Origin of the sequence: Bradyrhizobium lablabi, from assembly GCF_018129385.1 — a bacterium.
GTDB classification, from domain to species: Bacteria; Pseudomonadota; Alphaproteobacteria; order Rhizobiales; family Xanthobacteraceae; genus Bradyrhizobium; species Bradyrhizobium lablabi_C.
On record NZ_JAFCLN010000006.1, the window covers coordinates 56,347 to 279,795 of the forward strand.

A 223,449-nucleotide genomic window follows, 5' to 3' on the forward strand; every position below is an offset into this window, starting at 1 on the left:
ACAGCGGCACGTCGATGGCGACCTTCACGGTCACGCGCACCGGCGGCACCGGGGCATTCTCCGTCAGCTACGCGACCGCCAACGGCAGCGCTATCGCGGGCGCCGATTATTCCGCCGATACCGGCACCCTCAACTTCGCCGCCGGCGTCAACAGCCAGACGATCTCCATACCGGTCTTCGGGGACGTCGCCGTCGAAAATAACGAAACCTTCGTCGTCAACCTGTCGAACGCCACCAATGGCGCAACGATCGCCGACGGCCAGGGCATCGGCACGATTTTCACCGACGATGCAATATCGGTGGCCGGATCGGTTTCGATCAATGACGTAATGATCACCGAAGGCAACAGCGGCACGTCGATGGCGACCTTCACGGTTACACGCACCGGCGGCACCGGGGCGTTCGCCGTCAGCTACGCGACCGCCAACGGCACTGCCATCGCAGGCGGCGATTACGCCGCCGATGCCGGCACCCTCAGCTTCGCTGCCGGCGTCAACAGCCGGACGGTCTCCATACCGATCTTCGGGGATCTCGGCGTCGAAGCCAATGAAACCTTCTTCGTCAATCTGTCGGGCGCCACCAATGGCGCGACGATCACCGACGGTCAGGGTGCGGGCACCATTGCCAACGACGATGGATCAGTGTCGGGGGACGATTATGCCGACAGCCTCTCCGACGCCACAGCACCGATCGGCCAGCTCAGCATCGGCGGCGGCGTCACAGGCAACCTCGAGGCGTTGGGCGATCGTGACTGGTTCCGCGTTACACTGGCAGCCGGCACTTCATATACGTTCGACCTGCAAGGCGCTAACTCGCACTCGGGGACGTTGGATGATCCACTCTTGAGGCTCTATGACAGCTCCGGCAACCAGGTCAATTCCGACGACGATTCCGGTACCGGATACAACCCGCACCTGGTTGTTACCCCCACTGTTGCCGGCGTGTACTACATTGCCGCCGGTGCCTATAACGACGGTTCCGCGGGTACGTATCGCTTGTCGATGGCGACCGGTGCCAATCAGCCCACGCCGAACGATTTCGACGGCGACGGCAGATCGGACATTCTGTGGCGCAATGATGCTGGCGCCATCCAGACCTGGAATATGGACGGCGGGACGATGGCGTCTGCCGATTCATTCGGCACGGTGCCGTCGGCTTGGCAAGTCTACAGCACCGACGATTTCAGCGGCGACGGCATGTCGGACATGCTCTGGCGCAATGAAGCCAACGGCACCCTCCAGGTCTGGGACATCGATGACGACGGCCTGCTCGCCACGCACGCGCTCGGCATAATCCCGGCCAACTGGCATATCATCGGCACCGGCGACTTTAACGGCGATCATTACGCCGACATCCTCTGGCGTAACGATGCCGGCGTGGTGCAGCTCTGGAATCTCAACAACAGCACCCTGGCCAGCGTCTCGAATCTGGGCGTCATTCCCAACAATTGGCAGGTCGCCGCTACCGAAGATTTCAATGCCGACGGCAAGACAGACATCCTGTGGCGAAACTCGGCCGGTGCGGTCCAGACCTGGGACATGAACGGCGGCACCGTGCAAGCGGTCCACAATCTCGGAGTGGTGCCCAGCAACTGGCAAGTCGTCGGCGCCGGCGATTTCAATGGCGACCACTACGCGGACATCCTCTGGCAGAACGATGCGGGCGTGGTCCAGCTCTGGGACCTCAACAACAGCAACCTGCTCGCCAGCAAGAATGTTGGGCTGCTGCCGAGCAGCTGGCATATCGAAGCGACCGGCGACTACAGCGGCGATCATATGACCGACATCCTGCTGCGCAACAACGCCGGCGTTACCGCGATATGGCAGATGAACGACAACAACATCAGCAGCAGCGATAGCCTGGGGCAAATTCCCAATAGCTGGCACATTATCGCCTGATCGATGATGCGCGTGCGGGATCTCCTCTCGCGCACCGCGCAAAAGAAAAGCCCGGCCTGACGCCGGGCTTTTACAAGGCTTGTCCTGAGCGGGCCGCTACTCGAGGCATTACGCCTGCGGCTGCGGCTCCAGACCGGGGTCCGGATCGGGCCGCGGGCGCGGCTTGCCGGCGGGCGGCACGGCCGAGGTGCGCGGGCCGGTCGGCTCCAGCACCGATTCGCGGTTCGGCTTCTTGCCGTTGATGACGTCGGTGATCTCCTCGCCGGTCAGCGTCTCGTATTCGAGCAGCGCCTGCGCCAGAGTCTCGAAGTCCTTTTTCTTCTCGGTCAGGATACGCCGCGCGGTCTCGTAGCCCTCCTCGACCAGACGACGAACTTCGGCGTCGATCTTCTGCGCGGTGGCCTCCGAGATGTTCTGCTGGCGGCCCATCGACATGCCCAGGAACACTTCTTCCTGATTGTCGCCATAAGCCACCGTGCCGAGTTCGTCGGAATAGCCGAGCTGCGTCACCATGGCCTTCGCCATCTTGGTGGCCTGCTGGATGTCGCTTGATGCACCGGACGTGATGTTGTCCTTGCCGAAGGTGAGCTCCTCCGCGACGCGTCCGCCCATGGCGACCGCGAGCTGCGAGGTGAACTCCTTGTACTTCATCGAGTAGCGGTCGCCTTCGGGCAGGAATTTCACCATGCCCATGGCGCGGCCGCGCGGGATGATGGTGGCCTTGTGCACGGGAATGCCCGCGGGCACGTTGAGGCCGACGATGGCGTGACCGGCCTCGTGATAGGCGGTCAGCATCTTCTCTTCCTCGCTCATGACCAGCGACTTGCGCTCGGCGCCCATCATGACCTTGTCCTTGGCCTCTTCGAACTCGGACTGGGTCACCATGCGCTTGTTGCGGCGGGCAGCGGTGAGCGCGGCCTCGTTGACGAGGTTCATCAGGTCAGCACCCGAGAAGCCGGGAGTACCGCGGGCGATGATCTTCAGGTTGACGTCGGGCGCCAGCGGCACCTTGCGGACGTGAACCTTCAAAATCTGTTCGCGGCCGCCGACGTCCGGATTCGGCACCACCACCTGGCGGTCGAAACGGCCGGGGCGCAGCAACGCCGGATCCAGCACGTCGGGCCGGTTGGTGGCGGCGATCAGGATGATGCCTTCATTGGCTTCAAAGCCGTCCATCTCGACCAGCAACTGGTTGAGCGTCTGCTCGCGCTCGTCATTGCCGCCGCCCAGACCGGCGCCGCGATGACGGCCGACCGCGTCGATTTCGTCGATGAAGATGATGCACGGCGCGTTCTTCTTGGCCTGCTCGAACATGTCGCGCACGCGGCTTGCGCCGACGCCGACGAACATTTCGACGAAGTCAGAACCGGAAATGGTGAAGAACGGCACGTTGGCTTCGCCCGCAACCGCGCGCGCGATCAGCGTCTTGCCGGTGCCGGGAGGGCCGACCAGCAGCACGCCGCGCGGAATGCGTCCGCCAAGGCGCTGGAATTTGCCGGGGTCGCGCAGGAACTCGACGATCTCCTGCAGATCCTGCTTGGCCTCGTCGACGCCCGCGACGTCCTCGAACGTCACGCGGCCATGCGCCTCGGTCAGCATTTTTGCACGCGACTTGCCAAAGCCCATGGCCTTGCCGGCGCCGCCCTGCATCTGGCGCGACAAAAAGATCCACACGCCGATCAAAGCGATGAACGGCAACCAGGAGACGAGCAGCGACACGAACCACGGCACGTTGTCGCCGGGCGGCTTCGCGGTGATCTGCACCTTGCCGTCATACAGACGCTTGACCAGCGTCGGGTCGTTCGGCGCATAGGTCTGGAAGCTCGAGCCATTGGTGAAGGTGCCGTGAATCTCAGGTCCCTGGATCACGACATCGCGCACCTTGCCCTGGTCGACCTCGCTCAAAAGCTGCGAGAACGAGATGTCCTGCGAAGACGCGCGCTGGCCCGGGTTCTGGAACAGCGTGAACAGCGCCAACAGCAACAGGACAATGATGACCCAGAGGGCGAAATTCCGCAGATTGGCGTTCATTGAGCTTCCTTCGTGGTCGCGCGGATCGCGGCCTTATTCCTTGGCAGTAAACCCCGGTAGCCACGAGGGATTCCCCGGACGACTGCATACAATCTAGGTGGCGCCCTCCTTGATGCCAAGGGAACCACACAGGACTATTTAGCGCATCTTAGCGCGATTCCCGCGTAAATAATGGCGCCAGGGCCGCAGTTTTCCGGGGTGGTTAAGCCGTTCGGCGCAATATCGCGACAATATCCCGGCCCACATTCACGATTCAACCCTTGTTCAACCCTTTGTTTCAACCCTTGCGCCCGCGACGCGGCGGCGCGGCCTCGATGCGGATCCGGCCTTTCGCGAGATGGATGACGGCGCCCGCAAGCGTCTGCTTCAGACGCGGCTGGCGTTCCACCGCGGCCCGGTCAAGCGCCGCCAGCAACGTCTCGACCTTGCCAAGCTCAGCCGGCCCCTCATGCCCGCGTTTGTCGATCGCGCGCCGCAGGAGGCGGACGCGGACTTCTTCAGGCAGCGCAGCGAAGGCCAGCGCGTCGAAGCCATCGCCGGCATTGCCCTTGAGCGCGAGGTAGCGCTCGGCGCCATCGGCCAGCACTTCCACCGCGTCATTGGCGCGGGCCAGCCGCGCGGCGAGCCGCGCCAGGCTTTTGGCGTCGCCCCCCTCGGCGGCCAGCGCCGGCATCAGTTCGCGCAGCCGCGGCCGCGTGAAGTTCGTGTCGCGGTTGGTCGGATCGTCGGCGAAGGCGATCTTTGCCTTCGCAAGCGTTGCGATCAGTTGCGCCTTCGAGATGTCCAGCAGCGGCCGCGCCAACAGCACGCCGTCGCGTTCGCTCTCGCGCGCCATGGCAGAGAGGCCGGCAATGCCGCTGCCGCGCAGCATCCGCATCAACAATGTTTCGGCCTGATCGTCGCGCGTATGAGCGGTGACGATGTGGCTGGCGCCACATTGGCGCGCGGCCTGCGCCAGCAGGCGGTAGCGCGCCTCGCGCGCGGCAGCCGGGATGCCGGCCTTGGGCTTGGCGCCGCGCCAGCGCAGCGTGCGATGCTCGATCGCGAGCGACTGCGCAAGGCGCTTGACGTCGCGGGCTTCGCGCGCCGCCTCGCCGCGCAGGCCGTGATCGACGGTGACCGCGATCAGGCGCGGTCCCTGCTTGAGGCCGCGGCGCCAGCGCACGGCCAGCCACATCAGCGCGATGGAATCCGGACCGCCGGAGACCGCGAGCACCAGCGCGGGCGCCGCCTTCCAGCCGGCGAACAGGCTTTTCGCGTGCTGGGCCGAGATCGCGGAATGGTCGTCGTCAGCCATCTTGTCGCCGGCAATATCGAGGCCCCTTCTTTCGACCTCACGCCCGCTGATCTAGCACTTAACCCGCTTCTGCTCACGGTCCACCGCGGCTTTGACGCCGGCCGAGGCGCGCGGATATTTGCGCGTGACTTCGCCAAGTGCGGCGCAGGCGGCTTCCTTTTCCTTCAGCGCGGCGAGCGACTGGCCGAGCCGCAACAGCGCGTCCGGCGCCTTGCCGGACTTGTCGTATTTGGTCGTGACGCCGAGGAAGGCTTCCGCCGCATCGCGGTATTGTTGGCGCTGGAAATAGCTTTCGCCAAGCCAGTATTGCGAATCCGCCAGCAGCGGATCGCTCGGGTATTTCTGCGCAAAGTTGCGCATGGTCTGTTCGGCGAGCGCGTAGTCCTTGCGCTGCATGTAGCCGATGCCGAGGTCGAATTCGTCCTTGGGCGTGGCCGACGGCGGCAGCGTGGTCAGTGCGGCGCTCTGGCCGGGAACAGGACCGGCGGCGCGCGGTTGCGGCGGCGGTCCCGCCGGGCTGGTGCGGGCGAGATCGAGCGGTTCCCCTGCCCCGCGTCCGCCGGGCGCGCCGACCACCGGCTCGGGCGAGACCGGCATCTGCCCGCCGCCGAGTGCGCGCGGTGCGCCGGGCGCGTTGGGATTTTGGTTGGGATCGAAGGCATCGCCGCGGCGGCGGTTACCGACCGGCGCCGCCGGATCCTGGACGATCGGCGCGGGCGAAGCGATCTGCGGTTCATAGCCGCCCTGCCGCTGCGGGTAGGTCTGCTGCTGCGGATAGCCCTGCTGCGGATAACCCGCCTGCGCCGGCGGCTGCTGATATCCGCCCTGCTGGTAACCGGGTTGCTGCTGGTAACCCGACTGAGGCTGCGGATAGGCCGGGGGCGCGGCGGCAACATTCGGCTGGGCGACGGACGCCGGTGCGCCGGCAGGCGGCACGCTGCCGCCGAGCTGGCGCAGACGTTCCTCGAGCTGCCGGTTGCGGTATTGCAGCTCCTCGTTCTGGCCGGTGAGCTGGCGGAGCTGGTTCTCCAGCCGCTGGATCCGCAATTCGAGGTCCGGATCGTCGGACTGCGCGAAGGCGGAGGGAGCAACGGCGAGCGCCGCAGCGAACGCCACGGCGCGGGTAATCATATGAAATCTGGATGACATTTTGGCCTGACGACGATCATCTGACATCGAAAGCGGAAATCACAGGACGCATGGACTACGCCGGAATTGTGACTGAACAAACATTCACGTAGAGCGCCTCAAAAGGCAAAACCGGCGCCCCGAGGGGCGCCGGCGATGAAATCGGCTCTGGCTTTCGCACCAGCTTTACGAACTGGCGTTCAGCACGGTAACGGCGCGGCGGTTCTGCGACCAGCAGGAGATGTCGTTACAGACCGCAACCGGACGCTCCTTGCCGTAGGAGATGGTGCGCATGCGGCTAGGATCGATACCGCGGGAGGCCAGGAAGGAGCGGACCGACTGGGCGCGGCGGGCGCCGAGCGCGATGTTGTATTCGCGTGTGCCGCGCTCATCGGCATGGCCTTCGATGGTGAAAGCGTAACGATTATACTGTTGTAGCCACTGCGCCTGCCGTTCCAGCGTGGCGATCGCCTGCGGGGTCAGATCGGTCTGGTCGCTTTCGAAGAACACGCGGTCGCCGACATTGACCACGAAGTCCTGCTGGCTGCCGGGGGTGGCGGCGTTCGCCATCGCATCGGTTGCAGCGTTCTTGTTGGCGCAGGCGCCCATCGCCAGCGCCACCGCCAGCACCGCGGCCAGCTTCAATCCCTGGAGGATACGCATCTGATGTTTCATTCCGGGAGCCTCCACGCTCACGTTCGTCATACTGTCATCGGTCTACAGGGGGTTGGTTAAGCGAACGTTCCGTCAACCTTGATGGGGTGTTTCCAAACCCCGTCAAATGCCGGCAAATCCCCAAAAGCGGCCGGGACAGTTAATGATTTGTAAATGTGGCGCGACGGTGAAGGCAAGGGTTCCCAAGGGGTTGGAGCACAAGTTTCAGCCGAGGCGTGCCCGATCGGCCATACCCAGTCCAGCCGCCGCCCGGCCGTCATACCCGCGAAAGCGGGTATCCAGTACGCCGCGGCCTCTCGGTTCAATCATTTAATGTCTCTGGAATACTGGATCCCCGCCTTCCGCCTTCGCTCTGCGAGCTACGGCGGACAAGTCGCGGGGATGACGACTGAATGTGTGTTCGCGTTCTCACGACGCGATTTGCGCCCGAGCTTTTCAAAATTCATCGCGCCTCTAAGGGTAGAGGGCGCAGGGAATGCCGGGTGCGCGCTGCACCCGAGGTCTCGTGTGCGCTGCTTGCGCATTAAAAAACTGCACACGAGCATACAGGTGAGCGGAGAACACTCCGACATCCCCTGCGCAATGGCTTTACGGCTTATATCGCGCTCTCCCTGGTGAGCGGGCTTGTTGTCACCATCGCCTCGCGGAAATTCCGCAAGGCTTAGCGCCAGCGTCGCGGCGCCAGGACCACACGACTTCGCCGTACGCCCTTGTTCAGTCGTCTGCTGAACAAGCGCGTCCATCGCATCCCATCCCAACGTTTGGTGGCGACGGCCAACGCCCCTCCTCGGGGATGAGGTGGCGCTGTTATAATTCTGATTTGCCGAAATTGACAAGCGGAATATTTTTGATTTCAGGGCTTGACATGACTTCCGAAAATCAGAATTTGATTTGCCCGTCCGGGCCGAATTGGCCACTGACGATTACGTCGGCCGAGGCTTTTGGCGGAATTTTGCCGCACACGATGACGACGGCCTTGATCCAAAGCAGGACATGCCGAAGCGGGCCTTGCATGGACGCCAGCCGATCAAAACTTCGGGCTATTTACCCTTGGTATCGACCTTTGCTTTTTCGTCCTCGTTCATTTTCTTCACGACGGGATCGCGACCAGCTTCGCCGGTGGTCTGGGTCGTGGTGGCCGGCGGGCTTGCGTTCGGCAAGGAAGATTGCCCGGGAGGCGTGGTCGCAGGCCGCGTTGCCGTCGCGCCCGGCGGCGACTGCGTTTGAGCGGTCGCCGCCTGCGTATTCAATAGAAGCACGCTCGACAGCAGCATCTGCGCGAGCGAAGTTGCGTTAGGCTTCATCGATCCGACTCCTCATCAGATCGAAGAAAACGGACCGCACGGTCCAACGTTCCTCACGCCTCCAATTGCTTGCCGATCGGCAGTGTGCGGATGCGCTTGCCGGTCGCGGCGAAGATCGCGTTGATCAGCGCCGGTGCAAAGGGCGGCACGCCGGGCTCGCCAACGCCGCTTGGCGGCGTATCGGGAGCCGGAGGCACGATGTAGACGTTGGTCACGGCAGGCGACTCGTCGATCCGGATCACCGGGAAGTCGTCATAATTGCCCTGCTGCACCTTGCCGTCCTTGAAGGTAATCTCGCCATGTTTGACGAGGCTCATACCCATGATCGCGGCGCCCTCGATCTGCGACTGGATCCGCTCCGGATTGACGTAGGTTCCGCAATCGATGGCGGTATCGACCCGCGGCACGGTGAGCTTCCCCTTGTCGTCGACCGCCACCTCGACGATCGTCGCGATATAGCTGACGAAGCTGCGATGCGCGGCAATGCCGAGCCCGTGTCCCTTTGGAACGGAGCGCCCCCAGCCGCCCTTGTCTGCGACCAGTTCGACGACCTTGCGCAGACGGGCCGTATCGATCGGATAGCTTTCATAGGGCTCGCCGTAGTTCCAGAGGTCCTTCACGGAATCCAGTTTGAGAATCCGCGGAGAGCCGATCAATTCGAGCAACATGTCCTTTTGATCGCGCTTGGTGGCATGGGCTATTTCAGCGGCCATCGACTGTACCGCGAAGGCGCGCGGAATGTTCGATACGGCGCGGAACCAGCCGATACGGGTATGCGCGGCCGCCTCCGGATTCTCGCATTGCACATTGGCGATCTCGAAGGGCATGTCGACCAGTCCCATGCCGAGTTCGAACGGCGCCTGATGCTTTGCACCGGCGGCAAACGTGGAGGCGATGCTCGGTGCGACGCTGCGATGCCGCCATGCCGTCACCTTGCCGCTCTTGTCGAGACCGGCCTCGATGCGTTCCACCGAGACGGTGTGCAGGAAGCCGTTGCGAACGTCGTCTTCCCGCGTCCATTGCACCTTGACGGGCGCGCCGAGTTCCTTTGAAAGCAAGGCCGCCTCGATGGCGTAATCGCATTTCGATTTGCGCCCAAAGCCGCCGCCGAGCAGGGTGACATTGACGGTGACATTCTCCTGGGGAATGCCGAGCGTCTTGGCGACGTCCTCGCGCGTTCCGCCGGCGCTTTGCACCGGCGCCCAGATCTCCGCCTTGTCGCCCTTGACATCGGCGACCGCGACCGGCGGCTCCATGGCAACATGGGCGAGATGCGGCAGATAGTACTCACCTACGATCACCCTGTCGGCGCCTTTCAGGGCGGCTTCCACGTCCCCCTCCTTGCGTACGACTAGGCCGGGTTTCCGCGCCGCTTCCTCAAGCTCGGCGCGGTAGGCGGCCGACTCGTATTTGCCGTTGGGGCCGTCGTCCCAGACGATCGTCAGGGCGTCGCGGCCCTTGATCGCAGCGCCGGTGTTGCGCGCGATCACCGCGACGCCCCCGAGCGGCTGGAATTTTGAAGGCCACGGCCAGCCTTTGACTTCCATCACTTTCTCGACGCCGGAGACCTTCATCGCCGCCGCCCCGTCGAACGAAGCGACCTTGCCGCCAGTTACCGGCGGCCGGGCGATGACGGCGTATTTCATCCCGGGCAGGCGGACGTCGGCGCCGTACCGCGCGGTTCCCACCGTGATATCGCGGAGGTCGACCATGCTGATCTGGCCCTTGCCCAGATAGCGGAAGTCCTTGGGGTCCTTCAGCCTGAGCCCTTCGACACTTGGCACCGACTCTTTGGCGGCGTCGGCCGCCAGATCGCCGAAGCCGATGCGGCGTCCGCTGGCACTGTGGACGACCTCGTGATTGACCGCTTTCACTTCGGTGGCCGGAACGCCCCAGCGTTTCGCCGCCGCACCTTCGAGCATGGTCCGCGCCGAAGCGCCGATCTGGCGCATCGGCATCAGGTAGTGCCGGGTGCTGCGCGATCCGTCGGTATCCTGGTTGCCGAATTTGGCTTCGTCTCCGTGGGCCTGCTGGACCTTTACGCGGGACCAATCGGCTTCCATTTCTTCGGCAACGATCATCGGCAGGCTGGTGCGGACGCCCGTTCCCATTTCGGCGCGGTGCGCGACGATGGTGACGATGCCGTCAGGGGCGATCGCAACGAACACGCGGGGATCCACGACGGTGCCGTGCGGCATCTTGTCCGCGCCGGTCTTGTAAGCGGCAAGGGCGGGCCGTGACATCACCGGTGCGGCCAGCACGAACCCGCCGGCCAGCCCGAGACCTTTCAGGATGCTGCGGCGTGAAACGTTGTCGACCTTGACGTAACGCTCAAAGCCGCGAAGCGTTTTGGGATTGGTTATGATGTTCATGATCAGACCCCCGTCGATGCGAGGTGAACCGCGTTTTCGATGCGCTGATAGCAACCGCAGCGGCAGATATTGCCCGCCATCGCCTCGCGTATCTGATCGTGCGTGGGCTTTGGATTTTCGATCAGCAGCGCGGCGGCCTGCATGATCTGGCCAACCTGGCAATAGCCGCATTGCGGGACATTCAGTTGACGCCAGGCCTTCTGAACGGCGTGATCTCCGGTCGGGTGAAGGCCTTCGATTGTCGTGACCTGCCGGCCGACCACGTCGGAGACCGAAGTGATGCAGGCGCGGACGGCCTGTTTGTCGACGATGACGGTGCATGCGCCGCACAAGGCCTGGCCACAGCCATATTTGGTGCCTGTCAGGCCGGCCTCGTCGCGGAGAAACCAGAGCAGCGAAAGATCAGGGTCGCCGTCCCAGTTCCGTTCCTGACCATTGATCTGCAATTTGATCATGACGCGCCTCCCTCCTGGCGTTTGTTAATGCAACGAAACCGGCTTCCTTGAGTGATCCCAAGGAAGGCCTGACCCTCGACGACAAAAAGAGAGCTGTTTGAACGTGGCCGTTGCGAACTCGCCCTCCCCCTTTTCTTCAAGGGCCGGGCTACAGAGCGTACAACAAAGCAGCGTGAACAGAATTCACGATGCCTTGTTTTCCCGTTTCAGGAACTGGATGGCCGGGTGTACAGATCAGCCCCGTCCGATCGATTTGTCGCGGCTGCCTGCCGCACCTCTCCCTATTTGACCAATGCGCAGCCGCCGTCGGCCATCGGCCGGAATGCCTGATCGGCCGGGATGGTGGAGATCAGCTTGTAATAATCGTACGGATATTTCGACTCGTCCGGCTTCTTCACCTCGAACAGATACATCGGGTGAACGACGCGTCCATCCTGGCGGATCGCAACGTCGCCGAACAGCTTGTCCTTGCCTTTGAACTTCTTCATCTGCGGCACGACGTTCTTTGCGTCGTCGCTGCCTGTGGCCGCAACCGCGTTGAGATAAGCGAGCGTGGAAGCATAGACGCCGGCCTGGTTGGCGCTCGGCATCTTGCCGTTCATTCCAGGACGCGCGGCAAAGCGCTTTGCGAAGGCGCGGGTGTCGTCGTCCATGTCCCAATAAAAGGACTCGAGGATTTGCAGGCCCTGCGCGACCTTCAATCCCATCCCATGCACGTCGTTGACGAACAGCAGAAACGCCACCATGGTCTGGCCGCCCTGCTGGATGCCGAATTCGGCCGCCTGTTTCACGGCGTTGATGGTGTCGCCGCCGGCATTGGCAAGGCCGATCACCTTGGCCTTCGAGTTCTGCGCCTGTAGCAGGAAGGACGCGAAATCGGACGTGCCGAGCGGGTGCTTGCTGGAGCCGAGAACCTTGCCGCCGTGCTTCTCGATGTAATTGGTGGCTTCCGCCTCGATGCCCTGCCCGAGCGCATAGTTGACCGTGATGAAATACCAGTCCTTCCCGCCGCGCGCCATCATTGCGGACGCGGTGGTGTTGCCGGTGGCCCAGGCATCGTTGACCCATTGAATGGTGTTGGGCGAACAGGCCTTGCCGGTGAGATCGGAGCTGGCGGTCGATGACGCCAGGAACGTCATCTTGCTGTCGCGCACCAGCGAATTGATGGTGAGGCCGACCGCCGAGTTCGGCACGTCGACGATGGCATCGACGCCGTCGACGTCGAGCCATTTGCGCGCGATGGCCGAGCCGACATCGGCCTTGTTCTGGTGGTCGGCATAGACGATCTCGACCTTGATGTTCTTGGCCCCGCCGTTGAAATCCTCGGCCGCCATACGCGCGGCTTCGACCGAGCCCATGCCGTTGGTGTCCTGGAAAATGCCGGAGATGTCGTTGAGCACGCCGACGCGCACCACGTCGCCGGAGATTTCCGCATGTGCTGTGCCGGCCGCGCAGGCAAGTCCAAGCGCGGGCGTAGATTCCGGATTTCTTCATGGGTCCCTCCCCTAAAATGATTATACTTGAAGTCTGCGGCGCGTCGGCGGCCGGATCAGGCCGGCCTGATCGTGACGGGCAGGCTTTCAAGCCCGCGCAGCGTGTTGTTGTAGCGGCGCTGCACCTCGCCGGTGATCTCGATCGAAGCGACCTTGCGCGCCAGTGCCGCCATCATCACCTCTCCTTCGAGGCGGGCGACGAGCTGGCCGACGCACATGTGGATGCCGGAGCCATAGCCGACATGGCCCGAGGTGCGCCGCGTGATGTCGTAGCTGTCGGGGTTCTCCCAACGGCGCGGATCGCGGTTGGCGGCGCCGAGGAACATCAGCACCTTCTCGCCCTCGCCGACAGCATGGCCGCCGATCTCGACCTCGCGCGTGGTGGTGCGGAAGAAGGTCTGCACCGGGCTTTCAAAGCGGACGGCTTCCTCGAACGCGTTGCGCGCCAGCGAGGGATCGGCACGCAGCTTTGCGAGCTGATCGGGAAAGCGCGCCAGGCTGTAGACGGCGGCGCCGATGCCGTTCACCGTGGTGTCTATACCGGCGGAGAGCAACGAGCGCACCAGCAGCGGCGCCTCGTCGTGCGTGATGGCGCCGGCGTCCGCCTGCGCATGGACGCAGGCGCCGAGGCCGCCGGGTGCGAGGTTCTCGCGCTGGCATTGCGCGGCGACATAGGCCTGATGTGGCGCTGAGCGCTCGATCGCCTCCTTGCGCAGCTCGTTCGGCGGCCCGAAGGCGTTGAACACGAGGCTGGCGTAAGGCAGCAGGTTCTCGCGTCCCTCCTGCTTCAGGCCCAGCGCATCGGGAAACACCGAGAGCGGATAGGCCTCGGCCAGATCGGGGATGGCATCAAAACTGCCGCGTGCCAGCAGCTCGTCGACCTTGGCTTCGGCCAGCGCCGTGAAATGAGCGCGCAGCGGACGCATCGCGCTGGCCGACAGCACCTGGTTCAGCACCGCGCGGGTGCGCGTATGGGCCGGCGGGTCGGCTTCCAGAATGATGCTCGGCGGACGCCACGGCTTCTCTTTGGCGAAATCACTGAGGCCCACGCCGCGGCTCGAGCAGAACGTCTCGGGATCGTTGAGCACGGCGTGCACTTGCTCGTAGCGCGCCACGCCATAGACGCCCCATTTGTCGAGATAAACGAGCGGGCCGGCTTCGCGCAGCTTCGCGTGGGTCGGGAAGGGATCGGCGAAAAATTCGATCGAGAAGGGATCGAAGTCGAGATGGGGGATCGACCCGCCGGGGCTGCCAGTGGATGCAGCGGAGCTGGATGCCATCATGCTGTCCTCCTGAATTTTGCGCTTGTGAAGCCTCGCCCCGGGCCTTTATTGGTGGATGTGTTTCCGCACCTTTCACCGCGAACCGACAGATGGCCCCAGGCACGCAAGCGACCAAGCCGCGCAACGCGCAGGAAAGTCCGACGCTCGATCTCGATCGCTACGTTCCGGCGTTCATCACCTTCATCGCGAACAAGCTGTCGAACAGCGCGACCATCCGCTATCAGAACGAGTTTGGCGTCAACGTCACCGAGTGGCGGATCATGGCGCTGCTCGCGATCGAGCCCAACATCGCGGCTTCCCGCATCTGCCAGGTGATCGGGTTCAACAAGGGCCCGGTCAGCCGCACGCTCGCCGAGATGGAGAAGCGCGGCCTTGTCGCGATCAGGACCGACGCCGACGATGCGCGCACCCACTCCATATCGCTGACGGCAAAGGGCCGCGCCACCCACGATCGGGTGATCCTGGTCGCGCTCGACCGGGAGCGCCGGCTGCTGTCGTGCCTGTCCAAAAGTGAGCACGAAGTATTGATCGATCTGTTGCGCCGCCTGCACAACAATCTCGGTGCCGTCACCGGCAACGGATCGTAAGGCAGCGGATCGTAAGGCGCGCGGGCCGCGGCCCGCTGCCGGCGGCGCATGTAGCGTCCGCTCGTCAGACATGCGTCGGCATGCGCCGGGCGCGCTCGCACCAAACATCGCTCCTCCCCGAAGCACGGCGGTGGATTCACCGCCGTTCCGTTGTTTCGGGAAGCCTCTCACAAATTAGTTGCCTAAGCAACATATTTTGGAACCGCCGGTTCCGAGCTATTTCGGCGCTTCCAGCAATCGGAACTTGCCGCCCTCGACCTTGATGAGGAATGTGGAACGCTCGTCATATCCGTTGTGGTCGGTCGGGCTCATGGTCGACAGACCGTTGTTCAGATGGACGTCCTTGCCGCGCTCGATTTCGTCGCGAAGCGCAATGCGGAATTCCGGCGTGCCGGGCTTTGCCGCCTTCAGCGCGTTCGGCGCCGCCTTCTTCAGAAGAGCGACTGCGTCCCACAGATGCGCGGCGAAGATGTTTGGCTTGCTGCCGTTGACCTTTTCGTAGGAGGAGACGAATTCCTCGCGCACCCGCCGGAACGGATTGTCGGACGGAAGGTCCTCGGCAATCGTAAAGGCTTCGCCTGTGAACACGGCGCCTTCGACCTTGGCCCCGCCGAGCTTGATGAATTCTTCCGAGGCGATGCCGTGGGTCTGGAAGATTTTCCCCGTGTATCCGCGGTCGCGCAGCGCTTCCTGCGGCAACACCGCGGGCGTGCCGGCGGAGGCGATGAACACCGCATCCGGATTGGTCGCCAGCACCTTGAGGGCCTGGCCGGTCACGCTGGTGTCGGCGCGTGCGTAAACTTCATGGGTGGTGACGGTCAGGCCCAGAGTCGGCGCAAGCCGCGCGACTTCCTTGTAGTAGCCTTCGCCATAGCCGTCCGACACGCCGACATAGCCGAGGGTCTTCACGCCAGATTTCGCAATATGCTTGAGGATCGCGCCCGCCATCAGATCGTCATTGGGGACCACCTTGAATGCCCATTTGCGCCGGTCATCCATCGGCTGCACGATCGCGGTGGCCGCCGCCAGCGAAATGAGCGGCGTTTTCGATTCCATGGCAACGTCGAGCATCGGCATGGTCACCGGCGTCAGCGACGATCCGATCAGGATGTCGACGCCATCCTGGATGACGAGGCGCCGGGCGTTCTGGACGCCCTTGGTGGTATCGGACTCGTCATCAAGAGAGATGTAGACGATCTTCTCGCCGCCGATTTCCTTCGGCAGGGCGGCAATCGTCCGCAGTTGCGGCTGGCCGAGCGCGGAGCCCGGTCCGGAGCCTGATACGACGATCCCGACCTTGATGTCGGCATTCGCAGCCGAAGCCAGCAGCAGCGTGCCAGCGATGATCGAGAGCCCGGCAGCAACCAGCTTCATATATCTCCTCCTACGAGATTCTTCTTTATTGGCGGCCGGAGAATTGGCGGTCCGCCTGCGTGTCCATTATCGATGCCGCCTTGCGCGGCGTCTGTCCCCCTAATTAGGGACAGCCGGCCAGCTAGGATGAGGATCGGACCGCCTTCACGTCACTCGTTGCGGCTTTCACCGTCCGCTTCCGCCCGAGGCCGCGGATGAAGGTGAAGAAGGCCGGCGTGAAGATGAGGCCGAAGCAGGTCACGCCCAGCATTCCGAACAGCACGGCGGTCCCCAGCGATTGCCGCATTTCGGCGCCGGCGCCGGTTGCAACCGCAAGCGGGGCGACGCCCAGGATGAAGGCCAGCGACGTCATCAGGATCGGGCGCAACCGCGTGCGCGCGGCGTGCACGGCAGCTTCGGCAAGGCTGGCGCCCTCCTCTTCCCTCTGGCGCGCGAACTCGACGATCAGGATCGCGTTCTTGGCGGCCAGGCCAACGAGAACGACGAAGCCGATCTGCGCCAGGATGTCGATCGGCATGCCGCGCGCGAGCAGCCCCGTCACGGAGGCAAGCAGGCACATCGGCACGATCATCACGATGGCCAGCGGCAGCGTCCAGCTTTCGTATTGCGCGACCAGCACGAGGAAGACAAAGAGCGCCGCGGCTCCGAACACCAGAAGCGTCGGCGTGCCGCGCTGCTGCTGCTGAAAGGCCAGATCGGTCCACTCGAAGGCAATGCCCTTCGGCAGCACCTCGTGTGCGAGCTCCTCCATGCGATGTAGGGCCGTGCCGGTAGCGACGCCGGGCGCCGCAACCCCTTGCAGCTCGGCCGCGGGAAAAAGATTGTAGCGCGGCACGCGATAGGGAATCGTCTTGCTCTTGAGCTGCGCCACCGTCCCGATCGGCACCATTTCGCCTGCCAGGTTGCGGGCCTTGAGGCGGGAGATGTCCTGCGCGGTGCGCCTGTAGCCGCCATCGGCCTGCACCCTCACCTGGTAGGCGCGGCCGAGATAGTTGAAGTCGTTCACATACTGCCCGCCGAGATAGACCTGGAGCGTGGCGAAGACGTCGGTCGGCGTCAGTCCCACCTTCTCGGCCTTCAACCGGTCGATATCCGCATAGACCGACGGCGAGCCCGCATTGAACAGCGTGAACACGCCGGCAAAGGCCGGATCCTTGTTGGCCGCGGCGACAAGCTCGTTTGCGGCCTTGACCAGTGCATTGGAGCCGACCCCGGCCCGGTCTTCCAGCATCATCTTGAAGCCGCCCGCGCTGCCGAGGCCCTGCACCGGCGGCGGCGGGACCGTCAGCACATAGGCGTCCTTGATGGCCGAGAGGCGGCCGCGCAAATCCGCCAGCACCGTGTTCGCGGTGACGCCCGCCTCGTCATGGTTGTAGAGCGACGGCAGTCCCGAAAAAATCGTTGCCGCGTTCGATGCCACCGTGGAGGTCATTGCATCGAGGCCGGCAAAGGGCGCGACGTGCTCGACGCCCCTCGTTCCCAGGATGATATCGGTGCTGCGCCGGACGATGTTTTCGGTCCGATCCAGTGCCGCGCCGGGCGGCAGTTGAATGACGTTGATCAGGTAGCCCTGATCCTGTTCGGGAATGAAGCCGATCGGCGTCTTGTAGAACTCGAACCCGGCAACGGCGATCAGCCCGACATAGACCACCAGCATGATGGTGCCGGCGCGCACGAGCCGCCGCGTCAGGGTGCCATAGCCGAAGGAGAGCCACTCAAAGCCGCGATTGAAGCGGTCGAATATGCCGTACAGCAGGCGCCGCAAGCGGCCGGCATGCGCCGCGTCATACGCGGAATGCGGCTTGAACAGCACGGCGCAGAGTGCCGGGCTGAGCGTCAGCGAAACGAAGCACGAGATGACGGTGGAAGCGGCGATCGTCACCGCAAACTGGCGGAAGAACAGTCCGGAAATGCCTGAGATGAACGCCGACGGCACGAACACAGCGCAAAGCGTCAGCGCGATCGCGATCAACGCGCCGCCGACCTCGTCCATCGTCCGGTGGGCCGCCTCCACGGGCGACATGCCCTGGTGCATGTTGCGCTCGACGTTCTCGACCACGACGATCGCGTCGTCGACCACGATGCCGACGGCCAGCACAAGGCCGAACAGCGACAGGTTGTTGAGCGATATGCCTGCCGCCGCCAGGATCGTGAAGGTCCCGATCAGCGAGACCGGGATCGCGATGACCGGAATGATCGACGCCCGCCAGTTCTGAAGGAACAGGAACACGACGCCGACCACCAGCAGGATGGCCACGAAGATGGTGACGATGACTTCCTTGATGGACTTCGAGATGAATACGGTCGGGTCATAGATGACGGTCGAGCTGACGCCGGGCGGAAAGTCCTTTTTGAGCTCGTTCAGCGACCCCAGCACCTCCTGGTCGACGGCGAGTGAGTTGGCGCCGGGCTCGGCATAGATCAGCAGTACCGTCGCATTGCTGCGGTCCTTGTAGGCGGTGCTGCCGTAGTCGGCGGCGCCGACCTCGACCCGGCCGATGTCGCGGATTCGAGTCACATGTCCGTTGTTATCGGATTTGACGATGATGTCGGCAAACTGCTCGGGCGTGGCAAGGCGCCCGAGCGCTTCGATGTTGATCTGATAGGCTTCGCGGCTCGGGATCGGCGGCTGGTTCAGAATGCCGGCCGACACCTGAAGGTTCTGCGCGCGCAACGCCGCGAGCACGTCGCCGGCGCTGAGATCGTAGGCGGCGGCCTTGTCCGGGTCGAGCCAGATGCGCATCGCATATTCACGGCCGCCCTGGAATGTCACGTCGCCGACGCCGGGCAGGCGGGCCAGCACGTCCTTGATGTGAAGCGTCGCGTAGTTCGAGAGATAAAGCGTGTCGCGCGACTTGTCCGGCGAGTAAAGGTGAATGGCGAGCAGGATGCTCGGGATCGACTTGCGGACCTGCACGCCGAGACGCTGTACGTCGTCGGGCAGGCGCGACAGCGCATCCTGCACCCGGTTTTGCGTCAGCATCTGCGCGACGTTGAGATCGGTGCCGATCCGGAACGTCACCGTGATCGTAAGATTGCCGTCGCCCGTCGACTGGCTGTTCATGTACAGCATGTTTTCGACGCCGTTGATCTGCTGCTCGAGCGGCGTTGCGACCGTACGGGCGACGGTGTCGGCGGATGCGCCGGGATAGGACGCAGTGACCTGCACGGTCGGCGGGACGATTTCCGGGTACTGGGCCACGGGCAGGATCACGAATGCGCCGAGGCCGAAGGCCATTATCGCGATGCTGAGCACGGTCGCGAAGCGAGGACGATCGATGAAGAAGTGAGCCAGACGCATGTCGTTGCCCCCCGCTAACCGGCGCCTGCGGCCGCAGCGTAGCGGATGGAGCCGTTCTGGGGCGCGACCTTCGTGCCGGGCACCGCATGCGGAATGCCCTCGATGATCACCCGGTCGGTCGGCGCAAGCCCGGACCGGATCACGCGCAGCCCGCCCTGGAGATCGCCGACCTCGACCGGCTTGGGCACCACCGTGTTGTCGGGCCCGACGCTCATGACGACGTGCTGCGCCTGGTCGGGAAGCACGGCCTCGTCCGGCACCAGCAGGGCTTGCACCGGCGCTCCCGCGAGCAGCCGCACGCGGGCAAACTCACCCGGCGTCAGAAGGTTATCATGATTGGTAACGGTGGCGCGGGCGTGGATGGTGCCGCTCGAACGGTTGAGCGCATTGTCGACGAAATCGAGCGTGCCGCGCCGGACAAAGCTTGTCTCGTCGCTGAGCGCGATTTCCACCTTGTCCGGGGCGCCGCCCTTTGTGCGCGCCCGATCCCGGGAATAGACCAGAAAGTCGGACTCGCTCATGTCGAAATCCAGCCAGATCGGATCGAGCGAGACCATGGTGGCGAGCAGGGTCGTCGGCGAAGTCCCGGCGCGGCTGCCGGCGATCAGATTGCCGGCCGAGACCAGATGCGTGCCAATGCGCCCGGTGAACGGCGCGACGATCCGGCAATGCTCGAGATCGAACTCGGCGTCGCGGATCTGCGCCTTCGCATCGTCCACGGAGGCCAGCGCGCTGCGCTGATCCGCCGTGCGCTGGTCCACATTCTCTATCGTTCCGAACGCCTTCGCCGCCAGCACCTGGGCACGATGGAGTTCCGCCGCGGCGAGCGCAACGCGCGCCTGTGCCGTCTCGAGCGCAGCGTTGGCCTGCGCCAGCCTGATCTCGAACGGCCGCGGATCGATGGTGAACAGCAGATCGCCCTTTTTGACGATATCCCCGTCCTTGAAATAGACGCCCGTCAGCGTACCGCCGACCTGTGCGCGAAGCTCGACCCGCTCGATCGCGGAAAACTGGCCGAGGAAACCCAACCGCGAATTGACCGTCCGCGCCAGCGGCGTGCTCACCACGACTTGTGCAGGCGGCGGTGCGGCAGGCGCGGGTGCCGTTGCATGGCTCGAATAGACGAACCTTGCCGCGACCGTAGCAATGGCCAGCGTCGCAATCGTGCCCGCCAACAATGTACGTTTCCTGAGGTGTTTGCGTGTCATCATCGCTTCCCCCGCAGACTGCTCTTCGATGTCGCTCACGCGAACTCCTCGTTTTCTGCCAACTGGTGCGGCCTCAGGTCGTGTCTTTGCCTCCGATTTTCAACAACACATTCTGGTGAAGGCCTGGAACGCGCGCCGACGGACGGACGCGCGCCGCGTCTCGCGCAAGCGGGCACGAGGCGTTCGTAGTCCGACGACATCAGTGGCGACGAGATAATGAAGTCGGCGGAAGCGCGATTGCATGCGACCGGCACGTTCCAGACCACGACGATGCGGAGCAGCGCTTTCACATCGGCATCGTGCGGATGTGATCGCAGAGGATCCGAAAAGAAGATCACGAAATTGATCTCGCCTTCCGTGATTCGTGATCCAATCTGCTGGTCGCCTCCCAGAGGACCGCTCTCCAGCAACGTCACCTTCAGCCCGAGCCGGCTCTGGAGAAGCCTGCCTGTCGTTCTCGTGGAATAGAGCGAATGCCCGGCCAGCAATTTGGAATTGGACCGCGCCCACTCGACAAGCTCTTCCTTCTTGTTGTCGTGGGCGACCAGGGCAATGCTCTTCCTGCTCGCCATCGCAATGGTCTTTTGCATCATTTTTCTCCGGTCAAACATTCGGCAATCCGCGCCAGGCCACAAACGTTTCAGCGCTCCACATCTCTCCGATCGCCGGTCACGACAATCGCGAGCCGAATCGATGGAGGATGGAATCGACATCTCCCGCCGGCTTGCCCAACACGAGCAATATCCCTCCAGGACGGACGCAATCTGAGAGCCGCAGGAAGGTGACGCGTTTGACCTGACGCAAAAGCGGCAACCGAACAACGGCGGCATCGAATCGCCCATGGGGGACGAAGGCGGTGGGATCGGCGGTGACAAACCGCGTCCAGTAACAACAGCCGGCTAGTGTTGCGCGCCTTTCGGCTGCGTCGACGGCTTCCGCCGATCGGTCGACACCGACAACCAGGCCGCAATACCCGGTCAGCCTGGCGATCAGGAGAGACGCCTCGCCCGTTCCGCACTGGAGATCGAGCACCCGCATGCTGCGTTTGATGCCGGACCGCCTGAGGGCGTCTTCGGTAAGGTCCGGCACAGAGACGATCCGAAGTCCCGGAGGGCTCGCTTCATCTCCGGAATCACCCGGTTCGGAGAGAGAAGCATCCGATGTTGTTACGTGCCTACTGAGCTTTTTTGCGCGTTCACGCATTGGTTGATCACCCAAACTGAAAGACCTGCAACGCAAGGCATCGCCGATTGCCTGGGTGAAGATTAAAGATCGGCAAGGAAATGGATTGGAGAAATCGGACAGGACTTTCGCTTCAGCGCGTCGAGCACACGACTGTTACTGCGATCACGCGAAAACGAGCGATTGTCGTGCGTTCAGGAAATTCGCAACTCGCCAACGATATAGAAAGGGCAGCGCCCGGCGTCGTGCCGACGGCAGCCTTCATGGGAGTTCGAATAGTTCGACGATCACGTTGTCGGGTCTTCACGAGGCAAGCGTCATCGACCTCGCACACTCACGGTCACAGCTATGGGAGCGCACCCTTGACGGCCGCGGATCGAAGCCCACGTCGAAACGCCAACGGCGCCAGACGATAGCCGGGCTACGGCTGGATCGTCTGCTATCGGCATTGCAAACAGGACGGACAAACAGGACGGACAAGATGTCACTGCTGATCTCGGCTGGAGAGAACGGAAGCGCCGCCGCCATTCGTCTGTGCCGGCCGGTCAACATCTGTCAGGACTTTCCGATGCTCACCGGCTTCGTTGAGGAGATCCTGGATTGGGATGTCCCCGATGCGGATATGGCCCGATCGCTTGCGATCAAGGTGCTGCCCAGCACGACACCTTGCCTGATCGTTCAGTACCGGGAATCCATGCGCTCGTCGCGCAGATACCTCGACACGAACCTTCAGCACAGGCGATACCACAGCATCGTAACAAGGCTCGATACCGGCGTTGCCACGATACGCCCTCCCGGTCCGCTCGGCGCAATTATCGTGCGGTTCAAGCCGGAAGCCAGCGCACGCTTCTTCGCCGAGCCGTTGCGATATTTTTCAGATACCAAAGTCGACCTCGGCGATGTTTTCGACGGTCACGAAGTCGGACTTCTTGAAGAGACCGTCGCGGAGGCGCCGACCAGCTCCGCGCGAGTGGCGGCAGTGGCACAGTTCTTGTGCGCCCAGATGTGTGAGTGCGAAGCCGATCCCATGATTTACCGCGCCGCAGCCTGTTTGCGGAACAACCCTTCGATACGCGTTCACCGGCTTGCCGCGGACCTGGACGTGAGCGAGCGGCATCTGTTGCGCAGGTTTCGCGGCGCGTTTGGGGTAACGCCGAAGCAATTCGCGCGCTGTGTGAGAATCGAAAAGGTGCTGGTCGAGCGGGCGCAGGGAGCGGCCTGGGCCGATATTGCCTACAGGTGCGGCTTTTCCGATCAGGCCCACATGATAAATGATTTCAACACCGTCGTCGGATTTCCGCCCGAACGCGCGCTGCTGCCGCCATCGGTGGAACAAGGCTTGACGGCAGGCGGACCCGGCGGCGTTCCGATCGCCCGCGAATATTTCTACTGGTGAGGCGACGAGCTGCCGTTCCTCCTTCGATCGTGAGCCGATAGCCCGATTGGCGCACCGTTGTCGTCGGCGGAACTGCGCGTTTTGCAAAAAAACAGCAGGATGGTGCAAGCCCGAACGGTGACGTTGAGGGTACTTCGACCCTGAAGGCTGCGAAGAAATTCGCACGCCCGTGTAACGAAGTCATCCCGAGTAACGAATAAGCGGATGGAATCCATCCGGACTCCATATACGCCAGATCAGCAACACACTCGTGAGGACCGCATGGGACTTTCCTGGCAACAAGGTCCGCTCTCGACCGCAGCATTCGGCCGGTTCCTCGTGCCCCAACCGCTCCCCGAGAGACTGTTGTATGTCGAGCGGTTGCGCCGGCGCATGCGTGTGCGCTTCGGCGGAAGGTGGATCGCCGACAGCGAGCAGGCTCTGCTGCTGTTCGAGCCGGGCCGCTATCCAGTCGCCTATTTTCCGGAGGCCGACGTTTCTCCTGACGTCCTGGAACGGATCGAGCAAACGACCCAACATCCCGATCTCGGGCTCACGTCCTGGTACAGCGTCCGGGCGGACGCGCAGCACATTGCGCCGCGGGGCGCATGGCAGCATACGGACCTGCCCGCTTATGCGGGCGAACTGCGGGCACGCGTCGCGTTCGCCTGGCGAGCCATGGATGCCTTCTACGAAGAGGATGAACGAATCCTCGGCCACGCCGCCGACCCCTACCACCGCATCGACATTCGCCGGACCTCCCGCAACCTCGTGGTCCAGTATCAGAAGCGGATCATCGCCGACACGAAGCGCCCCCTGGTGCTCTACGAGTCCGGCTTTGCGCCGCGCTGGTACGTTCCACGCGGCGACATCGACGAGTCGGCCCTCACACCGGTAAAGCTTCAGACGTTCTGCCCCTACAAGGGACTTTGCAGCTACTACTCGATCGATGACGCGCGTCAGGCGGCCTGGTTTTATCCCGACGCCTATCCCGAGGTCCGCGGCATCTCCAACCTGGTGTCGTTCGAACCGGATATCGTCTCGGTATTTCTCGACGGCGCGCAGCTTCGCCTTGAGCCGGGCCAGACGGTGGTGCCGCACGGCCCCGATCGCAATCTCGACGTCGCCGAGATCGCCCACGAGCAAGCCGCCGCCGGCGGGCCAGCGGCGGCTGCCGGCTAGCGGGACTTGCGCCCATCACATTACTGTGGAGCGGATATGGCTCGACTACTCTCGGTGAACGTCGGACTTCCGCGCGATGTCGAGTGGAAGGGCCGCATTGTACACACCGGGATCTGGAAAAATCCCGTTGCTGGCCGTTGCCGGGCCGGCCGGTTGAATCTGGAGGGCGACGGTCAGGGCGATCTGGCCGGCCACGGGGGTGAGCAGCGCGCGGTCTTTGTCTACCAGATCGAGTCGTATCGCTACTGGCAGCAGCAGCTCAAGCGAACCGGCTTGGTCCACGGACAATTCGGCGAAAATTTCACAATCGAAGGATTGCCTGACGATGCCGTCTGCATCGGCGACCGTTTTCAGATCGGCAGCGCCCTGTTCGAGGTCTCTGCGCCTCGCGTCACCTGCTATCGCGTCGGCATTCGGATGAACGAGCCGCGCATGCCGGCATTGCTGACATCCAGCGGACGTCCGGGATTTTACTTCCGGGTGCTCCGGGAGGGCGAGGTCGGCGCCGGCGACGACATCGTGAAGGTGGGCGAGGCGGGCGAGCGGATGACCGTCGCGGAGATCAACGCCCTGCTCTATTCGCCCGATCATGCGCGCGATCGATTGCAGCGGGCCTTGCGGATCGAGGCGCTGTCGCCCGGATGGCGGGCGTCGTTCGAGGCGATATTGCAGGGCCCGGCGACCGCGGGGACCGGCAACGCCGGCCTCTCGCCGGCGGCAGCAGCGCATCCGGCGGCGCCGGGATTTCAGCCGCTCACGGTGGCGGCGATCGATCAGGAGTCCGCGGACGTCCTTTCGATATCGATGCGGCATCCCGACAACCAGCCGCTACTGCCTGCCCTGCCGGGTCAGTACGTCGTGTTGCGCCTTGCGACCGGCAGCGGTCATCCGCTCTATCGCAGCTACTCGCTCTCCGGTCCCGCTTCGACGGAACGCTATCGGATCAGCGTGAAGATCGAACCGAATGGAGCGGCTGGCAACTGGCTGAAGGAGCATGTCCGGGTCGGAGATGCTCTCGACGTCAGCTCGCCGCGAGGAAGTTTTGTCCTGCAATCCGGACACCGCCCCGTGGTGTTGCTCAGCGCCGGCATCGGAGCGACGCCTGTGCTGGCCATGCTGTACGCGCTGGCGGCGGGCCGCTCGCCACAGCAGGTCCTATGGCTGCACGCGGCGCGCGACCGGCAGCATCATCCGTTTTCCACCGAAGTCCGCCGCCTGATGTCCGCACTTGCTCACAGCCGCAGCTACGTTTGCTACAGCAGGCCGGGACCGCACGACAAAATGGGCGACGATTTCGACGCCAGCGGTCACCTGTCGCGGTCGGTGCTCGACCAGATCGGAATCCCCCGAGAAGCGGACATCTATCTCTGCGGTCCCTCCCCCTTCATGGCAGAGATGAAAGAAACGCTTGCGGCCATCGGCGTGGCACCAGCGCAAATCCATGCTGAGATCTTCAACGGCAGCGAACCGCTCACCCCCGGCGTTGTCGGCGCAGCGACACGCGCTCCACATCTGCCGGAGGACGATGCGAAGACCGGTCCGCTGGTATCGTTCGCCCGAAGCGGCATCGCCGTGCACTGGAAGGCGTCGGCCTACCAAAGCATTCTGGAGCTGGCGGAGGCATGCGACGTGCCGGTGCGCTGGTCGTGCCGGACCGGTGTTTGTCACAACTGCGAAAGCGGCCTGGTGTCGGGCGCGGTCGCCTATGAACCGCAGCCCCTCGACAAACCCGCGGACGGCAACCTTCTCGTCTGCTGCTCACAACCGGTTGGCGACGTCGTCATCGATCTATGAACGTGAGGCGAGACACGATGAACACGACAGGTGCGACAGCCGCCAAATTCTCGGTCGAGGTGGTCACGGTGCCGGTGAGCGACGTCGAGCGGGCGCTGCGGTTCTATGTCGACCGTGCCGGCTTTACCCTCGACGTCGACTATGCGCCGAACGATGCGTTTCGCGTCGTGCAGCTTACCCCGCCGGGCTCCGGTTGCTCGATACAGATCGGGCGCGGACTGACGGACGCGCCCGCGGGATCGCTTCGCAACATCTATCTCGTCGTCAGCAACCTCGCGGACGCGCGGCGGCGCCTGCTCGGGCGCGGGGTCGAGGTCAGCGAGATCAGGCACAAGATACCCATTGAGGCCTGGGACGGAGGTTTCGCAGCGGGGCTTGATCCCGCACGCCGGGACTATGCCAGCTTCGCCGATTTCTCCGACCCGGACGGCAACACCTGGGTGCTTCAGGAACGCGGTTACCGCGGCAGCTAGTTCTGTCCTCATCGAGCTGCTTCGCCCGACGATGCGATGTCAGCGGAGGTGCTCGGCATTCGTAATTTTACCAGAGACCGCGGCAGGGAGGCGAGGAACAACACCACACAGACGCACAGCAGGACGATATCCTTGAACAGAAACTCGCCGGTCAGGTTCCATGCGATTGGGTCCGCCGAAAGACTCCACGTGACGACACCCGGCGTTGTGAAGAAGAACGACCACGTGATCGCAAAGGTGATCACGCCCATCAGCGAACCGACGGCCGACAGAAGCGGGCTGAAAGCACCCGCCGCAAGCAGAGCCGCAATGACAAACTCGGTAACACCGAGGAAATACGCTTCTCCCCTCAGCCCGAACAGCGACAACCACGAAATAAACGGACTGTTGCTGATGAAGGGGGCGATGCCCTGCGCAGAGTGCAACGTGAATTTCTGTATGCCGAACGACACGAAGATGACGACCATGACCCAGCGAAGGATCGCCAGCAGGCGATAGGAGCCGCCGCCGCTTTCGGCGACGTTGAAAGATGCCTTCATCATGCCGTCATTTCCTTCCCTTGCCGATTTTCGGCTGGCGCAGCGCTCCATCTGGAAGCTTTACGCGCGAGAAGGGCGGCCGTGTTACGTGGCCATCGAGTTTTGCCGTCTCACAATGATGTGCGTATGCGGCAAACATGTTTGACCGAACGGTGAAGCGAAACAAACGGTCGGTAATGTTGCGGGACTAGTCCTTGCAACCACCGGCGGCCGTTAAGCTAACTCGTCAACGTTACCGCGCGACCTGTCCTTGTCGAGCGTTTGCACGAGCGGTCGATCTTTGATTACATCGTTGCGTCCGTTTATTTCGTTTATAGTTCAGGGGATTTTTCGTGAGTGAAGCAATCAAGGTCATTGCCGGCCACTACGTTCGACTGAAAGACCGGGCCGCGCTGGAGAGCATGCGCGAACACCGGAACAGGCTTCTGCAAAACTATCGCATCCACGCCGCTCAGGGCTTCAGGGTAGAGACCCTGGAAAAGTCGTTGCAAAGCGACGTCGATGCGCTGGACGAGGCCTTGTCTCGCCTTTCGACGTGATGTGAAGGAGTGCCGAGGGGACATTCTCTGTGGCGGCTTCAGCAGAGTCACCGGAGTTGCCTCGTCGGGACGCAGCGCTTAAGCACCAGCCGTGGCTCCTCCTCAGCGCGACGCGGCTATTTCTTCACGTCACCTCTTTTCGGTGCCCCCTTCGACATGTCTTTCCTGGACATGTCCTGCTTGCTGTCGCGGGTGTTCACGCCGGTAGTGTCCATCGCTCCGCTTTCCCGGGCGCCCTTTGTCACTTCGGGATGATCCATTCCGGTCTGCGGCGCGGGGCCGGTATTGTCGGCGAAGGCGGGGCCGCACATGAGAATGACCGCGGCGGCTGCGATAAGCTGCTTCATGACGCTTGCCTATTCCGCCGTCCGTTTGTCGACGACATTCGGCCGGCGGGGCTGGTCCGACCTGATTTCATCAGGATGGGACGGCGTCACGCGCGCGCCGGCTTCTTCGGCCGCGGCGCTGGTTTCGGGCGACGGGGCTTGCGGAAAGTGCGACAGGCGCGGGTTTTCGATCTCGATCATGAACAGGCCCGCGACCGAGATCGCGGCGATTACCAGCATGATCAAGGCGACGTCGAATTTCGGACGATAGTGATCAAATCTGCTCATGATGAAAAAACGGCAATGCCCGCCGCTTTGTTCCGCACCGTTGGTATTAGAAGTGGGGCCGCCGGCCCACTTAATATGCCCGGCGGCCCCTGCGCCGGCCACTTCCAATTGCCCCTGCACAAATAGAGCGATGACCGGCACATCTGGAAGTCATGCCTGTTCCGGCGCGCGGCTGCGCCCGGCCCCGCGCCGGGAGGGCGCGAGGCCATGCAGTCAGCGCCGTCAACGCCGGTGTCAGTCGCGCTCGTGGATGATGACCTTGTCGCGGGGCTCGCGGCGTTCCTTGCGGATCACCGTGGTTTCGTTACGCGGCTCGCGTTCCTTGATCACGGTGGTGCGCCGCTCGGTGCGGGGGCTTTGGCCGACCGTCACGCCGGCGCCCACGGGGCCGACGCCCACACCGACGCGGGTATCTTGCGCGCTTGCAACGTTCGCCGCCAGCGAAAGGCCGGCCGCAACAAAAATCAGTGCCGTCTTCATCATGTTTCATTCCTCATTGGCTGCCCGCGCAGGATCAATCATGGACAACGGTTCAGGTTCCGCCTTTGGCGGCGAAGCTGCCCGCATGAGGAATGGCTGATGGGCGCATGCGCCGGGAACAGCCAAGATAATGTCAGCGCACCCGCACCGCGCAAAAGTCTCAGAAGTACGTCACGAGCACGGCGGTGCCCAGCACGAGCAGAATGCTGATCGCGATGATGAAGAGGAAAAATCTTCCCAAGACCATACCCCCAAGACACGCCTCCGGCCGTCATCCGATCACACGGTAAATCGTGGTGACGGGAAGCTGCGGCAATGCAGAATGCGATCACCATGCAGACAAGGACTTCGTCGCGGTCGAACTCCGGCATGCCGCGCCAACGGTTGCCGTCAACGGTTCGTTCCGTCCCTCTGCTCGGCGAGGCCCCTCAAGGAACTTGTTCAGGCAGGAACCAGCGCATCCAAGCGGACTTGAATCGATGGGCCAGCCCCCCACCAAAAACACTGGCCCAGCACGGTTCCGCCTCAAGCCCCCAACCCCCAAGGGTGGGACCGTGCTCCCAAGGACAGGGAAATGCAGAAGCCGAAAGAAATGGATGTGATACGCCGCGCCTACGAGCTTTGGCAGCAAGCGGGCGAACCGGGCGGCAGAGACGAGGAGTTCTATCTCGCCGCCAAGGCGGAACTCCAGGAACGCCTCAACGGCGGCAATGCATCCGCAGACGCGGAGAGCGGACCCGCGCAGGCGAAGTGACGAGGCGGCCTATCGGCCGCCCTTTGGGGGGAGGCAGCGCTGCCTTACCGGTAGTGGCGGTGGTGCCGGGAATGCTTGCGATAGATCCGCGGGCCCATCTGTGCGTAGCTGCCGTACGTGCCCCAGCCCCGGCGGGCCTGGTAATCACCGGTATAGGGACTGTTCGGACCGAGGTTCTGGCAATTGGCGTCGGGATAGAACTGGGCGCACCAGCCGGGATTGCTGACCACGGGCTGGGCGGCGGCGGGCGTGGCCATGGCTGCGATCGCCAGCGATGCCGCGCCGATCAAGGCAGATTTCATGATGGTCTCCTGTTCGATGGCCAATGACAATTCAGGGCTACCGACAACCGTTCCTGCCTTGAAAATGGAGACTGCGTGAACAGGAACGCTGGCGCGGGCGGCGGCAAAGCGCCCGGCGGCGGCGCGTTCGCGATCCGCGCGCACGCGCAAACGCCGCGCGGCGTAGCGCTCGGCAGCTTAGGAACCATCGCGGCGCCAGCGGCGTAGAATCCCGCTCCCGGCTCGAAGCCCCCCAAAACCGCAACCGGGAGTACAACCTCCAAGGTTGGCGGCCTCGGCGCGCCCCCTATCCCGTGCCGGGGCCGTTTGGCGTCATCAGCGGTCCACGACCTCCGGCCTCGAGGAACAGCCCCAACTGCGAGGCGTTAGTCGGGATGCGCGCGAGGGAAAAGCAATTGCCGTGGCTGCTGATCGCCCTGCTGGCGGCCATGGTGTTCTGCAAGTTCTATCCCGCCGGCGCGATATGGGAGAGCGACATGGAAGTCGTCTATTTCATCGGAGCGTTCATTCTGCTCGCGGCGCTGATCTATGGCACGCTGCAATATCACTACCGCAACAGGGCCGCGACCCGGGCTGGAGAGGAAGTTACGCGCGAGCGCTATCGCCGCAACGAGAGCTGATCGTTCGCGCCTCGAAAGAATTCCGACTACGCCGCCATCTTCCGGCATGATTCCGCGCAGGCCTCGCATGCGGCGACGCATTCATCCATTCCGCCGATCCTCCGGCAGTCCCTGGCGCATTCCGCACAGATCTCCGCACATTCGGCGCAGATGTGCTTGTGATGCGGCGAGTTGATCAGCATGAAATGCGCCGACGTCCGGCAGATTTCCGCACACGCCATCATCAGGCGAAAGTGGGCGGGCTCGGTATGCTTTCCGCCCGTCTCAAGGCAGTGGTTCATCGCGGTGGCGAGGCATGTCTTGTAGCAGCCAAGACAGGTCTCGATGCAGCGGGTCATTGCTTCGTTCATCGCGGGCCCTCGTTCGAAATCGATCCCGATTGCAACCTTTTTGCGGGATGACGAGTTCCAGTCACGGCCTGCGCTCAAGCGCGGCACGAAGCCAGATCCGGAGCACGACATGGCGAAGAAAGCGAAGAAGCGGAAGTACTCGAAAGGCGCCGCCAAGAAGGTCAAGCGCGCAATGAAGAAGCGCAAGGCCGGCACGCTTCGCAGCGGCCGCTCGGGCAAGAAGGTGAAGAGCCGCAAGCAGGCGATCGCCATCGGCCTCTCCGAAGCGCGCAAGAAGGGCGCGAAGGTGCCGAAGAAAAAGAAGAGGAAGTCCTAACTCGCAGGTTGCGGAGCCTCTCCGGCCGGACAGGCCACCATCCACTCGTCAAGTCCGTCGTCGGTGTCCTCGAGAACGAGGCGCCGGCGGAAGGTCGTCTGCCGCGTCCGCGGCTCGGCGCGATGCCGCAGGTTTCGCCGGGTCGTCATGGCCGTTGTTCCTTTTTCAGCCCGCCCGCCGATACCAACAAAACGAGTTCGGGGGCGGACCGTTCCAGCACGGATGCCGCAGCACCGGCAATGGAACCGTCGTTGTGGCCTCCGGTTGATTTTCATCATCAACGGAAGGAGACGAGCAGCCATGGCGGCGCCTGATATTCGCAAGGGGATGCCGCCGGTAAAGCTGTCGCGCGAGGAATTCGAAAAGCGCTACCGCAGCCGTTACATCGATCCGGTTTTCCGGCCGCTGCAACGCGAACTCGACGCGATCGTCGCGGCGGCATGGGATGCCTACAGCCATTCGCGCAAGGCACCGATCACGCGCAAGGCCGGACCCGGCTTCGCCGATCCCGATTACGAGATCGCGATCGATTGGCTGGCGGCGCGCGAGGCGATCCTCGAGGCGCAGCGCCGGCATGATGACGGGAGCGCGGCGCGAATCCTCGTCATCAACGGCTCGGCGCGCAGCGAGCACACCTGTCCCGGCGAGATGTCGAAGAGCTGGCGGCTGGTCAAGATTGCCGAAGAGGTGCTGCTGGAAACGGGATTTGCGGTCGACCTGCTCGACCTGTCGCGAATGGCCTCCGAATTCGGCAAGCAAATCCATCCCTGCAAATCCTGCGTCTCGACCGCGGAGCCGCTCTGCCACTGGCCGTGCAGTTGCTATCCGAACTATTCGCTCGGCCAGACCGACGACTGGATGAACGAGATCTATCCGCTGTGGGTCGCCGCGCACGGGGTCCTGATCGTGACGCCGGTGAACTGGTATCACGCCCCGACACCGCTGAAGGCCATGATGGACCGCCTGGTGTGCGCCGACGGCGGCAATCCCGATCCGACCTCGACCCATGGCAAGAAGGCGGCGGAGGCCAAGGCGCTGGAATTGAAGGGCTGGCCCTACCCGCGCCATCTGGCCGGACGCCTGTTCGGGATTGTCGTCCATGGCGACAGTGTCGGCGCGGAGACGCTGCGGCGCTCGATTTCGGACTGGCTGACCGACATGCATCTGATTTCCGCCGGCGGGCTCGCGGAGACCGACGGCTATATCGGCTATATGGAGCCCTACGCCACCTCGCATCAGGCGCTGGATGAGGATCAGGCTATCCAGGAGGAGGTGCGCAACGCCGCCCGCGCGCTGGGCAATGCGATCAAGCTACAGCGCGCCGGCCGCTTGCAAGAACCGTCACACGGCTTGACCGAGCCGCAGCCGAAATAAAAGAAGGCCCCGATCGAATCGGGGCCCTCGCTATCGCGACCTAGATCGCGACGCCGTAATAGTCGTTTACCGCGCGAGCCTGCGCCGGGTCGTTCCAGTTCCAGGCATTGTCGTTGCCGTATTTCGGCGCGCCCTTGAGCTGGCTTTCCGTGACGCCGGTGCGATAGCCGCCGACGCGCGTGTCGTACTTCAGCGATTGCCAGGGCAGCGGGTAATGGTCGTCGCCAATGCCGAGAAAGCCGCCGAAGCTCAACACCGCATACGACACCCTGCCCGACACCTTGTCGATCATGACGCGCTCGATCGATCCTATCTTCTGATCGTCCGCGCCATACACGGCGGTGCCTTCCACCTTGTCGCTGCCGATCAGCGTGCCCGTTTCCCTCGCTTCCGTAACCATGGTCGTCCTCCTCTGTTGAATGCGAGCAACAGGCCAAAGGCGAAATCGTTCCTGTGATGGCGGCCCGCTTCGACGCGCGCTGTTGCAATTGCAGGAACCCTTGCCGCGCACCGCCATTGAAGTCTTCGAAACCGTCGGGAGCATTCGCCATGAACATCCATTATCCCAAGCCGCCCTATCCCAGTCCGAAGCAACCGATGCCCGGCACGACCGGCAAGATGGACCCGCGTCCGGACCACGGCGAAAACAGCTACAAGGGGTCGGGCAAGCTGAAGGGCATGAGGGCGATCATCACGGGCGGCGACAGCGGCATCGGCCGCGCGGTGGCGATCGCCTATGCACGCGAAGGCGCCGATGTCGCGATCGCGTATCTCAACGAGCACGACGATGCCCACGAGGTGAAGACGCTGATCGAGAAGGAAGGACGCAAGGCACTGCTGGTGGCCGGCGATGTGCAGGATCCTGCGCATTGCCGCGGCATCGTCCAGCGCGCGGTGGAGACGCTCGGCGGCGTCGACATCCTCGTCAACAACGCCGCGCACCAGGCGAGCTTCAAGGACATCGCCGATATCAGCGACGAGGAATGGCAGCTCACCTTCGCGGTCAACATCCACGCGATGTTCTATCTCGCCAAGGCGGCGATCCCGCACATGAAGCCGGGCAGTGCCATCATCAACACGGCATCGATCAACTCGGACCAGCCGAACCCGACCCTGCTCGCCTATGCCACCACCAAGGGCGCGATCCAGAATTTCAGCAACGGGTTGGCGCAGCTACTGGCGGAAAAGGGCATCCGCGTGAACGCGGTGGCACCGGGGCCGGTGTGGACGCCGTTGATCCCCTCGACCTTGCCGGAAGATTCCGTGAAGAATTTCGGCAAGCAGGTGCCGATGAAGCGGGCCGCCCAGCCGGCGGAGCTGGCAACGGCCTATGTCATGCTGGCCGATCCGCTGTCGAGCTACACCTCCGGCACCACGGTCGCGGTCACCGGCGGCAAGCCGTTCATGTGAGGCGGGCCATCAAAACAAAAAAGGCCGCTGACGATTGCCAGCGGCCTTCCCGGGTGATGCGAAATGGTTGCGAGATGAAATGCCCCTGCCCCGGTCCGACCCTTCTAGAGCGGGAGGGACAACGTTGTGGAGTCTAAAATTCCATTCCGGGCGACGGAACAATCATGACGTTGCAGCCGCGCCACAGCGCGGCGGCGGTGATTTTTGCTACCTTTGCGGCCCGGCAAGATTCACTTCGCGCTCAGCGCGAAAGACATTGCCGTGCAGATTCGCGATCCACTGGCGGCCGCTGGACGTCACATTGAGATAGCCGATCGCAAGCTGGATCTGCGGCGCGACGTTGGTCCAGTAGAATTGCGGAAACTTGTAGACGATATCGGCCGGCGTCCGGTAGCCGAGCGTCTTGTTCAATCCGATCTCCTCGAATTCGTGGAACAGGGCGTTGGACTTTCTCATGTAGTTGGGATCGCCAAGCTGGCCGATCAGATCGGCGGCGCGCAGCAGCAGGCCCTCCTCCTCATTGAGATCGTCGGGATCGTTGCCCGGCGCCGTGGCGTAGGGAAAGCGGGTGTATTCGATCGCCCGCGCAATGCGCTGCGCATCGACTTCCTCGACGGCGTCGAAGCGCTCGATCACGAACAGCTTCGAGCGGTCGACATGATAGGGCGCAAGCGCGGCATCGGAAGAGCCGACCGGCAATTCGATCTTGCGGCCGCTGACGTCGGCAACATAGGCGCCGTCTCCGTCGCCCTGGACCACGCCGCGGACATAGCCGATGTCGTGCGCGAGGCAGGCGAGGATGAAGTTGGCGTAATCCTTCTCCGTCGTCGTACGCTGCAACGTGCGCCCCATCAGGATGTCATGCCCGACCAGGGTCACCAGCATCGAATGCTCGATGTTGTGATAGAGCGCATCGCTGTTGCCGATGCATTCCAGCGTCAGCCGCGCGGCGAAGGGCAGAAGCTCGGTCAAGGGCGTGCGCGTCGCGCCAAACCTGCCCTTGGTCTCCTCCGCCAGGAACGATCCCAGCGCGCGCGCTGTCAATTCGGGAATGGTGAGCATCAGAGCCTCCGCTCGGGTCGTCCGCCTGACCCCAGTCTCGCAGGTTTTGCACCCGCGGTCGTCGGCGATGTTGTCGCTGGTTGTAACAAAGGCGCAAAAAGCGACGGCCCGGCGCAGTGACCGATCGGCGCGACCGGCGTTGGCAGGTGGTGGGCGGGCGCGGCGGCCTCGCCGAAGTCCCGGCCAGCCATGCGATTTAGCTGGAAGCTTTCAATCGCTCAGGATTGTTGCGGGACGATCGAGGCGTTGTCGTGCGGGCGAAGCACGATACTGGCCGACGGGCGCCGGTCGCCGTCATGGGCGAACAGCATGCGGCGCTCGAAGGCGGTCGACCGCATCATCGGATAGCGCTCGAATACCTTTTCCTTCAGCGCCGGGAAATCCGCCGCCATCAGCCCGACCGGCTTGAGCAGCCCCGGCAGCATGCGCGGCGCGGCGATGGTCTCGTGCAGGAACACGCGGCGATAGAACGCCTGGTGCTCGGCGCGCACGATCGCAAGCCCGAGGTCGGCGTTGAAATATTCGCAGGCCATGTAGGCCAGGCGCAGCGTCAGATAGGGCAGCTCCGGAAAGCGCCTCGCCTTGTCCGGGTCGGCCACGAAGCGCGAGGGATCGATGATGACCTCGCCGCGATCGAGCCTGGGGTGAAGCAGTTCGCCGAAGATCTCGGTGGAGCAGGATTGCCGCCAGACCGAGTTGAGCACGGAGATACGAACCGAGCTGTACAGCTCGCCGTGAAAATAGACGCCGAACGTCCACGAGTTCGGCAGGCCGTCATATTGGTCGGTGTTGCGCTGGGCCGGGGATTCGAGGATCGCGCCTTCCCGCAGGTAGGCCCGGTAGCGGAGTCTGAAGATTTCCTCCTGCTCCTCGGCCGTCTCGGCCAGGCGGTAGTCGACTTGTCCCAGCAGGTCCGAGCCCCGTCCAAACGCGGCGGACGGCAGGTGGACGGGGGAACGCATGCACTACTCCTGAACTACAAACAACTTCTGCGAGCGATCCAATTGTTAACAGCTCTTTAACGAAATGGCAAAGAGATCACGACGTTAACCTTAAGCCAACCGCTCCGTAGAAACCCGGATAGCTCGGTGCCGGGATGGACAAGCCGGATTCCGATCCGGCGGACCTCAGGCGATCGACCGCGAGGACACCACGTGCAGCGTGTCTTCCGGCACCCGGCGGCCGTGGGAGGCATTGAGGAGCTGGCGCATCCGCACCGCCGGGACCGGGCGGCTGAACAGGTAGCCCTGCGCCTCGGTGACGGTGCCGTCGGCACTGATCAGCTCGAGTTGCTCGTTGGTCTCGATCCCCTCGACCGCAACGGTCATGCCGAGGTCGGCCGACAGCCGCGCCACGCCGCGCAGCAGCGTCAGCGGCCGGTCGGTGTCGATGCCTTCGAGGAAGGAGCGGTCGATCTTCACCTTCTGTAGCGGGAAGTTATGCAGATAGGAGAGGCTCGAATAGCCGGTGCCGAAATCGTCCAGCGAGATGCGCACCCCCAGCGCGTGCAGTTGCGACAGCACGTCGTGGGTGAGCTGGGTGTTGCGCAAGAGCGAGGATTCGGTGATCTCGATTTCCAGCCGCTCGGCCGGCAGGCCCGAGACTTCGAGCGCGTAGCGAACTTCGCCCAGCACGTCGCGCTGGTGGAACTGCTGTGGCGAGAAATTCACCGCGACGCTGACGGCTTCCGGCCACTTCATGCATTCCATGCACGCCTTGCGCAGGATCCAGCGGCCGAGATCGACGATCAGGCCCATGTCCTCGGCGACCGGAATGATGTCGATCGGCGAGACCGTGCCGCGCGCCGGATGATTCCAGCGCAGCAGCGCCTCGCAGGTGGCGATCTTGCCGGACTTGAGATTGACCAGCGGCTGGTAGAACAACTCGAATTCCTCGTTGGCCAGCGCCTTGCGCAGATCGAGCTCGAGGATGCGGCGCGCCTCGACGGTCTGGGCCATCTCGTCGCGGAAGAAGCAGTAGGTGCCGCGGCCGTCGGCCTTGGCGCGGTACAGCGCCATGTCGGCGTTCTTGAGCAGCGTGTCGGCCGAAACCCCGCGCGCGGTCATGGCAATGCCGACGCTGGCGCCGATCTCCACCAGGTGATTGTCGATCTTGTAGCGCTCGCTGAGACGGTCCACGATGCGGCGGGCAAGCCCGGCGGCATCCTCGGCCGAATGGATGTTCTGCTGAAACACCACGAATTCGTCGCCACCGAAGCGGGCGACGAAATCCTCCGGCCGCAGCATTTCGCGCAGGCGGTCGGCGACCGCGCACAGCAACTGGTCGCCGCAGGGATGACCCAGCGTGTCATTGACCTGCTTGAACTGGTCGAGGTCGACGAACAACAGCGCCGACAACTGATCGGCGCCCTGCTGGGCGGCGAGCAGGCGGCCGATCTCGTCGCGGAAATTGAGCCGGTTCGGGAGCGCGGTGAGCTCGTCGTAGCGCGCCAGATGGCTGATGCGCGCTTCCGCAATGCGCCGCTCGGTGATGTCTTCCAGCAGCACGACGGCGCCGCCGCCGGCCATCGGCTGGAACGTCCAGGCCAGCGAACGGTCGCGCGACGGATCCGGATCCGTGGTGATCATGTCGCGCGTCTGGGTATTCTGGATTTCCGCCAGGATCATCTTGCCGCTGGCCGCGGAGATCGTCCCGGCGAGCACGCAGGCCTCGATGATGTCGGTAGCGCTGGCGCCGCGCTGGATGAAATCGTCGGGCAGCAGCATCATCTCGCTGAAGCGGTGGTTCATCACGGCCAGCCGGCCGTCGTCGCGGAACATGCAGAGCCCGTGCGGCATGTTGTTGAGCGCGGTGTCGAACTGGCCGGCCAGCGCGGCCTCGCGGAAGCTCGACGTCAGCGCGCGCACGAAAATGGCGTGCACAGAGAGGTTGATGCCCTTCAGGCTGAGGAAGAACAGGCCGAGCAGCGCGGCGAGGCCGTAATAGTAGACACCGCCGTGCATCACCAGCGCCAGCGACATCGGCCCGCACGCCAGCAGGATGTGGTTCTGGATGATCTTCGGATGGCCGTAATTGCGGGCCGCGCCGCCGCCGGTATAGCCGACGGTCACCGCAACGCAGAGCATGTGCGCGATCGGGTCGTTGCTGCCGAGGATGGTGATGAAGCACCAGGCGCCGAGAGAGGCGGCATAGGCCAGTGCCCAGAAGGCATAACGCGGCTCCAGCGCCTTGGCCTGGTCATAGGTCAGCACCGACGTGCGCCGCTCGTATTTGCGCATCTGGAACGCGCGAACCGTTCCGATGCCGACGATCAGGAACGCAATCGGCCACAGCAATTCATTGCCGGTCTTGAGGGCGGTCATGACCGCGGCGATGGCGGCGCAGACACCGCCAAGGAACATCGGCCAGAAGTTCTGGCACATGGAATCGATGAGCGCCGCGTAAAGTATCGGCTCGAGCTCTTCGCGACTACCGCGGCTCTTTTGATCGACCAACTGCATCGGGGCGCACGAACGTCCTTCCTGGGTCCGTACTTCTACCTCTGCGAGATGAAGTCTTTCTGAGCGAACATCGTTAGCAGGACGTTGCTTTTGAAAAATCACGCACGAAATTTGCTCGAAGATTCAGCAAGCTAGGCAAAGCTTGCCGGGCGCTTCTCATCGCGTGCGCGGCGCAGACGCAGGGGTGGCGCGGCGAGATCCGTCAGCGCGCTCCCGTGCCGGCGTTGCGTGGGGCCAAAAGCACCACGGGCGGCTCGCTCGCGAGGACCGATCTGGCCCCGGCCGGCAGCTTGCCAATCCGTTCAATCACCCCAAATCTTAACCACCCGTAAAGATTTGTCCTTAACCCCGGGTTAACGCGTATAGGTAGAAACGCCGTTTGGCTGTATCCTGCGCCAAAAGTGCGGTTGTCGGAGTATCTTGTAATGACCGAAGCGGTCGTGGCTCGCTCAGCGAAGCTCGGCGATTCCTGTGTGCGGGAAATCCCGCGCCTTCTCACCAAGGATGAAATTCGCGATCTTTCGAAGATCGACAGCGTGAAATTCACGGCGGCTGCGCTGCTGGAATTCAGCCTGATCGCCGCGGCCGTGTGGATCAGCGAGACCTGGTTCAATCCGGTCACCTACGTGCTCGCCGTCATCGTCATCGGTTCGCGCATCAACGGGCTTGGCGGGCTGATGCACGACGCCGCGCATTACCGCGGCTATGCCAACCGCGCGCTCAACGATTTTGTCGGCGAACTGCTGGCGCTGCCGACTTCGAGCTCGATGGCGGGCTATCGCAACACCCATTTCGCCCATCATCGCGAGCTGAACAGCGAGAACGATCCGGACTGGCAGCGCAATGTCGGGCTGGCGGAATTCGAATTCCCGGCGCCGCCGCGCAAGGTGCTGATGTACATCACGCAGTACCTGACCGGCCTGAAGACCGGCACTGCGGTGTTCGGATTCCACAAGAACAAGGAAACCCGCGACATCCCGGCGGCGGTGGCCCGCGCGCGGCTGTTCTTCTTTGTGGCTCTGCTGTTCGCCTCGATCATGCTGGGCTTCTGGAAGATCCTGCTGCTCTACTGGATCGTCCCGCTGCTGACCGTGTTCCTCGCCATCCGCTATATTCGCAACGTCGCCGAGCATTATGCGGTCGAGCACGAGAATGTGCTCAACGAAAGCCGCACCGTGCTCGCCCCGCTCTGGGAGCGCTGGCTGATCGCGCCGTGGGGTTTGAACTACCACCTCGAGCATCACCTGTTCCCCAGCGTGCCCTGCTTCCGGCTCGGGGAATTGCACCGGCTGCTGATGACGCGCGAGCCCTATCCGCAGATTGCGCACATCACCCGCGGCTATTTCAGCGGGCTGCTGCGCGACTGCGCGAACGAGCCGCGCAGTGGCGAGATTGGCGCTCCGCAGGCGGCCGCCTAGGCGTGTGCTGATAAATCCCGGATGGTGCCCGCGGACGGCTGTCGGCTTTACCCCCGGATGCAGACGACTGTCGGAGGGGTCGGCGATCCGCCTTGGGCCGGAAGCGGACATCTCGGCCTGAACCTGCCGTACGTCGAAAAGCAAGCTTCTCCGCCCCTCCCCCTCGGCATATGGCAGGCTGCCCACCGATCTGGTAGAAAACGATGACTTGCGCGGGATGGCGGGAGCTTAGCCGATGGCTGACAATGTATTGCCGGTCGAGCGCAACATCATCACAATCCTTGCAGTCGACATGGTCGGCTCGACCCGCCACATTGCCGGGTGCGATCCAGAGGATGCCCAGTCCTTTCTCGACCTGTGGTACGAGCATATCCGCATAGCGGTCGAACGCGCCGGCGGGCTGATCGTTCACTACGCCGGCGATGGCGGCATTGCGATGTTCGGCTGGCCGAGCTCGTTCGAGGACCATGCCGAGCGCGCCTGCCGGGCAGCCTGGGACATCACGCAGACGACCGGAGCAATCGGGCCGCAGGGTGGTGATGTGTGCTTCCGCGTCGGCGTTCATAGCGGGCTCGTCGGACTGCGTCAGGCCCACCTCCAGGGACGGTTTCGCTTCGACATCGCCGGCTCCACCGTGCACATCGCTGCCAAGCTGCAACAGAAGGCGAATCCCGGCGAAGCCGTCGTGAGTGCCGACGTCGTGAAGCTCTGTAGGTCCTCGCGACCGGTCGTGGCGGATTGCGATTCCTTGATCTCATCCGATGGCATCAGCGTGCCGGCCTTCATCCTGAACGAACGACCGAAAGACGCTGTCGACAACGATATTGCGCGCCGGTATCGACAACCGATCGTCAACCGAAGCGATGAACTTGCGGTCATTCGCGAGAATTTGCCGCGTCCCGGTGGTCCCAGCAGATCGATCGGTCTTGTCGGCGAGCCGGGGATCGGAAAGAGCCGCCTTGCTGCCGCCGCCGTCACCGACGCGATCGCGCTCGATACAAAGGTATTGGTGTTTCAGGGCGATGCGCAGAAGCGCACCACACCGTTCGCCGCCGTGCGCGCGCTGGTCGACGATCTTCTCGGTCAGAACGTCGCCGCATCGAGCGATCGCCTCCGGCTCGTTCTCGGCGGCCGCGGCCTCAATGAGGAAGACGTGCTCATTCTGGAGTCGCTGTTCTTTGCCCCTGGGCCGCGCGGAACAAGCCAGCCGCGCAATCGGACGGAAACCGAGATTGCACGGGCGCTGGTGAATGCCTGCCTCGCACTGGCGCCCTCAACCCGCCCGACCTTGCTACTGATCGAAGATCTTCAGCTGATCGACTCGGAGAGCCGACTGTTCCTGCAACTGCTCGCGCGCGCCCCCAAACCTGAACAGCCGATCTGTCTGCTGCTGACCGGGCGGCCCGAAGCGATCAACGAGGCGCGCGAAACGGCCGATACGCTGATCGTTCTGGAGCCTCTGACGCGGTCTCACATGGAGCACCTTGGCCGGCAGCTTTGGTCCGGCGGCGCGCCGCCGGCGGCTGTGCTCGCACATGCCATCGACCGCGCCGAGGGCGTGCCCTTCCTGCTGGAGGAATTCCTGCGTTCGATGGAAACATCAGAGACGGCGGCCGGGCAAAACCTTCCGCAAAGCGTGGAGTCGGTAATCCATGCGCGGCTACAGCGGTTGTCGCCAGGCGCCAAGACTCTGGCGCAGGCGCTCAGCCTGCTGGGTGAAAGCGTTGAGGTCGATCTTGCACGGGCCGTCCTCGATGCGGATCTGCCGATGCTGCTCAACGACCTGGCCGAGCTCGAGCGCTACGCGTTCGTTCACCCGCTGGCCGGCAACTCGACGTCGTTCCGCCATCAGATCATTGCGGTTGCCTGCTCCGACACGCTGACCCGCGAGCGGCGCCAGAAGCTGCATCGCGCGGCCATCCGGGAAATCATCTTGCGGCATCCGAATCTCAGCGGGCGATATCAACAGCTGGCGTTTCATGCCGTCGGCGCCGGCGAGGATCCGATCGCGCTGGATTACCTCTGGAAGGCTGCCTTGGAAGCATTTCGTGGGTCGGCCGCGGTATCGCTCAATCTCATTTTCGATCAGGCGCTTCAGGTCATGTCGCGCATGGGTGAGGCAGCGGAAAAAAAGTACGTCGATTTCGTTTTGATGGCGTTTGCCCCGATGCTGCAACTTGGCGAATTCAGGAAGATGAATGAGCATCTGCCGCGAACGATGGACTTGGCGCGTCGTCACGGGCTCCCGCATCAGGTTTGCAGCCTGCACTCCCAACTCGGAATGATCTGCTGGTTCGAGGGCCGCTACGAAGAAGGGCTTCGGCTGACCCGCGAGGGACTCCAAATGGCGAAGGCGCTCAAATCGCCGGGCCTGATTTTCGCCAATCAATTCATGATGGCCAATGCGCTGCACGGCATGGGTCAAATCAAACAAGCCATCGAGGCGCTAAAGGAGTTGGATGCGTTCCTCACCGGAGACCTTGAAAACGCAAGACTCGGTTCAGTGGCCCTTCCCAAATCGCTGGTGCCCGCCTTCATGAGCTGGTTCATGAACGCAACTGGCGAGTATGCCGAAGCACTCGATCACGCCTCGCGTGCTCTCGAAATAGCCGTCCGTGCTCAGGATCCCTATTCGGAGGTACTGGCTCGCAATACGATGGGCCGAAACCTGCTGTTGTTGCGCCGTAACTCCGAGGCTGTGCAATGCTTTGCCATTGCGCGTGAGCTGAGCGATCGCAATGGCTACGATGCGATCAAGGCGAATCTGACCGGCGCGGCGGCCGCGGCCCTTGCTCGCACTGGCGAAGCGCGGGCGGCGGTGCGGCTGGTCGAACAGTGTCTGCACGACGGATTTCATCGCCGAACCGGCCAGATGGAGGTTGGCTGGCTCTACGCCGGCTACGCCGAGGCGCTGGTCCGATGTGGCGAGCACGAACGTGCCGTTGAGGCGCTAGAGCGCGCGCTGGAAATCGCGCACGGCCTGAAGAATCCCTGGCTGCTGGCCGATTGCCTCGGCCTGAGCGCGCATCTGCTGACCGAGATCGAGCCCGGCCATCCCCGCATCGCCGCCGATCTGGCCGAGCAACGTGAGACCTGCCAGCGCTTTGGCGTCGCCGTCTGGACGATGGATCCGGCGCAGCCTACTGCTTTGGCGCAACATGCGTGAAGCGGGCCGGAAGTCCGACTGCGACACCGACCAGCTTGACCGGCTCACCGGCAGCGCCCGCTATCCTGCGCAGACCCTTCAGCCGCCCCGCACTGAGCATGCATTCCCGCAGCACGGCCATTGACACGCGGTCGCGGCCCCAGCACTCGCGCTCGGATCCGCTCTCGTTGAAGAGCAGGTAATCCTTGATTTTGCGATTAGCCGGATCGAATGAAATCAGGTGCGGCTTTGGAAAGACCCGCCCATCCAGATTGGCCGCTACGATCAGCGCTCCCACCCAGTCGCCCTGCTGGATGGTCGTGTCCCCTGGCAGCGGGGTGGTTCGCTCGCAATGGCGCATCCGGACGGCGAGATTGGGGTTGAGCCGTTCGGCCTCGTAGATCAGCCGCGCTACGCCGTCACCGCCAGGAAGTACCTTGAGCAGGGAAGCCAGATCGATGCGGAGTTTGAACAGGGTGCCCATCACGGAAGCGAAGGTAAGCGGGATGGCGGCCAGACTGGTCCCGGCAATCTCGAGCAGAACGACGGAGACGTCCTTGTAATAGGCAGCCGACGCATCAGCTCCAAACGAACTGTAGAACCTGACGATATCGGCATCCTTTTCGATCTTGATGAACGCTTCAAGCAGTGTCTTTGGCTTGCCGACCGGGCCGGCGAGCCGCCGCAACGCCAGCAGTCCGTCGATGTGATTCAGCATCTCGGTAGCGGCCTGGCGCGTCACTACATGCAGCGGCGCCTGCGACTGGATATTGCCGACGAGGTCGGCAAGGACGAGCGTCGACCAGACCTGCATGGTGGCAAAACCCTGATCGTCCGGCCGCTCGCCCACCAGGGACGCCAGCCAGTCCGGCGGCAACTCACCGACATGCTGACGCGCGAACGGCAGCGATGCGGCAAGCTCGGTCAACCAGCGTGGCCCCGGCGTTCCATAGAGCTCGCAAAGCAAGGCATAGGTCGCCCGCGAGGCGAGATCGTGCACGAGATCTATACGCCGCGCCTGGGCGGTTCGCCGGATCGCCATGTCGAGCGCCTTGCACACGATGTTGCTCAGGACATCCTCGAGCTTCTGCCCGTCCTGCTCGTAACCCCGATAGAGCGCTAGCCAGGCTGCGTTGAGGATCGACTTGAGGCGATCCCGCGTTGGTCCGGTATCGACCGCGACCAGCATATCCTGTCCACGGGTGATCAAGCGTGCCGTATCGCGATACTGCTTGACGGAAAAGGCGAGCCGCCCCTCCTTGTCATCGTTCTTCAGAACTGCGGTGACATGCGCGTGCTGGCCGACAAAGCTGATGTGTTGTTGGCTGCCGTCAAGCGATGGCGGCAGCGGCACGCGGACCACGGCGGCGGTCGAGGCGGCGAGTATCTGTGCGCTATAGCGCTGTAGCCGGTCCCGATCGAACAGCACCGACGTCAAAGCATCGGCCATGGTAAAGCCGCCAAAGGGAATTTCTTCTCGCTCCGGCTCGAAACGCTTCCCTTCCGAGATCAGCCTGATCGCCCCAATGCCTGGCGCGAAGAAGTAGTCGCCACCGCGCGTAATGACGAAACGCGGCATACGGGTGATCGGGGCGATCGCATTGGCTTCGAGGAAGCTGTCGCCAATGGTCCCGTCATGGGCGCCTGTCAGTGGGCAGCGCCCGAGTCCCGCCTGCCCAAGAAACTCGCCGCGGTTGATCCAATCCGCCTGGATTACCTCGAACTGGAGGTCGATACGCGAGTTCGCCGCAATGAAGAGCAATCCGCGTTTTTCATTGTCGACGGTTCCCTCTTGCAGAAGCGGGCCGCCATAGCTGATCCCCCGGCGCAGGATCCGGTGTCTTCGAACGTCATCGCGGCCGCCAATATCGCGCGGATTGGCACGGCGAATATGCGCCTGTAGCGGACATTTCGCGCCGCGCGGATCGTCCGCGGCATAGCGAAAATCGTTCAGGCTTGCTTCCAGATGTCCTGCGCGCGGGAGTTCTGGCGACAGAACGAGCGGAGTGCCGTCCTGCCAGCGTCCAACCATTTGCGCAGCGAGCGCATCCTGGCCCTCGCGATCGGGCCGATGATGCTGTAGGAAGGCCCGAAAGCCGGCGACGTCCTGCTCCAGCTTGCGAAAAACCAGAAACGTTGAACCCACGGTGAGTTTGCGGCTGATCGGCGCGCGCTGCTCCTCGTTATCCTCATCCAGCAGGCTGAGGAAAATTTCGCCCGGCGCGATCGGCGTCCAGGTGCCGTTGCGGCTCGCCGTTCCGCCACCCGGCGCGGTATCGCCAAGGCCAAGATCGATAAAGGGTTGGCTCAAGCCGTCGCGAAAACCGAAGTGCTCGACCCGCTCGTCGGTGTCGACCATCTGACCGTGGTCGTTCACATGATATGGATCCTGACCGAGCTCAATATGAAGTATTTCGAGGCCGAGTGCGCGAAATATCAGCCGCAGCCAGAACCGGAGCAGGTCGCCGCGGTTGTCGACCGGATTGTTGAACGCCGCAACGTCCGAGCGCAGCGCCTTCCAGAACGATTCCTCGCGCGGAAGTTTGTCCGTGGCTGCGAAGCCGCCCGTGAAGTAACCGTGAATGCTCGGCAGTCCCAACTCGCCTTCCCAGTTTTCGGGGGCGCTTGGGCCGGTGTCGTGAAGTCGCTGGGCACGCGCAGCCATACCCTGCTTGAATGGATCGGGAAAGGACGCCAGCGTGACCTTGTCAAGCTTCAGCGCCTCGAGTCCCGAATAGGCGAACGCGATATTGATCGGCGTCGTATCGGCGGGAATGTCGGCGTCGGCATTCACATTGCACTCGGCTTCACCACGGATGACTCCCGCCTTCACCTGATTGCTCTGATTGGACATCGCCAGCGCGCATTGCCGCAACAATTCGTACAGGGCGACGATCGCCAGGGACGAACCGCCTTCGGACAGCCTGCCCAGGCCCTGACCCATCTCCTTGAGAAGCTCGGCGTAATTCTTGGGATCGCCGTAGAACTCCAGCCATCGCGAAAGCGGCTGCAAGTTCAGTCGCTGGTCCGCGTGAAGGTTGCGGACCCACGTGCTCAGATTGCCCAGATCGATTTTCAGGGGTTCCGCAGCGGTCGCCGCCAAAGCACCTTTCGACCCGCTTGACGCCGCGATCCATCTGGTCAGGTTACCCAGCAGTGCGTTCTTGTCGGCCGATGCCAGGACCTTGAGCCAGTCGAGGAAGGCTTGAGCCGGATCGTCAGGCGACCGCGGCGAAGCATCCCCCGGCGGGATATCGGCAAGACGTTGATCGACGACACCCGCATTCGCAAACGAGGGCTGGGCGAAATCCAGCCAGAGGTCCCGTTCATTCCTCTTCTTGTCGTCGTCGTTGTCGGATGTCGTCCTGGCCGCTGCCTCGATGCGTCTTATCGTTGCGTCGAACTCGGCTTGCGGAAGGATGCGGAAGAAAAAGAACAGCGACCAGTTGCGGGTCTTCGTCACTTTCTCGTTGTCGACTTCAAATTCAAACTTGGAGGCTCGCAACAAGTTGGCCTGTATGTCATACGCCTCCAAGGAGGCTGGGCCGGCTTTGCTGACTTCAGTCATCTGTCCCGCCTTTATTTGCTGGTCTTGAAAACGCCTCCCGCCGTCGGGAAGTCACTGGCGCGCTGCTGGTTTTCGCGCAGAAATTCGTCAAATAATTCGTCGATCGAGCCAACGCGCTGCCCCGGCGCCGGCCGCACCCGCGTCACGAACGCGTCGAAGCGTCGCTTGAAATCTTCAAGCTGCTTGATGCGGACCACCGAAAGATTGGAATATGGCGCGTAAAACAAGTTCGTATTGATTTGATATCTTCGAACCCACAGCCAGAAGCGCTCGAAATTGACCGACGTGGGATAGCCTTCGCAATTCTCGAACACACGGTCGAAGTCGCTGCCGATAAACTTTGCAATCTCTCGCATATAGACCTTCAGATCGCCGTCGAATTCGACGAGCGTGAGCAGAAAAGTGCGCAAGTCGCCCTGCGGCATCGTGCGCGTCTCGGCCGCGTAGTCGTCGATCGGCCTGGGCACACGACCGCCGCCCAATGTCTTCGGCAGGTCGGGATCGCTCTCGTACTCGACCTCCGAAAGACGGGAATGGAGCAGATATTGCTCAGGCCGGATCAGGATCAGGCGCCCGAAATGTATCGCCGGTATCCTGCTAAGTTCGGTCGGCAGTCCACGCCGGTGCCGGTCGGCAAGATTGTCGATTACCGCGACCAAACGCTCTTCATAGGTGCGCCGCTCCGTTGGCACGGTGCCCTTCTTGACGGGCGCGAGAACCGCGATCTCGGTGATCCCCCCGACTGTCTTGGACATTGCCCAGTTCAGTTGCTTGCGCAACGCCCCGGAAACGGCGGCCGCCTGCGGTGCTCGGCTATCCATTCTGCCCTCGACGCTGTTGATCGATGCTATGGCCTATCCAGAGTGGCACTGAATCGAAAACGGCGCCAGCGTCACTTCGCGAAGCACGATTTGAATGCCGCCGGATCGAAAACAGAAGGCGGCCATATTGGAAACTACTCGAATGTTGAGGACTGAAGTCAACCTGAAGTTATTGTAACTGATAGTATTTTCTCAAAAACCGACATCGGCCGCGCCTCGTTATTTCCGCTTTGAGCCGTGAGTGGACTTAAGCCGGTATTTGCACGAGCGAGTGCAAAGCTCGCACCGCTTCCTCCCGGCGCTCTACCGGCACAAACAGACTGACCGAATGGGGCGACAGAACGTAGTTGTCAGCGGCAATCCCGTGCTGGCCGAGAACCTGCAACGCCCTAAACGGCAAGTCGGACGAAGCGCCGCCGAAACAGGTCAGGCTTACCGAGCTCGATGCTTCACGCTGCCGGCGCAATTCCTTGGCCCCTTCCAGCGCGCGCAACAGCGCATCGAGCCACTCCCCGTCGCACGTCAGGACCATGCTGGTCGTCCCGGCGGTGAAATGTGACGCCAGCAGTTGCGGCCATGACAGGCTGTGCCGTTGCAAAAGTTGGGCGAACTTTTCAAAACCTTGATTTAGATCAACGGAATCGATCTCCACGTGCTCGATGCGCGCGATCGAATTGACAGCCAGAACCTTCCCGCTTTCCATGCCCGCGACCTCCTTCGTCACCCGCGTGCTGTGCTCGCCTCCGCCCCACTGCTTCAGGACCAGCGGCACATTTTGATTTTGCGCCAGCTCTACGCTGCGAAAGTGCAGGACCTTCGCGCCCCAGAAACACATCTCGGACAGCGCCGCGAAATCGACCTGGCGGAGGGATCTTGCATCGCGCACGATGCGCGGATCCGCCGAGCAGATACCGTCAACCTCCTTGATGATCTCGCAGCGTTCGGCCTTCAGGGCCGCAGCCATCGCCACCGCCGTGGTATCGCTGCCACCGCGGCCAAGCGTGGTGATTTCCTTTGTGGTGGGATTGACGCCCTGGAATCCCGCCAGCACCACAACGCGCCCGCGATCGAGTTCCTCGCGGACGCGAACAGGCCGCACATCCGCAATGCGTGCGGCGGAATGGGAGGCGTCGGTCATCACGCCGGCCTGGCTGCCGGTGAAGCTGATGGCGGGCACACCGAGATCGGCCAGCGCCATGCTCATCAGGGACATGCTGATGCGCTCGCCGGTCGTGAGCAGCATGTCGAGCTCGCGGCGATTGGGACGGGGGCTGACTTGATACGCCATCTCGATCAACTGGTCGGTAGTCTTGCCCATGGCGGAGACGACCACCACGACGCGCTGGCCTTGGCCATGCAGATCGGCAAGCTTCCCGGCAACCGAGCGGACCTTCGCCGGTGTTTCCAGGCAGGCGCCGCCATATTTCTGCACGATGATGGGGTCGTTGCGCATCTCTGCCTCAGTGCAAAGCTCCGCTCGTCTCGCATATCGCGCCGATGCCAGCCACCCAGGTGTCGACGACTTCGAAGTTTGCGTTGAAGGCGACGAGGTCGGCGCGATAGCCGGGCGCGATCCGGCCAAGCTCGGAATCAAGGCCGAGAAAGGCTGCCGGAGTCCGCGAGGCCATCATGAGCGCATCGGCGAGCGGGACCTCGAGAAGGGCGGTCGCGTTGCGCACGGCCTCGATCATGGTGAGGTGAGCCCCCGCGAGCGTGCCGTCGGGACCGGTCAGACGGTTTTCATGCAAGGTGATTTGTCTGCCCTGCAACGTGAATTTCGTTTCATTGGTCCCCACCAGGGGCATGGCGTCGGTGACCAGCATCAACCGGTCGCGGCCCTTGCAGCGCAGCGCGATCCGCAAACTGGCCGGATCGACATGGATGCCGTCGCAGATGATGCCGGCAAACAGCCTGTTGTCGTCAAGCGCGGCCCCCACCAGCCCCGGCTCGCGCGCGCTGAGCTGCGACATGGCATTGAACAGATGGGTCACGCCGGAGACGCCGCGATCGGCGGCCTGCGCGGTCTCGGCCGATGTGGCCTCGCTATGACCGGCGGAGAGGTGCAGTCCGGCGCCGATCAACTCGTCGATCATGGCGACGGGCACGCATTCCGGCGCCAGGGTAACCAGCGAGCGGCCGCACCGGCCAAAGCTCTTGATGGCGGAAAGATCGCGGCCATTGGGCACGCGTATTTCGGACTCGGGGTGAATGCCCTTGCGCGACCGGTTCAGCGCCGGCCCTTCGAGATGAAAACCGAGCACGCCGGGAATTCCTGGGGATGCCCGGGCGACGTTGGCCAATTGCTCGATAATTTCGGTCCGGTCCGTGATCAGCGTCGGCAGGCAGCCCGTGGTGCCGGTGCGCCGGTGCGCCTCGACAATGCGCCGCACGCCGGCCTCCGTCGGCTGGTCGTTGAGAAGAACGCCGCCTCCTCCGTTCACCTGAACGTCGATAAATCCCGGGGCAAGGATCACATCGGCAGGAAGCTGAACAGTCGCGCCGGCTGCCGGCTCACCGAAGCTGACGCTCTCGATCCGGCCTTGCGAAATCCTGATCGCGCCGGGACCGCGCATGTCACTGCCATCGAAGATGCGCTGCGCCGCAATCGTCAGTGAAATGGAATGGCCCATCAGCGTTCATCCGGCCGCTGCGTCACGAACTGTTGAGACTGGTGTCGTAGATTGGACCATATGTATTCAAGGTGGCGCTGAAAGGACCCGGAAAGCAACCCTCGCGTTAACATCCGATGGGAACAAAAGGTACCACGTATCTCGGCATTGACGGCGGCGGAACCCGCTGCCGCGCCCGTATTGAGGACGAGGGTGGCCGGCTGCTCGGCGAAGCAAGCTCGGGACCCGCGACGACGCGGATTGGCATCGAGAAGGCATGGCGGTCCATCACGGAGGCGACCGAGGCGGCCGCCGCCCAGGCCGGCCTGACGCGTAACGATTTTGCGCGGATGCACGCCGCCATTGGCCTGGCCGGCCTCGGCCGCCGCGGCGCGGAGGCCGCGCTCAACCAGCTCGCGCATCCCTTTGCTTCCATCGTCTTCATCAGCGACGGCATGGCGGCGTGTCTCGGCGCTCACAGCGGCGCTGACGGCGCCATCGTCGTGGCCGGCACGGGTTCGGTCGGGGTCGGCCTGATCGGCGGCCGCGAAATCCGCATCGCCGGCTACGGCTTCCCGGTCTCCGATGAAGGCAGCGGCGCCGATATCGGCCTACAGGTCGTGCGGCTCGCGCTGCGCGCCGCGGACCGGCGCTCTGAGCTCACGCCTTTACTTTCGGAGGTGCTGGGCGCATTCGACACGGATCCTTATCAGGCGGTCGCCTGGTCCGAGGAAGCCAGGGCCACCGACTACGCCGCCTTCGCGCCGATCGTGTTGCGACACGCCAATCTCGGCGATCCCGTCGGGCGCCGCATCGTCGAGCGCGCGGCCGACGCGATCGGCGATTTGCTCGATCTGTTCCTGGCGCGAGGCATTGACCGCCTCTCGCTGGTGGGGGGCCTTTCGGAAGCCATCACGCCCTGGCTGACGCCGGACCTGCGGAATCGCCTGAAGCGTCCGGACGCCGATGCAGCGGCCGGTGCATTGCTGGTGGCCCGAGGACGGCTCACCCTGCCCACAAAGGACATCAACCATGAACAGGCTGCGAAATTCCGCGTTTAGAGAGGCCTGGATTAAGGGAGCCTGGACCAGCTACATGGCCACCGAAGAAGTCGACCCGCGCTTTGCCGATCTCGACGCATGGCAGCTTTCTTCCGCGATGGAAGCCATGTGGGAAGGCCAGCTTGCGGCCATTGCGGCGATCGGCCACGCGCTACCGGCGATCACGGCGGCAACCGAAGCCGCCAGGAGCGCGCTCGGCGATCACGGCCGCATTGTCTATGTCGGCGCAGGCACCTCGGGCCGCGTGGCAGTCCAGGACGGCGCCGAGCTTTCGCCGACCTTTGCATGGCCCAACGCGCGGGTCTGCTTCATCGTCGCCGGCGGCGAGACGGCGTTCGTCACCAGCATCGAGGGCGCAGAAGACGATGTCGACGATGCCGTAAAGCAGGTCAAAGCCGCACGGCTGACGCCGCACGACGTGGTGATCGCCGTTTCCGCCAGCGGCACGACGCCGTTTACGGTGGCGGCGCTACAGGAAGCCGGCTCGTCCGGTGCGGTGACGATCGGTGTCGCCAACAATCCCGGCACCGCGCTGCTGGAAGCGGCAAAATTTCCAATACTGGTCGAGACCGGGCGCGAGCTGATCGCGGGCTCGACGCGAATGAAAGCAGGCACGGCGCAGAAGGTCGTGCTCAATCTGATCTCCTCCGGCATCATGCTGCGGCTCGGCCGCGTCTTCCGCGGCATGATGGTGAACATGCAGCCGACCAACGCCAAGCTGAAGCGGCGGGCGGAGGCGATGGTCGCGCAGATCGCCCATTGCGATGCGGCGCAGGCAGCGCACGCGCTCGAGCAAGCGGAGGGCGAGATCAAGACCGCCGTTCTTCTGGCGTTGGGTGCAGAGAAGACCGAAGCAGAAACCATCCTGAAGCAATGCGGTGGCAACCTTCGGCGCGTCCTTGCCGAGCTCGCCAAGGAGAGGCCTGCCAAGACTCTTGCCAACAAGACCGCCGGGCCGCGTAAGCAGGGCGGAGCGGTTGAGCCGTGACGATATCCGCGATGGCGAACGAAATCGGGGAAAGCGCCGATGTCGCCGCCGGAATCGTTCGCAGCCGCGACGCGACGCGCGACATCGCGCAACGGCTCGGGATCGGCTCCGCGCCGCTGTGCGTGGTGTGCGGCCGCGGCAGCTCGGGACACGCCGGCATTCTCCTCCGATATTTGGTCGAGACGCGGCTTCGCCTTCCGGTCTCGGCCAGCGCTCCCTCCGTCATCACGGCGTTTCGCACACCATTGAAGCTGCGCGATGCGTTGTTCATCGTGACCTCGCAATCCGGACGCAGCCCGGATCTCGTGGAGGCAACGAAGTCTGCGCGCGCGGCGGGCGCTCGCACCGTCGCCATCGTCAACGCAATCCCCTCGCCGGTGGCAGAAGCGGCGGAGTTTGTCATTCCCATCGGAGCCGGGCATGAGCACTCCGTTGCGGCGACCAAGACCGTGATCGGCTCGATGGCCGCGGGCGCGGCGCTCGTTGCGGAGCTTGCCGATGACGGCGCGCTCAGGGGCGCCCTCGACAGGCTGCCCGAGCGCCTCACCCACGCGCTGGCGCTCGACTGGTCCCGCATTGCCGATGATCTCGCAAGCGCATCGGCGGTGTTTGTGGCGGGGCGGGGCCTTGCGTTGGGCTCTGTGCGGGAGATCGCGCTAAAACTTTCCGAAATCCTGCGCCTTCCTTCGATCGGTGTTTCCGCCGCCGAGCTACAGCATGGCCCGCGTGCCGCGTTATCGTCGCGCACGCCCGTCATCATGATGCGACTGATGGATGAGACGGCCGCCACGGTGGATGCGCTGGCAAAGGAATTGCGTGCGCAAAACATCGCGCTGCATCTCGCCGGCGGTCCGCTCGGCTCGTTGCCGTGGCTTACCGAGGACGATCCCCTGACCGACGCGATCACCATGCTTGTCCCAGCCTACCGGATGATCGAGCAGGCCGCGCGCGCCTGCGGATTCGACCCGGATCGCCCGCCTCGTCTCAGCAAGATCACGGAGACCTTCTGACAAACGGACGCCAACGCAGGGCGTGACCTCGTCTCCGTCATGGCCGGCTTGTCCCGGGCATGATGAGTCCGGTTGGGAAAGACCGGTCGGTTGGCCGTTAGTTTCTACGACAGCAGCGGCGACCACGCCGGATCGGAGGCGAAGCCGGGCGTCGGCACGCGCTGCTCGTTGCGGCCGGAAATATCGACCGTATAGAGCGACGGCCCGCCGGCGCCGCCGGGTTCGCGGAAGAACATCACGACGCGGCCGTTCGGCGCGAAGGTCGGCCCCTCATTGTGATAGCCCGAGGTAAGGATGCGCTCGCCCGAGCCGTCGGTCTTCATGATGCCGATGGCGAACTGCCCGCCACCCTGCTTGGTGAAGGCGATGTAGTCGCCGCGCGGCGACCATACCGGCGTGGAGTAGCTGCCCTCGCCGAAGGAGATGCGCTGCGCCTGACCGCCGCCGGCCGGCATCACATAGATCTGCGGCTTGCCGCCGCGGTCGGATTCGAAGCACAACCGCGTGCCGTCGGGCGCATAGCAGGGCGAGGTGTCGATGGCCGGCGTGTCGGTCAAACGCGTCGTGGTCTTGGAGCGCAGGTCCATCACGAACAGATTGGAATTGCCGCCCTGTTGCAGGCTCATGATCACGCGCTGGCCGTCCGGCGAGAAGCGCGGCGCAAACGACATGCCCGGGAAATTGCCGACGATCTCGCGCTGGCCCGTCTCGATGTTGAAGAGATAGACGCGCGGGTCGCCCTGGCCGAATTCCATATAGGTGATTTCCTGGCTCGACGGCGAGAAGCGTGGCGTCAGCACCAGATCAGAACCTCGCGTGAGGTAGCGGACATTGGCGCCGTCCTGGTCCATGATCGCCAGCCGCTTGACGCGGCGCTCCTTGGCGCCGGTCTCGTCGACGAACACCACACGGCTGTCGAAATAGCCCTTTTCGCCGGTCAGGCGCTCGTAGATCTGGTCGGAGATGATGTGGGCGATGCGGCGCCAGGATTCCGGCGAGGTGTAATATTGCTGGCCGGTGAGCTGCTGGGCGGTGTTGACGTCCCACAGGCGGAATTCCGCCTTCAGGCGCCCATCGGGCTGCCGGGTCATGCGGCCATTCACCAGCGCCTGGGCGTTGATGGTCTTCCAGTTCTGGAAGTTCGGCGCCTGTTCGATGTTGATGTTGCGATCGATAAAGGCGGCCGGATCGATCGGCGCGAACAGCCCGCTGCGCTTGAGGTTGTTGGTGATGACCTGCGCCACGCCGACGCCGACTTCGCCGTCAGCCGGCGTGCCCGGCGCAAAATTCGGGATCGCGATCGGCAGCGGCGCGAAATCGCCCTCGGGAATGACGACGCGCTTCTGGGCGAAGGCATCGCGCACGGGCGTGCCGGCGAGCGCGCCGAGCGCGGCCATTCCGGAAATCACTTGCCGGCGGTTCAGGCGAAACGGCATTTCACGCAATCCATCTTTGTAGGTCATGGCAACAGGGCTGATGATAAGGCGTTTTCACAACGCTGTGTGTTACGGCTTCTTCATCCGGGCGAAAGTGACTAACACCGGGCTCACATCTTTCGTTCGGTGAACACCGGCGCAAAATATTTCCATTCCTCGAAATAGGCCGCCGGCAGGTTATACGGCTGGCATTCGATGATCGCGCGCAGTGCGCTCTCCTGGTAGACGCGCAAGTAAGGCGTCGCCGCCGTTCCCTCGGGCACCGGCATGCCTTCCAGCGTGCCGTCGCGCTTCAGGCGGATCGAGAATACCGCTTCCGACTTCTGCGCCTCGATGCCGCCATAGGGCTTCTTCCAGCAGCGCTCGACCTGACGCTGGAACATCGAGCCCCACGTCGCAGAATTGTCGGCCGCCGTGCCCTTGGCGAGGCCAAGCGAGGCATTCGAGTTCAGCGTCTGCCCGGTGACCGACTGGCGCGACGGATCGCGCTTGTCGAGCAGCTCGGCGATCTTCGACTGATCGAAGTGGCGCTCCTTGATCTTGGGCGGCTCCGTCGGCTTGGCGGCGGCCTGCTGTTGCGGCTTCGGCTCCGGCTTTTTCTTCTCTTCCTTCTTGAGGGCTTCGGCGATCGGGTCGACCTTCGGCGGCTCCGGCTTCTTCTCGGTCTGCTTGGGCTCTTCCTTCGGCTTCTGCTCGGTGACCGGCTTTGGCGGATCGGGCTTCTTCTCGACCGGCTTTTCCTCGACCTTCGGCTGCGGCGGCGGAGCGGTGTCGGTGACGACCGGCGGCTTCTTGTCTTCGATCTTGCCGACGGTGTCGTCGACCGGCTTTGCTTCGGCGACCTTTTCGACCAGCGGCTTTGGGTTTTCCTTCTTGCCGGTCTTGATGCCGGCGGTGACCTTGGCGAGCTGGTCGGCGGAGATGATGTCGACGGGGAGCGACTCCTGCGGCATCGTCTCGAAGGCCTTGGTCGAAAACGACACGAGGCCCCACCCGATCACGAGGACGTGCAGGGTTATCGAGGCAACAAGCGTCTTGTCGACCTTCACCTTCACGCTGTCAGGACCCCTGCTCCACCTCGGTGACCAGCGCCAGGCGCTTGAACCCCGCGCCCGACAACTGCCCCATCACCCTGGCTACCGTTCCGTAGTCGGCCTTCTTGTCCGCCCGCATATATATACGCTCTTCCATCCCCCCGCGGGCATCCGTAATCGCCTTTAATTTGGGGACGAGCTCGTTCATCGCGACTTCGGTGTCGTTGATGAAGATCTTGCCCCTGATGTCGACCGAGAGCTGAAGCGGCGTCTTGTCCTGCTCCAGGCTCTTGGCCTGGGTCTGCGGCAGGTCGAGCGGCACGCCGACGGTGAGCAGCGGCGCCGACACCATGAAGATGATCAACAGCACCAGCATCACGTCCACCATGGGGGTGACGTTGATCTCGGCCATCACGGGCTTGCGCCGGCTGCGTCGTCCGCCGCCGCCGGACGAGCCTGCCATGTTCATACCCATCGGTCGCTCACCTGCGCCTGTGCCATTCCTTTACCGCTCACGCGCGTTCATCTATCTGGCGCGAGAGGATTGCCGAAAACTCGTCCGCGAACCCCTCCAGTCGCTGGGCCTGGCGGTTCACCTCGGAAATGAACTTATTATAGAAGATTGTCGCCGGAATTGCGGCGATCAGGCCTATTGCGGTGGCGAACAGGGCCTCCGCGATGCCCGGGGCGACCACCGCCAGCGAGGTGTTTTTGGAGGCGGCGATCGACTGGAAGCTCGACATGATGCCCCAGACGGTGCCGAACAGGCCGACGAACGGTCCGGCCGACCCGACGGTGGCGAGCACCAGAAGCCGCCGCTCCAGTCGCTCGACCTCGCGGGCAATGGAAACGTTCATGACCTTTTCGATCCGCATCTGGAGACCGGCAAAGGAGCGCGACTGGCTTTCGAACGAACGCTTCCACTCACGCATGGCGGCGACGAAGCAGGCCGCCATCGACTGCGTCGGCTTGGCGGACAGCGCGCGATAGAGCTCCTCGATCGACTGTCCCGACCAGAAGGCCTGCTCAAAGCGGTCCATCGCGCGTTTGGTGCGCGAATACAGGAAAATCTTGTCGATCGCGATCGCCCAGACCCAGACCGAGCAGGCCAAAAGCCCGAGCATGACGGCTTTCACGACCCAATGGGCCTGCAGGAATAACGCGATCAGCGAGACGTCGCTCGATGCGAGCGGCAAGGCCGATTGTGCCACGTCACCGGGATTCATCAGCGGTATCCTCTCAACGCTCTACCTGTTTGAGCATGATCTCCTTCGGAAAACCGGTACCCGCTTTTCCGGATCATGCTCTGCCCCAAGTCCTTCGGAGCAAAAACGGTTGCCGGCTCAATGGCTACGCGCCGGGCATGACAATGCGCTACCGGCGCGAAAAGCTGCTTTTCTGTTGTAGGGGGGCCCGTCCAAAGCCGGGCCCTGCTTCCCCTGCCAACATGTCAAAACGAGGGCTTTTCGCGCGACCTTACGCCCCCAACCAGACGCTAAACAGGGTTAATGCGAGGTTACCAAAGGGGAATTTTGATCCGGGAAATGATGGCGGAACCGTAGCTTGGCCCCCGCGATCAGGCCGGAACGGCCGCTTCCGGGCAATTGGTTAGCCGGGCCGGCACGCCGACCGCCGTGCATCCGGCCGGCACATCGCCGGTGACCACGGCGTCCGCGCCGATCTTGGCGTAATCGCCGATATGGATGTCCCCGAGGATGGTTGCGCCACCGCTGAGCAGGACGCCGCGGCCGATTTTTGGGGCGCGGTCCGGGTCGGCCTGCTCTCGCCCGATGGTGACGTTCTGGAGGATCGTCACGTCATCGCCGATCGAGACGAACGCGCCCACGATGATGCCGGTGGCATGGTCCAGATAGACCGACGTGCCGATCGACGCAGACGGATGAATGCTGACCTGGAGTTGCTCGGAGGATGCGCTCTGCATGAGCAGCGCGAGATCGGTGCGATCGCGCAGCCACAGCCAGTTGGCAACGCGCCATGCTTCAAGCGCGACAAAGCCCTTGTAGTTCAGCAGCGGCGGCAGCAGCGCTTTCATGGCCGGATCATGCAAGACAATGCTCTGCAAATCGCGGCTGGCAGCCTCGACCAGATCCGGCGAAGCCCTAAAGGCCTCGTTGGCAATGCGCGTCAACCGCGTCCGATCCGCATCGACCGTCCCGAGCCGCTGGCCGATCTGGAAGGCGATTGCCGCGCCGAGATCGGCATGATCGAGAATTGAACGCGTCAACGTGGCGGCGAATACGCGATCGCGCGCCGCGACGGCTTCGGCCTCTTGCCGGACCGCACGCCAAACGCTCTCGACGGATGCAATTTCGTCTGCGGCCATGGACCTGACGCCTTTCGCGAAAGCCCATGAAATATAGCGGAGCCAGACGCCGGCGCCAGTTCAATCGGCTGCAAAAACAAACCGCCCGTCTGCTCTCGCAAACGGGCGGTCATGTCGCCATCAGGCTTTATGGGGGCACATCGCCTGAGGGTGAACTCTCGATGTGGCTTCGGCTAAACGATCAGTTCTGCGGCGGCTGGTCGTTCGGCGGCGTCGGGCGGCTCTTGTGCTGCGCCATGAACTGGTCGAACTCTTCCTTGTCCTTGGCGTGGCGCAGGCGGGCCAGGAAATCCTTGAATTCCTGCTGCTCCTCCTCGAGCCGGCGCAGCGTTTCGGCGCGGTACTCGTCGAAGGCGCGGTTGCCGCTCGACGGCGGGCCAAAACCCCAACCGCCGCGCTCCATGCGGCCCCTCATGCGGTCCATCTTGTACTGCATCCGCTCCATCTTGCTCGCCCAGCGATCGCGATCGTGGTGGCTCCAGCAACCCATTTTTCTGCTCCCGAGTGTGAAAAAGAGAAGGGCAAGTCCGATCGGCCACCAGATGATGAAGCCGAGGATCGTCACGGCGATCCAGCCCGGATGCCATGGCGTATCGAGCATGCGTGGGCGGTAGTACTCTTCCCCTTGGGGGGTCGGGCCGCGCCAGCGATTAACGTCAGCGGTGTAGGCCATATCCCTTCTCCATCACGGCATCACGCCGTTGTGAATGTAAATAACATTTACATAGATAGCCGATCCCTCCGGATTGTCAAGCGGGCCTTCAGGGGCGTCCGCGAGATTATTTTTGGAATCTTATTTCGCGCGGCCCGAAGGACCCGCGGGCGGCACCGGCGGCGGCTCTACAGGCTTCGCGCTTGCCTGCTCATTCGAGGGCCTGCGGTCCGTCGGAAAGCCGAGGCCGCGCAGATAAATCAGCACTTCGGCTTCGAGCAGATCTTCCGGCGACATCGGCAGCTTGCGGCGCGCCGCATCGCCGCGACCGAACAGCGAAGCAACGCCATGCGACATCGACCAGATGTGCAGCGCCATCATCATGGCCGGCGGCCGCGGCACGCCCGGCGGCGCCAGCGCCGCGAGCCGCTCGGCGGCGGCGCGGATGATCGCAAAGGCGCGCTCGCTTGCCGCCTGCAATGTCGGATTGGCATCGACGGGAAGGCCGGATTCGAACATCGCCGAGTAGAATGCGGGCTCCTCGCGCGCGAATTTCAAATAGGCTTTTCCCACGCGTTCGAACGCGGTGACGGTGTCGGGACGGCCATCGTCCCAGGCTTGCGTGAGCTGCGATTCAAACTGCTCGAAACCGCGCTGGGCGATGCTCGACAACAATTCGTCGCGGTCGCGGAAATGGCGATAGGGAGCCGCCGGGCTGACGCCGGCCATGCGTGCGGCGTCGGCGAAGGTGAACCCGGCCGCGCCCTTCTGCGCGATCAGGTCGAGCGCCGCCTGGAGCAGCGCTTCCTTCAGATTGCCGTGATGATAGCCGCGCTCGCCGCGGCGCTGATCCTTGCGCCAGCTCATGTGAAAGGCTTTTACATGAGCCGGGTTAAAAGGTCACTAGGAGGTTCGAACCCTTGCTATGCGGGAACGTAGGTCAGCCTGATCACGCTTTCGCCGATGCGATCGCTGGCCACGAGGCGGAGCGGAGGCCGTGGACCGGCGAAGAACGGCTTGCCGCCGCCCAGCACGACGGGATGGAGGTAGAGCCGATACTCATCGATGAGACCAAGGTCGGTCAGGTTCTGCGCCAACTCCGGTCCTGCGACTTCGATCTCCCCATCGCGTTCAGCCTTCAACGCGCGGATCGCCGCAGCGACGTCATCCCGGACAAGGGTGGCATTCGGGCCGACCGTTTCCAGCGAGCGGGACACGACCCATTTCCGCTGGCCGCGCCACGCTTGGGCATAATCGCGCTCGGCCACATCCCATTCGGGACGGTCCTCGTCCCAATAGCGCATCACCTCATACATGCGGCGGCCGTACACGCTGCCGGCCCCGCGCCGCACCTCCTCGATGAAATGACGAAACAGCACCGGATCGGGGGCGAACGCCGGGTGGTCGTGGTCGACATAGCCGTCGAGCGACTGGTTCAGCGCAAAGACGAGTTTCGCCATGCTCACGCACCGGGAATCGGCAGGATCGGCATGATCTCCACCCGCTCACCGGGAAAAATCGTGAAATGCGGGTGGTTTTCGAACATCTTTGCGGCGGCCTCGTGCGAGGCGGCACGGACCACCGTGAAGGCGCCGAGTTCGTTGCTGATGTCGGCGATGCCGCCGGCGTCAACCCGCTTGGTCTTGCCTAACGGGCCGCCGACCTCGAGGATCGCGCCCTGGTGCTTTTGCACCCACGCGCCCCACGCCGCGATGCCCTGTTGCTCCCGGGCGCGCCGCTCGGCGTCCGACAGCGCATTCCAGGCCACGGCTTGCGCGCTGGTCTTGCCGCCGAGAAAGACCGCGAGGAAGGTGTTGCTGCTCATCGGTTTCTCCATCCGCCCGGTAAATCTTCAAAACCAGCCGCGGCCTTTTGCACCTCTTCCGGAAAGTCACTCATCTCCTGCACCTGCCGGACCTCGATGATCTCGTTCGCGCTGGCCGGGCACTTTTTCGCCCAGGCGATCGCCTCCTCGCGCGAGGCCACCTCGATCATCCAGTAGCCGCCGAGCACTTCCTTGGACTCGGTGAAGGGGCCGTCGGTGACGACAGGCTCGCCTGACGCGAACGAGACGCGTGCGCCCATCGAGGGCGGATGCAGGCCGTCGAGCGTGATCAGGATGCCGGCGTCCTTCAGCGCCTCGTTGTATTTCATCATCGCGGCGACGCGCTCGGGATCGAGCTGGACGTTTGGGGGCGCCATCTCGTAGCCGAGCGGGATCATCAGCATCATGAATCGCATGGTAATTGGTCCTCGCTGTTTCGTTCGTTACCACCGTCATTCCGGGGCGAGCGAAGCGAGAGCTATGATGCGCAATTGCGCATCTGAGAATCCATACTCACGATGGTGGTTATGGATTCGGGGCCCTTCGCCGCATCCCGGAATGACGAGGAGAGAGTGTCATTTCGCGCCGGCCCTGGCGCGCAGGCGTTCTTCCTGCTCGCGCAGCTCGGGGGTGAGCGCCTCGCCAAAATCCTCGGCGGACGCGACCTGGCGGATCTCGATCTCGGCGCCGCCGTCGAACGGCGCGCGCTTCATCCAGTCGATCGCTTCATCGAGCGATTTGGCCTTGATCAGCCAGAAGCCGGAGACGAGGTCGCGGGTCAAATCGAACGGGCCGTGGCTGACCGAGGGCGGCTTGCCGTCATACTTCACGCGCGCGCCCCTCACAGACGGCAACAGACCCTCGCCAGCCTCGATCATGCCGGCATTGACCAGTTCCTCGTTGAACTTTCCCATCGCGGCCAGCATTTCCGTGCTCGGCATGACGCCGGCTTCCGAATCCTTGTTGGCCTTCACAATCACCATGAATCGCATCGTCACGCTCCGTTGGGGTCTGTCCGGGCCGGCCATGGCCGGCGCTCGATAACAAGACGAACCGGATTTTGCGGCCCCGACATGGCCCTGAAAATTATTTTGCGGGTAATTGCGACATCGTTCCCTTGGGCGGAGCGCCGGATCAGCCTTGCTGCCTGACGAACGCGCCGTTCGCATAGGTCGCGCCGAAATAGACGTCGATGCTTCGGACTTTGTCGCCTGCGAACACGAAGAATTCGGTGTTGCGAAAACTCTTGCCGTCCTTTGCGGTACACCGGTAGGTGACGAACGCCTCGTCACCCTGAACAAAAATCCGTTCCAGTTCGTGCCGCTCGATCCAGTCGGCGACGCGCCAGCAGCGTTCGAAATAGGTCGCCCTGTCGATGCGGTCGTCATAGGGGCTGGTGAAGCGGAAATCATCCGCAAAGGCATCCTCGACGCGCCTGCGGTCGTTCGCGAGGTAGGCGGCAAAGATGCCGCGGATGACGTGCGCCCTGTTTGCGGCCATCACGCATCCTCCTTCGGGAACATCGCAAAATACGGCTCCGCTTCCTTCAGCACGCGCGCGAAGGAGGGCCGCGCCTTCAGCCGCGCGAGATAGGCGGCAACATTCTTGCGCTCGCCGAACGGCTCCAACTGGCCGGCGTAGAACAACGTCGGAGCGGCCGCGCAATCGGCAAGGCCGAAGCTTTCGCCCATCGCCCAAGCGCCCCCGGCGAGCTGCTGCTCGAGAATGTCATACGACTTTTGGATCTGCGCCCTCGCCTGCTCGACGCCGTGCGGATCCCTGGAACCCTTGGGGCGCAGCCGGTCGCCGACGATTTTCTGCATTTGCAGGTGGATGTAGAGGTCGAGGAAACGGTCGCGCAGGCGCGTCTGTAATGCGGCTTCCGGCTCGGCCGGAATGAACCTGATACGGCCGGGATAATGACGGTCGAGATATTCGATGATGACGCTGGATTCCGGAACGACCGCCTGACGCGCGGTATCCTCCAGCACCGGGAACCGGCCGATCGGCGAGAGTCTCAGCAGCGCCTCGCGCTCGACGGGGTTGCCGAGGTCGACCATGTTGGCCGTGAAGGGCGTATCGTTCTCATACAGCGCGATCAGCGTCTTCCAGCAGAACGACGACAGCGGATGGAAATGCAGCGTAAGTGACATGAATACTCCCGGAGATTTTGCAGCCTTGCCAACAAGACGAATAACGGAGACGCGCGCCGACACGTTGAGACGGGAGTTATTTCGCGGCCGGCTCATAGCGCAGGATCACGACACCGGTCGACAGCGGCCGGCTGTCGATCAGCTTGAGCTTGACGCGCTCGCCCTGTTTGAACAGCGGCGAGCCGCCGCCGAGCAGGATCGGGTTCAGGGCGATACGGAATTCGTCGATCAGCCCATGCGGGATCAGGCTTTTTGAAAGATCGGCGCTGCCGAGCAAAAGGATGTCCCTGGCACTCTCGCGCTTGATGCGCGCGACCGTGCCGGGGACATCGGTGTCGAACATCTGCGTGTTGTTCCAGGCGGAAGTCTTGAGCGTGCGCGAGAACACGTATTTCGGCAGAGCGTTCATGAAATCGGCGACCTTACCCTTCGCGTTCGGCCAGTGGCTCGCCATCAGCTCATAGGTGATGCGTCCGAACATCAGCCCGCCGGCAGCCTTGCACTGCTCGATCCCGAGTTTTTCCAGTTCCTCGCCCCAGACATCCGCATGCCAGGAAATGTCGCGGTTCGGCCCTTCGACGAAGCCGTCCAGCGTCATCAGGTTCCACATGATCAGCCTGGCCATCGCATACCTCCCTTAACCGATTGCATTTTGCAACTGGTTGCAGAATGGCAAAACCGGTGCAATATTGCAAGCGGTTTGTTCGAGGGCTGCGCGATGGGCGACGACATGCGTTCCGGCTGCCCGATCAACCTCTCGCTGGAGGTGGTCGGCGACCGCTGGAGCCTGCTGGTGATCCGCGACATGATGTTCGGCAACCGCCGGCATTTTCGCGAGTTGCTGACGAAATCCGAGGAAGGCATCTCGTCCAACATCCTCGCCGACCGGCTCAAGACGCTGCTCGCGCAGGGCATCATCACCCGCGAGGACGATCCCGCCCACAAGCAGAAGGGAATCTACTCGCTCACCGAACAGGGCATCGAGCTGTTGCCGATCCTCGCGCAGATGGCGGCGTGGGGTTACAAATACCTGCCGGTCAGCGAGGAGCTCGGCATCCGCGCCCGGCTGTTAAGCGAGGGCGGCCCAAAAATGTGGGCCGAGTTCATGGACGAGTTGCGCGAGACCCATCTCGGCGTGAAGCGGCGCAAGAAAACCGGACCAAGCGTCGGCGAGCGGCTGCAAGCTGCATATGAGAAGGTGGTGGCGAAGAAGAGATAGCGGCGGAAACCGTCACGTCATCCATCGCCGCACTTCCCCCGCCCCTTCCACCGTCTGCTCGAATATCGACGACGCCAGCACGGCATGGATGTGCAGCGTCGTGGTGCCGGAGTTGCGAAAGCCGTGACGGCGTCCAGCCGGCACGATCAGCGACTGACCGGCCGCGACGGTTTCGCGCTCCTGGTCCAGCCACATCTCGGCCTCGCCTTCGCGCACGGTGAGCACTTCCTCCACGGGATGCGAATGGGTCGGCGCGCCGTGGCCGGGCGCGACCCACTGCTCGAAGATGCAGAGTTGCGTCGCGCCGTTGAGGCGGGAAACCACCATGCGGGTTTCGACGCCGGGACGCCAGGATTCCACGGCGGTATTTCGGGGTTCGATGATCTGCATGGAATTCATCCTTCTCCCTGCGTGCGCCAATCGTTAAGGAAGCAGACCTCTGGCGTTCCCGCCAGAGGATACCCGCAAGCATCTTGACAGCAGAGAGCATCATGCCCCCTTCCCCACAGAAAGTCGCATTGGTCACCGGCGCCGCCCGCGGCATCGGGCTTGCGACCGCAAAACGCTTTCTCGCCGAGGGCTGGCGCGTGGCGCTGCTCGATATCGAAGGCGATTTGCTGCAAGGCGCGGTGGCGGGCCTCGCCGATCCCGACAGGACGCTGGCGCTGCATTGCGACGTGTCCGATGCCGCCGGCGTGGCGGCTGCCATCGATTCGACAGGCAAGCGGTTTGGCCGGCTCGATGCGCTGGTCAACAATGCGGGCGTGGCCGTGTTCGCGTCCGTGCTCGATACATCTGACGAGGACTGGAGCCGCATCATGGCGGTCAACCTGACGGGGCCATTCCTGTGCACCAAGGCCGCTGCGCCCTTGATGCGCGAGCATGGCGGCGGCGCCATCGTCAACATCACGTCGATCTCGGCGGTGCGCGCCTCCACGCTGCGCTCGGCCTACGGCACGAGCAAGGCGGGGCTGGCGCATCTGACAAAACAGCTCGCGGTGGAGCTGGCCTCGCTCGGCATCCGCGTCAATGCGGTGGCGCCCGGGCCGGTCGAGACCGCGATGGCAAAGGCAGTGCATACACCGGAAATCCGCGCCGACTATCACGACGCCATTCCGCTCAACCGTTATGGCCTTGAAGAGGAACTGGCGGAAGCGATCTTCTTTCTGTGCAGTGAGCGCGCCAGCTACATTACCGGGCAAATCCTCGCGGTCGACGGCGGCTTCGATGCCGCGGGCATCGGCTTGCCGACGCTGCGCGGGCAGCGGCGTAACGGCTGACTCGCCCCGCTCCCTCGCCGCGCAGCGGGACTGAGGCAAGAAGGGCGGCAGCGGCGCAACTGCGGGATTTTTTTCTGTTTGCCGGCGGTGTCTTTCGCTGTTGCAGCGTGCTTTTCGCCATATAAAGCCTTAGGTTGTATCGGCGCGGCGGTAGTCCGCCGCCCTGCATTCGCCTAGAACTACCAGGGAGTATCACGTCATGTCGGGATTACTCGTCAATCTGATCATCCAGATCGTCAGCGGCGCCATCGGCGGCAACATTGCCGGAAAGGCGTCGAATAACATCGACCTCGGCGCGCTCACCAACACCATCGTTGGGGCGATCGGCGGCGGTGCCGGCGGGCAGATTCTCGGCATGCTGATTCCGCTGCTGGCGAACAGCGATGCCGCGCCCGACATCGGCAGCATCGTCGGACAGGTTGCCGGTGGCGGCGTGGCGGGTGCTGTTCTCACCGCCATCGTCGGCGCCATCAAGAACAAGGCGGCTTGACGGGCGTGCGAGCCCTTTGACCGGCACGGATGCGCGCGCCGCGCCTCCGCGGGGATGGAAGGCTAGCGCTGGTTGACCGCGACCACGCGCCAGCCGTTCTCGAGCCGGTCGATGCGCGTCAGCGACAGCGGATCGATCACGAAGCGCAGCGCGCTGTCGGGCGCAAGGTCAAGCGCGATCGCGAGCGCGGCACGGACGGTGCCGGAATGCACGACAAGGATGACATCGCCCGCCGGCAGCGCCGCGAGCCCCGTCTGCGCGCGAACGATCTGGTCGAAAAAACTTTCGCCGCCGGGCGGCCGGTTGCTTGCCGGCGATTTCCAGAACCGGCGATAGGTTTCTCCAAGCTCGGCGACGAGATCGTCGTGCCGCCGGCCGGTCCATGAGCCAAAATCCTGCTCGCGAAAAGCGGCGTCCTCCACGGCATCGAGCCGCAACTGCTGCGCGGTCTCGCGGGTGCGGCGCGCCGGACTGCAAACCGCAAAGGCATTAGTCGGCAGCTTTGCCTTCAGCGCGGCAAAGGCGGCGACGTCGCCAAGATCGGCCGGCGCATCGGGCGCATGGATGACGCCGCGCGGCCCATCGACCGGCGCGTGGCGAATCAGCCAAAGATTCGTTTCGCCGCTCATGAAAGCCTTGCCGCGAGCAGCAGCAGGATCGCGGTTTCCGCGACCTGCTCGGCGCCACCGAGCACGTCGCCGGTCTGGCCGCCGATCTGGCGTTTGGCGAGCCACGCCATGGCAAGCGCGCTCGCACCCGCCACGAGTGCGGACCAGAACGCGTTGGCCCAGGACAATGCGAACAGCGCGACGACCAGTGCAATGAGAAGGGCCGTCAACGCGACGCCCGCGTCGGGCTGGCCGGCGTTGCGGGCGAGGCCGTCGGTTCGCGCATAGGGCAGATTGACCGACATCAGCGGCAATATCCCGCGCCCCAGCGCGTGCGCGGCGATCAGCGCGTAGACAACATGGCCGTCAGGAATTGCCGCCAGCGCGGAAAGCTTTGCTGCAAAACTCACCAGGAGAAGCAGCGCACCATACGTGCCGAGCCGGCTGTCGCGCATGATCTCCAGCTTCGCCGCCTTGTCGCGCCCGCCGCCAAAGCCGTCGGCGACGTCGGCAAGACCGTCCTCGTGCAGCGCGCCGGTCAGGATCGCGCCGGCGCCGAGCGCCAGCGCGGCCGCGGCAAGATCAGGCAGGCCAAGCCATCGCAGGATCAGGCACGTAAGGCCGACAACAGCGCCGATCAGCGCGCCAACGACCGGAAACATGCGGTGCGCGCGCACGAAATTTCCGGGCATCGCACCGTCCGGATGCGGCATCGGCAGGCGGGTGAGAAACGCCACCGCTGTTTTGAAGTCGTCGAGCCATTGCTGCACGGTGGCCGCCTTCCACGAATCGTTCTAGCTTGCGCGCCCCGCTCGAAACTCCAACCAGGCGTCGTTCCGGGGCGCGCAAAGCGCGAGCCCGGAATCCATAACCACTGAGTATGGATTGCGGACTTGTACTTTTGCGCATCCCGGAATGACGCCTGGCGATGCAAGGGAATCGCATGCAGTTCGCCAGTCTAGACGACATCCACGCATTTTGTCGCGACTTGCCCGAGGGCGATGCGCATGCAGCCGATTCGGCGGCGCGGCGGCAGCAGGGCTTGACAAAGCCGCCGGGCAGCCTCGGCCGCCTGGAAGATCTCGCGGTGTGGCTGGCGCGCTGGCAGGGGCGCGAGCTGCCGCGGCTCGAGCACGTGACCATCGCCGTGTTCGCCGGCAATCACGGCGTTGCCGCCCGCGGCGTCTCGGCCTATCCGGCCGAGGTCACCGTGCAGATGGTGCAGAACTTTGCCGGCGGCGGCGCGGCGATCAACCAGATCGCGCGTGTGGCCGGCGCGGAGCTGAAGGTGATGCCGATCGAGCTCGACCGGCCGACGCGCGATTTTACGACGGCCGCCGCGATGGACGACGATGAATTCCTGCGCGCGGTCGACCTCGGTTATCGGAACGTGCCCGAACATTGCGACCTGCTCGCCGTCGGGGAAATGGGCATTGCAAACACGACCGCTGCCGCGGCGCTGTGCGCCGCTCTGCTCAACGGCGGCGCGGCGCGCTGGGCCGGCCGCGGAACCGGCGTCGATGACGACGGGCTTTTGCGCAAGCGCGCCGCGATCGAGGCCGCGCTGGAGTTTCACCGTGGCCTCACCGATCCCTTGAAGATGGCGGCCAGCTTAGGCGGGCGCGAACTCGCGGCCATTGCCGGTGCCGTGCTGGCGGCACGGCGCCGCAAAATTCCGGTGCTGCTCGATGGATTTGTCGCGACGGCCGCCATCCTGCCGCTCGCGCGCATCAATTCAAAAATTCTCGATCATTGCCGCGCCGGGCATGTTTCGGCCGAAGCCGGTCATCGTGCGCTGTTGGGGGAACTTCGGCTCGATACGCTGCTCGATCTCGGCATGCGGCTGGGCGAGGCCTCTGGCGCCGGCGTTGCCATCCTGGTGCTGCGCGCGGCGCTCGCCTGTCACAACGGGATGGCCACCTTTGCACAAGCCGGCGTTTCCGGCCGCGACGGCTAAAACCTTGCTGGGCGCCACGCTTGAGTCTTTTTTTCGAGCATGATCCTTTTTGCGAAAACCGGTTTCCACTTTTCGGGATCATGCTCTAGGTCATGCGGTCTGGTGGTGCGATGACAGCGATGACACGGATCAAGGCGGCTCTTGCCACTCTCGCGCTCTGCGCGGCGATTGCGCCGGCGCGGGCGGATGTGCGCATCCTGGCGAGCCCGGGCGGGGAGGTCGGCCCATTCCTCGAACTGTTCGAGCGCGTGCGCGAATCCGGCGAACGCGTGGTGATCGACGGCCCGTGCCTGTCGGCCTGCACGCTGGTGTTGAGCACCGTGCCAAGCAATCGCATCTGCGTCACGCGCCGCGCGGTACTCGGCTTCCACGCCGCGCGCTCGATCGACCGCCGCGGACGCATCTATGCCGAGCCGGAAGCTTCGCAGGCGGTGCTGGAAGCCTATCCCGCTCCGGTACGAAGCTGGATCAGCCGCCGCGGCGGGCTGACGTCGCGGCTGCTGCTGTTGCGCGGCCGCGAGCTTGCGGCGATCTATCCGCGATGCAGGTGAGCACAGGATTGTAGGGTGGGTTAGCGCAGCGTAACCCACCATCTTGCTCTCGGCGCCACGCGGTAGGTTACGCTTCGCTAACCCACCCTACGCATCATTCTGATCACATCTCTTGCGGGCAGTTCACCATCCAGGGGATGCCGAACTGGTCGATACACATGCCAAAGCCCTTTGAGAAAAACGTCTTGCCGAACGGCATGGTCACGGTGCCGCCTTCGGCCAGCGCCTTGAACCGCTTCTCGGCATCCGTGGGGTCCTCGACCTGTAGCGAGACCGAAATGCCCTGCGGCTTCTGATAATGGCCGGGCGGCGCGTCGGCGGCCATCAAGACTTCACCGTCGATGGTGATCTGCGCGTGCATCAGCTTGTTCTTGTAGTCGGGCGGGGTTTGCATTTCCGGCGGGCCGTCTCCCCAGGGGTACTTGCCCTCGATCTTGGCGCCGAGCACCTTCTCATAATACTTCAGTGCCGCCTCGCAATTGCCGTTGAAGGAAAGATAGGGATTGAGCTGCATCGTTTTGCTCCTTGGTTGGTAACTTCCGCGTCCCCCGGCTGTCGTCCCGGCGAACGCCGGGACCCATAACCAGAGGGCCTAATTTTTGCGAAGCCGTCGACTACCATTTTCAAACAACTTCCGCCGCGGCGGATGGATCCCGACGTTCGCCGGGACGACAGCCGGCAGGTACGGGGACATCAGGCCTCACTTCTCCGTGAGTGTTTTCAGACTTGCGAGGCCGGTTTCAAAGTCCTTGCCGATCATCTTGTCGAAGTTCATGAACACCTGCATGACCTTCGACATGAAGGGTGCAGGCCCGCGCATCAGCCAGTGGACATTCGTGCTACTTCCCTGCGGCAGCATTGTGAATTCGGCGGTGTTGTGCGCCTCGAACGGCGTGAAGAAATCGAGCTTGATGACGAGCTTTGACGGCGCGTTCGCTTCCAGGATCTCCATGCGGCCCGACCCGACGTTCTTGTTGCCTTGCCAGGCGTAGACCGCGCCCTTGCCGCGCTCGGCGCCGCCAAAGGTACGCTTGAGCGCGGGGTCGCGGTGTTCCCACGGCGACCAGTGCGTCCACTGATGGAAATCCGAGAGCACCGCAAAGATCTTTTCCGCCGGCGCGTTGATGGTGGCGCTGCGCTCGATGCGAAACGTATCGGGTTTGGTCGCGGCGAGGATCAGGATGACGGCAATCGCGACCGCCAGCACGATGGCGATGATGATAATGACTTCAAACATGGCAGGCTCCGTATCATCGATGTGGGAACATTGAACGGAATTTCCGGCAAGTCAGCGGCGGAACGGCAACAGCGAACGCAAGTCTCTGTCGCGCAGCCACAGGCCGCCCCACACCATCAGGCCGAGATAGAGGCCGAACAGCGTATGGGTGAACAGCGGACTGCCGATCCGCACATGCGAGGCCATCGCACCGCCAAGGTAGCCGGTCAGCAAAATTGCTCCGAGGATCGAGGTCGGCGGCAGCGCATAGAGCGCGGTGCAGACGATGGTGACGATGCCGAGGCTGCGCGCCAGGCTTTCGCTTCCGCCATAGCCCATCTTGTCCATCGTTTCCGTGACAATGGGCCATGGCACCAGCTTGATGGCGCCGTCGAACAGCAGGAAGACGATGACCAGGGTGCTCAGCACGCGGCCGGTCCAGCGCGCGGGTTTTGAGATGTCGGCGGTCTGGCTGGCCGCGGCGGTGGTGATGATCGTCATGGTCGGCTCCGTCAGGGGATTGGTTGATCTCAACCACATGACGAACGGAGATGGCGGGATGCGACAGATCGGGTGAAATTTATTTGGTTTCGTCATGGCCGGGCTTGTCCCGGCCATGACGACGGCAACAGTTTGGTCTATTTCGCCGCCTTGGCCGCTGTTGGCTTGCTGTCGCGTATCAGCCGGTCCAGATGCATGCGAATGTGCGCGGCTTCCGCCGAGGTGTTGGCGAGCGCGATCGCGCGGTCGAAGGCGATGCGGGCTTCGTCGTTGCGTTCGAGCTGCATCAGCAGCGCGCCGCGCACGCCGAAATAATGAAAATAGTTCGACAGGCGCGCGGCCAGCGGCTCGATCATGTCGAGCGCCGCCTGCGGGCCGCGCACTTTTGACACCGCGACCGCGCGGTTGAGCGTGACCACCGGCGAGGGCTGCATCACTTCGAGCGCGCCATAGAGCAGGTCGATCTGGGTCCAGTCGGTCTCCTCCGGCTTTTCAGCGCGCGCATGCAATGCCGATATCGCGGCCTGCACCTGATAGGGCCCGCTGCGGCGATGACGCATTGCCTTGTCGATCAGCGCCAGCCCTTCGTTGATCATCGGCTTGTTCCACAACGAGCGGTCCTGGTCGTCGAGCAGGATCACCGCGCCGTTCTCGTCAAACCGCGCCGCCGTGCGAGCATGCTGTAGCAACAGCAGCGCCGTCAGCCCCATGATCTCGGGCTCGCTCTGGAACAGCCGCAGCAATAGCCGCGCGAGGCGAATGGCCTCCTCGCACAGGGGCGAGCGGATTTCCGCGGTGTCGCCGCTGGCGGAATAGCCTTCGTTGAAGATCAGGTAGATCATCGCCGCGACCGCGGCGAGCCGCTCGGAGCGCTCGACCGCGCCCGGCGTTTCGAACGGCACCCTGGCTTCGGCGACGCGTGCTTTCGCGCGCGTAATGCGCTGCTCCATCGCGGCTTCGCTGACCAGGAAGGCACGCGCGATCTGTTTGACGGAGAGGCCGGAGACGATGCGCAGCGCGAGCGCGATCTGCTGCGTTGCGGGCAAATCCGGATGACAGCAGATGAACAGCAGCCGCAGGATGTCGTCGCGGTAGTGCGAGCCGTCCAGCCGCTCGGCGATCGCATCCTCGGCATCGCCGAGATCTGAGATCGCCTGCTCTTCCGGCAGCGCCTCCTGCTTGCGGTTGCGCCGGACCTCGTCGATCGCGACGTTGCGGCCGACCATGATCAGCCATGCGGCGGGATCGCGCGGCGGGCCGTTGGCCGGCCAGGTCTTCAGCGCGCGCAGGCAGGCGTTTTGATAGGCTTCCTCGGCGGTATCGAGATTGCGGAAATAGCGCAGCAGCGCACCGACCGCCTGGGGGCGCGCCGAGGTCAGCGCAGTGTCGATCCAGGCGGTATCGGTCATGCCGGCACACTCCCGGGCACGAAGGTGCCGACGGGGCGGATCTCATAGGCGCCGCCGGGATTGGCCCTGCCGAGATCGCGCGCGACTTCGAGCGCTTCATCGAGGTTCTTGCAATCGACGAGATAGAAGCCGAGCAGTTGTTCCTTGGTCTCCGCGAACGGACCATCCAGCACCAGCGGCGGATCGTCCTTGCGCAGCGTGGTGGCCGCGGTGGTCGGCAGCAGCCGCGCGACCGGGCCGAGCCGGCCCTGCTTGCGCAGATTGTCCTGAACGACGGCGAGCTTTTTCATGACGGCGGCGTCCTGCTCCTTGGTCCAGGAGCCGACGGCGTCTTCGTCGTTATAGCAAAGGATGGCGTACAGCATGCGGCAGGTAACTCCTCGTCTTGAAGACGGGGGAATATGCCTGCTGCCGACAGCGAAGCGGAAGAAATTTTCGGGGAAATTTCTTCCGCTTCAGCAGGGAACTTCAGCGAGACGCGATCGGCTTACCAGTACACGCCATACTTGGCGGCGATGCGGCGGGCCTTCTGTTCGTCGCTCTCGCGACGGACCTTCTTCACCGGCTTTGACGGCTTCGCTTCGGTGGTCTTGGTCTTGGTGTCGGCTGCGGGTTCGGTCGTGGTCGTCGTGGTGGCAGCCGGAGCTTCCGCCGGGGCGGGAGCCTGCGCCTGAACCGGGGCGGCCGTCTCGGCCGGCGGGGCGGCCGCCTGGGCGAGCTGCATCGACACCTGGGTGATCGGCTTGGCCGGTTCGGTCATGGCGACGCCAGCCAGGCTAAGGCTGCGGGTCTCGCCGGCCTGAGCGGCAGCGCCGGTCGCCAGCAGGAGGGCGGAAATCAGGATCAATTTGCGCATGTGAAGTCTCCCTTGTTTGATGAGGGGAGACTACGCGAGCGGCTTTTTCTGTTATGTGACTGACGTCACGCAAGCTTGGGGTTTACGAAAATGACAAAAGGCGCGCTCGCCATCCTCGTCCATGGCGGGACCGAAAACTGGTCGCCACAGCGCTGGAAAGGCCGGTTTGACGACGTCTGCCGCGACCGGCGCGTGATCCTGCTGCCGGATGCATCGTTCGACCCGGCCGAGGTGCATTTTGCCGCAGTGTGGAAGCCAAAGCCGGGGGAACTGGCGTCGTTTCCGAACCTGCGCGTGATTTTCAATCTCGGCGCCGGCGTCGACGCGCTGATGGCGGACAAATCGCTGCCCGACGTGCCGCTGGTGCGGGTGGCGGTCGCCGACCTGACCGAGCGGATGACGGAATATGTCGTGCTGCACGTGCTGATGCATCACCGCCAGGAATTGTACTTGCGCGACAGCCAGCGCGAGAAACGCTGGCAACCAAAATTCCAGTGGGCGGCCAATGCCGTCACGGTCGGCATCATGGGGCTGGGCACGCTGGGCGCGCATTCGGCCGACGTGCTGCGCCGCATCGGCTTTCGCGTCACGGGCTGGAGCAGCAGCCCGAAGCAGATCGAGGGCGTCGAATGCTTTCACGGCGCGGCGCAGCTTGATGCGTTCTTGCAGCGAACCGATATCCTGGTGTGCCTGCTGCCGCTCACGGCAGAGACACGGCACATCCTCAATCACGATGTGTTTGCCAAATTGAATCGAACGAGCCCGCTGGGCGCGCCGGTGCTGATCAATGCCGGCCGCGGCGGATTGCAGAACGAGGCCGATATCTTGCGCTGCCTCGACGACGGCACGCTGGGAGCCGCCTCGCTCGATGTCTATGAGACCGAGCCCTTGCCGGCGGACAGCCCGTTCTGGAGCCATCCGAAGGTCGTGCTGACACCGCATAATGCGGCGGATACCGATCCGGATGAGATATCAAAATATGTGGCGCGGCAGATCGAGCGGTTCGAAGCGGGCGGCGCGCTGGAGAATGTGGTGGACCGCAAGCGGGGGTATTGAGTCGCAGGGTGGGTAGAGCCAACGGGTCGCGCGAATGCGCGCCCAATGACAGGCTCCGCGAAACCCACCGCCCCTCACATGATGGGTTTCGCTTCGCTCTACCCATCCTACGCAGGACTTACGGAGCCACCGTCAATACCTGCGGCCACCCATGAACTGCGGTGTTTGGCCGGGCAGCAAGGGCGATCGGATGTCGCTGTCGACGCGGCCTGCCCCGGACATGTCGGTATAGCCGACACCGAGCGACAGGCTGAGATTGGACGTCGGCCGGAATTCGATGCCGGTGTTGACGTTGTAGCCGGGCACGGTGCCCGAGGTATTTTCGAAGGCCGCAAAGGGACTGCTGGGTCCCGGGCCGACGTCGAACTTCATCGTGTTGAGACCGCCATAGATCGACAGCGGCGCGTTCTTGAAGTCATAGCCGAACTTCATGCCTTCGTAGGAGAGCGAGCCGAGACCGTTGAAGGCCGCGGCGCGGTTGAGGCCGTACATGCCAAGGCCCATGTCGCTGCGCCCGCCGCCAATAAAGAAGCCGTTCGGAAATTTGTACTTGGCGATGCCGTTGGAATTTTCATCGGAACTCAGCGTGCCGCCGAAACCGATCGACCAGCTCTCCATCCAGTAAGGCACAGCGGTAGCCTGGGCGTGGGCGATTCTCGCGCCCGAACCGAGCGCCGCCAGGACGAAAGCGAGAGTTAGACTGCGTCGAACGATGGTCATCTGCATTACCGCCAAGTGCCGCAAATATACGCACCGGACCTCCGGAAGGCCAGCGCGACCATCGGCACGTTCCTTGACCCGATTTCGCCGCAATTACTTCTTCGGCCCGCACATCATATCGAGCGCGCTGGCGACGATGGCGTCGAGCTCGGCGCGCGAGACCTGCACGCGGGCGCGGACTGCGATGGTGTGCAGCGTGGCCGAGGCGAGCAGCGCCAGCGTTTGCGGATTGGCCGAAGCGGCAAGTTCGCCGCGCTCCTGGCCGCGCTTGAAGATGCGCGCGAAGAAGCGGTCGGTCTCCACCAGCCCCGTCGACGCCATTTCGCGAATGGCTGGATCGAACACGGCTTCGGAAGCGGCCGTCATCACGGTGAAACAGCCGCGCGGGCCGTCCTTGCCCGACAGGTACATGTCGAGTGCGATCGCATAGATCTTCTCCAGCATTTCGCGCAGCGGCAGGTCGGCGGCGAAGGCTTCGCCCATCCGCTGCCGCGCTCGATTGCGGTAGCTCTCGTAGCTCTTGATGTAGAGCTCGCGCTTGTCGCCGAACGCGCCGTAAAGGCTCGGCCGGTTCATGCCGGTCGCGGCGGAGAGATCGTCGAGCGAGGTCGCGGCAAAGCCCTCTTTCCAGAACACGTCGAGCGCGCGCGCCAGCGCCACCTCGGGCTCATAGGCGCGCGGGCGGCCGCGGCGCTTTGGCTCAGCGATGGCGGCAGATGGCGGCATCTGCTTCGGCCGGGAGCGGCCCGTGGGCGGATTTCTTTTTTGTACCATTTCGCAAAATAATCCTTGACGCCCGCATAATTATGCGGAACGGTACATAAATCAAGCGCGCTTGCTAGACCCTCAGGAAACCGAAATTACCCAAGGAGATTCTCATGGACCTCTATTTCTCGCCGCTTGCCTGCTCGATGGCAACCCGGATCGCGCTGTATGAAGCAGGCGGCCAGGCTAATTTCATCGAGGTCGATCCGAAGACCAAGAAGGTCCTGAAGGACGATTCCGATTTCCTTGCCGTCAATCCGCTGGGATACGTTCCCGTGATCCGCACCGACGACGGCGTGGTGCTGACCGAGAACGCCGCAATCCTGCAACATGTCGCCGACAAGCTTGCCGACTCCGGCATCGGCGCCAGGGCCGGCATCGAGCGCAGCAAGCTGCAACAGTGGCTGTGCTTCATCGGCACCGAACTGCACAAGAGCCTGTTCACCCCTCTGCTCGGCAAGACCGTGCCGGCGGAGGTGAAGGCCTATACGCTGGAAAAATACCTGTCGCGGCTCGAATACCTCGACCAATATCTCGCGGGCCGCGAATTCCTGCTCGAGCATTTCAGCGTGGCGGACGCGTATCTGACCACCGTGCTGAACTGGAGCGTCGCCACGCCGATGATCGATTCTTCGAAGTACCCTGCGGTGAAGGCGTACTTGGAGCGGATGAAGAAGCGGCCGAGCGTGGCCAAGGCACTCGCCGAGGAGTTCGCGCTGTATCAGGCCGAAGTCGCGCGCCACAAGGCGGCGGCGTAACACACTGTCGTCCCGGACAAGCGATCAACGCGAGCGCGATCCGGGACCCATACGCCGCGGCCGATGTTGTTGGAACGCGCTGGAGCCACAGTCTTCGCAAAACTTCGCCCTGTGGGTATGGGTCCCGGCGTTCGCCGGGACGACATCATTTCTGGAGCGCCCGCTTCTCCGACATTACTTCCTGTTCTCCTCGCAGAACTTCAGCGCCGCCATCGCCTCGGCGGCGCGCGGCATCTCGAATTCGATGCTCTCGTCCTCATCGTCATCGAAGTCGATATGCAGCCGTTTCGCCTTGGTCAGCTTGTCGAGCAGCGACTGATCGAACTCGAATATGCCGCGCACGGTGTTCTTGTCCATCACCTCCCATTTGGAGGTCTTCAAGATGTCTGACTTGTCGGTGGAGAATTCGGCCTCGAGGATCTCGCCGGTCTTCTCCCACTCCCATCCGTCGTAAACCACCACGACAACGATTCTGTCGGTGGAATAAGTCAGCACCATCCCATACTGATGGTTATCGTCTTCCTTGTCCTTGTAGCCGCGGCTCGCGTTGCAATGGGTATCCTTCTCCCGCTTTTCGACCGTCCAGTCCCCGACCATGGTCTGCGCCCGGGCCGGCACTGCCAGCAATCCGGCGAACAATGCGGCAAGCAAAAGTATCCTGTTCATATGCGCCCCTTCGAAAGCATTCGCGGCAATGCATTCATCTTGGGCGCCGCCTTGCGCGTTGGCAAACAAAAAAGCCGCCGGTGGTTACCGGCGATTCTCAACGCGCGCACGATTTACGCGAGGTCGGCTTTCAGCAGAAGCCTTAACGCTTTCGGGATCGGCTGCGCTTTGCCCTCGCAAATGAAGGCGACCCGCACTTCCGCTTTCACCAGCACGTCATCGCCGCGCCGCACTTCCTGTGCCAGCGTGATCGAAGCGCCCTTCACCACGATCGGCCAGGTCACGATGTCGAGCACGTCGTCCATCCGCGCCGGGCGCAAATAGTCGATCTGCATCGAGCGCACCACGAAGGCGAAGCCCGGCGTTTCGGCCTGCGCCTGCTCGAACAGCGCATGCTGCTCGGCGCCCATCAGGCGCAGATGATTGGTGCGCCCGCGCTCCATGAAGCGGAGATAGTTGGCGTGGTAAACGATGCCGGAAAAATCCGTGTCCTCGTAGTAGACGCGGACCTGCATGTGATGGCGGCCGTCGCGGATCTCGCCGTCGAGCTGAGACAGATTCAAATTCAATTGGCAGGCCCTCGATCGCCCCGAAGGCAATCGTTTTGCGCAAAATCGACGGGCTGCGCAAGCTTGGCCGCCGCGTTACGCGACCGCAGGAGCCCCACCGCCCAGCGTCACCAGCACGATTTCCGGGGGCACGCCGATGCGGAACGGCATGATGCTGCAGCCGAGGCCGCCGGAAACGACGAGGTCGCAATTCTTGCGGATGTGGCCATAGGCCAGTTCCTGCCCCGAAGGCGAGATCGGCGACCAGCCGGCGAGGCGCACCTGTCCGCCATGGGTATGCCCGGACAATTGCAACGCAACGCGCGAGGGCACGCGCCTGACGATGTCCGGTTCATGCGCCATCAGGATGACCGGAGCATCGTCCTTGATCTTTGCCAGCGTCGCGCCGAGATCGTCGACGCCCATCCGGCGCCCGGGCCGAAAGCGGCGCATCGGCATGTAAGCGAGTTGATCGCCGAGGCCGGCGAGCCAGAAAGGGCGGCCGTCCTTGCTCAGCAGCTTCGCATCGTTTTCGTAGACCGGAATGCCGGCGCTCTCCAGCGCGCGGCCCGCGACGGGCAGCCCGTGCCCTGCCCGCTGCACGTCCTTGTCTTCCCACCAATCGTGATTGCCGAGCACCGCGTGCACGCCGAGCGGCGCCTTCAATCCGCCAAGCACAGGCGCCCATTCGCCCGCCGGAATGAAGCGCGTCACCTTGCGGTGCCCCGCGACATAGTCACCAAGCAGGACGACGAGATCCGGCTTGAGCGCATTGGTGCGATCGACGATGCGCTCGATGCGCTCTACCGACATCCAGGGATCGCAGGCATGCAGGTCGGCAATCGCCGCGATCTTCAGCCTGAAGCCGGCCGGCCATTGCGGCGGCGAGATATTGTAGCGCGTGACGCGAAGCCGCAGCAGCGGCTCGCCAAAGCCATAGGCCGTGCTTGAGATGCCGAGCGCGCCGAGCCCGACTGTACCTTTAAGAAAATGACGTCTGGTAATCATTGCCGTTAACCGTGATGCAGCCTCATTCTGGCCGGGCATTGCAGCCGAATTCGGGTGCGTTTGTGCAGTTTGTCAGCAGGTGCCCTACCATCAATCACCACCTGTTGTCGCCGACCAGGGCATCGAGCCGCGCCTTCAGTTCCTCGCCGGCGCGAAAATACCAGACCCCGCCAAGCAGGTCGCGGAAGCGCTTGTCGCCAGCGGCTTCGCGCTCGATCCGGTCAATGGTTTCCATGCTGATGACGTCTTCGAGCGGGCCGGCGGCCAGCAGCGACAGCAGCACCGGATTGGATTCGATCTTCAGGATCTCGACGATCAGGTCGATGGCCTTGTCCGGATTCTCCTCGCGCAGATCGCGCTCGTAGTCCATCATCGTGAAAAAATTGTCGTCGCGGTCGCGATCGGATTTCGAATATTGCTCGACCCAGGTACGCGCCAGCTCCGGCACGGACATGATCTCGCATTCGAGCGGATGGATCGGCGTCTTGCGCGCAACATTGTCGGCCTCCCAGCCTTCGGCGTCCGAAATCCGCGCGATCCGCCGCGTGAACGGCTCTTCGGGGCCGAAATTTACGCCACCAAGCAGCCAGCGCAGTTTTGCATTTTCCTTTGCCTCGCGCTCGATTCGATCCATCACCGCATCGCCGTTCGCGTAGATCAGCGACAGCATGAACTTGTCGTTGAGCTGCATCACCGTGAGCTTGTCGGATTCGGTACGCAGCACTTCGAGCGCGAGATCGAGCGCTCTGTCGGGCGCATCATGCGGCAGGCGATCGAAATACATCTTTGCCGACCATGCGCCGCCGGTTTGATCGCGCCGGCTGATACATTGCAACACACTCCAGATCGAGGCGAGTTCGCCGATCTGCATGGCATTGAGGAACGCTTCGGTCTCCTCCGTCGTCGCGAGCTCGGGAGCGGCCGCAATAACCGCCAGCGCCTGCGCATCTTTCATCGAACCCATCGGCAACTCCACGGCAGCAGCGCCGGCGACCGAGCCGGCATCTCCGCATTAGTGCAGGCTTGTGGGAAACGGGTTCGAAGCTGTCAGTCGTCGTCGCCGTTGCCGAACAACCCGAATTGCGCCGGATCGCGTGAGGGCTCGGCGATGCCGAGATGGCGGAAGGCGTGCGAGGTGAGCAGGCGTCCGCGCGGGGTGCGCTGTAGATAGCCGCACTGGATCAGATAGGGCTCGATGATGTCCTCGATCGCATCGCGCGGCTCGGACAGCGCCGCCGCCATGGTCTCGACACCAACGGGACCGCCGCCGTAATTCATCGCGATGGTCGTGAGGTAGCGGCGGTCCATCGCGTCGAGGCCTGCGCTATCCACTTCCAGCGCGCTCAGCGCCTTGTCGGCGATCTTGCGGTCGACCGAATCAGCATTTTCGGCGGAGGCGAAATCGCGCACGCGGCGCAGCAGGCGGCCGGCGATGCGCGGCGTGCCGCGGGCGCGCCGCGCGATCTCGTTGGCACCGTCGTCCGTCATGCCGATCTTGAGCACGCGGGCGCCGCGGGTGACGATCTTTTCCAGCTCTTCTTCGGTGTAGAAATTCAGCCGCACCGGAATGCCAAAGCGGTCGCGCAGCGGATTGGTCAGCAGCCCCGCGCGCGTCGTGGCGCCGACAAGGGTGAATTTTGCCAGCTCGATTTTCACCGAGCGCGCCGCCGGACCTTCGCCGATGATGAGGTCGAGCTGAAAATCCTCCATCGCGGGATAGAGCACCTCTTCTACCGCGGGGCTGAGGCGATGGATTTCGTCGATGAACAGCACGTCGCGCTCTTCGAGATTGGTGAGCAGCGCGGCGAGATCGCCGGCCTTTGCGATCACCGGACCCGAGGTGGCGCGAAATCCGACGCCGAGCTCGCGCGCCACGATCTGGGCCAGCGTGGTCTTGCCAAGGCCCGGCGGGCCGACGAAGAGCACATGATCCAGCGCCTCGTTGCGCTTGCGCGCAGCCTCGATGAAGATCGAGAGATTGGCGCGCGCCTGCGCCTGGCCGACGAACTCGGACAATAGTTGCGGGCGCAGCGCCGTGTCGCCGACATCGTCGCTGCGGCGCTCGGGCGAGACGAAGCGGGAGGGAGTGGTCATGCGGCCTTAGGTATCCTCTTCGCCGGCTTCTTAGGCCTTGTTCGGAAGCAATGGCCGGAAAAACGACCGTTCGTAGCGGGTGAAGCAGCGCGTCTGCTTTGCGAAGTCTATCGCCTTCTGAACATCCGGATCGTTTTCCGCATCCTTGCGGTACTGTTCGTAGGCCGCCAGGCTCGGAAAGCTGAACATCGCCAGCGCGACGTCACTATCGCCTTCGGATGGCAGAAAATAGCCGTGATGGATGCCGCCGAACCGCGGCACCAGGTCAAGCCACATGGCGCCGTAAGCCTCGAACTCGGCGACCTTGCCCAGAGGGACCTCATAACGCAAATAGCAGGTAATCATTTCGCCAACTCCTTCAGCCCGAGCCGGATGAGCTGCGCGGTCTCCGCCTTTTCACCCGCGCTGCGCGAAGCCGCGGCGATCGCAGCGGCCGCCTGCGGCTGGCCGTAACCGAGATTGACCAGTGCGGAGATCGCATCCGCCACCGGGCGCGGGGCGCGCTGATCGTCGATCGCGCCGGCCAGATGCACGACGGCCGGATCGACATTGGCGAAGGCGGGCGCCTTGTCCTTCAATTCGGTGACGATGCGTTCGGCCACTTTCGGCCCGACGCCCGGCGTGCGGGACACCGCGGCCTTGTCGCGCAGCGCAATGGCGTTGGCAAGTTCGGCCGGCGGCAAGGTGCCGAGCACCGCGAGCGCGACCTTTGCGCCGACGCCCTGCACGGTCTGGAGCAGGCGAAACCATTCGCGCTCATGATCGGTGCGGAAGCCGAACAGCTTTATCTGGTCCTCGCGCACATAGGTCTCGATCGAGAGCACCGCGGCTTCGCCGGGCGACGGCAGCGCCTGGAGCGTGCGCGAGGAGCAGTGCACCTGATAGCCGACGCCGCCGACGTCGAGGATGACAAAATCCTCGCCGTAGGAATCGATGAGGCCCTTGAGTTTGCCGATCATGCGCCCGCCATCCTCAGCCGCAGTTCGGCGCTGACGCGGTGATGCGCGTGCGTAATGGCAATCGCCAACGCGTCCGCAGCGTCGGGCGATTTCGGCTCGGCCTTGGGCAGAAGTATCTTCAGCATCACCGCGATCTGGTTCTTGTCGGCATGTCCCGCGCCGACCACGGTTTTCTTGACCTGATTGGGCGCGTATTCGGCCACCGAAATACCGAACATCGCGGGCGCCAGCATGGCAACGCCGCGCGCCTGGCCCAGCTTGAGCGTGGCGACGCCGTCCTTGTTGACAAAGGTCTGCTCGACCGCGGCTTCCGCCGGCTTGTAGCTGCCGAGCACGGCGGCGAGCCCCTCATGGATCGCGAGCAGCCGTTCCGCCAGCGAAAGGTCGCCCGGCGGCTCGACCGAGCCGCAGCCGACGAAAATCAGCCGGTTGCCCTCGCTCTCGATGACGCCCCAGCCGGTGCGGCGCAGGCCCGGGTCGATGCCGAGGATACGGACGGGGTGGCGAATCGGTGGCGGCGTCATGGCATTTTATACCCATGCAGAAGTCTCAAGCCTAGCTGCGTGTTGCCATATTCGCGGCGGGAGCCTGTACAAGCGGCGTCGGCGCTGCCCCTATCGAGCAACCTTCGTGTTCGTCATTCATCAATGCGACGTCCTGTTCATCAATGCGACGCGCCGTTTATCCATGCCGTGTGCATTGCCGATTTTTCACGTTTGTCTGAAAACGCCCTTAGGAACGGAAGCCGCCCGTACCGGTTAGCTGCCGAACCGAGGCCGAGACCGGCTTTTCGAAAGCCGGCAATCGCCCAAAGTCAGAACCGTCTGGAGGCAACGCTCTCTTAGGCATTGATCAACAAGGGAGCATGGCATGCACCGGAATAGCAACGGCGGTTCTGCAAAGACGCAGACTTCGCGTCATCCAGTAATCCTTCGGACTTCCTCGCTCGTGGTAGGCGGCGTTCTGGCGATCCTGCTGGTAACGTCCGTCGCTCCGCCGATCATCGCCGATCAATCGGACCGGGCCGTGGTCAATGCGCCCCTCACCTTGCTGACGGCGCCGATCGAAGGCCAGATCGAGTCGGTATCCAAGAACGTCAGCAATACTGCGGAATCGGGTGATTCACTGGCGCGCATATCGAACGTCCGGGTCGACCGGGGGACGCTGATTTCGCTGGAAGAGAAGGCCGCCGATGCCCGCGCAAAACTGGAAGCGACCCGGCAAAAAAAGGAATCGGATCGCACCTATGTGAAGATGCTTGATGCGGAAATCAACGATCAATCCGAACAACTGCGCGCCCAGTTTCAGTCGCAGATTGCGGGACTGCGCGCGAAGATCGCGGAGACGAATTCGCTGAGCGGCGCGCAGAAGGCGTTGGTCGATCGTCAATCCGAGATGGTGGCCCGCAACGCGGCAAGCATGGACATGCTCAGGCCGACGAAAGAGAATTATTCCGCGGCGCTCCATAAAGCCGATGCAGCAAGAGCCGGCCTCGATCAGAAGGTTGCCCAGCTCGATGCCCTGGAAAAAGGCATCTATGCCGGAGACGACCTCGTCGCGATCGGAATCCTCGCTCAAAAACGCCGCGACATCTCCCTCGATGCGACGCGCATGGAGATCGAGGAAAAGGAGCTCTCCGCCATCCTCCAGGACAAGCAGGCCCTCGCAGCCCAGGAGCGTCAACGACTGGCAATTCTGACGGAAGCCGACGTGCAGGTCACCAACCGAGGCAAGATCCTGACCGTCGGGGCCACGCCGGGCCGGCACGTCAATGCCGGCGATACCCTGGCCTCGCTGGTCGATTGTGAAAAGCGATTCGTCGTGGCGATCTTTTCCTACCGTCAGGCCCAGAGCATGAAGCCCGGCACGCGCGTCCGCGTAGAGGGCGCGGCATTCGGGTCCGGCATCGTCACCGCCATATTGCCGAAGACATCCGACAAGGTCGACGAACGTTTTGCCGTGCCATTCCCGCAGACCGAACGGCGCGAACTCTACGCGATCATCGCCCCCGAAAATTCCGGCAGTGGCGGTCAAGACGCCGAGCCGGCGGCTGATGAAGGGTCGAGGCCCTGCACCATCGGTCAATGGGTGACGGTGACAAAGGACAATGCAATGGTACCCTCGACATCCGTGATGTGGCGGCATCTCGAGACACTGGTCAGCTCGTGGAGCGCAGACGAGAGCCCCGCGCAACCCAATGACAACAGAGAAGCGACACGGGAAACGGGAATCGCTGCGCTCACTGCCGCCTTCCGCTCGGCCGCGGCCGCGCGTCAGCCGTCGATGCCGTAAGCGATGTTTGCTCCCGGGAGCTACCATGTCGCGGCAAAGCCATTCGCCGCCATCGCGATCTGGCTGGCAATGACCATTGCCGCCACGGGCGCGAGCGGCGACCCGAAATCCGCTGCCGGGCGTGACTGCGCCGCGCTGGCGAACGCGGTCACCTCGCAGGCAGCTGGCAGCAGCGCGGTGTTCGTGCGCAGCTATGAGCCGGGCGAAGGCGAAAGCAGCCTGCCGGCGGGACTGGCAACTTCCGCATTCGTCTACGACAACGCGCTGGCGGCCATCGCGCTTGTGGCCTGTGGCGATGTGAGCCGGGCCGTCCTGATCGGCAATGCCTTGAGCCGCGCGGTTCGCAGCGATCGCACCTTTGCGGACGGCCGCGTGCGCAATGCCTATCGCGCCGGACCGGTGGGCGAAGCCGGGCCTTTGCTGCCGGGCTGGTGGGACAACCGGCAAAAAATCTGGGCTGAAGATGCCGCCCAGGACGGCAGTTCGACCGGCAATGCCGGCTGGGTGATTCTGGCGTTGCTGACCCTGCATCAAGCCACCGGCGAGGCTGCCTTCATGGCGGATGCCGATCGGCTGATGAATTGGGTAACAGCCAATGTCTCCACCGGGTCCGGTTTCCGCGGCGGCTTCCACGGCTACGACAGCCAGTCCGTGCCGCTCACCTGGATATCGACCGAGCATAACGCCGACATTCACGCGGCCGCGGCCTGGCTGTACCGCCTGACGGGCAAAGCCGGCCACGCAGAAGCCGCATCGCAGGCGCGCCGTTTCCTCGATCGGGCATTTGCCGGCGATCATTTCCTGCTCGGCACGAAGCCCGACGGCAGCCTCGCCGATCCCAAAATGCTCGCGCTCGACGTGCAGCTCTGGCCATGGATGGCCATCCCGGATGCGCCGGCGAAATGGCGATCGGCCCTGGATTTCGCCGCACGCCATCTGGCCGCAGGCGACGGCTTCGACTTCAACGGCGACCGCGACGGCATGTGGGTTGAAGGCACTGCGCAAGCTGCGCTGGCCTACCGGATCGCGGGAAATCCGCAGAGAAGCGAGCAACTGCTCACGATGCTTGAAGCCGACCGCACGCCGTCGGGCTTGCTCAATGCGACCCGAACGGCGCGGATTTCGACGGGTCTGTCAATCGACCCGACCAAACCGGTGGCGGACCTCTTTTACTTCAAGCGCCCCCATCTGGGAGCGACCGCATGGGCCGCGCTGGCCGCCACCGCGTGGAATCCGTTTACCGGCAGAAAGGTGGAATGATGTTCGAAACCGCCGCAGACATCTCGTCCATTCTGTCGATCGATATCGGTCTGCTGATCGGATTGCTCGTGCTGGCGCGGCTGCTCGATCCGGCTCGAAGCCGCGACCGGATGCTGTTCGGAATAACTGCGGCAATGCTGCTGGTAATCTACGCCTTGTGGCGCTGGCATGACACGCTGCCCGCGTCCGCATCCTCGGTGGAGGGTTCGTGGCAATATCTGTTCTTTGCGTTCGAGGCGCTGGCGATCGCCTACACGCTGACGTCGATTGTCATCCTTTTCCGCAGCACCGATCGGTCGAGGCAGGCCGACGTCGCGCAGTATCAAATGGAGCAAGCCGGCCAATTTCCCGCCGTCGATATCTTCATTTGCACCTATGACGAACCGCTCGAGGTGCTGGAAAGATCGATCCTGACGGCGCTGGCGCTGGATTACCCCAACGCTACGGTCTGGGTTCTCGACGATACGAGGCGGACATGGCTGCGCGACTATTGCGCCGAGACGGGCGCGCGTTACGTCACGCGTTCCGACAACGAGAAGGCCAAGGCCGGAAACCTCAACAACGCATTGCGGGTCACCGCTGCGCAGACCAACTCTCCTGTCATCCTGGTGCTGGACGCTGATTTCGCCGTGCATCCAGATTTCCTGCGACGGACGGTCGGATTGCTGCTTTCGAAGCCGCAGGTTGGCGTGGTCCAGACTCCGCAATTCTACTGCAATCCCGATCCGATTCAGCACAACCTGCTGGCCGCGCAGAGCTGGGTGGACGATCAGCGGTTCTTCTTCGATGTATTTCAGCCCGCTAAGGATGGCTGGGGATGCGCGTTCTGCGTCGGCACCTCGTTCGTCGTCCGCCGCGACCTGTTGACCGAGCTCGGCGGATTTCCGGATCAGGCGATCTCGGAAGACATCAATCTGACCTATGCGCTGCTGGCGAAAGGCTTTGAGACCTGGTGGCTGAACGAGAGACTAAGCACCGGATTGTCCGCCGAGGGCATACCCGAATACATCACGCAACGAAGCCGCTGGTGCCTCGGAACGATCCAGGTCGCCCTGCTTCGCGATGGTCCACTGCTTGGATCCGGATTTTCGCTGATTCAGCGATGGCAATATCTGCACGGCATTATGAACTGGCTGTGCAAGCCGTATCTGGTCCTGCTGCTGGTGGCGCCTTCGATCTACTGGTTTGCCGGCATTCCAGCATTCGAGGCGGATTACCTCTCATTCCTGCGATACGGGCTGCCGGCGCTGCTCGGCCAGATGATCTACATGGCCTGGGTTTCGCGATCGCGGACGCTGCCGCTATTCATGGAAGCAACCCACGCGATTTCCGCCTTTGCGGTGACCGCCACGCTGGTAAGCGCCGCCGTAAAGCCGTTCGGCAGGCCGTTCAAGATCACCAACAAAGGCGGCGACCGCTCGGAGCCGACGACCCACTGGAAATTCGCGGCGCTGTTCGGGCTCATCTCGCTGAGCTCCGCCGCGAGCATCGTGTGGGCATTTGTTTCCCCCTACGCGGCGAGCGAAATCTCCCCGCTCGATTTTTTCAACCTGCTGTGGGCCGGCGTCGCGATGCTGATCGCATTCATCGCGTTCCTGGTCTGCTTCGAGCTGGGGCGCGGCGAGATGCTATTCGACGTCAACGAAGCGGTTCACCTTGCATCGGGCAGCGAAATCATTCGCGGACGTCTGACGGTGCTGTCGACATCGAGCGCCCGCATGTTTTGTGAAGGAAGGTCTGCGCAGCTGATGACCGGGTTTGCGCGGCTTCACCTCGACTTACTGGGCTGGATCGATGCAGAGATTGCAGACCGCAACGATACTTTCATCGGATTGCGGCTTCGGCCGACTGCTGCGCAAGGCAAGACGCTCGCAACCTGGCTGTTCGGCTTGCTGGATGAGAACGTTGCCAGTACGGCGAGTATGACCGGGACGCTCGCCGGAACGATCCGGAAGGGCTGGCGGGGCGGATAGGCGCCCCGTCCGGGATACGAGAGCTACCCGCCCATCTTCGCGACCAACGCGTCGGACACCTCGAAATTGGCGTAGACGTTCTGCACGTCGTCGTGCTCGTTGAGCAGGTCCATCAGCTTGAGCAGCTTTTCGCCGGTCTCGTCGTCGACCGCGACGGTGTTTTGCGGCTTCCAGGTCAGCGCGGCCTTGCGGGCTTCGCCGAACTTTGCCTCCAGCGCTTTTGCCACCTCGCGAAAGGTCTCCTGCGAGGCGTAGACCTCGTGGCCCGCTTCGCTGGAGACCACGTCATCGGCGCCGGCCTCGATGGCGGCGTCGAGCATCGCATCGTCGGAGGCGACGCTATGGTCGTACTCGATGATGCCGGTGCGGTCGAACATGAAGGCGACCGAGCCGGTTTCGCCGAGATTGCCGCCCGATTTGGTGAAGAAGGAGCGGATGTCGGAGGCGGCACGGTTGCGGTTGTCGGTCAGCGCCTCGACGATGACGGCGACGCCGCCGGGGCCGTAGCCCTCGTAGCGGATCTCGTCATAGTTCTCGCCCTCGTTGCCCGCCGCCTTCTTGACCGCGCGCTCGATATTGTCCTTCGGCATGTTCTCCTGGCGCGCCGCGACGATGGCCGCGCGCAGGCGGGGGTTCATGGCCGGGTCCGGCGTTCCCAGCTTGGCGGCCACGGTAATTTCCCGCGCCAGCTTGCCGAAAAGCTTCGACTTCTGAGCGTCCTGGCGCCCCTTGCGGTGCATGATGTTCTTGAATTGGGAATGGCCGGCCATGCGGGGTCTCTTCGGAAATCGTCCGGGAAATGAGGGTGGAAGCGCGGCTTATAGGCCGCCAAACGGGCAAAATCAAAGACTTGGGGGCTTTTTTGGACCCGCGGCTGGGCCTGCGGCAATGCGTCTGCCGGAATATCAGGCACTTGTTAACCATGACTTAGTGCCCGGATGAGATGATCCCGCGCGGATTTCAACCAGCAAGAGATGGTCATGGCATTCGGCTTGTTTCGAAAGCGTCAGCCGGAACCGCCGGCGCCTGCCGCCGCGAAAGCCCCCTCCCCGGCGGCTGCGGCCAATATGCCGGCCGTGCCGGAGAGCGATTCGGCCAGGGAAATCCTCGATCTTCTGGACCTCGAGCTCGGCGCCATGATCCGCCAGCTCGAGAAGGCGGCCAATTCGGTCGCCGGCGGTGCGGAAGCCACCGCGGCGACGCTGGCCACCATCCGCCAGCGCACCGATGCGCTGACCGGCCGCACCAGCGCGGCGCAATCGACCGCCACCATCTTCTCGCAGGCCGCCGACAAGTTCACCCATTCGGCCGACGGCATCGGCACGCAGGTGCGCAATGCCGGCAAGCTCGCCGACCAGGCCAGCGCGGCGGCGCGCGAGGCCAGCGCCAATGTCGATCGTCTGCGAGAATCTTCCGCTGCGATCGGCAACGTCGTCAATCTGATCGCGCAGATCGCGCGCCAGACCACGCTGCTGGCGCTCAATTCCACCATCGAGGCAGCGCGCGCGGGCGAAGCCGGGCGCGGCTTTGCAGTGGTCGCGACCGAAGTGAAGGCGCTGGCGGTCCAGACCCAGCAGGCGACCGAAGAGATTTCCAAGAAGATCGAGGCACTACAGCGCGATGCCGCGGGTTCGGTCGATGCCGTCCATCGCATCTCGCAGGCGATCGAGGCGATCCGGCCGGTGTTCGAAAACGTCAACGGTGCGGTCAACGAGCAGAACCAGACCACCGGCGAGATGAGCCAGAACGTCGCTTCCACCTCCAGCTTCATCTCTTCGGTCGGCGACAGCGCCGCCGAAATCGATTCCGCCACCAAGGAGGCCGAGACCCACGGCGAGACCGTTGCGAAGGCCGGCAAGTCGGTGACGATGTTTGCGCAAAAGCTGAAATCGCGCTGCGCCGTGCTGCTGCGGCAAGGCGAAGGCGCTGCGCGGCGGAAGGCCGAGCCGCTGCCGTGCAGCCTCAACATCGAAATCCAGACGCCACGTGGTGCGGTCACGGCGCCGGTCTATGAAATCTCGATGGAAGGCATCTTGATCAGCGGACCGGACTCCGAACGGCTACAGTCGCGCGAAAGCCTTGCTGCGACGCTACAGGACGTCGGGCCGTGCCGGATCCGCATCGGCGAGCGGTCGAAGGCCGGCACGCGCGCGCAGTTCGAGCGGCCGGATGCGGCCCTGATCGACAGGCTCGAAGACAAATTGTGGGCGATCCAGGACGAGAACACCGAATTCGTCGCCCGCGCCCTGGAAGCCGGCGCTGCGCTGACAAAGATTTTTGAGAACGGCATCGCCAGCGGCGCGATCTCGATGGACGACATGTTCGACGAAAACTATGTCGAGATCGCAGGCACCAATCCGGTGCAGCATCGCACAAAGATCCTCGATTGGGCGGACCGCGCGCTGCCGCCCTTCCAGGAAGCCTTCCTTGCCAGGGATCAGCGGATGGCGTTCGCCGCCATGATCGACCGCAACGGCTATCTGCCCGTGCACAACAAGATTTACTCGCATCCGCAGCGGCCGGGCGACGTCGCCTTCAACACCGCCAACAGCCGCAACCGCCGCATCTTCAACGACCCCGCGGGCCTTGCCGCCGGGCGCAACCAGCGCGCCTATCTGGTGCAGACCTATGCCCGCGACATGGGCAACGGGAAATTGATCATGATGCGCGAGATCGACGTGCCAGTGCGCGTGCGCGGCCGGCACTGGGGCGGTTTTCGCACGGCCTACAAGCTGTAGACGCGACGCCCCGTCGCAACCGCTTACCGGCTGATCGATTCTTGTTCACATCCCCGTCATTGAGCGCGCCTATCTGCACGCAAAATGACAATCATCATCTCAAGTCGCCGAAAAGCTGCGCAAATTTTTTACGAAATCGCACGGCAAATCAGCTCTGCGAAAAAAGTCGTATGCCTCCGCTCGCGCGGCCAAGCTATATGATGCTGCCGCAACGCGATAAGGGGGATTTTGTGATGGCAACGACGCTCACGATCAACGGCGAAGCCAAATCATTCGATGCACCTGCGGATATGCCCCTGCTCTGGGTGCTGCGCGACGTCCTCGGCATGACCGGCACGAAATTCGGCTGCGGCATCGCGCAATGCGGCGCCTGCACCGTGCATATCGACGGCCAGCCGGTGCGCTCCTGCGTGCTGCCGGTGGGGTCGCTGTCCGGCCGCAGCGTCACGACCATCGAAGGCATCGGTGCGACGCCGGCCGGTGCGAAGGTGCAAAAGGCCTGGCTCGATCTCGAAGTAATCCAGTGCGGCTATTGCCAGTCCGGCCAGGTCATGTCGGCGGCGGCGCTGCTGGCAGCGACTCCCAATCCAGACGACTCCGACATCGACGCCGCGATGTCCGGCAATATCTGCCGCTGCGGTACTTACGTGCGCATCCGCGCCGCCATCAAGCAGGCGGCATCCGGCCGTCAATCGTAGGGAGCGCGCGCCATGACCATCGACATCTCACGCCGCGCCGTTCTCACCGGCGGCCTCGCCACCGGTTTCCTGCTCGCCTTTCACATGCCCTTGCGCGCAGGCAACGAGCCGGTGCAGCCGCCCGACGTCACCGAAGGAAAATTCGCGCCCAATGCCTTCATTCGCATCGATCCGGCCGGCAACACCATACTGATCATGCCGCAGGTCGAGATGGGCCAGGGCATCTACACCTCGATTGCGATGATTTTGGCCGAAGAGTTGGATGCCGATTTCTCGCGCGTGTCCTTGCTGGCAGCGCCCGCCAACGAGAAACTGTACGCCAATCCGGACTTCGGCGTTCAGGCAACCGGTGGCTCCACATCGGTCCGGGCGTTCTGGAAGCCGCTGCGCACCGCCGGCGCCAGCGCGCGCGCCATGCTGGTGCAGGCTGCCGCCGAGCAATGGCAGGTCGAACCGGCGAGTTGCACGGCGTCGAATGGCGAGGTCATGCATCAGGGCAGCGGACGCAAGCTTTCCTATGGCGCTCTGGCGCTCGCCGCGAGCAGCCAGACGCCGCCGAAGGATGTCGCGGTGAAAGATCCGAAGGATTTCGTGCTGATCGGAAAGTCGCTGAAGCGGCTGGACACACCGGAGAAGGTCAACGGCAAGGCCGTGTACGGCATCGACGCGATGCTTCCCGGCATGAAATTCGCCACGCTGGCGCAGTGTCCCGTGTTCGGCGGCAAGGTCGGCAGGGTCGACGACAGCGCAGCGAAGAAAATCCCGGGCGTGCGGCAGATCGTCGTGCTCGACGACACGGTCGCCGTCGTCGGCGATCACATGTGGGCGGCGAAAAAGGGCCTCGAAGCACTCAAGATTGATTGGAACGAGGGACCCAACGCAAAAATCGGCTCGGCGGAAATCTGGGCCGACCTGCGCGCGGCGATCGAAAAAGACGGCGTGGTGGCGAAATCGGAAGGCGATATCGCCAAGGGCCTCGCCACCGGCGACAAATTCGAGGCGTCATTCGAACTGCCGTTCCTCGCGCATGCGACGATGGAGCCGCTCAGCGCCACCGTGCACGTCAAGCCGGATTCCTGCGAAATCTGGACCGGCACGCAGATCATGGCGCGGGTGCAGTCGGAAGCGGCAAAGGCGGCCGGGCTCCCGGTCGAGAAAGTGGTCGTCAACAATCACCTGCTCGGCGGCGGTTTTGGCCGCAAGCTCGAGCCCGACATGGTGGTCGCGGCCGTTCGCATCGCCAAGCAGGTCGACGGGCCGGTCAAGGTGGTGTGGACCCGCGAAGAGGACATCCAGCACGACATTTACCGCCCGGTCTATCGCGATACGATTGCCGCCAGCTTGTCCGGCGGCAAGGTGGTGGGCTGGAAATACAAGATCGCGGGGGCCGCCATCCTCGCGCGCTGGCTGCCGCCGGCCTTCCAGAAGGGAATCGACATCGATGCCGTCGACAGCGCCGTCGACGCACCCTACGACATCCCGAATTTCCACGTCGAGTATGTGCGTGCCGAACCGCCGGCAGTGCCGACCGGGTTCTGGCGCGGGGTCGGCCCCAACAACAACGTGTTTGCCACCGAATGCTTCATGGATGAACTGGCGCGCAAGGCGGGCAAGGACCCGGTTGAATTCCGCCGCTCGATGCTCGCCACCAAGCCGCGCTTCCTGTCGGTGCTCAATCTCGCCGCGGAGAAGGCCAATTGGGGCCAGAAGCTGCCGCCGCGCGTCGGGCAGGGCGTGTGTTTGCAGCCGTCTTTCGCAAGCTGCATCGCCACCGTGGTGGAAGCGGAAGTCGATGAGCACGGCGAGATCAAATTGCGCCGCGCGGTCTCGGTGGTCGACACCGGCATCGCGGTCAACCCCGATACCATCATGGCACAGATCGAGGGTGGGCTGATCTTCGGCTTCACGGCTGCGCTCTATGGCGAGATTACCATCGACAAGGGGCGAGTCCGGCAATCCAACTTCAACGACTACCGGATGCTGCGTATCGATCAGGCACCGAAGATCGAGGTGCATGTGGTGAAAAGCGGTGAAGCACCCGGCGGCATCGGCGAAGCCGGCGTGACGGCGTCGGCACCGGCGCTGCGCAACGCAATCTATTCCGCAACCGGCGTGGCGTTGCGGCGGCTGCCGATTGACCGTTCCCTGCTGGCGGTTGGGAGGAAGGCATGAGGATGCTGCGCATTCTCGCCGGTCTTGCCGTGATCGCGCTGATCGCGGCAGGCATTGCCGTGTGGATCATCCGCGGCCCCGGCCCGCTCGCCTTTGCCGGCGGGCCGATGGTCGCGCTCGCGGACTTTCGCGGCGCCAATCCGACCGGCGTGCCGGCATCGCTGGCGAAGGCCAGCGCGGTCGAGCGCGGCGAGTATCTGGCGGCGGCAGCGGACTGCATGGTCTGCCACACCAAGCCGGGCGAGAAGGAATATGCCGGCGGGCTCGGTTTCAAGCTGCCGTTCGGCACGCTCTATTCCACCAACATCACGCCCGACAAGGAAACTGGCATCGGCAATTACAGCGACCAGGACTTTCTCAACGCCGTGCAGCACGGCAGGCGGCGTGACGGCGCCATGCTGTATCCGGCGATGCCGTACACCTCCTACACTTACCTGACCGATGAAGACACGCTCGCCATCAAGGCCTATCTGTTCAGCCTGCCGCCGGTGCGTGCGTCGGCACCGGAAAACACGCTTGGCTTCCCGTTCAACCAGCGCTGGGCGATGTGGTTCTGGTCCACGGTGTTCAGCCCGAACACGCGCTACATGCCGGACACCTCGAAGAGTCCGGAATGGAATCGCGGCGCCTATCTGGTGGAAGCGCTGGCGCATTGCGGCGAGTGCCACACGCCACGCAACATCGCCTTTGCGCTCGACAACCGCAAGAAATTCGCCGGCGCCATCACGGCCGGCTGGCGCGCCTTCAACATCAGCTCGGACAAGGCCACCGGCCTCGGCGGCTGGAGCGATGATGATTTGATCTCCTATCTCTCGATCGGCCACGCCAAGGATCGCGGCACCGCCTCCGGGCCGATGGGCGAAGCGGTCGACCACAGCCTGAGCAAGCTGGCGCCTGAGGACATCAAGGCGATTGTCGTATTCCTGCGCAGCGTGCCTGCGGTTGCCTCGCCGGACCTTCCGGCAACGACGGCACCTGCCGCGCCGGCTTCGCACCGGGAGGGCCCGACCGCAGACGCGCGCGGCAAGATCGTGTTCCAGCAGGCCTGCGTGAGCTGCCATGGCTGGAGCGGCGCGAGCCTTGTCTCATCGATGGCGACGCTGACCGGCTCCTGGGCCGTCAACGATCCCGGCGCGACCAACGTGGCGCAGATCGTGATCTCGGGCACCAAGCGGCACGTGCCGGAGGACGCATTGTCGATGCCGGCGTTCGGCGCCTCCTACAGCGATGAGGAGATCGCGGCGGTGGCCAATTACGTCACCGCCCGGTTCGGCAGCAAGGGATCGAAGCTGACGGCCCGGGATATCGCCGAGTTGCGCAAGCAGACCGCGCAATAGCGTCGCGGCCGCCAACGCTGTCATACGACTGACATACGCTTTTGGAAATACGAAGGCCCCTTGGCGAAACGCGGGCCGGAGTATTTCCATGAGCGAGAAACCAGTTGGCGGCAACGGAAAGATGCTGCACGAGCGCGTCCATGCTGAGATGCTGGACAGCTTTGACGAGGAGATGGAGCTCGAGATCGACGACGATCGCCTCGACGCGCTGACCAACGAGTTTGCGGGGCTGGCGCCGCAGGAGACCGTGGACCGGCGCACCTATTTCAAGGAGCTGTTCCGCCTACAGGGCGAGCTGGTAAAACTACAGACCTGGGTGCAGCACCAGAAGCTGAAAGTCGTGGTGATCTTCGAGGGCCGCGACTCCGCCGGCAAGGGCGGCGTCATCAAGCGTATCACGCAGCGGCTCAATCCGCGCGTCTGCCGGGTCGCGGCGCTGCCGGCGCCCAATGAGCGCGAACGCACCCAGTGGTACTTTCAGCGCTACGTTTCTCACCTGCCGGCCGGCGGCGAGATCGTGCTGTTCGACCGCAGTTGGTACAACCGCGCCGGCGTCGAGCGCGTGATGGGCTTTTGCACCGACGCCGACGTCGAGGAATTTTTTCGCTCGGTGCCGGAATTCGAGCGCATGCTGGTGCGCTCCGGCATCATCCTGATCAAATACTGGTTCTCGATCACCGACGAGGAGCAGCATTTGCGCTTCACCATGCGGATCCACGACCCGCTCAAGCAGTGGAAGCTCTCCCCGATGGACGTCGAGGCGCGCAGCCGCTGGGAGCAGTACACCAAGGCCAAGGAAGCGATGCTGGAGCGTACCAGCATTCCGGAGGCACCGTGGCACGTGGTGCAGGCCGTCGACAAGAAGAAGGCGCGGCTGAACTGCATCTCGCATTTGCTGGAGCAGATCCCGTATCAGGACGTCCCATACCAGCCGGTGACCCTGCCGGCGCGCGTGCGCAATCCCGACTATCTGCGCGGTCCGGTCCCGCCGGAAATGTACGTGCCGGAGAGGTATTGAGGGGTGCACGGGGTCGCGGGACACAAAATCGCGAAAACAACCCCATGGACAGTAGGAAGCGGCCGTCTCAAAGGATGAGGCGGCCGACCTCGAAGGCGCGCTAACGCAAGTCAGCCGGCAGTTCGAAGCCCGTATATTCGCGCTGAAGCAGCGCCTTCAGCGCAGGCGTGTCGGGCTTTGCGCCCGGCTCCGGCATTGCATCGCGGTCAGACTTGATGAAATCAGGCGGCGTGCCCGGCAGCTTGTAGAGATTGAAGCCGGTGCGGCGCACGGCGAAGTCGGCTTGCAGGTACCCGTCGGACATCATCAGGCCTGCGGGCGCGAGATAAAAGCCGTCCTCGCGATGGGGACCGAGGATCGAAAACGTCTTCGATCCCTTGCCCACGTCGCTGCGCTGGCTGCTCAACCGCACCAGTTCGGTTTCCTTGCCGTCGACGGTGACGTAGACGCGGCGGAGCGGCAGCTCGGCTGCGTCCTGCGTCACCACGCTGACCAGCACCACCACGTGCTTGGCGAGCGCGCGATATTCATCCGGCGAGGAGGCCCAGCAGAAATCGATCGACGATCCCCGCGCGGCGCCCTTCGGCGCTGCTTTCGCGGTGTTGATCGCGGATTTCTCCAGCCGCCCGGTCATGTCGGCATAAGAGACCGCACCCTGCGACACCGGACGTTGTGTAAGGGTCTGCGCGTCCGCCACCTGCGACAGCAGCAGCGCGAGCAGGCAAATCAGCCATCTCTGCATCGCACTTCCTGATAAGGTTTCAGCTCCAGAAGTCCGGCACCGCCGGCGCCAGCCGGCCGCCCCGGCGCACCGGCGCGACTTTTGTCGCAAGGCCGGTGGCATCGTCGGTCTCGACCGCCACACCGCTGAGTGTCGCCTCCCCGGTGGCCGGTTCGAACCGTGCCGAGGGAATGCCGGTCGTGAAGCGGTGCAGCGGCTCGTCCTTCAGCATGCCGATGATCGAATCATAGTCGCCGGTCATGCCGGCATCGCTCATATAGGCGGTGCCGCCTGTCAGGATCTGGTGATCCGCCGTCGGCACATGCGTATGCGTGCCGACCACCAGGCTGGCGCGGCCGTCGCAGAAGAAGCCCATGCCCTGCTTCTCGCTGGTCGCCTCGCCGTGGAAATCCACCACGATGGCGTCAGCCGCCTCGCGCAACGGACAGGCTTCCAGCTCGCGATTGACCGCATGAAAGGGATCGTTGAGCGGCTCCATGAACACGCGGCCCATCGCATTGATCACGAGCGCGCGCTTGCCGTTCTTGGTGTCGATCAGCGCGGCGCCGCGGCCCGGCGTGTGGCGCGGAAAATTCAGCGGGCGGATCAGCCGCGGCGCGCGGTCGATGAAGACCAGCGCCTCCTTCTGATTCCAGGCGTGGTTGCCGAGCGTGATGGCGTCCGCGCCCGCGTCGAGAAATTCCTGGTAGATCGCCTCGGTGATGCCAAAGCCGCCGGCCGAATTCTCGCCATTGACGATGACGAGATCGAGCGACCAGTCCCTGACCATGCCGGGAAGATAGTCGTTGATGGCGGTGCGGCCGGTCTTTCCGACGACGTCACCGATGAAGAGGATACGCAAGCCTATTTGCTCCGGAAGTCGAACGTCTCCTTATCGGTTAGCACATAATCCAGTGCCACGTCGTGCGACAAGGCCGGAACAGCCTCGATTTCCTGCACCGCAAAAGCAACGCCGATGCCGGTGACCGCCTTCGATTTACGCAAATGTGCAAACGTATAGTCGTAATGGCCCGCGCCATAGCCGATGCGGTGGCCGAGGCGGTCGAAGGCCGCGAGCGGCACCAGCATGATGTCGGGGATGAGCTCGGCGGCGGCAGGCGACGGCTCGGGGATGCCGAGCGGCCCGAGCATCAGCCGGTCGCTCGGCGACCACGCCCGGAACGTCAGCGACTTGCCGCGCGCGTTGACGACAGGCAAGGCCAGCCGCGCGCCCAGCGCCGCAAGCTTTTGCATCAGCGGCGCCGGATCGATCTCGTTGCGGATCGGCGAGTAGCCGGAGATGACCATGCCGCTGATGATGTCGATGGGAAAGTCGCGCCTGGCGAGCGCCTGCGCGGATTTGGTGCGCTGCTTGTCACTCAGCGCTTCGCGCTTGGCGAGCGCTTTTGCACGCAGCTCGGCTTTCGTCGCAGTCGGAGCAAGCTCGGACATGGCTGTCTTGTTCTCCCGTCATCACCCGCGAAAGCGGGTGATCCAGTATTCCAGAGAACGCGTGATAGAATCGCGAAGCCGCGGCGTACTGGATCCTCCGCTTTCGCGGAGGATGACGTCCGTACGGGCGGCGCCTTGACGACGCAAAGCAACTTAGAAGAATTCAAGTGCGAAGCCGCAGAGGCCGTTGAAGCGCTCGATCCCGGAGTTCCCTACGAAAGTAGGTGGGCACCATATGTCCGAGCCCACGGGCCCGGCCAGGGACAGTTCCCTAAAGGATCGATAAGGCCCCGGGGATATATGGCTCCTGACGCGCAACGCAGCTTCGCGGGGGTAATGTAGCGACGATGGACGAGAATCGCCAGCGGTAAGCCTGCCGCGGTCGGACCGACGCACATCTCTTCACCTTCCCCTGGAGGGTGAAAAAATCACCCGATCGCGACGCCGCCGCCGATGGTGCGGTTGAGGACTTGCGCGGTCTTTTCGATGCGCTCGGCGGCAGCGTTGAGCGCATTGGTGACAGCGACCTGCGTCACCCTGGCGCGATCGGCGACCGCCACACGTTGCTGCCGCTGCGAATCCAGTTCTTCTTCCAGGACGCGGATGCGCGCGGTCGCATCCAGCAAGTCGTCGCATACGGTAAGGGCCGCCATCACCGTCAACCTTGCATCGCCGATTTCGCCGAATTTTCCGCGCAGCTCGGTGACGCGCGATTCGAGGCTTTCGGCGAGCTTGAGCAGCCGCACCTCCTGCCCGTCCTCGCAGGCCATCCGGTATTGCCGGCCGTTGATGCTCACGTTGATGTGGTTCATGTGCCCTCTCCGGCCTCGAGCACCGAACGGATGGTGCCGATCGCGGCATCGAGCCGTTCTGCGATCTCGCGATTGGTGCGCTCGAGCTTGCGCGTCTTCACCAGCGAGCCGTCGAGCTCGTCCGCAAGCCGCGAGCGATCGGCGCCGAGCGCCTGGATTCGGCTCGCCAGTTCGTTCTCGTCGCGATCGGCATCGCGCCGCCGCTCCACCGCGCTCTCCAGCGACTCAAGCGCCGCCATCAGCCGTCGCGTCGCGATCTCGAGATCGACGCTGGACGTCTCGATGGCACCGGAACCGTTGGCGGGACGGTCGTTCATGTCGGAGTACGCACACTTTCGTGGGCTTGCCGCACAGCAAAAGACTCAAGGGGGCAAGCGTTTAGACGGAGAAGCTTACGTGCCCCGCAGCGCTCGCGCAACGTTGCTTGCGAGCTATGCACTGTTAAGCAACCTTCCCGTCCACAGCGCGTTGCATTGCCTCGATCTTGCCTTGGACTCAGGGAACCTAGGTGCTATCCAGCCCCGGCTTCCTGTTGCTCTCCGGCCATCAACCGCGACATGCGCGACAATTGCTGGCCGCTTCCAAGCATCTCATTTCAGGCGGATATTCATCATGACGCAGGTCGATCATAACCGTATGGCCAACGCGATCCGTGGCCTTGCCATGGACGCTGTCGAGAAGGCCAAATCGGGCCATCCCGGCCTGCCGATGGGAGCCGCCGATGTGGCCACCGTCCTATTCACGCAGTTCCTGAAATACGACGCTGCCGACCCGAAATGGCCGGACCGTGACCGCTTTGTGTTGTCGGCCGGACACGGCTCGATGCTGCTCTATGCGCTGCTGTATCTCACCGGCAACAAGGACATGACGCTCGACGATATCAGGAATTTCCGCCAGCTCGGCTCCAAGACGCCGGGCCATCCGGAAAATTTCCACACCAAGGGCATCGAGACCACAACCGGCCCGCTCGGCCAGGGCATTTCCACCGCGGTCGGCATGGCGCTGGCGGAAAAGATGCTCGCCGCGGAGTTCGGCAAGAAGATCGTCGGCCATCACACCTACGTGCTCGCCTCCGACGGCGATCTGATGGAAGGCATCTCCCAGGAAGCCATCGCCATGGCCGGGCATTGGAAGCTCAACAAGCTGATCGTGCTGTATGACGACAACGGCATCTCGATCGACGGGCCGCTCTCGCTTGCCGATTCGGTCGACCAGGTGAAGCGCTTCAAATCCGCCGGCTGGGCGGCCGAGCTGATCGACGGCCAGGACCCCAAGGCGATCGCGGCTGCGATCGCGCGCGCGCAGAAATCCAGCAAGCCGTCGATGATCGCCTGCAAGACCACCATCGGCTATGGCGCGCCGAACAAGGCCGGCACCGCAAAGGCCCATGGCGAAGCGCTCGGCGCGGATGAGCTGAAAGCCGCCAAGGAAAAACTCGGCATTTCCCAGGAAGCGTTCTCGGTGCCTGACGATGTGCTGAAGGCCTGGCGCGCGGCCGGCAGCCGCGGCGCCGCGGAAAAGGCGGAATGGGAAGCGCGCTTCGCTGAACTCGGCCCGCGCAAGCGCGCCGAATTCGAACGCCGCCTGCGGCATGAGCGGCCGGCCGCGCTGGCAAAGGAATTGCGCGCGCACAAGAAGGCGCTGCTCGAGAAGCCGATGATTGCGGCAACGCGCAAATCATCGGAAGCGGCGATCGAAGCCATTGCCGCCGCGATGCCGATGGAATTCGTCGCCGGCTCGGCCGACCTTACCGGCTCCAACAACAACAAGGCGAAGTCTGCTACCTCCTTCGGGGCCAAGACGCCAAAGGGCCGCTTCATCCATTACGGCATCCGCGAGCATGGCATGGCCGCGGCGATGAACGGCATCTTTCTGCACGGCGGCTTTGCGCCGAACGGCGCGACCTTCCTGGTGTTCACCGACTATGCCCGCGGCGCGATGCGACTCTCGGCGCTGATGGGCACCGGCGTCGTTTATGTCATGACCCATGACTCGATCGGGCTCGGCGAGGACGGCCCGACCCATCAGCCGGTCGAGCATCTCTCGGCTTTGCGCGCGATGCCCAACATGCGCGTGTTCCGGCCCTGCGATGCCATCGAGGTCGCCGAATGCTGGGAGCTGGCGCTCAACCGCGTCGACGGCCCGACCGTGCTGGCGCTGACCCGCCAAAACCTGCCGCAGCTCCGCACCACAGCCCCTGCCGACAACCCCTGTGCGCAGGGCGCCTATGAACTGGTGGCGGCCCAGGGCGAGGCAAAAGTCTCGCTGTTCGCCTCGGGCTCCGAGGTCGAGATTGCGGTGGCGGCCCAGAAGCAGTTGGCCGAGCGCGGCATCCCGTCGCGGGTGGTTTCTGTCCCCTCGCTGGAATTGCTGGTCGACCAGCCGTCCGATCGCAAGAGGGCCATCATCGGTAACGCCCCGGTGAAGATCGCGATCGAGGCGGCGGTACGCTGGGGTTGGGACGCCGTGATCGGCCAAGAAGGCGATTTCATAGGCATGCACGGATTTGGCGCCAGTGGCCCGGCCAAGGACCTTTTCAAGCACTTCGGAATTACTGCTGAGGCCGCCGTTAACGCTGCCCTGAAGCGCTTGGGTTGAGGGGCTGTTCCGGTTGAGCTTCCCGGCAAAAAGGACTACCTAAACCCGCATATAGACCGCTCTCGCCCGGCCGAACCGGGCGATCCGCCGAAAAAGCCGCCGTGGACGCCCGTCCGCGGGGCTGGCACCAGCTATTAGAGGAGAGACCAGCATGGCAGTCCGCGTCGCGATCAACGGGTTTGGCCGCATCGGCCGCAATGTGTTGCGTGCCATCGCCGAGTCCGGCCGCAAGGACATCGAGGTGGTCGGCATCAACGATCTCGGTCCCGTCGAAACCAACGCCCACCTGCTCCGCTACGACTCCGTGCATGGCCGTTTCCCCGGCACCGTCACCGTCGAGGGCGACTCGATCAGCCTCGGCAACGGCAAGATCAAGGTTTCCGCCGAGCGCGATCCCTCGAAGCTTCCGTGGAAGGCCCTCGGCGTCGACATCGCGCTGGAATGCACCGGCATCTTCACCGCCAAGGACAAGGCCTCCGCTCACCTCACCGCCGGCGCCAAGCGCGTGCTGGTGTCCGCTCCCGCCGATAACGCCGATGCGACCATCGTGTTCGGCGTCAACCACGACACCCTGACCAAGGATCATCTGGTCGTTTCCAACGGCTCCTGCACCACCAACTGCCTCGCACCGGTTGCCAAGATCCTGAACGACACCGTCGGCATCGAAACCGGCTTCATGACCACGATCCACGCCTATACCGGCGACCAGCCGACGCTCGACACGCTGCACAAGGATCTCTATCGCGGCCGCGCGGCAGCGATGTCGATGATCCCGACCTCGACGGGTGCTGCGAAGGCCATCGGCCTCGTGCTTCCGGAATTGAAGGGCAAGCTCGATGGCGTCGCGATCCGCGTGCCGACCCCGAACGTCTCGGTAGTGGATCTGAAAATCGTCGCCAAGCGCGCCACCGACGCCAAGGAAATCAACGCCGCGATGAAGCGCGCCAGCGAGCAGCAGCTCAAGGGCATCCTGGGCTACACCACCGCGCCGAACGTCTCGATCGACTTCAATCACGATCCGCACTCGTCCACCTTCCACGAGGACCAGACCAAGGTGCTGAACGGCAACCTCGTGCGCGTGATGTCCTGGTACGACAACGAATGGGGCTTTTCTAACCGCATGGCCGACACCGCCGTCGCGATGGGCAAGCTGCTCTGAGTTTCACGGCTTCATGGTTCGAGACGCGCGCGAAGAGCGCGCTCCTCACCATGAGGGAGACCTCATCCTGAGGAGCCGCGCCTAGCGCGGCGTCTCGAAGGATGGCCGCACGGGACATCCCATGACAAAAACCTTCCGCACCCTCGATGACGTCGACGTGAAGGGCAAGCGCGTGCTGCTGCGCGTCGACCTCAACGTGCCCATGGAAAACGGCCGCGTCACCGACGCCACACGCCTGGAGCGTGTCGCGCCGACGATCACGGAAATCGCCGGCAAGGGCGGCAAGGTCATCCTGCTCGCACATTTCGGCCGGCCCAAGGGGCGCGATCCCAAGGAGTCGCTGAAGCCGGTGGCGGAAGCACTCGCGAAAGTGATCAAGAAGCCGGTCGCGTTCGCAGAGGATTGCGTCGGCGAGCCGGCTGCAAAGGCGATCGCCGCGATGAAGGATGGCGACATCCTTTGCCTGGAAAACACCCGCTTCCACAAGGAGGAAGAGAAGAACGATCCGGCCTTCGTCGCCGAGTTGGCAAAGCTTGGCGACATCTGGGTCAACGACGCGTTCTCGGCCGCGCACCGCGCGCACGCCTCCACCGAAGGCCTCGGCCACAAGCTGCCGGCCTATGCCGGACGCACCATGCAGGCCGAACTCGATGCGCTCGGCAAAGCGCTTGAAGCGCCGACCAAACCCGTGATCGCGATTATCGGCGGCGCAAAGGTTTCCACCAAGATCGACTTGCTCGAAAACCTCGTGACGAAGGTCGACGCGCTGGTGATCGGCGGCGGCATGGCCAACACGTTCCTGCATGCGCAGGGCGTGGCCGTTGGAAAATCGCTGTGCGAAAAGGATCTCGCGCCGACCGCGCTGCGCATCGTCGAGAAAGCGACCGCTTCCAATTGCGCGATCATCCTCCCCGTCGATGCCGTCGTGGCCTATCACTTCGCGGCCAACGCGCCTTCGCACGCCTATGGCCTGGACGCGATCCCGGCCGACGGGATGATCCTCGACGTCGGCCCGCAATCGACCGCGCGCATCCATGCCGCGATCGACGACGCCGCCACGCTGGTGTGGAACGGCCCGCTCGGGGCCTTCGAGATGGCGCCGTTCGACCGTGGCACGGTGGTCGCTGCCCGGCATGCCGCCGAGCGGACCCAGGCCAAAAAGCTGATCTCGGTCGCTGGCGGCGGCGACACCGTCGCGGCGCTCAATCAGGCCGGCGTCGGCGGCGACTTTTCCTATGTTTCGACCGCGGGTGGTGCGTTTCTTGAATGGATGGAAGGGAAACCATTGCCGGGCGTCGAAGTTCTCAAAGTTCGCTAATCAAGCCCATGGCGCGCGAAAGCGCTGGAAATACAGGGAGAATCTGAATGGCCCGCATTACGTTGCGTCAATTGCTCGATCACGCGGCGGAACATGAATATGGCGTGCCGGCCTTCAACATCAACAATATGGAGCAGGCGCTGGCCATTATGGATGCAGCGTCCAGCGTCGACGCGCCCGTCATCATCCAGGCCTCGCGCGGCGCGCGCTCCTATGCCAACGACATCATGCTCAAGCACATGATGGACGCGGTGACCGAAATCCATCCGCAGATCCCGGTCTGCGTGCATCTCGATCACGGCAACGGTCCCGACACCTGCATGACCGCGATCCAGGCCGGCTTCACCTCGGTCATGATGGACGGCTCGCTGAAGGCCGACGGCAAGACCCCGGCGGACTGGGACTACAATGTCGGCGTCACCAAAACGGTGACCAGCATGGCCCATCTCGGCGGCATCTCGGTGGAGGGCGAACTCGGCGTGCTCGGCTCGCTCGAGACCGGCATGGGCGACAAGGAAGACGGCCACGGCGCGGAAGGCAAGCTGTCGCACGACCAGCTCCTCACCAATCCGGATGAAGCCGTCAAATTCGTCAAGGAAACGCGCGTCGACGCGCTGGCGATCGCGATGGGCACCTCGCACGGCGCCTACAAGTTCACCCGCAAGCCGGATGGCGACATCCTCGCGATGAATGTGATCGAGGAGATCCACCGCAAGCTGCCGAACACGCACCTCGTGATGCACGGCTCGTCCTCGGTGCCGCAGGACCTTCAGGAGATCATCAACGCCAATGGCGGCAAGATGAAGCCGACCTGGGGCGTGCCGGTGTCCGAAATCCAGCGCGGCATCAAGCACGGCGTGCGCAAGATCAACATCGACACCGACAACCGGATGGCGATGACCGGCCAGATCCGAAAGGTGCTGAAGGACCACCCGGAAGAATTCGATCCGCGCAAATACCTCAAGCCCGCGATGGAGGCGATGACCAGGCTGTGCAAGCAGCGGCTGGAGGAGTTCAATACTGCCGGCCAGGCCAGCAAGATCAGGAAGGTGCTGACCACGGCCGAAATGGCCAAGCGGTATGCGAAGGGTGAACTCGATCCCAAGGTGGCGTGATAGGTTCCTTCTCTCTCCCCGCCCCTTCGCAGGGCGGGGGTATCGCATATGGGCAAGGGCTTGATGAGGCGGTTTCCTTGTGGCCATCCTTCGAGACGCCCGCCTTTGGCGGGCTCCTCAGGATGAGGTCCTGTTTCGCGGTGAAATCCTAGACCCTCATGGTGAGGAGCGCCGCTTGCGGCGCGTCTCGAACCATGAAGGCCGGGCTCGTTCACACGCTCAAATCGGTCATATACGATAGCCCGCCGCAAGCGGGGCGGTTAGGCGAAAGCCCAACCTTTCCCCCTGCGACCAACGTAAATCTCCCCATCTGCCCGAGAACCGTCTATTTTCAGCGGTCAAAGCACCTTGCCGGGAGAACCATCCAATGAACCTTCACGATCTCAACAAAATCGCCAACGCCATGGTCACGCCGGGCAAGGGCATCCTTGCCGCGGATGAATCGTCTGGCACCATCAAGAAGCGCTTTGACGCCATCAAGGTCGAGTCCACCGAGGACAACCGCCGCGACTACCGCGAAATGCTGTTCCGCTCGACCGAGGCGATGAGCAAATACGTCTCGGGCGTCATCCTCTATGACGAGACCATCTGGCAGAACGCCAAGGACGGCACGCCGCTGGTCAAGCTGATCGAGCAGGCCGGCGCCATTCCCGGCATCAAGGTCGACGAGGGCACGCAGGCGCTGCCGCAATGCCCGGGCGAGCTGGTGACGGTCGGCCTCGACAAGCTCGCCGAGCGGCTGAAAAAATATTACGAGCGCGGGGCGCGCTTTGCCAAATGGCGCGCGGTGATCGATATCGGCGCGGGTATTCCCACCATGACGGCGATCAGCGTGAACGCGCATGCGCTGGCGCGCTATGCCGCTTTGTGCCAGGCCGCGCAGATCGTGCCGATCGTCGAGCCGGAAGTGCTGATGGACGGCGATCACGACATCGACCGCTGCTATGACGTGACCCAGCGCGTGCTCAACAAGACGTTTCAGGAACTGCGCGTGCAGCGCGTCGAGCTGGAAGGGATGGTGCTGAAGCCGAACATGGCGGTCTCCGGCAAGAAGTGCGCGAAGCAGGCGTCCGTCGATGAAGTCGCGGAAAAGACCGTGCGGATGCTGAAGGCGTGTGTGCCGGCCGCAGTGCCCGGCATCGCCTTCCTTTCCGGCGGGCAGAGCGATGAAGAGGCGACCGCGCATCTCGACGCCATGAACAAGATCGGCGGCCTGCCCTGGAAGCTGACCTTCTCCTACGGCCGCGCGCTACAGGCGGCGCCGCAGAAGGCGTGGTCCGGCAAGGCCGAGAACGTTGCCGCCGGACAGCGCGCCTTCACCCATCGCGCGCGCATGAATGCGCTGGCGAGCAAGGGCGAATGGGAAGGCGGCCTGGAAAAGAAGGTCGCCTAGACTTGGCCGCCAAACCCGTTCCGCCGCACCCGGCGCCGCGCCTTTATCTCGCGACGCCTGAGGTGGACGATCCATCGCAGCTTGCAGAGAGCCTTCCCGGCTTGCTTGCGGCTGCCGATGTGGCGGCGGTGCTGGTGCGGCTGAAACCCACCGACCAGCGCACCATGATTACGCGCATCAAGGCACTCGCGCCGCCGGTGCAGGATGCCGGTGCCGCCCTGCTGATCGATGGCCATGTCGAACTGGTCGCGCGCGGCGGCGCCGATGGCGCGCATCTTTCCGGGATCGCGGCGCTGGAAGAGGCCCTGCCCTCGCTCAAGCCCGACCGCATTGCCGGCGTCGGCGGGCTTACGACGCGGCATGATTCGATGGCCGCGGGCGAAAAGGGCGCGGACTACGTGCTGTTCGGCGAGCCGGATGCGCAAGGCGAGCGGCCGTCCACCGAGGCGATCGCCGAGCGGCTGCAATGGTGGGACGAATTGTTCGAGCCGCCCTGTGTCGGCTTTGCCGGCTCGCTCGATGAAGCGGCTGAATTCGCCGCGGCAGGCGCGGATTTCGTGCTGGTCGGCGATTTCATCTGGGCCGATCCGCGCGGCGCGAAGGCGGCGTTGATCGAGGCCGATCAGGCGATCAAGCAGGCGCACCAGGCGGCATTCGGAAAAGCGCGGGCCGGATGAGACTTCTGCGGCCGATATCGATTCTTGCAGCGAGCCTGATGCTCGCATCCGGCGCATTGGCGCAGATGTCGCTGACGCCGCCCGCGGCGGAGAGCAAGCCTGCGGCGAAAAAGGAAGCGCCCAAGGAAAACCTGAAGGAAAGCGCGAAGGAGAACGCGAAGGAAAAGGCGAAGCCGCCCGTTGCAGCCAAAAAGCCTGCTGCGCCGCCGACGCCAAAACCGGAGGCAACCCCCGCCCCATCGGCGACCACCATTCCTGCGCCGCCCCCGGACGATCCCAATGTCGACCTCGTTTATGGCGCCTATCAGCGCGGGCATTACAAGACCGCGTTCGATCTTGCGATAGCGCGCGCGCAGACCAATGGCGATCCGAAGGCGATGACGATGCTGGGCGAACTCTACGCCAATGCGATGGGCGTCAAGCGCGACTACGCCAAGGCCGCCGAATGGTACAAGCGCGCGGCCGATGGCGGTGACCGCGAAGCGATGTTCGCGCTCGCCATGATGCGCCTTGCCGGCCGCGGCGGCGCGGTCAACCGCGAGGAGGCGGTGAAGCTGCTGGCTTCGTCCGCAAAACTCGGCAATCCCAAGGCCGCCTATAATCTCGCGCTGCTCTATCTCGACGGCCAGACGCTGCCGCAGGACGTGCGCCGCTCGGCCGAGTTGTTGCGCGTCGCCGCCGACGCCGGCAATCCCGAGGCGCAGTACGCGCTGGCGACCTTCTACAAGGAAGGCACCGGCGTTCCCAAGGACATCGACAAGGCGGTGCGGCTGCTGCAGGCGGCGTCCCTTGCCGGCAATGTCGATGCCGAGGTCGAATACGCCATTGCCCTCTTCAACGGGTCAGGCACGCCGCAGAACCAGCCCGCCGCGGTGGCGCTGCTGCGCAAGGCGGCGAAACAGAACAGCCCGATCGCGCAGAACCGGCTGGCGCGCGTGCTAGCGAGCGGCCAGGGCGCGCCGATCGACAAGGTCGAAGCCCTGAAATGGCACAGCATCGCCAAGACCGCCGGCAAAGGCGATCCGGAGCTGGACGACATACTGGCCGATATCAAGCCCGAGGATCGCGCCAAGGCCGAGGAAGAGGCGCGCAAATGGCTGGGTGTCAAATGATCCGCCTTGACGGCGGCACCTCATCAGGGCACCCAGTCCCGAACCGATAGCGGCGCCCGCCCGTTTCCCCATACATCGAATGTAGCCCGATGCTCTATTCAGCCCTCATCAACGTCATGGTCAAGGCCGCGCGCCGCGCCGGCCGCAGCCTCAAGCGCGATCTCGGCGAGATCGAGCATCTGCAGGTGTCGCTGAAGGGCCCGGCGAATTTCGTCTCGCTCGCCGACAAGCGCGCCGAGGAGATGCTCTACACGGACCTTGCGAAAGCGCGGCCGGGCTACGGGTTCCTCGGCGAGGAAGGCGGCACCCGCGAGGGTGCCGACAAGACCCACACCTGGATCGTCGATCCGCTCGACGGCACCACCAACTTTTTGCACGGCATCCCGCAATTCGCGATCTCGATCGGCCTGGCGCGCGAGGGCACGGTCATCGCGGGCGTGATCTACAACCCGGCGAATGACGAGCTCTACATCGCCGAGCGCGGCAAGGGCGCGTTCCTCAACGACCAGCGGCTGCGCGTCGCCGGCCGCCGCAAGCTGAACGAATGCGTGATTGCCTGCGGCCTGCCGCATATCGGCCGCGGCGACCATGAGCAGTCGCGCCGCGAAATGGCGGAGCTCCAGAACAGGGTGGCGGGCCTGCGCCGCTTCGGCGCCGCCTCGCTCGACATGGCCTTCGTCGCCGCCGGCCGGCTCGACGGTTACTGGGAACGCAATTTGCAGCCCTGGGACATCGCGGCCGGCCAGATCATGGTACGCGAGGCCGGCGGCACCATCTCCGGCATGCTGGGCAATGACGATGCGCTGGCCACCGGCCATGTCATCTGCGGCAACGAGTTCGTGCACGGCGAACTGGTGAAGATATTGAAGCCGCTGTAGCCGCATCGCATGCGCGAGGCCGTGTTTATCAGCGCCGAGAAAGAGTCTCGGAGCTTGCCAGTGGCACTAGCGCCTCGGCAGCAGTGTTCTAGATGATCGCTACTCCGCCGGCCGCTGCGCCGGCGCATGTGCCACGTGCGCGGCCTTGGCCTTCTCTTCCGCTTTCTCGCGGTCGCCGCCGAGCGTACGCTGCACGCTGACGAAGAACACCGGCACCATCAGGAGCGCGAGGATCACCACCGCGATCATGCCGCCCATCACGCTGGTGCCGAGCGCCTGCTGGCTGGCGCCGCCGGCGCCGGTGGCGATCACCATCGGAAGCACGCCGCAGACAAAGGCGAGGCCCGTCATCAGGATGGGGCGGAAGCGCAAGGAACAGGCCTCCACCGTCGCCTCGATCAGCGACTTTCCTTCGGCCCGCAGATCCTTGGCGAATTCGATGATCAGGATGGCGTCCTTGGCGGCCAGCCCGATGATGGTGATGAGACCGACGGTGAAATAGACGTCGTTGGGCAGGCCGCGCATGGTCGCGGCGATCACCGCGCCGGTGATGCCGAGCGGCACCGTCAAGAGCACCGCGAGCGGAATGGTCCAGCTTTCATAGAGCGCGGCGAGCAGCAGGAACACCACCAGCGCCGACAGCGCGAGCAGGAACGGCGCCTGCGAGCCCGAGAGCTTTTCCTGCAGCGATTGCCCGGTCCATTCATAGCCGAAGCCGCGCGGCAGCCGGCCGGCAAGCTTCTCCATCTCGTTGATGGCATCGCCCGACGTGTAGCCCGGCCTCGCCTCGCCGCTGATGCGCACGGCGGGGTAGTAGTTGAAGCCCGCGATCTGCGTCGGCCCCTTCTGCCATTCGACGGTGGCAAAGGAAGATAGCGGCACGAGCTGGCCTTTGCTGTTCTTCACATTGTAATTCAGAATGTCTTCCGCATTCATGCGGCTGGCGCGGTCGGCCTGCACCACCACGCGCTGCATGCGGCCGCGGTTCGGAAAATCGTTGATGTAGTTCGAGCCGAGATTGGTCGAGATGGTCTGGTTGATGTCCTCGAACGTCACGCCGAACGCGCCGGCCTTTTCGCGGTCGATCATCAGGTTGACCTGCGGCGCCTGCGGCAGGCCTTCGACATAGACCTTTTGCAACACGGGGCTGGCATTGGCTGCCGCAATCAACTGGTCGGCGGCGGCAACGAGCTGCGGATAACCCTTCTGGCCGCGGTCCTGCAGGCGGAACGAGAAGCCGGAGGAGTTGCCGAGATTGTCGATCGGCGGCGGCTGCAGCGCGGTGATCCTGGCGTCACGGATGCTCGAGAGGTCGCGGTTGATGTCGTTGACCAGCGCGGCCGCCGAATCCTTCGGTCCCCGCTCCGACCAGTCCTTCAGCGAGATGAAGGCCTGTGCGGTATTGTACCCTTGGCCGAGGAAGGAAAAGCCCATCAGGAAGGTGACGTTCTCGATGCCGTCACGCGCCAGCAGATATTTTTCCACCTTCTCGACCGCCGCCAGCGTGCGGGCGTAGGACGAATCCGAGGGCGTCTGCACGTCGGTGGTGATAAAGCCCTGGTCGTCGACGGGAAGGAAGCCGCCGGGCAGGCGGACGAAGGCCCAGGACAATCCCACCAGCAGCGCGGCGTAGATCAGCATCAGGCGCCCGGTGCGCTTGAGCGAGAATTTGACGGTGCGCGTATAGCCGCCGCGGGTATTGTCGAGCACCCGGTTGAACCAGCCGAACACGCCCTTCTTGGCGTGGCCATGCCCCGCGGTTACCGGCTTGAGCAGGGTCGCGCACAAAGCCGGCGTCAGCGACATCGCCAGCAGCGCGGAGAACGAGATCGCGGCCACCATGGTGATCGAGAACTGGCGGTAGATGATGCCGACCGATCCCGGAAAGAACGCCATCGGAATGAACACGGCGACCAGCACCAGCGTGATGCCGATGATGGCGCCGGTGATCTGCGACATCGCCTTGCGCGTCGCCTCCTTCGGCGACAGGCCCTCTTCCGCCATGATGCGCTCGACGTTCTCGACCACGACGATGGCGTCGTCGACGAGAATGCCGACCGCCAGCACCATGCCGAACATGGTGAGCATGTTCACCGAATAGCCGGCGACCATCAGGATCGAGCAGGCGCCCAGCAGCGCAACCGGCACCACGATGGTCGGGATGATGGTGTAGCGGATGTTCTGCAGGAACAGGAACATCACGATGAAGACGAGCACGATCGCCTCGACCAGCGTCGAGAGCACCTTCTCGATCGAGGCCTCCACCACCGGCGTGATGTTGTAGGGGATTTCGTAGGCGATATTGGCCGGGAAGAACTTCGACAGTTCCTTCATCTTGGCTTCGACCGCGCTGGCGGTCGCAAGCGCGTTGCCGGTCGGCGACATCAGCACCGAGAGGCCGGCGGTCGGCTTGCCGTCCAGCCGGGTCTGGAACTGGTAGTTGAGGCCGCCGATCTCGATTCTGGCGACGTCGCGCAGCCGCACCGTCGATCCGTCGGGATTGGCGCGCAGGATGATCGCGCCGAATTCATCCGGCGACGAGAGCTGGCCCTTCACCAGCACCAGCGCCGAGGTTTTCTGGCCATCCGAACTCGGCTCGGCGCCGACGGCGCCGGAGGCAACCTGCGCGTTCTGCGCCGTGATCGCCTTGTTGATGTCGTCGGCGGTCAGCCGGTAGCCGACCATTTTGGCCGGGTCGAGCCAGATGCGAAGGCTTCGCTCGGTCGAATAGAGCGTGGCGCGGCCGACGCCGGGAATACGCCTGATCTCGCCCAGCACGTTGCGGATCATGAAATCGCCGAGGCCGATTTCGTCGAGGCTGTTGTCGGTCGATTTCAGCGTGATGATCTGCAGCACCGCGCTGGAGGCTTCCTCGACCAGGATGCCCTGCTGGATCACCGCGCGCGGCAGGCGCGCTTCGACGCGCTTGAGGCGGTTCTGCACCTCGACCGACGCCTGGCTGGTCTCGGTCCCCGGCACGAAATTCGCGATGATCTCGACCTGCCCCAGCGAGTCGCTGGTCGATTCGAAATTGAGGATGCCGGAAGCGCCGTTGAGCTCCTCCTCGATCAGCCGCGTCACGCTGTTGTAGAGGTTTTCCGGCGAGGCGCCGGGATAGCTCGTCGAGATCGAAATCGAGGGCGGCGCGATGATCGGATACTGCGCCACCGCCAGGAACGGTATCGAGATCAGTCCGATCAGGCAGATGAAAAGCGCCACCACCCAGGCGAAGATCGGCCTGTCGATGAAGAAACTCGGCATCGGGTATTACCGGCGCTGTTTCAAATCAGCAGATGCGTCCGCTTCGACCCAGGACTGCGGCCTGACCTTGTCGCCGGGCGCAAACTTCTGGAACCCTTCGACGACGACCCGGTCGCCGGACTTCAGGCCTTCGGTGACGAACCACTGGCCATCCTGGATCGAGCCGGTGCGCACTGCCTGGACCGCAACGTGGCCGTCGTCCTTGACCACAAACACTTCGCTGCCGCCGCCGCCATTGCGCTGGATCGCCTGCTGCGGCACGGCGATGGCGTCGGTGTCGATGCCCTGCTCGATCTGCACGCGGACATACATGCCCGGCAGCAATTCGCGCTTCGGATTGGGGAACTCGCCGCGCAACGTCACCTGCCCGGTATTGGCGTCGACCTTGGCTTCGGAGAACAGCAATTTGCCGGCCAGCGGATAGCGATCGCCGTCGTCGAGCACGAGGCGGACCTTCACCGCATCGGGCGAGATGCGGTCAAGCTCGCCGGATTCGAACGAGCGCCGCAGTTGATTCATCTCGGTCACCGACTGGGTGAAGTCGGCATAGATGGGATCGAGCTGCTGGATCGTGGCGAGACTCTGCGAGTCGTTCTGCACCACCAGCGCGCCTTCGCTGACCAGCGCCGCGCCGATGATGCCGCTGATCGGCGCACGGATGGTGGCGTAATCCAGATTCAGTTTTGCCTTTGCGACGTCGGCCTTGCGGCCCTCGACGTCGGCCTGAGCCTGACGCAAGGTTGCAACGGCTTCCTCATTCTTGGCTTCAGGCGCCGCGCGCTCCTTGAACAAGGTGCCGATGCGGTGCGCGTGCGAGGTTGCTTGTTCCAGCACGGCTTTCGCGCGCGCCAGCGCCGCTTCGCTCGACTGCACCTCGACCTCGAACGGCCGCGGATCGATTCGGTACAGGGGATCGCCCGCCTTCACCTCGCTGCCCTGGTTGAACAGGCGCTCGACGATGATGCCGGAAACGCGCGGGCGGACCTCGGAAACGCGCGTCGGTGCGATGCGGCCCGGCAACTCACGCACCATCGAGCGGGCCCGCGGCTGGACCACTACGATGCTGACCTCGGGTTCATACGGGGTAGCCGCGGCAGTGGCCGCCGTCGGCTCGTCGCAGCCGGCCAAAAGAGGAGACAACGCAGCGAGCATCAATGCAATGATTGCCGGTTGCGCGCGATAGCCAGACATTGAAACGGTCGCCCCGATTCGAGTTTGATTAGGTCAACGCGAACACAAATTCACGTCGGCGCGGCTGCACGAGACCGCCACGCTCTTCTCGTTGATGAATGTAGGATAAATACACGCTGCTGCGACGCAATACGCTCACAGGGCGGCTCAATGTCACATAACGCTATCAGACTGATAGCGCAGACGTTTTTTCGGACTCACCGGATTGTGACGGAGTTCCAAAAGGGTTCCGCGGTTGCAGGCTTTTCCCATTACGCCATTTGATTGCCCAACATGGCGTCAAGCCGCAAGAATCCGGGGCGAAACACCGGCCGAATCGAATCAAACGTTAACGAGTCAAGTCGCTCTCATCCGGTAGTGGCTGACGCCCCATTCACTACCTTCGGCGTATCCAAACAGGCCGGCGGTCGCGAGGAAGAACCAGCGCCAGCGGCGCATCCAAAGGCCGGTGTCGTGACCGTAGACCTTGCGCAGGACGGGCTCGATGGCGTCGCGATGGGCATCGAACCGGGCAAGCCAGTCCTGCGCGGTGCGCTGATAATGGGTTCCGCTCCAGCGCCATTCCTTCTCCACCAGAAACAGGTCGGAATATTGCCGGATCAGATGATGGCTCGGCATCACCCCGCCCGTGAAAAAATGCCGTGCGATCCAGTCCTCGCCGTCGGCGCGGTTGAACAGATAGGGACCGGAGCGGTGGGTGAAGATGTGGATGAAGAAGCGGCCGTCGGGTTTCAGCCAGGAACGGATACGCGTCATCAATTCGCGCCAGTTCAGCATGTGCTCGAACATCTCGACGGCAACGATGCGGTCGAATTTCTGACCGGGCTCGAACACATTCATGTCCGACGTGACGACGCGGAGATTGGTCAGGCCGCGCTTGTTCGCCTCGCCCTCGATATATTCGCGCTGCGCATTCGAGTTCGACACCGCAACGACCTGCGCGTGCGGAAACCAGCGGGCAACCGACAGCGACAGCGAACCCCAGCCGCAGCCGAGTTCGAGGATCGACTGGCCGTCGGCGAGATCGGCGTGCTTGATGGTCTGGCGCAACGCCTCTTCCTCGGCCTCCTGCAATGTCGAAGCCGGTTCATTGTAGAAGCAGCAGGAGTATTTGCGGTTCGGGCCGAGCACGGTCGCAAAGAACGCCGCAGGCACTTCGTAATGCTGGTCGTTGGCTTCATCGGTGTATTCGGCAATGGCGCGAGCCGCCATCTCGTCGGCGAACCAGGTATCGCTCTCGGCATTGCCTTCGGCGAGGCGCGTCGCGGTGCGCGAGCAGAGCCTGTGGATCGCCGCGCGGATGACGGCATCCGGCAGCGGTATCCGCTCGGCAGTGCCGATGATGGTGGAGACAAAGCTCATATCGCTGCTCCCTTCATGAAGACCGGCGCCAGCAGCGCTGCCCATCCCAAAGGCAAGACCGGAAGCGATACTGCAATGGCGGCAAGGACTTCGAGATGGAGGACCGTCATGGAAATTCCTGACGTTTCGACCTGGCGGCGAGCAATTTTGAAAATACGCGCAAGTCAAAGCCTGATTTCAGCCAGAGGTTCCCCTTTGTCTGACGGAAAAGCGTTTCGCGCGGCCTTTTTTCCGTCCACCGCTGTGCCATATTGGCGGCCCGCACGCGCTTGGCAGGGATGACGCCGGACAATGCCCCAAAATGCCTCTCCACGCTCCGCCATGGAGGTCGAACTGACCAAATTGTCCTCGCCCCGGATTTTCCTGGTGCGGATGCTGGTATTTCTGGTGCTGTGCGCGCTGGTGACGGTGGTCCTGTACAAACAGATCATCGTCGCCTTTTTCGCCAATCCCGGCCTGAACGCGCTGATCGGCGCGGTGCTCCTGATCGGTATCATCCTGTCGTTCCGGCAGGTGGTCCGGCTTTATCCGGAAGTGGCCTGGGTCAACAGTTTCCGCGTCGCCGATCCCGGCCTTGCGGTCCATCGGCACCCGACTCTGCTGGCGCCGATGGCGGCGATCCTCGGCGGCGAACGCACCGGGCGGATGACCATCACCCAGCAAACCATGCGGCATCTGCTTGATTCCATTGCCACACGTCTCGATGAGGCGCGCGACATCTCGCGCTACATGACGGGGCTGCTGGTCTTCCTCGGCCTGCTCGGCACCTTCTGGGGCCTGATCGAAACGGTGGGCTCGGTCGGCAAGGTGATCGAGGGCCTGAAGGTCGGCGGCGATGCCGGCTCGCTGTTCGATACGCTGAAGGAAGGCCTCGCCGCGCCGCTCGGCGGCATGGGCATTTCGTTTTCGTCGTCGCTGTTCGGCCTTGCCGGCTCGCTGATCCTCGGCTTTCTCGACCTGCAATCGAGCCAGGCGCAAAACCGCTTCTATACCGACCTCGAGGATTGGCTCGCCACCACGGTGCGCAGCTATTCCGGCGAGGATACCCCCGGCGCCGGTCCCGGCCTACAGCAGGCGCTCGAGAAGCTGCGCCTTGCGGTGGAGGAAGGCGGCGCCAACCGCAACACCACGGCGGCAATGGCCAATCTCGCCGAAGCCATTCAGGGGCTGGTCGCGCACATGCGCACCGAGCAACAGATGATCCGCGAATGGGCCGACGGCCAGGGCGAACAGAACCGCGAGATCAAAAAACTGCTGGAGCGCATCGCGCGCCAGCCCGAGAAGAGTTGACATGCTGGATCACGTCACGATCGGCATCACCGACGTCGAGCGTTCGAAGCAATTCTATGACCGGGCTTTGCATCCGCTGGGAATCACGCGGCTGTATGCGGAAGGCGAGGCGGCGGCAGGCTACGGCGTCAGACCCAAGGCGTTTTTCTGGATCGGATTGAAGGCCACCCCTCAGACGGGTGCTCACGTCGCGTTCACCGCGCTTGACCGTGCGGCCGTCGACCGATTCCATCAGGAAGCGATCGCCGCCGGCGGCCGTGACAACGGGACACCCGGCATACGCCCGCACTATCATGCAAACTACTATGGAGCCTTTGTGCTCGACCCCGACGGTCACAATATCGAAGCGGTCTGCCACGCTCCGCCCGGATAATTTCAACTCAAGCGACAGAGACGCCCATGGCCCTTGCCCGTGCCCGCCGCAGCGAAACCGGTCTCAACTACTGGCCGGGATTCGTCGATGCGCTATCGACGCTGGTGCTGTCGATCGTGTTCCTGCTCACCGTGTTCCTGGTCGTGCAGTTCTTCCTGTCGCAGGAAGTCACCGGCAAGGACAAGGCGCTCGAGCAGCTCAACGCCAAAATCGCGCAGCTCAACGACCTGCTCTCGCTAGAGAAGCTCGGCAAGCTCAATCTCGAAGACACGCTTTCGCAACTCCGCGCCGGTCTCGCTTCGGCCGAGGGCGAGCGCGACCGCATCAAGGGGCTCTATGAGGGCCTCGCCGGCGCCGGCAGCGATGCCCAGGGCCGCGCCAATGAGCTGAACAAGGCACTGGAGTCCGAGAAGGGGGTGACCGCCCGCGCGCTGGCTCAGATCGAGGTGCTGAACCAGCAGATCAGCGCGTTGCGCCGCCAGCTCGCTGCGCTCGAGGAAGCACTGGAAGCATCGGAAAAACGCGACAAGGAATCGCAGGGCCGCATCGCCGATCTCGGCCAGCGGCTGAACGTCGCGCTAGCGCAGCGCGTGCAGGAATTGTCGAAATATCGCTCGGAATTCTTCGGCCGCCTGCGCGCCATTCTGGGCAACCGTCCCGATGTCCGGATTGTCGGTGACCGCTTCGTGTTTCAGTCGGAAGTGTTTTTTGATACCGGCCAGGCCCTGCTGCTGCCTGAAGGCCGCGCCGAGCTGGACAAGCTCGCGACCGCACTGATCGATCTCGACAAGCAGATCCCGAGCGAAATCGCCTGGGTGCTGCGGGTCGACGGCCACACCGACGTGCGGCCGATCAACAGCCCGCTGTTCAAGTCGAACTGGGAATTGTCGGCCGCCCGCGCGATCTCGGTGGTGCAGTACCTGACTTCGCTCGGCGTTCCGGCGCAACGGCTGGTCGCGGCCGGCTTTGCCGAATTCCAGCCGCTCGACACCGCACCGACGGAAGAGGCCTACAAGCGCAACCGCCGCATCGAGCTGAAGCTGACGGAACGCTAGGGTTGATCGGACACCTCACTCGCCAAGTCGTCATGGCCGGGCTTGTCCCGGCCATCCACGTCTTGCGTCAACGTTGCCAAGGAAGACGTGGATGCCCGGGACAAGCCCGGGCATGACGGTCTTTTTCGCATGACCGTCCCCTTCACGCTTCGTCCGTATCGCGCCGACGACGAAGACGCCGCGATCGAGCTGTGGCAGCGCACCTGGCAGCAGGCCTATCCCTCGATCGATTTCGCCGCGCGCGTCGCCTGGTGGCGCGAGCGCTGGCGCAGCGAACTGGTGCCGAAGGCGGCCATCGTGGTCGCCGAGCAGGCGGATGCGCTCGTCGGATTCGTCACGATCGACGCCACCGGCTATCTCGACCAGCTCGTGGTCGGCCCGGAGCATTGGGGCTCGACGCTCGCGACGACTCTGGTCGACGAAGCAAAGCGCCTGTCGCCCTCCGGCGTCACGCTGCTGGTCAACAAGGACAACGCCCGCGCCATCCGTTTCTACGAGCGCAACGGATTCGTGCACGCCGGCGAGGACGTCAATCCGACGTCGGGCCGTCCGGTACTGAGGATGGCGTGGATAAGGGCTAACCGCCCGCGCTAGATGCGGCGGATCAGCACGCCCGCTGCCAGCAGCACATAGGCGATCGCCAGCACGTCGAACACCCGCGAGGCGTTGATCACGGGCACCGACACGTGAGCATAGCGAACGAGCAGGGCGAGAACCGCCAGAATGAACGAAATCACGAAGATAACGACTGACGGGGGCGTCAGCGCAAAACCGCCACGGCGAAACGGCATCACCCTCTCCTGTTGCTTCACGTCCCGAAATTAGGCCAGCGATGCAACAGCCGAAAGACGATTTAGGTTCCGGCGCTCTTCCCTTCTCCCCTTGTGGGAGAAGGTGGCGCGGACGCAGTCCGCGACGGATGAGGGGTCTGCATCCGCGGAGAGAAACCCCTCACCCGGCCACGATGCTAACGCCATAGCCGATGCAAAGCATCGGCGTTTCTAGTAAGGACGGCGGCCAACGGCCGCCTATGCACCCTCTCCCACAAGGGGAGAGGGTGAAGAGATCTACACCCCCTCGAACTGCAACCTCGCCAGCCGCGCATATAGCCCGTTGGCTGCGACCAGTGAGGCGTGGGTGCCCTGCTCGACGATCCTGCCGTGCTCCATCACCAGGATGCGGTCGCAGGACAGCACGGTGGCGAGGCGATGCGCGATGACCAGCGTGGTGCGGTGGTACATCAACTCTTCCAGCGCGGTCTGCACCAGGGTCTCGCTTTCGGCATCGAGCGCGGAGGTCGCCTCATCCAGCAGCAGCAGCGGCGCATCGCGCAGGATCGCGCGCGCGATCGCAATGCGCTGGCGCTGGCCGCCCGACAGTTTTACGCCGCGCTCGCCGAGTTGCGCTTCAAAACCGCCCGGCAGGCGGCGGATGAATTCGGTGGCATGGGCCAGGCCGGCCGCGCGCTCGACTTCGGCATCGCTCGCATCGGGGCGGCCGAAGCGGATGTTTTCCCGCGCGCTCGCGGCGAACACCACCGAATCCTGCGGCACCAGCGCGATGCGCGCGCGAAGCGCTTGCGGATCGACTGAGGTGATCGGCACGCCGTCGAACGAGATCGATCCGGATTTCGGATCGTAGAAGCGCAGGAGGAGATGGAACAGCGTGCTCTTGCCGGCGCCGGAGGGGCCGACGATCGCGACCTTTTCGCCGGCCGCCACCGACAGCGATACGCCGTCGATCGCGAGCACGTCGGGCCGGGTCGGATAAGCGAAGCTGACATTCTCGAAACCGACATTGCCGCGCGCCGGTTGCGGCAATGCGCGCGGCGCAGCGGGGGCAGCTATCGCAGGCTCGATGCGCAAAAGCTCGAACATGCGCTCGGCGGCGCCTGACGCGGCGGAGAGTTCGCTCCAGACTTCGCTGAGCTGGCCGAGGCCGGCGGCGGCGAACACCGCGTAGAGCACGAACTGGCCGAGCCGGCCGGGCGTGATGGTGCCTTCCAGCACGTCGCGCGAACCGACCCAGAGCACGATCACGACGCTGGCGAAGACGATGAAGATGATGACAGCGGTGAGGATCGCGCGCGCCTGGTGCGACCGGCGCGCCGCGTCATAGGCCTCTTCGACTTCGCCGCCATAGCGCGCCGCCGCCATTTTCTCGCTGGTATAGGCCTGCACTGTCCGGATCGAGCCGACCAATTCGCTGACATAGGCGGCGGCCTCGCCGAGCTTGTCCTGCGCGCCGCGCGTCAGCCGGCGCACCCAGCGGCCGAACGCCACCAGCGGAATCACGATCACGGGGATCGCCAGCAGCACGAAACCGGAGAGCCGCGGGCTCGTGATCACCATCATGACGGTGGCGCCGACGAACAGCATCAGGTTACGCAGCGCGACCGAGGCGGAGGCGCCGACCGCCGACTTGATCTGGGCGCCGTCGGCGGTGAGGCGCGAGACCAGTTCGCCGCTACGCGCGGAATCGAAGAAGGACGGCGACAGCGAGACCAGGTGCGCGAACACGTCGCGCCTGAGATCCGCGACGATGCGCTCGCCGATGGTCATGACCAGATAGAACCGCGCCGCGCTGGCGCCGGCGAGCACTGCCACCAGCGCGATCATCACGCTGAAATAGCTGTTGATCATCGCGATGCCTTCGGGACTGAGGCCGAAGTCGACCACGCGGCGAACCGCGATCGGCACCACCAGCGTCGTGACCGCCGCGACCGTCAGCGCGATGAGCGCGAGGAAGGCGCGGCCGCGGTAGCGCGCCACATAGGGCGCGAGCGCCAGCAACGGACGCAGCCGCGCGCGGCCGGCCGCAGGCGACTGCTCCAGTTGCGTTTCGATGACGGCTTCGGCCGCCATCAAGGCGTCGCGTGGCGGCGCCTTGCCGCGTCCGTCGTCCAGTTGTTCTGCTGCGCTCATCGGTTCCGACCGGCTTTATCGCCACCCAGATAGGCCCGTCGGCCAGCGCTGGCAAATCCGGGCAACCCCTTAGCCGGCCAGCTCAAAGCTCGCTTGTTTTGCCGGGTTTCTTGCGTTATAGAGCCGCCCAAATCCGCATCCCGAACATTTTTGAGACGGGCGCCGGCGCGCCGAAGGATAAGCCATGAAAGCCGAAATTCACCCGAATTATCATATGATTACGGTCGTCATGACCGACGGCACCGAGTACCAGACCCGCTCCACCTGGGGCAAGGAAGGCGACAAGCTGAACCTCGATATCGACCCCAAGTCGCACCCGGCCTGGACCGGCGGCTCCCAGCAGCTGCTGGATCGCGGCGGGCGTGTTTCGCGGTTCCAGAAGAAGTTTTCGGGCTTTCTCAAAAAGGACTGAGCCCCTTTTCTCTTTCGCGTCGTGCGAAACGAAAACGCCCCTGCAGAGCAGGGGCGTTTTTATTTGCGCCAACTCTACTTCGCCATTGCGAGCGAAGTGAGGCCGCCGCCACTTATTGCTCGAACGCGGCCTTGAGGCGGTTGAGCTGCGGCACCAGGGGGTTGCCGATCGGGCCGCGCTCGGCGGGCGGGGCGTGAATCGTGATGTCGAGGCGGCGCACGCGCGACTGTAGGCTCATCGAGCGCGCGATCAGGTCCTGCAATTGCTGTGGCAGCTTTGTGATCATCTCTTCCGGGCCGGGATCGGCGGCGGAAAGCTTGACCTTGGTCTTCTCGCGGTTGGCCTGCGTCAGCGTCATCTCGCCTTCCTTGACCGCCCGGTGCAGCAGCAGCCACGAGGCGAGCTGCATCAGGCGGGTGGTCAGCCGCATGCTTTCGGTCGCATAGGTCAGGCTGACGGCGCGCTCCAGCGCCTTGGCCTCGTTACGGCCGTCGCCGTCGAGATAGGCTGCGGTTTCCTCGACCAGATCCATGCCTTCGCGGAAAAGATTGCTGAACGCCGCCGAATTGGTCAGCCGTTCGCTGAATTGAACAAGCGCCGTATCGCCCTGCGAACGATCCGCCATGGTTAACGCCCTCACGCTACTCGTGCCCCCGCCGGCGTCCGGGCGCCGGCTTATGATGAACAAATCATTGCGCGGCCCGTTCCGGGAGTCCAGCCGCAACAAGATTTATGGTTTCCGGCGCGGTCACGAAGACGGCCAAATGCGGCGGGGATGGTGGCAAAAAAAGAGCCGCCGAAGGAATCGGCGGCTTTTGAAGTTGATAACAGGGAGGCGTCAAACAGAGTGGACAGGAGCCACTCGGTGTCCAAACGAGGACGATTACAGTCATATTCGAGAAAGCTTAACTGATCGTAAATGAACGGATTTATTGAGAGTTTATTTGCCATGTCGGCCATTGGCTGAGTTTTCTCCTTGCGTCGTGCCGACGGAGGCGCGGACGGCGCGAGATTGAGGGAAAGTCGGCCAACGGCCTGCCTCAAGACGGGCCGCGGCATATGGGTCCCGGATCGGGCTCGCTCTGCTCGCTTGTCCGGGACGACGTGAGGAGAGAGTTCGCGCGAACGGCCTATGATTTGAAGAAGCTGTTCGCGGCGTCCTTGGAGGCGCGCTTCTTTGTCATCGCTTCCTGAAGCCGCGCGATCTCGGCGTTGAGCAGGGCGATGCGCTCGGCCAACTCCTCTTCCGACAGCAAGTACAGGTCCTGGCCGATCTCGTGGCTGATCTTCTTGCGCGGACGGTCGTCGTCTTCGGTTGCCATCGCGTTCTCCCTCTGCTCGCGGGAAGCTGTTGCCAGCGCAAGCCGGGCTGGCTAAGCAAACGGCCTGAAATCCCGCATTTCGCAAGGACAAATCATGAATAAGCCGCCCGCGCAAATGACCGTTGTCGCCATCTCCAAGCCGGGCGGCCCCGAGGTGCTTGTTCCCGAAACGCGCAGCGTTCCGGTGCCAGGGCAAGGCGAACTGCTGGTCAAGGTGATGGCCGCCGGCGTCAACCGGCCGGATGTGGCGCAGCGTTCCGGCGCCTATCCGCCGCCGCCCGGCGCGAGCGACCTGCCCGGCCTCGAAATCGCCGGCGAAGTGGTTGCGGTCGGTCCGGGCGTGACGCGCCACAAGGTCGGCGACAAGGTGATGTCGCTGGTGGCCGGCGGCGGCTACGCCCAATACTGCATCGCGCAGGACGGCCAGGCGATGACGGTGCCACCGGCGCTGTCGATCGCGGAAGCCGGTGCGTTGCCGGAAACGCTGATGACGGTCTGGCACAACGTGTTCGAGCGCGGCGCGCTCAAGCCCGGCGAGACGCTGCTGATCCATGGCGGCTCTTCCGGCATCGGCACGATGGCGATCCAGCTCGCCAAAGCGTTCGGCTCGAAGGTGATCGTCACGGTGGGATCGCAGGACAAGGCGGACGCCTGCCTCAAGCTCGGCGCGGACATTGCGATCAACTACAAGACTCAGGATTTTGTGGAGGAGACGAAGAAGGCGACCGGCGGCGCCGGCGCCAATGTCATCCTCGACATGGTCGGCGGCGACTACATCGACCGCAACTACGATGCCGCTGCGATCGATGGCCGTGTCGTTCAGATCGCATTCCTGTCCAACGCGCCGAAGACAACCGCCAATTTCGCAAAGCTGATGGTCAAGCGCCTCACCCATACCGGCTCCACGCTGCGTCCCCGTAGTAATGCGGACAAGGCGGCGATGGTCGCGGCGATCGAGGCGAAGGTGATGCCGCTCTTGCGCGAAGGCCGCGTCAAACCCCTGATGGACAGCACTTTCCCGCTGGAAAAGGCTGCTGATGCGCATCGGCGGATGGAGACGAGCGAACATATTGGCAAAATTGTGTTGGCCGTTTAACTCTGCCGACCAATGCGCGGGCGGAAACCCTTTGATTTCCCTCGCTTTCATGTCAATTATCGCGAAACGCCGGGTGCTTCGCTTCGCCCGGAAAATACGTTGGTCGCGGAGTACTGACATTGCGTCTGATCAGGTGCCTGGCGCTGTTCGCGCTGGGGCTCATGATGGTTGCGGCCGCGCCAGAGGCGCGGGCGATCGACGCCGTCAGCGTCCGCAGCGACGCGCCCGCCATCGATCTCACCGCCGTTCTCGATCACCAGCGCAGCGACTCTGACCGCATCCAGGTCTCGACCGCGCCCGGCACCGACGGCATCGTCCGCCGCATCGAGGTGCGCGCGCGTGAAGGCGGCCAGAACTGGGTGGTGTTCGCGCTCGCCAACAACACCGATGATCAGCTTGATCGTCTGATCGTCGCGCCGCATTACCGCATCGTGTCGTCCGGCCTCTTGTGGCCCGATCTCGGCCTGTCGCGCGTCGCCACCATCACACCGTCGGTGGGCGACCGCCCCGAGCGGCAGGAAAGCGCGACCGCCGACATCTTCCGCATCACGCTCGACCCCGGCGCCGTCGTCACTTTCGTCGCGGAGCTGCGCACCGACAAGCTGCCGCAGCTCTATCTGTGGGAGCCCGAAGCCTACAAGGACAAGGTCAACTCCTTCACGCTCTACCAGGGCATCGTGATCGGCATCTCCGGCCTGCTGGCGCTCGTGCTCACCATTTTGTTCGTGGTGAAGGGCTCGATCATGTTCCCCGCCGCCGCGGCGCTGGCCTGGGCGGTGCTGGTCTATATCGGCGTCGACTTCGGCTTCTGGGGCAAGGTGCTGGACATGTCGAACAACGCCGAGCGCGTCTGGCGCGCTGCGGGCGAAGCGATTTTGGCCGCAACGCTGCTGGTGTTCCTGTTCGCCTATCTCAATCTCTCGCGCTGGCATGTGCGCTACTCGCACATCACCGTGGGCTGGCTGACCTTCCTCGGCTCCCTCGTCGCACTCGCGCTGTTCGATCCCGCGGTCGCCTCCGGCATTGCGCGCATGTCGCTGGTGCTGATCGCCTTCGCCGGCTTTGCGCTGATCGTCTATCTCTCCACCCACGGTTTTGACCGCGCGGTGCTGCTGATCCCGACCTGGTTCCTCTTCGTGGTCTGGGTCGTCGCAGCCGGCATGACCGTCGCAGGAAACGTCACCAACGACATCGTCGGCCCTGCCTTGCTCGGCGGCCTCGTGCTGATCGTGATGCTGATCGGCTTTACGGTCATGCAACACGCCTTCGCGGGCGGCGGCGCCACCACCGGCGTGGTCTCCGACGTCGAGCGCCGCGCGCTGGCGCTGGCCGGCTCCGGCGACCTGATCTGGGACTGGGACGTTTCCGCCGACAAGGTTTTCACCAGCCCCGAGACCGAAGCGCTGCTTGGCCTCAAGCGCGGCACGCTGGAAGGCCCTGCCGCCAAATGGCTGGAAGTGCTGCATCCGCTCGACCAGGACCGTTTCCGTGCTGCGCTCGACAGCGTGCTGGACCAGCGCCGCGGCCGCCTGGTGCAGGATTTCCGCCTGCGCACGCCGGACGGGCACTTCATGTGGTTCGCGCTGAAGGCACGCCCGGTCGTGGGCTCCGACGGCGAAGTCTCGCGCGTGGTCGGCACGCTCACCGATGTCACCGACATCAAGAACGCCGAGGAGCGCATGCTGCATGACAGTGTGCACGACAACCTCACCGGCCTGCCGAACCGAAAGCTCTTCATCGACCGCCTCAATGCGGTGGCGAATCTTGCCAAGACGATGCCGAACCTGCGGCCGACCCTGATGGTGATCGACCTCGACCGCTTCAAGCAGGTCAACGATTCCGTCGGCATCGCGGTCGGCGATTCCATCCTGCTGACGCTGGCGCGGCGGCTGACGCGCATCCTCAAGCCGCAGGACACGCTGGCGCGGCTCGCCGGCGACCAGTTCGGCCTGATCCTGATGTCGGAACAGGAATCGGCGCGCATCACTGCCTTTGCCGAGACCATTCGCAAGACGATCCGCGCGCCGATCGCCTTCAACGACCGCGAGATTTTTCTCACCGCCTCGATCGGTCTGGCGCTCTCCGACCCGCAGACGCAGCTTTCGGAAGAGATCATCAAGGACGCCGAGCTTGCGATGTATCATTCCAAGCGCATCGGCGGCGACCGCATCGACGTCTACAAGCCGGCGATGCGCGCGCGCAAGACCGACCGCCTGACCCTGGAGAGCGAGCTGCGCCGCGCCATCGAGCGGCAGGAGATCACGATCCTGTACCAGCCGATCGTGCGGCTGGAGGATCGCTCGATCGCGGGCTTCGAGGCGCTGGCGCGCTGGGATCATCCAAAGCTCGGCCGCATGTCGCCGTCGGAATTCATCTCGATCGCGGAAGAGATCGGCCTGATCGTCGACCTCGGCATGTTCGTGATGGACCAGACCGCGAGGCAGCTTGCGGTGTGGCAGCGCGCGATGCGTTCGCGCGAGCCGATTTTTGCCAGCGTCAACGTCTCCTCGCGGCAATTGCTGCGGCATGACCTGATCCACGATATCCGCACCGTGCTGTCGCGCTCCTCGGTGGCGCGCGGCACGCTCAAGCTGGAATTGACGGAGTCGCTGGTGATGGAGAATCCGGAGCACGCCGCGCAAATGCTGACGCGCATCCGCGAGCTCGGCACCGGTCTCTCGCTCGACGATTTCGGCACCGGCCATTCCTCGCTCGCATACTTGCAGCGCTTTCCGTTCGACACGATCAAGATCGACCAGTCGTTCGTGCGCACCACCAGCCGCGGCACCCGGCCGGTGATCCTGAAATCGATCATCGCGCTGGCGCACGACCTCGGCATGGACGTGGTCGCCGAGGGCGCGGAGACGGATTCGGACGCGGTCGAGCTCTATCAACTCGGCTGCGAATACGCGCAGGGCTTTGCCTTTGGCGAGCCAATGGACGCGGACGCCGCAATGCGGCTCTTGACGGAAGTGCGGCTGGAAGCGGCGAGTTAATCTCGCGCGGTCGGGCTCGATAGCTGCCACACCAATACTCGTCATGCCCCGCGAAGGCGGGGCATCCAGTACGCCGCGGCTTCTCGGTTCTATCACTGCTGTCTCTGGAATACTGGATCACCCGCCTTCGCGGGTGATGACGAGGAGTGGTGTGGCGCCGTCATTGCGAGCGAAGCGAAGCAATCCACCTATCAACCCGCACAACTCGCCGCGCCATGGATTGCTTCGTCGCTTCGCTCCTCGCAATGACGTGGAGACATGCGTGATCGCTCTCACGGCTTGATCTCACCTGAGTCATACTAATCTCATAGCCCTTCCCCCAAACAGAGGGAGCAGGGAATGCCGGGTGCGCGCTACACCCGAGGTCTCGTGTGCCGTGATGCGCAAGCAAGAAAAAGGCGCACACGAGCATACAGGTGAGCGGAGGCAGTCCGGCATCCCCTGCGCAATGGCTTTACGGCTTACTTCGTGCTCTCCCCGGTGGAGCGGGCTTGTTGTCACCGTCGCCGGCGGGATACTTCCCGCCAACTTGGCGCCAGCATCGCGGCGTCAGGACCACACGACTTCGCCGTACGCGGACAACGCTTCGCCCGGCGTGCTCGTTTGAGCACCCCTGACGCTGCCGCGTCCATCGCATCCAGCCCAACGCGTCGTGACGATCGCGATACGTCCCCTCGTGTGGGCCGGGTGCACGTAGTACTGCCAGTGATTTGCCCGAGATGACCAGCGGAATATTTTTGCGCGAGGGGCTTGACGCGATTTCTGTAAATCAGAAGTGATTTGCCCGTCGTGTTGAATCTGCAACAGCAGCAGACGTTGCGCGAAGCCTGCCAAGGGCCGGAGGCGGAAGCATGCCCCGGCGCCTATCGCGGACTGCTCAGCGAGGCGTGAACTGGTCGAGATCGTGAACGCCCATCTGCTGCTTCAGTTGCGCGACGCGGCGCGCTGCGTGCCGGCCCGCGACCGGCCGGCCCGATCAGCGCCAGGCCTTTTCGTTCTTCTGTTCGTAATCCTTGAAAGCCTTCTCGAGGCCGCCAAGAACCTCGGCCGACGTCTCGAACATCGCCTTCAACTGCGGCTCGTCGACTTTCTCGATATCCTCGCGCAGGTGGTTCCGGATGTCCTGGAGCGCCTTCTGCATCTTCTGCGTATGGTGTCGCGGATCGCGGTCTGCCGCACTTGCCATGGCCAGTCTCCTCGCTGCTAAATGACTTCCCGCCGGAGTTCAGAAGCGTCCGGCGAGACGGCGCGTTAACGGACGGCGAAGACCGTCGTTCCAATTACGAAATCCGATAAGGGTGCCATGAAGTTCAAGGATCTGCTCACCGGGTTCATCAGGCTGCATATTCTGCATCATGCGGCGGAACATGAGATTTATGGCCAGTGGATGATCGAAGAACTGGCCCGCCACGGCTACAAGCTCAGTCCCGGCACGCTCTATCCGCTGCTCCACGGCATGGAACGGAAAGGTTATCTGCGGTCGCGCAAGCAGCATCCCGGCCGAACGGCACGCACGCTCTATCGCGCGACGCCGCTCGGCAAAAAGGGGCTTGCGCTCGCCAAGACGCGAGTCCTCGAATTCACCGGGGAGGCCATGAAGGATTAGCGCTAGCCGATCTGAGGGATATCGTTTATCGAAGTTCGATAAACAGCCGGAACCGGAATCAAACGTCCGTGAAGAGCCCGAATTCATCAGTCGATCTTTCCGCAGGCCGGCAGTCCCGCCCCGGCTCTCCGCTGGAGGTCCTGCTGATCTTCCTGAAGCTCGGCCTGACCTGCTTCGGCGGCCCGATCGCCCACATCGGGTACTTCCGCGAAGAATTTGTCGTGCGCCGCAAGTGGATCGATGAGCATGCCTATGCCGATCTCGTCGGCCTGTGCCAGTTTCTGCCGGGCCCCGCCAGCAGCCAGGTCGGTTTCTCGATCGGGCTGATGCGGGCAGGTTACCTCGGCGCACTTGCCGCCTGGACGGGCTTTACGCTGCCATCGGCCGCGGCGCTCATCCTCTTCGCTTATGGCGCCGGCGCGCTGAGCGGGCCGGTCGGCGCCGGCCTGCTGCACGGGCTGAAGCTGACGGCCGTTGCCATCGTGGCGCAGGCGGTCTGGGGCATGGCGCGCAGCCTTTGTCCCGACCGCGAGCGCGCGTCGATCGCAGTGGTGGCGGCGCTCATCATCATCCTGTTCAGCACGGCATCGGTCGCACAGATCGGCGCGATCGTTCTCGGTGGCCTCGCCGGCCTGTGGTTGTGCCGCAGCGAAGCACCGGCAGCGTCGGGACATGTCGAGATTCCCGTCTCTCGCACAGTGGGCCTGATCGCCCTCGCGATGTTCTTCGTTCTGCTGGCGGGACTTCCCGTGCTGCGCGGCCTGACACAATCCACTGATGTCGCGCTGTTCGATGCCTTCTATCGCTCCGGCGCCCTCGTCTTCGGCGGCGGCCACGTCGTGCTCCCTCTCCTGCGTGAAGCGTTCGTCGCACCGGGCTGGCTGAGCGATGATGCTTTCCTCGCCGGCTACGGCGCCGCGCAGGCCGTACCGGGCCCCCTCTTCACCTTCGCCGCCTATCTCGGCGCCGTCGTGGCGATCGAGCCGCATGGGATAGCAGGGGCGGCTCTCGGCCTCGCCGGCATCTTTCTGCCGGGGATTCTTGTGCTGCTCGGAGCTTTGCCGTTCTGGGACACGTTCCGGCAGCGCGCCGGCGCTCAAGCAGTGATGCGGGGCATCAACGCCGCCGTCGTCGGCGTACTGGGTGCGGCGTTCTACGACCCGGTCTGGACCACAACGGTACGCGCGCCGGCCGACTTCGGCGTCGCGCTGGTCGGCTTCGTCCTGCTGACCGTCTGGCGCGCTCCTCCGCTGGTCGTGGTCGCCTTCAGCGCCGCGGCCGGAACGGCCCTGGCGCTCGCCAGACTGTGACCGCACGAACCCCAATTTCTCCGGTCCGTTAAAGCGATCGTCAACGATTTTGCCGAAAATTCCCGGTCTAGAGCAGGATGACTTTTCTTCGAATCGTCATCCCGCTCTATCTTTTTGCTTGAGCATGATCTCCGCGCAAACGCTTCGCGTTTGTCGCAGGGAAAACCGGTGTCCACCTTTCCGGATCATGCTCTAACCGGAGATCTCCCGTGGATCGGAACCGAACGGATTCTCGCGTACCTGCGCTCGACCTTCTGCGTCTGGCGGCCGTCGGCGCGGTCGTGCTGTATCACTACGGCTTCTGGGGACCAACCGCGCACAACGTGCCTCAAGTCGCGCTGCCGGCGCTGGCGCCGATCGCTCAGTACGGATTTCTCGGCGTGCCGGTCTTCTTCGCCATCAGCGGCTTCGTCATTGCCTACTCGGCAGAAGGGCGGACGCCCGTCAGCTTCGCCATTGCGCGCTTCAGCCGTATCTATCCGACCTTCATCCTCTGCATGACGCTGACATTCGCGGCGATTGCGCTGTTCGGCGCCGGTCATTTCCACGTGATGGCCGCACAGTGGCTCGCCAACCTGTTCATCGCGGCGCCGATGCTGGGCCAGCCCTATGTGGACACATCCTATTGGTCGCTGGTGATCGAAGTCGTATTTTACGCCTGGGTCGCAGCGCTCATGGCGTTCGGACTGTTCCCGCGACGACTCGACGCGATCATTGTGGTGTGGCTGGCGATCACCTTCGCCAATGAGCTCACGATCGACGCGCCGATTTTCGAAAAGCTGTTCATGGCCGACGACAGCGGCTTCTTTGTGGTCGGCCTGCTGATCTATCAACACTACCGGGGACGACGCGACGCGCGCCTTTGGGTGCTATCGGCACTGGCGCTGGGAACGGCCATCTTCCAGGCGCTGCATAAACTCGAGCGGCTCGGTGTGCATACCGGGAGTTCTTTCGATCCGGCGATCGTTGCTGCCATCTGCGTCGTCTCACTCGGCCTCGTGTTTCTCGCGACCCGCATCAAACACGTTCCGCTTCCAGGCGCGATCGTTTTGGCGGCCGGCGGCGTTACCTACCCGCTCTACCTGCTTCACATGCAATTGGGGTACGTGCTTCTTGCAGCAATGCCCGCAGGTCACATGGTGCTCGCGACAATCGCGGTCATTGCCGGAACGGTCTTACTGGCCTTTCTTGTCTGGAGAGTTTTTGAACAGCCCATGGACCGGATGGTCAGGCTCAAGCTGAACGGGTTCGCGGACAAGGCCTACCGGCATCAGGCTCTCACGACGATCCGTCTTCGCGTCGCAGACCCTCCTCCTTGAGCGCATACAGCGTGCAGGTGTTTGGACAATACCCGTCTCGCCTGGACTCCCTGCCGCGGGCGAAATCATGGGCACAGCGCGGGCCCGCCGTGCATGTACCGCATACCCGTTACAAATCGTGCAGCACGTCGGGATGCTGCCTCGCGATCGCCTCTTCCGTGAGATTGAACTGGGCCAGGCGCTTTTTCAGCAGTCCTTCGCTTTCGCTGTTGGCGCAGAGCGCAAACAATTCCGGACGGGAAAGACCGAGGTCATGGGCAATCTCGCCGACCTGCCGGTCGTCCAGACGGCGCAGCTCCGACGTCCTCGCGGAGAGCGTTGCAAGCTGCTTCACGCGCGCGATCAGACGGCCGATGACGGGAAATTCCTGAATGCGTGACGATGTACCCATGGCGGCACCTTCAGAAGCTGCGGCGTTTGATTTTTTCGGTGTCACCGGCAGGTGACATTGTTCGCGTGCGGCGATCACCCCAGTACAGGACCGAGGCGAAGATCGCGAACACTCCAATGACGGCTACGGAGAGGATCAGGGATTCGACCGGCATCGCAAACCTCCTTTGGCTTCGGCACCAACGTGGCACGGAAGGCTGCTTCGGTTTTTGAGCTGCATCAAATTTGCGCCTGCCCCGTTGATTGACCCAGATCAATGAGGCGCGTGCAAACCGTGGGAGAATGAAGGCGCCCGAACAAACAGAGCATACGATGCGGATTTTTCCCGGTTGCCTCGCCGCCAGTCTTGCCTTGACCAATGCCGCCATGGCGCTCAGCCCGGCCGAGCAGCGAGGCAAGAATTTCGTCCTCACCAACTGCTCGCGCTGCCACGCCGTGGACAAGGTGTCGGACAGCCCGCTGAAGATCGCCCCACCGTTCCGCGACCTGCATCTCAAATACCCGGTCGAAACGCTCCAGGAGTCGCTGGCGGAGGGCATCTATACCGGCCACCCCACCATGCCCGTGTTCAGGCTCGAGCCTGACCAGATCAACGACGTGCTGTCCTATCTGAAGAGCCTGGAATAGGGCGCCACACGGCGTCGGCCGCGCAGCTCTAGCGATCGAGCGGCAGTGTCACAACCAAAAGGTCACCCTGGTCCGGATCGGGCTCGACCTTGAAGCCGAGATGCCTGCACATCTGGACCATCGTGGTATTGTCCCGCAGCACCTGGCCGACGATCTGCTTCAGGCCTTCGGACCTCGCGTATTCGATCAGGAGCTGCATCAGCGCCCAGCCGAGCCCCCTGCCCTTCAGGTCGGAACGCAGCAGGATGGCATATTCCCCGGTCTCGTAGATCGAGTCCGAGTGCAGCCGCACGACGCCGGCGAGTTCGCCGCTCGCCTCGTCGAAAGCGACGAATGCCATGGCGCGGGCGTAGTCGAGCTGGGTCAGCCGCGCGATGAACTGGTGCGAGAAATGCTTCATCGGCGCGAGGAAGCGCAGCCGCCGATCCTCCATGGTGACGTGCGTAATGAATTCGTGGATCAGCGGCTCGTCCTCGGGCCGTATCGGCCGCGTCAGGATGCGCCAGTCATCCTTCAGGACGAGGCGGCGCACCCACTCGGCCGGATAGGGCTTCACCGCGAAGTACGCATTGCCGGGGCCGGCGAACCTGCGGCTGGGCGCAGCGACCGCCACCCGTGCATCTACCGCCAGGACGCCGGAAGCATCCGCGAGCAACGGGTTGATATCGAGCCCAGCCACCTCAGGCAGATCGGCCGCGAGCTGCGCCAGCTTTACCAGCGTCAGCGCGACGGCATCTTCCTTGACCGCCGGCACGTCACGATAGGCGGCAAGCAATCGCGACACCCTGGTCCGCGCGATCAGGGCGCGCGCCAGCGACAGGTCGAGCGGCGGCAAGGCCAGCGCCTTGTCGTTGATGATCTCCACCGCCGTGCCGCCACGTCCGAATACCACCACGGGACCGAAGGTCGGGTCTTCAGCGATGCCCAGGATGAGTTCGCGCGCCTTGACTCGCAATATCATCGGCTGCACCAGCACGCCCGCGATTTTCGCATCCGGCCGCCGCGCTTTGGCGCGGGCCAGGATCTCCGTGGCGGCCGCCCGGACTTCATCCTCGGTAGCAAGGTTGAGCAGGACGCCGCCGACATCGGATTTGTGCGTGATGTCGCGTGACAGCACTTTCAGCACCACCTTGCTGCCTTGCGCGAAGAAGGATTTGGCGAGGGTGACCGCCTGCCCGGCATCGGACGCCTCCAGCGCCGGCACCATGTCGATCCGGTACGCATCGAACAACCGCTTCACTTCGACGGGATCGAGCCAGCGCCTTCCCTCTGCAACGGCGGCCTGCACGATGCCGCGCGCCGCATCGACGTCGGGCACGAAGTCGGCAGGCAGGCTCGGCGGCACCGCCGACAGCGCTTCGACGGCCTCGCGATGTTTCACCAGATGCATGAAACCGCGCACCGCATCGCCCTCGGTCGCAAAGTTCGGAATACCGGCAGCATCGAACGTTCGGGAGATATCGGGTCCCGCGCCGACCCACACCGCCAGCACCGGCTTGACCGGCGCCCGCTTCTCGCGCGATGCGGCGACGACCCGCGTCACCGTATCGGCGATATCCCCGGCGGGGGCGATTGCCGTATGCACGTTCATGACGAGCACGGCGTCATTATCGGGATCGGTCAGCAAAATCTCGAGGGCTGCGGCATAACGTGCGGCATCGGCATCGCCGATCACGTCGACCGGGTTCGATCCCGACCAGGTCGGCGGCAGCACCGCATCAAGCTGCTGCCTTGCCGCGCTTGAAATCGCCGCGGCGGTGCCGCCAAGTTCGGCCAGCCGGTCCACCGCCAGCACGCCGAGGCCGCCGCCATTGGTCAGAATCGCGAGCCGTTCGCCGCGGGGGGATGCGATGCGACCGAGCGTCTCGGCGCAGTCAAACAGTTCCCGCAAGTCGTACACCCGCAGCATGCCGGCACGGCGGAACGCGGCGTCATAGACGTCGTCGGCGCCCGCCAGCGCGCCGGTATGCGTGGCGGCGGCGCGGGCGCCCTGCGCCATGCGACCCGACTTCACCACGACGATCGGCTTGACGCGCGCCGCGGCACGCGCAGCCGACATGAATTTGCGGGCGTCGCGCACCGCCTCGACATAAAGCAGGATCGCGCCGGTATCGCGGTCGAGCGCGAAATAGTCGAGCAGGTCGGCGATATCGACGTCGAGCTGGTCGCCGATCGAGACGATCCCGGAGAAGCCGACGGATTTCTGCTCCGCCCAGTCCACCATGCCGGCCGCGATCGCGCCGGACTGCGAGATCAGCGCAAGATTGCCGGCACGCGGCATGTGCGCGGCAAAGCTCGCGTTGAGCTTCGAGCGCGGCAACATGACACCGAGGCAATTCGGCCCGATCAGCCGCATCCGATGCGCCCGAGCCGCGCGATCGGTTGCTTCCGCGATCGAGCCCGGACCATGGCCGAGGCCGGCGGTGATAATGACGGCGCCGGCCGCGCCGCGCTTGCCGGCGGCGTCGACGATATCGGGAATCTGCCGGGCCGGCGCCGTGATGACGACGAGCTCGGGCGCAAAGGCCAGCTTGTCGATGCGGCTGACGGCCGGCATTCCGGCAATCTCGCCATAGCGCGGATTGACGAGACCGATCTCGCCGGCAAATCCGCCGCTCCGGATATTCCGAAGTACCGCGGCACCGAGGGAGCCCTGCCGAGGGCTTGCCCCCACCAGCGCCACGGAGCGCGGGACCAGGACGTTGCTCAATCGATAGGTCGACATTATCCATGCCCGCGCTTGAGCCGGGGTCCAGTGACACGCCGCAAGGTTGCGGCGTCACATGACCTGAAATTGGTGACCTTAATGCGACGGCAAACTCCGGAACTCACCGCGACAGCAACGCACACCGCGCCGCCTGTCCAACGAGATGCCGGGTGACGCCGCCGAGCCAGGGCCTCCCCCCGATCATTCCGCCGGCGTTGCGAGAGGCACTGCGGGATCGGCGCTCGCGGCAGGCGGCTTCCTGAACAGCCGGTGTTGCAATCGATCGAGGTAGAGGTAGACCACCGGCGTCGTATAGAGAGTGAGGATCTGCGACAGCGCAAGGCCTCCGACGATCGCATAGCCGAGTGGCTGGCGTATCTCCGAGCCGACGCCCGTTCCGATCATCATCGGTACCGCGCCGAGCAGCGCCGCCATGGTCGTCATCAGGATCGGCCTGAAGCGCTTGATGCAGGCCTGGTAGATCGCTTCTTCGGTGTCGAGACCTTCATTCTGTTCGGCATGCAGGGCGAAATCGACCAGCATGATGCCGTTCTTCTTGACGATGCCGATCAGCAATATGATGCCGACGATCGCGATCACGCTCAGGTCGAGGTGAACCGCCATCAGCAGGAGCAGCGCGCCGACGCCGGCCGACGGCAAGGTCGAGATGATGGTGATCGGATGGATCGTGCTCTCGTAGAGGATGCCCAGGATCAGGTAGATCACGAACAAGGAGGCTGCGATGAGGATCGGCGTCGTCGACAGGGAATCGCCGAATGCCTGCGCATTGCCCTGGAAGCTGGTCTGTAGCGAAAGCGGCGGATGCAGCTCGTTGCCGACGGCCTGGATGGCGCTGACGGCCTGGCCGATCGAGGCGCCCGGTGCAAGGTTGAACGAGATCGTCACCGACGGGAACTGGCTCTGGTGATTGACCACGAGCGGCGAGACTTTGACGACCGAGTCGACCAGCGTCGATAACGGCACCTGCTGGCCGCTGGACGATTTGACGTAGATGCCGTTGAGCGCATCCGGAGAGTACTGAAACTTCGGATCGACCTCCAGCACGACGTGATATTGCTGTAGCGTGGTGAAGATGGTCGACACGATCCGTTGACCGAACGCATCGTCCAGCGTGTTGTCGATGGTGAAGGGCAGGATGCCGAAGCTCGAGGCAACGCCGCGCTTGATCGTGATGTCGAGCAGCGGTCCCGCGTTGAGCTGATCGGTCGTGACATCGGTCACCTCCGGGATCGCCTTGATCCTGTCGAGGAACAGTCCTGCCCAGTGGCTGAGCTCGCCCGGGTCGGCATCGTTCATGGTGTATTGAAACTGGGTCTTGTTCAGCCGGGCGCCGACCGTGATGTCCTGCGCGGCCTGCATGTAGAGCGTGATGCCCTGGATTTTCGCCAGATTGGTCCGAAGACGCGCGATCACCTTGTCGATCGGATCGCGCTGGTCCGCCGGTTTGAGCTGGATATAGACACGGCCGTCATTGACCGTATACACGCCGCCGCCGGCGCCGATTGCCGCGCCCAGGGATTCGACGGCCGGATCGCGCATGATCGCATCCACCAGCGCCTGCTGCCGTCCGGCCATCGCCTTGAAGGAGATGTCCTGCGCGGCTTCCGACTGGCCGATGATCAGCCCGGTGTCCTGTTGCGGGAAGAACCCCTTGGGGATGACGACGTAGAGATATCCGGTGAAGACGATGGTCCCGAGCATGACCATCAACGTGGCAAAACGATGCCGCAGGACGATCCGAAGGCCGGCCTCGTAGAGGTTCAGCAAGCCGTCGAAGCCGCGTTCGGACAGACGATAAAGCCATCCGTGATCCTGCCGCTCCGGCTTGAGCAGATAGGCGCACATCATCGGCGTCAAGGTGCGGGAGATCACCAGCGACAGCAGCAGCGCGACGCTCACGGTGACGGCGAATTCGCGGAACAGCAATCCGACATAACCGCCCATCAGGAACAGCGGGATGAAGACCGCAATCAGCGAGAACGTGATGGCCATGACGGTAAAGCCGATCTCGCCCGAGCCTTTCATCGCCGCGTCATAGGGCGAGAGCCCTTCTTCGATATGCCGCGTGATGTTTTCGATCTCGACGACCGCGTCATCGACCACGAAGCCGACGGCGATCGACAACGCCATCAGCGACAGATTGTCGAGACTGTAGCCGATCTCGTAGAGCACGGCGAAGGTGCCGACCAGCGACAGCGGAACGGTGATGGCGGGGATGATGGTCGCCCAGAGACTGCGGAGAAAGATGAAGATCACCGTAACGACCAGTGCGATCGTGAGCAGCAGCGTGAACTGCACGTCGGCGATCGAGGCGCGGATGGTCTGGGTACGATCCGAAATGACGTTGATCCGGATGCCGCTCGGGATCGAAGCCTGTAGCACCGGCATCATGGCCTTGATGCGATCGACCGTTTCGACCACGTTGGCCCCGGGCTGACGCTGGACGGCCAGGATGATGCCCCGCTTGTTGTTGTACCAGCCGGCGATCAGATCATTCTCGGGTGCGCTGATGGCGCGGCCGATGTCGCGGATGCGGACCGGCGAGCCGTTGCGGTAGGCCACGACGAGATCGGCGTAGTCGTCCGGCTTGAACAATTGATCGTTGGTGTTGAGGGTGTAGGTCTGGCGCGGGCTGTTGAGCGTGCCCTTTGCCAGTTCGACATTGGCCTGACCCAGCACCGTGCGCAAATCCTCCAGATTGATGCCGCGGGCGGCCAGTGCCTGCGGATCGACCTGCACGCGGACGGACGGCTTCTGCTGGCCGCCGATGCCGACGAGGCCGACGCCCCGTATCTGCGATATCTTCTGTAGCAGGATGTTTTCCGCATAGGCATCGACGGTGGTCAGCGGCAGGCTGTCCGAGGTCAGGCCGAGCACCAGGATCGGCGTATCGGCGGGATTGACCTTGCGGATCGTCGGCGGATACGGAATGCCGGCCGGAAGGTATGCGGTCGCGGCATTGATCGCAGACAGCGTATCGCTCACCGCTCCGTCGATCTGCCGGTGGAGGTCGAATTGCAGCGTGATCTGCGTGTAGCCGAGCGCGCTCGCCGACGTCATCTGGGTGAGTCCGGGGATTTGGCCGAACTGGAGCTCGAGGGGCGAAGCCACCGAGGACGCCATGGTTTGGGGATCGGCCCCGGGCAACTGGGCCGTCACCGTCAGCGTCGGATAGTTGATGTTGGGCAGCGCGGCCACCGGGATCAGCGGATAGGCGACGAGGCCGGCCACGAACAGGCCGAGCATCAGCAGCGCGGTTGCGATCGGGCGTCGGATGAAGGGGGCTGAAATATTCATGGCAAGAATTCACGGCAGGATATTCATGGGATGGGTATCTGCATGGCGTCTTCCGCGGCGACCTGCGCGGCACCCTTGCCGTGAAGGATGACGACATGCGTGCCCGGCTGAAGCTTGTATTGTCCGTCGACCACCACCCGCTCGTTGGCGGCAAGTCCTGAATCGATCAGCGCCTGCCCGTCGCTGATCTGCGCCACCTTGATCTGGCGCATCGAAACGGTGTCATCGGCGTTGACGACCCAGGCGTAAGCGCCGTTTGGACCTTGCTGGACGACGGACGCGGGAACCGTGAGGCCGTTATGGCGCGTGTCGAGCAGCAGCCGTGCGTTGATCAGCTCGCCGGGCCAGAGGCTGTTTTGCTTGTTCGAAAAATTCGCCTTGAGCTGGATCGAGCCCGTCGTCTGGAGGATTTCGTTGTTGACGAGCACTAGCTGGCCCTCGCCGAGCCGCATCGTGTTGTCCTGGTCGTAGGCCATGACGGTGAACGGCGCCTTGGTCTTGAGCTGCTGCCGCTGGATCTGCGGCAACACCGTCTCGGGAAGCGTGAAGATCAGCGAGATCGGGTCGAGCTGGGTCACGACGCAAAGGCCGTTCGTGCTCGATGGGCTGATGATGTTGCCGACGTCGATCTGGCGAATTCCCACCACGCCGTCGATCGGCGAGGTCAGGCGGGTGAAGCTGAGCTCGACCTTCGCGGCTTCGATCAATCCCTGGTCGGCCTTGATCGCCGCCTGGAGCTGACCGACCTGCGCCTTCTGGGTATCCAGCAATTGCGGCGTCGCCCAGCCCTTGCTGCCGAGCTCGGTGTAGCGGGCAAGGTTGGCCTCGGCGTTGACGAGCTGCGCCTTGTCGCGCTCAAGCACGCCGGTGTCCTGATCGATGATGGCCTGGTAGGGCCGCGGATCGATCTGTGCGAGCAGGTCGCCGGCATGCACATGCTGGCCTTCGGTAAAATTGATGCTGACGATCTGGCCCTGGATCTGGGCGCGAACGACGTCGGTGTTGTACGCAATGACGGTGCCGACGCCGGTCAGATAGATCGGCACGTCGTGCGGGGTGACCACTCCCGCGACAATCGGCACCGGGGCGGGTTTGGCCGGTGCGGCCGCGGCGGCTTTCTCGAAAGAGAAATGCTTGAAGTGGAGCAACCCGGCTGCCCCGGCGATGGCCGTGAACAAGACGGCGGTGACAACAGCTTTTTTCAAGATCAAGTCCTCGGAAAATCATCAGCAGCCCGGATTGACCGGCACCTGGGAAGCGGCCGCGCCGATCGGGCATCCGTTCGGCATGGTTTCGGTCATGGGCGCGCTGGGAGCGGGAACGGAGACGGTGGGGACGCTGGGTACGACGGGCGCGCCCGCCGTGGAGCCGACAGCGCTCACGAAAGGCGACACGCCCGGCGTCGGTATGGGGGCGGCCGAACTGATGCCGGCATTGCTGATCTCCGAGGAGTCGAGCGGGATTCCGGTTCGCGGGACGGCGCTGCCGGTGCTCGACGCGGTCGACAAGGGCGTCGACGACGCTGTGAGGCTGCTCGAGCCGGATCCGCACATCCCCGACATTCCTGCCGTGTCGATGGTCGCTGATGGCATCGAGAGCGTGGATGTCGATGAAATCGCCGGCGACGTGCCGAGCAGAGCCGCTGTATTGCCTGCCATCGCGCCGGTTGCCGGCGAGGCCGACCCGGCCGCCGTTCCGCCACCGTCGAAGGTCGCCGCCGATCCGAACATTTGGGCCGGCGCGGTCCCCAACGTCGAGCAGACCGCGCCGCCGTTCGGAATGGCGATCGTGCCCGTCGCGGGACCCGCGAGCGGGCTGACTCCCGAGGCCGGCAGCTCTGTTGCGCCCATCGGAATGCCCGTGGGCGAGACCGGCGAGCCGGCGCCGCCGCCGAGTGGCGACGTCGCCTCAAGCGTCGGCGTCGGCGTCGGCATGGCCGTCACTTGCGCGAACGCGGCATGGCCGACCAATAATGCGGGCACGACCGCCGCGGCTATCGATAACCTCATGGGTCCTCTCCGTGACAACGATGGGATGATTGCCGGCCTCGTCAGTCGCGTCGTCATGACGCTTCCTTTCCGTGATGAAGCACCCGGCATCCAGGCGTGAACCGAACCGGCTGTGCAGCTCAATTTGCGATGCAACAAAGGTAGGAACGACGAACTGCGCGTCCCATTAAATTCGTCTTCATGAACCCGGCGACATGTAGCGCGATGACTTTTTGTGCGAGCTCATGCGCGGAAGGAAGCAACAGCGTGCCCTGTCGTCTTATTGAGCTGCCGCGCAATTCTCTTGCTTCATAATGCCGCCCAAAACGTCAGAGGCCGGGACGCGAATGGCGTCCCGGCCTCTGACGTCAGTCGATGACTGATACGATCAGTAGGCGGTGCCGGGTTCACACGGCACATTGCCATTGCTCCACGGCGCAGTGGCAAACGCGCCGACATGCGGAGCCGGCACGCAGCCATACGCCTGGGCCTGCTGCATCGGGGCTTCCCGCACCGGGGCCTGCTGCGTCACGAGATTGCGAGCCATCGCGGGAGCTGCCAGCGTGGTGACGGCGAGCAGCGAGACAAAGAGGAATTTCGACATTGACGTTCTCCATGAATAAACGAAGCCATCGATACGGGCTCCGATGGAGACATGCGGATCGGTTCGCTCTCCAGAAAGGGACCAAGTCATCACGTTCTCTCAACGCCGCGTGAATGCGCGAGACGCTTTGCGAGCGTGACACGCCGATCGCTTCGTTCGAGCTGGACCTGATCGCATCGCGCGACGCCTGGAGATGATCGATCGCCATGCTTGCGAGCGATCGCCTCAAGTGTTTGCTGCAACGCAACTTCAGCAGATGCCCGGTGCATCGCACTTGCGTTATGCAGACAGCGCGGTGAAGGCCACCGAAAATCGTATCTCGGCAGCGCCGAAAATGAATTATAGCTGTCGGGCTGCATGAACGGCATCACGACGGGAATGTAATCGTCGGAGAAAAAAACAGGGGCATGAACCGCTCGCCGCGACCAGGCAGAAAATCGCCCGGATTGGCCAGCGTTCACAACACAGGGGGAGAAATAAATGCCGGTCTACAACATCCTTCTCATGGGCGCGTCGTATGGATCGCTGCTTGCGTCCAAGCTGCTGTTCGGCGGCCATTCGATCCACCTCGTATGCCTGCCGGCCGAAGCCCAGTTGATCAATGCGGAAGGGTTCAAGGTAACGCTGCCGCTGCGCGGCCGCAAAGAGCCCGTGCTGCTCGAGTCACGCAAGCTGCCGGGCAAGGTGACGGCAGGCCCTGCAACCGGCATCGATCCATCGAAGTTCGATCTCGTCGGCCTGTGCATGCAGGAGCCGCAATATCGCTCGGACGGTGTGCGCCAATTGCTGGACGCGGTGGGCAGGTCGGGCAAGCCCTGCATGTCGATCATGAACATGCCGCCGCTCCCCTATATCAAGCGGATTCCCGGTCTCGACTACAAGGCGCTGGAGGCGGCCTACACCGATCCGCGCGTCTGGGATTCCGTCAGCCCGCACAAGATCACGCTGAACAGCCCCGATCCTCAGGCCATCCGCCCGCCGGACGGCAAGGCCAACGAGCTGCTGGTCACGCTGCCGACCAACTTCAAATGCGCCAAGTTCGAGGACGACAGGGACACGCAAATCATCCGCACCCTTGAAAGCGACGTCGATCGTGCACGCTTCAACGTATCCGGCGACGAGATCGAATTGCCGGTCAAGCTGAAAGCCTACGATTCGATCTGGGTGCCGCTTGCCAAATGGTCGATGCTGCTCGCGGGCAACTACCGGTGCATCACCAGGGACGGCATGCGGACGGCGCAGGAAGCGGTGCACTCGGACATCGAAGCCTCGCGTTCGGTCTACAATTTTGTGTTCGATCTCTGCGTGAAGCTCGGCGCCGATCCGTCGGATCTCGTCCCCTTCGAAAAATACGCCGCTGCGGCGCAAAGCCTGTCCCGCCCGGCTTCCGCGGCGCGCGCGTTGCAGAACGGCGCGCCGAACATCGAACGCGCCGACAAGCTGGTGCAGCTCATTGCGCTTCAGAAAGGCTTGAGACACCCGGCGATCGACGCCCAGGTCGCGCTGGTCGACGAGCGCCTTGCCGCCAACAGAAAAGCTGCGGCCTGAGATTCGACCGGTTTGCTCTCCCGGCGAAATCTTCTGCGAGCTTACCACAGATGGCCGCCATCCGCCTCGGCACCTAACCGTTATGCAGCGGGGCCATACACCGGTCGGGTCCCGCCGCAATTTTCGTTGCTAACCCACTTTTTGCCCCGATCTTATCTTGGCCCTTCCATCGGTTTCCATCCCCAGTTGGGCTGGGACCAAGTTTGCTGAGTGGGTTCGGCCGGGGCTTGGGCCATCTCCGCGCGCATCGCTCGGCTAAGATGCATTGCGCATCCCCTCATTTTGCCACTAACCATTGCGTCCTGCGCCTGAGCAATTTCCCTTTTCGCCGTGAACTTGCCGGGACCGTCGGCCATAGTCTCAGCTCCGCCTTCAGCTTTGGCCAGGCTTTCGCTACTGCACCCGACACCGACGTGGACGTGCGCGGCATAAGCGGGCACAAAAGCATAGGCAGTTGCAGCCATGGCGGCTGCACCTAGCAACTTCCTGAGCATTGTTCTTCCCTTTTGCTTTTCAAGCCGGCCTCATTGCCGGACCAACAACATAACAGGCACGCGGCCAATCGACGCACAAGCTGCGAATGAACTTCCCGCGATTTCACGCGATCCAAATGTGATCAGCGCTGGTTGCAAAGCCTCATGCGCTCGCAGTACCCAGCCCATCTGCGCCAGCAATTCAAGCGACGCGCGGCAGCCAAGCATTCCGGGCGCTGGGCTGGCGTGCCGCGACCAGTCGCCCAACTTGGCAAACATCTGCACGGTACGCTCAATCGAGATATCGCCCCCGGCCAGTTCGGCAAGCGCCGTAACAGGGCATGATCTGCCCAACGCTGTTGGCTCAGCCACGCCATCGCCTGCGAGATGAAGCTTGTCCCGATATTGCCGCGCTCAGCCTCCGCCGGCGAGGAGCGTGGCGGACTTCCGTTATTGGCCCAACAGCAGACTAAGCGTCCGGTGGCGAGCGACAATGCGTCAGCCAATGATCGACCTGCCATGCCTCGTAGCCAAGCAGCTCGCCAAAGCGCCGTTCGCGGTCGTCCGACCAGGCTCCGGGTTCGTTCAGAAGCGCGAGCATGGCATCGACCCGCCATTCGTGGCCGGGTAAAGTGTAGAACAGCATCCGATATTCGAGCTGCGGCAGGTCAGGACACGATTCGATCACAGCGCGCCTTATCAAGCGACCTGCGTCAACGTGTCTGTCGAACATCCGCCAATACCGAATACAGACATCCGGTTCACGGCCGACGATATCCATGAAATATGCAAGCGGCTTCGCACCGCTCAGCATTAGGCCGAGTTCTCTGTTAGTGTGAACCAAATAGGGCAGTTGTCGTTGCCATTCGGAGCGCATGTCGCGCATCTTGACCGCACAACGTTAATTTCCGCTAAGGGTCTTGGCCGAAATCGGACGCGGTCTTCGGCTATGTCCGCTAAGGGCCCACAAGCGGAAACGCTCAATAACGGCGGTCGCGCCCGCAATCAGCCCGCAGAAAGCAGGAGCGCGAATATGAAGCTTCCGTATCATGATCGCTACGCCTATTCGCCGATCATCGACCGTCCGGACTATTCCTGGCCGGACGGGAAGAGGCTGGCGGTCTATCTCGGTCTCAACGTCGAACACTTCGCATTCGGCGCGGGCGAAGGTCACCTCCTGACCGTGGCAGGCGCGGCGCCGGATCCCCGGACTTTTGCCTGGCGCGATTACGGCAACCGGGTTGGCGTCTGGCGCTGCCTCGACTTGTTCGACGAATTGAACCTGCCGGCGGCTCACCTGATCAATACCGCCGTTTTCGATTATGCGCCGCGTATCGTCGATGCCTTGAAAGCGCGCGGCGATGAATTCATCGGGCACGGCCGCACCAACGCCGAGCGCCAAAGCCATATGTGGGAAGCCGACGAAAAGCGCTTCCTGGAGGAAATTCGGGACTCGATCGCACGCGCGTCCGGAAAGCCGCCGAGAGGCTGGATGGCGCCATGGATGGCGTCCACGCACCACACGCCCGACCTCTTGAAGGAGGTCGGGTTCGATTTCCTGATGGACTGGCCGGCCGACGATCAGCCGCTCTGGATGAAGACGCGTTCCGGCCCGATCATGAGCGTCCCGTACCCGATCGAGATCAACGACAGCCCGCAGATTCTGGTGCGGCATCACTCGCCGGAAGAATTCCGCAACTTCATCATCGGTCAATTCGAAGAACTGCTGCGCCAGTCGGCCAAACAGCCGCTGGTATGCGGCATCGCCTTGCACACGATGATCGTGGGTCAGCCCTACCGACTTCGCATGCTGCGCGAGGCGTTGCAGCACATCGTCAGCCATCCGGAGCGGGAAAAAGTGTGGTTCACCCGGCCGTCGGCCATCTACGACCACTGCGCCGCATTACCCGCGAGCCAATTTCCGCCTGTCTAGAGCAAAATGAACGTCATTGCGAGGAGCTCGCGACAAAATTGCGAAGCAATTTTGCGCTGAAGCGACGAAGCAATCCAGCTTTCTTGTCGCGGCGAAGCTGGATTGCTTCGCTTCGCTCGCAATGACGATGGAGACATCGTTGAACCTCAACGATGACCATTGTGGGCTGCTCGCACCAGGCGCCCCGGCATCGCGCCGGTATGCTCGCCGCGCTCGAAGATGGGAATGCCGGCCGCGAGCGTCGCCTCGTATCCATCGACCCGCTGCACGAAACGGCGGCCGCCGGCAGGCATGTCATGCACGAGCTCGGGCTTGTGGAGCCGCAGCCGGTTGAAGTCGATGATGTTGACGTCGGCGCGCAGGCCCGGAGCGAGCCGGCCGCGATCGGACAGGCCGAAGAAATCAGCAGTTTCGCTGGTTTGCCGCTTGACCAGATGCTCGAGCGGCAGGCGCGGCCCGCGGTGGCGGTCGCGGCCCCAATGCGACAGCATGAAGCTCGGCAGGCCGGAATCCACGATCGAGGTGCAGTGCGCGCCGCCGTCGCTCAGGCCGAGCAGGCAGGCCGGGTCGTTGAGCATCTGGCGGATCGGCTCGTGGTCGCCCTCGACGTAATTCACCACCGGGAAGAACAGGTACTGATTCTGCTCGACAATGTAGTCGTAGGCGATTTCATCTGATGTATGGCCGGTGCGCGCCGCGATGGCGGCCACGCTCTTTTCCGGACCCGGTTCATAATCCGGCGGGTCGTCCATGGTGAAGAACTTGTCCCAGCGGCTGGTGACGAGCTGGCGGAACTGGGAGAGCTTTGCGACCTCGGTCTCCGACGGTTTTTCGGCGAGAATCTTCCGCCGTAATTCGGGATCGAGCAGCCGCCTGCGCTGCTCCTCGATGGGAAGATGTTCGATCGCCTTGTAGGTCGGCCGCACGGTGAACGGATTGAGCGCGGTGCCGATGCCCATCATCACGCCGATCGGGCGTCCGGCGATCTGCGCCGTGAGCGGCAAGCCGTCCGCGCGCGCCGCATGGACCGCCTTCATCAGGCGCCGCCAGCGCTCCGGATCCTCGAAGCGATCGGTGAGCAGGAACCAGACCGGACGGCCGGTTTCCCTTGCCTGCTTGCGCATCCAGCGCAGCTCGTAGTCCTCGTCGTCGAAGTCGCTGTTCATCCCGAACGTGCCGCTGCCGAGCTCGCCCAGCGCCGAGCCGATGCCGAGCAACTCGTGATCGTCGGCATCGCGCGAGGCGACGAGCTCGCCGTCGGGCGTCTTGTGCGAATCCGTACGCGACGTGGTGAAGCCGAAGGCACCGGCCTTCAATGCCTCCAGCGTGATCCGCCGCATCTCGGCAATATCGTCCGCGGTGGCCTTTTCGCGGCTGATAGCGCGATCGCCCATCACATAGACGCGCATCGGCAAATGCGCGGCTTGGGCCGCGATGTCGATGACGCGCTCGCGCCTATCAAGCGCATCCATGAAATCGGGAAAGGTCTCCCACTCCCAGGTCAGTCCCGCCGACAGCACCGGGTTGGGGATCTCCTCGACCCCCTCCATCAAATCCATCAGGGCCTGGCGATGATGCTTCTTCACCGGCGCAAAGCCGACGCCGCAATTGCCGAACATGACCGTGGTCACGCCATGCCAGCACGAGGGCGCCAACAGCGGATCCCACAGCGCCTGGCCGTCGTAATGCGTGTGCACGTCGACCCAGCCGGGCGTCACCATCAGCCCGTCGGCATCGATCTCGCGTCTTGCTGGTCCCTGCTTGCCGCCGACCGCGGCGATCCTGCCGTCCGCAATGGCAACGTCGCCGCTAAACGCGGCCCTGCCGGTGCCGTCGACGATCGTGCCGCCACGAATGACAATGTCGTGCATGCCAGCCTCCCGCGTCGGGTCGCGCTGCCGTGGTCGCGCCGACCTGTTATCATTGGGAGAAGATTGCCCGATAGAAGTGCGGGAAACTAGGCTCGTGGATGCAGCCCTCCCTTGCACCGACACGAGGGACCGTCCGCCAATCTGTCGGAGCGGACAGCGCGGGCCGGACCCTGGATTCGCAAGCCAGCATGAGGATTAGCGCGGGGTTAGTGCGCCCGTCGTGTCGTCAACTCGAGAATTCGAGACGCGCTTCCAATCCGCCGCCGCCGACCTCCGCTTTGATCCATGAACGGACTTGCCGCCGATACCAGCAAGAGCCACTCGCAGGACCAGCCTGGATAAGTCCGTCATCGGAGGGACCTGGGTTCAACGGGTCCCCCGCCTTACGCCTCGCGGTGGGGGCACAGCGGCGAAACGCGGGTTGATCCCGCAATAGGAGAACGTGCCGGATGCGGTTGCCATGCATTGGCCGTAGCTCCAGAAATCGCAAAGTCCCGGATAGCCCCAGTCCCTTCCTTGCAGACACCAGGGATAGTCCCGAGCGACGGCTGAAGTCGATCCAGCGGCTGTTAGAATGGCAACAGCGGATGTGGCAGCAAACAGAAAGCGGCGCATCAAACAGCTCCCGAGAGATGGCTCCTTGGAAAGCGCTGACAGCATACGATGTCCAGGCCGAAATCGCGCATAGCAAATCATTAGAGCCAGCCAGCCAAAAATGCCGCGTCCGGATGGCCTTATTCGGACATCAAGCGGACATTGAGCCGGGAGACTGCCATGTTTGCTAAGGGCCAGTGACCGACGAAACAGGCGGCCGCGCCCGCACGTACTCGTCGTCAGCGACCCTGATCACGTAGGGCTTCTCAAGTTTGTGCTCTACATCAAACTCGGAGCGACCCGTGTAGTTGATGTGCCGGCCATAAGTGTGCAGCGACATCGAAATGTCTTTTCCAACATTCCGGACGCTGTGTATGTGTTCAGGATAGCAGCGGGCAATGTCATCAACAGTCATCACTGTTTCACCGGCTGGCGTCAGGTCAGCATAGCCGGGCTGACTACCGTCATCGCGCCGGTCGTAGCTGATCTCTTGTTCCTGGCCTTCGATACCGACCACCACGGCCCAGGTTTTATGGTTGTGCGGGGTAGTGCCGCGGTTGGGAAGCCACGATACCAGGAAAACAGCCAGATCGTGATTGGGCTCTTCATGGAGCATGTGAACGCCGAAGCCTTGCTCCGCATCGCATTCGCGATATTCGGGGCGGCGCAATTCCGGCGATTTTGCAAATTGCCTGGCGAGCGGTGCAACCAGTTCCGTGATTTCGACTGGATCAGAGTGCCGAGCAACAATCTCCCGCAGGTTGCGCACATACTGGTCGAGGGTCATTGCATCTACCTCCAATGTTCCAAGGCGTTGCAATTCCGACGGAGTTTACGACGTCCGCTGCGAAACTCAACGTTCGCTTCGGGTTGAAAACCGGCGTCGTGCGAGCAAAGATCCGCGCGGTGGTGCGACATTTTGCACCGGAAGCGCTGCCCCGTCTTTCGAAATGTTAATTCGCTCGCCAGCGTCTCGTAATGGCGAAGTTGGCAATGATGCGGCCGACCATCAAAGCGCGAGGTTTTGTTGTGGGCCGTGCGTTGGAATACAATTTTACAACGCTAAGAATTTCCCGAGCATATGTCAGCCTTCTGTCCCGCCCCGAGGGGGACTTGACGGCGATTTCTCTGGCGTGGATCGGAGACTATGAGATTCGCATGCACGCAGCCCAGCCGACCTGTGCCGCGCAGCAGCCGCTTTTCATCGTCGATATCTTCGATCATGACGCGCAACTGTTCATCGACAGTCGCGCCTGTCACAGCGTCGCGGACGGCGCCGCCGCGTTCGACGAATTCCTGCATATGACAGGGCCTGTAGCAGGCTAGGCAACTCACCGTCGGGCCCTGCCTGCCTGCAATCATTCCGGCCGTTCAACAGTGGCCGGCTTCTTCGTCGTTCACAAAACAAAGAATGCACGTGAGCTTGTCGAAGCAGAGATAGCCGGCTTGCCGTTCCCGTTCGCCGCAATCGTTCTCCGCGTACCAGTAAGTCAGGAAGATGTAGCCGTCCTTGGCCGCGAAGCTGGTCTTGCAGACCGGACATCCAAATCTCGAGCCCGGCGGCTTCTGCGCAATTTTCAGATGCGGTATCGGATCCAGGCCACTCATCACAAGCCTCCTTGCGGCACGAAGAAGCAAAGCTCCTGCCCGGTGGCCTTATTGATGAACAGCACGGGCGTACGATCGGGCGTATCGCTTTCCTTGATGATGTCAGGCGGAATGATCTTCCACTCGCCGTCCTTCAGGTATTGCCACTGGTCCGAGCGATCTTCAGCCACCCTGAAGCGGGTCTTGAATACGTCGCCGTTGTTGCAGCAGGACTTGTAGGAAAGACCGAGCCGGCGCTGCGCGGCCGGGTTCATTTCCTGCTTGTTGAACCATTCGTGATGCTGCATCGACGGATCGTGCGCATCAGCACGAACGCCAACCAGAAGAAGAACACCGAACGTCGTCAGTACGCGACCGAACGCTTTCATGGCAGCCTCCATTATGGACTGTCACCAATTTTAGCATCCGCGAATCACACGAACTTTCCGGCAGTCAATCAGGCCATATTCGGGCGAAAATGGAATCCCGTTTTCTGAGCAATCTTATGTTTTGAGCAGGACTGTTGTTTTTTGGCCGAGGGCTTATGCATCATAAGATGCGTTGCCCGGCATCGCCGCGCGCGGCAGCGGACATCACTCGCAGCGCTCATTCGACGTTGTAACGCGGCTTTCAAGCCGAGTTGAGCTTCGTGAATCAGAATTTAATGGGAAGGGCGCGCGGCCTTCCTACATCGAGTGCAAGGCATCCGCATCGGATGCCGCAAGCAGATAGCTCGCCGTCCGGACAGCACGCTCTCCTCACGAAGCGTGATCGATCCCTGTTGTCCCACGCGGGTCCGCAATCGATCCATAGAGGAGAAACGAAAATGCTTTCAGCCAAAACTCTTGCGGCGGCCGTGCTGCTGGCTGCGACCGCAGCGACGCCGGCATTGGCGCGAGTTCATCATGCACCGTTCGCCGTGCCGGGCGGCATGAGCAGCGACCAATCCCTGTACATGCAAAATCTGCGCGACTCCGGATACAATCCGAGGAACGACTACAATCCGAACGGCACCATCAGGGCCGCCATCCAGGAGCCGGGCTTGTTCGCGTTCAATTATCCCAATCTGGACGTGCTGAATGGCGGCGCGCCGACGCCTGCCGCCAGGCTTTCCCGCGACTGGCCCGCGTTGCGAGGCGCGTGTGCGTCGGCCGGCGGCGGCATCACGTACTGCGGCCACCGCTAGGATATAACGCGCGCCGGGCAATGACCCTGTTTTCGTGATGCGATGCTGCCTGACACTCGGAGCGGGCAGCATCGCTGCGCGCACCGGCTTCGCGTCGCCTCTCAGCCCGCGGATGCGCAGGCCGACATCAAGTGAAACCTGACAGGCCGGAATGGCTGTCCGCTCTCCTGCCAGCGCTGCCCCGACGTGAGTACGGAGCACAAAGCAACATCAGGAAGAGCGCTCTATTGGCCTTGTATCTGGCAGCGGACCGGCTGCCTTCCGCACCGAGCATCACGACACGTCCTTCTGCCGTACATATGCTCCAGCGCCACTTACGACCCCGCTTGTTCAGCAGTATCTCAAAGACGGAGAATTGATGCGGTAGCATTCCAGCCCTTCGCTGCCCGTTGGCGGCAAGTCGTCGAGAACTCGCTTTGTCTGCGATGGCCGACCTTGGCGGGCTTGAGGGAATTAGATCGATCTCTGCCGACTTTCATCACCCAAATGGGTGAAGGCCGCAGAGCCGTTCGCGAGAGCGACGCGTTGCGCCGTATTCTCGAAATTCCGCGCGATATCTATAGCGTTTTCAAGCGAAGTGGATACCGGTTCGCGTGAAGAAAACGCGTCAAAACAAGAAGCCAGAGCCCCGTTCCGATTCCATCGGAACGGAACAGGCTCTAGCCGCTGCGCACCGCTTTTCCGCCCAACAGGCTGACGAGTTCCTGCTGGCGCGAGACGCCCGTCTTTGAAAGCACGGACTTGAGTTGACTGCGCACCGTCTCGCGATTGACGCCGGTCGCCTCGGCAAGCGCGTCGATGGTTTCAGCCCGGCCAATCCCGCGCGCCACACGCGCCTCCGCTGGCGTGAGATCGAACAGGCCTTGCAGCACTTCCGCCGTCGGGACCGCAGCCCGGTCTACCGGCGTCACCACCAACAATGCCGTTGATTGAACGAAGATGTCGTGCGCTGCGCCGCGAACCGGAATGAGGTGAAGCACCATGGGAACACGCTCCGGTGTTGCCGCGACCGCGATGGACCTTACGACACGCCAGCCTCCGATTGGCAGCGTTTCAAGCGCGTCGGCAAGGAGCCCATCGGCCATTTCGTCAGCGACGACCAAACGCTGCATGCGATCCTCGAACAGCGATGGCATCAACGCCTGGAACAGCGCATTTGCCGCAAACAAGCGACCGCGATCGCGCAGAACAGCGCCCGGAATGCCCAAGGCCTGCAACGCTTCCGCCTGCGCCCTTGCCTTCTCGAATCCCAATCGGTTGGCGGTCAGGGTAGAGCGCGCCAGGTGCGGACGCAGTTCATCGAGGAACGTCACCACTTCGCGCGGCACCGGACCATGTTCATGATGCCGGGGCATCACAATTGCAATCGAATCGCCGATGGGCATCGGAATGATCGTGCCCGCGCGGTAGCCGAGCCCATGCTTTCGGTAAAAATTGCGATAGACGTAGTCGGTCTCAAGCTCTTGTTCCGTGAACAAGTCGCCATCATTGACGAAACCGGGGTGATTGAGCGCATAGGCACGTTTGAGCGCCTGGTCACGCTGGCTCCATTCACCATTCATGAACAGATCCATTTTTCCGGCATGTTCAACGGAGGCGACACCACGCACGTATCCCTCGCGGACCGCAAACAGGAGGCCGCCATTTCCTCCGATGGAAGCGCCAAGCTCGCCGAGAACGGCGGGCCATAGCGAGGGCAAGAGACCCGCCTCATAAATGCGATCAACCAGCCGGTTCGAATCGACTTCCACGGCGCCCCCATGCACTGACATTTCGCCTCCGAGTGAGCGGCAGTGCATCGGCATCACTCGACACGGAAATATTGCCGGATTCGGCAGGCTTGCAAAGGCCGTAGCTTTTCGGGGGTCATTCGAGGCGAGTGGTCGTCTGAAGCGATTGCGGTACCGCCTCGCAGCATCATGGAACTTCGCCGGCTCAATCGTCGGCTTGTTCCGCCCGCCCCGCACTCCTGCCTGTGCGGGTCAGTCTCAGGTAACCGTCACGGAGCGCCACGGTACGGAAATCAAGTCGACTTTGGAAACGCTGTAGGGTGCCCGGTTCACGTCACCCTTCAGCCTATGGATGCGCCGGATGCGACGCAGCAACTTCGGGTAATCACGTCCGTCATGCGGGCCGCTGGCGCCAACTCCCGCTCTTCTCGGTCGCGAACGGGTTTGGTCGGCCTAGCACGCACCCAGCGGCGCGGCGACGTCCAGCTCGGCAATGCGGCGGTCAATCTCTCCGATCACGCGCTTCGAGAACGGTCCGAGGTGCAGGTAAAGCGCCATCAACATCACGATGAAACGCAGCGCGCCCGGATTGTTCTTGGCTACCTCAACAAAAGTCTTCCAGAACGGCTCGCGAGCCTCCGGCAGAGCCCGCACGATCGTGTGGACGATGTCAACGCCAAGCCTCTTGCGCATGTCGCCGTCCGGCAGATCGCGGCGGCGGTCGGAGCGATCGAGCATGACAGCGAGTCGTGACAGCCGTCCCGCATATGCGATTGGATTGAACACGTGCCCGAGCACGGCCCGATAATCCACGAGGATGTCACGAAGTGGACGCCTGGTGTCGAAATTGCAACCGAGCGTGCACTGATCCCCCGCTTGTTCGACTTTCATGAGGTCATGGCCTTGGTGGAGGCGACCTTCACTCGCCAGGCGCCGGGTCAATTGTGTGCCGGGCAGCGCGTAGAGAAGTCCGACCATGCAGACCGGAATGTTCGTCTCCTCGATAAAGTCGATCATGGCCCGACCCATCGAGGCTTTCTCGGTATCAAACCCGACGATAAAGCCGGCAGTGACGAACATGCCGTAACCGTAGATCTTGTGGATGCACTCGGCGATGTTGCGCCTGGTGTTCTGCTTCTTCTTCATCTGCACGAGGGTCTCTGGATCCGGGCTCTCGATGCCGACGAAAATCCCGAAGAAGTTCGCGTCCTTCATCGCCTGCAACAGCTCGTCGTCGTCAGCGATGTTGATCGAGGCTTCGGTCGAGAACTCGAACGGATAGTCGCGCTCTTCCAGCCACGCTTTGAGCCGCGGCAGCAGTGTGCGGAGATTCTTCTTGTTGCCGATAAAATTGTCGTCGACGAAATCGACATGCCCACGATAACCATGATCGTACAGCGCTTGCAGCTCGGCCAGAATCTGATCGTTGGTCTTGGTGCGCGGCACACGACCATACAGCTCGATGATGTCGCAGAACTCGCAGGTGAACGGGCAGCCACGCGAATATTGCACGCCGATGAATAGATACTGATCGAACTTGATCAGATCGTAACGCGGCATCGGGCTTTGCGTGACGTCGATCTTGAATTTCTCGGCGACAAAAACGCCCTTGCGTTCGCCGCTTTCCCATGCGGCGATGAAGTCCGCCATGATTTGCTCGGCCTCGCCGATCACCTGGAAGTCCGCGTTTGTGTAAAGGTGCGGGCTGGAGGAGACGTCAGGCCCACCGACGCATACCGGCTTGCCGTGCAGGTGGGCGAGATCGATCAGGTAGAGGAAATCAGGCTGCTGGTTGAGCATACCGCCGATCATGACAAGATCGGCCCACTCGAGGTCCGCGTCCGTCAACGGCTCAGTGTTGCGGTTGACGAGGCGGATGTCCCAGTGCTTCGGCAGCATGGCGGCGACCGTGATCAGGCCGAGTGGCGCTGCCGGATACTTCGCTCCGATCAGTTCGCAGGCTTCCGTATAGTTCCAAAACGAGTTTGGAACGAACTTCGGATAGATCATCAGGACGCGGCAGGGACTTGTCGTCATGTTTACTCCGGCCCCAGCCCCCGACCTTGTGCGTCACCGTGCCACGCGGTTTGTCGAGGCTCAAGAGTCGATCCGCTCATCGACACAGGCATTTGGTCGCGCCCGCAGGCTGACTTCTTTTCGCCAAGTTGATCGTGGCTGGTACCCCAGCATGCCGGGCCGCCTTAGCGCTTCAGCCCACCGATGCGCCAGCCTTTGCCCGGCTTATGCCGAGTGTCACGATGCGATGCAAGAGGTCCGGATAGTCAATTCCGACATGCTTGGCCGCCGTCGCGAACTCCTGGCTCTTGGCGATTTCAGGATTGGGATTGGCTTCGATGAAATACGGCGTACCGTCGGCGGCGAGGCGGAAGTCGATGCGGGCGTAGCCGTCGAGCCCGAGTATCTTGTAGATGCGCTTCGCCGTTCGCTGAATGCGAGCGTATACTTCCGGCGCGAGATCTTCGGCCGGCCCGTCCACGATTCCGACGCGTTCCTGATAATCGACATCGTGCTTGGCCTTTTGGGTGGCGATCTGCCGCGCCCCCTCCCCGCCCAGGCTGCCGAACTTCAATTCCCAGACCGGCAAAACCTGGAGCCGGGTGTTACCGAGCACGCCGACATAGAGCTCCCGTCCCTCGATGTACTGCTCGGCGATGGCGGCGGTCTCCAGCTTCTCGTGAACGAAGGCGACGCGCTCGGCGAGCTGCTCGTCGGTGTCGACGATCGATGCCTGCGAGATTCCGAATGACCCGTCCTCGCTCAGGCTCTTGACGATCAGCGGCAGCGCGAGGCGCGGCGGCCGCTTGACCTTGCGGTTCTTCGGAAACACGGCAAAGGCCGGCACCGCGATCCGGCGATGGTGCACCAGAGTCTTGGACAGATCCTTGCCGCGCGCCAGGATCAGGCCGCGCGGATTGCATCCGGTATAGGGAACCTTCATCAGCTCGAGATAGCTCGCGATGTGCTGGTCATAGGCGGAGGCATAGTGAAACTCCTCCAGCAACGTGTACACCACGTGCGGCTTGAAGCTCTCGATCTCGTCGCGCAGCGGCTTGATTTCCTCCTGTACGCCGAGCGGACGCACGTCATGGCCGGCCGCACGCAAGGTGCTCACAACGTCGAATTCCGTCTTCCATCCATGGATTTCCTTTGCGCTATACCCGTCGGTCGAGTCCGGGGGCACGCAATCCGGATGCATCAACACCAGTATGCGCAGGCGTCTCATAGCGCGATCCATTTGCGCCGCGACGGGCCGAACAGCGCGTGCATGGTCTTGGCGGTCAACAGGATGGTGAAGTTGATCAAAAGCTTCCGCTCGGAACCGGGAGCACGCAGATCGAGTTCGCGGCAGCGGGAGATCATGTCGTCGAGAACCGCATCGAGCGTCAACTGGTTCTCGCCGGTCCACCGCGCCACCTGCTGCCTGACTTGCGCACGGTGCCGCCTGATGAAAGCGGACGCCGGCTGCGCCCGTCGGTGCCGCGGTTCACTGGAGAACAGGCGGGAGAGATCGCGGTCGTACGTCTTTGGCGGCGTGAAGGCGTAGAACGCCTGCTTTTTTTGATAATGTTCGCCAAGAGTCTTGCTGAGACTGGACAGCGGATCGACACGCTCCCGTGTCGTGACCAACGGCCGCTGCCCTGCAATCTCGCCCATCAGTTCGTCGACATATTCGAGCTTCTTCAGCGCCGGCCAGCCGGCATATCGCGTCCGCCAGTTCGACCGCGGCCGCAACCACACTGCAAAGGTTTCGGCAAAATCCTCGTCCGGATGGCTCTGCGCGTACCAGAGCCGGAGATGCTGGACATAACGGCGGCTGGCCGGATTGGGCCGGTAGTAGAGCGGATAGTGTTTCGACGACGGGCCGAACAATTGCTGCCAACGCCGGCGGCGTTGCAACTGATAGCCATGCTGGATGGCATGGCCCGCCTCGTGACGGAGAATCGCCATGCACTCGGACCATGTGCTGCCCTCGACGTCGAGCATCATCTTCTTCTCGAGTTTCATAAGGCGCGGATGGGCCAGATAGAACGGAATCGCAATACCGGGCACATCCGCCGGACTGAACCATTCGCTCGAAATCCACGTGTGCGGCCGCAGCCTGATGCCCCGCGCCTGTAGCTCCTCATTGAGAGCGCCGACACAATCCTCGAGCCAGGTGCCCTCGACCTTAACCCTCAGACTGCTGAGGCGTTGCTTGAGCAACTGCTCATCCGACAGCTTTTCCCAAGCATATTTCCGACGTGGCATAGGGTTCCGAAAGTCATAAAAAACAAGTTAGCCGGATGGTGTCACAGGATGCTGCCGGCAACAACCGCCGAGTTTCCACGACAAGCCGCTATCCCGTGGCCCGCATCGCGCCCCTATCCTCGAGCGGTCATCACGTGCCGCAAGATCCTCGGGTTCAGCTCCGACGAATGCGTGATGGCCAGCATGTGGCCTGCCAGCGGAAGGTGAATGTGCCGGGCGTTCGGCATCGTTGCCGCGAGACGTCTGGCCATCCGCTGTGACGGTTGCGGTGAGGCACCACCTGAAATCAGCAATGTGGGCACCGCCAGCCGCCTGGCCGCCTCGCCCGTATCCCTTTCGGCGAAGATCGCGGAGAAATCGCCGACCAGCTTGGTGACGCGCTCCATGAGGAGTGACTTCTTGCCTGATGACAGCAAATCCCAACAGCCCGGCCCGTTCCAGAACGCGAGGAACCTCTGTAGAGCAAGCTCCTTCTCGCCCGACCATATCGGGGCACATATGCGCTCGCTCGCCGCGGCAAACAGGTCGTACAGCGGGCGATCGGCATCGCGTTCAAGCAGGATCGTGGGCAGTACCGGTTCAATCAGCGTCAGGCTACGAACCCGGTGCGCAAGACGTTCGCTGGTCGCGAGCTTGAACGCGATGGCGCCACCGAACGAATGCCCGACGAAATGAACTGGTCCTGCAAGCACCTCCAACTGCCGCGACAATGGCTCCGCTTCCGCATCCAGCCGAGACGTCGCGGGATTGCGACAGGGTGGATTGCTGCCGTAGCCCGAAAGGTCCGGGGCAACGGCGTTGCATATGCCTGCGCAAGTTTCGACGAGCTGGCTCCATTGTTGCCCGGAGCTCAACGAGCAGTGCAAGGCAACGACGTTGTCTGTCGCGTTCACATCCGTGAGCGGGCGCCGGTTCTTCAATGCGGTCATCGCGCTGTCGCGGGGCTCACTTGCCTAGGTGTCGCAAACCAGCGCGGCGCCCAGCCGATCCCAGAAAAGATCTGCGCCGGGAGCGCAATTTGCATTCCACTGCTCGTGTGCGGCGTCATCCGCGGCGTCCGTTACATATTTGAAGGCTCGCCACGGCACGCCAAAACGTTTGCAGACACTGGCAATTGCAAAGAGCTCCATGTCGACGACATCGACGCTGTTCGCGGCGAGCCACGGATCGTCAGATGTAACGAAGCTGTCGCCCGTGCCGCACACCGCGCCGGCCCGGCCGGATTCCAGGATGTGGTCTTCGCAGTACGGGGTGACGCCGCGCGGCGCGAGCGGCATTGCCATCATGTCGCGTTGGACCACGCGCGATATCTCGACCAGGCCGTGGAGACCCTTGCTGATCTTGCCGCAAGTGCCGTAGTTCACGACGAGGGCTCGTCTTCGCCTGAGAAGCGATTCGGCCGTTGCGATCGCCGCATTGATCTTTCCGACGCCGGAAAACACCACTTCCACGTCATCTCCGGCGCGTTCCTCATTCAACTCGCTCTTCAAAGCCGCCACGACCAGGACCGGGCGATCTCCTGCTGCTTTTTCCAAAATGTTCATGATGCTGTTCCTTCGAAGGCCTCGATCGACGGCAGCATGGTCCGCTATGCGCCTTGATCGCGATTTCCGGCTTGCGTTGCAGTGGGACTGCCGGCGGTTGATCCCTCATCGGAGGGGGAGCGCCGCGGCCCCGTTCGAGGCCGGCAATCAGCCGGTGAATCTCTTTTTGAGTTCGCATTCCTCAGGCACTATCCGCGTGAACTGGTGCCGATCCGAGAAAGCCGCCTTGAATGCGGGGCGCGCCGAAAATCTGGCGACGTAGTCCCTGAAGACCGCGTCGGAGCACAACTGGAAAGCCTGCGCCCAGAGGACGTTGTATCCGACGACGCAATCGGCGGCCGAGAAGCCGGCACCGCAAATGAACGGCGCCCTGCTCAAGCGTTCCTTCAATTGCGGTTCGACCTCAGCTGCGAACTTCCGCCGATATCGCCGTATGGTCCTGTCGTCCCTCTCGGTTGCGGAAAGAACATCCTCATGGATGCGAATCTGCCAGAGCATCATGTCCATGGAGGACGCACCGAAATGCAGCATCTGGAGGTAATCCGCGCGCTCCATGGAGAGGACGTGAGGGATCGGCGCGAGCTTCCTGTCCGGGAAGGTATCGGCGAGCAATGCGACCATCGCCCCGCTCTCGATCATGTGAAATGGCTTGCCGTCCTCCATCGCGATCTCCAGCACCGGAACGGCATGGTTCGGATTGAGCACCAGAAATTCTTCCCGGTATTGATCGGCGTTGTGGAGCGTTACCGACTCGACGTCGAAGTCGTCGCCCATCAGTTCGTGCAGCAGCCATTTCACGCGCGCACTGCGCACCGCCGGACTATGATAGAGTTTTAGCCGTTTGACCCGTGAATTCATTCTGTGCCTCCTTCGTGAGGAGGATGCTTAGTCGGAGACGAACTGCCGCTCGTGAATATTCCTGCGATTTTTGCAGATCGCGCAGAGAGCCTGCCCATTACTGGCGGCAATCTTAAACGCGGCAAGGATGTAGATCCGCCAGGCTACGGGCGAACAATGACAGCTCAAACCGTCGCAATGCAGGACTGGAGCAGATAAGAGCAGACCCACAGCTGCATGGCGCCAGGCAAGACGCTCCAGCGTCTCATTGGGCACTCGCCGGCATTAACCTTGTCGGCAAACACTCTCTCCGAACGCCCGGTTCTCAGGCCAACCGCCGCCAGATCGCCTCATTAGACCGGAGAATTTTCAGCAGGCACAAGGTTTGGTTGGAGCCGCATCATGCTGAGAATGGTGGCGTTGGGCCTCCTCATTCCGTTGGGTGTGGGAGTGCTATCGGCGATGGAACTCAATACACCGGCGCGCACTGCCGCACCGGCCGTCCAACCGGCTGCCGAGACGATCTCGATCGTTCAGCCCGTTGCCAAGACAAACATGGGCGCTTCGGATTCACAGGGGGTATTGGCGAAGGCCGATCGGCTTGACGTCGCCGTTGCGAGCAACGAAACGTCACTACGGCAAATGGCCGCTGCGATCAGCGAGACACCACAGCAGATTGCCGCCGCGAGCAGCGAGACACCGGAGCAGCCTGCTCTGGTCGACGAGCCTGCTTCTGCGTCGGAAGACATTCGTATCGCTCCTTCGGAGCCACCGAAACCGATCAGCCGCCCTCGGCACGATCCAAAACCGAAGAAGGCCGCTGCCGCTGCGCGCCACAAGCCGAAGCCCAAGCCAGCCGGCATCAAGACAGCCGGTATCAAGCCGGCCGGTATCAAGACAGCCGGCATCAAGCCGACCGTCGTTTCCCAGCGCTCAAAGGCCGCTGCCAACCCCGAGCCATGCCGGCTGAAGGCGTTCGGCGGCCTCCTCAAGGCCTTGAATTCAACCGACTGCGAAATCTGAGCCAGCGGCGCCTGCCTCAAAGCGTCCACATTGCCGACGGAAAAGCGGCCGGACATGATGCTGGCCTGGTGAGGCAATGGGGATCTGGGGGACGATGACACGTCGTGCCGTCGGCAGGGTGATCGCAGGCTTTCTGCTGCTGGCAGCCGTGCCTGCGATGGCCGCCGATTCCCCGGCCGAACTGATCTCCCGCTTCCGGCTCAAGAACGGTGAAGTCCGCGTCGTGCGCGATGCAACGCTCGACCGCATTGCGATGGACCAGGCGCGCGCCATGGCGGCAAGGGATAATCTCAGTCACGACGTGCTCGGTCCGTTCAGCAGGCGGATGGCGCCGGCACGAGCCGGGCGCGCGGCCGAGAACATCGCCTATGGCTACGAGAGTTTCGAGAAGACGCTCGGCCAGTGGATCGACTCCTCCGGCCACCGCAAGAACCTCCTGCTGCACAATGCCTCCCGCGTCGGCATTGCCAGCGCAAAGGATGCCAGCGGCAAGCGCACCTACTGGGCCATGGTGATCGCCGGCGATTACGAGCCGAAGCCGAGCAAGGGCAAAGGCAAGAAAGACACGGAGCCGCTGGTGGCCGTGAAGCGTGAAGCGGCTTCCAAAGACCGGCCCAAATCCAAGGATTGCACCATCAAGGTGCTCAGCCTTTGCATTTGAGGCAGACCGTCAGCGACTGTGCTACCGCAAGCTGGGCCATCTGCGTGAGCAACGCAGTTTTCAGCCGCGCCGTGCCGCCTCGATCGCGGCCACGTCGATTTTCTTCATGGTCATCATCGCATTGAAGGCGCGCTTTGCTTCAGCGCCGCCGGCCGGGCCGGCGCATGGCCAAGACTCAGAAAGCACGCATCTCCGGCAGGCGGCGGGGCGCGCACGATGCAAGTCTGCTCTTGCGATCGCGGTAGTGCGCGAGGATTTCCTGCGAACTCGACACATGAAGGCGCGCGAACTGTTCTTTCAATTCATCGAGCTCGTGGCTGGAAATCGTGAAGTGAGGCGCTCCGAGGAACAGCAGCGCCGCAGTCGTATCCCAGGAGAACTCGTGTGCCTTGGCGAGAATCAGCAGCAACTCCCGGCTCGTTTCCGCCAGTGCCCGCTCGACCACGTCGGAAGGCAACGCACACAGCAGTGTAAGCCCGACAATGGCCTCTTCCGTTCTCCGTGCGCGGGCATATTCAAGAATGCTGCTCTCCTGCAACTCACCGAGCCGGTGCTTGAATGAAACGGCCTTCTTGGCCGCATAATAGCGCGGGGAGGCAGGCCCGAACTTCGAGTGCAGCGATGCCGTGGCATCCGCGACGAAGGCGTCAACCGCGACAGCCAGTTCGGGACGTTCGCGCTCCAGCTTTCGCCTCGTCTCGTCCGAGGCCTTGGCAATCAGCTGCTGAAACAGGTGGCGCGGGATATCCTGGCGAAGACCGACGTTCTCGGCGAGAATGCCGTCATTTTCCGAGCGCCTGATGAGGGCGAGGAATCCCGCTTCGGACAACCGCGCCCCCTCATTGACGGCGACGGATTGCGCCACGGCCCGATCGCCACGCGTGACGAGGACATCCGACACGGGCTCGGGTATCGAACGCCGCCGTGATATTGCGAGCAAGTGGCATTGGTCTCTTGTATTTGCGGTGTTCAACAGGGTGCGGACATCGAGGCGTTCGGAGTATCGAAGGACGGGGCCTGCCACTTCGATCGCTTCATCCGAAGCAAGCTTGTCGAGCACCTGTCCCGGCGCATGGTCGATGCGGCAGAGCTTTGCCGCCAGCCTTGCGCGCGCGGCGAACTCGATTTCAACCGCCAGCCTTCCAATCACCTCACCGAAAACCCAGATCTCGTCGTCGGTGAAGCGGCCGACCATGAGCAGATCGGTTGCGTACCAAAGCGCGCGCTCACGGCTCTCCGGCGTACCGTTTCGGATTGCTTCGTCCAGCTCTTCCAGAAAGGAAGCCGTCATTCGAACGATCCCGAGGCCCTACGCGGCATTCCGATCGCAAAAGCTGTCTGTGCAATCGCAGCGCCAGGCTAGAAATGGAGGCCAAAGCCTGCCGCTACCGCCCGTGCGAAGCACGAAAGGCTCCGAACAGTCCGGCCGTCAAAAAGGGCCGCATCGGCGAAGACAAAACCAATCCAGCCGGCGGCTGCGCCAACCAATATCTTCATGCGGCGATCGTGCGCCAGGACGCTTAACGTCCGCTCAATGCGGGAATGGCGATGAGGTCGCATCGCGCCTGCTGCCGATTTTCGATACTGATTTTGCCGGCAGGCACACCGGAACCGCGATGCCGGCAGCCTTGGCGAAGGAATCTTGAGAGGAGTCTTAACCGCTCCCCGCAATCATGCGGCAAGTAATTTCAGCAGATGCGCCGCTTGCCATGGTCGAAACCCGCATTGCCCCACGCTATCGCGTTTCGAAGCCCGCCCAGATCGAGTACGGGGGCGACAAGACCCCCTGCACCATTCGTGATCTCTCCGTCACGGGTGCTGCGCTCGAGCTTTCCGATCTGAGCGCGACCGTGCCTTCGGCGTTCACGCTGATCGTGCCTGAGGACAAACTAAAACTGCCTTGCCATGTGGTCTGGCGCAGAGGCTTCAAGATGGGCGTGGCTTTCGACTGAAGGAAATTTGGAATGATCATTCGCGACAGAAGGTCCGGAATTGACACGCGATCGGAGGCCGAAAGGCAGTTGATTGGCGAACGACGCTCCGGCGTCGACCGACGCACCATCGGCCAATCGGCGCCGCAAAATCCGTCGAACGAACAACTCGCGCTTTTCGCGCGGCGCCTGCGAAGAGCCATGCGGGACGAGAAGGGACGCACATATTTTGGAGTCGCAAGTGCCGAGCAGGAATTTTCCTTCTTCTCCGACGTCGTTCGCGTTGTCGAATGGATCGAGCGCCTGAGCGTTGCGGAAGCCGGGCAGCAAGCGCGCCCCAGCTTGAGGAAAGCCGCGCCGGCCATCACCGACAGGACCGCCGGTGAATCAGGTGAACTTCAGACGGTTTCGCAACGCCCCGCGGACGTTTGAGGCGATCAAGATCGCGTCAGAACCCCGAGCATAGAATTGCAAGACATATGTCCATGCTTCTCAACCTCGACCAGAACACCCTCGCCTACATGACCGCTGCACTCGAGGATGTCTGCAAGAAAATCCCGCCAGGAAAAGATTCCAGCGAACTGCGCAAGCAGATTGCGGACGCCATGATCGCGTCGGCGAAAGCCTACCGGCGCTCATTTTCCGATTTTGAAGAAGCCGGAATGAAGGTGCTGGAGCAGGCTGTCCCGCGGCGAAGGTTCGCCTGGCTCAGTGGATGGCCCTTCCGTTAGGCCCGCACGAAACGGCCTTCACCGCTCCCGCTTCGGCATCCGCTTGAATTTTACGCTTTTGCCGTCCGCCTGCCTGGTCGCGATGTAACCGGCTTCCAGGCACGCCTCGCGCTGCGGCATCTTCTCCTGCGGGCTGCGCAGCGTTTCCCACCACGAGGCGCGCTGGGCCGCGCGCGGCAGCGGCGCATCGATGATCTCCTCGATCTGCTCGAAAGACAGGACGAGCTCGGCAAGCGTCTGCTTCTTCAGATAATCCCGCAGCGGATCGTAATCGTTCACTGGCCTTCCCCGGCTTCGAAGATCGGTGGACTTGGTCCAACTTCGTCAACGGACCGTTAACGCATTCCCGCGCTGGTGTCGCCACTTAAGCCCGCCGCAACCAATCCGGGTGCATCAAGGGGGATTGGGAGCGGGACGATGTTTTTCCGGCGGCACAGGAACATGACGAAGAGGCGCTGGCGGCTATCGGGAAAGCTGCTGATCGCCTCGTCGGTTGCCACCGTGATTGGCTTTTCCGCCGTGTGCGCCAGCGTGATGCTCGACATGCGCCGCAGCGAGGAAGAGCTGGCGCGCCAGACGCTGGAAAACCTCGCGGCCGGCATCGAGGCCGATATCAGCCGCAACCTCGAGCTCTACGACCTTTCGCTGCGTGCGGTCGCGAGCAACCTCGTGATGCCGGAGATCGAGCATGTCAGCAAGGAAATCCGCCACCTGATCCTGTTCGACCACGCCGCCAGCGCCAGGCACTTTGGCGCGATTCAGGTGTTCGACGCCGACGGCAAGCTGACGATCGACGCCTCCACGCTCGACCCGCTGCCGGAAAGCCGCAGCGACGAGGAATATTTCGCCGTTCATCGCACCAATCCGGATATCGGGCTGTTCGTCAGCAAGCCGATGCTGCATCGCGGGGCTTTTTCGATCGTGCTGAGCCGGCGCATCTCGGACGCGCATGGCGGCTTTGTCGGCGTCGTCGCAGGCGCAATCCGCTTCAGCTATTTCCACGAACTGTTCGAGCGGCTGAACCTTGCGCCGGACGACACCATCACCGTACTGCGGCGCGACCGCACCATCATCATGCGAAAGCCGTTCGACCTCGACGTTATCGGCAAGAACCTCGCGACCGTGCGGAGCTGGAGCGCCGACAACCTCAAGGCGGGCGGATCCTATGCCGGAAAGGGTCCGGTCGATGCGATCCCGCGGCTCTATGTCCGGCGCAGCGGCGACGGTCCATTGTTCGTCGTGGTCGGAAAGCCGACCGAGGCGATCCTGCGCATGTGGCGGCGGGAAGCCATCCGGATCGGCGCGATCATGCTGGGGCTGATCTCATTCGTGCTCGCCACCACGTTCTTTCTTGCGCGCGAAATCAGCCGCCGTGCCAGCGCCGAGGACAAGCTGGAGGAGCTTGCCACCACCGACTCCCTCACCGGGTTGAAGAACCGCCGCAAGTTCGATGCCGAGATCGATACCGAATGGCGGCGGGCGGCGCGGCAGAATACGCCGCTGGCCCTGCTCATGATCGATGCCGATCACTTCAAGGCCTACAACGACACCTACGGCCACCAGGCCGGCGACCAGGTGCTGGTCGGGATCGCGATCTGCATCACCGACACGGTGCGGCGGGCCGGCGATTGCGCCGCGCGCTATGGCGGCGAGGAATTTTCCGTGCTGCTGCCGGGCTGCGCCGCGGCCGACGCGCTGAGAGTGGCGGAGACGATCCGGCTGAAGGTCATGCAATGGTCGGAAGGGCCGACGGTGAATACCGTCAGCATCGGCATCGCCAGCCTGACGCCCGCGCCGTCGATGGACTGGTCGCTGCTGCTGGAAGCCGCCGACAAGGCGCTCTACGCCGCGAAGGCCGGCGGGCGCAACCGCTCCGTGGTGGCGGAGTTGCCGGCGCTGTCGCTGGTGGCTTAGCCCCAATCGTCATGCCCGCGAAGGCGGGCATCCAGTACGCCGCAGCTTCTCGGTCAATCACAAGCGCCTCGGAGTACTGGATCATCCGCCTTCGCGGATGATGACAGTCGTGATTAAACGCGCGAGCTACTTCTCCAAATACTTCTTCATCTCGGCGCGCAGGCCGTCGCGAAGGTCGTCGCGGGCCATGCCGAAGGCGATGTTGGCGCGCAGGAAGCCGGGCTTCGAGCCGCAATCGTGGCGCTCGCCTTCGAACTCGACGCCGTAGAATTTCTGGCTCTTCGAAAGCCCGATCATCGCGTCGGTGAGTTGGATCTCGCCGCCGGCGCCGCGCTCTTGCGTCTCGAGAATCTTGAAGATTTCCGGCTGCAAAATGTAACGGCCGGTGATCGAAAGGTTGGACGGCGCGGTGCCCTTCGGCGGCTTCTCCACCATGCCGTCGACCTCAAAGATCTTGCCGTGGCGCTTTCCCACGCCGCAGATGCCGTATTGGTGGGTACGATCGTCGGGCACCGCCTCCACCGCGATCAGATTGGCCTTGGCATCGAGCGCGGTCGCCGCCTCGATCATCTGCTTCAGGCAGCCCGGCGTGTTGAGCACGAGCTCATCCGGCAGCACCACGGCGAAGGGTTCATCGCCGACGATGTCGCGCGCGCACCATACGGCGTGGCCGAGGCCAAGCGGCGCCTGCTGGCGCGTAAAGCTCATGGCGCCGGCTTCGGGCTGGTTGGCGGCGAGGATCTCCTGCTCGGCCTTCTTGCCGCGGGCTTCGAGCGTGGTGTCGAGTTCGAACATCTTGTCGAAATGATCCTCGATCACACCCTTGTTGCGGCCGGTGACGAACACGAAATGCTCGATGCCCGCCTCCCTCGCCTCGTCGACCACATACTGGATCAAGGGCTTGTCGACGATGGTCAGCATTTCCTTCGGCATCGCCTTGGTGGCAGGCAGGACGCGGGTGCCGAGGCCGGCGACCGGGAAGACGGCTTTGCGGATTTTCATGAGATGTAAAAAGGCCTTGAGGGAGCGGGATTTCAGCTTAATTGCACTTGTTATCCGGTTTGCAGCCGGGAACAAAGGCGGATGTATGGTGCGACGAAAAGGCGGCACCGCAATCCTGCCTTGTTAAACGATTGGAAACCGGGTCGGGTCCTCTTGGGCCGGCGAATATTTGGCTGACAGGTCAGGGATGCAGCGGCGGAACGTACCTTTGATGAAGGCCTGGATGAAGGCTTTGCTGAAGACCTGGGCAGGCGCGCTTGCGCTTGCCGCATTGCTATCGCCGATTGCGGCCGGCGCCCAATCTTCGGAGAACGGCGTCTCCACCTTCCTCAACAACCTGTTCGCTCCGAAATCCGGCACGCCGCAGCAGCAAGCCGCGCCCGGCCCCGGCGGCGCGCCGCCCTGGAGCGGCGAGGACGGCGCTTCCGGCCATCCGCTGATGACGGCGAGTGCGATCCGCGAGGCGGCGGCGAACTTCAACAATTGCGTCGCCGGCATGTGGACCGATGCCGCACGCCGCGGCATCTCGCAGGAAAGCTTTCAAAAATTCACCGCGGGCCTTTCGCCCGACCTGCGCATCATGGACCTGATGGATTCGCAGCCCGAATTCACCAAGGCGATCTGGGACTATCTCGACATCCTCGTGAACGACAATCGCATGGCCAAGGGGCGCGAGATCCTCGCCAAGTACAAGCGAGAGTTCGACGCGGTAGAAAAAGCCTACGGCGTCGACCGCTACATCATCGCCTCGATCTGGGGCATCGAGTCGAACTATTCGACCCAGATCGGCGATCGCAGCGTGCTCAATTCCACCGCGACGCTGGCCTGCATCGGCCGCCGCCAGAAGTATTTCAAGGATGAGTTCCTGGTCGCGCTGGAAATCCTGCATCGCGGCGATCTTACGCCCGAGCAGTTGCGCGGCTCCTGGGCGGGCGCGTTCGGCCCGACGCAGTTCATGCCGACCGCGTTCAAGCGCTATGCGGTCGATGCCGACGGCGACGGCCGCCGCGACGTCGTCGACAATCCCTATGACCTGATCGCCTCCACCGCCAACAACCTCAAGAAAGACGGCTGGCAGAGCGGCGCGACCTGGGGCTACGAGATCGTGATCCCCAAGGGATTCAACTTCATGCTGGCGGACCGTTCCAAGGTGATGACGCTGGCGCAGTGGGACCATCTCGGCGTCAAGCGCGCCGGCGGCAAGCCGTACCCGAATCCGAATGACAAGGCCTATCTGCTGGCGCCGGCCGGCGCGGAAGCACCGGGCTTTTTGATGCTCCAGAATTTCCGGGTGATCATGAAATACAACCCCGCGGAAGCCTATGCGCTGGCGATCGGCCATTTCGCCGACCGCCTGCGGGGCGGCGCGCCGTTCATCCAGCCCTGGCCGCGGCAGGAACGGGTGCTGTCGCGCGCCGAGCGGCTGGAATTGCAGCAGCTTCTGGCACAGCGCGGCTTCTACAAGGGCACCCCGGACGGCCAGTTCGGTGGGGAGACCCGCAATGCGCTGCGCTCGTTCCAGGCCTCCATCGGGGCGCCCGCGGACGGATTTGCCTCTGCGGACGTGCTGGAGCGGCTGCGGGGGCGTTGAGGCTTTCCGGTTGACGCGTTTCCTTGACGCGAACCGGTGTCCGCTTCGCTCGAAAACGCCATGTTCCCGAGACAAAAGTAACCTTCAAAAACAACAGTTTGGCGGCCAGCTTGACGCCGGCCGCGGTTCCCCGATTTATGGTGGAAAATCCGCCCGCTTGCGGCCTGATTCCGCTATTATGGTCGGACGCTTCACCAAATTTCGCCGCTGAACCGAATGCCAAAGCCAAACCGATTCCTGCGCATCCTCACCGAGCCCGGCCCGCTGGTCGCGCTGGGGGTCGCGATTGCGCTTCTGGTGGGCATCGTCGGGCCGGCTTCGGCGCAGTTCTTCAATTTCGGCGGACCGCCGCAGCGCCAGGCGCCGCGCGGCGGCGGATTTGGCGGCGGAGGCGGCTGGTTCGGCAGCGACTTCTTTGCGCCATTCCAGCAGCAGGCGCCCAAGCGCGTAGCCCCGCAGGATTTCTCCCGGGCGCCGGCACCGGAAAAGCGCGACCCGAATTTCGTGCCGGAGCGCACCATCCTCGTGCTCGGCGACGGCATGGCCGACTGGCTCGCCTATGGCCTGGAGGATGCCTACAACGAACGCCCCGACATGGGCGTGATCCGCAAGCACAGGACGACCTCCGGCCTGATCAAGTACCAGCCGAAGGGCGAGCCTTCCGACTGGGCCGCCGCCGCCAAGGGGATTTTGGCGACCGAAAAGCCCGATGCCATCGTCGTCATGCTCGGCATGAACGACCGCGTCGCGATGCGTGAGCCGGTGGTCGAGAAGAAAGACGACAAGAAAGCGGACAAGAAGGACGACAAGAAAGACGCGCGCAAACCGGACGCAAAACCCGCGGACAAGCCTGCGGCAAAACCCGAGGGCGGAACCGATACCGCCGCAAAGCCCGACGACAAGCCTGCGGAGCCCGAGGCCGATGACGCCGAGGCGGCCGATGCGCCGCCGGCCGCCGCGCCGGAGAAAACCGCGCGCGGCCCCAACAGCCTCTACGAATTCCGCGAGGAGCGCTGGGTCGAGCTCTACAGCAAGAAGATCGAGGAATTGCTCGCCGTGCTGAAATCCAAGGGCGTGCCGGTGCTGTGGGTCGGCCTGCCCGCGATCCGCGGCGTCAAGGGCACCTCCGACATGCTGTTCCTGGACTCGCTGTATCGCGACGGCGCGGGCAAGGCCGGCATCACCTATGTCGACGTCTGGGACGGCTTTGTCGATGAAGCCGGCCGCTTCCTGCAAAAGGGCCCCGACTTCGAAGGCCAGATCCGCCAGTTGCGCTCCTATGACGGCGTATACTTCACCAAGCCCGGCGCGCGAAAACTTGCGCATTATGTCGACCGCGAAATCACCCGGCTGCTGGCCGGCCGTTCGGGCCCGATCGCGCTGCCGAGCGAGCCGGTGGCCCCCGATCCGAATGCTACGCCCGGCCAGCCCGCGCCGCGGCCGATGGCGGGACCGATCCTGCCGCTGGTGGCTTCCTCCGTCGGCACCGATCAATTGCTGGGCGGTCCCGGCTCGCGTCCGGCCGCGGTCGATGCGCTCGCCGCGCGGACGCTGGTGAAGGGCGAAGCGCTGGCACCACCCGCCGGCCGCGCCGACGATTTCGCCTGGCCACGCCGCGAAGTAGGCCGTGAACAGGCCAAGGGCGATACCCCGGTGGCCAACGTCGCGCCGGAGGCGGCTGCGCCTGCGCCCATCCAGCGGCCGCTGACGCCGCTGCAACAGCAGCAGCAGCTTCAACAACAGCTTCTGCAACAGCAGCAACAACAGCAAAAGAGACAAGCGCCGCCGCCGGTGCGGCCTGCGCAGACGGCACCCTCGTTTCGCGATTTCTTCGGCGGCTTCGGTGCCTCACCGGCTCCGGCTCCACCCCCGCGCCAGGGGCCCCCGGCGGCCGGGCCGCGTCCACCGGCTAACGTGCCGCGACCGCCGGGCACCGTGGGACGCGCGGCCGAAGGGCCAGCGGCGAGTAGTTTCTGGAGATGACCTTGGACCCTCATGGTGAGGAGGCGCGTAGCGCCGTCTCGAACCATGAGGCCACAGACGGGCCTGCATCCTTCGAGACGCCGCTTCGCGGCTCCTCAGGATGAGGAGAAACTTTGGAGCTTCGCGTCAGCCGTAATAGCGCCAGCGCGGCGGAGGACGGCGCGCGGGGCGCGACATCAAGAGCGCCAGCGCAAAGCCGATGCCGCCGGCGATCAGCAGCGCACCGAGCGGATTGTCCTGCACGGTCTTCGCCATCGCCTGCGAGCCGCCACGCAGCGTTTCGCCGGGATTGCCGAGCGCATCCTTGGCGTAATCGGCCGCCGCTTCGCCGGCATCGCGCACGGCATCCTTGGCCTGGCCATAGAGATTCTGCATCGTGCCTTCGGCCTCGCGCGCAGCGCCGGACGCCTGCGTTCCGGTATCGCCCGCGATTTTTCCCGCCGCGCCTTCGACCTTGCCGGCAGCATCCTTTACCGCCCCGGCGATCCGATCCTTGTCCATAATGGTCACTCCCTGATGTCTTGAGGAAGTAACCGGCAAGCCGCGCGCCAGTTCCAATTCTTTGGTCTGATGGGTTTTCTTCACGCGAACCGGTATCCACCCCGCATCGGGTGCGGAGCAGGCTCCACTCGAAACGCCTCGGGCTATAAAATGAGGCCGCCATCGACGATCAGCGTTTGGCCTACGATGTAGGAGGCCAGCGGCGAGGCCAGGAACAATGCGGCGCCTGCCATGTCGGCCGGCGTGCCCAGGCGCTTCAGCGGTATGCGCTCGATCGCGCCTTCCAGCCGCTTCGGGTTCGATGTCGTCACCTTGGTCATCTTGGTGTCGACCAGGCCCGGCGCGATGCCGTTGACGCGGATACCGTTCTCGGCCCAGGCCTCGCCCAGCGTGCGGGTCAGCCCCATCGCGCCGGTCTTGGAGGCATTATAGGCCGGGTTGCCCATGGTGGAGTGATAGGCCGCGGTCGAAGAGACGATGATCAGCGAGCCTTTTGCTGCCGCGAGCAGCGAATGGAATTTGGTGGCGCAGGCCATCAGGCTCATCAGGTTGACCTCCAGCACCTTGCGAAAACCTTCCATCTCGAATTCGCCGCGGCGATAGACCACCGCGCCCTGCGACAGCACGAGGATGTCGAGCCGGTCGAAGCCGGGATTGAATTTCTCGACCGCCGAGGGATCGCTCACATCGAGCTGCGAATATTGCAGGCCGTCGAGATGCGAGCCTTCCTCCGCCTTGTAATCGGACGCCGAGTTGCGGGTGCCGCTGACATGAACGCGCGCGCCTTTGGCGCGAAAGGCCTGCGCGATGCCGTTGCCGATGCCGCTGGAGCCGCCGACCACCAGCACCTCCTTGCCGCCGAAATCGAGTTCGTTCATCGCGCGCTCCCTGCATCTTTGTTGCTGGTTGTTTGACCTGTCTGCGGATCGGTGCCAGCCTTGTCAATGTTTTCGCAACGCATCCCTCCTCCGCGAGTATCTTCATGTCCGACTTCAGAGAGTTGAGCCGTTCGGTCAAAGGCCTCACCGTTCTTGTCACCGGCGCCGCCAGCGGCATGGGGCGCGCCACCGCACTGATCTTCGCGGCAGAAGGCGCCAACGTCGCCGTCACCGACATTACCGCCGAGGGCACGCAGGCGGTGGCCGATGAAATCAAGGCGCGCGGCGGAAAGGCAAAGGCCTGGACGCTCGACGTGTCGAAGGGCGATGACATCGTCAAGGTCGTCAATGAGGTGGCGCAAGCATTCGGCTCGCTCGACATCATCATCAACAATGCCGGCCTGTCGCTGCGCGCGGCGATCGACGACGAAGGCTACGAGGAAGCCTGGACCAGGGCGCTCGCCGTGATGCTGACGGCGCATCCGCGTATCATCCGCGCCGCGCTGCCCTACCTGCGCAAGTCGAAATGCCCGCGGATCGTCAACATCGCCTCGACCGAAGCGCTCGGCGCCACCGCCACCAACAGCCCCTACTCTGCGGCCAAGGGCGGCGTCACCAGCCTGACGCGCTCACTCGCGGTGGAACTGGGCCGCGAGGGCATCACGGTGAACTGCATCTGCCCCGGCCCGATCCGCACCGGCATCACGGACCGGATTCCCGAGGAGCACAAGACGATCTACGCCAAACGCCGCACCGCACTCGGCCGCTACGGCGACCCCGAGGAGGTCGCGCATATGACGCTGAGCCTGTGCCTGCCGGCCGCCTCGTTCCTGACCGGCGCGGTCATTCCGGTGGACGGCGGCCTGATGGCGCGAAACGCGTGAGATCGTCATTGGCTGGGCTTTGCCGCCTTCGCTAACGCTTCGTCGGCCGAGTGAGATTGAGGGTCCGGCGTAGCCTCGGCGGAGACGGGACCGGGCAATCCATCCCTAACAAAGGTTTCTTGCGAAGATTGATGGATGCCCGGATCAAGTCCGGGCATGACAGATGTGCGTCGGTCGGGGTTTTCCGAGCGTTGACATCCCTCCGCCCGGCGGTACCTTTTCAGCAAGCAAGAATATCAGGGAGACGACCATGCCCTTGGCGATCCGCCAGTTGCAAAAGCATTTTGTGGGCGAGGTTTCCGGCCTCGACCTGCGCAAGCCGCTCACAAAGGAGCAGGCGCAGGAGGTCGAGGCGGCGATGGATAAATATGCCGTGCTGGTATTCCACGGCCAGGACATCACCGACGAGCAGCAAATGGCCTTTGCGCTGAATTTCGGCGAGCGTGAAGAGGCGCGCGGCGGCACGGTCGTGAAGCAGGCGGACTACCGGCTGACCACGGGGCTGAACGACGTCTCCAACCTCGGCAAGGACGGCAAGGTGCTGGCGCGCGACAGCCGGGCCGCTCTGTTCAACCTCGGCAATTGGCTGTGGCATTCCGACAGCTCGTTCCGTCCCATACCGGCAAAATTCTCGCTGCTGTCGGCGCGGGTGGTGAATCCGAAGGGCGGCAACACCGAATTCGCCGACATGCGCGCCGCCTATGACGCGCTCGACGACGAGACTAAAGCCGAGATCGAGAACATGATCTGCGAGCACTCGCTGATGTATTCGCGCGGATCGCTCGGCTTTTTGGACTATACCGATGAAGAGAAGGAAATGTTCAAGCCGGTGCTGCAACGCCTGGTGCGCACCCATCCCGTGCACGGCCGCAAGTCGCTCTACCTGTCATCGCATGCCGGCGCCATCAAGGGCATGAGCGTGCCAGAGGGGCGGCTGCTACTGCGCGATCTCAACGAGCATGCGACGCAGCCGGAGTTTGTGTACGTCCACAAATGGAAGCTGCATGACCTCGTGATGTGGGACAACCGCCAGACCATGCACCGCGTGCGCCGCTACGACCAGTCGCAGCCGCGCGACATGCGCCGCGCCACGGTGGCGGGCACCGCGCCGACGGTGGCGCAGGAAGCTGCGGAGTAGCCTTTCGTCGTCCCTGCGAACGCCGGGACCCATACGCCGCGGCCTGTCGTTAGAAAACAAGGGGCCAGTTGCCTTTGCTGCAACTGGCCCCTGTGGTTATGGGTCGCTGCGTTCGCAGGGACGACAACCGAGGATGTGGCGGCACTAGCGGCTACGCATGCCCCGCTTCATTCGACAGCATGCCGGGGTCGATGCCGATCTTTCGCAATGCACGCGAATATTTTTCCTCGACATCGCCGCCAAAAACCAGCTCGGGATCGGCGTCGCAATGCAGCCAGCCGTTGTGCTGGATCTCGTTTTCCAGCTGCCCGGGGCCCCAGCCGGCATAGCCCAGCGCGAGGATCGCGTGTTTGGGGCCGGCGCCGCTGGCGATTGCCTTCAGGATGTCGACGGTCGCGGTCAGGCAGATGCCTTCGTCGATGCTCAGCGTGGCGTCCTGGATGAAGAAATCGCTGGAGTGCAGCACGAAACCACGTCCGGTATCGACCGGGCCGCCCTTCAGCACCTTCATCGGCTCGGCATCTTCCGGCAGCTTGATCTGGTCGGCGGTCTTGATGATGTCGAGCTGCACCAAAAGGCCCGGGAAATCGATGCTGCCGGCCGGATGGTTGACGATGATGCCCATCGCGCCTTCGGAGGAATGCGCGCACATATAGATCACCGAGCGCTCGAAACGCGGATCGCCCATCACGGGCATCGCAACCAGCAATTGGCCGTCGAGATAGCCGTCCTCGGGCCGGTTGTGCCCCATGCGGGGCTTGCCGCCGGTCGGCCTGGAAGTCGCGCCGCTCTGTGACTTGCCTTGGCTCATGCGCAAAGGCCCTTCTCGCTGATTCATATCCTGATATCGGGTAGGGTTTCTGTCAATCAAGCTTGGCGTCGCATATCACAAGCAGTTCAATGGCTCGCACTGGTGTCAACCTGTAAAGACGTCTCATGACGGTCATAGTTCCCATGCGCGCCGCCGTTGGCGTCGCAACCTTGCTGGCGGGCGCCTATGCGCTGCCGGTACGCGCGCAGGACTCCTCGCCATGGCAGCGCGACGCGCATTCGGCCGTGCGGCTGATCGCGGGATCGCGCAGCGGCGGCGTGCTGCTCGGCGGGATTGCGTTCCAGATGCAGCCGGGATGGAAGACCTATTGGCGCAACCCGGGCGATTCCGGGGTGCCGCCGCGTTTCGATTTCTCCAAATCCGACAATGTCGATGCGGTGACGGTTCTGTGGCCGGCACCGATGAAGTTCGACGACGGCGCCGGCGGCTTTTCGATCGGCTACAAGCAACAGGTGGTGCTGCCGCTGCGCATCGTCGCCAAAAGCGCGGACAAACCGGTGACGCTGCGCGCGGATATCCACTACGCCGTTTGCGACAAGCTGTGCGTTCCGGTGGAAGCGAACGCTGAGCTCACCTTCGCCAGCGTCGCCAGCACCGAGGACGGCGCGCTGTCGGCAGCGCTCGACGCCGTGCCGAAGCCAGCCAATATCGGCGATCCCAATCCGCTCACCATCCGCGACGTCAAGCGCGACGGCAAGGTGAACGTGCTGGTGGACGTGAGTGCGCCGGAGGTCAGGAAGCTCGACCTGTTCGTCGAGGGCCCGACACCGGATTGGGCGTTGCCGATTCCAAAGCTGGTGGAGCGCAGCCCGCCCGGCGTCAAACGGTTCGAGTTCGAGCTCGACGGCCTGCCGCCCGGCGCCAAGCCTGATGGCGCTGCGCTGAAATTCACGCTGGTCGGCGACGGCAAGGCGTACGAGTTCAATACCAGTCTGGATTAGGGCGGAGCCGAACGAGGGATCAACCTGTCCCGTTGATGTGTCTGTCTCGAAACTCCCGGGGCGTGAACCCGGAGATCCGGCGGAAAGCACGGGAGAAGTGGGCGGGGTCCGCATAACCCGATGAGAACGCCACATCGATGATCTTGTGCTCGGTGTCGCTCAGCAGCTTTATCGCATTGTTGAAGCGGACCTGCTCGAGCAGGCCCGAATAGGTCAGCCCCGCCAGCGACAGTTTCCTCTGTAGGCTCCGGACGCTCAGCCCCATCATCTCGGCCGCCTGCGTTATCGCGGGGCCGCCTTCGTCGAGGTAGGCCGGCAAGGTCAACTTGAGAACGCTGACGACATCGCTGCCGAAAGGCTGCCGCTCCGTCTCGGGCGAATTCGATCCGACGACATCCGTGCGATTGAGACGGCTCAGGAACTGCCGTGGCACTTCAATCCACGAAGCCTTCTGACCCGATATGAAGCGTGTATGCGGCCAATGCGATTGAACCTCGATGCCCGGCGCATAGGCGGCTTCAAACGCGATCACGCCCGGAGACCAGTTCGCCCCGGCGAACTGACGGACGATGTGGATGACGAATATGTTCTGAAGCCATTGGGAGATTTCGAGATAGGGAATGCCTTCTGTTCCAAGGAGCCTGCTGCAAATCCTCACGTTTGCGCCGCACGGCTCCAGCCATAGACGCAGGTTTGTATCTTCGACCGACGCCCACTTGCACATCTGCTCGAGCGCCAGCAGAAGGGTGGGCGAATGGCCGATACGAGTCCGCATGGCATCGCTCAAATGATCGAACGAGGTTTTTTGGGCTGCCCGAAAGGCGATTTCCGACAAGCCCTGCTTTTGCTGGGCGGCGGTCGCGAAGCGCACGGCCGGCAGCAGCGGCACGTAGTGATCCGCTTTTTCCTCCAGGGAGGTAGGTAGCTGAAATTTCGCGAGAAGCGCCGCGGTGGGCCCGCCGATCTCCGAATGAAGCTCAGCAAATGGCATGAGAAATTGGCAACGGGTCAACGGAATGACGGTCATTACTATCTGCCCCGGAAAATGTGCCGCGATCGCAGATTAGCAGGGGAAGCTGCCCAACCAAATCCATTCGTGAAGATTTGGCGGCTGATGGCCAGACCGGTCGGCGAAACGCCTGTAACATCGAACCGCCGGTCTTGATTTCTCTTGAGGGAGCAAAGGTTTCACGCTCACCTGCGATGAAAGCTATCCGTTTACCTTCATCACACGCAGTCCGGGCTCGAATTGTCGCATCGCTGTCGCACGGCGATTCGACCCTCGATGGCACGGCTCGCGCCCTCAAGGTCAGCACGCGCACGTTGCAGCGTCATCTCGGCCGCATGGGCACAAGTCACAGCGAAATGCTTGCAGAAGTCCGCCTGAGCATCGCGTGCCGCCTGCTCGCAGACTCCAACAAGCGCCTGTCGGATATCGCCAAATTCCTCGGCTATGCCAATGCGAGCAGCTTCAGCCGCAATTTCGCGCGTTTGATGAAAGTTCAACCCGTTGTTTACAGGCGGCAGCAACGTGCCCGTAAGCATAAGCCGGCACGCCGTAGACCCTGCGCGATCGACCGCTGAACTATTCGCGACGATTGGCGCGAAATGGCAAGACGCGCGGTCCGATTGGCGCGAAATGTTAAGCGACACTGCTAGTCGAAACTACCGGCTCCAACGGGCCGACCTTGTTTTCCTGACAAAGCGATAACGATCCGCGGGGCGTTTTCTGAAGCCATGCGAGCCGACCGAAAAGCAAAACAACCCGACTTTTCAAGGGAGATAACAACCATGACACTTCGCGCTGCTCTGATCGCACTTTGCACCGGCGGCCTGCTGGCCTGCCCCCAAAATCTTTCTGCTCAATCAGCATCCGAGAGCAAGCCGCACGTGCCGCTCGAGAAATCGATCGGCCAGGCCAAGCCGGAAGTCGTCCCCTCCCTCTTCGTCCTCAATTCGCGCGGCGCGAGCCTGAAGGACGGCAAACTCGTGCTGACCGGGATTTCGCCGAATGCGATCGTGTTTGCCGATCGGCCTGTCCGGGCAGCCGGTCACGATCTCACATCGCGAATCGTCGAGGATTGGGGCAACGGCAGCGACAATTTTGCGAAAGATCCTCCGAACGCCACCGTGTCCGGATTCAAGAAGGACGGGTCATCGGTGCTCGATGCCGTCGTGGTGCTGAAATCGCCGAGGCTTGAAGGCGACAAGCTGACTTTCGACGTCGATATACTCGAGGGAGATCTGGCGGGAGCTGACGGCCCGGCATCGGTCTTTATCGACATCATCGGCCGCCCGTTCACGCCGCTGTCTTTTGCCGGCGTCGCCCGCCGCACGGCCTGGCGCGGTGCGTTCTACCGAGGCGCTGCCTTTGCGGGCGCAGCGGCGGTGGCGGGAGCCGCGGCCTATCCGTACTACGCGCCCCGCTGCGGATACTATCCCTATCCGCCCTGCTATTGAGCCGCGCAAATTGGCGGCATCGCCGCCGCAGTGCTGCGCAATTCATCCCGACAGCAAAATCATCGATGACATTCGCTGTCGGCCTCGTCGACCCCTGAGTCAAATCTGAAATCACTACCCCTCACTTGTACTTTCAGGAAGGAGATAACGATGAACATCACCCGTCGATCCCTTGCATTTGGTGGAATGGGACTGCTGGCAGGAGTGGCCGCAACACGATCATCTCTCGCCCAGGATTCTTTCCTCGGTGTGGGCCATGGCCTGGAGGATTTCTGGCTCGCGAGCGATGCCTATGTATTCGGCTATCCGCTGGTGACGATGGAGATGACCCGCCGGGTTCTCACCAACGTCGCTGAACCCGTGGGAACGAAGGCGCCGATGGGGCAGATCATCAAGCTGCGCCAGTATCCCGACGCCTCGTTCCGGGACGTCACGGCGCCGAACGCGGACACGCTCTACACGACCTCGTTTATCGACGTCGGGAAAGAACCGTGGGTGCTCAGCATCCCCGACATGAAGGGACGCTATTTCCTGATGCCGATGCTGGACGGCTGGACGACGGTGTTCCAGGTGCCCGGCAAGCGCACCACCGGCACCGGGGCGCAGACCTACGCGATCACCGGCCCCGGATGGAAAGGCACGCTGCCGGATGGCGTGAAGCATTACAAGTCGCAGACCAACATCGTGTGGCTGCTCGGCCGCATCTATTGCACCGGCACGCCGGAAGACTACGCGGCGGTGCACAAGCTACAAGACGAATGCAAGCTCGTGCCGCTCAGCGCCTACGGCAAGCCATACACGCCACCTCCGGGAAAGGTCGATCCGTCGATCGACATGAAGACGGCCGTCCGCGACCAGGTCAACCGCATGGACGCGGTGTCGTATTTCAAGCTGTTGTGCGAACTCATGAAAGCCAATCCGCCCTACGCGGCGGATGCGCCCCAGCTCGCCAAGTTCGCCCGCATCGGCATCGTTCCCGGGCAGGACTTTGACGAGAGCAAGCTGAAGGCGGATTTCCTGAAGCGCGTGCCGGAGCTCTCGTTCGACCGGATCATGCTTCAGTTCAAGATCAACAAGGCCATCCATGACGAGAATGGCTTTGCCTTCACGACCAAGACCGGCATCTACGGCACCGACTACCTGATGCGGGCCCTGGTCACCGCAATTGGACTCGGCGCCAACCGTCCGCAGGATGCGGTCTACCCGACCTCGCAAAAGGACGCGGAGGGGCACAAGTACAATGGCGCCAACAAGTACGTCATGCGGTTTCCCAAGGGCCACCTGCCTCCCGCCGAGGGCTTCTGGTCGCTCACGATGTACGACAGCGGCTATTTCTTTGTGAACAATCCGCTCAACCGCTACTCGATCAGCGCGCGGGAGAACCTGAAGGAAAATCCGGACGGGTCGACCGATCTCTACATTCAGAAGGATTCCCCGGGCAAGGACAAGGAATCCAACTGGCTTCCGGCGCCCGCCGGAGATTTCATCCTCATGCTGCGCATGTACTGGCCGCAGGAAACGGACCCGTCGATCATCAACGGCACGTGGACTGTGCCTGCGGCTCGCAAAGTGGGCGCTTGAATTCAGCCGGCCTCGCAAGGCCGGCCCGCACGAAAGACGTCGTGGTCGCGCTGCACCGCCGCCAACAGGAAAGTTGAGCGGCGGTGCAGAAGCATGAAGCCCCGCACCGATGCTGCCAGATACTCCCTCGATCAGTCAGCTCTCCGTCGTCATTTCCCAGGCGGCCGCACCTGCGTTTCTGCTCGGTGCGCTGGCGGCCTTCATCGCCGTGCTGATCGCCCGCCTGAACCGGATCATCGACAGATCGATCTACCTGAACGGAATCTCCGACGAAGATCCGGTCAGGCGCCGGCTCAAGGCCGATTTGCCACGTCTTGTCCGACGGGCCGCCATGGTCAATCGCGCGATCTTCTGGTCCGTCGTAGGAAGCATCTCGATCAGCATCGTCATCGTCGTCGGGTTCGTGAGTGCGTTCTTTCACATCCAGCATGAGCGCGGCGTCGCCATTCTGTTTATCGTCGCCATCGCAGCATTTACCGTGTCGCTGGTGGATTTTGCGCGGGAGGTCCGAATTGCGTTGAGCGAGTTTGATCATTACGGCTAGCGTCTCGGTGTTCTGAGCGCGAGCCGATCCGCCGAACGCCGGATTATTCCCCACCATTGGCGTGAAATGGCAAGACTAACGATCCGATTTGGCTCGAAATGCTCGGGAAGCTGCGTGCCGAAATTGATTGCCAAGCTCCTCATGGAGCTGCCGTTTGTCGCCAACCCTGATCGCAGATTGCGCCGCTGATCAGACCGGCACAACCGTTTCGCGACACGCTCGGAATGCAGGAGGGGGTCGTGCGTCTTGTTGATCTTCGGAGAGATGGGCAGTCCAACCGGCGGCGGCCGGCAAAACCTGGAATTCGCCTTCGGTTCAGAGGCGCGGCGATCGCGATGGCGATGGCGTCAATCCCGTCCGCGGTCTATGCCGATGAAGGCGGCGTTTCATATTGGCTTCCCGGCCGCTTCAGCAGCCTTGCGGCGACGCCCCAGGTCCCCGGCTGGTCGATGGCAGAGGTCTACTACCATACCAGCGTGAGCGCCTCCGGCGCGACAGCGGCCGCCAGGGAAATCCAGGTCGGCCGATTGCCTGCCACGGTGAACGTCGATCTGAACCTCAGCCTGAATGCGCAAGGAGACCTCGTTCTCCTCAACCCCACATACACGTTCGCAACGCCCGTGCTGGGCGGACAGCTTGCCATTGGCGTGGTCGGATTGTTCGGGCGATCGAGCGCAAACCTTGCCGGCACCCTGACGGCGGCCGTCGGCCCGCTGACGGTGACGCGCACGGGCAGTTTCGGCGATTCGATCACCTCGGTCGGCGACCTCTATCCGCAGGCGACGCTGAAGTGGAACGCCGGCGTGCACAATTTCATGACCTACGTAACCGGCGACATTCCCGTCGGGGCTTATAGTCCAACACGCCTCGCCAATCTCGGCATCGGTCACGCAGCGATCGACGGCGGCGGCGGCTACACCTACTTCAATCCGCAGACGGGACATGAATTTTCCGCCGTTGCAGGCTTCACCTACAATTTCAAGAATCAGGATACGCAGTATCAGAACGGCATCGACTTCCATCTGGATTGGGGCGCTTCCCGGTTCCTGTCCAAGCAGACCTTCGTCGGCCTTCTGGGCTATGCCTATCAGCAGGTGACCGACGACTTCGGCCAGCTTCCCGTCCTCGGCGGATTCCGATCCCGGGTGCTCGGCGTCGGGCCGCAGGTCGGCTTTCTGTTTCCCGTCGGCGACATGCAGGGTTACCTGAACCTGAAAGGATACGGCGAGTTTGCCGCAGAGAATCGTCCGGCCGGCTGGAACACGTGGCTCACATTCTCGATCTCGCCAATGGCGCCGGCCAGCACCCTGACGCCGACGCGGACGGTGCGGAAATAGCCGAGGGGCGCGGCTCGGCAAACTCCATGAAGCCTCAGTGACCAAGCCGCTCGCCGGCCGATCAACGACAATTGCTGCGCGGTTTCGTCGCAATGTTGCAGGGGAAACGGACGACTATAGTTATATATCATGACCTACGTCATCGAAATTGACCGGCGCATCGCGCGTCTTGGTCTGCACGCCGGTCGCCTCCAAGCAGGCGGTTAGCCGGACGGCTCGTCACGCCGTCCGGACTCTTTCACAGTTTTCCCTCAGTTTTGTTGACTCTCACGGGTCAGTTCGCCTCGGAACAGAAGGAGTGTGCCGTGCTGCCTCCTCCAACAATCGCATTGACCGCATCCGATTATCCGCGCCTCGGACGACTTGCCCGTGTCGCGGCTGAAGAGGACGATCGGAAACTAACGTGGTGCCGCCGTTTCAGGCCCGCGCGGCTGGAAGCAAAATCCAATTTGACGATGATCCGGGACCAACCGTAGCTTGAGAACAAGGAGAAATCAGTGCGTAACATCGAAGCCAACCGGCCCCGCAAGCAAGAGCTGGCGCTGCCGGACATCAGGGTCACCGAGAGCGATTCGCGTCGCCTCAGCTCTCTCGCCAACTCGAGCATGGAGCTCTTCCCGCGGGTCGCTCACTTTCTCGCTCGCGAAATCGAACGCGCATCGGTGGTGGCCGATGAGAAAGAACTGAGGGGCGTAGTCAGGATGGGATCGAAGGTCGCCTACCGGGACGATGAGACGGGTATCGCCCGTGAGGTGGTCCTGGTTTATCCGCACGAAGCGAACATCGAGCTGAGCCGCATCTCGATCCTCACGCCCGTTGGAGCGGCCCTCATCGGTTTGTCGGCGGGACAACGGATCGAATTCCAGACGCCCGGCAGCGGGACCAGAAGCGTGACCGTGCTTGCCGTATCCGATTGAGTGCAAGCGCGAGAGCGCGATCGCGGGCTGAAGTCTCTCTTCGACGAGCGCATCCGACACGACCGCCTGGCGTGCGGCCGTGTCGGTTGGCGTCCTGCGAGAGACCGAATCTTAACGATTGGTTGATAGAGCGGATCGTCGCCGCCCCCTCGCGGCTTTACCGGGGACGATCCCTCTTGGCCGTGATGGAAACCGAGCCCGCCACCGCTTCAAACGCCGGCATTTTGGCGCGGCTGAAGTCGCTGCTCGGCGGGCACCATGAAGCCTCGGTCACAAAGCGGCTGGCCGGCACCATCTTCATCATCCGCGTGCTCAGCGCGATGCTGGCCTATGCCTCGCAGATCCTGCTGGCGCGCTGGATGGGCGGTTCGGATTACGGCATCTATGTCTATGTCTGGACCTGGGTGCTGCTGCTCGGCAGCATGATGGACTTTGGCATCTCGGCTTCGGCACAAAAGATCATTCCGGAATACCGCACGCGGGGCGAGCATGCGCTGCTGCGCGGTTTCCTCTCCGGCAGCCGCTGGATGACGTTTATTGTCTCCGCCGCCGTCTCGATGGGGCTGGCGGGCATCGTCAGGCTGCTGTCGCCCTGGATCGATGCCGATGCGATCACACCGCTCTATATCGGCTGCGCCACGCTGCCGGCGTTCGTGGTCGCCAATACCCAGGACGGCATCGCGCGCTCGCATGACTGGATGCGGCTCGGCCTGATGCCGCAATTCATCGTACGGCAGTCGCTGATCATCGGCCTCACCGCCGGCGCCTTTGCGCTCGGCTTCGGTCTCGGCGCTACCGCGGCGATGCTGGCCAGCGCGGCGGCGGTGTGGATCGCGATGATCGGGCAGATGATCGTGCTCAACCGCCGGCTTGCCCGCCATGTCGAACCGGGCGCAAAGGCCTATGATTTCCGCGGCTGGCTCGCAATCTCGCTGCCGATCCTGATGGTGGAAGGTTTTTATCTCCTGCTATCCTACACCGATGTGCTGGTGCTACAGCAGTTCCGTTCCTCGGAAGAAGTCGGCGTGTATTTCGCCGTCGTGAAGACGCTGGCGCTGGTGTCGTTCATCCACTATGCGATGTCGGCGACCACGGCGCACCGTTTTGCCGAATACAATGAGCTCGGCGACAAGGCACGGCTGTCGGCTTACGTCGCGCACGCCATCCAGTGGACGTTCTGGCCTTCGCTCGGCGCAACGCTGGTGCTGCTCGCATTCGGCAAGCCGCTGCTCTGGCTATTCGGGCCGCAATTCGTCGTCGGTTACGACATCATGTTCATCGCCGCCGTTGGCCTGGTCGTGCGCGCGGCGATCGGCCCGGTCGAGCGGCTGCTCAACATGCTCGGCCATCAGCACATCTGCGCGCTGGCCTATGCGCTGGCCTTCGTGATGAACCTCGTGCTCTGCATCGCCCTGGTGCCGCGCTTTGGCGGCCATGGCGCGGCGGCCGCTACCTCGATCGCGCTTACATTCGAGACTGTGCTCTTGTTCGCCATCGTGCGGCGCCGGCTCGGGCTGCATGTGCTGGCGTTCGGCAAGCGCACGGCATAAGCGCGGCCAAATCACCTTCCCTGCTTTTCCCGCATGCTGCCCGGGCAGACCGCCCTGAGCCGCGAAGACTTCATTAAGTCTTCCCAAGCCGCTACGATGTCCGCAAACAGCGGATAAAAGAGGAAACGTCGATGGACCTTGGGTTGAAGGGGAAGAATGCCGTCGTGCTCGGAGGCACCCGCGGCATCGGGCGGGCGATTGCGGATACACTGGCCGGCGAAGGCGCGGGTGTGGCGATTTGCGCCCGCAATGCGGATCAGATTGCATCGACGGTTGGAGCGCTGAAGGCCACCGGGGCCAAGGCAACGGGTGCTTCCATCGACATTACCGACAGCGCGGCGCTGAAATCCTGGATCGCCGGCGTGGACCGCGATCTCGGTGGCATCGACATCGTGTTTTCCAATGCCGGCGCGATGGCGCTGGGCGGCGATCCCGCCTCGTGGGAGCAGAATTTTCGGCTTGACGTGCTGGGCGCCGTGAACGCGTTCGAGGCGGCCCGTCCGTTCCTCGAAGCCGGCGGCGAGAAGAACGGCGACGCGGCATTCATCATCATTTCATCGATCTCGGCAGCGCAGGCCGACACCGCCAGTTCCTACGGGCCGATCAAGGCGGCGCTGATCCACATGGCGAAAGGACTGGCGCGGCAGCATGCGGCCAAGAAGATCCGCGTCAACGTCGTCTCGCCCGGCACGGTCTATTTCGAGGGCGGCGTCTGGCACATGACCGAGCAGAAAGCGCCCAAGCGCTATACCGACGCGCTCGCGCGCAATCCGACCGGGCGCATGGCGACGCCGCAGGAAATCGCCAACGCGGCCGTATTCCTTGCCAGCCCCGCCTCGTCTTTCACCACCGGATCCAATCTGGTCGTCGATGGCGGCATCTCGAACCGCGTGAATTTTTAAGGTCGAAGTTCCGGCCGGACAGGAATGCATCATGGAATACGCCCCCGAGGATCTTGCGCCCCGCGAACGCTACAAGGTGCTGGCCGGCTTCGTGCTGCCGCGGCCGATCGCATGGGTCACCACCATCGGCCCGACCGGCGTGGTCAACGCCGCGCCGTTCAGCTTCTTCAACGTGTTTTGCGAGGATCCGCCGCTCTGCATGTTTGCTTCGAACCTGAGGCCTGACGGGCGCATCAAGGATACCGTGATCAACATCGAACGCTCAGGCGAATTCGTGGTCAACCTGACCGACGAGCCGCTGGCGCGCGCGATGCACGATTCCAGCGGCGATTTTCCACCCGAGATCGGCGAGCCCGATTATCTCGGCCTCAAGCTGGCGCCCTCGACCAAGGTCGGCGTGCCGCGGCTGGCAGATGCGCCATGGGCGATGGAGTGCAAGACCTGGAAGCGCATCGACATCAACAACCGCCAGCTCTTCATGGGAGAAGGCATCCACTTCCACATCCGCGACGATTTGTGGGACCGCGAGGCGATGCGGGTTCATATGGACCGCTATCACCCGGTGGGTCGCATGTTCGCCGACCGCTATTGCCGGACGGATGACAGGATGGTGTTTCCGGACGCGCCGGTGGTGACGGGGAAGTAAGACTCCCTCTTCCGTCATGCCCGGGCTTGTCCCGGGCACCCACGTCTTGAGGCTGCTGCGGCAAGAAAGACGTGGATGGCCGGGCATAGGCGAGCGGAAGCGACGCCGTCCTTCGGACGGCTATGCCCGGCCATGACGGTCTTCTGTCTCAAGCAGCGCGGAGGCACTACTCCGCGGTCCAGCCGCCGTCGATCGAGTAGTTGGAGCCGGTGATCTGCGCGGCATCGTCGCTGCACAGGAACAGCGCGAGAGCGGCGACCTGCTCCGAGGTCACGAACTCCTTGGTCGGCTGCGCTTCCAAGAGCACGTCGTGGATGACCTGCTCCTTGGTCATGTTGCGCGCCTTCATCGTCTCCGGGATCTGGTGCTCGACCAGCGGGGTCCAGACATAACCGGGGCTGATGCAGTTGCAGGTGATCTTGTGGGTCGCAACCTCCAGCGCCACCGTCTTGGTCAAACCGGCAATGCCGTGCTTGGCCGAGACATAGGCCGACTTGAAGGGCGAAGCCACCAGCGAGTGTGCGGACGCCGTGTTGATGATGCGGCCCCAGCCGCGCTTCTTCATGCCGGGCACTGCGGCGCGGATGGCATGGAAGGCCGACGACAGGTTGATGGCAATGATCGCATCCCATTTCTCGATCGGAAAGTCCTCGATCGGCGAGACGAACTGGATGCCGGCATTGTTGACGAGGATGTCGACCGAGCCAAAGGTCTTTTCGCCGAGCGCGACCATTTCAGCGATCTCTGCGGGCTTGGTCATGTCGGCCGGCGAATGCACCGCCTTGACCTTGAAATCGGTCTCGATGCCGGAGCGCTCCTTCTCGATATCGGCGGGCGCGCCCATGCCGTTGAGCACGATATTGGCGCCAGCGCTCGCGAAGGCGCGTGCGATCGCAAGCCCGATGCCGCTGGTAGAGCCGGTCACAACTGCGGTCTTGCCTGAAAGTTTAGCCATGTCTCATTCACTCCTTTTTGCCGGCGAGGGGTTCGTCCCTCGTCAGATCGTAAGTCACCATGGTTTCCCCGGGCTGCGGCCGTTCTAGCCACTCTTTGTGACGCATCGACAAATGCACGTCGCGCACGCCGGCATCCCAGTGCTCGACCATCGCCACGCGGGAAAAATCGTAGTCCTTGGAATTGGTCTCGTAGTTCTTGCTGCGGTAGATCAGGTGCACCACCGTGACGGTGTTCTCCTTGGAGACCTCGCGCAGGAAATCGACCGAAGGGTCGTTCTTCAGATAGTCGGGCAATTTGCCGATCAGGTCGCGCACCGCCATGCGGGCATTGTGGATTTTCCGGTTCTTGTCGGTGTTCATCCGGGTGCGGCTGGAATAGCGGATGTCCTTTTCGCGTTCGGCCGCGTCCAGCAGCGAGATCGGCAATTCACCGCGCGCGGAAAACAGGTCGACCTGGAAGATCAGGAGATCGCGCTTGACCTCGTCTTCCAGCACGAAGTCGAGCGGCGTGTTGGAGGCGATGCCGCCGTCCCAATAATGCTCACCCTCGATCTCGACGGAGGGAAAGCCGGGCGGCAGGGCGCCGGACGCCATGATGTGCTCGGGGCCGATTTTCTTGCCGCACTTTCGGAATGCGAAATTATCGAAATATTTGAAGTTGCCGGAGGTGACGCCGACCGCGCCGACCGACAGCCGGGTCTTGAGATCGTTGATGCGGTCGAAATCGACCAACCGCTCCAGCGTCTTTTTGAGCGGCGAGGTGTCGTAATAGCTCTGCGACTGCCGGCTGCCCGGCGGCCAGAACGGCGCGGGCGGCACGCGCGGGGCAAAGAAGCCGGGGACGCCAAAGGTCGCGATCAGCGCGGCGCTGGTCTCGTTGAACACCGAACGCGCGCGATCACCCGGCGTCACCGGGCTCCACGACACCGGCGAGGACACCATCTCCCAGAATTCCTTCAACCTCTCGATGCGCTTGTGGGCCTCGTTGCCGGCAATGATCGCGGCATTGATGGCGCCGATGGAAATGCCGGCGACCCATTCGGGCTCGAAACTGAAATGACAGAGCGCCTGGTAGGCGCCGGCCTGGTAGGAGCCGAGCGCACCGCCGCCCTGGAGGACCAGGACCCGCTGGGCATTCGCAGGCGTGGTGGCTGGCGCGGAAGGGTGGTGATCCATGCTGACCGCCAATCAATAACGAATAAGGGCCGCACGGTGGCCGCAACTTACCGCGGCGTCAATCAGCCGGGCGCATGCGGCGATCACACCAAATTTACGATTTTTCAGTTGATGCAAGAATGAGCGTCCAAAACACCTTGTATTTGGTGTTTGGAGCGTAACGCGCCGAGATGCCCAATTTTGTGACACCGTTTTTGAGCATGTTCGCCTTGTGCGGGGGCGAATCCCGCCAGCCGGAAAAGGCTTCCGCCAGCGTATGATAGCCGGCGGAGACGTTCTCGACCGCAAGGGTCGCCGGGTAGCCGCCGGCGTTGAGCCGTTTGGTCAGGGGCGCCTTGACGTCATGGTCGAGCTTGTTGCGGCTGGCCATCGCCTCGGACTGCTGGTCGGCCAGTTTCATGAGCTCGGGATCGACGGCCACGGCACCCAAGCCGTTGTTCTGCCGGTACAGGGAGATCATGGAGGCCGCCGCCTGCGGATCGAGCGTGGCACCGCCATTGGCCATGGACAGGTACATGGTCGGCTGCGTGTCGGTATTGCAGCCAGAAAGCAGTAGCAGCCCGGCAATGGCGATGATCGCCCGCATGATCACAAGAATCCCCCAAGATTGGCCTGCCGTTGTTGCATACCAACCGTGGCTGAAAGGTGAACAATAGGGCCGATTTGAGCGTGCTTCCGGGCCTTTTGATAGACCCTCATGGTGAGGAGCCTGCGAAGCAGGCGTCTCGAACCATGCGGCCCCGATATCGCCCGCTGCATCCTTCGAGACGCCTGCTTCGCAGGCTCCTCAGGGGTCCAGGGGGGTGTTATTCCGGCGCGGCAAAAATCCGGTACCGCCGGGGCTGGAGCCCGATGGTTTCACCGGTCCGCAATTCCCGGTCGCGAGGCGCATCGATCTCGATCACCGTCTTGCCTTCGCTGCCGCACAGCGCGACTTCCGCGCGCTGGATCGGGCCGAAGGTGCGGACGTGCTGGACCGAGCCTTCCAGCGAGCCACTGCCGGCCGGGCCGATCTGCATATCGTGGCGGCGGACGAACAGGTTTGCAGCACCGGGGGCCGCGCCGTTGGCGACGATATCGAGCTTCCGGCCGCCGAGCTTGACGGCGCCGTCGCGCACCTCCACCGGCAGCACGATGGATTCGCCGATGAAGCCGTGCACGAAGGCGGTGGCGGGATTATCATAGACGTCGCCGGGCGTACCGATCTGCTCGATGCGACCCTTGTCCATCACTACGACGCGGTTGGCGACTTCCAGCGCCTCTTCCTGGTCATGGGTGACGAAGATCGAGGTGACGTGGATTTCCTGATGCAGCGAGCGCAGCCATTGCCGCAGCTCCTTGCGCACCTTGGCATCGAGCGCGCCGAAGGGTTCGTCCAGCAGCAGGATGCGCGGCTCGATCGCCAGCGCGCGCGCGAGCGCAATGCGCTGGCGCTGGCCGCCGGAGAGCTGGCTCGGATAGCGGTCAGCCAGCCAGTCGAGCTGCACGAGATCGAGCAGCTCCTTGACGCGGGCGCGGATGGCGTCCTCGCTCTTGCGGACGCCGCGCGGCTGCACCCGCAGGCCGAAGGCGACGTTCTCGAACACGGTCATGTGGCGGAACAGCGCGTAATGCTGGAACACGAATCCGACATGCCGCTCGCTCGCGCCATGATCCAGCGCATTTTCGCCGTCAAAGAACACCTCACCGGAGTCCGGCCAGTCGAGGCCCGCGATGATCCGGAGCAGCGTGGTCTTGCCCGAACCTGAAGGACCGAGCAGCGCCAAAAGCTCGCCGTCGCCGACCTTCAGGTCGACATTGTCGAGCGCGGCAAAGCTGCCGAACTTCTTTACGATATTCCTGACTTCAATCGTCACTTGGAACTTGTCCCTCGTCCAGCCGCCGCTCCAGGATCGTCTTCACCACCAGCGTGATCAGCGCCAGCATGGCCAGCAGCGAGGCGATCGCGAACGACGATACGAATTGATATTCATTATAGAGGATCTCGACCAGCAGCGGCATGGTGTTGGTCTCGCCGCGGATGTGACCGGAAACCACCGACACTGCGCCGAACTCGCCCATGGCGCGTGCATTGCACAGCAGTACGCCATAAAGCAGGCCCCATTTGATATTGGGCAGAGTGACGCGGAAGAAAGTCTGCAATCCTGACGCTCCCAGCGAAATCGCCGCTTCCTCCTCCTGCGTTCCCTGTTCCTGCATCAGCGGGATCAGCGCGCGCGCCACGAAGGGGAAAGTCACGAAGATGGTAGCGAGCGCGATGCCAGGCACCGCGAACAGCACGCGAATGTCGTGCGCCTGTAGCCACGGGCCGAAAAAGCCCTGCGCGCCGAACAGCAGCACGAAGACGAGGCCGGAGATCACGGGACTGACCGAAAACGGCAGGTCGATCAGCGTGACCAGGAACGTCTTGCCGGCGAACTCGAATTTTGCGATCGCCCAGGCCGCGATCACGCCGAAGACAAGATTGAGACTCACGGAGATCGCCGCGATCAACAGCGTCAGCCTGATCGCAGACAGCGCTTCAGGTTCGGTCAGCGCAGCGAAATAGGCCGAGAGGCCGCGCGAAAACGCCGACGCAAACACCACGATCAGCGGCAGCACGACGAAGATCAGCAGGAACAGCACGGCGAGCGCGACGATCACAAAGCGGATCACGCGCGGCTCGGTATGGATGTTGTCGCGCGGCGTAAAGGTCAGCGCTTGCGGTTCGCTCATCGGTGCCCTCAATGCGCCGGAATTCGCGTCTGCGCCCAGCGCTGTAGGCGGTTGACGGCAAAGATGATGATGAAAGCTGCGAGCAGCATGACGACCGCGATCGCGGTGGCGTCGGCGTAGCGGAATTCGGACAGCCGGATCACGATCAGCAGCGGCGCGATCTCCGAGACGTTCGGCAGGTTGCCGGCGATGAAGATCACCGAGCCGTATTCTCCGACGGCGCGCGCAAACGCCAGTGCAAAGCCCGTGAGCATCGCCGGGATCAGGCTCGGCAGGATGACGCGAAACACCGTGTGCCAGCGGTTGGCGCCGAGCGAGGCGGCAGCCTCCTCGATCTCGACGTCGAGATCCAGCAGCACCGGCTGCACGGTGCGCACCACAAAGGGAATGCCGATGAAGACCATCGCGATGAAAATGCCGACCGGCGTGAACGCCACCTTGATGCCGAGTTCGGCGAGCGGCGCCCCGAGCCAGCCCTTTTGCGCAAACAACTGTGTCAGCGCGACACCGGCCACCGCGGTCGGCAGCGCAAAGGGAATGTCGACAATGGCATCGAACAGCCGCCTGCCCGGAAACCGATAGCGCACCAGCGCCCACACCACGACCATCCCCATCACGAGGTTGACGCAGGCGGCTAAAAAGGAAAGGCCGAAGGAAATCCTCAGCGCATTCAGCGTGCGGCGGCTGGTGACGATGCCCCAGAACTGCTCGAGACTGAGATCGAATGTTTTGAGAAAGAGACCGGCGAGCGGAATCAGGATGATGACGGAGAGCCACGTCAGGGTCAGCCCCATGGTGAGGCCAAACCCCGGCAAAGTGCTGCGCCGTCGCGGCACTCCGTTCACTAAATCCCCCAATTCTACGGCTTGCAGCGGCCCGACCTAGTTCTTGTAGATCTGGTCGAAAATGCCGCCCTCGGCGAAGTGCTCCTTCTGCGCCTTGGTCCAACCACCGAAAACGTCGTCTATCGTGAACAGTTCCACCTTCGCAAAGGATTTTTCATATTCCTTCGCGATTTCGCTGTCCCGCGGACGGTAGGAGTTGCGGGCGGCGATCTCCTGGCCTTCCCTGGTATACCAATACTTCAGGTAGGCCTCGGCGACGGCGCGGTTGCCCTTCTTGTCGGCGACCTTGTCGACGACGGTGACCGGTGGCTCGGCGAGGATGGAAAGCGGCGGCGCGACGATCTCGAACTTGTCCTTGCCGAATTCGCGCTGGGCGAGGAACGCCTCGTTCTCCCAGGCCAGCAGCACGTCGCCGACGCCGCGCTCGACGAAGGTGACGGTCGAGCCGCGCGCGCCGGTGTCCAGCACCGGCACGTGCTTGAAGAGATCGGCGACGAATTGTTTTGCCTTGTCGGGCGAGCCCGACTTCTTCAGCGCGTAGCCCCAGGCGGCAAGATAATTCCAGCGCGCGCCGCCGGACGTCTTCGGATTCGGCGTGATGACCTCGACGCCGGGTTTGATCAGATCGTCCCAGTCCTTGATGCCCTTCGGGTTACCCTTGCGCACCAGGAAGACAATGGTGGAGGTGTAGGGCGAAGCGTTGAGCGGCAGACGCTTCTGCCAGTCGGTGGCAATGAGACCTTTCGCGGCAATCGCGTCGATGTCATAGGCCAGTGCCAGCGTGACAACATCGGCTTGCAGGCCGTCGATCACCGCGCGCGCCTGCGAGCCGGACCCGCCATGCGACTGCTTGATCTCGACGCTCTTGCCGGTTTCTTTCTGGTAGGCCGCGGCAAATGCCTTGTTGAACTCGGCGTAGAGTTCGCGCGTCGGATCGTAGGATACGTTCAGCAGCGAAACATCGGCGGCGAATGCCGAGCTTGCCCAGAGCAGGCCGGCAGCGACCACGAGAATACGGCGGACCATCTTGATCTCCATTCGGCCTGACGGATGTCGTCGAAGCGCGTTGCACATAACTCGTGAGAAACCGGCCTTGCGTCAACGAAACCGCATTTTTTTGTTCGCGGTGTGACAGCGAGGTTGTCCTATGAAGTCGCCGTCGTGTGGATGCCGCATTCCGTCTTGGCCCGGCCGCGCCAACGGCCGGCGCGCGTCTCCTCGTCCGGCGACGTCCGGCTGGTGCAGGGCATGCAGCCGACGGAGAGGAAGCCCTTTGCGGCCAGCGGATGTGGCGGCAGGCCGGCCGACTTGTAGATCGCCTCGATCTCCTCACGCGAGACATGGGCGAAGGGATTGAATTTCAGCCGCGTGCCGTCCTGTTCGACAACGGCAATATCGGCTCGCGCACCGCCCTGAAAGCGCTTGCGCCCGTTGATCCAGGCCGAAAACGGTCTTAGCGCACGCGCCAGCGGCTCCACTTTACGAATGCGGCAGCACGCGTCGGGGTCGCTGAACCACAGCTCCTTGTCCGGATCCTCGCGCGACAGCGTCTCCTCAAGCGGCTTGATCGAGCGAACGTCGGCAAGTCGGAGTCGCCGCGTCAGCGTGTCGCGGTAATCCAGGGTTTCCTGGAACAGCCAGCCGGTGTCGAGGAAGATCACGGGGATCGCAGGATCGACATCCGCCATCACCTTGAGCAGCGCCGCGGATTCCGTTCCGAACGACGATACCAGCGCGAGCTGATCGCGGCCGACGATCTTCAGCGCCGCCCCGATCACCTCAGCGGGCGAAGCGTGACGCAGCACGTCGTCGAGCTCCGCAGCAGGCGGAAGCGCCACGGCGTCTGAAATGTCCTGATGCGCAACGACGCTCACTGGCCGGCACTCTCGGAATGGCGCTCCTGAATTCGCCGGTTCAGCGCGGACAGACGGCCGTCGCCGGCTGGCTGGTAGAATACGGTGTAGCGACGTGCCGTCTCGCCGAACGCTTCGGCATCGGCCTGCTTCCTGACGTCGAACGCATCAAAGCCGGCGCGCAGCATGAACACAAACTGGTCGCGCAGCACCTGTCCGGTGGCGCGCAACTCGCCATCGTAACCGTAGCGCTCGCGCAGCAGGCGCGCCTGGCTGTAGGCACGGCCGTCGCGGAAGGTCGGGAAAACCAGCGCGACCATGGCGAGCCGGTCGAGATACGGCACGAGGTCGTCGACGTCCCGGCTGTTGGGCCAGATCACGCCGACCTTGCCGGCGCGCTTCAGCAGCCCCTCGGGATCCCCAAGAAAGCGCGCGGCAGATACCAGCACGGGGCCATCACCCGGCAGTTCGGTGCCGTCGGCGGCATGGAAGAAGATATCGGTTGCGATGTGGCCGTTCTTAACGAGTGGCATAGACCCGCTCCTTGAATGGTTCGACGCCGAGCCGCTTGACGGTATCGACGAAAAGTTCGCCCTCGGAATCGCGCAGCGCCAGATACGCTTCGACGATGTCCTCGATCACGTCGGCGACTTCCGCATAGGGAACCGCCGGGCCGATCAGCGTGCCCATCTGCGCGTTCTCGTCGGCGCGGCCGCCGATGGTGATCTGGTAAAATTCCTCGCCGTTCTTCTCGACGCCCAGAATGCCGATATGGCCGACATGGTGATGGCCGCAAGCATTGATGCAGCCGGAGATGTTGATGTGCAGCCGGCCGATCAGATTAGCGGTGTCGTGGTTGGCGAAGCGCCGCGTCAGCTCCTGCGCGATCGGGATCGAACGCGCGTTCGCCAGTGAGCAGTAGTCCAGCCCCGGACAGGCGATGATGTCGGAGACGAGGTTCACGTTGGGCGTAGCGAGACCGATCCTGTCGAGCGCCTTCCACAGTGCCGGCAGGTCGCGCTTGGCGACATGCGGCAGCGCCAGGTTCTGCTCATGGCCGACCCGGATTTCGCCGAACGAATAGCGGTCGGCGAGATCCGCCAGCGCGTCCATCTGGTCGGCGGTGGCATCGCCCGGAGGTGCGCCGACCGGCTTCAGCGAGATCGTGACGATCGAATAGCCCTGCACCTTGTGCGGGAAGGCCGAGTTGCGGCGCCAGCGCTCGAACAGCGGATCGTGCGCGGCCCGCTTCAACTCGTCCGGCATGTGCGGCAGCTTCTCGTAGGCCGGATAGGAAAAGCGCGAGCGGATATCCTCGACCACGGCGGGGTCGAGCGTCAGCGCGCTGTCGCGCAACAACTGCCACTCCTCCTCGACCTCCTTGGCAAACTTCTCGATGCCGAGCTCGTGCACCAGGATCTTGATGCGCGCCTTGTAGATGTTGTCGCGGCGGCCGTACTGATTGTAGACGCGCAGGATCGCCTCGACATAGCTGAGGAGATCGCGCCCGTGGACAAACGGCTTGATGGTCTTGGCGATGAACGGCGTGCGGCCGAGCCCGCCGCCGACCAGCACCTCGAACCCGGTCTCGCCATCGGCGTTCTTGATCAGCTTGAGGCCGATGTCATGGATCTTGATCGCGGCGCGGTCGTGCTCGGAGGCGGTGATAGCGATCTTGAACTTGCGCGGCAGGAAGGAGAATTCCGGGTGCAGCGTGGTGTGCTGGCGCAGGATCTCGGACCAGATGCGGGGATCCTCGATCTCGCCGGGCGCGACGCCGGCCCACTGGTCGGAAGTGACGTTGCGCATGTTGTTGCCGGAGGTCTGCATCGCATGGATGCCGACCTCGGCGAGATCTTCCAGCGCATCCGGCAATTCCGCCAGCTTGATCCAGTTGAACTGGATGTTCTGGCGCGTGGTGAAATGGCCGTAGCCGCGGTCATAGCGGCGCGCGACGCGGGCGAGCGCGCGCAACTGCTTTGAGGACAGCGCGCCATAGGGGATGGCGACGCGGAACATGTAGGCGTGCAGTTGCAGGTAAACGCCGTTCTGGAGGCGCAGGATCTTGAATTCGTCCTCGGTGAGCTCGCCGGACAGGCGGCGCTTCACTTGATCACGGAATTCCGAGACCCGTTCGTTGACCAGCGTGCGGTCGAGTTCGTCGTAAGCGTACATGACAGAGAAACCTTATGCCGGGACCGGAATGCCGATGGTGGTGCCTTCCGAGCGGATTTGTTCGCGCAAGTTACCGGGCTCGATCTTGCCGCCGTCGGTGATTTCGACCGGCGCGATATAGGCACCGATTGCGCCGACATCGTCGGCGACGGATTCAGCGAGCAAGGCGCGGGCATCGTCGGAATTGCGGACGATCGCGGCGTCCGACAGGTCGATCGACCAGCCCTGCTGCGCGGTGCGATAGATCACCGCGCCGTCCCAGGTCCGGTTGGCGGTCACCACCGAGGGGCCCGTGATTCTGATTTTCTTTTGTTCGAGCGGAGAGGTCATTCGGCAGCTTCCAGCAGGTTGCAGATCACTTGGTTGAGTTCGAGTTGGCGCCATGGCGCGGAATGCGCGACCACGTCGCCGATCACGAGAACGGCAGGACCGCCCTCGATGCGTTCGACGAGGTTTTGCAGATCGGCGAGCGTGCCGACCACGGCCTGCGCATCGGGCCGGGTTACACGTGCGTACACACCGACCGGCGTGCGCGGCGAGCGGCCCGCGGCAAGCAGGCCCTCGCGGACCGAGGGCGCCGCGGTCATGCCCATATAGACGACGATGGTCATCTTGCGATCTGTTAGCAGCGACCAGTCGACCGCTTCGGCGTCCTTGGCCTTGTGTGCGGTCAGGAAGGTGATGCGCAGCGCTTCCTGGCGATAGGTCAGCGGCGTTTCGAACTGCGCGGCCGCGCCGATGCCGGCCGTGATGCCCGGGATCACCGAATATGAAGCGCCGGCAAGGCGCAGCGCCTCGATTTCCTCGCCGCCGCGGCCGAAGATGAAGGGATCGCCGCCCTTCAGCCGCACCGCGCGCTGGCCGGATTGCGCGGCTTCGATCAAGAGCTTGTTGATGGCGTCCTGCCCGATGCCGGGCTTGCCGACGCGGCGGCCAACAGGCACGCGGGCCGCATCACGTCGTGCGCGATCCAAGACTTCCGGTGAAACCAATTCGTCGTAGAACACGACATCGGCGTCCTGTAGCGCGCGCAGCGCCTTCACCGTCAGCAGATCGGGATCGCCGGGGCCGGCGCCGACCAGCGTGACATGGCCAACGGCCTTGCCCCGCTCGCCGCCTGCGAACGCGGATGCATCGGAAATATCGTTGAGCGCCTTCTCGGCCTCGTCCTTGCGCCCCGAGAGCACCAGCGCGCCGATCGGGCCATCGATCACGCGCTCCCAGAAGCGGCGGCGCAGCGCGAATTCGGGAATGCGTGCATGAATGGATTTGCGAAAGCGGCCGATGAAACCGGCGAGATCGCCGATCCGCGCCGGCAGCACCGCCTCGATGCTTTCGCGCACGCGGCGCGCCACCACGGGCGAAGCGCCGCCGGTACCAACGGCAACGACGACGTCACCACGATCGACGATGGCGGGAAAGATGAACGTGGAATGATCGAGGTCATCCATCACGTTGACGGGAAGCCCGACTTCCCTGGCCCGCACCGACATCGCAACGCCGACATCGCCCGCACCCGCGCAGAGGATCGCGATCACGCCACTCAAATCGGCTGACAGTGGATTGCCTTTGGCAAGCTCGATACGCGCGGCAGCGTCAGCAGCAAGCCCGGCTAGATCATGATCGCCATCGGTCGCATACCAGCGCACCCGTGCACCGGCCGATGCGAGCAGCCGCAGCTTAGCGCGCGCCAGATCGCCGGCGCCGACGAGCAGCGCCACGCCGCTTTGCAGATCGAGGAACACGGGCAGAAATCGCATGATACTCGCTTTCCCGACTTTCGGGGTTGACTGAAATTATTTTCTATCTAAGTGTGCCGCAACCCCACAATAGGAGAAAATTATTTCTCCTAACTTCCGGGTTATAGATGGAATTCTCTCCTACAAGGCCGAGGTCGAAGAGATGGATGTTCTCACCCAGCAAGCCGCTACGGACGGATTGCGCCAGGCACCGCTGACTCAAGCATCTTCCGTGCCGAAAATTGTCTCCGCGGCCCCCTCGATGGACCATCTCGACCAGCTCGAGGCCCAGAGCATCTACATCCTGCGCGAAGCCTTCGCACGCCTGAAAAAGCTCGCGCTGCTGTGGTCGCTCGGAAAAGATTCCAACGTGATGATCTGGCTGGCGCGAAAGGCCTTTTTCGGCCGCGTGCCGTTCCCGGCGATGCATGTCGACACCGGCAAGAAATTTGCCGAGATGTACGCCTTCCGCGATCATTACGCGGAGGAATGGGACCTAGACCTGCGCGTCGAGCCCTGCCCGCCGATTGACGCCGTCGATCCGACCTTGCCGCCCGCCGCGCGCTCCGCCGCGCGCAAGACCGAAGGCCTCAAGATGGCGCTCGCCAAGCACGGCTTTGACGGGCTGATCGCCGGCATCCGCCGCGACGAAGAGGCGACGCGCGCCAAGGAGCGCGTGTTCTCGCCGCGCGGCCTCGAAGGCGAATGGGATGTGCGCGACCAGCCGCCGGAATTCTGGGACCAGTTCAACGCCTCGCCGCCGCAAGGCGCGCATTTGCGCATCCACCCGATCCTGCATTGGACCGAGGCCGACATCTGGGCCTACACCAAGCGTGAGAACATCCCGATTATCCCGCTCTATATCGCCAGGAACGGCAAGCGCTATCGCTCGCTCGGCGATCAGGACATCACCAATCCCGTCGCCTCCAACGCCTCCAACATCGACGAGATTCTGGCTGAGCTCGACGCCACCAAGGTGCCGGAGCGCGCCGGCCGGGCGCTGGATCATGAGACCGAGGACGCTTTCGAGCGCCTGCGGGTTGCCGGCTATCTCTGACGAACTTTTTTGCTGTGAGCGCTACCATGAATATGATCGTCTCGCCAACCCTGTCGGCCACGCCCGCTTTGTCGACGACACCCAACGGCACGACGCGTCCGCAAGTGCGTATCGTCATCGTCGGCCATGTCGACCACGGCAAGTCCACCCTCGTCGGACGCCTGCTGCACGAGACCGGCAGCCTTCCAGAGGGCAAACTGGAGATGCTGAAAGCCGTCAGCGCGCGGCGCGGCATGCCGTTCGAATGGTCGTTCCTGCTCGATGCGCTACAGACCGAGCGCGACCAGGGCATCACCATCGACACCACGCAAATCCGCTTCCGCACCCGCTCGCGCGACGTCGTGCTGATCGACGCACCCGGCCACGCCGAGTTCTTGCGCAACATGATCACCGGCGCCTCGCAAGCCGACGGTGCGGTGCTGATCATCGACGCGCTGGAAGGCGTGCGCGATCAGACGCGGCGGCACGGCTATCTGCTACATCTGCTCGGCATCAGGCAGGTCGCCGTCGTCGTCAACAAGATGGACCGCGTCGATTTCAGCGCTGACCGTTTCAGGGAAATCAGCGACGAGATTTCCGCGCATCTGACCGGCCTCGGCGTTACGCCCACCGCTGTCATTCCGATCTCCGCCCGCGATGGCGATGGCGTGGCCGTGCATACGCCGCGCATTGCCTGGTACAAAGGATCGACGGTCGTGGAGGCGCTCGATGCGCTCGAGCCGGCGCGGCCGGCGGAAGCGCTTGCCCTGCGGCTACCGGTGCAGGCGATCTACAAATTCGACGACCGCCGCATTGTTGCGGGCCGCATCGAGTCCGGCAGCCTCGCCGCGGGCGATGAGATCGTCATCATGCCCGCAGGCAAGATCGCGAAGATCAAGTCGGTCGAGAGCTGGCCGCTGACGCCGGTCGCCGGCCGCCAGACCGCGGGACGATCGGTCGGCATCACACTCGACCGCGAGCTGTTCGTCGAGCGCGGCGACATCATCGCGCATGCAGGCAGCACGCCGCGCGACACGCGCCGCATCCATGCGCGGATTTTCTGGCTGCACGACAAGCCGCTGGCCAAGGGCGACCAGATCCTGGTCCGTCTCGGCACGAGGGAAACACGCGCCAACGTGGTCGCGATCGAAAAGGCGATCGATCCCGGCGCGCTGTCGAACGAGGAAACCAGGGCGATCGCGCGCAACCATGTCGGCGAGATCGACATCTCGCTGGCGCAGCCGATCGCGGCCGATCCCTATGCCGACAATCCGCGCACCGGGCGGCTGGTGATCGAGGTCAATGGCCGCATTGCCGGCGGCGGCCTCGTGCTGTCGGTCGACGCCGGACAGCGCGCGGTTCCCATCGATATCGTGCCGGTGGAATCGGCGCTGCGTCCCGACGAGCGCTCGGCGCGCTATCGCCACAACGGCGCGGTGGTCTGGCTGACCGGCCTGCCGGGCTCCGGCAAGTCGACGCTGGCCCGCGCGCTGGAGCGCCGGCTGTTCTCGGGCGGCGGCTCGCCGATCCTGCTCGACGGCGACACCCTGCGCGCCGGGCTCAACGGCGATCTCGGTTTCTCGCCGCAGGACCGCAGTGAAAACATCCGCCGCCTCGCCGAAGTCGCAACGCACCTGGCGCGCAACGGCCACATCGCCATCGTCGCCGCGGTCTCGCCGTCCAGCGACGACCGCGCCGCCGCGCGCCGCATTGCGGACAGCGCCTTCCGCGAAATCCACGTCGCCACCCCGGCGGATGTCTGCGAGAGCCGCGATCCCAAGGGGCACTATGCCAAGGCGCGCGCGGGGACGCTGAAGTCGTTCACGGGAGTCGGCAACGACTATCAGCCGCCGACATCGGCCGAACTGGTGCTCGACACTTCGACCCTCTCGGTGCCCGACGCGACCGAGGAGATCGAGCGGATGCTGGCAAACACCGGCATTTTGTTCGACGAACTGGTCGATCTCGCCGCCAATATTTGAGACTTTTTGAGGCCCCCGGAGCCGCTCCGGGGGCCTTCTCATTGACCCGGCTTATGGCTAAAAGGGCGGCCCGAACGCCGCCTTTTGGCGCGTATTTTGCAGTTTTCAGCCGAAAACAGCCTTAAATCGCCATTTCCTGCCAAGAAAGCCCATCATGAAGCGTGTCGATGCCCACGGATTGAAGATCGCCCCTGAACTGTTCGATTTTATCGCGAAGGAGGCGACGCCGAAAACGGGGATCTCGCCCGATGCATTTTGGGCAGGGCTTGCCTCCATCCTGAAGAACCTGGCGCCGAGGAACCGCGAACTGCTCGCCTTCCGCGACACGCTCCAGGCGAAGATCGACGGCTGGCATCGCACCAACAAGGGCAAGGCATTCGACATCAATGCCTACACGGCGTTCCTGAAGGAGATCGGCTATCTCCTGCCGGAGCCCGCGACCAAGGCGGTCGAAACCGCTGATGTCGACGAGGAGATCGGCAAGATCTGCGGGCCGCAGCTCGTCGTGCCCCTCACCAATGCGCGCTATGCGCTGAACGCGGCGAATGCGCGTTGGGGCTCGCTCTACGATGCCTTCTACGGCACCGATGCGATCCCGCATGATCCGAGCGAAACCGGCCGCGGCTACAACAAGACGCGCGGCGACAAGGTGATCGCCAAGGCAAAGGCCTTTCTCGATTCCGCCGCGCCGCTCGCGACCGGCAGCCACACGGATGTGACGGCCTACAGCGTCGTCGCCGGACAACTCTCGGCCAAGCTGAAGAGCGGCAACGCCACCGCGCTCAAATCTGCTGCGCAATTCGCCGGCTATCAGGGCGATGCCGCTGCGCCAAGCGCGGTGCTGCTCGTGAACAACGGCATGCATGTCGAGGTCGTGATCGACCGCAGCCATATCATCGGCAAGGACGACCCGGCCGGCGTTGCCGACATGATCATGGAAGCGGCGGTCTCGACCATTCTCGACATGGAAGACAGCGTCGCGGCGGTCGATGCTGAGGACAAGGTGCTGGTCTATCGCAACACGCTCGGCCTGATGAACGGCACGCTGTCGGCCGACTTCGAAAAGGGCGGCAAGATCATGACCCGCTCGCTCAATGCCGACCGCGTCTACAAGACGCCCACGGGCGGCGAACTGACGCTGCACGGACGCAGTCTTCTCTTGATGCGCAATGTCGGCCATCACATGTACACCGACGCCGTGCTCGACGCGCAAGGCAACGAGATCCCCGAGGGCATTCTGGATGCTGCGGTGGCCGGCCTGCTCGCGATGCACGACCTCAAGGGCCATTCGAAGGTCAAGAACAGCCGCAACGGCTCGGTCTACATCGTCAAGCCGAAGATGCACGGTCCCGACGAGGTCGCGCTGACCTGCGAATTGTTCACGCAGGTCGAGAAGATGCTGGGCCTGCCTGACAACACCATGAAGGTCGGCATCATGGATGAGGAGCGCCGCACTACCGTCAATCTCAAGGCCTGCATCCAGAACGCCTCAAAACGCATCTGCTTCATCAACACGGGCTTCCTCGACCGCACCGGCGACGAGATCCACACCTCGATGGAAGCGGGGCCGATGATCCGCAAGAACGACATGAAGGCGCAGCCTTGGATCAAGGCCTATGAGGACTGGAACGTCGACATCGGCCTGATCGACGGCCTGCCCGGCCATGCCCAGATCGGCAAGGGCATGTGGGCCGCGCCCGACAAGATGGCTGATATGCTCACGCAGAAGATCGGCCATCCGCAGGCCGGCGCCACCACCGCCTGGGTGCCCTCGCCGACCGCCGCCACGCTGCACGCGCTGCACTATCACCAGGTGAACGTAACCGCACGCCAGCAGGAGCTCGCCAAGGGCGGCCCGCGCGCCAAGCTCTCCGATATCCTCACCATTCCAGTGTCGCAGTCGAACTGGGCGCCTGATGATGTGAAGCAGGAGATCGACAACAACTGCCAGGGCATTCTGGGTTACGTCGTGCGCTGGATCGACCAGGGCGTTGGCTGCTCGAAGGTGCCCGACATCCACGACGTCGGCCTGATGGAAGACCGCGCCACCTTGCGCATCTCGAGCCAGCATCTGGCGAACTGGCTGGCCCATGGCGTCGTCAGCAAGGATCAGGTGATGGAGTCCTTGAAGAGAATGGCCGTCGTCGTCGACAAGCAGAACGCCGGCGATCCCCTATACAAGCCGATGGCGCCTTCGTTCGACGGCGTTGCCTTCAAAGCCGCCTGCGATCTCGTGTTCAAGGGGCGCGAGCAGCCGAACGGCTACACCGAATTCATCCTGCACGCCCGCCGCAAGGAGGCGAAGGCGAACGCGTAAGCGTTAGGCTGCGCGGACCTTTTCCAGGAATTTGCCGACCTCCAGCTTGAGGGCGCTGCCTTGCTGGGACAGCGAGCGGGAGAAGCCGTGGACCTGCTCGGCCGCCGCGCTGGTGTCGGCCGAACCACGGTTGACCTTGGTCAGGCACTCGGCAACCTCGATCGTGCCCTGCACGGCCGCCTGGATATTGCGCGCGATTTCCTGCGTCGCGGCACCCTGCTGCTCGACGGACGCCGCGATCGCGGTCGAGATCTCGCTGATCTCTCCGATGGTCGCGCCGATCGCCTTGATGGCCGCCACGGACTGCTGCGTCGCCGACTGCATCTGGGTGATCTGCGTGCCGATTTCATCGGTTGCCTTTGCGGTTTGCGTTGCGAGTGCCTTGACCTCGGAAGCCACCACCGCAAAGCCGCGACCCGCTTCGCCGGCGCGTGCCGCCTCGATCGTGGCGTTCAACGCGAGCAGGTTGGTTTGCTGGGCAACAGCCGCGATCATCTGCACGACCTCGCCGATGCGGCTCGCGGCCTGTGAAAGCTCCGTGATGCGGTCATTGGTCTGTTCGGCCTGACGCACGGCGGCGTGGGTGATGTCCTCCGACTGCTTGACCTTGCGGCTGATCTCGCCGACCGACGACGCCAGCTCTTCCGAAGCTGTCGCCGCCGACCGCGCGCTCCCTGACGAGCTGTCGGAAGCGGATGCGGCGGTGGCGGTGAGTTTGTGGCTGGTATCGGCAGTCCGGGTCAGGCTGCCGGCAGCGGTCTCGATCTCAAGGGACGCCGACGAGACGGCTTCGACGATCTTGCCGACGGCCTGTTCGAACCCGTCGGCGACGCGCCCCATCGTCGCCTTGCGCTCTTCTTCGGCCTTCAGCTTCAGGTCGGCCTGCTCGGCTTCCATCGCTTGTACGCGCGCTGAATTTTCCCGGAACACCTGCACGGCGCGAGCCATGGCGCCGACTTCGTCGGCACGATTGAGCGAGGGGATTTCGATATCGAGATCGCCGCCCGCAACGCGCGCCATCACGCCGGTCATTCCCGTCATCGGCCGGATGACGCCGAGGCCGACGCCGGCAAGGCCGATGCCGATGATCAGGAATACCGCTCCCGAAATGATCCAGAGCATCATCGTGAAAGTCGCGACCCGCCGGGTCGCCGCCGTTTCGGTCGCCGCGTTGTCGTCGGTGGTCTTCTTGACGATCTCATCGATCAGATGGCGGTGCGCAAGATACGCCGAGGTGATCTCCGCATAGGATTTTGCCGCGGCCGCAGTGTCTGCCTTCGCCAGAGCCGGCAGCAAGCCCTGCTCGATGGCGTTCCAGAAGCGCTGCACCTCGCGATGCGAATCCTGGACCAGCTTGGCCTTGATGGAAGGATCGAGGTCCGACGTCACCCAGAACGCGTGGCGCTCGTCATACTCCTTCTTCAACTGAGCCAGCCGGTCGCGGCGCCTGGCGAGGTCGCCCGCATTGTTCAGGGCGAGCGTCGCCTCAAGATAGGACTCGATGACATATTCCGGCGGCGGCAGGATGTCGGCGATCAGATCATTGCCGAGCTTGAGCTTGTCGTAGAGCGGGCCGCCGACCTTCACTTCGCTCAGCGCGTAAATCCCCGTAAAAACCACGGCGGCAAGTCCCGCTGTGGTGACGAGCCCGAACAGCACCATGGCGCGCGCAATCGTTAGACGAAGATTCATGGACGGTGTGTCCTCAAAATCGAATTCAGCTCAAACGCGGGTAAAACCGGGGAATCAGCCTGTGATGGTATCGCTGATACCGTTAAATTTCAGTGTGCCGTTGCATGCAATGGAGGTGCGTCGATGCGCGCATGTTGCCGCATGCAACAACAGGAACTCCCTCGCTTGCCGTCCGTTGACGCATCATCTCAACGATCTCAACATCAAGGGAGACGACGATGGATTGGAACCGGGTCGAAGGCAACTGGAAGCAGTTCAAGGGCTCCGCCAAGGAGAAATGGGGCAAGCTCACCGATGACGACCTCGACGTGATCGAAGGCCGTCGCGAGCAACTCGAAGGCAAGCTCCAGCAGCGCTACGGCTATGCCAAGGATCAGATCCACAAGGACGTGGACGACTGGTTCAAGACGCTGAAGTAGGTTCGGCTGCACAGGAAAAGCCCCGGCATTCGCCGGGGCTTTTTGTTGCCTCAAATCGTCATTGCGAGGAGCGAAAGCGACGAAGCAATCCATGGTTCGGCAAGAGGAAAGATGGATTGCTTCGCTTTGCTCGCAATGACGAGGGAGCTGCCGCCCTATATCACCGCGATGTATTTCAACAGCGAGATGATGCCGATGATGATCACGACGACGCGCGCGATCTGTTTGGCGCGGCCATCGAGCGGCAACAGGTTGATCAGGTAGAGAACGAGGATGACGACGACGAACGTGATGAGGGCACCGATGAGCATCCCAAAACCCCTTCCGGAAATGACTGCGAAGACGACCGTACTGTTAACAATGCCTTAACGCGTGAGGCTGCCCGCAAGTTCCGGTTGCGGAACCAGGCCCCTCCACCTCCGAAAAGCAAAATGATTTCAATGATTCCGTAGTTTTACGGCACGTATGCTTTCCAGATTTTTACCCTTTTCGGTCCAAATGCGCGGGAACCGCTGGGGGATTCCATGCTCAATCGTCTGACCGTATCCGCGTTGCTGAAAACCGTTATCCTGACCACCGCCTTCTGTGTCGTGGTCGGCTTCTCGCTCAACGCCTGGGATTCCTGGGGCCGCCTGCAAGTGGCGGGCCGGATTTCCGTCATCGCCGACGCCTCGGCGAACCTGTTCAAGGCGATGCACAATCTGCGTACCGATCGGTCGACGACCAATCGCCTGCTGAATTCCGATGCGCCGTTGGATGCGGATATCGAGAAATATCTGCGTGGCCTGCGCGACACGGAAATGCCGGCGATGACCAGCGCGCTTGCAGTGCTCCCGACGATCGAATTCGCACAGCAGAAGACGCTGGTCCCCGAGTTCGACCGCCTGTTCAAGACGCTGAGCGCGCTGCAAAAGGAATTTTGGGGCGAGATCGGCAAGCCCAAGGCGTCGCGGCGGCCGACGCTGGCCAAGGAATACATGGACACGACGAGCGTGCTGCTCGAGACGCTCGACAAATTGTCGGGAGCGCTCGCCGCCACCGTCAACCATCAGGACGCCGTGATCGACCAGTTGCTCGCGATCAAGCAGATCGCCTGGCTACTGCGCAACACCGCCGGCGAAGCTTCGCTGATCATTTCGAACGGCCTTGCCGCCGGCAAGCTTTCGCCCGAAAACAAGGTGAACTACACCAAGTTCACCGGCGGCACGGATGCAGTCTGGAATGCGCTGCAACTGACCGCGTCAGGCATGCAATTGCCGCCGGCGCTCGCGAATGCGATGACGGCGACCAAGACCGCCTATTTCGAGCAGCAGTACCTCGACTTGCGTGACCGTCTCCTGGCGGCCTCGCTCGCGGGCGAAAAAGCCGAACTGACTGCCAACCAGTGGAGCCCGATCACGGTCGGACGCCTGGGTGCCGCCGTCAATGTCGCCGAAGCCGCGCTCGACGCCGCCAAGGAACATTCGCTCGCGCAATATGCTTCCGCCCGCAACTCGCTGATCGCACAGCTCCTGCTGCTGCTCGGCGCGATCGCCTTGACCGTCGGCGCCATGATCATGGTGGGCCGCCGCGTCATCACGCCGCTGCACAACATGCGCGATGCGATGCTGAAGGTCGCCGGCGGCGATCTCACCGTTGACACCGGCTATGCCGCCCGCAGCGACGAGATCGGTGCGCTGGCCGGCGCGCTGGAAACCTTCAAGCAGCAGGCGATGGACAAGGCCCGCATCGAGGCGCAGGAGCGCGAGCGCAATGCCGGCGCGGCGACACGCCAGCAGGCGATCGAGAACTATGTCGGCGAATTCGAGAGCGTGGTCCGCGAGTCGCTCGCCCAGCTCGGCGATGCCTCCGGCCAGATGCGCACGACCTCGGCGGGCCTGTCGACGGTATCGCGCCAGACCAACGAGCGTGTCCAGGTCGCCGAAAAGGCCTCCGGCGATGCGTCCATGAGCGTCGACAGCGTGGCCGCAGCCTCCGAAGAGCTCTCCGCCTCGATCAACGACATCAGCCAGCAGGCCGCGCACGCCGCCGGCATTGCGAGCCGCGCCGTCAACCAGGCCCGCGAGACCGACGGCACCGTGCAGGGCCTGGCGAAGTCGGCGGGCCGCATCGGCGAGGTCGTCGGCCTGATCAATACGATCGCGGCGCAGACCAACCTGCTGGCGCTCAACGCCACCATCGAGGCGGCGCGCGCGGGCGAAGCCGGCCGCGGCTTTGCGGTGGTCGCTTCCGAGGTCAAGTCGCTGGCGAGCCAGACCGCCAAAGCGACCGAAGAAATCTCGGAGCAGATCGCCGACATCCAGAAGGTCGCCGGCGAGGCCATCGATGCCATCAAGAACATCGGCGGCATCATCGGCGAGGTCAACGAGGTCGCGACCGCAATCGCCGCCGCCGTGCAGGAACAGGGCGCCGCGACCCAGGAGATCACCCGCAGCACGCAGTTCGCGGCGCAGGGCACCAGGAACGTCTCGGAGAACATCAGCGGCGTGAAGGCGGATGCCGATGCGGCCGCTGCTGCCGCCGACGACGTCAAGCGGGCCTCCGAGACGCTGGAAACCCAGAGCCGGCAGCTCGGAAGCCAGGTCACAAACTTCCTCGGCAAGATCCGGGCGGCTTGATCTCATTCCACTCGTCATGGCCGGGCTTGTCCCGGCCATCCACGACCTTCCTTCGATATAGCAAAGCACGTGGATGCCCGGGTCAAGCCCGGGCATGACGACCGAGACTACTCCCGCGCCACGATCGGCGCGCGCTGATAGCGTGACTTGATGCGGTCGGAGGCGGGAGAGAATTTCAGCTCGGCGCCGCGCTTGTCGGGACGGGTTGCGACCAACAATCCGTTCTCGCCGGCGACGATGTCGCCCTTGCGCAAGGTCGGATCATCCTCGATCTTGACCTGCGCCAGGCCCAGCGCATCCTTGCCGTTGCAGGTGCAGCCTGAGACGAGCTCGTTGCGGTAGCGGAAGGCGTTCGGCAGTTCGGTGTAGGGCTTTCCGTTGTCGGTGGCGGCATCGTCGATGCTGCTGCCGTAGACCACCTTGGTCTCGCTCGCCGGACACAGGCTGCTACAGGACGTGGCGCGGCTCTCTTTGTCCGATCCGGTGATCGGGAAATGGCGGCCGTCGCAGGTACGCACGCAATAGGCCTGACCGCCGCCACCGCCATAGCGCCGGCCCTCGCTTCGCTGCACCGGAGGTCCGTCATCGAACGGCATGCGGATGACTGGACCGCGCGAACGGCCAAAGCCGCCGAACAATTGCGAGAAGAAGTCCTGCGCCTGCGCGGCGGAGGCGAGCGACAGGCAAAGCACCATCCCCGTTCCGATCGCCCATCGCCTGATTGCGCGCTGCTTCATCAGGTCACCTCAATAGCTCTGCGGCGGCACGAGATTCGTCACCTGACGGCCCGACGGCAGCGTGGCCATCGCGGGGCGCACCGGGCGTACGGTGATGCTGGTGCGTGTATCCGCAGCCTCGACCGGCCTTGCTGCGATGTGCGGCGCGTTCTTCGGCAGCACCACGACCTTCGTTCCGACGTCAACCCGGCTGAAGAGATCGACAACGTCTTCATTGGTGAGGCGGATGCAGCCCGACGAGACGAATTTTCCGATGGTCGAGGGATCGTTGGTGCCGTGGATGCGGTACTGGCTGGAGCCGAGATACATCGCCCGCGCGCCGAGCGGATTGCCGGGACCGCCCGCCATGAAGCGCGGCAAATAGGGCTGGCGCGCGATCATCTCGGCCGGCGGATGCCAGTCCGGCCACTCCGCCTTGCGGCTGATGGTCTGCACGCCGGACCAGGTGAAACCTTCGCGTCCGACACCGACGCCATAGCGGATCGCACGGCCCTGGCCGAGCACGTAATAGAGCGCGGTATTGCCGCTATCGATCACGATGGTGCCCGGCGGCTCGGAGGTCGAGAACGCGACGACCGCGCGGCGCAGCCGTTCGGGGATCGCGCTGCCCTCGCCTTCGTCCGAGGTCACGTAGTCGGACGGAAACGAGCCTGGCGGCACCGGTGCGTAGCCGAGGGTCTGGGCGTTGGCCGCCATGGCGAACATCGCGGGTGCAATGAAGACCGCGGTGGCGAACGCGAGCACGCTGATCCGGCGCGACGGCGGCCGGCGGGAAAGCGAGGACGAGGTAGTCATGTGAGGCCCCATTGGGATGCGCATCACGTCGATGCTCTGCACCACAAACGCCACGAAGGGCTTCGCAGTTCCTGCCGGCGATTGCCGGCCCTCTTCACTGTCAAGCGAAAGCACCTCACGGCTGCGCGATGGAACCGTTGCGCTTGCCCGCCGTTAAGCCGGCGAGTTTGGATTCGCAAGCAGCGACGTCGAACCTTTGTCGATCGCGCTCGCGCGGGGAGAACCATTGTGCGTGTCCTTCCCAATGAACGTTCGCTGCTTGGCCAGCATCCCAGCGACAAGGATGCGGAGCGCGCCAAGGAGCGCATCGCGCAGACCGCTTCCGGCAAGCCGAGGGAAAATTCCGGCAAGGACTACGCGAAGGAATCCAACGGAAAGAAGGAGTCCAACGGCAACCCGCAGGTTCAGGGCACGCCCGTGCCCGACAGCGCGGCCGAACAGCCCCCGGTGATCCGCCGCCAGGAGGTGGTTGCCATCGCCCTGGTCGGACTTCTGGTCATCGCCGTCACGGCCGTTCTCTACGTCGCAAAGGCCTTCTTCCTGCCGGTGGTAGCCGCCTTCGTTGTCGGCACGATGCTGTCGCCGGCTGCCGGCTTTCTTGAGCGCTACAAAATTCCGCGCGCGGTCGGGTCGGTGGTGATCGTGCTCGGCGTCACCGCGCTCGGCGTCTTCATCGTCGGCCTGATCTCCACGCCGATGATCGAATGGAGCGGCCGGCTGCCCGAGCTCAGCGCGCGCTTCAAGGACAAGATGCACTACTTCGACCGGCCGCTGGCGCTCTGGCACGAGCTACAAAGCATGCTTGGCAGTTCGGATCCGCTGGCCAGCCTTCAACTTCCCAAGGTCGAGTGGGTGCAGCCGGCGCTCGAATTCCTCTCGCCGACCTTTGCGGAATTCCTGCTGTTCTTCGCCACCCTCGTGATGTTCATCGCGAGCTGGAAAGACCTGCGGCGCGCCCTGATCATGACCTTCGGCGACCGCACGTCCCGCCTGCGCACGCTGCGGATTCTCAACGAGATCGAGGTGCATCTCGGCGATTACCTGATCACGGTCACGTTGATCAACGCCGGCGTCGGGATCGCGACCGGCCTCGTCTGCGCGGCGGCCGGCATGCCCAATCCGGCCGGGCTCGGCGCCTTGGCGGCGACCCTCAATTATCTGCCCTATATCGGTCCTGTCGCGATGTTCGCCGTGCTGGTGGCGGTGGGCATCGTGGCCCTGCCGACGTTGAGCGCGGCGATGGTCGCGCCGCTGGCCTTCATGGCTATCACCTTCCTCGAAGGGCACTTCATCACGCCGACGATCATCGGCCGAAGGCTGGCGCTGAACGCGCTTGCGGTGCTGCTGGCGCTTGCGTTCTGGACCTGGCTGTGGGGCCCGATGGGCGGCTTCCTGTCGTCGCCGCTGCTGATCGTGGCGCTGATCCTGAAAGAGCATCTGATGCCGGTCGATTCGCCGCAGCTGCCGGGCGATTGACCGGTTTCGGCGGTGGAACTTTAGCTCGGTGCGGCGCGTTCTTCCGGCGAACAAGCTCCAGCCCGCGCGGGAGAGAAAAACATGAGTGATACAGCCACCTACGAGCGCCTCCAGAAAGACGTCAAAGCCGTGAAGAACGATATCGCCGCCCTCACCGACCAGATCACCGAAGCGATCAACAGCTTTGCCACGGACGCCCGCAAGCAGGCGCGCAGCGGCTACAAGCAGGCCCGCGCCGGCGCGGAATCCGCCTTCGACGACATGACCGAACGCGGCAGTGCGATGATGGATGCGGCGCAGGATGCCGCCAGTTCTCTGGAGGAGACGCTGGAAGACGCGATCACGCAGCGCCCGCTCGCGACCGTCGGCATCGCGCTCGGCATCGGTTTCCTGATCGGCATCGCCTGGCGGCGTTGAGGCATACGATGGCAATGCGGGCAAAATTCGTGTGGCGATGGCGGCGCTGGCGAACCGCGGCAGCGTTCGTCGACGTGCTTTACAGGACAAGGCGCGCCCATGCTGCAACGGCTCATCGATGACGTCAGGGATTCGACCGGCACCGCGCTGCGGCTGACTTCGCTGGCGGCCGCGGCGGCGGTGGCGCTGTTCGTCACCACCTCATTCCTGTGCGCGGCGGCATTCGTGTTCGTGCAGCAGAATTACGGGACGGTGGAAGCCTGCCTTACGGGTGCTGCGATCTTCTTCGTGGTGACGCTGATCGCGGCCGGCAGCTACATGCTGCGCAAGCGCCAGATCCGCCTGCGCGCCGAGCAGGCGGCAAAGGAAGCGGCCCGCTCCGCCAGATCGGCGGCGCAGACCGTGCTGAGCGATCCCATGCTGATGGCCGCGGCCCTCCAGGTGGTGCGGGCGATCGGCGTCAAGCGGCTGGTGCCGATCCTGGCGGTCGGCGGTATCGCCCTGGGATTTTTGGCAAGCCGCAATGCCGCCGCCAGCCGTGAGGCGGATGTGCCGGCGGAGTGAGGCGTGGGACGATGCGGCCCCACGCTCTGCCGTTGTCTCTGCGAAAGCAGGGACCCATAGCCACCGGCGCCGATTGTTGAAGCAAAGTCGTCGACCGGTATTCCAGAACAACCTCTGCCGCGGCGTATGGGTTCCTGCGTTCGCAGGGACGACGGAGAAGCGCGCCCTTCAGGACGATGGCGGTGAGTGCGGTGAGGTCTTGCGTCCAGCGCCGGTGACGGCGATCGGCGAGACTTCGCCGTCCAGCCAGTCCTGCTCTTTCGCCAGCGCGCGCCATGCGGCTTCCATCCGCTTGTACCTGTTGTACGAGGGGTCGTTCGTTGCGCGCTCGGCAAGCTGCGCGCAGTTCTCCGCATTGTCGAGAAAGTGCTGGGATTGCTTCATGGTGTCCTCCTGAGGGAGGAGCTAAGCGGCGCAGCCCCACATTCAATCGGAACTTCGTGAGGCTTTATCCACGGTCATGAACATATGTTCACGCGAACCGCGCGTGCGGCGAACCTGCCGAAGGGGATGTTCACGTCACGCAGCGGCCGGGCTGTAGCAGCTTCGCCACTTCCGTCAGCACGCTGACCGTCGGCTCGCAGGCGATCGCCATCTTGCGGTCCGGCTTGCGAGGGGCCTGCTTGGGCGCCGGGGTCGGGGTCAGGTTGCGCGCTTCCTTGGCGACGGGAACCCGGACCAGCACCGAGGTGTCGGCCATGCTGTCGACCTTCAGCGAAATCGTCCGGGTGGGCGCGGGCGCGGGAACCGTAGCCTGCCGGTCCATCTTGGCGGCGCGGTTGATATCGGTACCGGCAGGTGCCGTCACCGCCTCGAAGCGGCCGGCGAACTCCTGGCCGGTTGCGACCTCCTGGCCGGTGGCAAATTGCACGGCGCCCACCGTCAGCGAGGCAGCCAGCACAGCGAAAATAGCTTTTGAAATCTGTGGCATGAGCGTTCGTCCCTCGCCCCTGGCGATTGCGGGAACAACGCAGATTTGTCGGCCGCAGTTCTGCCACGGCTCAATCACTTAACCGTGTCCAAAGAATTTCGAAAAAAATTGTCGGCCGGCAGGAACCGACTCGGGGGCTTGGGAGTCATCCCAGCAGCCGGTTATCCCCCCTGCCCCATTGACCGGCGACGAGGGGCGCGATCGTGGTGATGCCGGTCGCGCCCTTCTTTTTTGCCTCCACGCCATAGCGCAGGATCGCTTGCGCCTTCGCCGTCGCGGACCGCCTACGAAGTCCCGGTCGGCACTGTGGACGCGTCATTGCACTGACTGAATGCCGAACGATCGAGCGCCTCTGCCGCAAATCCCGCCGCATAGATCAGCGTCAGGATCGCGACGGAAACGGCAATGGTGTTGGCATGCAAGGACAGCCAGGCGGCCAAATGCTGCAACAAGGACGGACGCGGGTAGCGATACACCCGGCCCGCCGGGGTAATCACCTCAAACGCCCGAACCGCTCGCGGCCTTCCTGGAATCGGCAACATCGTCGCTCCTCCTGTCCAGTTCCTCGATCATCGCATGCGCGATTTCCCGTTCGCCCATGATGACGACATCGGCGCCCAGTTTCTGGAGGTGATCCACTTCGGCGTCCGAATGCGCCCGTGCAATGATCCTCAGATCGGAATTGGCCGCGCGGGCCTGCTGAACGATCTGGCCGGCCTCGAATGCCTCGGGAATGGCGATGACCAGATTTCGCGCGCCCGCCGGATTGGTGGCGCTGAGCACATCCGGCCGCGCGGCGTTGCCGGTGATGATCTCGATACCGCTCTGCTTGAGCTTTTCCGGCGCCGCATCCGCAGCTTCGACCGCAAGAAACGGCAGGTTCTTCTGCTTCAGGGAAGCGCCGACAAGGCTGCCGACACGGCCATATCCGACCAGGATCGTATGATCCGCCAGTTTCGTCATGGGAATCGGAATCTTGGCGGCGGTGGCGCGAGCGGCCGAAGGCGACGCGCGCTGTTCTTTCGCACGGGCCGTCAAGCGATCGGCGATCCAGAAGATCAGCGGATTGAGCATGATGGAAAAGATCGCGCCCGCGAGAATCAGGTCGCGCCCCTCCTTTGGAAGCAGATTCGACGCCACGCCAAGCTCGGCGAGGATGAAGGAGAATTCGCCGATCTGGGCAAGGCTCGCCGAGATGGTCAGCGCGGTCGAGACCGGATGGCGAAATGCCAGCACGATGACGAAGGCAGCGAGCGATTTTCCGAGGATGATGACCAGGAGCGTGCCGATCAGCGGCAGGGGTTCGCGGATCACGCTGGTGGGATCAAACAACATTCCCACGGATACGAAGAACAGGACGGCGAAGGCGTCGCGCAGGGGCAGCGATTCCTGCGCCGCACGCTGGCTGAGCGGAGATTCCCGGAGCATCATCCCGGCAAAGAAGGCGCCGAGCGCCAGCGACACATCGAACAGTTTTGTCGACCCGAATGCGACGCCGAGCGCGATCGCCAGCACGGCAAGCCGGAACAGCTCGCGCGATCCCGTATGCGCGATGTAGTGAAGGATCCACGGGATCAGCCGGCGCCCCACGACCAACATGAGGCCGATGAACAGGGCAATCTTGACGAACGTCAGCAGCAGCACGCCGGCAAGCCCGAGGCCTAGATCGGCGGCAAGCCGGCCGGCAACCGGCGCGGTAGTGCTGCCCTCCTGAAGGCTCGCCAGGGCGGGAAACAGGACGAGGACGAGCACCATTGCAAGGTCCTCGACGACCAGCCAGCCGACGGCGATCCGGCCTCGCTCGGTCTCCATCAGGCGGCGCTCCTGCATGGCGCGAAGCAGGACCACGGTGCTCGCAACCGACAGCGCCAGGCCAAAGACGAGACCCGCGCCGACGGTCCAACCCTTGGCGAGCGCAAGGCCGAGGCCAAGCAGCGTGGCAACCGCGATCTGGACGATCGCGCCGGGCACGGCGATCGCCTTCACCGAAAGCAGATCCTTCAGGGAAAAATGCAACCCGACGCCGAACATCAGGAGGATGATGCCGAGTTCCGCCAGTTCGTTGGCGAGCGCCTGATCGGCGACGAAGCCGGGCGTGAACGGCCCTGCCGCGACGCCGGCAAGGAGATAGCCGACCAGCGGCGGAATGCCGAAGCGCTGGGCGACTGTCCCGAATACGAAAGCTAGTCCAAGGCCGGCGACGATGGTGGCGATGAGAGGTGTTTCATGCAGCATCATGCTTCTTTTCACGGCCTCGCCGCCGATGCACCGCGACGAATTGATGCGGCAAGGTCGCAACAATTTGATGGGCGCCGAAGCGGGTACCGCTTCACGCCCGCCGCAGCGCCAGCGTCACGCCGCCCAGCGTCAGCGCCATCGCGGCTATTTCGCGCAGGCCCAGCGGCTCGCCCAGAATGAACGCGGCGGAAACGACGCCGATGACCGGCACCAGCAGCATGCCGGTGGAAGCCGATGCCGGCGGCAGACGGCGCAGGGTTTCGAACCACGTGAGATAGCAGAGGCCCATCGGCACCAGCGTCATGTAGATGAAGCAGGCGATGCCGGTGGGCGAGATCGCGGCATAGTTCGGCTGTTCGAAGGCGACGCCGAGGACCAGCATCACGAGGCAGCCGAGGCCGACCTGCCAGGCCACCACGGCCAGCGGCGGCATCGGCAATGGATTGCGATTAAGTGTGTTGCCGAGCGCGAACAGAATCGCGCAGGCGAGCGCGAGCGCGATGCCGGTCAGCTTGTCGGCCGTGAAGGAATAGCCGTTCGCGCCCAGCAGCACCGCGACGCCGACGATGCCGAGCACCAGCGCTGCGATGTCGCGAACGGTCGGACGTGCGTGCAGGATCGGCCAGGCGAACAGCATCGCCCAGATCGGCATCGTGTAGGCGAGCAGCGCGCCCTCGCCCACCGTGACGTAGTTCATCGCCATGGTGCCAAAGCCCATCCAGGCGAACACGTTGGTGAAGGAGGCGAAGATCAGCCGCGGGATCGACTCGCGCGGCACGGCCAGCGACTGGCCGCGGCCGAGCGCGAGCGCGGCGAGGATCACCGCCGCCAGCGTGCCGGCAAGACCGCGCGCGAACAGCGGCGGCCATTCGCGCAGCAGGAACTTCATGAACGGCCAGTTGAGCGCCCAGCCGGTGGCGGTCACGACAAGGCAGAGCGAGCCGATCCATTGGTCGCGACGATTCGTATCCATGGCCTAGCGCTTAGCAGGCGGCAGATGCCGTCCCTATATCGCCGGGCGCATGCCGGGACGCACCAAACGCAGTTACCGGAGCAAGCCGGCAGAAGGGCTCGCGGTAAAGTCAGCGCCACCACATCCTCAGCAGGACCCCGTTCCTCATGACGTGATGATGGAAAAGCGCCGCCGCGGCATGACGCAGCGCCACGGCGGCAAGGATATTTGCCATCCATCCGTGCCACGCGTTGACGCTGAGCACGAATTCGCGGCCGCCCACTTTGGGAAAGTGCCAGAGATTGAAGAGCGGAAAACCATGCGCGAACACATCGGTGATGCCGAGCGCGATCATGATCAGCAGCAGGAAATCGAGCAGCCGGTGTGTCGTCACCGCGGCCAGATGGAGAGCGCCGCGATTCGATGGTGGCGGCCGGCGGCCATATCTGGCGCGCCAGACCATGCCGAGCGTCACGACGCCGGTGAGCACAAAGCCGAACACGACATGCATGGACCAGACGTCGAGCCGAAGCGCGCCGCGCGGCAGCAACCCGGTTGTCCGGCCGATCAGGAACTGGATCGCAACCAGGATGGCGGTCAGCCAGTGCAGGACGATGGTGGTGCCGTCATAGACTTCCGCCGGATCACCGGGATCGCCGATCATGTCGCGGCTGATTCCGCTTCCAGCGCGGCGTATTTCTTCTCGAAATCCCAGACCTCCTTGAAGCCGATGAAGGCGCTGAACTGGTCAAAATCATACAGCGGCGCTTGTACCGGCTTGCCGTCGGCCAGCGAGCCGTAGATGCTGTTCAGCGCATGGGCGCTGGCGAGCAGGCCTGCCGTCGGATAGATCGCCATCCGATAGCCGATTTCCCGGAGCCTGTCCGGGCTGAGGATCGGGGTGCGGCCGCCGTGAAGCTGGTTCGAGACCAGCGGCACATCCAGGGCCGATCCGATCCGGCGCATCTCCGCTTCCGATTCCGGGCTCTCGATGAAGATGATGTCGGCGCCCGCCCTGGCATAGGCCTCGCCACGGCGGATCGCCTCGTCAAGGCCGAGCGCCGTGCGTGCATCGGTGCGCGCGATGATCAGGAAATCCCGCGATGAGCGCGCATCGTTCGCAACCGTCAACTTGTTGATCATGTCCTTGACCGGGATCACGTGCCGGTTCGGCGTGTGGCCGCATTTCTTCGGGCTTTGCTGATCCTCGAGCTGGATCGCCGCGGCCCCCGCCCGCTCGTAGCCGCGAACGGTATGATGAACGTTCAACAGGCCGCCGTAGCCGGTATCGCCGTCCGCGATCAGCGGCTTGTCCACGGCCTGGACGATCGCCTGCACGCGATCAAGCATCTGTGAGTAGGTCGCAAGGCCCGCATCGGGCAGTCCGAGAAAGGACGCCACGGTTCCATAACCGGTCATGTAGAGCGCGTCGGCTTTGCTGCGATCGGCGAGTTTTGCGGAGACCAGGTCGAAGACGCCGGGGCAGGTCACGAACGGCTTTTCCCGGATCAACGTTCTCAGGGTGGTGGATGTCATGGTGAACTCCTTGATCTGGAGGATGGGCTGCGGCCTCGATGGACCGCGCCGCCGCCGCGCGATGCGCGCAGCATGTTTGACGGAAACCGCGTCCGCCGATATTGCTATGTTTACATAGCTATTTGAGAATGGCCTCATGACTAGTCAACGCTCGGTGCATGACATCACGCGATTGCGAAGCCAATTGATGGACGTCTCCCGCAGACTGCGCCGCGAAGCGACGGCGGACGAACGGTCATGGGCGCGGCTTCTGGTGCTGGGCGCGATCGATCGCCACGGCGGATCGGCCACGCCTTCGGTGCTCGCGGCCGATGAGGGCATGCGTTCCTCGAATCTGGCTGCGGCGCTGCGTTCCCTCGAAGCGCGCAAGCTGATCCTGCGCACGCCGGACAGCAGGGACCGCCGCAAGGTCAGAGTGAGGCTCAGCGCGGCCGGGCGGCGGTTCCTCGACGACAGCCGCACCCGCGGCGCGCGTTGGCTTGACGAGGCCATGAAGGCCCATCTCACAGCCGCCGAGCGCTCGCAACTGATCAAGGCCGGAGCATTGCTCGAGCGCATCGCGGCCTATCGAGGGATGAAGCGGCACGGCAGAAAATAACCGCCGAAACCGCAAGGGCGGCCTGCCGATAACGCATCCCTTCACGCCATCGTTGAAACGACGGCTCTGGCCGACCGTCGATCGCTCCCTATTTCCCGCCTGTATATCGAAACGGGATGCAACGATGACAAACCTGGCATTGGTCGTCGGGGCCAGCGGCATTGTCGGCAACAACCTTGCGCGGCACCTCAGCAAGAAGCGATGGCCGGTATACGGGCTGGCGCGCCGGCCGCCCGGCGACATCGACGGCGTACGGCCCATCGCGGTGAACCTGCTGGAGCCGGATGCGCTTCGCTCGATCCTGCGCGACTTGCGGCCGACCCATGTTTTCATCACGGCATGGCTTCGCCAGAAGACGGAAGCGGAAAACATCCGGATCAACGGCGCCATGATACGCAACATTCTGGATGCGCTGTCGCCCGCCGGTTCGGTCAGGCACGTCGCGCTCGTGACGGGACTGAAGCACTACCTCGGCCCGTTCGAGGCCTACGGCAAGGGCAAATTGCCGCCAACGCCTTTCCGCGAGGATCAGCCACGGCTTGATGTCGAAAATTTCTACTACGCCCAGGAGGATGAATTGCTCGCTGCCGCAAGGCGCGACGGTTTTGGATGGAGCGTGCACCGGCCGCATACCATCATCGGCTACGCCCTCGGCAACGCCATGAACATGGGCGTGACGCTCGCGGTGTATGCTTCGATCTGCAAGGCCACCGGATGGCCGTTCCAGTTTCCGGGCTCTCCCCAGCAATGGAACGGCCTCACCGACATGACGGATGCGCGGCTGCTGGCACGCCATCTGGAGTGGGCGGCGACGGCGGACATCGCGCGCGATCAGGCGTTCAACGTCGTCAACGGCGACGTGTTTCGCTGGAAGTGGATGTGGACACGGCTGGCCGATTGGTTCGGCCTGAAGGCGGCGCCTTATTGCGGTGTAGGCGCGCCGCTGGCGCGTCAACTGGCCGATGCAAGCCCGATCTGGACCGGGATCGCTCGAAAGCACAAGCTGGCCAGCGACGTTCTCATCGATCTCATTTCGGCATGGCACACGGACGCCGATCTCGGCCGCCCGATCGAGGTGGTCACCGACATGACCAGGAGCCGCAAGCTCGGCTTCCTGGATTATCAGGCGACCGACGAGAGCTTTTTCGACCTGTTCAGCCGCTTGCGCGGAGAGCGGATCATCCCCTGATGCCGCCAATTTGAACGCCGATCGAGTGCAACGCCGTTGATCGTTACGCAGAATTTATACGGCGGCGCGGCGATCGACATCAATTTCCTACACCTTCGTTTCCATCTGCGGAACGGCGGGCTGGATACACAAACGAAGGAGCAACCATCATGCTTACGAAACGTCTCGCCCTGGTCACATCGATGATCTTGTTCTCGGCAGTTGCCGGACAGGCGTCCGCACGCCCTGCGCATTCCGTGACACAACATTCGACTCATGCCGTGGCCTCGCCGGAAAACATGCAGGACCCGGAATTCGGCTTTGACGCCGGTTCGCCACCGCAGGTTATCGTCCACCATTACACGGGCGGACCGAAGTACAACGATTGAGGCCCGCTGCCGGAAGTGAGTTCCGGCAACGCTTCGTATCGATTGCAGGATGAACCCCGAGATGAACCCCTGGCCCGCTTCGGCGTTTGCCCGTTGCAGCAAGGGAGGTCATCCCATGGCAAACGAGCGGAGTGTTCCCAGGAGCGAGCTCAAGAGCAGCCGGCAGATCTACGAGGAAAGCATGGGCGTTCACCGGCAGGTGGACGACGGCTTGCCGCGGCAGTCGGAAGACGACATGCAGCGCGCGCAATTCGGGCCGCGCGGCGTGCCGGGCCAGCCGGATCCGGCCGTGATGGTGCCGCAGCGGAAGAAAAAGACGCCGACGGATTTCGACCCCGGGCATACGGCGTGATCCGATTGCCGCAATAAAAATCCGGCGCGCCGTTCTGGCGCGCCGGGTCAGTTCGCCCAGTCAAACCGGATTTAGCCCGTCGCCGCCCGCGGGGCGCGGTTGCGGGAGTTGCGCTGGAAGAACAGCGCCTGGCTCGCGACCGCCGACACCATCGCCGGCTGGAATGGTTTCGAGATCAGGAACGCGGGCTCCGGCCGCTCGCCGGTGAGGAAGCGCTCCGGATAGGCGGTGATGAACACCACCGGCACCTCGAACGTCTTCAGAAGCTCGTTGACGGCTTCGAGGCCCGACGAGCCGTCGGCGAGCTGAATATCGGCAAGGATCAGTCCCGGCTTGCGGTTCTTGGCGAGCGCCACCGCATCCGCATGGGTACGGGCGACGCCGATCACGTTGTGGCCGAGATTCTTCACGAGGCTCTCGAGGTCCATCGCGATAAAGGTCTCGTCCTCAATGATCAGCACGTCGGTGGCGATCTCGGCGGCCATCTCGCGGCCGGCCGCATCGGTGAGCTTGCGCGTCTCGCTGACATCGGTACCGAGGATGAAGGCAACTTCCTCCTCCGGAAAACCCTCGAGCGAGAGCAGCAGGAAAGCCTGGCGCGGCAGCGGCGTGATGTTGGACAGCCGCCGCTCCGACGGCAGCGGCAGGGTCGCAACCTCGCTCTTGTCGTTGATCGAGACCGAATTCCAGATCTTTGTGAACAGCCGAAACAGGCCGGCGCGCGGACCGTAACGCTCTTCAAGCAGCGAGGGGTCCTGAAGCAGGGCCTCCAGCATGGCGGCAACATAGGCGTCACCCGACGCCTGGTTTCCAGTCAGCGCGCGCGCGTAGCGGCGCAGCAGCGGTAAATGTTCGGCAACGAGCTGTGATCGGGACATCCCCACTCCATCTTGTCTCGGGTCAATTGGCAGCCAGGCTGCTGGACGGGGCGACCCGGCTCCCCAGATGGGCCGACTACGCCCCAGCGGCCCAAAAGTTCCATCAAATAGTTCCTGGAATCCGGAACTTTTGGTCGAACTTTGCATTAGCCATCCTTAGATGCGGCCGGGTACCCAGATTTCAGCCGAAATAAAATGTGGAATTTCAGGTGCTTAACTCTCGGGGGAGCGTGGATCAGATGATGAAGGAAGTAAAGTCTCAAGCCAGCCAACCGGGCGCCCCCCGGAAGCAGGGCGGCCTCAACGCCGAAATTCAATCCAGGATCGGACATCAGCTCCGTGCCATGTATGACGACGTGGTGCGCCAGGGCGTGCCCGACCGTTTTGCAGAACTGATCCGCAAGCTGGATCAACCAGGAGCGGCCCAGGCCGGGGGCGAAACCGAAAAAAACGGGAGGGACTAATGCCTCTCACCAACCAACTTCGCGACGACATCTTGGCGTCGGTCCCGAGCCTACGCGCGTTCGCGATCTCGCTTTCCGGCAATGGCGACCGCGCCGACGATCTGGTGCAGGAGACGCTGCTGCGCGCCATCGCCAATATCGACTCGTTCCAGCCGGGCTCGAACCTGCCGGCGTGGCTGTTCACGATTCTACGCAACCTGTTCCGCTCCGACTATCGCAAACGGCGGCGCGAGGTGGAGGATGCCGAAGGCAATTACGCCAAGACGCTGAAGACGCAGCCTTCGCAGGGCGCGCATCTGGAATTCGAGGAATTCCGCGCCGCGCTCGACAAGCTACCGCAGGACCAGCGCGAGGCGCTGATCCTGGTCGGCGCCTCCGGCTTCTCCTACGAAGACGCAGCGGCGATCTGCGGCTGCGCGGTCGGCACCATCAAGAGCCGCGTCAATCGCGCGCGCTCGAAACTTTCGGCGCTGCTTTACGTGGAGGGCGCTGAGGATTTTGGTCCCGATGACACCGTGCGCGCGGTGATCGGCGGCAACGGCTGATCGACCAGCCGCGGGAAGTGACTACAGCCCCGGAAGACGAAAAGGGCGGCCGTTGCGGCCGCCCTTTTTGTTGGGCGATCCGAGCCGTGGCCGTCGTCCTTCGAGGCGCGCAACAGCGCCCCCCTCAGGATAACGGAGTGAGATCGAGTTTGCGGGCCGGATGCAGCTATCGCGCAGGCCTTACCGGCGCGGAGATCTGTTCGGTGCGGTCGCGCTCGGTCATGTCGACGACCGTCTCCATCGGCGCGGTGAGTTCGTAGACGTAGGACACATCGGTGAAGTAGCGTTTCGAGGTGCCGCCCAGCGCTTCGGGCGCGACGCGGTCGAGCAGGATCAGGCCGAAATCGCTATCGGGCCGGCGCGTCGCCTCGCTGGTGTTGAACTCTTCCCAGCGGAAATGAAACACCGCCTCCGGCTCCTCGCCGTTGACTTCCCAATGCGCGACGATGTGCGGATGCTTTCCGACCAGTGACAGGCCCTCATCGGAATGCGAGGCCAGCTCGAAGAACAGCAGCGACAGGCTCTGCGCAGCGCGAGCGCTGACGGCGATGTCGGGCCCGTTGATCGCGATGCGGTCGGCATGGGGAATCGCGCGCGCCTCGAACAGGCCCTTCAGCTTGACGCCCTGCCACTGGCTCTCGCTGAGCAGCGAGACCACATTGGCCATGGCGTGAATGCGTCCGATCAGCAGCTCGCGCGAGACGTCGATATCCGATCCGTGGCGCAGCGTGCGCGTGACGATCGACTGGATCACGGCCAGGATGTTTTTCACGCGGTGATTGAGCTCGTCGATCACGGCGGTGAGCCGCCGCTCGAATCCGATTCTGACCTGGATCTCGCGCGAAAGCCGCAAATTGTTGTAGGCGACATAGCCGAACAGGCCGCAGACGATTCCGGTGAGCGCAAGGCCAATGGCGGCGACGATCGCGGCGGTCTGCTGCGCGCGCAGCGCGGCGTTGGTCTTCGCGTAATAGCCGAGCGTCCAGTCGCGGCCGCCGAACGTCACGGTGCGCAGGATCAGGGGCGCCGGATCGCCCTCCCTCACCGCGCGCGAGCTGATGATGCCCTGGTCGTCGGCGATCAGCTCGTTGTTGGGCTCCTGCGGATTGCGCAGTGCCACCGAGAACATCGACAGATCGTCATTCGTCAGCATCAGCGGCGCCAGTTCATAGGAAAAGGCAACGAAGCCGGCCGGCTGGCTGGCGCCCTCCTGCTGCACGGGCGCGGCAAGCACGATGCCGATCGGCCCGTTCTTGCGCAGAAGCGTGATCGGATCGGACGCGACCGGCTTGCCGTCGGCCCTTGCGCGGGCCAGCGTCGGCCCGATGATCGAATCCTGATCGAGCACGCGCCCGGGAAGGCCGATCGTTTCCGGGTTGCGCGGCTCGATATCCATCATGACATTGACGGGCTTGTCGATCCCCTTCAGGTCGAGCGGCTGGCCGTCATAGTCGCGGATGATCGGGTTGGAGAATCCCTCGCGCTTCAGCTCGTCCTGCGCCTTCGCAAGCTCGTTCGGCTGCAACCGCGCGATCCAGGACGCCAACACGAAATCGGTCTTGAAGGCATAGATCGACGAGCGCAGCGGCTGGAGCATGTTGGCCTTCACCATCGACGGCGCTCGGAACAGGCCGGAGGCGACGCGGGCGAGCAACTCGCGCTCGGTGAGGCGGTCCTGCACCAGACTCGCATGCACGTCGATCGCGCGCGCCATCGCAATGCTGTCGAGCGTCAGTTCCTGATCGTGCACGCGCCAGGCTGCGCCCCCCGAGAGCAGGGCTCCGATGAGCGCAATGAAAGCAATGATGAAGCCCAGCCGAACCACTCGTTTACTCGGAAGTGCAGGGTTGGCGATGAACAGGACAGTGCTTCTGGCGTCGGCCGGGGCGGCAACGAAACGGAGCAGGATGAAGGCCAACCGCAGGAGATAATGAAGGAGCGATCATCGAGACGCAACTGCGGCTGCCAGCAGGTAACCATTATGAACGCCGCCAATGCTGCTTTGGCAGCGGCAGAGTGCAATAATAGCGGAAGCTCGATTTGGTTCCGCGAGTGCGGCGAATTTTAGCAGCTCCGGGCGATCGTTAACGAATTGGTTAATTACGGTTGCCGGCGCGGCCGGCTTTCCCAGGCGCTTGCGAGGGCGTGAGGCCACCCTTGGCCTCGATGAAACCGATGATGCGCTCCAGCCCCTCGCTCTTCTTCAGGTTGGTCATCACGAACGGCCGCTCGCCCCGCATCCTCTTTGCGTCGGTGTTCATCTTCTCGAGCGAGGCGCCGACATGGGGGGCCAGATCGATCTTGTTGATGACGAGCAGGTCGGAGCGGGTGATGCCGGGGCCGCCCTTGGAGGGGATCTTGTCGCCGGCGGCGACGTCGATCACGTAAATCGTGAGGTCGGCGAGTTCGGGAGAAAAGGTGGCGGCAAGATTGTCGCCGCCGGACTCGATCAGCACCAGATCGAGATTGGGGAACTTGGCACGCATGTCCGCCACGGCCGCGAGATTCATCGAGGCGTCCTCCCGTATCGCGGTATGCGGGCAGCCGCCGGTCTCGACGCCGGCGATACGGTCCGGCGTCAGCGAGCCGGAGCGCACCAGGAATTCGGCATCCCATTTGGTGTAGATGTCATTGGTGATCGCGGCGATGTCGTAGCGCTCGCGCATGTTCTTGCAGAGCAGATCCATCAGCGCCGTCTTTCCCGATCCGACCGGGCCGCCGACTCCGATCCGAAGCGGGCCGTGTGTGCTGGGCATTGCTCATTCTCTCCATCGTCGTCCCGGCCAAGCGAAGCGCGAGCCGGGACCCATACGCCGCGGCCTATCTTATTTGCTCAAATGGCAGACGGCTTTGTTACATTACGGGCACTTGGGGTTATGGGTCCCTGCGTTCGCAGGGACGACAGAATAGCTGGGATCACGACCGGAACAGCCTCGTATATTGCGTCTCGTGGCGAAGGCTCGCGAGATCGGCGCGGAAGGTGGCGCTGCCGAGATCATCGAGCTTAGCTGTGATGGCGCGGCCGGCGGGCGCAGCGACGACAGGCTCGAGCTGCGCCAGCACACGTTGGCTGTCGGTCTGGCCGAGCGGAATGAGGCGGCTGCCGGCGGAAATCCAGTTCGACACCACGGCATGGAGAAACGCATGCAGCACGGGCTGTAGCGGAATGGCGTGCACGGCGCTGACAAGACCGACGGCCACGGGATAGACGATCGGGCCGCCGCAAGCCTCGATCACCTCGTCGAGGCCGTCGGAGGGCCAGGCGGCGCGCGCGATCTCGATGAAGGCGCGGCCCTGCGTCGTGGTCTCGAGCTGGCGCTCGCGCGAGGGCACGAAGGCGGCGGCAAGCTCGGCGATTTCGTGCAACGCGCGATCGTCATGCGAGACTACTGCGCGATGCGCCTGCGCCAGGAAAACCGCGTCGCAAAAGCCTGAACCGTCGGCGAGCATCGCGGCAAGCCAGTCGTGCAACGACGCAGCATCCCCGATGTCTCCAGCCTCCACCGCCCATTCGATGCCGCTGGAATAGGCGAACGACCCGACCGGAAAGGAGGGCGAGAGCCAGGTCATCAGCCGGTACAGCGCCGCCATTTCGCTGTCGCTCATGGCATGCGCTGCTTCGACCGGCACGCCGCTACTTGTGGTCATGAGCATGGGTATCGCCGTGGTGATGCTCGTGCTCGCAATGCTCGTCGTGATGGTGATGATGATCACCGTGATGGTGATGATCGTGGTGGTGGTGCGCATGATCGTGATGATGATCATGCGCATGGTGATGGCCGGTGTGGCCATGCCCATGATCGTGCGCGGCGTGCGGAGCGGCATAAGCGCCGCCTTCGGGATCGAACGGCGCCTCGATCTCGATGACGCGCGCCCCCAAGCCTCTCACCATCTCCTCGATGACATGGTCGCGGCGGATACGCAGGCCCTTGCCCATGATTTGCGTCGGCAGATGGCGGTTGCCGAGATGCCAGGCAAGCCGCACCAGGTGCAGCGGATCGGCGCCGCGGATTTCCAGCAGCGGCTCGGGCGCGGCGACCACCTCGATCAGCCGGCCGTCCTCCAGCACCAGCGCATCGCCGCCGCGCAGCGCAACGGCGTTTTCAAGGTCGAGCAGGAATTCGAGGCCGCGGGTGCCCGTCATCGCCATCCGCCGGCGATGGCGGTCGTCGAAATCGAGCACGACCGTATCAGCCGGCGCCTCCGCCCACCGATACTGTCCCCGGACCTGCGTCGCTCTAATCATGCCTTTATCCTTTGAGGCATGATCTTATCGAAAAACCGGTGCCCACTTTTTCGGATCATGCCTTGATGGTATCCACTTTGTCTGCGCTGATGATCTCGATCACGGTCGGCGAGGCCTTCAATGGCGAGGAGTACTCGCGCCAGACTTTCATATGCGGCGCGCGGCCATGGGCGTTGAGATCATCGCGTGTCTCCCAGCGCTCCACCACGACATAGGTATTGGGATCGTGAATGGCGGTGTGGCCCTCGTACGAGACGCAGCCCTTTTCCTTCAGCGTCTCGGCAATGCATTTCTTGTGTCCTGCGATGAAGGCCTCGCGCTGGTCCGGCTTCACCTGCGTGGTCGCGACGACATAGATCATGTTCTCTCCCTTGTTCTTATCGTTAGCGCACGGTGACGTTGGCGGGCGTGATGATCTCGATCGTCGGCGGCGCGGTGATGCATTTCACGACGACGCGGCCAAAAGTCTTCATGTGTTCGGCGGTCCGGTGCGGCACCAGCGCCTCCTCATTCTCCCATTGCTCGACGAACACCATCTTGGCGGGATCCGTGACGCTCTCGTGCAGATCGTAGGCGATGTTGCCGGGCTCCTTGCGCGTCTCCTTGATGCAGGAGGTGGCGGCGGCGATGAATTCGGCGCGCGTCTCGGGTTTTACGGTCAGTGTGGCGACGACGTAGATCACGAAAAATCCTCCCGGCTCTTTGTTATGGGCATCGGCCGGGACGGGTTTTAGAACATGAAATAGCGCTGCGCCATAGGCAGCACTTCCGCAGGTTCGCAGGTCAGGAGCTCGCCGTCGGCGCGCACCTCATAGGTCTCGGCATCGACCTCGATCTTCGGCGTGGCGTCGTTATGGATCATGCTTTTCTTGGAGATGCCGCCGCGGGTATTCTTCACGGGATAAAGCGTCTTGCCGATACCGAGCTTGCGCGCCAGCCCGCCTGACATGGCGGCCTTGGAGGTGAACACTACGGACGATGCCGTCAGCGATTTGCCGTAGGCGGCGAACATCGGCTGGTAGTGCACGGGCTGCGGCGTCGGGATCGACGCGTTGGGATCGCCCATGGGAGCGGCGACGATCGAGCCGCCCTTGATGATGCAGTCCGGCTTGACGCCGAAGAAGGCCGGCGACCACAGCACGAGGTCGGCGAGCTTGCCCTTCTCGACCGAGCCGATCAGTTTTGAGACGCCATGCGCGATCGCCGGGTTGATGGTGTATTTGGCGATGTAGCGCTTGACCCGGAAATTGTCGTTGTCCTTGCCCTTGTCTTCCGGCAAGGCGCCGCGC

General features: G+C 63.4%; 223 protein-coding genes, 1 other RNA gene and 2 pseudogenes (2 of these 226 cut by a window edge). 90 read left to right on the forward strand and 136 right to left on the reverse strand.

The window, feature by feature from the left end; translation table 11 throughout:
* Positions 1-1,898, forward strand: the 3' end of a protein-coding gene (locus JQ628_RS14245) for a Calx-beta domain-containing protein (protein WP_212223218.1). 1,921 nt of this gene lie to the left of the window's left edge; only the last 1,898 of its 3,819 coding nucleotides appear in the window; its start codon lies beyond the left edge, outside the window; the stop codon is at positions 1,896-1,898.
* A 108-nt stretch (positions 1,899-2,006) separates the two neighbouring features.
* Here JQ628_RS14245 and ftsH read toward each other — a convergent pair whose 3' ends face one another.
* The 9 genes from ftsH to JQ628_RS14290 form a co-directional block, all read right to left on the reverse strand.
* Positions 2,007-3,929, reverse strand: a complete 1,923-nt coding sequence (gene ftsH, locus JQ628_RS14250) for an ATP-dependent zinc metalloprotease FtsH (protein WP_212223219.1) — start codon at positions 3,927-3,929, stop codon at positions 2,007-2,009.
* Positions 3,930-4,206: 277 nt separating this feature from the next.
* The gene (gene tilS, locus JQ628_RS14255; protein ID WP_212223220.1) at positions 4,207-5,226 is read right to left on the reverse strand and encodes a tRNA lysidine(34) synthetase TilS; all 1,020 of its coding nucleotides are present in this window, start codon (positions 5,224-5,226) and stop codon (positions 4,207-4,209) included.
* A gap of 51 nt (positions 5,227-5,277) precedes the next feature.
* Positions 5,278-6,375: a tol-pal system protein YbgF gene (gene ybgF / locus JQ628_RS14260; protein ID WP_212223221.1), complete on the reverse strand. Its 1,098-nt coding sequence runs from the start codon at positions 6,373-6,375 to the stop codon at positions 5,278-5,280.
* Between the two features lie 165 nt (positions 6,376-6,540).
* Entirely contained in the window at positions 6,541-7,029 is a 489-nt protein-coding gene (gene pal / locus JQ628_RS14265; protein WP_212223222.1) for a peptidoglycan-associated lipoprotein Pal, read from the reverse strand.
* A 1,040-nt stretch (positions 7,030-8,069) separates the two neighbouring features.
* A complete protein-coding gene (locus tag JQ628_RS14270) occupies positions 8,070-8,333 on the reverse strand; it encodes a hypothetical protein (RefSeq protein ID WP_212223223.1) in 264 nt (87 codons plus the stop codon).
* 53 nt (positions 8,334-8,386) lie between these two features.
* Positions 8,387-10,705 carry a xanthine dehydrogenase family protein molybdopterin-binding subunit gene (locus JQ628_RS14275; protein WP_212223224.1) on the reverse strand — a complete coding sequence of 773 codons (2,319 nt, stop codon included), beginning with the start codon at positions 10,703-10,705 and terminating at the stop codon, positions 8,387-8,389.
* A gap of 2 nt (positions 10,706-10,707) precedes the next feature.
* Positions 10,708-11,160: a (2Fe-2S)-binding protein gene (locus tag JQ628_RS14280; protein WP_212223225.1), complete on the reverse strand. Its 453-nt coding sequence runs from the start codon at positions 11,158-11,160 to the stop codon at positions 10,708-10,710.
* A 281-nt stretch (positions 11,161-11,441) separates the two neighbouring features.
* The gene (locus tag JQ628_RS14285) at positions 11,442-12,575 is read right to left on the reverse strand and encodes an ABC transporter substrate-binding protein (RefSeq protein WP_433996132.1); all 1,134 of its coding nucleotides are present in this window, start codon (positions 12,573-12,575) and stop codon (positions 11,442-11,444) included.
* Between the two features lie 134 nt (positions 12,576-12,709).
* Positions 12,710-13,936 (reverse strand): cytochrome P450, encoded by a 1,227-nt coding sequence (locus JQ628_RS14290; protein ID WP_212223226.1) that lies wholly within the window; start codon positions 13,934-13,936, stop codon positions 12,710-12,712.
* An 89-nt stretch (positions 13,937-14,025) separates the two neighbouring features.
* Here JQ628_RS14290 and JQ628_RS14295 point away from each other — a divergent pair, with 89 nt between their 5' ends.
* Positions 14,026-14,523, forward strand: a complete 498-nt coding sequence (locus JQ628_RS14295; RefSeq protein ID WP_212223227.1) for a MarR family winged helix-turn-helix transcriptional regulator — start codon at positions 14,026-14,028, stop codon at positions 14,521-14,523.
* Positions 14,524-14,739: 216 nt separating this feature from the next.
* On the opposite strand, the gene JQ628_RS14300 is transcribed toward JQ628_RS14295, so the two are convergent.
* The 5 genes from JQ628_RS14300 to JQ628_RS14320 form a co-directional block, all read right to left on the reverse strand.
* On the reverse strand, positions 14,740-15,897 hold the full coding sequence (locus JQ628_RS14300; RefSeq protein WP_212223228.1) for an ABC transporter substrate-binding protein: 1,158 nt from the start codon (positions 15,895-15,897) through the stop codon (positions 14,740-14,742).
* A 121-nt stretch (positions 15,898-16,018) separates the two neighbouring features.
* Positions 16,019-19,198, reverse strand: coding sequence for an efflux RND transporter permease subunit (locus tag JQ628_RS14305; protein WP_212223229.1), 3,180 nt, complete (start codon positions 19,196-19,198; stop codon positions 16,019-16,021).
* A 14-nt stretch (positions 19,199-19,212) separates the two neighbouring features.
* Complete coding sequence (locus JQ628_RS14310) at positions 19,213-20,406, reverse strand: efflux RND transporter periplasmic adaptor subunit (RefSeq protein WP_212223230.1); 1,194 nt, start codon at positions 20,404-20,406, stop codon at positions 19,213-19,215.
* Between the two features lie 35 nt (positions 20,407-20,441).
* Positions 20,442-20,996 (reverse strand): methylglyoxal synthase, encoded by a 555-nt coding sequence (locus JQ628_RS14315; RefSeq protein WP_433996133.1) that lies wholly within the window; start codon positions 20,994-20,996, stop codon positions 20,442-20,444.
* 79 nt (positions 20,997-21,075) lie between these two features.
* Positions 21,076-21,495 (reverse strand): SAM-dependent methyltransferase, encoded by a 420-nt coding sequence (locus JQ628_RS14320; protein WP_212223231.1) that lies wholly within the window; start codon positions 21,493-21,495, stop codon positions 21,076-21,078.
* 574 nt (positions 21,496-22,069) lie between these two features.
* Between JQ628_RS14320 and JQ628_RS14325 the strand changes: the two genes are divergently transcribed.
* The 4 genes from JQ628_RS14325 (at position 22,070) to JQ628_RS14340 (ending at position 26,412) form a co-directional block, all read left to right on the forward strand.
* The gene (locus tag JQ628_RS14325) at positions 22,070-22,984 is read left to right on the forward strand and encodes a helix-turn-helix domain-containing protein (protein ID WP_212223232.1); all 915 of its coding nucleotides are present in this window, start codon (positions 22,070-22,072) and stop codon (positions 22,982-22,984) included.
* Between the two features lie 261 nt (positions 22,985-23,245).
* A complete protein-coding gene (locus JQ628_RS14330; RefSeq protein WP_212223233.1) occupies positions 23,246-24,145 on the forward strand; it encodes a DUF427 domain-containing protein in 900 nt (299 codons plus the stop codon).
* 36 nt (positions 24,146-24,181) lie between these two features.
* Positions 24,182-25,939 carry an MOSC and FAD-binding oxidoreductase domain-containing protein gene (locus JQ628_RS14335; RefSeq protein ID WP_212223234.1) on the forward strand — a complete coding sequence of 586 codons (1,758 nt, stop codon included), beginning with the start codon at positions 24,182-24,184 and terminating at the stop codon, positions 25,937-25,939.
* Positions 25,940-25,956: 17 nt separating this feature from the next.
* A complete protein-coding gene (locus JQ628_RS14340) occupies positions 25,957-26,412 on the forward strand; it encodes a VOC family protein (RefSeq protein ID WP_212223235.1) in 456 nt (151 codons plus the stop codon).
* An 8-nt stretch (positions 26,413-26,420) separates the two neighbouring features.
* On the opposite strand, the gene JQ628_RS14345 is transcribed toward JQ628_RS14340, so the two are convergent.
* Entirely contained in the window at positions 26,421-26,951 is a 531-nt protein-coding gene (locus tag JQ628_RS14345) for a YkgB family protein (RefSeq protein WP_212223468.1), read from the reverse strand.
* 332 nt (positions 26,952-27,283) lie between these two features.
* On the opposite strand from JQ628_RS14345, the gene JQ628_RS14350 reads away from it, so the two are divergent.
* Complete coding sequence (locus JQ628_RS14350; RefSeq protein WP_212223236.1) at positions 27,284-27,490, forward strand: hypothetical protein; 207 nt, start codon at positions 27,284-27,286, stop codon at positions 27,488-27,490.
* Positions 27,491-27,606: 116 nt separating this feature from the next.
* Here JQ628_RS14350 and JQ628_RS14355 read toward each other — a convergent pair whose 3' ends face one another.
* The 3 genes from JQ628_RS14355 to JQ628_RS14365 all read right to left on the reverse strand — a co-directional run bounded on the left by JQ628_RS14355 (position 27,607) and on the right by JQ628_RS14365 (position 28,587).
* On the reverse strand, positions 27,607-27,837 hold the full coding sequence (locus JQ628_RS14355) for a hypothetical protein (protein WP_212223237.1): 231 nt from the start codon (positions 27,835-27,837) through the stop codon (positions 27,607-27,609).
* 9 nt (positions 27,838-27,846) lie between these two features.
* Positions 27,847-28,245, reverse strand: a complete 399-nt coding sequence (locus tag JQ628_RS14360; protein ID WP_212223238.1) for a hypothetical protein — start codon at positions 28,243-28,245, stop codon at positions 27,847-27,849.
* A gap of 93 nt (positions 28,246-28,338) precedes the next feature.
* A complete protein-coding gene (locus tag JQ628_RS14365) occupies positions 28,339-28,587 on the reverse strand; it encodes a hypothetical protein (RefSeq protein ID WP_212223239.1) in 249 nt (82 codons plus the stop codon).
* Positions 28,588-29,158: 571 nt separating this feature from the next.
* Between JQ628_RS14365 and JQ628_RS14370 the strand changes: the two genes are divergently transcribed.
* Positions 29,159-29,338, forward strand: coding sequence for a DUF2934 domain-containing protein (locus tag JQ628_RS14370; RefSeq protein WP_212223240.1), 180 nt, complete (start codon positions 29,159-29,161; stop codon positions 29,336-29,338).
* A 44-nt stretch (positions 29,339-29,382) separates the two neighbouring features.
* Here JQ628_RS14370 and JQ628_RS14375 read toward each other — a convergent pair whose 3' ends face one another.
* Entirely contained in the window at positions 29,383-29,784 is a 402-nt protein-coding gene (locus JQ628_RS14375) for a hypothetical protein (protein ID WP_212223241.1), read from the reverse strand.
* Between the two features lie 230 nt (positions 29,785-30,014).
* Here JQ628_RS14375 and JQ628_RS14380 point away from each other — a divergent pair, with 230 nt between their 5' ends.
* The gene (locus JQ628_RS14380; protein ID WP_212223242.1) at positions 30,015-30,260 is read left to right on the forward strand and encodes a hypothetical protein; all 246 of its coding nucleotides are present in this window, start codon (positions 30,015-30,017) and stop codon (positions 30,258-30,260) included.
* A 26-nt stretch (positions 30,261-30,286) separates the two neighbouring features.
* Here the strand turns inward: JQ628_RS14380 and JQ628_RS14385 are convergent, their stop codons facing one another.
* Positions 30,287-30,598, reverse strand: coding sequence for a four-helix bundle copper-binding protein (locus tag JQ628_RS14385; protein ID WP_212223469.1), 312 nt, complete (start codon positions 30,596-30,598; stop codon positions 30,287-30,289).
* A 121-nt stretch (positions 30,599-30,719) separates the two neighbouring features.
* On the opposite strand from JQ628_RS14385, the pseudogene JQ628_RS14390 reads away from it, so the two are divergent.
* Positions 30,720-30,923, forward strand: a pseudogene (locus tag JQ628_RS14390) (DUF6496 domain-containing protein); the annotation flags it as partial.
* Here JQ628_RS14390 and JQ628_RS14395 read toward each other — a convergent pair.
* Positions 30,923-31,075 carry a hypothetical protein gene (locus JQ628_RS14395; protein WP_212223244.1) on the reverse strand — a complete coding sequence of 51 codons (153 nt, stop codon included), beginning with the start codon at positions 31,073-31,075 and terminating at the stop codon, positions 30,923-30,925. The pseudogene JQ628_RS14390 and the gene JQ628_RS14395 overlap by 1 nt on opposite strands.
* 151 nt (positions 31,076-31,226) lie before the next feature.
* Here JQ628_RS14395 and JQ628_RS14400 point away from each other — a divergent pair, with 151 nt between their 5' ends.
* Positions 31,227-32,300, forward strand: a complete 1,074-nt coding sequence (locus JQ628_RS14400; protein ID WP_212223245.1) for a flavodoxin family protein — start codon at positions 31,227-31,229, stop codon at positions 32,298-32,300.
* 40 nt (positions 32,301-32,340) lie between these two features.
* Here the strand turns inward: JQ628_RS14400 and JQ628_RS14405 are convergent, their stop codons facing one another.
* A complete protein-coding gene (locus JQ628_RS14405; RefSeq protein ID WP_212223246.1) occupies positions 32,341-32,700 on the reverse strand; it encodes a PRC-barrel domain-containing protein in 360 nt (119 codons plus the stop codon).
* 149 nt (positions 32,701-32,849) lie between these two features.
* On the opposite strand from JQ628_RS14405, the gene JQ628_RS14410 reads away from it, so the two are divergent.
* The gene (locus tag JQ628_RS14410) at positions 32,850-33,710 is read left to right on the forward strand and encodes an SDR family oxidoreductase (protein ID WP_212223247.1); all 861 of its coding nucleotides are present in this window, start codon (positions 32,850-32,852) and stop codon (positions 33,708-33,710) included.
* Between the two features lie 207 nt (positions 33,711-33,917).
* Here the strand turns inward: JQ628_RS14410 and JQ628_RS14415 are convergent, their stop codons facing one another.
* From JQ628_RS14415 to JQ628_RS14425, 3 genes are all read right to left on the reverse strand, one after another.
* Positions 33,918-34,772, reverse strand: a complete 855-nt coding sequence (locus JQ628_RS14415) for a metal-dependent phosphohydrolase (RefSeq protein WP_212223248.1) — start codon at positions 34,770-34,772, stop codon at positions 33,918-33,920.
* Between the two features lie 218 nt (positions 34,773-34,990).
* Positions 34,991-35,734: an N-acyl amino acid synthase FeeM domain-containing protein gene (locus JQ628_RS14420; RefSeq protein ID WP_212223249.1), complete on the reverse strand. Its 744-nt coding sequence runs from the start codon at positions 35,732-35,734 to the stop codon at positions 34,991-34,993.
* 165 nt (positions 35,735-35,899) lie between these two features.
* Positions 35,900-38,233, reverse strand: coding sequence for a putative bifunctional diguanylate cyclase/phosphodiesterase (locus tag JQ628_RS14425; RefSeq protein ID WP_212223250.1), 2,334 nt, complete (start codon positions 38,231-38,233; stop codon positions 35,900-35,902).
* A 425-nt stretch (positions 38,234-38,658) separates the two neighbouring features.
* On the opposite strand from JQ628_RS14425, the gene JQ628_RS14430 reads away from it, so the two are divergent.
* Together JQ628_RS14430 and JQ628_RS14435 are read left to right on the forward strand one after the other, a co-directional pair.
* Positions 38,659-39,651 carry a fatty acid desaturase family protein gene (locus JQ628_RS14430; RefSeq protein WP_212223251.1) on the forward strand — a complete coding sequence of 331 codons (993 nt, stop codon included), beginning with the start codon at positions 38,659-38,661 and terminating at the stop codon, positions 39,649-39,651.
* Positions 39,652-39,901: 250 nt separating this feature from the next.
* On the forward strand, positions 39,902-42,817 hold the full coding sequence (locus JQ628_RS14435; RefSeq protein WP_212223252.1) for an ATP-binding protein: 2,916 nt from the start codon (positions 39,902-39,904) through the stop codon (positions 42,815-42,817).
* Here JQ628_RS14435 and JQ628_RS34855 read toward each other — a convergent pair.
* The 4 genes from JQ628_RS34855 to nagA all read right to left on the reverse strand — a co-directional run bounded on the left by JQ628_RS34855 (position 42,792) and on the right by nagA (position 49,815).
* A complete protein-coding gene (locus JQ628_RS34855; protein ID WP_212223253.1) occupies positions 42,792-46,259 on the reverse strand; it encodes a Dyp-type peroxidase in 3,468 nt (1,155 codons plus the stop codon). The two genes, JQ628_RS14435 and JQ628_RS34855, sit on opposite strands and share 26 nt — an antisense overlap.
* A gap of 116 nt (positions 46,260-46,375) precedes the next feature.
* On the reverse strand, positions 46,376-47,143 hold the full coding sequence (locus JQ628_RS14445; RefSeq protein ID WP_212223254.1) for a hypothetical protein: 768 nt from the start codon (positions 47,141-47,143) through the stop codon (positions 46,376-46,378).
* Between the two features lie 289 nt (positions 47,144-47,432).
* Positions 47,433-48,638, reverse strand: a complete 1,206-nt coding sequence (locus JQ628_RS14450) for an aspartate kinase (RefSeq protein WP_212223255.1) — start codon at positions 48,636-48,638, stop codon at positions 47,433-47,435.
* Between the two features lie 7 nt (positions 48,639-48,645).
* A complete protein-coding gene (gene nagA, locus JQ628_RS14455; protein WP_212223256.1) occupies positions 48,646-49,815 on the reverse strand; it encodes an N-acetylglucosamine-6-phosphate deacetylase in 1,170 nt (389 codons plus the stop codon).
* Positions 49,816-49,931: 116 nt separating this feature from the next.
* Here nagA and JQ628_RS14460 point away from each other — a divergent pair, with 116 nt between their 5' ends.
* Genes JQ628_RS14460 through JQ628_RS14470 form a run of 3 tightly spaced genes read left to right on the forward strand, consistent with a single transcriptional unit; the run spans position 49,932 to position 52,853 of the window.
* Positions 49,932-50,855, forward strand: a complete 924-nt coding sequence (locus JQ628_RS14460) for a BadF/BadG/BcrA/BcrD ATPase family protein (RefSeq protein ID WP_212223257.1) — start codon at positions 49,932-49,934, stop codon at positions 50,853-50,855.
* A gap of 34 nt (positions 50,856-50,889) precedes the next feature.
* Complete coding sequence (locus JQ628_RS14465; protein ID WP_212223258.1) at positions 50,890-51,843, forward strand: N-acetylmuramic acid 6-phosphate etherase; 954 nt, start codon at positions 50,890-50,892, stop codon at positions 51,841-51,843.
* A gap of 11 nt (positions 51,844-51,854) precedes the next feature.
* Positions 51,855-52,853, forward strand: a complete 999-nt coding sequence (locus JQ628_RS14470) for an SIS domain-containing protein (protein WP_249127892.1) — start codon at positions 51,855-51,857, stop codon at positions 52,851-52,853.
* A 104-nt stretch (positions 52,854-52,957) separates the two neighbouring features.
* On the opposite strand, the gene tolB is transcribed toward JQ628_RS14470, so the two are convergent.
* The 14 genes from tolB to JQ628_RS14540 all read right to left on the reverse strand — a co-directional run bounded on the left by tolB (position 52,958) and on the right by JQ628_RS14540 (position 62,922).
* Positions 52,958-54,289 carry a Tol-Pal system beta propeller repeat protein TolB gene (gene tolB, locus JQ628_RS14475; RefSeq protein ID WP_212223259.1) on the reverse strand — a complete coding sequence of 444 codons (1,332 nt, stop codon included), beginning with the start codon at positions 54,287-54,289 and terminating at the stop codon, positions 52,958-52,960.
* A gap of 110 nt (positions 54,290-54,399) precedes the next feature.
* On the reverse strand, positions 54,400-55,338 hold the full coding sequence (locus JQ628_RS14480; RefSeq protein WP_212223471.1) for a cell envelope integrity protein TolA: 939 nt from the start codon (positions 55,336-55,338) through the stop codon (positions 54,400-54,402).
* A 10-nt stretch (positions 55,339-55,348) separates the two neighbouring features.
* Positions 55,349-55,798, reverse strand: coding sequence for a protein TolR (tolR, locus tag JQ628_RS14485; protein ID WP_212223260.1), 450 nt, complete (start codon positions 55,796-55,798; stop codon positions 55,349-55,351).
* 37 nt (positions 55,799-55,835) lie between these two features.
* Positions 55,836-56,549: a protein TolQ gene (gene tolQ / locus JQ628_RS14490; protein WP_212223261.1), complete on the reverse strand. Its 714-nt coding sequence runs from the start codon at positions 56,547-56,549 to the stop codon at positions 55,836-55,838.
* A gap of 350 nt (positions 56,550-56,899) precedes the next feature.
* Entirely contained in the window at positions 56,900-57,667 is a 768-nt protein-coding gene (locus tag JQ628_RS14495) for a serine O-acetyltransferase (RefSeq protein WP_212223262.1), read from the reverse strand.
* A 181-nt stretch (positions 57,668-57,848) separates the two neighbouring features.
* Positions 57,849-58,340, reverse strand: coding sequence for a DUF2852 domain-containing protein (locus tag JQ628_RS14500; protein ID WP_212223263.1), 492 nt, complete (start codon positions 58,338-58,340; stop codon positions 57,849-57,851).
* A gap of 120 nt (positions 58,341-58,460) precedes the next feature.
* Entirely contained in the window at positions 58,461-59,186 is a 726-nt protein-coding gene (locus JQ628_RS14505; protein ID WP_212223264.1) for a TetR/AcrR family transcriptional regulator, read from the reverse strand.
* Between the two features lie 56 nt (positions 59,187-59,242).
* Positions 59,243-59,779 (reverse strand): dihydrofolate reductase family protein, encoded by a 537-nt coding sequence (locus tag JQ628_RS14510; protein ID WP_212223265.1) that lies wholly within the window; start codon positions 59,777-59,779, stop codon positions 59,243-59,245.
* A 2-nt stretch (positions 59,780-59,781) separates the two neighbouring features.
* On the reverse strand, positions 59,782-60,144 hold the full coding sequence (locus tag JQ628_RS14515; protein WP_212223266.1) for a hypothetical protein: 363 nt from the start codon (positions 60,142-60,144) through the stop codon (positions 59,782-59,784).
* On the reverse strand, positions 60,141-60,560 hold the full coding sequence (locus JQ628_RS14520; RefSeq protein WP_212223267.1) for a YciI family protein: 420 nt from the start codon (positions 60,558-60,560) through the stop codon (positions 60,141-60,143). The genes JQ628_RS14515 and JQ628_RS14520 overlap by 4 nt, the downstream gene beginning before the upstream one ends.
* A 159-nt stretch (positions 60,561-60,719) precedes the next feature.
* Positions 60,720-61,136: a YciI family protein gene (locus tag JQ628_RS14525; protein ID WP_212223268.1), complete on the reverse strand. Its 417-nt coding sequence runs from the start codon at positions 61,134-61,136 to the stop codon at positions 60,720-60,722.
* A 142-nt stretch (positions 61,137-61,278) separates the two neighbouring features.
* Positions 61,279-61,644, reverse strand: coding sequence for a nuclear transport factor 2 family protein (locus JQ628_RS14530; RefSeq protein WP_212223269.1), 366 nt, complete (start codon positions 61,642-61,644; stop codon positions 61,279-61,281).
* Positions 61,644-62,297, reverse strand: a complete 654-nt coding sequence (locus JQ628_RS14535; protein ID WP_212223270.1) for a glutathione S-transferase family protein — start codon at positions 62,295-62,297, stop codon at positions 61,644-61,646. The genes JQ628_RS14530 and JQ628_RS14535 overlap by 1 nt, the downstream gene beginning before the upstream one ends.
* Before the next feature lie 76 nt (positions 62,298-62,373).
* Positions 62,374-62,922, reverse strand: a complete 549-nt coding sequence (locus tag JQ628_RS14540) for a dihydrofolate reductase family protein (RefSeq protein ID WP_212223271.1) — start codon at positions 62,920-62,922, stop codon at positions 62,374-62,376.
* A gap of 93 nt (positions 62,923-63,015) precedes the next feature.
* Between JQ628_RS14540 and JQ628_RS14545 the strand changes: the two genes are divergently transcribed.
* Positions 63,016-63,516, forward strand: a complete 501-nt coding sequence (locus tag JQ628_RS14545; protein WP_212223272.1) for a winged helix-turn-helix transcriptional regulator — start codon at positions 63,016-63,018, stop codon at positions 63,514-63,516.
* Between the two features lie 12 nt (positions 63,517-63,528).
* On the opposite strand, the gene JQ628_RS14550 is transcribed toward JQ628_RS14545, so the two are convergent.
* Positions 63,529-63,906: a cupin domain-containing protein gene (locus JQ628_RS14550; protein WP_249127895.1), complete on the reverse strand. Its 378-nt coding sequence runs from the start codon at positions 63,904-63,906 to the stop codon at positions 63,529-63,531.
* 101 nt (positions 63,907-64,007) lie between these two features.
* Between JQ628_RS14550 and JQ628_RS14555 the strand changes: the two genes are divergently transcribed.
* Positions 64,008-64,796 carry an SDR family NAD(P)-dependent oxidoreductase gene (locus tag JQ628_RS14555; protein ID WP_212223273.1) on the forward strand — a complete coding sequence of 263 codons (789 nt, stop codon included), beginning with the start codon at positions 64,008-64,010 and terminating at the stop codon, positions 64,794-64,796.
* Between the two features lie 199 nt (positions 64,797-64,995).
* Positions 64,996-65,286, forward strand: a complete 291-nt coding sequence (locus JQ628_RS14560) for a hypothetical protein (RefSeq protein ID WP_212223274.1) — start codon at positions 64,996-64,998, stop codon at positions 65,284-65,286.
* A gap of 62 nt (positions 65,287-65,348) precedes the next feature.
* Here the strand turns inward: JQ628_RS14560 and JQ628_RS14565 are convergent, their stop codons facing one another.
* Complete coding sequence (locus JQ628_RS14565) at positions 65,349-65,915, reverse strand: histidine phosphatase family protein (protein WP_212223275.1); 567 nt, start codon at positions 65,913-65,915, stop codon at positions 65,349-65,351.
* The gene (gene cobS / locus JQ628_RS14570) at positions 65,912-66,664 is read right to left on the reverse strand and encodes an adenosylcobinamide-GDP ribazoletransferase (protein ID WP_212223276.1); all 753 of its coding nucleotides are present in this window, start codon (positions 66,662-66,664) and stop codon (positions 65,912-65,914) included. Before cobS ends, JQ628_RS14565 begins: the two co-directional genes overlap by 4 nt.
* A gap of 173 nt (positions 66,665-66,837) precedes the next feature.
* Here cobS and cobT point away from each other — a divergent pair, with 173 nt between their 5' ends.
* Positions 66,838-67,851: a nicotinate-nucleotide--dimethylbenzimidazole phosphoribosyltransferase gene (gene cobT / locus JQ628_RS14575; protein ID WP_212223277.1), complete on the forward strand. Its 1,014-nt coding sequence runs from the start codon at positions 66,838-66,840 to the stop codon at positions 67,849-67,851.
* A gap of 110 nt (positions 67,852-67,961) precedes the next feature.
* The gene (locus JQ628_RS14580; RefSeq protein WP_212223278.1) at positions 67,962-68,402 is read left to right on the forward strand and encodes a hypothetical protein; all 441 of its coding nucleotides are present in this window, start codon (positions 67,962-67,964) and stop codon (positions 68,400-68,402) included.
* A gap of 103 nt (positions 68,403-68,505) precedes the next feature.
* On the opposite strand, the gene JQ628_RS14585 is transcribed toward JQ628_RS14580, so the two are convergent.
* The 6 genes from JQ628_RS14585 to JQ628_RS14610 form a co-directional block, all read right to left on the reverse strand.
* Positions 68,506-68,916, reverse strand: coding sequence for a VOC family protein (locus tag JQ628_RS14585; RefSeq protein WP_212223279.1), 411 nt, complete (start codon positions 68,914-68,916; stop codon positions 68,506-68,508).
* Positions 68,917-69,102: 186 nt separating this feature from the next.
* A complete protein-coding gene (locus JQ628_RS14590) occupies positions 69,103-69,639 on the reverse strand; it encodes an SRPBCC family protein (RefSeq protein WP_212223280.1) in 537 nt (178 codons plus the stop codon).
* A gap of 51 nt (positions 69,640-69,690) precedes the next feature.
* The gene (locus JQ628_RS14595; protein ID WP_212223281.1) at positions 69,691-70,119 is read right to left on the reverse strand and encodes a DoxX family protein; all 429 of its coding nucleotides are present in this window, start codon (positions 70,117-70,119) and stop codon (positions 69,691-69,693) included.
* Positions 70,120-70,256: 137 nt separating this feature from the next.
* On the reverse strand, positions 70,257-71,528 hold the full coding sequence (locus tag JQ628_RS14600; RefSeq protein ID WP_212223282.1) for an RNA polymerase sigma factor: 1,272 nt from the start codon (positions 71,526-71,528) through the stop codon (positions 70,257-70,259).
* Positions 71,525-71,893 (reverse strand): YciI family protein, encoded by a 369-nt coding sequence (locus tag JQ628_RS14605; RefSeq protein ID WP_212223283.1) that lies wholly within the window; start codon positions 71,891-71,893, stop codon positions 71,525-71,527. Before JQ628_RS14605 ends, JQ628_RS14600 begins: the two co-directional genes overlap by 4 nt.
* Before the next feature lie 122 nt (positions 71,894-72,015).
* Entirely contained in the window at positions 72,016-72,384 is a 369-nt protein-coding gene (locus tag JQ628_RS14610) for a hypothetical protein (protein ID WP_212223284.1), read from the reverse strand.
* A gap of 90 nt (positions 72,385-72,474) precedes the next feature.
* Between JQ628_RS14610 and JQ628_RS14615 the strand changes: the two genes are divergently transcribed.
* On the forward strand, positions 72,475-73,440 hold the full coding sequence (locus JQ628_RS14615) for a 2-hydroxyacid dehydrogenase (RefSeq protein ID WP_212223285.1): 966 nt from the start codon (positions 72,475-72,477) through the stop codon (positions 73,438-73,440).
* A gap of 132 nt (positions 73,441-73,572) precedes the next feature.
* On the opposite strand, the gene JQ628_RS14620 is transcribed toward JQ628_RS14615, so the two are convergent.
* Positions 73,573-74,160 (reverse strand): hypothetical protein, encoded by a 588-nt coding sequence (locus tag JQ628_RS14620; RefSeq protein ID WP_212223286.1) that lies wholly within the window; start codon positions 74,158-74,160, stop codon positions 73,573-73,575.
* 93 nt (positions 74,161-74,253) lie between these two features.
* Positions 74,254-74,934, reverse strand: a complete 681-nt coding sequence (locus JQ628_RS14625) for a TetR/AcrR family transcriptional regulator (protein WP_212223287.1) — start codon at positions 74,932-74,934, stop codon at positions 74,254-74,256.
* A gap of 104 nt (positions 74,935-75,038) precedes the next feature.
* Here JQ628_RS14625 and JQ628_RS14630 point away from each other — a divergent pair, with 104 nt between their 5' ends.
* Positions 75,039-75,683, forward strand: coding sequence for a glutathione binding-like protein (locus JQ628_RS14630; protein WP_212223288.1), 645 nt, complete (start codon positions 75,039-75,041; stop codon positions 75,681-75,683).
* A gap of 174 nt (positions 75,684-75,857) precedes the next feature.
* Here JQ628_RS14630 and JQ628_RS14635 read toward each other — a convergent pair whose 3' ends face one another.
* The 8 genes from JQ628_RS14635 to ruvC all read right to left on the reverse strand — a co-directional run bounded on the left by JQ628_RS14635 (position 75,858) and on the right by ruvC (position 81,482).
* Positions 75,858-76,349, reverse strand: coding sequence for a hypothetical protein (locus JQ628_RS14635; protein WP_212223289.1), 492 nt, complete (start codon positions 76,347-76,349; stop codon positions 75,858-75,860).
* Positions 76,350-76,462: 113 nt separating this feature from the next.
* Positions 76,463-76,864: a tol-pal system-associated acyl-CoA thioesterase gene (gene ybgC / locus JQ628_RS14640; RefSeq protein ID WP_212223473.1), complete on the reverse strand. Its 402-nt coding sequence runs from the start codon at positions 76,862-76,864 to the stop codon at positions 76,463-76,465.
* A gap of 129 nt (positions 76,865-76,993) precedes the next feature.
* Positions 76,994-77,905, reverse strand: a complete 912-nt coding sequence (locus tag JQ628_RS14645; protein WP_212223290.1) for a metallophosphoesterase — start codon at positions 77,903-77,905, stop codon at positions 76,994-76,996.
* A 94-nt stretch (positions 77,906-77,999) separates the two neighbouring features.
* Positions 78,000-78,869 (reverse strand): DUF6869 domain-containing protein, encoded by an 870-nt coding sequence (locus tag JQ628_RS14650; RefSeq protein WP_212223291.1) that lies wholly within the window; start codon positions 78,867-78,869, stop codon positions 78,000-78,002.
* An 83-nt stretch (positions 78,870-78,952) separates the two neighbouring features.
* Positions 78,953-79,999: a Holliday junction branch migration DNA helicase RuvB gene (ruvB, locus tag JQ628_RS14655; protein WP_212223292.1), complete on the reverse strand. Its 1,047-nt coding sequence runs from the start codon at positions 79,997-79,999 to the stop codon at positions 78,953-78,955.
* 30 nt (positions 80,000-80,029) lie between these two features.
* Positions 80,030-80,344 (reverse strand): NIPSNAP family protein, encoded by a 315-nt coding sequence (locus tag JQ628_RS14660; protein WP_212223293.1) that lies wholly within the window; start codon positions 80,342-80,344, stop codon positions 80,030-80,032.
* Positions 80,341-80,958, reverse strand: a complete 618-nt coding sequence (ruvA, locus tag JQ628_RS14665; protein ID WP_212223294.1) for a Holliday junction branch migration protein RuvA — start codon at positions 80,956-80,958, stop codon at positions 80,341-80,343. Before ruvA ends, JQ628_RS14660 begins: the two co-directional genes overlap by 4 nt.
* The gene (ruvC, locus tag JQ628_RS14670) at positions 80,955-81,482 is read right to left on the reverse strand and encodes a crossover junction endodeoxyribonuclease RuvC (RefSeq protein WP_212223295.1); all 528 of its coding nucleotides are present in this window, start codon (positions 81,480-81,482) and stop codon (positions 80,955-80,957) included. Before ruvC ends, ruvA begins: the two co-directional genes overlap by 4 nt.
* 523 nt (positions 81,483-82,005) lie before the next feature.
* Here ruvC and JQ628_RS14675 point away from each other — a divergent pair.
* The 3 genes from JQ628_RS14675 to JQ628_RS14685 all read left to right on the forward strand — a co-directional run bounded on the left by JQ628_RS14675 (position 82,006) and on the right by JQ628_RS14685 (position 86,483).
* Positions 82,006-83,250, forward strand: a complete 1,245-nt coding sequence (locus JQ628_RS14675; RefSeq protein ID WP_249127896.1) for an HlyD family efflux transporter periplasmic adaptor subunit — start codon at positions 82,006-82,008, stop codon at positions 83,248-83,250.
* A 69-nt stretch (positions 83,251-83,319) separates the two neighbouring features.
* Positions 83,320-84,510: a hypothetical protein gene (locus JQ628_RS14680; protein ID WP_212223474.1), complete on the forward strand. Its 1,191-nt coding sequence runs from the start codon at positions 83,320-83,322 to the stop codon at positions 84,508-84,510.
* On the forward strand, positions 84,510-86,483 hold the full coding sequence (locus JQ628_RS14685) for a glycosyltransferase family 2 protein (protein ID WP_212223475.1): 1,974 nt from the start codon (positions 84,510-84,512) through the stop codon (positions 86,481-86,483). The genes JQ628_RS14680 and JQ628_RS14685 overlap by 1 nt, the downstream gene beginning before the upstream one ends.
* Positions 86,484-86,506: 23 nt before the next feature.
* On the opposite strand, the gene JQ628_RS14690 is transcribed toward JQ628_RS14685, so the two are convergent.
* Positions 86,507-87,253 carry a YebC/PmpR family DNA-binding transcriptional regulator gene (locus JQ628_RS14690; protein WP_212223297.1) on the reverse strand — a complete coding sequence of 249 codons (747 nt, stop codon included), beginning with the start codon at positions 87,251-87,253 and terminating at the stop codon, positions 86,507-86,509.
* A gap of 210 nt (positions 87,254-87,463) precedes the next feature.
* On the opposite strand from JQ628_RS14690, the gene JQ628_RS14695 reads away from it, so the two are divergent.
* From JQ628_RS14695 to ppk2, 5 genes are all read left to right on the forward strand, one after another.
* Positions 87,464-89,221 carry a methyl-accepting chemotaxis protein gene (locus tag JQ628_RS14695; protein ID WP_212223298.1) on the forward strand — a complete coding sequence of 586 codons (1,758 nt, stop codon included), beginning with the start codon at positions 87,464-87,466 and terminating at the stop codon, positions 89,219-89,221.
* Between the two features lie 233 nt (positions 89,222-89,454).
* A complete protein-coding gene (locus JQ628_RS14700; RefSeq protein ID WP_212223299.1) occupies positions 89,455-89,919 on the forward strand; it encodes a (2Fe-2S)-binding protein in 465 nt (154 codons plus the stop codon).
* Between the two features lie 12 nt (positions 89,920-89,931).
* Positions 89,932-92,091 (forward strand): xanthine dehydrogenase family protein molybdopterin-binding subunit, encoded by a 2,160-nt coding sequence (locus JQ628_RS14705; RefSeq protein WP_212223300.1) that lies wholly within the window; start codon positions 89,932-89,934, stop codon positions 92,089-92,091.
* Positions 92,088-93,428, forward strand: coding sequence for a c-type cytochrome (locus JQ628_RS14710; RefSeq protein ID WP_212223301.1), 1,341 nt, complete (start codon positions 92,088-92,090; stop codon positions 93,426-93,428). Before JQ628_RS14705 ends, JQ628_RS14710 begins: the two co-directional genes overlap by 4 nt.
* Positions 93,429-93,516: 88 nt before the next feature.
* Positions 93,517-94,446, forward strand: a complete 930-nt coding sequence (gene ppk2 / locus JQ628_RS14715; protein WP_212223302.1) for a polyphosphate kinase 2 — start codon at positions 93,517-93,519, stop codon at positions 94,444-94,446.
* A gap of 100 nt (positions 94,447-94,546) precedes the next feature.
* Here the strand turns inward: ppk2 and JQ628_RS14720 are convergent, their stop codons facing one another.
* The 6 genes from JQ628_RS14720 to JQ628_RS14745 form a co-directional block, all read right to left on the reverse strand.
* Positions 94,547-95,188, reverse strand: coding sequence for a hypothetical protein (locus tag JQ628_RS14720; RefSeq protein WP_212223303.1), 642 nt, complete (start codon positions 95,186-95,188; stop codon positions 94,547-94,549).
* A gap of 19 nt (positions 95,189-95,207) precedes the next feature.
* Entirely contained in the window at positions 95,208-96,029 is an 822-nt protein-coding gene (locus tag JQ628_RS14725; RefSeq protein WP_212223304.1) for a TIGR00282 family metallophosphoesterase, read from the reverse strand.
* Between the two features lie 2 nt (positions 96,030-96,031).
* Positions 96,032-96,619 (reverse strand): 5-formyltetrahydrofolate cyclo-ligase, encoded by a 588-nt coding sequence (locus tag JQ628_RS14730; RefSeq protein ID WP_212223305.1) that lies wholly within the window; start codon positions 96,617-96,619, stop codon positions 96,032-96,034.
* 168 nt (positions 96,620-96,787) lie between these two features.
* Positions 96,788-96,948: non-coding RNA, 6S RNA (gene ssrS, locus JQ628_RS14735), on the reverse strand.
* A 99-nt stretch (positions 96,949-97,047) separates the two neighbouring features.
* Positions 97,048-97,431 carry a cell division protein ZapA gene (locus tag JQ628_RS14740; protein ID WP_212223306.1) on the reverse strand — a complete coding sequence of 128 codons (384 nt, stop codon included), beginning with the start codon at positions 97,429-97,431 and terminating at the stop codon, positions 97,048-97,050.
* On the reverse strand, positions 97,428-97,748 hold the full coding sequence (locus tag JQ628_RS14745; protein ID WP_212223307.1) for a DUF4164 domain-containing protein: 321 nt from the start codon (positions 97,746-97,748) through the stop codon (positions 97,428-97,430). The genes JQ628_RS14740 and JQ628_RS14745 overlap by 4 nt, the downstream gene beginning before the upstream one ends.
* A gap of 295 nt (positions 97,749-98,043) precedes the next feature.
* On the opposite strand from JQ628_RS14745, the gene tkt reads away from it, so the two are divergent.
* The 8 genes from tkt to JQ628_RS14785 all read left to right on the forward strand — a co-directional run bounded on the left by tkt (position 98,044) and on the right by JQ628_RS14785 (position 107,681).
* Positions 98,044-100,029 (forward strand): transketolase, encoded by a 1,986-nt coding sequence (tkt, locus tag JQ628_RS14750; RefSeq protein WP_212223308.1) that lies wholly within the window; start codon positions 98,044-98,046, stop codon positions 100,027-100,029.
* Between the two features lie 151 nt (positions 100,030-100,180).
* Entirely contained in the window at positions 100,181-101,188 is a 1,008-nt protein-coding gene (gene gap / locus JQ628_RS14755; protein WP_212223309.1) for a type I glyceraldehyde-3-phosphate dehydrogenase, read from the forward strand.
* Between the two features lie 121 nt (positions 101,189-101,309).
* Entirely contained in the window at positions 101,310-102,506 is a 1,197-nt protein-coding gene (locus JQ628_RS14760) for a phosphoglycerate kinase (RefSeq protein WP_212223310.1), read from the forward strand.
* Between the two features lie 47 nt (positions 102,507-102,553).
* Positions 102,554-103,621 carry a class II fructose-bisphosphate aldolase gene (gene fba, locus JQ628_RS14765; RefSeq protein WP_212223311.1) on the forward strand — a complete coding sequence of 356 codons (1,068 nt, stop codon included), beginning with the start codon at positions 102,554-102,556 and terminating at the stop codon, positions 103,619-103,621.
* A gap of 367 nt (positions 103,622-103,988) precedes the next feature.
* Complete coding sequence (locus tag JQ628_RS14770; protein ID WP_212223312.1) at positions 103,989-105,014, forward strand: class I fructose-bisphosphate aldolase; 1,026 nt, start codon at positions 103,989-103,991, stop codon at positions 105,012-105,014.
* Between the two features lie 2 nt (positions 105,015-105,016).
* On the forward strand, positions 105,017-105,691 hold the full coding sequence (locus tag JQ628_RS14775) for a thiamine phosphate synthase (RefSeq protein WP_212223313.1): 675 nt from the start codon (positions 105,017-105,019) through the stop codon (positions 105,689-105,691).
* A complete protein-coding gene (locus JQ628_RS14780) occupies positions 105,688-106,803 on the forward strand; it encodes a tetratricopeptide repeat protein (RefSeq protein WP_212223314.1) in 1,116 nt (371 codons plus the stop codon). Before JQ628_RS14775 ends, JQ628_RS14780 begins: the two co-directional genes overlap by 4 nt.
* Before the next feature lie 89 nt (positions 106,804-106,892).
* The gene (locus JQ628_RS14785; RefSeq protein WP_212223315.1) at positions 106,893-107,681 is read left to right on the forward strand and encodes an inositol monophosphatase family protein; all 789 of its coding nucleotides are present in this window, start codon (positions 106,893-106,895) and stop codon (positions 107,679-107,681) included.
* Positions 107,682-107,780: 99 nt separating this feature from the next.
* Here JQ628_RS14785 and JQ628_RS14790 read toward each other — a convergent pair whose 3' ends face one another.
* From JQ628_RS14790 to JQ628_RS14800, 3 genes are all read right to left on the reverse strand, one after another.
* Positions 107,781-110,942, reverse strand: a complete 3,162-nt coding sequence (locus tag JQ628_RS14790) for a multidrug efflux RND transporter permease subunit (protein ID WP_212223316.1) — start codon at positions 110,940-110,942, stop codon at positions 107,781-107,783.
* A gap of 6 nt (positions 110,943-110,948) precedes the next feature.
* Complete coding sequence (locus tag JQ628_RS14795; protein WP_212223317.1) at positions 110,949-112,133, reverse strand: efflux RND transporter periplasmic adaptor subunit; 1,185 nt, start codon at positions 112,131-112,133, stop codon at positions 110,949-110,951.
* Between the two features lie 336 nt (positions 112,134-112,469).
* Complete coding sequence (locus tag JQ628_RS14800) at positions 112,470-113,495, reverse strand: SAM-dependent methyltransferase (RefSeq protein ID WP_212223318.1); 1,026 nt, start codon at positions 113,493-113,495, stop codon at positions 112,470-112,472.
* Positions 113,496-113,786: 291 nt separating this feature from the next.
* On the opposite strand from JQ628_RS14800, the gene JQ628_RS14805 reads away from it, so the two are divergent.
* The 4 genes from JQ628_RS14805 (at position 113,787) to JQ628_RS14820 (ending at position 116,807) form a co-directional block, all read left to right on the forward strand.
* A complete protein-coding gene (locus JQ628_RS14805; protein ID WP_212223319.1) occupies positions 113,787-114,785 on the forward strand; it encodes a flagellar motor protein MotA in 999 nt (332 codons plus the stop codon).
* A gap of 1 nt (position 114,786) precedes the next feature.
* Positions 114,787-115,158, forward strand: a complete 372-nt coding sequence (locus tag JQ628_RS14810; protein ID WP_212223320.1) for a VOC family protein — start codon at positions 114,787-114,789, stop codon at positions 115,156-115,158.
* 26 nt (positions 115,159-115,184) lie between these two features.
* Complete coding sequence (locus JQ628_RS14815) at positions 115,185-116,213, forward strand: peptidoglycan -binding protein (protein ID WP_212223321.1); 1,029 nt, start codon at positions 115,185-115,187, stop codon at positions 116,211-116,213.
* A gap of 129 nt (positions 116,214-116,342) precedes the next feature.
* Positions 116,343-116,807, forward strand: a complete 465-nt coding sequence (locus JQ628_RS14820) for a GNAT family N-acetyltransferase (RefSeq protein ID WP_212223322.1) — start codon at positions 116,343-116,345, stop codon at positions 116,805-116,807.
* Here JQ628_RS14820 and JQ628_RS14825 read toward each other — a convergent pair.
* Together JQ628_RS14825 and JQ628_RS14830 are read right to left on the reverse strand one after the other, a co-directional pair.
* Positions 116,804-117,004, reverse strand: a complete 201-nt coding sequence (locus JQ628_RS14825) for a hypothetical protein (protein ID WP_212223323.1) — start codon at positions 117,002-117,004, stop codon at positions 116,804-116,806. The two genes, JQ628_RS14820 and JQ628_RS14825, sit on opposite strands and share 4 nt — an antisense overlap.
* 276 nt (positions 117,005-117,280) lie before the next feature.
* Positions 117,281-119,137, reverse strand: a complete 1,857-nt coding sequence (locus tag JQ628_RS14830; protein ID WP_212223324.1) for an ABC transporter transmembrane domain-containing protein — start codon at positions 119,135-119,137, stop codon at positions 117,281-117,283.
* Between the two features lie 184 nt (positions 119,138-119,321).
* Between JQ628_RS14830 and rpmE the strand changes: the two genes are divergently transcribed.
* Complete coding sequence (gene rpmE / locus JQ628_RS14835) at positions 119,322-119,549, forward strand: 50S ribosomal protein L31 (RefSeq protein ID WP_025588166.1); 228 nt, start codon at positions 119,322-119,324, stop codon at positions 119,547-119,549.
* Between the two features lie 112 nt (positions 119,550-119,661).
* Here the strand turns inward: rpmE and JQ628_RS14840 are convergent, their stop codons facing one another.
* The 3 genes from JQ628_RS14840 to JQ628_RS14850 form a co-directional block, all read right to left on the reverse strand.
* Positions 119,662-120,174 (reverse strand): DUF1465 family protein, encoded by a 513-nt coding sequence (locus JQ628_RS14840; protein ID WP_212223325.1) that lies wholly within the window; start codon positions 120,172-120,174, stop codon positions 119,662-119,664.
* A 50-nt stretch (positions 120,175-120,224) separates the two neighbouring features.
* The gene (locus JQ628_RS14845; RefSeq protein ID WP_212223326.1) at positions 120,225-120,509 is read right to left on the reverse strand and encodes a hypothetical protein; all 285 of its coding nucleotides are present in this window, start codon (positions 120,507-120,509) and stop codon (positions 120,225-120,227) included.
* A gap of 170 nt (positions 120,510-120,679) precedes the next feature.
* Complete coding sequence (locus JQ628_RS14850; protein ID WP_212223327.1) at positions 120,680-120,871, reverse strand: DUF1192 domain-containing protein; 192 nt, start codon at positions 120,869-120,871, stop codon at positions 120,680-120,682.
* A 94-nt stretch (positions 120,872-120,965) separates the two neighbouring features.
* Between JQ628_RS14850 and JQ628_RS14855 the strand changes: the two genes are divergently transcribed.
* Both JQ628_RS14855 and JQ628_RS14860 read left to right on the forward strand, forming a co-directional pair.
* The gene (locus tag JQ628_RS14855) at positions 120,966-121,967 is read left to right on the forward strand and encodes an NAD(P)H-quinone oxidoreductase (RefSeq protein WP_212223328.1); all 1,002 of its coding nucleotides are present in this window, start codon (positions 120,966-120,968) and stop codon (positions 121,965-121,967) included.
* 119 nt (positions 121,968-122,086) lie between these two features.
* Positions 122,087-124,963, forward strand: coding sequence for an EAL domain-containing protein (locus JQ628_RS14860; protein WP_212223329.1), 2,877 nt, complete (start codon positions 122,087-122,089; stop codon positions 124,961-124,963).
* A 976-nt stretch (positions 124,964-125,939) separates the two neighbouring features.
* Here JQ628_RS14860 and JQ628_RS14865 read toward each other — a convergent pair.
* Positions 125,940-126,149, reverse strand: a complete 210-nt coding sequence (locus JQ628_RS14865; RefSeq protein ID WP_212223330.1) for a hypothetical protein — start codon at positions 126,147-126,149, stop codon at positions 125,940-125,942.
* Between the two features lie 117 nt (positions 126,150-126,266).
* Here JQ628_RS14865 and JQ628_RS14870 point away from each other — a divergent pair, with 117 nt between their 5' ends.
* The 3 genes from JQ628_RS14870 to JQ628_RS14880 all read left to right on the forward strand — a co-directional run bounded on the left by JQ628_RS14870 (position 126,267) and on the right by JQ628_RS14880 (position 129,198).
* Entirely contained in the window at positions 126,267-126,569 is a 303-nt protein-coding gene (locus tag JQ628_RS14870; RefSeq protein ID WP_212223331.1) for a PadR family transcriptional regulator, read from the forward strand.
* A 68-nt stretch (positions 126,570-126,637) separates the two neighbouring features.
* Complete coding sequence (gene chrA, locus JQ628_RS14875) at positions 126,638-127,879, forward strand: chromate efflux transporter (RefSeq protein WP_212223332.1); 1,242 nt, start codon at positions 126,638-126,640, stop codon at positions 127,877-127,879.
* 209 nt (positions 127,880-128,088) lie between these two features.
* Entirely contained in the window at positions 128,089-129,198 is a 1,110-nt protein-coding gene (locus JQ628_RS14880; RefSeq protein WP_212223333.1) for an acyltransferase family protein, read from the forward strand.
* A 109-nt stretch (positions 129,199-129,307) separates the two neighbouring features.
* Here the strand turns inward: JQ628_RS14880 and JQ628_RS14885 are convergent, their stop codons facing one another.
* A complete protein-coding gene (locus tag JQ628_RS14885; protein ID WP_212223334.1) occupies positions 129,308-129,589 on the reverse strand; it encodes a hypothetical protein in 282 nt (93 codons plus the stop codon).
* 10 nt (positions 129,590-129,599) lie between these two features.
* Complete coding sequence (locus JQ628_RS14890; RefSeq protein ID WP_212223335.1) at positions 129,600-129,743, reverse strand: hypothetical protein; 144 nt, start codon at positions 129,741-129,743, stop codon at positions 129,600-129,602.
* 157 nt (positions 129,744-129,900) lie between these two features.
* Here JQ628_RS14890 and JQ628_RS14895 point away from each other — a divergent pair, with 157 nt between their 5' ends.
* Positions 129,901-130,215 (forward strand): c-type cytochrome, encoded by a 315-nt coding sequence (locus JQ628_RS14895; RefSeq protein ID WP_212223336.1) that lies wholly within the window; start codon positions 129,901-129,903, stop codon positions 130,213-130,215.
* A 28-nt stretch (positions 130,216-130,243) separates the two neighbouring features.
* On the opposite strand, the gene JQ628_RS14900 is transcribed toward JQ628_RS14895, so the two are convergent.
* The 3 genes from JQ628_RS14900 to JQ628_RS14910 form a co-directional block, all read right to left on the reverse strand.
* Positions 130,244-132,940 (reverse strand): bifunctional acetate--CoA ligase family protein/GNAT family N-acetyltransferase, encoded by a 2,697-nt coding sequence (locus tag JQ628_RS14900; RefSeq protein WP_212223337.1) that lies wholly within the window; start codon positions 132,938-132,940, stop codon positions 130,244-130,246.
* A gap of 183 nt (positions 132,941-133,123) precedes the next feature.
* Positions 133,124-136,240 (reverse strand): efflux RND transporter permease subunit, encoded by a 3,117-nt coding sequence (locus JQ628_RS14905; protein WP_212223338.1) that lies wholly within the window; start codon positions 136,238-136,240, stop codon positions 133,124-133,126.
* Between the two features lie 23 nt (positions 136,241-136,263).
* The gene (locus JQ628_RS14910; protein ID WP_249127900.1) at positions 136,264-137,445 is read right to left on the reverse strand and encodes an efflux RND transporter periplasmic adaptor subunit; all 1,182 of its coding nucleotides are present in this window, start codon (positions 137,443-137,445) and stop codon (positions 136,264-136,266) included.
* Here JQ628_RS14910 and JQ628_RS14915 point away from each other — a divergent pair.
* A complete protein-coding gene (locus tag JQ628_RS14915; protein WP_212223339.1) occupies positions 137,411-138,349 on the forward strand; it encodes a hypothetical protein in 939 nt (312 codons plus the stop codon). The two genes, JQ628_RS14910 and JQ628_RS14915, sit on opposite strands and share 35 nt — an antisense overlap.
* Before the next feature lie 267 nt (positions 138,350-138,616).
* Here JQ628_RS14915 and JQ628_RS14920 read toward each other — a convergent pair whose 3' ends face one another.
* Positions 138,617-138,832, reverse strand: a complete 216-nt coding sequence (locus JQ628_RS14920) for a hypothetical protein (protein WP_212223340.1) — start codon at positions 138,830-138,832, stop codon at positions 138,617-138,619.
* Positions 138,833-139,312: 480 nt separating this feature from the next.
* Here JQ628_RS14920 and JQ628_RS14925 point away from each other — a divergent pair, with 480 nt between their 5' ends.
* Positions 139,313-140,380, forward strand: coding sequence for a hypothetical protein (locus tag JQ628_RS14925; RefSeq protein ID WP_212223341.1), 1,068 nt, complete (start codon positions 139,313-139,315; stop codon positions 140,378-140,380).
* A gap of 942 nt (positions 140,381-141,322) precedes the next feature.
* Here the strand turns inward: JQ628_RS14925 and JQ628_RS14930 are convergent.
* Positions 141,323-141,739 (reverse strand): hypothetical protein, encoded by a 417-nt coding sequence (locus JQ628_RS14930; protein WP_212223342.1) that lies wholly within the window; start codon positions 141,737-141,739, stop codon positions 141,323-141,325.
* Positions 141,740-141,886: 147 nt separating this feature from the next.
* On the opposite strand from JQ628_RS14930, the gene JQ628_RS14935 reads away from it, so the two are divergent.
* Positions 141,887-142,786, forward strand: coding sequence for a polysaccharide deacetylase family protein (locus tag JQ628_RS14935; RefSeq protein ID WP_212223343.1), 900 nt, complete (start codon positions 141,887-141,889; stop codon positions 142,784-142,786).
* Positions 142,787-142,932: 146 nt separating this feature from the next.
* Here JQ628_RS14935 and JQ628_RS14940 read toward each other — a convergent pair whose 3' ends face one another.
* The 3 genes from JQ628_RS14940 to JQ628_RS14950 form a co-directional block, all read right to left on the reverse strand.
* Positions 142,933-144,657, reverse strand: coding sequence for an N-acyl-D-amino-acid deacylase family protein (locus tag JQ628_RS14940; RefSeq protein ID WP_212223344.1), 1,725 nt, complete (start codon positions 144,655-144,657; stop codon positions 142,933-142,935).
* A 366-nt stretch (positions 144,658-145,023) separates the two neighbouring features.
* Entirely contained in the window at positions 145,024-145,353 is a 330-nt protein-coding gene (locus tag JQ628_RS14945) for a DUF3551 domain-containing protein (RefSeq protein WP_349628065.1), read from the reverse strand.
* A gap of 85 nt (positions 145,354-145,438) precedes the next feature.
* Positions 145,439-146,038 carry a cysteine dioxygenase family protein gene (locus tag JQ628_RS14950; protein WP_212223346.1) on the reverse strand — a complete coding sequence of 200 codons (600 nt, stop codon included), beginning with the start codon at positions 146,036-146,038 and terminating at the stop codon, positions 145,439-145,441.
* Between the two features lie 206 nt (positions 146,039-146,244).
* Between JQ628_RS14950 and JQ628_RS14955 the strand changes: the two genes are divergently transcribed.
* A complete protein-coding gene (locus JQ628_RS14955) occupies positions 146,245-146,577 on the forward strand; it encodes a hypothetical protein (RefSeq protein ID WP_212223347.1) in 333 nt (110 codons plus the stop codon).
* Between the two features lie 45 nt (positions 146,578-146,622).
* Here the strand turns inward: JQ628_RS14955 and JQ628_RS14960 are convergent, their stop codons facing one another.
* Both JQ628_RS14960 and JQ628_RS14965 read right to left on the reverse strand, forming a co-directional pair.
* The gene (locus tag JQ628_RS14960; protein ID WP_212223348.1) at positions 146,623-146,859 is read right to left on the reverse strand and encodes a hypothetical protein; all 237 of its coding nucleotides are present in this window, start codon (positions 146,857-146,859) and stop codon (positions 146,623-146,625) included.
* Complete coding sequence (locus tag JQ628_RS14965; RefSeq protein ID WP_212223349.1) at positions 146,859-147,227, reverse strand: hypothetical protein; 369 nt, start codon at positions 147,225-147,227, stop codon at positions 146,859-146,861. Before JQ628_RS14965 ends, JQ628_RS14960 begins: the two co-directional genes overlap by 1 nt.
* 437 nt (positions 147,228-147,664) lie before the next feature.
* Between JQ628_RS14965 and JQ628_RS14970 the strand changes: the two genes are divergently transcribed.
* Positions 147,665-148,024, forward strand: a complete 360-nt coding sequence (locus tag JQ628_RS14970; protein WP_212223350.1) for a hypothetical protein — start codon at positions 147,665-147,667, stop codon at positions 148,022-148,024.
* 659 nt (positions 148,025-148,683) lie between these two features.
* Here the strand turns inward: JQ628_RS14970 and JQ628_RS14975 are convergent.
* The 7 genes from JQ628_RS14975 to JQ628_RS15005 form a co-directional block, all read right to left on the reverse strand.
* Entirely contained in the window at positions 148,684-149,775 is a 1,092-nt protein-coding gene (locus JQ628_RS14975; RefSeq protein WP_212223351.1) for a helix-turn-helix transcriptional regulator, read from the reverse strand.
* A gap of 432 nt (positions 149,776-150,207) precedes the next feature.
* The gene (locus JQ628_RS14980) at positions 150,208-151,791 is read right to left on the reverse strand and encodes a B12-binding domain-containing radical SAM protein (protein WP_433996134.1); all 1,584 of its coding nucleotides are present in this window, start codon (positions 151,789-151,791) and stop codon (positions 150,208-150,210) included.
* Between the two features lie 172 nt (positions 151,792-151,963).
* Positions 151,964-152,998: a D-alanine--D-alanine ligase family protein gene (locus JQ628_RS14985; RefSeq protein ID WP_212223352.1), complete on the reverse strand. Its 1,035-nt coding sequence runs from the start codon at positions 152,996-152,998 to the stop codon at positions 151,964-151,966.
* A complete protein-coding gene (locus tag JQ628_RS14990) occupies positions 152,995-153,978 on the reverse strand; it encodes a putative zinc-binding metallopeptidase (protein WP_249127902.1) in 984 nt (327 codons plus the stop codon). The genes JQ628_RS14985 and JQ628_RS14990 overlap by 4 nt, the downstream gene beginning before the upstream one ends.
* 158 nt (positions 153,979-154,136) lie before the next feature.
* Positions 154,137-154,952 carry an alpha/beta fold hydrolase gene (locus JQ628_RS14995; RefSeq protein WP_212223354.1) on the reverse strand — a complete coding sequence of 272 codons (816 nt, stop codon included), beginning with the start codon at positions 154,950-154,952 and terminating at the stop codon, positions 154,137-154,139.
* Between the two features lie 24 nt (positions 154,953-154,976).
* Positions 154,977-155,567, reverse strand: a complete 591-nt coding sequence (locus tag JQ628_RS15000) for a 5'-methylthioadenosine nucleosidase (RefSeq protein ID WP_212223355.1) — start codon at positions 155,565-155,567, stop codon at positions 154,977-154,979.
* 147 nt (positions 155,568-155,714) lie between these two features.
* Positions 155,715-156,425: a glutathione S-transferase family protein gene (locus JQ628_RS15005; RefSeq protein ID WP_212223356.1), complete on the reverse strand. Its 711-nt coding sequence runs from the start codon at positions 156,423-156,425 to the stop codon at positions 155,715-155,717.
* 390 nt (positions 156,426-156,815) lie between these two features.
* On the opposite strand from JQ628_RS15005, the gene JQ628_RS15010 reads away from it, so the two are divergent.
* The gene (locus JQ628_RS15010; protein ID WP_249127903.1) at positions 156,816-157,427 is read left to right on the forward strand and encodes a hypothetical protein; all 612 of its coding nucleotides are present in this window, start codon (positions 156,816-156,818) and stop codon (positions 157,425-157,427) included.
* A 94-nt stretch (positions 157,428-157,521) separates the two neighbouring features.
* Positions 157,522-158,088, forward strand: a complete 567-nt coding sequence (locus tag JQ628_RS15015; RefSeq protein WP_433996135.1) for a CAP domain-containing protein — start codon at positions 157,522-157,524, stop codon at positions 158,086-158,088.
* 60 nt (positions 158,089-158,148) lie between these two features.
* Here JQ628_RS15015 and JQ628_RS15020 read toward each other — a convergent pair.
* Positions 158,149-158,241: pseudogene (locus tag JQ628_RS15020) on the reverse strand (VOC family protein); the annotation flags it as partial.
* Positions 158,242-158,263: 22 nt separating this feature from the next.
* On the reverse strand, positions 158,264-159,379 hold the full coding sequence (locus JQ628_RS15025) for a DUF2336 domain-containing protein (protein ID WP_212223359.1): 1,116 nt from the start codon (positions 159,377-159,379) through the stop codon (positions 158,264-158,266).
* Positions 159,380-159,453: 74 nt separating this feature from the next.
* Between JQ628_RS15025 and JQ628_RS15030 the strand changes: the two genes are divergently transcribed.
* The 3 genes from JQ628_RS15030 to JQ628_RS15040 all read left to right on the forward strand — a co-directional run bounded on the left by JQ628_RS15030 (position 159,454) and on the right by JQ628_RS15040 (position 160,750).
* Positions 159,454-159,612 (forward strand): hypothetical protein, encoded by a 159-nt coding sequence (locus tag JQ628_RS15030; protein ID WP_212223360.1) that lies wholly within the window; start codon positions 159,454-159,456, stop codon positions 159,610-159,612.
* A 185-nt stretch (positions 159,613-159,797) separates the two neighbouring features.
* Positions 159,798-160,040, forward strand: coding sequence for a PilZ domain-containing protein (locus tag JQ628_RS15035; RefSeq protein ID WP_212223361.1), 243 nt, complete (start codon positions 159,798-159,800; stop codon positions 160,038-160,040).
* 464 nt (positions 160,041-160,504) lie between these two features.
* Positions 160,505-160,750, forward strand: coding sequence for a hypothetical protein (locus JQ628_RS15040; RefSeq protein WP_212223362.1), 246 nt, complete (start codon positions 160,505-160,507; stop codon positions 160,748-160,750).
* A gap of 18 nt (positions 160,751-160,768) precedes the next feature.
* Here JQ628_RS15040 and JQ628_RS15045 read toward each other — a convergent pair whose 3' ends face one another.
* The gene (locus JQ628_RS15045) at positions 160,769-161,029 is read right to left on the reverse strand and encodes a DUF7662 domain-containing protein (protein ID WP_212223363.1); all 261 of its coding nucleotides are present in this window, start codon (positions 161,027-161,029) and stop codon (positions 160,769-160,771) included.
* A 138-nt stretch (positions 161,030-161,167) separates the two neighbouring features.
* Between JQ628_RS15045 and JQ628_RS15050 the strand changes: the two genes are divergently transcribed.
* A complete protein-coding gene (locus JQ628_RS15050; protein ID WP_433996136.1) occupies positions 161,168-162,664 on the forward strand; it encodes a sensor domain-containing diguanylate cyclase in 1,497 nt (498 codons plus the stop codon).
* 126 nt (positions 162,665-162,790) lie between these two features.
* Here the strand turns inward: JQ628_RS15050 and galU are convergent, their stop codons facing one another.
* Positions 162,791-163,666, reverse strand: coding sequence for a UTP--glucose-1-phosphate uridylyltransferase GalU (gene galU, locus JQ628_RS15055; protein WP_212223365.1), 876 nt, complete (start codon positions 163,664-163,666; stop codon positions 162,791-162,793).
* Positions 163,667-163,889: 223 nt separating this feature from the next.
* On the opposite strand from galU, the gene JQ628_RS15060 reads away from it, so the two are divergent.
* Together JQ628_RS15060 and JQ628_RS15065 are read left to right on the forward strand one after the other, a co-directional pair.
* Positions 163,890-165,257, forward strand: a complete 1,368-nt coding sequence (locus JQ628_RS15060) for a lytic murein transglycosylase (protein WP_249127904.1) — start codon at positions 163,890-163,892, stop codon at positions 165,255-165,257.
* Between the two features lie 216 nt (positions 165,258-165,473).
* Positions 165,474-167,240: an SGNH/GDSL hydrolase family protein gene (locus JQ628_RS15065; protein ID WP_212223367.1), complete on the forward strand. Its 1,767-nt coding sequence runs from the start codon at positions 165,474-165,476 to the stop codon at positions 167,238-167,240.
* A gap of 126 nt (positions 167,241-167,366) precedes the next feature.
* Here the strand turns inward: JQ628_RS15065 and JQ628_RS15070 are convergent, their stop codons facing one another.
* The gene (locus JQ628_RS15070; protein ID WP_212223368.1) at positions 167,367-167,741 is read right to left on the reverse strand and encodes a CsbD family protein; all 375 of its coding nucleotides are present in this window, start codon (positions 167,739-167,741) and stop codon (positions 167,367-167,369) included.
* Positions 167,742-167,884: 143 nt separating this feature from the next.
* Positions 167,885-168,619, reverse strand: a complete 735-nt coding sequence (locus JQ628_RS15075) for an SDR family NAD(P)-dependent oxidoreductase (RefSeq protein WP_212223369.1) — start codon at positions 168,617-168,619, stop codon at positions 167,885-167,887.
* Positions 168,620-168,723: 104 nt separating this feature from the next.
* On the opposite strand from JQ628_RS15075, the gene JQ628_RS15080 reads away from it, so the two are divergent.
* Together JQ628_RS15080 and JQ628_RS15085 are read left to right on the forward strand one after the other, a co-directional pair.
* The gene (locus JQ628_RS15080; protein WP_212223370.1) at positions 168,724-169,503 is read left to right on the forward strand and encodes an SDR family NAD(P)-dependent oxidoreductase; all 780 of its coding nucleotides are present in this window, start codon (positions 168,724-168,726) and stop codon (positions 169,501-169,503) included.
* A 250-nt stretch (positions 169,504-169,753) separates the two neighbouring features.
* Positions 169,754-170,641: a TauD/TfdA dioxygenase family protein gene (locus tag JQ628_RS15085; RefSeq protein WP_212223371.1), complete on the forward strand. Its 888-nt coding sequence runs from the start codon at positions 169,754-169,756 to the stop codon at positions 170,639-170,641.
* Positions 170,642-170,792: 151 nt separating this feature from the next.
* Here JQ628_RS15085 and JQ628_RS15090 read toward each other — a convergent pair whose 3' ends face one another.
* On the reverse strand, positions 170,793-171,392 hold the full coding sequence (locus JQ628_RS15090) for a YqgE/AlgH family protein (RefSeq protein WP_249127944.1): 600 nt from the start codon (positions 171,390-171,392) through the stop codon (positions 170,793-170,795).
* Positions 171,393-171,577: 185 nt separating this feature from the next.
* Between JQ628_RS15090 and JQ628_RS15095 the strand changes: the two genes are divergently transcribed.
* Complete coding sequence (locus JQ628_RS15095) at positions 171,578-172,414, forward strand: protein-disulfide reductase DsbD domain-containing protein (protein ID WP_212223373.1); 837 nt, start codon at positions 171,578-171,580, stop codon at positions 172,412-172,414.
* Between the two features lie 19 nt (positions 172,415-172,433).
* Here JQ628_RS15095 and JQ628_RS15100 read toward each other — a convergent pair whose 3' ends face one another.
* A complete protein-coding gene (locus JQ628_RS15100; RefSeq protein WP_212223374.1) occupies positions 172,434-173,441 on the reverse strand; it encodes a helix-turn-helix transcriptional regulator in 1,008 nt (335 codons plus the stop codon).
* Positions 173,442-173,518: 77 nt separating this feature from the next.
* Here JQ628_RS15100 and JQ628_RS15105 point away from each other — a divergent pair, with 77 nt between their 5' ends.
* From JQ628_RS15105 to JQ628_RS15145, 9 genes are all read left to right on the forward strand, one after another.
* Positions 173,519-173,998, forward strand: coding sequence for a helix-turn-helix domain-containing protein (locus JQ628_RS15105; protein WP_249127905.1), 480 nt, complete (start codon positions 173,519-173,521; stop codon positions 173,996-173,998).
* Positions 173,999-174,205: 207 nt separating this feature from the next.
* Positions 174,206-174,874, forward strand: coding sequence for a hypothetical protein (locus tag JQ628_RS15110; protein WP_249127907.1), 669 nt, complete (start codon positions 174,206-174,208; stop codon positions 174,872-174,874).
* A 150-nt stretch (positions 174,875-175,024) separates the two neighbouring features.
* Positions 175,025-176,455 (forward strand): DUF1254 domain-containing protein, encoded by a 1,431-nt coding sequence (locus JQ628_RS15115; protein ID WP_212223375.1) that lies wholly within the window; start codon positions 175,025-175,027, stop codon positions 176,453-176,455.
* A gap of 109 nt (positions 176,456-176,564) precedes the next feature.
* The gene (locus JQ628_RS15120) at positions 176,565-176,999 is read left to right on the forward strand and encodes a DUF2721 domain-containing protein (RefSeq protein WP_212223376.1); all 435 of its coding nucleotides are present in this window, start codon (positions 176,565-176,567) and stop codon (positions 176,997-176,999) included.
* Between the two features lie 335 nt (positions 177,000-177,334).
* Positions 177,335-178,336, forward strand: a complete 1,002-nt coding sequence (locus JQ628_RS15125; RefSeq protein WP_212223377.1) for a SphA family protein — start codon at positions 177,335-177,337, stop codon at positions 178,334-178,336.
* Positions 178,337-178,833: 497 nt separating this feature from the next.
* Positions 178,834-179,253, forward strand: coding sequence for a nucleoside diphosphate kinase regulator (gene rnk, locus JQ628_RS15130; protein WP_433996137.1), 420 nt, complete (start codon positions 178,834-178,836; stop codon positions 179,251-179,253).
* Positions 179,254-179,438: 185 nt separating this feature from the next.
* Complete coding sequence (locus JQ628_RS15135) at positions 179,439-180,803, forward strand: lipopolysaccharide biosynthesis protein (protein WP_212223481.1); 1,365 nt, start codon at positions 179,439-179,441, stop codon at positions 180,801-180,803.
* A 131-nt stretch (positions 180,804-180,934) separates the two neighbouring features.
* Positions 180,935-181,705, forward strand: a complete 771-nt coding sequence (locus JQ628_RS15140) for an SDR family NAD(P)-dependent oxidoreductase (protein WP_212223378.1) — start codon at positions 180,935-180,937, stop codon at positions 181,703-181,705.
* 31 nt (positions 181,706-181,736) lie between these two features.
* Positions 181,737-182,351, forward strand: coding sequence for a flavin reductase family protein (locus JQ628_RS15145; protein ID WP_212223379.1), 615 nt, complete (start codon positions 181,737-181,739; stop codon positions 182,349-182,351).
* Positions 182,352-182,517: 166 nt separating this feature from the next.
* Here the strand turns inward: JQ628_RS15145 and JQ628_RS15150 are convergent, their stop codons facing one another.
* The 12 genes from JQ628_RS15150 to cysG form a co-directional block, all read right to left on the reverse strand.
* Positions 182,518-183,306 carry a 3-hydroxybutyrate dehydrogenase gene (locus tag JQ628_RS15150; RefSeq protein WP_212223380.1) on the reverse strand — a complete coding sequence of 263 codons (789 nt, stop codon included), beginning with the start codon at positions 183,304-183,306 and terminating at the stop codon, positions 182,518-182,520.
* A 7-nt stretch (positions 183,307-183,313) separates the two neighbouring features.
* Positions 183,314-184,483 carry a DUF3734 domain-containing protein gene (locus JQ628_RS15155; protein WP_212223381.1) on the reverse strand — a complete coding sequence of 390 codons (1,170 nt, stop codon included), beginning with the start codon at positions 184,481-184,483 and terminating at the stop codon, positions 183,314-183,316.
* Between the two features lie 94 nt (positions 184,484-184,577).
* A complete protein-coding gene (locus tag JQ628_RS15160) occupies positions 184,578-185,069 on the reverse strand; it encodes a CAP domain-containing protein (protein WP_249127909.1) in 492 nt (163 codons plus the stop codon).
* 220 nt (positions 185,070-185,289) lie between these two features.
* The gene (locus tag JQ628_RS15165; RefSeq protein ID WP_212223382.1) at positions 185,290-186,339 is read right to left on the reverse strand and encodes a sulfate/molybdate ABC transporter ATP-binding protein; all 1,050 of its coding nucleotides are present in this window, start codon (positions 186,337-186,339) and stop codon (positions 185,290-185,292) included.
* Positions 186,329-187,198, reverse strand: a complete 870-nt coding sequence (gene cysW, locus JQ628_RS15170; RefSeq protein ID WP_212223383.1) for a sulfate ABC transporter permease subunit CysW — start codon at positions 187,196-187,198, stop codon at positions 186,329-186,331. The genes JQ628_RS15165 and cysW overlap by 11 nt, the downstream gene beginning before the upstream one ends.
* Before the next feature lie 8 nt (positions 187,199-187,206).
* Complete coding sequence (gene cysT, locus JQ628_RS15175) at positions 187,207-187,992, reverse strand: sulfate ABC transporter permease subunit CysT (protein ID WP_249127912.1); 786 nt, start codon at positions 187,990-187,992, stop codon at positions 187,207-187,209.
* Positions 187,993-188,079: 87 nt separating this feature from the next.
* Positions 188,080-189,069, reverse strand: coding sequence for a sulfate ABC transporter substrate-binding protein (locus JQ628_RS15180; RefSeq protein ID WP_212223385.1), 990 nt, complete (start codon positions 189,067-189,069; stop codon positions 188,080-188,082).
* Positions 189,070-189,188: 119 nt separating this feature from the next.
* Positions 189,189-189,917: a phosphoadenylyl-sulfate reductase gene (locus JQ628_RS15185; protein WP_212223386.1), complete on the reverse strand. Its 729-nt coding sequence runs from the start codon at positions 189,915-189,917 to the stop codon at positions 189,189-189,191.
* Positions 189,914-190,429, reverse strand: a complete 516-nt coding sequence (locus JQ628_RS15190) for a DUF934 domain-containing protein (protein WP_212223387.1) — start codon at positions 190,427-190,429, stop codon at positions 189,914-189,916. Before JQ628_RS15190 ends, JQ628_RS15185 begins: the two co-directional genes overlap by 4 nt.
* Positions 190,416-192,071, reverse strand: coding sequence for a nitrite/sulfite reductase (locus tag JQ628_RS15195; protein ID WP_212223388.1), 1,656 nt, complete (start codon positions 192,069-192,071; stop codon positions 190,416-190,418). Before JQ628_RS15195 ends, JQ628_RS15190 begins: the two co-directional genes overlap by 14 nt.
* 12 nt (positions 192,072-192,083) lie before the next feature.
* Positions 192,084-192,401, reverse strand: coding sequence for a DUF2849 domain-containing protein (locus tag JQ628_RS15200; protein ID WP_212223389.1), 318 nt, complete (start codon positions 192,399-192,401; stop codon positions 192,084-192,086).
* Positions 192,398-193,831: a siroheme synthase CysG gene (gene cysG / locus JQ628_RS15205; protein WP_212223390.1), complete on the reverse strand. Its 1,434-nt coding sequence runs from the start codon at positions 193,829-193,831 to the stop codon at positions 192,398-192,400. Before cysG ends, JQ628_RS15200 begins: the two co-directional genes overlap by 4 nt.
* A gap of 241 nt (positions 193,832-194,072) precedes the next feature.
* Between cysG and cysD the strand changes: the two genes are divergently transcribed.
* The 3 genes from cysD (at position 194,073) to JQ628_RS15220 (ending at position 199,145) form a co-directional block, all read left to right on the forward strand.
* Entirely contained in the window at positions 194,073-194,867 is a 795-nt protein-coding gene (gene cysD / locus JQ628_RS15210; RefSeq protein ID WP_212223483.1) for a sulfate adenylyltransferase subunit CysD, read from the forward strand.
* Between the two features lie 26 nt (positions 194,868-194,893).
* Positions 194,894-196,828 carry an adenylyl-sulfate kinase gene (gene cysC, locus JQ628_RS15215; RefSeq protein WP_212223391.1) on the forward strand — a complete coding sequence of 645 codons (1,935 nt, stop codon included), beginning with the start codon at positions 194,894-194,896 and terminating at the stop codon, positions 196,826-196,828.
* A 154-nt stretch (positions 196,829-196,982) separates the two neighbouring features.
* Positions 196,983-199,145, forward strand: a complete 2,163-nt coding sequence (locus tag JQ628_RS15220) for a malate synthase G (protein WP_212223392.1) — start codon at positions 196,983-196,985, stop codon at positions 199,143-199,145.
* Positions 199,146-199,148: 3 nt separating this feature from the next.
* On the opposite strand, the gene JQ628_RS15225 is transcribed toward JQ628_RS15220, so the two are convergent.
* Complete coding sequence (locus JQ628_RS15225) at positions 199,149-200,837, reverse strand: methyl-accepting chemotaxis protein (protein ID WP_212223393.1); 1,689 nt, start codon at positions 200,835-200,837, stop codon at positions 199,149-199,151.
* Positions 200,838-201,055: 218 nt separating this feature from the next.
* Here JQ628_RS15225 and JQ628_RS15230 point away from each other — a divergent pair, with 218 nt between their 5' ends.
* The gene (locus JQ628_RS15230) at positions 201,056-201,256 is read left to right on the forward strand and encodes a CsbD family protein (RefSeq protein ID WP_212223394.1); all 201 of its coding nucleotides are present in this window, start codon (positions 201,056-201,058) and stop codon (positions 201,254-201,256) included.
* Positions 201,257-201,411: 155 nt separating this feature from the next.
* Here the strand turns inward: JQ628_RS15230 and JQ628_RS15235 are convergent, their stop codons facing one another.
* Positions 201,412-201,567, reverse strand: a complete 156-nt coding sequence (locus JQ628_RS15235; RefSeq protein ID WP_212223395.1) for a Thivi_2564 family membrane protein — start codon at positions 201,565-201,567, stop codon at positions 201,412-201,414.
* Between the two features lie 213 nt (positions 201,568-201,780).
* Here JQ628_RS15235 and JQ628_RS15240 point away from each other — a divergent pair, with 213 nt between their 5' ends.
* Positions 201,781-203,874: a methyl-accepting chemotaxis protein gene (locus tag JQ628_RS15240; RefSeq protein ID WP_212223396.1), complete on the forward strand. Its 2,094-nt coding sequence runs from the start codon at positions 201,781-201,783 to the stop codon at positions 203,872-203,874.
* Positions 203,875-203,981: 107 nt separating this feature from the next.
* Here JQ628_RS15240 and JQ628_RS15245 read toward each other — a convergent pair whose 3' ends face one another.
* Both JQ628_RS15245 and JQ628_RS15250 read right to left on the reverse strand, forming a co-directional pair.
* A complete protein-coding gene (locus JQ628_RS15245; protein WP_212223397.1) occupies positions 203,982-204,611 on the reverse strand; it encodes a DUF2865 domain-containing protein in 630 nt (209 codons plus the stop codon).
* 9 nt (positions 204,612-204,620) lie between these two features.
* On the reverse strand, positions 204,621-205,406 hold the full coding sequence (locus JQ628_RS15250) for a L,D-transpeptidase (protein WP_212223398.1): 786 nt from the start codon (positions 205,404-205,406) through the stop codon (positions 204,621-204,623).
* 417 nt (positions 205,407-205,823) lie between these two features.
* Between JQ628_RS15250 and JQ628_RS15255 the strand changes: the two genes are divergently transcribed.
* From JQ628_RS15255 to JQ628_RS15265, 3 genes are all read left to right on the forward strand, one after another.
* Complete coding sequence (locus tag JQ628_RS15255) at positions 205,824-206,882, forward strand: AI-2E family transporter (protein ID WP_349628066.1); 1,059 nt, start codon at positions 205,824-205,826, stop codon at positions 206,880-206,882.
* Positions 206,883-206,963: 81 nt separating this feature from the next.
* A complete protein-coding gene (locus JQ628_RS15260) occupies positions 206,964-207,299 on the forward strand; it encodes a DUF883 family protein (protein WP_212223399.1) in 336 nt (111 codons plus the stop codon).
* Positions 207,300-207,398: 99 nt separating this feature from the next.
* Positions 207,399-207,863, forward strand: coding sequence for a hypothetical protein (locus JQ628_RS15265; protein WP_212223400.1), 465 nt, complete (start codon positions 207,399-207,401; stop codon positions 207,861-207,863).
* 168 nt (positions 207,864-208,031) lie between these two features.
* Here JQ628_RS15265 and JQ628_RS15270 read toward each other — a convergent pair whose 3' ends face one another.
* From JQ628_RS15270 to JQ628_RS15300, 7 genes are all read right to left on the reverse strand, one after another.
* On the reverse strand, positions 208,032-208,247 hold the full coding sequence (locus JQ628_RS15270) for a hypothetical protein (RefSeq protein ID WP_212223401.1): 216 nt from the start codon (positions 208,245-208,247) through the stop codon (positions 208,032-208,034).
* A 130-nt stretch (positions 208,248-208,377) separates the two neighbouring features.
* Positions 208,378-208,794: a hypothetical protein gene (locus JQ628_RS15275; RefSeq protein WP_212223402.1), complete on the reverse strand. Its 417-nt coding sequence runs from the start codon at positions 208,792-208,794 to the stop codon at positions 208,378-208,380.
* Between the two features lie 284 nt (positions 208,795-209,078).
* Positions 209,079-209,336, reverse strand: a complete 258-nt coding sequence (locus JQ628_RS15280) for a hypothetical protein (protein ID WP_212223403.1) — start codon at positions 209,334-209,336, stop codon at positions 209,079-209,081.
* Positions 209,293-211,029, reverse strand: coding sequence for a YbaL family putative K(+) efflux transporter (gene ybaL / locus JQ628_RS15285; protein ID WP_212223485.1), 1,737 nt, complete (start codon positions 211,027-211,029; stop codon positions 209,293-209,295). Before ybaL ends, JQ628_RS15280 begins: the two co-directional genes overlap by 44 nt.
* Before the next feature lie 94 nt (positions 211,030-211,123).
* Positions 211,124-212,005 carry a DMT family transporter gene (locus JQ628_RS15290; protein ID WP_212223404.1) on the reverse strand — a complete coding sequence of 294 codons (882 nt, stop codon included), beginning with the start codon at positions 212,003-212,005 and terminating at the stop codon, positions 211,124-211,126.
* A gap of 109 nt (positions 212,006-212,114) precedes the next feature.
* Entirely contained in the window at positions 212,115-212,648 is a 534-nt protein-coding gene (locus JQ628_RS15295; RefSeq protein ID WP_212223405.1) for a cytochrome b, read from the reverse strand.
* Positions 212,645-213,520, reverse strand: coding sequence for an isocitrate lyase/PEP mutase family protein (locus tag JQ628_RS15300; RefSeq protein ID WP_212223406.1), 876 nt, complete (start codon positions 213,518-213,520; stop codon positions 212,645-212,647). Before JQ628_RS15300 ends, JQ628_RS15295 begins: the two co-directional genes overlap by 4 nt.
* A gap of 136 nt (positions 213,521-213,656) precedes the next feature.
* Here JQ628_RS15300 and JQ628_RS15305 point away from each other — a divergent pair, with 136 nt between their 5' ends.
* From JQ628_RS15305 to JQ628_RS15320, 4 genes are all read left to right on the forward strand, one after another.
* Positions 213,657-214,118 (forward strand): MarR family winged helix-turn-helix transcriptional regulator, encoded by a 462-nt coding sequence (locus JQ628_RS15305; protein WP_212223407.1) that lies wholly within the window; start codon positions 213,657-213,659, stop codon positions 214,116-214,118.
* Positions 214,119-214,242: 124 nt separating this feature from the next.
* Entirely contained in the window at positions 214,243-215,307 is a 1,065-nt protein-coding gene (locus JQ628_RS15310; protein WP_212223408.1) for an SDR family oxidoreductase, read from the forward strand.
* Positions 215,308-215,456: 149 nt separating this feature from the next.
* Positions 215,457-215,675 (forward strand): hypothetical protein, encoded by a 219-nt coding sequence (locus tag JQ628_RS15315; RefSeq protein ID WP_212223409.1) that lies wholly within the window; start codon positions 215,457-215,459, stop codon positions 215,673-215,675.
* 115 nt (positions 215,676-215,790) lie between these two features.
* The gene (locus JQ628_RS15320) at positions 215,791-216,027 is read left to right on the forward strand and encodes a hypothetical protein (protein WP_212223493.1); all 237 of its coding nucleotides are present in this window, start codon (positions 215,791-215,793) and stop codon (positions 216,025-216,027) included.
* A 71-nt stretch (positions 216,028-216,098) separates the two neighbouring features.
* Here the strand turns inward: JQ628_RS15320 and JQ628_RS15325 are convergent, their stop codons facing one another.
* Positions 216,099-216,905, reverse strand: coding sequence for a response regulator (locus tag JQ628_RS15325; protein ID WP_212223410.1), 807 nt, complete (start codon positions 216,903-216,905; stop codon positions 216,099-216,101).
* Positions 216,906-217,147: 242 nt separating this feature from the next.
* On the opposite strand from JQ628_RS15325, the gene JQ628_RS15330 reads away from it, so the two are divergent.
* Together JQ628_RS15330 and JQ628_RS15335 are read left to right on the forward strand one after the other, a co-directional pair.
* Entirely contained in the window at positions 217,148-217,369 is a 222-nt protein-coding gene (locus JQ628_RS15330) for a NepR family anti-sigma factor (protein ID WP_212223486.1), read from the forward strand.
* Positions 217,369-217,914: a sigma-70 family RNA polymerase sigma factor gene (locus tag JQ628_RS15335; protein ID WP_212223411.1), complete on the forward strand. Its 546-nt coding sequence runs from the start codon at positions 217,369-217,371 to the stop codon at positions 217,912-217,914. The genes JQ628_RS15330 and JQ628_RS15335 overlap by 1 nt, the downstream gene beginning before the upstream one ends.
* A gap of 166 nt (positions 217,915-218,080) precedes the next feature.
* Here the strand turns inward: JQ628_RS15335 and JQ628_RS15340 are convergent, their stop codons facing one another.
* The 7 genes from JQ628_RS15340 to ureC all read right to left on the reverse strand — a co-directional run.
* Complete coding sequence (locus tag JQ628_RS15340; protein WP_212223412.1) at positions 218,081-219,739, reverse strand: CHASE domain-containing protein; 1,659 nt, start codon at positions 219,737-219,739, stop codon at positions 218,081-218,083.
* A gap of 271 nt (positions 219,740-220,010) precedes the next feature.
* The gene (gene ureG, locus JQ628_RS15345) at positions 220,011-220,670 is read right to left on the reverse strand and encodes an urease accessory protein UreG (RefSeq protein WP_212223413.1); all 660 of its coding nucleotides are present in this window, start codon (positions 220,668-220,670) and stop codon (positions 220,011-220,013) included.
* A gap of 160 nt (positions 220,671-220,830) precedes the next feature.
* Positions 220,831-221,568 carry an urease accessory protein UreF gene (locus JQ628_RS15350; protein WP_212223487.1) on the reverse strand — a complete coding sequence of 246 codons (738 nt, stop codon included), beginning with the start codon at positions 221,566-221,568 and terminating at the stop codon, positions 220,831-220,833.
* Positions 221,549-222,160: an urease accessory protein UreE gene (locus JQ628_RS15355; protein ID WP_212223414.1), complete on the reverse strand. Its 612-nt coding sequence runs from the start codon at positions 222,158-222,160 to the stop codon at positions 221,549-221,551. Before JQ628_RS15355 ends, JQ628_RS15350 begins: the two co-directional genes overlap by 20 nt.
* Before the next feature lie 55 nt (positions 222,161-222,215).
* Positions 222,216-222,521 carry a putative quinol monooxygenase gene (locus JQ628_RS15360; RefSeq protein ID WP_212223415.1) on the reverse strand — a complete coding sequence of 102 codons (306 nt, stop codon included), beginning with the start codon at positions 222,519-222,521 and terminating at the stop codon, positions 222,216-222,218.
* 22 nt (positions 222,522-222,543) lie between these two features.
* Positions 222,544-222,843, reverse strand: a complete 300-nt coding sequence (locus tag JQ628_RS15365) for a putative quinol monooxygenase (RefSeq protein WP_212223416.1) — start codon at positions 222,841-222,843, stop codon at positions 222,544-222,546.
* Positions 222,844-222,890: 47 nt separating this feature from the next.
* On the reverse strand, positions 222,891-223,449 hold the end of the coding sequence (gene ureC, locus JQ628_RS15370; protein ID WP_212223417.1) for an urease subunit alpha. The gene runs 1,157 nt beyond the window's last position; 559 of the gene's 1,716 nt are visible here — the last part of the coding sequence; its start codon lies beyond the right edge, outside the window; it ends in the stop codon at positions 222,891-222,893.

Coding starts and splice junctions, on each gene's coding strand:
- JQ628_RS14710 (WP_212223301.1), top strand. CDS start 92,088: ATGAGGATGCTGCGCATTCTCGCCGGTCTTGCCGTGATCGCGCTGATC.
- JQ628_RS14335 (WP_212223234.1), top strand. CDS start 24,182: ATGGCTCGACTACTCTCGGTGAACGTCGGACTTCCGCGCGATGTCGAG.
- pal (WP_212223222.1), bottom strand. CDS start 7,029: ATGAAACATCAGATGCGTATCCTCCAGGGATTGAAGCTGGCCGCGGTG.
- JQ628_RS14940 (WP_212223344.1), bottom strand. CDS start 144,657: ATGCACGACATTGTCATTCGTGGCGGCACGATCGTCGACGGCACCGGC.
- JQ628_RS14840 (WP_212223325.1), bottom strand. CDS start 120,174: ATGGCGGATCGTTCGCAGGGCGATACGGCGCTTGTTCAATTCAGCGAA.
- JQ628_RS15305 (WP_212223407.1), top strand. CDS start 213,657: ATGACTAGTCAACGCTCGGTGCATGACATCACGCGATTGCGAAGCCAA.
- JQ628_RS15350 (WP_212223487.1), bottom strand. CDS start 221,568: ATGCTCATGACCACAAGTAGCGGCGTGCCGGTCGAAGCAGCGCATGCC.
- tolR (WP_212223260.1), bottom strand. CDS start 55,798: ATGGGTATGAACATGGCAGGCTCGTCCGGCGGCGGCGGACGACGCAGC.
- JQ628_RS14985 (WP_212223352.1), bottom strand. CDS start 152,998: ATGAGACGCCTGCGCATACTGGTGTTGATGCATCCGGATTGCGTGCCC.
- JQ628_RS15235 (WP_212223395.1), bottom strand. CDS start 201,567: ATGCTCATCGGTGCCCTCATCACGTTCGTCGTCGTCATCCTCGTTCTC.
- JQ628_RS14850 (WP_212223327.1), bottom strand. CDS start 120,871: ATGGCAACCGAAGACGACGACCGTCCGCGCAAGAAGATCAGCCACGAG.
- JQ628_RS14470 (WP_249127892.1), top strand. CDS start 51,855: ATGGCGAACGAAATCGGGGAAAGCGCCGATGTCGCCGCCGGAATCGTT.
- JQ628_RS14460 (WP_212223257.1), top strand. CDS start 49,932: ATGGGAACAAAAGGTACCACGTATCTCGGCATTGACGGCGGCGGAACC.
- JQ628_RS14505 (WP_212223264.1), bottom strand. CDS start 59,186: ATGAGCTGGCGCAAGGATCAGCGCCGCGGCGAGCGCGGCTATCATCAC.
- JQ628_RS14680 (WP_212223474.1), top strand. CDS start 83,320: ATGACCATTGCCGCCACGGGCGCGAGCGGCGACCCGAAATCCGCTGCC.
- galU (WP_212223365.1), bottom strand. CDS start 163,666: ATGAAAATCCGCAAAGCCGTCTTCCCGGTCGCCGGCCTCGGCACCCGC.
- JQ628_RS15025 (WP_212223359.1), bottom strand. CDS start 159,379: ATGACGGCTTCCTTTCTGGAAGAGCTGGACGAAGCAATCCGAAACGGT.
- JQ628_RS14385 (WP_212223469.1), bottom strand. CDS start 30,598: ATGACCCGCTGCATCGAGACCTGTCTTGGCTGCTACAAGACATGCCTC.
- gap (WP_212223309.1), top strand. CDS start 100,181: ATGGCAGTCCGCGTCGCGATCAACGGGTTTGGCCGCATCGGCCGCAAT.
- JQ628_RS14365 (WP_212223239.1), bottom strand. CDS start 28,587: ATGATGAAGACGGCACTGATTTTTGTTGCGGCCGGCCTTTCGCTGGCG.
- JQ628_RS14605 (WP_212223283.1), bottom strand. CDS start 71,893: ATGCTGTACGCCATCCTTTGCTATAACGACGAAGACGCCGTCGGCTCC.
- JQ628_RS15245 (WP_212223397.1), bottom strand. CDS start 204,611: ATGAAGCAGCGCGCAATCAGGCGATGGGCGATCGGAACGGGGATGGTG.
- JQ628_RS14900 (WP_212223337.1), bottom strand. CDS start 132,940: ATGTCGACCTATCGATTGAGCAACGTCCTGGTCCCGCGCTCCGTGGCG.
- JQ628_RS14960 (WP_212223348.1), bottom strand. CDS start 146,859: ATGAGTGGCCTGGATCCGATACCGCATCTGAAAATTGCGCAGAAGCCG.
- JQ628_RS14560 (WP_212223274.1), top strand. CDS start 64,996: ATGTCGGGATTACTCGTCAATCTGATCATCCAGATCGTCAGCGGCGCC.
- JQ628_RS14980 (WP_433996134.1), bottom strand. CDS start 151,791: ATGACGACAAGTCCCTGCCGCGTCCTGATGATCTATCCGAAGTTCGTT.
- JQ628_RS14275 (WP_212223224.1), bottom strand. CDS start 10,705: ATGAACATCATAACCAATCCCAAAACGCTTCGCGGCTTTGAGCGTTAC.
- JQ628_RS14885 (WP_212223334.1), bottom strand. CDS start 129,589: ATGGGTACATCGTCACGCATTCAGGAATTTCCCGTCATCGGCCGTCTG.
- JQ628_RS14740 (WP_212223306.1), bottom strand. CDS start 97,431: ATGAACCACATCAACGTGAGCATCAACGGCCGGCAATACCGGATGGCC.
- JQ628_RS14495 (WP_212223262.1), bottom strand. CDS start 57,667: ATGGCCGCAGACGAAATTGCATCCGTCGAGAGCGTTTGGCGTGCGGTC.
- JQ628_RS14820 (WP_212223322.1), top strand. CDS start 116,343: ATGACCGTCCCCTTCACGCTTCGTCCGTATCGCGCCGACGACGAAGAC.
- JQ628_RS14780 (WP_212223314.1), top strand. CDS start 105,688: ATGAGACTTCTGCGGCCGATATCGATTCTTGCAGCGAGCCTGATGCTC.
- JQ628_RS15085 (WP_212223371.1), top strand. CDS start 169,754: ATGCCCTTGGCGATCCGCCAGTTGCAAAAGCATTTTGTGGGCGAGGTT.
- cysC (WP_212223391.1), top strand. CDS start 194,894: ATGAATATGATCGTCTCGCCAACCCTGTCGGCCACGCCCGCTTTGTCG.
- JQ628_RS14530 (WP_212223269.1), bottom strand. CDS start 61,644: ATGGCCGCAAACAGGGCGCACGTCATCCGCGGCATCTTTGCCGCCTAC.
- JQ628_RS14595 (WP_212223281.1), bottom strand. CDS start 70,119: ATGACGATCATCACCACCGCCGCGGCCAGCCAGACCGCCGACATCTCA.
- JQ628_RS14430 (WP_212223251.1), top strand. CDS start 38,659: ATGACCGAAGCGGTCGTGGCTCGCTCAGCGAAGCTCGGCGATTCCTGT.
- JQ628_RS14615 (WP_212223285.1), top strand. CDS start 72,475: ATGACAAAAGGCGCGCTCGCCATCCTCGTCCATGGCGGGACCGAAAAC.
- JQ628_RS15030 (WP_212223360.1), top strand. CDS start 159,454: ATGGAGGCCAAAGCCTGCCGCTACCGCCCGTGCGAAGCACGAAAGGCT.
- ybaL (WP_212223485.1), bottom strand. CDS start 211,029: ATGCTGCATGAAACACCTCTCATCGCCACCATCGTCGCCGGCCTTGGA.
- JQ628_RS14550 (WP_249127895.1), bottom strand. CDS start 63,906: ATGCAGATCATCGAACCCCGAAATACCGCCGTGGAATCCTGGCGTCCC.
- JQ628_RS15150 (WP_212223380.1), bottom strand. CDS start 183,306: ATGGCTAAACTTTCAGGCAAGACCGCAGTTGTGACCGGCTCTACCAGC.
- JQ628_RS14650 (WP_212223291.1), bottom strand. CDS start 78,869: ATGGGTTCGATGAAAGATGCGCAGGCGCTGGCGGTTATTGCGGCCGCT.
- JQ628_RS14545 (WP_212223272.1), top strand. CDS start 63,016: ATGGGCGACGACATGCGTTCCGGCTGCCCGATCAACCTCTCGCTGGAG.
- JQ628_RS15225 (WP_212223393.1), bottom strand. CDS start 200,837: ATGAATCTTCGTCTAACGATTGCGCGCGCCATGGTGCTGTTCGGGCTC.
- JQ628_RS15240 (WP_212223396.1), top strand. CDS start 201,781: ATGCTCAATCGTCTGACCGTATCCGCGTTGCTGAAAACCGTTATCCTG.
- JQ628_RS14325 (WP_212223232.1), top strand. CDS start 22,070: ATGTCACTGCTGATCTCGGCTGGAGAGAACGGAAGCGCCGCCGCCATT.
- JQ628_RS14370 (WP_212223240.1), top strand. CDS start 29,159: ATGCAGAAGCCGAAAGAAATGGATGTGATACGCCGCGCCTACGAGCTT.
- JQ628_RS14705 (WP_212223300.1), top strand. CDS start 89,932: ATGACCATCGACATCTCACGCCGCGCCGTTCTCACCGGCGGCCTCGCC.
- JQ628_RS15325 (WP_212223410.1), bottom strand. CDS start 216,905: ATGTCCCGATCACAGCTCGTTGCCGAACATTTACCGCTGCTGCGCCGC.
- JQ628_RS14685 (WP_212223475.1), top strand. CDS start 84,510: ATGTTCGAAACCGCCGCAGACATCTCGTCCATTCTGTCGATCGATATC.
- JQ628_RS14340 (WP_212223235.1), top strand. CDS start 25,957: ATGAACACGACAGGTGCGACAGCCGCCAAATTCTCGGTCGAGGTGGTC.
- JQ628_RS14510 (WP_212223265.1), bottom strand. CDS start 59,779: ATGGCGAAACTCGTCTTTGCGCTGAACCAGTCGCTCGACGGCTATGTC.
- JQ628_RS14270 (WP_212223223.1), bottom strand. CDS start 8,333: ATGAAGCCTAACGCAACTTCGCTCGCGCAGATGCTGCTGTCGAGCGTG.
- JQ628_RS14410 (WP_212223247.1), top strand. CDS start 32,850: ATGAACATCCATTATCCCAAGCCGCCCTATCCCAGTCCGAAGCAACCG.
- JQ628_RS15290 (WP_212223404.1), bottom strand. CDS start 212,005: ATGGATACGAATCGTCGCGACCAATGGATCGGCTCGCTCTGCCTTGTC.
- JQ628_RS14945 (WP_349628065.1), bottom strand. CDS start 145,353: ATGATTTGCTATGCGCGATTTCGGCCTGGACATCGTATGCTGTCAGCG.
- tkt (WP_212223308.1), top strand. CDS start 98,044: ATGACGCAGGTCGATCATAACCGTATGGCCAACGCGATCCGTGGCCTT.
- ruvB (WP_212223292.1), bottom strand. CDS start 79,999: ATGACCACTCCCTCCCGCTTCGTCTCGCCCGAGCGCCGCAGCGACGAT.
- JQ628_RS14720 (WP_212223303.1), bottom strand. CDS start 95,188: ATGCAGAGATGGCTGATTTGCCTGCTCGCGCTGCTGCTGTCGCAGGTG.
- JQ628_RS15120 (WP_212223376.1), top strand. CDS start 176,565: ATGCTGCCAGATACTCCCTCGATCAGTCAGCTCTCCGTCGTCATTTCC.
- ybgC (WP_212223473.1), bottom strand. CDS start 76,864: ATGCAGGTCCGCGTCTACTACGAGGACACGGATTTTTCCGGCATCGTT.
- JQ628_RS14415 (WP_212223248.1), bottom strand. CDS start 34,772: ATGCTCACCATTCCCGAATTGACAGCGCGCGCGCTGGGATCGTTCCTG.
- JQ628_RS15330 (WP_212223486.1), top strand. CDS start 217,148: ATGAAGGAAGTAAAGTCTCAAGCCAGCCAACCGGGCGCCCCCCGGAAG.
- JQ628_RS14515 (WP_212223266.1), bottom strand. CDS start 60,144: ATGAGCAGCAACACCTTCCTCGCGGTCTTTCTCGGCGGCAAGACCAGC.
- JQ628_RS14420 (WP_212223249.1), bottom strand. CDS start 35,734: ATGCGTTCCCCCGTCCACCTGCCGTCCGCCGCGTTTGGACGGGGCTCG.
- cysW (WP_212223383.1), bottom strand. CDS start 187,198: ATGAGCGAACCGCAAGCGCTGACCTTTACGCCGCGCGACAACATCCAT.
- JQ628_RS14745 (WP_212223307.1), bottom strand. CDS start 97,748: ATGAACGACCGTCCCGCCAACGGTTCCGGTGCCATCGAGACGTCCAGC.
- JQ628_RS14950 (WP_212223346.1), bottom strand. CDS start 146,038: ATGACCCTCGACCAGTATGTGCGCAACCTGCGGGAGATTGTTGCTCGG.
- JQ628_RS14625 (WP_212223287.1), bottom strand. CDS start 74,934: ATGGTACAAAAAAGAAATCCGCCCACGGGCCGCTCCCGGCCGAAGCAG.
- JQ628_RS14730 (WP_212223305.1), bottom strand. CDS start 96,619: ATGTCCGAGCTTGCTCCGACTGCGACGAAAGCCGAGCTGCGTGCAAAA.
- JQ628_RS14695 (WP_212223298.1), top strand. CDS start 87,464: ATGGCATTCGGCTTGTTTCGAAAGCGTCAGCCGGAACCGCCGGCGCCT.
- JQ628_RS15145 (WP_212223379.1), top strand. CDS start 181,737: ATGGAATACGCCCCCGAGGATCTTGCGCCCCGCGAACGCTACAAGGTG.
- ureG (WP_212223413.1), bottom strand. CDS start 220,670: ATGCCCAGCACACACGGCCCGCTTCGGATCGGAGTCGGCGGCCCGGTC.
- JQ628_RS15135 (WP_212223481.1), top strand. CDS start 179,439: ATGGAAACCGAGCCCGCCACCGCTTCAAACGCCGGCATTTTGGCGCGG.
- JQ628_RS14830 (WP_212223324.1), bottom strand. CDS start 119,137: ATGAGCGCAGCAGAACAACTGGACGACGGACGCGGCAAGGCGCCGCCA.
- JQ628_RS14330 (WP_212223233.1), top strand. CDS start 23,246: ATGGGACTTTCCTGGCAACAAGGTCCGCTCTCGACCGCAGCATTCGGC.
- JQ628_RS14815 (WP_212223321.1), top strand. CDS start 115,185: ATGGCCCTTGCCCGTGCCCGCCGCAGCGAAACCGGTCTCAACTACTGG.
- JQ628_RS15090 (WP_249127944.1), bottom strand. CDS start 171,392: ATGGGGCACAACCGGCCCGAGGACGGCTATCTCGACGGCCAATTGCTG.
- JQ628_RS14300 (WP_212223228.1), bottom strand. CDS start 15,897: ATGAAGCTGGTTGCTGCCGGGCTCTCGATCATCGCTGGCACGCTGCTG.
- JQ628_RS15005 (WP_212223356.1), bottom strand. CDS start 156,425: ATGAATTCACGGGTCAAACGGCTAAAACTCTATCATAGTCCGGCGGTG.
- JQ628_RS15275 (WP_212223402.1), bottom strand. CDS start 208,794: ATGCCACAGATTTCAAAAGCTATTTTCGCTGTGCTGGCTGCCTCGCTG.
- JQ628_RS15035 (WP_212223361.1), top strand. CDS start 159,798: ATGGTCGAAACCCGCATTGCCCCACGCTATCGCGTTTCGAAGCCCGCC.
- tilS (WP_212223220.1), bottom strand. CDS start 5,226: ATGGCTGACGACGACCATTCCGCGATCTCGGCCCAGCACGCGAAAAGC.
- JQ628_RS14795 (WP_212223317.1), bottom strand. CDS start 112,133: ATGTCTGGCTATCGCGCGCAACCGGCAATCATTGCATTGATGCTCGCT.
- JQ628_RS15160 (WP_249127909.1), bottom strand. CDS start 185,069: ATGCGGGCGATCATCGCCATTGCCGGGCTGCTACTGCTTTCTGGCTGC.
- cysT (WP_249127912.1), bottom strand. CDS start 187,992: ATGGGGCTGACCCTGACGTGGCTCTCCGTCATCATCCTGATTCCGCTC.
- JQ628_RS14905 (WP_212223338.1), bottom strand. CDS start 136,240: ATGAATATTTCAGCCCCCTTCATCCGACGCCCGATCGCAACCGCGCTG.
- JQ628_RS15070 (WP_212223368.1), bottom strand. CDS start 167,741: ATGGACAAGGATCGGATCGCCGGGGCGGTAAAGGATGCTGCCGGCAAG.
- JQ628_RS14585 (WP_212223279.1), bottom strand. CDS start 68,916: ATGCAGCTCAATCCCTATCTTTCCTTCAACGGCAATTGCGAGGCGGCA.
- JQ628_RS15010 (WP_249127903.1), top strand. CDS start 156,816: ATGGTGGCGTTGGGCCTCCTCATTCCGTTGGGTGTGGGAGTGCTATCG.
- JQ628_RS14630 (WP_212223288.1), top strand. CDS start 75,039: ATGGACCTCTATTTCTCGCCGCTTGCCTGCTCGATGGCAACCCGGATC.
- JQ628_RS15270 (WP_212223401.1), bottom strand. CDS start 208,247: ATGAAGCAATCCCAGCACTTTCTCGACAATGCGGAGAACTGCGCGCAG.
- JQ628_RS14295 (WP_212223227.1), top strand. CDS start 14,026: ATGGCCCCAGGCACGCAAGCGACCAAGCCGCGCAACGCGCAGGAAAGT.
- JQ628_RS14590 (WP_212223280.1), bottom strand. CDS start 69,639: ATGTTTGAAGTCATTATCATCATCGCCATCGTGCTGGCGGTCGCGATT.
- JQ628_RS14925 (WP_212223341.1), top strand. CDS start 139,313: ATGCCGGTCTACAACATCCTTCTCATGGGCGCGTCGTATGGATCGCTG.
- JQ628_RS14425 (WP_212223250.1), bottom strand. CDS start 38,233: ATGCAGTTGGTCGATCAAAAGAGCCGCGGTAGTCGCGAAGAGCTCGAG.
- JQ628_RS15260 (WP_212223399.1), top strand. CDS start 206,964: ATGAGTGATACAGCCACCTACGAGCGCCTCCAGAAAGACGTCAAAGCC.
- JQ628_RS14825 (WP_212223323.1), bottom strand. CDS start 117,004: ATGCCGTTTCGCCGTGGCGGTTTTGCGCTGACGCCCCCGTCAGTCGTT.
- JQ628_RS15360 (WP_212223415.1), bottom strand. CDS start 222,521: ATGATCTATGTCGTCGCGACCACGCAGGTGAAGCCGGACCAGCGCGAG.
- JQ628_RS14400 (WP_212223245.1), top strand. CDS start 31,227: ATGGCGGCGCCTGATATTCGCAAGGGGATGCCGCCGGTAAAGCTGTCG.
- JQ628_RS14465 (WP_212223258.1), top strand. CDS start 50,890: ATGGCCACCGAAGAAGTCGACCCGCGCTTTGCCGATCTCGACGCATGG.
- JQ628_RS14870 (WP_212223331.1), top strand. CDS start 126,267: ATGAAGTTCAAGGATCTGCTCACCGGGTTCATCAGGCTGCATATTCTG.
- JQ628_RS14310 (WP_212223230.1), bottom strand. CDS start 20,406: ATGACACGCAAACACCTCAGGAAACGTACATTGTTGGCGGGCACGATT.
- JQ628_RS14810 (WP_212223320.1), top strand. CDS start 114,787: ATGCTGGATCACGTCACGATCGGCATCACCGACGTCGAGCGTTCGAAG.
- JQ628_RS14955 (WP_212223347.1), top strand. CDS start 146,245: ATGATGCGGCCGACCATCAAAGCGCGAGGTTTTGTTGTGGGCCGTGCG.
- JQ628_RS14610 (WP_212223284.1), bottom strand. CDS start 72,384: ATGCGCAAATTGATCCTGATTTCCGCCCTCCTGCTGGCGACCGGCGCT.
- JQ628_RS15335 (WP_212223411.1), top strand. CDS start 217,369: ATGCCTCTCACCAACCAACTTCGCGACGACATCTTGGCGTCGGTCCCG.
- JQ628_RS14770 (WP_212223312.1), top strand. CDS start 103,989: ATGAACCTTCACGATCTCAACAAAATCGCCAACGCCATGGTCACGCCG.
- JQ628_RS14540 (WP_212223271.1), bottom strand. CDS start 62,922: ATGGCCAGGCTGATCATGTGGAACCTGATGACGCTGGACGGCTTCGTC.
- JQ628_RS15100 (WP_212223374.1), bottom strand. CDS start 173,441: ATGACCGTCATTCCGTTGACCCGTTGCCAATTTCTCATGCCATTTGCT.
- JQ628_RS15355 (WP_212223414.1), bottom strand. CDS start 222,160: ATGATTAGAGCGACGCAGGTCCGGGGACAGTATCGGTGGGCGGAGGCG.
- ruvC (WP_212223295.1), bottom strand. CDS start 81,482: ATGACGCCGCCACCGATTCGCCACCCCGTCCGTATCCTCGGCATCGAC.
- JQ628_RS14930 (WP_212223342.1), bottom strand. CDS start 141,739: ATGCGCGACATGCGCTCCGAATGGCAACGACAACTGCCCTATTTGGTT.
- ruvA (WP_212223294.1), bottom strand. CDS start 80,958: ATGATCGGCAAACTCAAGGGCCTCATCGATTCCTACGGCGAGGATTTT.
- JQ628_RS14635 (WP_212223289.1), bottom strand. CDS start 76,349: ATGAACAGGATACTTTTGCTTGCCGCATTGTTCGCCGGATTGCTGGCA.
- JQ628_RS14890 (WP_212223335.1), bottom strand. CDS start 129,743: ATGCCGGTCGAATCCCTGATCCTCTCCGTAGCCGTCATTGGAGTGTTC.
- fba (WP_212223311.1), top strand. CDS start 102,554: ATGGCCCGCATTACGTTGCGTCAATTGCTCGATCACGCGGCGGAACAT.
- JQ628_RS14315 (WP_433996133.1), bottom strand. CDS start 20,996: ATGCAAAAGACCATTGCGATGGCGAGCAGGAAGAGCATTGCCCTGGTC.
- JQ628_RS14280 (WP_212223225.1), bottom strand. CDS start 11,160: ATGATCAAATTGCAGATCAATGGTCAGGAACGGAACTGGGACGGCGAC.
- JQ628_RS15040 (WP_212223362.1), top strand. CDS start 160,505: ATGCTTCTCAACCTCGACCAGAACACCCTCGCCTACATGACCGCTGCA.
- tolB (WP_212223259.1), bottom strand. CDS start 54,289: ATGCCGTTTCGCCTGAACCGCCGGCAAGTGATTTCCGGAATGGCCGCG.
- JQ628_RS14800 (WP_212223318.1), bottom strand. CDS start 113,495: ATGAGCTTTGTCTCCACCATCATCGGCACTGCCGAGCGGATACCGCTG.
- JQ628_RS14855 (WP_212223328.1), top strand. CDS start 120,966: ATGAATAAGCCGCCCGCGCAAATGACCGTTGTCGCCATCTCCAAGCCG.
- JQ628_RS15265 (WP_212223400.1), top strand. CDS start 207,399: ATGCTGCAACGGCTCATCGATGACGTCAGGGATTCGACCGGCACCGCG.
- JQ628_RS15075 (WP_212223369.1), bottom strand. CDS start 168,619: ATGAACGAACTCGATTTCGGCGGCAAGGAGGTGCTGGTGGTCGGCGGC.
- JQ628_RS15080 (WP_212223370.1), top strand. CDS start 168,724: ATGTCCGACTTCAGAGAGTTGAGCCGTTCGGTCAAAGGCCTCACCGTT.
- JQ628_RS14620 (WP_212223286.1), bottom strand. CDS start 74,160: ATGACCATCGTTCGACGCAGTCTAACTCTCGCTTTCGTCCTGGCGGCG.
- JQ628_RS14995 (WP_212223354.1), bottom strand. CDS start 154,952: ATGACCGCATTGAAGAACCGGCGCCCGCTCACGGATGTGAACGCGACA.
- JQ628_RS15300 (WP_212223406.1), bottom strand. CDS start 213,520: ATGACATCCACCACCCTGAGAACGTTGATCCGGGAAAAGCCGTTCGTG.
- JQ628_RS14700 (WP_212223299.1), top strand. CDS start 89,455: ATGGCAACGACGCTCACGATCAACGGCGAAGCCAAATCATTCGATGCA.
- JQ628_RS14690 (WP_212223297.1), bottom strand. CDS start 87,253: ATGGCCGGCCATTCCCAATTCAAGAACATCATGCACCGCAAGGGGCGC.
- JQ628_RS15320 (WP_212223493.1), top strand. CDS start 215,791: ATGGCAAACGAGCGGAGTGTTCCCAGGAGCGAGCTCAAGAGCAGCCGG.
- JQ628_RS14290 (WP_212223226.1), bottom strand. CDS start 13,936: ATGATGGCATCCAGCTCCGCTGCATCCACTGGCAGCCCCGGCGGGTCG.
- JQ628_RS14450 (WP_212223255.1), bottom strand. CDS start 48,638: ATGCGCAACGACCCCATCATCGTGCAGAAATATGGCGGCGCCTGCCTG.
- JQ628_RS15110 (WP_249127907.1), top strand. CDS start 174,206: ATGACACTTCGCGCTGCTCTGATCGCACTTTGCACCGGCGGCCTGCTG.
- JQ628_RS15065 (WP_212223367.1), top strand. CDS start 165,474: ATGCCAAAGCCAAACCGATTCCTGCGCATCCTCACCGAGCCCGGCCCG.
- JQ628_RS15095 (WP_212223373.1), top strand. CDS start 171,578: ATGACGGTCATAGTTCCCATGCGCGCCGCCGTTGGCGTCGCAACCTTG.
- JQ628_RS15310 (WP_212223408.1), top strand. CDS start 214,243: ATGACAAACCTGGCATTGGTCGTCGGGGCCAGCGGCATTGTCGGCAAC.
- cobT (WP_212223277.1), top strand. CDS start 66,838: ATGCAGTTCGCCAGTCTAGACGACATCCACGCATTTTGTCGCGACTTG.
- JQ628_RS14355 (WP_212223237.1), bottom strand. CDS start 27,837: ATGAAGCAGCTTATCGCAGCCGCCGCGGTCATTCTCATGTGCGGCCCC.
- JQ628_RS14305 (WP_212223229.1), bottom strand. CDS start 19,198: ATGCGTCTGGCTCACTTCTTCATCGATCGTCCTCGCTTCGCGACCGTG.
- rpmE (WP_025588166.1), top strand. CDS start 119,322: ATGAAAGCCGAAATTCACCCGAATTATCATATGATTACGGTCGTCATG.
- JQ628_RS14895 (WP_212223336.1), top strand. CDS start 129,901: ATGCGGATTTTTCCCGGTTGCCTCGCCGCCAGTCTTGCCTTGACCAAT.
- JQ628_RS15195 (WP_212223388.1), bottom strand. CDS start 192,071: ATGTACGCTTACGACGAACTCGACCGCACGCTGGTCAACGAACGGGTC.
- JQ628_RS14865 (WP_212223330.1), bottom strand. CDS start 126,149: ATGGCAAGTGCGGCAGACCGCGATCCGCGACACCATACGCAGAAGATG.
- JQ628_RS15140 (WP_212223378.1), top strand. CDS start 180,935: ATGGACCTTGGGTTGAAGGGGAAGAATGCCGTCGTGCTCGGAGGCACC.
- JQ628_RS15015 (WP_433996135.1), top strand. CDS start 157,522: ATGACACGTCGTGCCGTCGGCAGGGTGATCGCAGGCTTTCTGCTGCTG.
- JQ628_RS14525 (WP_212223268.1), bottom strand. CDS start 61,136: ATGCGATTCATGGTGATTGTGAAGGCCAACAAGGATTCGGAAGCCGGC.
- JQ628_RS15315 (WP_212223409.1), top strand. CDS start 215,457: ATGCTTACGAAACGTCTCGCCCTGGTCACATCGATGATCTTGTTCTCG.
- JQ628_RS14395 (WP_212223244.1), bottom strand. CDS start 31,075: ATGACGACCCGGCGAAACCTGCGGCATCGCGCCGAGCCGCGGACGCGG.
- JQ628_RS14920 (WP_212223340.1), bottom strand. CDS start 138,832: ATGTCGAAATTCCTCTTTGTCTCGCTGCTCGCCGTCACCACGCTGGCA.
- JQ628_RS15280 (WP_212223403.1), bottom strand. CDS start 209,336: ATGTTGCCGATTCCAGGAAGGCCGCGAGCGGTTCGGGCGTTTGAGGTG.
- JQ628_RS14935 (WP_212223343.1), top strand. CDS start 141,887: ATGAAGCTTCCGTATCATGATCGCTACGCCTATTCGCCGATCATCGAC.
- JQ628_RS14380 (WP_212223242.1), top strand. CDS start 30,015: ATGCGCGCGAGGGAAAAGCAATTGCCGTGGCTGCTGATCGCCCTGCTG.
- JQ628_RS14970 (WP_212223350.1), top strand. CDS start 147,665: ATGCTTTCAGCCAAAACTCTTGCGGCGGCCGTGCTGCTGGCTGCGACC.
- JQ628_RS14345 (WP_212223468.1), bottom strand. CDS start 26,951: ATGAAGGCATCTTTCAACGTCGCCGAAAGCGGCGGCGGCTCCTATCGC.
- ppk2 (WP_212223302.1), top strand. CDS start 93,517: ATGAGCGAGAAACCAGTTGGCGGCAACGGAAAGATGCTGCACGAGCGC.
- JQ628_RS14785 (WP_212223315.1), top strand. CDS start 106,893: ATGCTCTATTCAGCCCTCATCAACGTCATGGTCAAGGCCGCGCGCCGC.
- ftsH (WP_212223219.1), bottom strand. CDS start 3,929: ATGAACGCCAATCTGCGGAATTTCGCCCTCTGGGTCATCATTGTCCTG.
- JQ628_RS14565 (WP_212223275.1), bottom strand. CDS start 65,915: ATGAGCGGCGAAACGAATCTTTGGCTGATTCGCCACGCGCCGGTCGAT.
- JQ628_RS14580 (WP_212223278.1), top strand. CDS start 67,962: ATGACAGCGATGACACGGATCAAGGCGGCTCTTGCCACTCTCGCGCTC.
- JQ628_RS15060 (WP_249127904.1), top strand. CDS start 163,890: ATGAAGGCTTTGCTGAAGACCTGGGCAGGCGCGCTTGCGCTTGCCGCA.
- JQ628_RS15230 (WP_212223394.1), top strand. CDS start 201,056: ATGGATTGGAACCGGGTCGAAGGCAACTGGAAGCAGTTCAAGGGCTCC.
- JQ628_RS15180 (WP_212223385.1), bottom strand. CDS start 189,069: ATGGTCCGCCGTATTCTCGTGGTCGCTGCCGGCCTGCTCTGGGCAAGC.
- JQ628_RS14535 (WP_212223270.1), bottom strand. CDS start 62,297: ATGTCACTTACGCTGCATTTCCATCCGCTGTCGTCGTTCTGCTGGAAG.
- JQ628_RS14520 (WP_212223267.1), bottom strand. CDS start 60,560: ATGCGATTCATGATGCTGATGATCCCGCTCGGCTACGAGATGGCGCCC.
- JQ628_RS15000 (WP_212223355.1), bottom strand. CDS start 155,567: ATGAACATTTTGGAAAAAGCAGCAGGAGATCGCCCGGTCCTGGTCGTG.
- JQ628_RS15220 (WP_212223392.1), top strand. CDS start 196,983: ATGAAGCGTGTCGATGCCCACGGATTGAAGATCGCCCCTGAACTGTTC.
- JQ628_RS15200 (WP_212223389.1), bottom strand. CDS start 192,401: ATGACCTCTCCGCTCGAACAAAAGAAAATCAGAATCACGGGCCCCTCG.
- JQ628_RS14845 (WP_212223326.1), bottom strand. CDS start 120,509: ATGGCCGACATGGCAAATAAACTCTCAATAAATCCGTTCATTTACGAT.
- tolQ (WP_212223261.1), bottom strand. CDS start 56,549: ATGAATCCCGGTGACGTGGCACAATCGGCCTTGCCGCTCGCATCGAGC.
- JQ628_RS15250 (WP_212223398.1), bottom strand. CDS start 205,406: ATGACTACCTCGTCCTCGCTTTCCCGCCGGCCGCCGTCGCGCCGGATC.
- JQ628_RS14760 (WP_212223310.1), top strand. CDS start 101,310: ATGACAAAAACCTTCCGCACCCTCGATGACGTCGACGTGAAGGGCAAG.
- JQ628_RS15190 (WP_212223387.1), bottom strand. CDS start 190,429: ATGCCACTCGTTAAGAACGGCCACATCGCAACCGATATCTTCTTCCAT.
- JQ628_RS14805 (WP_212223319.1), top strand. CDS start 113,787: ATGCCCCAAAATGCCTCTCCACGCTCCGCCATGGAGGTCGAACTGACC.
- JQ628_RS14555 (WP_212223273.1), top strand. CDS start 64,008: ATGCCCCCTTCCCCACAGAAAGTCGCATTGGTCACCGGCGCCGCCCGC.
- JQ628_RS15155 (WP_212223381.1), bottom strand. CDS start 184,483: ATGGATCACCACCCTTCCGCGCCAGCCACCACGCCTGCGAATGCCCAG.
- JQ628_RS14965 (WP_212223349.1), bottom strand. CDS start 147,227: ATGAAAGCGTTCGGTCGCGTACTGACGACGTTCGGTGTTCTTCTTCTG.
- cysD (WP_212223483.1), top strand. CDS start 194,073: ATGGACCATCTCGACCAGCTCGAGGCCCAGAGCATCTACATCCTGCGC.
- JQ628_RS15125 (WP_212223377.1), top strand. CDS start 177,335: ATGGCGATGGCGTCAATCCCGTCCGCGGTCTATGCCGATGAAGGCGGC.
- JQ628_RS15295 (WP_212223405.1), bottom strand. CDS start 212,648: ATGATCGGCGATCCCGGTGATCCGGCGGAAGTCTATGACGGCACCACC.
- JQ628_RS14500 (WP_212223263.1), bottom strand. CDS start 58,340: ATGGCCTACACCGCTGACGTTAATCGCTGGCGCGGCCCGACCCCCCAA.
- JQ628_RS14600 (WP_212223282.1), bottom strand. CDS start 71,528: ATGACCGATACCGCCTGGATCGACACTGCGCTGACCTCGGCGCGCCCC.
- JQ628_RS14790 (WP_212223316.1), bottom strand. CDS start 110,942: ATGCCGAGTTTCTTCATCGACAGGCCGATCTTCGCCTGGGTGGTGGCG.
- cysG (WP_212223390.1), bottom strand. CDS start 193,831: ATGCGATTTCTGCCCGTGTTCCTCGATCTGCAAAGCGGCGTGGCGCTG.
- JQ628_RS15050 (WP_433996136.1), top strand. CDS start 161,168: ATGTTTTTCCGGCGGCACAGGAACATGACGAAGAGGCGCTGGCGGCTA.
- JQ628_RS14660 (WP_212223293.1), bottom strand. CDS start 80,344: ATGATTACCTGCTATTTGCGTTATGAGGTCCCTCTGGGCAAGGTCGCC.
- nagA (WP_212223256.1), bottom strand. CDS start 49,815: ATGGGCCATTCCATTTCACTGACGATTGCGGCGCAGCGCATCTTCGAT.
- ybgF (WP_212223221.1), bottom strand. CDS start 6,375: ATGTCATCCAGATTTCATATGATTACCCGCGCCGTGGCGTTCGCTGCG.
- JQ628_RS15115 (WP_212223375.1), top strand. CDS start 175,025: ATGAACATCACCCGTCGATCCCTTGCATTTGGTGGAATGGGACTGCTG.
- JQ628_RS14645 (WP_212223290.1), bottom strand. CDS start 77,905: ATGATTACCAGACGTCATTTTCTTAAAGGTACAGTCGGGCTCGGCGCG.
- JQ628_RS14405 (WP_212223246.1), bottom strand. CDS start 32,700: ATGGTTACGGAAGCGAGGGAAACGGGCACGCTGATCGGCAGCGACAAG.